The 222,144-nt window shown below is 58.1% G+C and carries 250 protein-coding genes, 4 tRNA genes and 1 riboswitch (2 of these 255 running past the window's edge); of the genes, 122 read left to right on the top strand and 132 right to left on the bottom strand.

What is annotated here, in order from left to right; translation table 11 throughout:
• Positions 1-725, top strand: partial view of a 4-hydroxybenzoate polyprenyltransferase gene (locus WH7805_RS12605; protein ID WP_006043518.1) — the 3' portion only. It extends 172 nt beyond the left edge of the window; 725 of the gene's 897 nt are visible here — the last part of the coding sequence; the start codon falls outside the window, past its left edge; it ends in the stop codon at positions 723-725.
• Positions 725-1,645, top strand: a complete 921-nt coding sequence (locus WH7805_RS12600) for an LD-carboxypeptidase (protein ID WP_006043517.1) — start codon at positions 725-727, stop codon at positions 1,643-1,645. The genes WH7805_RS12605 and WH7805_RS12600 overlap by 1 nt, the downstream gene beginning before the upstream one ends.
• On the opposite strand, the gene ispD is transcribed toward WH7805_RS12600, so the two are convergent.
• Positions 1,636-2,307: a 2-C-methyl-D-erythritol 4-phosphate cytidylyltransferase gene (gene ispD / locus WH7805_RS12595; RefSeq protein ID WP_006043516.1), complete on the bottom strand. Its 672-nt coding sequence runs from the start codon at positions 2,305-2,307 to the stop codon at positions 1,636-1,638. The genes WH7805_RS12600 and ispD overlap by 10 nt on opposite strands.
• A 72-nt stretch (positions 2,308-2,379) precedes the next feature.
• On the opposite strand from ispD, the gene WH7805_RS12590 reads away from it, so the two are divergent.
• The 3 genes from WH7805_RS12590 (at position 2,380) to fabG (ending at position 5,128) form a co-directional block, all read left to right on the top strand.
• Positions 2,380-3,207, top strand: coding sequence for a glycosyltransferase family 9 protein (locus tag WH7805_RS12590; protein WP_006043515.1), 828 nt, complete (start codon positions 2,380-2,382; stop codon positions 3,205-3,207).
• Positions 3,207-4,313 (top strand): TrkA family potassium uptake protein, encoded by a 1,107-nt coding sequence (locus WH7805_RS12585; RefSeq protein ID WP_006043514.1) that lies wholly within the window; start codon positions 3,207-3,209, stop codon positions 4,311-4,313. Before WH7805_RS12590 ends, WH7805_RS12585 begins: the two co-directional genes overlap by 1 nt.
• Positions 4,314-4,375: 62 nt before the next feature.
• Positions 4,376-5,128: a 3-oxoacyl-[acyl-carrier-protein] reductase gene (gene fabG, locus WH7805_RS12580; protein WP_006043513.1), complete on the top strand. Its 753-nt coding sequence runs from the start codon at positions 4,376-4,378 to the stop codon at positions 5,126-5,128.
• A 28-nt stretch (positions 5,129-5,156) separates the two neighbouring features.
• On the opposite strand, the gene WH7805_RS12575 is transcribed toward fabG, so the two are convergent.
• Positions 5,157-5,345: a hypothetical protein gene (locus WH7805_RS12575; RefSeq protein ID WP_006043512.1), complete on the bottom strand. Its 189-nt coding sequence runs from the start codon at positions 5,343-5,345 to the stop codon at positions 5,157-5,159.
• A gap of 129 nt (positions 5,346-5,474) precedes the next feature.
• Here WH7805_RS12575 and groL (WH7805_RS12570) point away from each other — a divergent pair, with 129 nt between their 5' ends.
• Positions 5,475-7,145 carry a chaperonin GroEL gene (groL, locus tag WH7805_RS12570; protein ID WP_006043511.1) on the top strand — a complete coding sequence of 557 codons (1,671 nt, stop codon included), beginning with the start codon at positions 5,475-5,477 and terminating at the stop codon, positions 7,143-7,145.
• Between the two features lie 37 nt (positions 7,146-7,182).
• Here the strand turns inward: groL (WH7805_RS12570) and WH7805_RS12565 are convergent, their stop codons facing one another.
• From WH7805_RS12565 to WH7805_RS12535, 7 genes are read right to left on the bottom strand one after another with little or no spacing between them, the layout of a single operon-like run.
• Complete coding sequence (locus WH7805_RS12565; RefSeq protein ID WP_198005757.1) at positions 7,183-7,335, bottom strand: hypothetical protein; 153 nt, start codon at positions 7,333-7,335, stop codon at positions 7,183-7,185.
• 48 nt (positions 7,336-7,383) lie between these two features.
• Positions 7,384-8,100: an N-acetylmannosamine-6-phosphate 2-epimerase gene (locus tag WH7805_RS12560; RefSeq protein ID WP_006043509.1), complete on the bottom strand. Its 717-nt coding sequence runs from the start codon at positions 8,098-8,100 to the stop codon at positions 7,384-7,386.
• Positions 8,100-8,798: a hypothetical protein gene (locus WH7805_RS15035; RefSeq protein WP_006043508.1), complete on the bottom strand. Its 699-nt coding sequence runs from the start codon at positions 8,796-8,798 to the stop codon at positions 8,100-8,102. Before WH7805_RS15035 ends, WH7805_RS12560 begins: the two co-directional genes overlap by 1 nt.
• Positions 8,799-8,802: 4 nt before the next feature.
• Entirely contained in the window at positions 8,803-9,660 is an 858-nt protein-coding gene (locus WH7805_RS12550) for an ABC transporter permease (RefSeq protein ID WP_006043507.1), read from the bottom strand.
• A 38-nt stretch (positions 9,661-9,698) separates the two neighbouring features.
• Positions 9,699-10,712 carry a daunorubicin resistance protein DrrA family ABC transporter ATP-binding protein gene (locus WH7805_RS12545; protein ID WP_006043506.1) on the bottom strand — a complete coding sequence of 338 codons (1,014 nt, stop codon included), beginning with the start codon at positions 10,710-10,712 and terminating at the stop codon, positions 9,699-9,701.
• A 29-nt stretch (positions 10,713-10,741) separates the two neighbouring features.
• The gene (locus WH7805_RS12540) at positions 10,742-11,743 is read right to left on the bottom strand and encodes a heme o synthase (protein ID WP_006043505.1); all 1,002 of its coding nucleotides are present in this window, start codon (positions 11,741-11,743) and stop codon (positions 10,742-10,744) included.
• Complete coding sequence (locus WH7805_RS12535; RefSeq protein WP_006043504.1) at positions 11,736-12,650, bottom strand: heme A synthase; 915 nt, start codon at positions 12,648-12,650, stop codon at positions 11,736-11,738. The genes WH7805_RS12540 and WH7805_RS12535 overlap by 8 nt, the downstream gene beginning before the upstream one ends.
• Before the next feature lie 240 nt (positions 12,651-12,890).
• Between WH7805_RS12535 and WH7805_RS12530 the strand changes: the two genes are divergently transcribed.
• The 4 genes from WH7805_RS12530 to WH7805_RS12515 all read left to right on the top strand — a co-directional run bounded on the left by WH7805_RS12530 (position 12,891) and on the right by WH7805_RS12515 (position 16,454).
• Positions 12,891-13,715, top strand: a complete 825-nt coding sequence (locus WH7805_RS12530) for a cytochrome c oxidase subunit II (protein WP_006043503.1) — start codon at positions 12,891-12,893, stop codon at positions 13,713-13,715.
• A complete protein-coding gene (ctaD, locus tag WH7805_RS12525; RefSeq protein WP_006043502.1) occupies positions 13,712-15,382 on the top strand; it encodes a cytochrome c oxidase subunit I in 1,671 nt (556 codons plus the stop codon). Before WH7805_RS12530 ends, ctaD begins: the two co-directional genes overlap by 4 nt.
• Positions 15,379-15,981 (top strand): cytochrome c oxidase subunit 3, encoded by a 603-nt coding sequence (locus WH7805_RS12520; RefSeq protein ID WP_006043501.1) that lies wholly within the window; start codon positions 15,379-15,381, stop codon positions 15,979-15,981. Before ctaD ends, WH7805_RS12520 begins: the two co-directional genes overlap by 4 nt.
• 95 nt (positions 15,982-16,076) lie before the next feature.
• Complete coding sequence (locus WH7805_RS12515) at positions 16,077-16,454, top strand: AbrB family transcriptional regulator (protein WP_006043500.1); 378 nt, start codon at positions 16,077-16,079, stop codon at positions 16,452-16,454.
• Between the two features lie 62 nt (positions 16,455-16,516).
• Here WH7805_RS12515 and WH7805_RS12510 read toward each other — a convergent pair whose 3' ends face one another.
• Together WH7805_RS12510 and WH7805_RS12505 are read right to left on the bottom strand one after the other, a co-directional pair.
• Positions 16,517-17,107, bottom strand: a complete 591-nt coding sequence (locus WH7805_RS12510; RefSeq protein WP_038005500.1) for an HdeD family acid-resistance protein — start codon at positions 17,105-17,107, stop codon at positions 16,517-16,519.
• Between the two features lie 73 nt (positions 17,108-17,180).
• Positions 17,181-17,828: a riboflavin synthase gene (locus WH7805_RS12505; RefSeq protein WP_038005496.1), complete on the bottom strand. Its 648-nt coding sequence runs from the start codon at positions 17,826-17,828 to the stop codon at positions 17,181-17,183.
• A gap of 57 nt (positions 17,829-17,885) precedes the next feature.
• Between WH7805_RS12505 and WH7805_RS12500 the strand changes: the two genes are divergently transcribed.
• Positions 17,886-18,476 (top strand): bifunctional nuclease family protein, encoded by a 591-nt coding sequence (locus WH7805_RS12500; RefSeq protein WP_006043497.1) that lies wholly within the window; start codon positions 17,886-17,888, stop codon positions 18,474-18,476.
• A gap of 17 nt (positions 18,477-18,493) precedes the next feature.
• Complete coding sequence (locus WH7805_RS12495; protein ID WP_006043496.1) at positions 18,494-19,630, top strand: aldo/keto reductase; 1,137 nt, start codon at positions 18,494-18,496, stop codon at positions 19,628-19,630.
• Here the strand turns inward: WH7805_RS12495 and WH7805_RS12490 are convergent.
• The 5 genes from WH7805_RS12490 to topA are packed head-to-tail and all read right to left on the bottom strand — an operon-like array spanning position 19,619 to position 25,674.
• Positions 19,619-20,629, bottom strand: coding sequence for a hypothetical protein (locus tag WH7805_RS12490; protein ID WP_006043495.1), 1,011 nt, complete (start codon positions 20,627-20,629; stop codon positions 19,619-19,621). The genes WH7805_RS12495 and WH7805_RS12490 overlap by 12 nt on opposite strands.
• Positions 20,630-20,638: 9 nt before the next feature.
• A complete protein-coding gene (locus WH7805_RS12485) occupies positions 20,639-21,844 on the bottom strand; it encodes a nicotinate-nucleotide--dimethylbenzimidazole phosphoribosyltransferase (protein ID WP_006043494.1) in 1,206 nt (401 codons plus the stop codon).
• Complete coding sequence (locus WH7805_RS12480; RefSeq protein ID WP_006043493.1) at positions 21,816-22,460, bottom strand: DUF2232 domain-containing protein; 645 nt, start codon at positions 22,458-22,460, stop codon at positions 21,816-21,818. The genes WH7805_RS12485 and WH7805_RS12480 overlap by 29 nt, the downstream gene beginning before the upstream one ends.
• Positions 22,460-22,957, bottom strand: a complete 498-nt coding sequence (locus WH7805_RS12475) for a hypothetical protein (protein ID WP_006043492.1) — start codon at positions 22,955-22,957, stop codon at positions 22,460-22,462. Before WH7805_RS12475 ends, WH7805_RS12480 begins: the two co-directional genes overlap by 1 nt.
• The gene (gene topA / locus WH7805_RS12470; protein WP_038005493.1) at positions 22,957-25,674 is read right to left on the bottom strand and encodes a type I DNA topoisomerase; all 2,718 of its coding nucleotides are present in this window, start codon (positions 25,672-25,674) and stop codon (positions 22,957-22,959) included. The genes WH7805_RS12475 and topA overlap by 1 nt, the downstream gene beginning before the upstream one ends.
• A gap of 129 nt (positions 25,675-25,803) precedes the next feature.
• Here topA and WH7805_RS12465 point away from each other — a divergent pair, with 129 nt between their 5' ends.
• Genes WH7805_RS12465 through WH7805_RS12455 form a run of 3 tightly spaced genes read left to right on the top strand, consistent with a single transcriptional unit; the run spans position 25,804 to position 28,876 of the window.
• Complete coding sequence (locus tag WH7805_RS12465) at positions 25,804-27,375, top strand: NAD(P)H-quinone oxidoreductase subunit N (RefSeq protein ID WP_038005491.1); 1,572 nt, start codon at positions 25,804-25,806, stop codon at positions 27,373-27,375.
• A complete protein-coding gene (locus tag WH7805_RS12460; RefSeq protein WP_006043489.1) occupies positions 27,368-28,105 on the top strand; it encodes an ABC transporter ATP-binding protein in 738 nt (245 codons plus the stop codon). Before WH7805_RS12465 ends, WH7805_RS12460 begins: the two co-directional genes overlap by 8 nt.
• Before the next feature lie 30 nt (positions 28,106-28,135).
• Positions 28,136-28,876 carry a response regulator transcription factor gene (locus tag WH7805_RS12455; protein ID WP_006043488.1) on the top strand — a complete coding sequence of 247 codons (741 nt, stop codon included), beginning with the start codon at positions 28,136-28,138 and terminating at the stop codon, positions 28,874-28,876.
• On the opposite strand, the gene WH7805_RS12450 is transcribed toward WH7805_RS12455, so the two are convergent.
• The 5 genes from WH7805_RS12450 to WH7805_RS12430 are packed head-to-tail and all read right to left on the bottom strand — an operon-like array spanning position 28,865 to position 32,963.
• On the bottom strand, positions 28,865-29,833 hold the full coding sequence (locus WH7805_RS12450; protein ID WP_006043487.1) for a M23 family metallopeptidase: 969 nt from the start codon (positions 29,831-29,833) through the stop codon (positions 28,865-28,867). The genes WH7805_RS12455 and WH7805_RS12450 overlap by 12 nt on opposite strands.
• Before the next feature lie 30 nt (positions 29,834-29,863).
• The gene (locus WH7805_RS12445) at positions 29,864-30,652 is read right to left on the bottom strand and encodes a biotin--[acetyl-CoA-carboxylase] ligase (protein ID WP_006043486.1); all 789 of its coding nucleotides are present in this window, start codon (positions 30,650-30,652) and stop codon (positions 29,864-29,866) included.
• On the bottom strand, positions 30,634-31,827 hold the full coding sequence (locus WH7805_RS12440) for an aminotransferase class I/II-fold pyridoxal phosphate-dependent enzyme (protein ID WP_006043485.1): 1,194 nt from the start codon (positions 31,825-31,827) through the stop codon (positions 30,634-30,636). The genes WH7805_RS12445 and WH7805_RS12440 overlap by 19 nt, the downstream gene beginning before the upstream one ends.
• The gene (trxA, locus tag WH7805_RS12435) at positions 31,814-32,140 is read right to left on the bottom strand and encodes a thioredoxin (protein ID WP_006043484.1); all 327 of its coding nucleotides are present in this window, start codon (positions 32,138-32,140) and stop codon (positions 31,814-31,816) included. The genes WH7805_RS12440 and trxA overlap by 14 nt, the downstream gene beginning before the upstream one ends.
• Positions 32,141-32,195: 55 nt before the next feature.
• Complete coding sequence (locus WH7805_RS12430; RefSeq protein WP_006043483.1) at positions 32,196-32,963, bottom strand: PspA/IM30 family protein; 768 nt, start codon at positions 32,961-32,963, stop codon at positions 32,196-32,198.
• 83 nt (positions 32,964-33,046) lie between these two features.
• Between WH7805_RS12430 and WH7805_RS12425 the strand changes: the two genes are divergently transcribed.
• Positions 33,047-33,580, top strand: a complete 534-nt coding sequence (locus tag WH7805_RS12425) for a DUF721 domain-containing protein (protein WP_006043482.1) — start codon at positions 33,047-33,049, stop codon at positions 33,578-33,580.
• Between the two features lie 2 nt (positions 33,581-33,582).
• Here the strand turns inward: WH7805_RS12425 and WH7805_RS12420 are convergent, their stop codons facing one another.
• Genes WH7805_RS12420 through WH7805_RS12410 form a run of 3 tightly spaced genes read right to left on the bottom strand, consistent with a single transcriptional unit; the run spans position 33,583 to position 37,489 of the window.
• Positions 33,583-35,427 (bottom strand): glycosyltransferase family 39 protein, encoded by a 1,845-nt coding sequence (locus WH7805_RS12420; RefSeq protein WP_006043481.1) that lies wholly within the window; start codon positions 35,425-35,427, stop codon positions 33,583-33,585.
• On the bottom strand, positions 35,427-36,530 hold the full coding sequence (locus tag WH7805_RS12415; protein WP_006043480.1) for a glycosyltransferase: 1,104 nt from the start codon (positions 36,528-36,530) through the stop codon (positions 35,427-35,429). The genes WH7805_RS12420 and WH7805_RS12415 overlap by 1 nt, the downstream gene beginning before the upstream one ends.
• A complete protein-coding gene (locus WH7805_RS12410; RefSeq protein ID WP_006043479.1) occupies positions 36,527-37,489 on the bottom strand; it encodes a DMT family transporter in 963 nt (320 codons plus the stop codon). Before WH7805_RS12410 ends, WH7805_RS12415 begins: the two co-directional genes overlap by 4 nt.
• Before the next feature lie 53 nt (positions 37,490-37,542).
• Between WH7805_RS12410 and sppA the strand changes: the two genes are divergently transcribed.
• The 14 genes from sppA to WH7805_RS12345 all read left to right on the top strand — a co-directional run bounded on the left by sppA (position 37,543) and on the right by WH7805_RS12345 (position 49,083).
• Positions 37,543-38,355 (top strand): signal peptide peptidase SppA, encoded by an 813-nt coding sequence (gene sppA, locus WH7805_RS12405; RefSeq protein ID WP_006043478.1) that lies wholly within the window; start codon positions 37,543-37,545, stop codon positions 38,353-38,355.
• Positions 38,352-38,732: a chorismate mutase gene (aroH, locus tag WH7805_RS12400; RefSeq protein WP_006043477.1), complete on the top strand. Its 381-nt coding sequence runs from the start codon at positions 38,352-38,354 to the stop codon at positions 38,730-38,732. Before sppA ends, aroH begins: the two co-directional genes overlap by 4 nt.
• Positions 38,733-38,831: 99 nt before the next feature.
• Positions 38,832-39,422, top strand: a complete 591-nt coding sequence (locus WH7805_RS12395) for a DUF2808 domain-containing protein (RefSeq protein WP_006043476.1) — start codon at positions 38,832-38,834, stop codon at positions 39,420-39,422.
• A 54-nt stretch (positions 39,423-39,476) separates the two neighbouring features.
• Entirely contained in the window at positions 39,477-39,614 is a 138-nt protein-coding gene (rpmH, locus tag WH7805_RS12390; RefSeq protein ID WP_006043475.1) for a 50S ribosomal protein L34, read from the top strand.
• A 24-nt stretch (positions 39,615-39,638) separates the two neighbouring features.
• Complete coding sequence (locus WH7805_RS12385; protein WP_006043474.1) at positions 39,639-40,034, top strand: ribonuclease P protein component; 396 nt, start codon at positions 39,639-39,641, stop codon at positions 40,032-40,034.
• Positions 40,031-40,462, top strand: a complete 432-nt coding sequence (locus WH7805_RS12380) for a PH domain-containing protein (protein WP_006043473.1) — start codon at positions 40,031-40,033, stop codon at positions 40,460-40,462. Before WH7805_RS12385 ends, WH7805_RS12380 begins: the two co-directional genes overlap by 4 nt.
• Before the next feature lie 75 nt (positions 40,463-40,537).
• Complete coding sequence (yidC, locus tag WH7805_RS12375; RefSeq protein WP_006043472.1) at positions 40,538-41,686, top strand: membrane protein insertase YidC; 1,149 nt, start codon at positions 40,538-40,540, stop codon at positions 41,684-41,686.
• Positions 41,683-42,237: a DUF177 domain-containing protein gene (locus WH7805_RS12370; RefSeq protein ID WP_006043471.1), complete on the top strand. Its 555-nt coding sequence runs from the start codon at positions 41,683-41,685 to the stop codon at positions 42,235-42,237. The genes yidC and WH7805_RS12370 overlap by 4 nt, the downstream gene beginning before the upstream one ends.
• Positions 42,230-43,729 (top strand): AAA family ATPase, encoded by a 1,500-nt coding sequence (locus WH7805_RS12365; protein WP_006043470.1) that lies wholly within the window; start codon positions 42,230-42,232, stop codon positions 43,727-43,729. Before WH7805_RS12370 ends, WH7805_RS12365 begins: the two co-directional genes overlap by 8 nt.
• 72 nt (positions 43,730-43,801) lie before the next feature.
• On the top strand, positions 43,802-43,963 hold the full coding sequence (locus tag WH7805_RS14800; protein WP_006043469.1) for a hypothetical protein: 162 nt from the start codon (positions 43,802-43,804) through the stop codon (positions 43,961-43,963).
• Positions 43,964-44,022: 59 nt separating this feature from the next.
• The gene (gene serS / locus WH7805_RS12360; RefSeq protein WP_006043468.1) at positions 44,023-45,300 is read left to right on the top strand and encodes a serine--tRNA ligase; all 1,278 of its coding nucleotides are present in this window, start codon (positions 44,023-44,025) and stop codon (positions 45,298-45,300) included.
• A gap of 19 nt (positions 45,301-45,319) precedes the next feature.
• Positions 45,320-46,405 (top strand): RIP metalloprotease RseP, encoded by a 1,086-nt coding sequence (gene rseP, locus WH7805_RS12355; RefSeq protein ID WP_006043467.1) that lies wholly within the window; start codon positions 45,320-45,322, stop codon positions 46,403-46,405.
• 43 nt (positions 46,406-46,448) lie between these two features.
• A complete protein-coding gene (rpsN, locus tag WH7805_RS12350; RefSeq protein ID WP_006043466.1) occupies positions 46,449-46,751 on the top strand; it encodes a 30S ribosomal protein S14 in 303 nt (100 codons plus the stop codon).
• A 166-nt stretch (positions 46,752-46,917) separates the two neighbouring features.
• On the top strand, positions 46,918-49,083 hold the full coding sequence (locus tag WH7805_RS12345; protein ID WP_006043465.1) for a polyribonucleotide nucleotidyltransferase: 2,166 nt from the start codon (positions 46,918-46,920) through the stop codon (positions 49,081-49,083).
• A 12-nt stretch (positions 49,084-49,095) separates the two neighbouring features.
• On the opposite strand, the gene WH7805_RS12340 is transcribed toward WH7805_RS12345, so the two are convergent.
• Positions 49,096-50,007, bottom strand: coding sequence for a 3'(2'),5'-bisphosphate nucleotidase CysQ (locus WH7805_RS12340; RefSeq protein WP_006043464.1), 912 nt, complete (start codon positions 50,005-50,007; stop codon positions 49,096-49,098).
• Between the two features lie 24 nt (positions 50,008-50,031).
• Here WH7805_RS12340 and rsmI point away from each other — a divergent pair, with 24 nt between their 5' ends.
• Together rsmI and WH7805_RS12330 are read left to right on the top strand one after the other, a co-directional pair.
• Positions 50,032-50,898 (top strand): 16S rRNA (cytidine(1402)-2'-O)-methyltransferase, encoded by an 867-nt coding sequence (rsmI, locus tag WH7805_RS12335; protein ID WP_038005486.1) that lies wholly within the window; start codon positions 50,032-50,034, stop codon positions 50,896-50,898.
• Between the two features lie 25 nt (positions 50,899-50,923).
• Positions 50,924-51,151, top strand: a complete 228-nt coding sequence (locus WH7805_RS12330) for a hypothetical protein (protein WP_006043462.1) — start codon at positions 50,924-50,926, stop codon at positions 51,149-51,151.
• Position 51,152: 1 nt separating this feature from the next.
• Here the strand turns inward: WH7805_RS12330 and WH7805_RS12325 are convergent, their stop codons facing one another.
• Positions 51,153-51,893 carry a helix-turn-helix domain-containing protein gene (locus tag WH7805_RS12325; RefSeq protein WP_006043461.1) on the bottom strand — a complete coding sequence of 247 codons (741 nt, stop codon included), beginning with the start codon at positions 51,891-51,893 and terminating at the stop codon, positions 51,153-51,155.
• A 68-nt stretch (positions 51,894-51,961) separates the two neighbouring features.
• On the opposite strand from WH7805_RS12325, the gene WH7805_RS12320 reads away from it, so the two are divergent.
• The 13 genes from WH7805_RS12320 (at position 51,962) to WH7805_RS12265 (ending at position 61,021) form a co-directional block, all read left to right on the top strand.
• Positions 51,962-52,035, top strand: a tRNA-Arg gene (locus tag WH7805_RS12320).
• A gap of 146 nt (positions 52,036-52,181) precedes the next feature.
• Positions 52,182-53,444 (top strand): hypothetical protein, encoded by a 1,263-nt coding sequence (locus WH7805_RS12315; RefSeq protein WP_006043460.1) that lies wholly within the window; start codon positions 52,182-52,184, stop codon positions 53,442-53,444.
• A 328-nt stretch (positions 53,445-53,772) separates the two neighbouring features.
• Entirely contained in the window at positions 53,773-53,997 is a 225-nt protein-coding gene (locus tag WH7805_RS15030; RefSeq protein WP_232199014.1) for a hypothetical protein, read from the top strand.
• A 211-nt stretch (positions 53,998-54,208) separates the two neighbouring features.
• Positions 54,209-54,376 (top strand): hypothetical protein, encoded by a 168-nt coding sequence (locus WH7805_RS12305; RefSeq protein WP_156783716.1) that lies wholly within the window; start codon positions 54,209-54,211, stop codon positions 54,374-54,376.
• Between the two features lie 12 nt (positions 54,377-54,388).
• Positions 54,389-55,018, top strand: coding sequence for a DUF6011 domain-containing protein (locus tag WH7805_RS12300; RefSeq protein ID WP_006043456.1), 630 nt, complete (start codon positions 54,389-54,391; stop codon positions 55,016-55,018).
• 87 nt (positions 55,019-55,105) lie between these two features.
• Complete coding sequence (locus WH7805_RS12295; protein WP_156783715.1) at positions 55,106-55,336, top strand: hypothetical protein; 231 nt, start codon at positions 55,106-55,108, stop codon at positions 55,334-55,336.
• A 55-nt stretch (positions 55,337-55,391) separates the two neighbouring features.
• Positions 55,392-55,652, top strand: a complete 261-nt coding sequence (locus WH7805_RS12290) for a hypothetical protein (RefSeq protein WP_006043454.1) — start codon at positions 55,392-55,394, stop codon at positions 55,650-55,652.
• A gap of 77 nt (positions 55,653-55,729) precedes the next feature.
• Entirely contained in the window at positions 55,730-56,848 is a 1,119-nt protein-coding gene (locus WH7805_RS12285) for a hypothetical protein (protein ID WP_006043453.1), read from the top strand.
• 240 nt (positions 56,849-57,088) lie between these two features.
• Positions 57,089-57,265 carry a hypothetical protein gene (locus WH7805_RS14590; protein ID WP_156783714.1) on the top strand — a complete coding sequence of 59 codons (177 nt, stop codon included), beginning with the start codon at positions 57,089-57,091 and terminating at the stop codon, positions 57,263-57,265.
• A gap of 82 nt (positions 57,266-57,347) precedes the next feature.
• Positions 57,348-57,578, top strand: a complete 231-nt coding sequence (locus WH7805_RS12280; RefSeq protein ID WP_006043451.1) for a hypothetical protein — start codon at positions 57,348-57,350, stop codon at positions 57,576-57,578.
• A gap of 50 nt (positions 57,579-57,628) precedes the next feature.
• Positions 57,629-57,871 (top strand): hypothetical protein, encoded by a 243-nt coding sequence (locus WH7805_RS12275; RefSeq protein ID WP_198005756.1) that lies wholly within the window; start codon positions 57,629-57,631, stop codon positions 57,869-57,871.
• Entirely contained in the window at positions 57,871-60,435 is a 2,565-nt protein-coding gene (locus WH7805_RS12270; protein ID WP_006043449.1) for an ATPase-like protein, read from the top strand. The genes WH7805_RS12275 and WH7805_RS12270 overlap by 1 nt, the downstream gene beginning before the upstream one ends.
• Before the next feature lie 265 nt (positions 60,436-60,700).
• Positions 60,701-61,021, top strand: a complete 321-nt coding sequence (locus WH7805_RS12265) for a hypothetical protein (RefSeq protein ID WP_006043448.1) — start codon at positions 60,701-60,703, stop codon at positions 61,019-61,021.
• A 104-nt stretch (positions 61,022-61,125) separates the two neighbouring features.
• Here the strand turns inward: WH7805_RS12265 and WH7805_RS12260 are convergent, their stop codons facing one another.
• The 3 genes from WH7805_RS12260 to WH7805_RS13980 all read right to left on the bottom strand — a co-directional run bounded on the left by WH7805_RS12260 (position 61,126) and on the right by WH7805_RS13980 (position 63,769).
• On the bottom strand, positions 61,126-61,338 hold the full coding sequence (locus tag WH7805_RS12260) for a hypothetical protein (RefSeq protein ID WP_006043447.1): 213 nt from the start codon (positions 61,336-61,338) through the stop codon (positions 61,126-61,128).
• On the bottom strand, positions 61,335-61,679 hold the full coding sequence (locus WH7805_RS12255; protein ID WP_232199013.1) for a hypothetical protein: 345 nt from the start codon (positions 61,677-61,679) through the stop codon (positions 61,335-61,337). The genes WH7805_RS12260 and WH7805_RS12255 overlap by 4 nt, the downstream gene beginning before the upstream one ends.
• Positions 61,680-61,933: 254 nt before the next feature.
• Entirely contained in the window at positions 61,934-63,769 is a 1,836-nt protein-coding gene (locus tag WH7805_RS13980; RefSeq protein WP_071933716.1) for a leucine-rich repeat protein, read from the bottom strand.
• A gap of 686 nt (positions 63,770-64,455) precedes the next feature.
• Here WH7805_RS13980 and WH7805_RS12245 point away from each other — a divergent pair.
• Positions 64,456-66,051, top strand: coding sequence for a hypothetical protein (locus WH7805_RS12245; protein ID WP_006043444.1), 1,596 nt, complete (start codon positions 64,456-64,458; stop codon positions 66,049-66,051).
• Positions 66,052-66,281: 230 nt separating this feature from the next.
• Here the strand turns inward: WH7805_RS12245 and WH7805_RS12240 are convergent, their stop codons facing one another.
• The 7 genes from WH7805_RS12240 to WH7805_RS12210 form a co-directional block, all read right to left on the bottom strand.
• Entirely contained in the window at positions 66,282-67,043 is a 762-nt protein-coding gene (locus WH7805_RS12240; protein ID WP_156783713.1) for an HNH endonuclease, read from the bottom strand.
• On the bottom strand, positions 67,044-67,664 hold the full coding sequence (locus WH7805_RS12235) for a GIY-YIG nuclease family protein (protein ID WP_006043442.1): 621 nt from the start codon (positions 67,662-67,664) through the stop codon (positions 67,044-67,046). It abuts the gene before it with no gap.
• A 176-nt stretch (positions 67,665-67,840) separates the two neighbouring features.
• Positions 67,841-67,975 carry a hypothetical protein gene (locus tag WH7805_RS15125; protein ID WP_006043440.1) on the bottom strand — a complete coding sequence of 45 codons (135 nt, stop codon included), beginning with the start codon at positions 67,973-67,975 and terminating at the stop codon, positions 67,841-67,843.
• A 181-nt stretch (positions 67,976-68,156) separates the two neighbouring features.
• The gene (locus tag WH7805_RS12225) at positions 68,157-69,203 is read right to left on the bottom strand and encodes a hypothetical protein (protein ID WP_006043441.1); all 1,047 of its coding nucleotides are present in this window, start codon (positions 69,201-69,203) and stop codon (positions 68,157-68,159) included.
• Positions 69,204-69,433: 230 nt separating this feature from the next.
• Positions 69,434-69,568: a hypothetical protein gene (locus tag WH7805_RS15120; RefSeq protein WP_006043440.1), complete on the bottom strand. Its 135-nt coding sequence runs from the start codon at positions 69,566-69,568 to the stop codon at positions 69,434-69,436.
• Between the two features lie 128 nt (positions 69,569-69,696).
• Positions 69,697-70,704, bottom strand: coding sequence for a hypothetical protein (locus WH7805_RS12215; protein WP_156783712.1), 1,008 nt, complete (start codon positions 70,702-70,704; stop codon positions 69,697-69,699).
• A 203-nt stretch (positions 70,705-70,907) separates the two neighbouring features.
• Positions 70,908-71,729: a hypothetical protein gene (locus tag WH7805_RS12210; protein WP_006043438.1), complete on the bottom strand. Its 822-nt coding sequence runs from the start codon at positions 71,727-71,729 to the stop codon at positions 70,908-70,910.
• A gap of 513 nt (positions 71,730-72,242) precedes the next feature.
• Here WH7805_RS12210 and WH7805_RS12205 point away from each other — a divergent pair.
• Both WH7805_RS12205 and WH7805_RS14575 read left to right on the top strand, forming a co-directional pair.
• Positions 72,243-72,641 (top strand): hypothetical protein, encoded by a 399-nt coding sequence (locus WH7805_RS12205; protein ID WP_156783711.1) that lies wholly within the window; start codon positions 72,243-72,245, stop codon positions 72,639-72,641.
• Positions 72,642-72,976: 335 nt separating this feature from the next.
• Complete coding sequence (locus tag WH7805_RS14575) at positions 72,977-73,267, top strand: hypothetical protein (protein WP_156783710.1); 291 nt, start codon at positions 72,977-72,979, stop codon at positions 73,265-73,267.
• Here the strand turns inward: WH7805_RS14575 and WH7805_RS14570 are convergent.
• The 4 genes from WH7805_RS14570 to WH7805_RS12185 all read right to left on the bottom strand — a co-directional run bounded on the left by WH7805_RS14570 (position 73,233) and on the right by WH7805_RS12185 (position 74,947).
• Positions 73,233-73,478 carry a hypothetical protein gene (locus tag WH7805_RS14570; RefSeq protein ID WP_156783709.1) on the bottom strand — a complete coding sequence of 82 codons (246 nt, stop codon included), beginning with the start codon at positions 73,476-73,478 and terminating at the stop codon, positions 73,233-73,235. The two genes, WH7805_RS14575 and WH7805_RS14570, sit on opposite strands and share 35 nt — an antisense overlap.
• A gap of 61 nt (positions 73,479-73,539) precedes the next feature.
• A complete protein-coding gene (locus tag WH7805_RS12195; protein ID WP_006043435.1) occupies positions 73,540-74,322 on the bottom strand; it encodes a hypothetical protein in 783 nt (260 codons plus the stop codon).
• Positions 74,323-74,449: 127 nt separating this feature from the next.
• Complete coding sequence (locus WH7805_RS12190; RefSeq protein WP_006043434.1) at positions 74,450-74,668, bottom strand: hypothetical protein; 219 nt, start codon at positions 74,666-74,668, stop codon at positions 74,450-74,452.
• Between the two features lie 54 nt (positions 74,669-74,722).
• The gene (locus tag WH7805_RS12185) at positions 74,723-74,947 is read right to left on the bottom strand and encodes a hypothetical protein (RefSeq protein ID WP_156783708.1); all 225 of its coding nucleotides are present in this window, start codon (positions 74,945-74,947) and stop codon (positions 74,723-74,725) included.
• Positions 74,948-75,542: 595 nt separating this feature from the next.
• Between WH7805_RS12185 and WH7805_RS14565 the strand changes: the two genes are divergently transcribed.
• A complete protein-coding gene (locus tag WH7805_RS14565) occupies positions 75,543-76,523 on the top strand; it encodes a hypothetical protein (RefSeq protein ID WP_156783707.1) in 981 nt (326 codons plus the stop codon).
• Between the two features lie 412 nt (positions 76,524-76,935).
• Here WH7805_RS14565 and WH7805_RS12180 read toward each other — a convergent pair whose 3' ends face one another.
• Positions 76,936-79,350: a hypothetical protein gene (locus tag WH7805_RS12180; protein ID WP_156783706.1), complete on the bottom strand. Its 2,415-nt coding sequence runs from the start codon at positions 79,348-79,350 to the stop codon at positions 76,936-76,938.
• 536 nt (positions 79,351-79,886) lie between these two features.
• The gene (locus tag WH7805_RS14560; RefSeq protein WP_006043430.1) at positions 79,887-80,039 is read right to left on the bottom strand and encodes a hypothetical protein; all 153 of its coding nucleotides are present in this window, start codon (positions 80,037-80,039) and stop codon (positions 79,887-79,889) included.
• A gap of 217 nt (positions 80,040-80,256) precedes the next feature.
• Here WH7805_RS14560 and WH7805_RS12165 point away from each other — a divergent pair, with 217 nt between their 5' ends.
• Both WH7805_RS12165 and WH7805_RS12160 read left to right on the top strand, forming a co-directional pair.
• The gene (locus tag WH7805_RS12165; protein ID WP_006043428.1) at positions 80,257-80,505 is read left to right on the top strand and encodes a hypothetical protein; all 249 of its coding nucleotides are present in this window, start codon (positions 80,257-80,259) and stop codon (positions 80,503-80,505) included.
• Between the two features lie 84 nt (positions 80,506-80,589).
• Positions 80,590-80,654 (top strand) — tRNA-Ser (locus WH7805_RS12160).
• A 599-nt stretch (positions 80,655-81,253) separates the two neighbouring features.
• Here WH7805_RS12160 and WH7805_RS14555 read toward each other — a convergent pair.
• Together WH7805_RS14555 and WH7805_RS15025 are read right to left on the bottom strand one after the other, a co-directional pair.
• Positions 81,254-81,742, bottom strand: a complete 489-nt coding sequence (locus tag WH7805_RS14555; protein ID WP_156783705.1) for a DUF6790 family protein — start codon at positions 81,740-81,742, stop codon at positions 81,254-81,256.
• Between the two features lie 221 nt (positions 81,743-81,963).
• Complete coding sequence (locus WH7805_RS15025) at positions 81,964-82,251, bottom strand: hypothetical protein (RefSeq protein WP_232199011.1); 288 nt, start codon at positions 82,249-82,251, stop codon at positions 81,964-81,966.
• 1,519 nt (positions 82,252-83,770) lie between these two features.
• Here WH7805_RS15025 and WH7805_RS12140 point away from each other — a divergent pair.
• Both WH7805_RS12140 and WH7805_RS14795 read left to right on the top strand, forming a co-directional pair.
• The gene (locus WH7805_RS12140) at positions 83,771-83,935 is read left to right on the top strand and encodes a hypothetical protein (RefSeq protein WP_156783703.1); all 165 of its coding nucleotides are present in this window, start codon (positions 83,771-83,773) and stop codon (positions 83,933-83,935) included.
• Positions 83,936-84,117: 182 nt separating this feature from the next.
• Positions 84,118-84,288, top strand: coding sequence for a hypothetical protein (locus WH7805_RS14795; RefSeq protein ID WP_006043424.1), 171 nt, complete (start codon positions 84,118-84,120; stop codon positions 84,286-84,288).
• Positions 84,289-84,524: 236 nt separating this feature from the next.
• Here the strand turns inward: WH7805_RS14795 and WH7805_RS14545 are convergent, their stop codons facing one another.
• The 3 genes from WH7805_RS14545 to WH7805_RS13615 form a co-directional block, all read right to left on the bottom strand.
• Entirely contained in the window at positions 84,525-84,722 is a 198-nt protein-coding gene (locus WH7805_RS14545) for a hypothetical protein (RefSeq protein ID WP_156783702.1), read from the bottom strand.
• 350 nt (positions 84,723-85,072) lie between these two features.
• Entirely contained in the window at positions 85,073-85,267 is a 195-nt protein-coding gene (locus WH7805_RS14540) for a hypothetical protein (RefSeq protein ID WP_198005755.1), read from the bottom strand.
• A 78-nt stretch (positions 85,268-85,345) separates the two neighbouring features.
• A complete protein-coding gene (locus WH7805_RS13615) occupies positions 85,346-87,130 on the bottom strand; it encodes a leucine-rich repeat protein (protein WP_006043421.1) in 1,785 nt (594 codons plus the stop codon).
• Between the two features lie 681 nt (positions 87,131-87,811).
• On the opposite strand from WH7805_RS13615, the gene WH7805_RS13965 reads away from it, so the two are divergent.
• Positions 87,812-88,531: a GAF domain-containing protein gene (locus WH7805_RS13965; RefSeq protein ID WP_071933714.1), complete on the top strand. Its 720-nt coding sequence runs from the start codon at positions 87,812-87,814 to the stop codon at positions 88,529-88,531.
• 536 nt (positions 88,532-89,067) lie between these two features.
• On the opposite strand, the gene WH7805_RS15020 is transcribed toward WH7805_RS13965, so the two are convergent.
• The 6 genes from WH7805_RS15020 to WH7805_RS12085 all read right to left on the bottom strand — a co-directional run bounded on the left by WH7805_RS15020 (position 89,068) and on the right by WH7805_RS12085 (position 92,917).
• On the bottom strand, positions 89,068-89,253 hold the full coding sequence (locus WH7805_RS15020; protein ID WP_006043416.1) for a hypothetical protein: 186 nt from the start codon (positions 89,251-89,253) through the stop codon (positions 89,068-89,070).
• Positions 89,250-89,444 carry a hypothetical protein gene (locus WH7805_RS12110; RefSeq protein WP_156783700.1) on the bottom strand — a complete coding sequence of 65 codons (195 nt, stop codon included), beginning with the start codon at positions 89,442-89,444 and terminating at the stop codon, positions 89,250-89,252. Before WH7805_RS12110 ends, WH7805_RS15020 begins: the two co-directional genes overlap by 4 nt.
• Before the next feature lie 677 nt (positions 89,445-90,121).
• Positions 90,122-90,910: a hypothetical protein gene (locus WH7805_RS13610; protein ID WP_156783698.1), complete on the bottom strand. Its 789-nt coding sequence runs from the start codon at positions 90,908-90,910 to the stop codon at positions 90,122-90,124.
• A 260-nt stretch (positions 90,911-91,170) separates the two neighbouring features.
• A complete protein-coding gene (locus WH7805_RS12095) occupies positions 91,171-91,983 on the bottom strand; it encodes a class I SAM-dependent methyltransferase (protein ID WP_006043412.1) in 813 nt (270 codons plus the stop codon).
• 413 nt (positions 91,984-92,396) lie between these two features.
• A complete protein-coding gene (locus WH7805_RS14535) occupies positions 92,397-92,546 on the bottom strand; it encodes a hypothetical protein (RefSeq protein ID WP_006043411.1) in 150 nt (49 codons plus the stop codon).
• A 191-nt stretch (positions 92,547-92,737) separates the two neighbouring features.
• Positions 92,738-92,917, bottom strand: coding sequence for a hypothetical protein (locus WH7805_RS12085; RefSeq protein WP_006043410.1), 180 nt, complete (start codon positions 92,915-92,917; stop codon positions 92,738-92,740).
• A 136-nt stretch (positions 92,918-93,053) separates the two neighbouring features.
• Here WH7805_RS12085 and WH7805_RS12080 point away from each other — a divergent pair, with 136 nt between their 5' ends.
• The gene (locus WH7805_RS12080) at positions 93,054-93,737 is read left to right on the top strand and encodes a response regulator transcription factor (RefSeq protein ID WP_006043409.1); all 684 of its coding nucleotides are present in this window, start codon (positions 93,054-93,056) and stop codon (positions 93,735-93,737) included.
• 158 nt (positions 93,738-93,895) lie between these two features.
• On the opposite strand, the gene WH7805_RS14530 is transcribed toward WH7805_RS12080, so the two are convergent.
• From WH7805_RS14530 to WH7805_RS14520, 4 genes are all read right to left on the bottom strand, one after another.
• Positions 93,896-94,099 carry a hypothetical protein gene (locus WH7805_RS14530; protein WP_156783697.1) on the bottom strand — a complete coding sequence of 68 codons (204 nt, stop codon included), beginning with the start codon at positions 94,097-94,099 and terminating at the stop codon, positions 93,896-93,898.
• A gap of 107 nt (positions 94,100-94,206) precedes the next feature.
• Positions 94,207-94,353 (bottom strand): hypothetical protein, encoded by a 147-nt coding sequence (locus WH7805_RS14525; protein WP_006043407.1) that lies wholly within the window; start codon positions 94,351-94,353, stop codon positions 94,207-94,209.
• A 141-nt stretch (positions 94,354-94,494) separates the two neighbouring features.
• A complete protein-coding gene (locus tag WH7805_RS12075; protein WP_156783696.1) occupies positions 94,495-94,722 on the bottom strand; it encodes a hypothetical protein in 228 nt (75 codons plus the stop codon).
• A gap of 53 nt (positions 94,723-94,775) precedes the next feature.
• A complete protein-coding gene (locus WH7805_RS14520; protein WP_156783695.1) occupies positions 94,776-94,943 on the bottom strand; it encodes a hypothetical protein in 168 nt (55 codons plus the stop codon).
• 259 nt (positions 94,944-95,202) lie between these two features.
• Between WH7805_RS14520 and WH7805_RS12070 the strand changes: the two genes are divergently transcribed.
• Positions 95,203-95,745 (top strand): VOC family protein, encoded by a 543-nt coding sequence (locus tag WH7805_RS12070; RefSeq protein ID WP_006043403.1) that lies wholly within the window; start codon positions 95,203-95,205, stop codon positions 95,743-95,745.
• 388 nt (positions 95,746-96,133) lie between these two features.
• Here WH7805_RS12070 and WH7805_RS12065 read toward each other — a convergent pair whose 3' ends face one another.
• The gene (locus WH7805_RS12065; RefSeq protein WP_006043401.1) at positions 96,134-96,598 is read right to left on the bottom strand and encodes a hypothetical protein; all 465 of its coding nucleotides are present in this window, start codon (positions 96,596-96,598) and stop codon (positions 96,134-96,136) included.
• Between the two features lie 317 nt (positions 96,599-96,915).
• Between WH7805_RS12065 and WH7805_RS12060 the strand changes: the two genes are divergently transcribed.
• Positions 96,916-98,163, top strand: coding sequence for a hypothetical protein (locus tag WH7805_RS12060; protein ID WP_006043398.1), 1,248 nt, complete (start codon positions 96,916-96,918; stop codon positions 98,161-98,163).
• A 12-nt stretch (positions 98,164-98,175) separates the two neighbouring features.
• On the opposite strand, the gene WH7805_RS12055 is transcribed toward WH7805_RS12060, so the two are convergent.
• The gene (locus tag WH7805_RS12055) at positions 98,176-98,442 is read right to left on the bottom strand and encodes a hypothetical protein (protein WP_006043397.1); all 267 of its coding nucleotides are present in this window, start codon (positions 98,440-98,442) and stop codon (positions 98,176-98,178) included.
• A 52-nt stretch (positions 98,443-98,494) separates the two neighbouring features.
• Entirely contained in the window at positions 98,495-98,749 is a 255-nt protein-coding gene (locus WH7805_RS12050; protein WP_232199009.1) for a hypothetical protein, read from the bottom strand.
• A 73-nt stretch (positions 98,750-98,822) separates the two neighbouring features.
• Between WH7805_RS12050 and WH7805_RS14515 the strand changes: the two genes are divergently transcribed.
• Complete coding sequence (locus tag WH7805_RS14515; RefSeq protein WP_006043395.1) at positions 98,823-98,984, top strand: hypothetical protein; 162 nt, start codon at positions 98,823-98,825, stop codon at positions 98,982-98,984.
• Between the two features lie 214 nt (positions 98,985-99,198).
• Here the strand turns inward: WH7805_RS14515 and gluQRS are convergent, their stop codons facing one another.
• The 3 genes from gluQRS to WH7805_RS12035 all read right to left on the bottom strand — a co-directional run bounded on the left by gluQRS (position 99,199) and on the right by WH7805_RS12035 (position 101,259).
• Positions 99,199-100,095, bottom strand: a complete 897-nt coding sequence (gluQRS, locus tag WH7805_RS12045) for a tRNA glutamyl-Q(34) synthetase GluQRS (protein ID WP_006043394.1) — start codon at positions 100,093-100,095, stop codon at positions 99,199-99,201.
• 54 nt (positions 100,096-100,149) lie between these two features.
• Positions 100,150-100,425, bottom strand: a complete 276-nt coding sequence (locus WH7805_RS12040) for an HU family DNA-binding protein (RefSeq protein ID WP_006043393.1) — start codon at positions 100,423-100,425, stop codon at positions 100,150-100,152.
• Positions 100,426-100,584: 159 nt separating this feature from the next.
• Entirely contained in the window at positions 100,585-101,259 is a 675-nt protein-coding gene (locus tag WH7805_RS12035) for an MBL fold metallo-hydrolase (RefSeq protein ID WP_006043392.1), read from the bottom strand.
• 63 nt (positions 101,260-101,322) lie between these two features.
• Here WH7805_RS12035 and WH7805_RS12030 point away from each other — a divergent pair, with 63 nt between their 5' ends.
• A complete protein-coding gene (locus tag WH7805_RS12030; protein ID WP_038004720.1) occupies positions 101,323-103,401 on the top strand; it encodes a glycogen-debranching protein in 2,079 nt (692 codons plus the stop codon).
• A gap of 60 nt (positions 103,402-103,461) precedes the next feature.
• On the opposite strand, the gene WH7805_RS12025 is transcribed toward WH7805_RS12030, so the two are convergent.
• Positions 103,462-103,532, bottom strand: a tRNA-Gly gene (locus WH7805_RS12025).
• Between the two features lie 94 nt (positions 103,533-103,626).
• Here WH7805_RS12025 and WH7805_RS12020 point away from each other — a divergent pair.
• The 5 genes from WH7805_RS12020 (at position 103,627) to plsY (ending at position 107,851) form a co-directional block, all read left to right on the top strand.
• Positions 103,627-104,985 carry an MFS transporter gene (locus WH7805_RS12020; RefSeq protein WP_050752042.1) on the top strand — a complete coding sequence of 453 codons (1,359 nt, stop codon included), beginning with the start codon at positions 103,627-103,629 and terminating at the stop codon, positions 104,983-104,985.
• Positions 104,982-105,755 (top strand): ABC transporter permease, encoded by a 774-nt coding sequence (locus tag WH7805_RS12015; RefSeq protein ID WP_006043388.1) that lies wholly within the window; start codon positions 104,982-104,984, stop codon positions 105,753-105,755. The genes WH7805_RS12020 and WH7805_RS12015 overlap by 4 nt, the downstream gene beginning before the upstream one ends.
• A gap of 13 nt (positions 105,756-105,768) precedes the next feature.
• Positions 105,769-106,200: a DUF3119 family protein gene (locus WH7805_RS12010; protein ID WP_006043387.1), complete on the top strand. Its 432-nt coding sequence runs from the start codon at positions 105,769-105,771 to the stop codon at positions 106,198-106,200.
• A gap of 101 nt (positions 106,201-106,301) precedes the next feature.
• Complete coding sequence (locus WH7805_RS12005) at positions 106,302-107,240, top strand: DUF3086 domain-containing protein (RefSeq protein ID WP_006043386.1); 939 nt, start codon at positions 106,302-106,304, stop codon at positions 107,238-107,240.
• A complete protein-coding gene (plsY, locus tag WH7805_RS12000) occupies positions 107,240-107,851 on the top strand; it encodes a glycerol-3-phosphate 1-O-acyltransferase PlsY (protein ID WP_006043385.1) in 612 nt (203 codons plus the stop codon). The genes WH7805_RS12005 and plsY overlap by 1 nt, the downstream gene beginning before the upstream one ends.
• 54 nt (positions 107,852-107,905) lie before the next feature.
• On the opposite strand, the gene pyrF is transcribed toward plsY, so the two are convergent.
• Positions 107,906-108,658, bottom strand: coding sequence for an orotidine-5'-phosphate decarboxylase (gene pyrF, locus WH7805_RS11995; RefSeq protein ID WP_369776006.1), 753 nt, complete (start codon positions 108,656-108,658; stop codon positions 107,906-107,908).
• Positions 108,659-108,683: 25 nt separating this feature from the next.
• On the opposite strand from pyrF, the gene WH7805_RS11990 reads away from it, so the two are divergent.
• Positions 108,684-109,121, top strand: coding sequence for a cupin domain-containing protein (locus WH7805_RS11990; protein WP_006043383.1), 438 nt, complete (start codon positions 108,684-108,686; stop codon positions 109,119-109,121).
• 328 nt (positions 109,122-109,449) lie between these two features.
• Here WH7805_RS11990 and tyrS read toward each other — a convergent pair whose 3' ends face one another.
• Both tyrS and WH7805_RS11975 read right to left on the bottom strand, forming a co-directional pair.
• Positions 109,450-110,694, bottom strand: a complete 1,245-nt coding sequence (tyrS, locus tag WH7805_RS11980) for a tyrosine--tRNA ligase (protein WP_038004718.1) — start codon at positions 110,692-110,694, stop codon at positions 109,450-109,452.
• A 41-nt stretch (positions 110,695-110,735) separates the two neighbouring features.
• Entirely contained in the window at positions 110,736-111,062 is a 327-nt protein-coding gene (locus WH7805_RS11975; protein ID WP_006043380.1) for a DUF1825 family protein, read from the bottom strand.
• 68 nt (positions 111,063-111,130) lie between these two features.
• On the opposite strand from WH7805_RS11975, the gene WH7805_RS11970 reads away from it, so the two are divergent.
• The 5 genes from WH7805_RS11970 to WH7805_RS11950 are packed head-to-tail and all read left to right on the top strand — an operon-like array spanning position 111,131 to position 114,895.
• On the top strand, positions 111,131-111,916 hold the full coding sequence (locus WH7805_RS11970) for a response regulator transcription factor (RefSeq protein ID WP_006043379.1): 786 nt from the start codon (positions 111,131-111,133) through the stop codon (positions 111,914-111,916).
• 34 nt (positions 111,917-111,950) lie between these two features.
• Complete coding sequence (locus WH7805_RS11965) at positions 111,951-112,502, top strand: type II secretion system protein GspK (RefSeq protein ID WP_006043378.1); 552 nt, start codon at positions 111,951-111,953, stop codon at positions 112,500-112,502.
• A gap of 4 nt (positions 112,503-112,506) precedes the next feature.
• On the top strand, positions 112,507-113,094 hold the full coding sequence (locus tag WH7805_RS11960; RefSeq protein WP_006043377.1) for a hypothetical protein: 588 nt from the start codon (positions 112,507-112,509) through the stop codon (positions 113,092-113,094).
• 37 nt (positions 113,095-113,131) lie between these two features.
• Positions 113,132-114,622, top strand: a complete 1,491-nt coding sequence (locus WH7805_RS11955; protein WP_006043376.1) for a leucyl aminopeptidase — start codon at positions 113,132-113,134, stop codon at positions 114,620-114,622.
• 24 nt (positions 114,623-114,646) lie between these two features.
• Positions 114,647-114,895, top strand: coding sequence for a hypothetical protein (locus tag WH7805_RS11950; protein ID WP_038004716.1), 249 nt, complete (start codon positions 114,647-114,649; stop codon positions 114,893-114,895).
• Here WH7805_RS11950 and WH7805_RS11945 read toward each other — a convergent pair.
• The 9 genes from WH7805_RS11945 to WH7805_RS11905 form a co-directional block, all read right to left on the bottom strand.
• A complete protein-coding gene (locus WH7805_RS11945; protein WP_006043374.1) occupies positions 114,892-115,074 on the bottom strand; it encodes a hypothetical protein in 183 nt (60 codons plus the stop codon). The genes WH7805_RS11950 and WH7805_RS11945 overlap by 4 nt on opposite strands.
• Positions 115,075-115,230: 156 nt before the next feature.
• Complete coding sequence (msrA, locus tag WH7805_RS11940; RefSeq protein WP_006043373.1) at positions 115,231-115,866, bottom strand: peptide-methionine (S)-S-oxide reductase MsrA; 636 nt, start codon at positions 115,864-115,866, stop codon at positions 115,231-115,233.
• Positions 115,866-117,059 carry a lipid-A-disaccharide synthase gene (lpxB, locus tag WH7805_RS11935; protein ID WP_006043372.1) on the bottom strand — a complete coding sequence of 398 codons (1,194 nt, stop codon included), beginning with the start codon at positions 117,057-117,059 and terminating at the stop codon, positions 115,866-115,868. The genes msrA and lpxB overlap by 1 nt, the downstream gene beginning before the upstream one ends.
• Positions 117,059-117,913, bottom strand: a complete 855-nt coding sequence (gene lpxA, locus WH7805_RS11930) for an acyl-ACP--UDP-N-acetylglucosamine O-acyltransferase (protein WP_006043371.1) — start codon at positions 117,911-117,913, stop codon at positions 117,059-117,061. Before lpxA ends, lpxB begins: the two co-directional genes overlap by 1 nt.
• Positions 117,914-117,915: 2 nt before the next feature.
• Positions 117,916-118,386 (bottom strand): 3-hydroxyacyl-ACP dehydratase FabZ, encoded by a 471-nt coding sequence (fabZ, locus tag WH7805_RS11925; protein WP_006043369.1) that lies wholly within the window; start codon positions 118,384-118,386, stop codon positions 117,916-117,918.
• Between the two features lie 5 nt (positions 118,387-118,391).
• Positions 118,392-119,246, bottom strand: a complete 855-nt coding sequence (gene lpxC, locus WH7805_RS11920) for a UDP-3-O-acyl-N-acetylglucosamine deacetylase (protein WP_006043368.1) — start codon at positions 119,244-119,246, stop codon at positions 118,392-118,394.
• On the bottom strand, positions 119,246-121,543 hold the full coding sequence (locus WH7805_RS11915) for a BamA/TamA family outer membrane protein (protein WP_038004714.1): 2,298 nt from the start codon (positions 121,541-121,543) through the stop codon (positions 119,246-119,248). The genes lpxC and WH7805_RS11915 overlap by 1 nt, the downstream gene beginning before the upstream one ends.
• A gap of 46 nt (positions 121,544-121,589) precedes the next feature.
• Complete coding sequence (purC, locus tag WH7805_RS11910; protein ID WP_006043366.1) at positions 121,590-122,342, bottom strand: phosphoribosylaminoimidazolesuccinocarboxamide synthase; 753 nt, start codon at positions 122,340-122,342, stop codon at positions 121,590-121,592.
• Positions 122,339-123,343: a hypothetical protein gene (locus WH7805_RS11905; protein WP_006043365.1), complete on the bottom strand. Its 1,005-nt coding sequence runs from the start codon at positions 123,341-123,343 to the stop codon at positions 122,339-122,341. The genes purC and WH7805_RS11905 overlap by 4 nt, the downstream gene beginning before the upstream one ends.
• Positions 123,344-123,444: 101 nt before the next feature.
• Between WH7805_RS11905 and purD the strand changes: the two genes are divergently transcribed.
• Positions 123,445-124,761, top strand: coding sequence for a phosphoribosylamine--glycine ligase (gene purD / locus WH7805_RS11900; RefSeq protein WP_006043364.1), 1,317 nt, complete (start codon positions 123,445-123,447; stop codon positions 124,759-124,761).
• A gap of 24 nt (positions 124,762-124,785) precedes the next feature.
• Positions 124,786-126,837 (top strand): HAMP domain-containing sensor histidine kinase, encoded by a 2,052-nt coding sequence (locus WH7805_RS11895; RefSeq protein WP_006043363.1) that lies wholly within the window; start codon positions 124,786-124,788, stop codon positions 126,835-126,837.
• Here the strand turns inward: WH7805_RS11895 and kaiC are convergent, their stop codons facing one another.
• The 3 genes from kaiC to WH7805_RS11880 form a co-directional block, all read right to left on the bottom strand.
• Complete coding sequence (gene kaiC / locus WH7805_RS11890; protein ID WP_006043362.1) at positions 126,838-128,376, bottom strand: circadian clock protein KaiC; 1,539 nt, start codon at positions 128,374-128,376, stop codon at positions 126,838-126,840.
• Between the two features lie 66 nt (positions 128,377-128,442).
• A complete protein-coding gene (gene kaiB, locus WH7805_RS11885) occupies positions 128,443-128,802 on the bottom strand; it encodes a circadian clock protein KaiB (RefSeq protein ID WP_006043361.1) in 360 nt (119 codons plus the stop codon).
• Positions 128,799-129,689: a circadian clock protein KaiA gene (locus WH7805_RS11880; RefSeq protein ID WP_006043360.1), complete on the bottom strand. Its 891-nt coding sequence runs from the start codon at positions 129,687-129,689 to the stop codon at positions 128,799-128,801. Before WH7805_RS11880 ends, kaiB begins: the two co-directional genes overlap by 4 nt.
• Positions 129,690-129,814: 125 nt before the next feature.
• Here WH7805_RS11880 and rplU point away from each other — a divergent pair, with 125 nt between their 5' ends.
• Positions 129,815-130,189, top strand: a complete 375-nt coding sequence (gene rplU / locus WH7805_RS11875; protein WP_006043359.1) for a 50S ribosomal protein L21 — start codon at positions 129,815-129,817, stop codon at positions 130,187-130,189.
• A gap of 43 nt (positions 130,190-130,232) precedes the next feature.
• The gene (gene rpmA / locus WH7805_RS11870) at positions 130,233-130,502 is read left to right on the top strand and encodes a 50S ribosomal protein L27 (RefSeq protein WP_006043358.1); all 270 of its coding nucleotides are present in this window, start codon (positions 130,233-130,235) and stop codon (positions 130,500-130,502) included.
• A 14-nt stretch (positions 130,503-130,516) separates the two neighbouring features.
• Here rpmA and WH7805_RS11865 read toward each other — a convergent pair whose 3' ends face one another.
• On the bottom strand, positions 130,517-130,978 hold the full coding sequence (locus tag WH7805_RS11865) for a DUF2127 domain-containing protein (protein WP_006043357.1): 462 nt from the start codon (positions 130,976-130,978) through the stop codon (positions 130,517-130,519).
• A gap of 8 nt (positions 130,979-130,986) precedes the next feature.
• On the bottom strand, positions 130,987-131,745 hold the full coding sequence (locus tag WH7805_RS11860) for a bifunctional 2-polyprenyl-6-hydroxyphenol methylase/3-demethylubiquinol 3-O-methyltransferase UbiG (protein WP_006043356.1): 759 nt from the start codon (positions 131,743-131,745) through the stop codon (positions 130,987-130,989).
• A 79-nt stretch (positions 131,746-131,824) separates the two neighbouring features.
• Here WH7805_RS11860 and truB point away from each other — a divergent pair, with 79 nt between their 5' ends.
• The 3 genes from truB (at position 131,825) to WH7805_RS11845 (ending at position 133,857) form a co-directional block, all read left to right on the top strand.
• The gene (gene truB / locus WH7805_RS11855; RefSeq protein WP_038005460.1) at positions 131,825-132,727 is read left to right on the top strand and encodes a tRNA pseudouridine(55) synthase TruB; all 903 of its coding nucleotides are present in this window, start codon (positions 131,825-131,827) and stop codon (positions 132,725-132,727) included.
• A 53-nt stretch (positions 132,728-132,780) separates the two neighbouring features.
• Complete coding sequence (locus WH7805_RS11850) at positions 132,781-133,527, top strand: YebC/PmpR family DNA-binding transcriptional regulator (protein WP_006043353.1); 747 nt, start codon at positions 132,781-132,783, stop codon at positions 133,525-133,527.
• Positions 133,528-133,629: 102 nt separating this feature from the next.
• Entirely contained in the window at positions 133,630-133,857 is a 228-nt protein-coding gene (locus WH7805_RS11845) for a hypothetical protein (protein ID WP_006043352.1), read from the top strand.
• A gap of 204 nt (positions 133,858-134,061) precedes the next feature.
• Here WH7805_RS11845 and WH7805_RS11840 read toward each other — a convergent pair whose 3' ends face one another.
• Genes WH7805_RS11840 through WH7805_RS11830 form a run of 3 tightly spaced genes read right to left on the bottom strand, consistent with a single transcriptional unit; the run spans position 134,062 to position 139,966 of the window.
• Complete coding sequence (locus WH7805_RS11840; RefSeq protein WP_006043351.1) at positions 134,062-137,751, bottom strand: hydantoinase B/oxoprolinase family protein; 3,690 nt, start codon at positions 137,749-137,751, stop codon at positions 134,062-134,064.
• Entirely contained in the window at positions 137,748-138,557 is an 810-nt protein-coding gene (locus WH7805_RS11835) for a glucosamine-6-phosphate deaminase (RefSeq protein ID WP_006043350.1), read from the bottom strand. Before WH7805_RS11835 ends, WH7805_RS11840 begins: the two co-directional genes overlap by 4 nt.
• A complete protein-coding gene (locus tag WH7805_RS11830; RefSeq protein WP_006043349.1) occupies positions 138,548-139,966 on the bottom strand; it encodes a SpoIID/LytB domain-containing protein in 1,419 nt (472 codons plus the stop codon). Before WH7805_RS11830 ends, WH7805_RS11835 begins: the two co-directional genes overlap by 10 nt.
• Positions 139,967-140,054: 88 nt before the next feature.
• Between WH7805_RS11830 and rnz the strand changes: the two genes are divergently transcribed.
• Positions 140,055-141,026, top strand: a complete 972-nt coding sequence (rnz, locus tag WH7805_RS11825; protein ID WP_006043348.1) for a ribonuclease Z — start codon at positions 140,055-140,057, stop codon at positions 141,024-141,026.
• Between the two features lie 87 nt (positions 141,027-141,113).
• Positions 141,114-141,626, top strand: coding sequence for a photosystem II cytochrome c-550 (gene psbV / locus WH7805_RS11820; protein ID WP_006043347.1), 513 nt, complete (start codon positions 141,114-141,116; stop codon positions 141,624-141,626).
• A gap of 33 nt (positions 141,627-141,659) precedes the next feature.
• On the opposite strand, the gene WH7805_RS11815 is transcribed toward psbV, so the two are convergent.
• The 4 genes from WH7805_RS11815 to serA form a co-directional block, all read right to left on the bottom strand.
• The gene (locus WH7805_RS11815) at positions 141,660-142,076 is read right to left on the bottom strand and encodes a hypothetical protein (protein WP_038004709.1); all 417 of its coding nucleotides are present in this window, start codon (positions 142,074-142,076) and stop codon (positions 141,660-141,662) included.
• A 102-nt stretch (positions 142,077-142,178) separates the two neighbouring features.
• The gene (locus WH7805_RS11810) at positions 142,179-142,478 is read right to left on the bottom strand and encodes a ferredoxin (RefSeq protein WP_006043345.1); all 300 of its coding nucleotides are present in this window, start codon (positions 142,476-142,478) and stop codon (positions 142,179-142,181) included.
• A 141-nt stretch (positions 142,479-142,619) separates the two neighbouring features.
• A complete protein-coding gene (gene prmA, locus WH7805_RS11805; protein ID WP_006043344.1) occupies positions 142,620-143,513 on the bottom strand; it encodes a 50S ribosomal protein L11 methyltransferase in 894 nt (297 codons plus the stop codon).
• Entirely contained in the window at positions 143,513-145,099 is a 1,587-nt protein-coding gene (serA, locus tag WH7805_RS11800) for a phosphoglycerate dehydrogenase (RefSeq protein WP_006043343.1), read from the bottom strand. Before serA ends, prmA begins: the two co-directional genes overlap by 1 nt.
• 137 nt (positions 145,100-145,236) lie before the next feature.
• On the opposite strand from serA, the gene WH7805_RS11795 reads away from it, so the two are divergent.
• The 6 genes from WH7805_RS11795 to WH7805_RS11770 all read left to right on the top strand — a co-directional run bounded on the left by WH7805_RS11795 (position 145,237) and on the right by WH7805_RS11770 (position 149,348).
• Positions 145,237-145,767, top strand: a complete 531-nt coding sequence (locus WH7805_RS11795; protein WP_006043342.1) for a hypothetical protein — start codon at positions 145,237-145,239, stop codon at positions 145,765-145,767.
• A complete protein-coding gene (locus WH7805_RS11790; RefSeq protein WP_006043341.1) occupies positions 145,764-146,543 on the top strand; it encodes a photosystem II S4 domain protein in 780 nt (259 codons plus the stop codon). The genes WH7805_RS11795 and WH7805_RS11790 overlap by 4 nt, the downstream gene beginning before the upstream one ends.
• Before the next feature lie 74 nt (positions 146,544-146,617).
• Positions 146,618-146,689 (top strand) — tRNA-Val (locus WH7805_RS11785).
• A 28-nt stretch (positions 146,690-146,717) separates the two neighbouring features.
• A complete protein-coding gene (murD, locus tag WH7805_RS11780; RefSeq protein WP_006043340.1) occupies positions 146,718-148,106 on the top strand; it encodes a UDP-N-acetylmuramoyl-L-alanine--D-glutamate ligase in 1,389 nt (462 codons plus the stop codon).
• Between the two features lie 38 nt (positions 148,107-148,144).
• Positions 148,145-148,591: an EVE domain-containing protein gene (locus WH7805_RS11775; protein WP_038005458.1), complete on the top strand. Its 447-nt coding sequence runs from the start codon at positions 148,145-148,147 to the stop codon at positions 148,589-148,591.
• Entirely contained in the window at positions 148,575-149,348 is a 774-nt protein-coding gene (locus tag WH7805_RS11770; protein ID WP_006043338.1) for a hypothetical protein, read from the top strand. The genes WH7805_RS11775 and WH7805_RS11770 overlap by 17 nt, the downstream gene beginning before the upstream one ends.
• On the opposite strand, the gene WH7805_RS11765 is transcribed toward WH7805_RS11770, so the two are convergent.
• From WH7805_RS11765 to WH7805_RS11750, 4 genes are all read right to left on the bottom strand, one after another.
• Entirely contained in the window at positions 149,300-149,581 is a 282-nt protein-coding gene (locus WH7805_RS11765) for a DUF2811 domain-containing protein (protein ID WP_038004706.1), read from the bottom strand. The genes WH7805_RS11770 and WH7805_RS11765 overlap by 49 nt on opposite strands.
• Positions 149,582-149,879: 298 nt before the next feature.
• Positions 149,880-150,269: a DUF1818 family protein gene (locus WH7805_RS11760; RefSeq protein ID WP_006043335.1), complete on the bottom strand. Its 390-nt coding sequence runs from the start codon at positions 150,267-150,269 to the stop codon at positions 149,880-149,882.
• The gene (locus tag WH7805_RS11755) at positions 150,266-150,493 is read right to left on the bottom strand and encodes a DNA-directed RNA polymerase subunit omega (RefSeq protein ID WP_006043334.1); all 228 of its coding nucleotides are present in this window, start codon (positions 150,491-150,493) and stop codon (positions 150,266-150,268) included. Before WH7805_RS11755 ends, WH7805_RS11760 begins: the two co-directional genes overlap by 4 nt.
• 25 nt (positions 150,494-150,518) lie before the next feature.
• Positions 150,519-150,803, bottom strand: coding sequence for a hypothetical protein (locus WH7805_RS11750; protein ID WP_006043333.1), 285 nt, complete (start codon positions 150,801-150,803; stop codon positions 150,519-150,521).
• A 39-nt stretch (positions 150,804-150,842) separates the two neighbouring features.
• Between WH7805_RS11750 and WH7805_RS11745 the strand changes: the two genes are divergently transcribed.
• The 3 genes from WH7805_RS11745 (at position 150,843) to WH7805_RS11735 (ending at position 153,674) form a co-directional block, all read left to right on the top strand.
• Complete coding sequence (locus WH7805_RS11745) at positions 150,843-152,471, top strand: Hsp70 family protein (RefSeq protein WP_006043332.1); 1,629 nt, start codon at positions 150,843-150,845, stop codon at positions 152,469-152,471.
• A 105-nt stretch (positions 152,472-152,576) separates the two neighbouring features.
• Entirely contained in the window at positions 152,577-153,422 is an 846-nt protein-coding gene (locus WH7805_RS11740) for a hypothetical protein (RefSeq protein ID WP_006043331.1), read from the top strand.
• Positions 153,423-153,452: 30 nt separating this feature from the next.
• Positions 153,453-153,674: a ferredoxin-thioredoxin reductase variable chain gene (locus tag WH7805_RS11735; protein ID WP_006043330.1), complete on the top strand. Its 222-nt coding sequence runs from the start codon at positions 153,453-153,455 to the stop codon at positions 153,672-153,674.
• Here the strand turns inward: WH7805_RS11735 and pyrR are convergent.
• The gene (pyrR, locus tag WH7805_RS11730; protein WP_006043329.1) at positions 153,659-154,219 is read right to left on the bottom strand and encodes a bifunctional pyr operon transcriptional regulator/uracil phosphoribosyltransferase PyrR; all 561 of its coding nucleotides are present in this window, start codon (positions 154,217-154,219) and stop codon (positions 153,659-153,661) included. The two genes, WH7805_RS11735 and pyrR, sit on opposite strands and share 16 nt — an antisense overlap.
• A gap of 153 nt (positions 154,220-154,372) precedes the next feature.
• On the opposite strand from pyrR, the gene gpmI reads away from it, so the two are divergent.
• A complete protein-coding gene (gene gpmI / locus WH7805_RS11725; protein WP_006043328.1) occupies positions 154,373-156,004 on the top strand; it encodes a 2,3-bisphosphoglycerate-independent phosphoglycerate mutase in 1,632 nt (543 codons plus the stop codon).
• Positions 156,005-156,028: 24 nt separating this feature from the next.
• Entirely contained in the window at positions 156,029-156,259 is a 231-nt protein-coding gene (secG, locus tag WH7805_RS11720) for a preprotein translocase subunit SecG (RefSeq protein WP_006043327.1), read from the top strand.
• On the opposite strand, the gene WH7805_RS11715 is transcribed toward secG, so the two are convergent.
• The 3 genes from WH7805_RS11715 to groES all read right to left on the bottom strand — a co-directional run bounded on the left by WH7805_RS11715 (position 156,260) and on the right by groES (position 158,703).
• A complete protein-coding gene (locus WH7805_RS11715; protein ID WP_232199007.1) occupies positions 156,260-156,535 on the bottom strand; it encodes a hypothetical protein in 276 nt (91 codons plus the stop codon).
• Positions 156,536-156,668: 133 nt separating this feature from the next.
• A complete protein-coding gene (groL, locus tag WH7805_RS11710) occupies positions 156,669-158,303 on the bottom strand; it encodes a chaperonin GroEL (protein ID WP_006043325.1) in 1,635 nt (544 codons plus the stop codon).
• Between the two features lie 88 nt (positions 158,304-158,391).
• Positions 158,392-158,703: a co-chaperone GroES gene (gene groES / locus WH7805_RS11705; RefSeq protein WP_006043324.1), complete on the bottom strand. Its 312-nt coding sequence runs from the start codon at positions 158,701-158,703 to the stop codon at positions 158,392-158,394.
• Positions 158,704-158,920: 217 nt separating this feature from the next.
• Between groES and atpD the strand changes: the two genes are divergently transcribed.
• On the top strand, positions 158,921-160,384 hold the full coding sequence (gene atpD / locus WH7805_RS11700) for a F0F1 ATP synthase subunit beta (protein ID WP_006043322.1): 1,464 nt from the start codon (positions 158,921-158,923) through the stop codon (positions 160,382-160,384).
• An 82-nt stretch (positions 160,385-160,466) separates the two neighbouring features.
• Positions 160,467-160,880, top strand: coding sequence for an ATP synthase F1 subunit epsilon (gene atpC, locus WH7805_RS11695; RefSeq protein WP_006043321.1), 414 nt, complete (start codon positions 160,467-160,469; stop codon positions 160,878-160,880).
• Between the two features lie 125 nt (positions 160,881-161,005).
• Here the strand turns inward: atpC and WH7805_RS11690 are convergent, their stop codons facing one another.
• Positions 161,006-161,509, bottom strand: a complete 504-nt coding sequence (locus tag WH7805_RS11690) for a 30S ribosomal protein PSRP-3 (protein WP_006043320.1) — start codon at positions 161,507-161,509, stop codon at positions 161,006-161,008.
• Between the two features lie 64 nt (positions 161,510-161,573).
• Here WH7805_RS11690 and WH7805_RS11685 point away from each other — a divergent pair, with 64 nt between their 5' ends.
• Positions 161,574-162,347: a TIGR01548 family HAD-type hydrolase gene (locus tag WH7805_RS11685; protein WP_071933712.1), complete on the top strand. Its 774-nt coding sequence runs from the start codon at positions 161,574-161,576 to the stop codon at positions 162,345-162,347.
• Between the two features lie 15 nt (positions 162,348-162,362).
• Positions 162,363-162,632: a hypothetical protein gene (locus WH7805_RS11680; protein WP_006043318.1), complete on the top strand. Its 270-nt coding sequence runs from the start codon at positions 162,363-162,365 to the stop codon at positions 162,630-162,632.
• A gap of 139 nt (positions 162,633-162,771) precedes the next feature.
• Here WH7805_RS11680 and WH7805_RS11675 read toward each other — a convergent pair whose 3' ends face one another.
• Positions 162,772-164,124 carry an aminopeptidase P N-terminal domain-containing protein gene (locus tag WH7805_RS11675; RefSeq protein WP_255344569.1) on the bottom strand — a complete coding sequence of 451 codons (1,353 nt, stop codon included), beginning with the start codon at positions 164,122-164,124 and terminating at the stop codon, positions 162,772-162,774.
• Between the two features lie 53 nt (positions 164,125-164,177).
• Between WH7805_RS11675 and WH7805_RS11670 the strand changes: the two genes are divergently transcribed.
• From WH7805_RS11670 to ald, 5 genes are read left to right on the top strand one after another with little or no spacing between them, the layout of a single operon-like run.
• Complete coding sequence (locus tag WH7805_RS11670; protein WP_006043316.1) at positions 164,178-165,188, top strand: CNNM domain-containing protein; 1,011 nt, start codon at positions 164,178-164,180, stop codon at positions 165,186-165,188.
• The gene (locus tag WH7805_RS11665; RefSeq protein ID WP_006043315.1) at positions 165,185-166,501 is read left to right on the top strand and encodes a GTP-binding protein; all 1,317 of its coding nucleotides are present in this window, start codon (positions 165,185-165,187) and stop codon (positions 166,499-166,501) included. The genes WH7805_RS11670 and WH7805_RS11665 overlap by 4 nt, the downstream gene beginning before the upstream one ends.
• Positions 166,498-167,079: a nicotinate-nucleotide adenylyltransferase gene (locus WH7805_RS11660; protein WP_006043314.1), complete on the top strand. Its 582-nt coding sequence runs from the start codon at positions 166,498-166,500 to the stop codon at positions 167,077-167,079. The genes WH7805_RS11665 and WH7805_RS11660 overlap by 4 nt, the downstream gene beginning before the upstream one ends.
• Positions 167,080-167,085: 6 nt before the next feature.
• Positions 167,086-168,819, top strand: coding sequence for an NAD+ synthase (locus WH7805_RS11655; RefSeq protein WP_038005454.1), 1,734 nt, complete (start codon positions 167,086-167,088; stop codon positions 168,817-168,819).
• 29 nt (positions 168,820-168,848) lie between these two features.
• A complete protein-coding gene (gene ald, locus WH7805_RS11650; protein ID WP_006043312.1) occupies positions 168,849-169,988 on the top strand; it encodes an alanine dehydrogenase in 1,140 nt (379 codons plus the stop codon).
• A gap of 5 nt (positions 169,989-169,993) precedes the next feature.
• On the opposite strand, the gene WH7805_RS11645 is transcribed toward ald, so the two are convergent.
• From WH7805_RS11645 to WH7805_RS11580, 13 genes are all read right to left on the bottom strand, one after another.
• Positions 169,994-170,428: a YchJ family protein gene (locus tag WH7805_RS11645; protein WP_006043311.1), complete on the bottom strand. Its 435-nt coding sequence runs from the start codon at positions 170,426-170,428 to the stop codon at positions 169,994-169,996.
• 10 nt (positions 170,429-170,438) lie between these two features.
• Positions 170,439-171,497 carry a DUF3326 domain-containing protein gene (locus tag WH7805_RS11640; protein ID WP_006043310.1) on the bottom strand — a complete coding sequence of 353 codons (1,059 nt, stop codon included), beginning with the start codon at positions 171,495-171,497 and terminating at the stop codon, positions 170,439-170,441.
• A gap of 195 nt (positions 171,498-171,692) precedes the next feature.
• Positions 171,693-172,028 (bottom strand): 2Fe-2S iron-sulfur cluster-binding protein, encoded by a 336-nt coding sequence (locus WH7805_RS11630; protein ID WP_006043308.1) that lies wholly within the window; start codon positions 172,026-172,028, stop codon positions 171,693-171,695.
• Positions 172,029-172,061: 33 nt separating this feature from the next.
• Positions 172,062-172,763 (bottom strand): TIGR02466 family protein, encoded by a 702-nt coding sequence (locus tag WH7805_RS11625; protein ID WP_006043307.1) that lies wholly within the window; start codon positions 172,761-172,763, stop codon positions 172,062-172,064.
• Positions 172,764-172,882: 119 nt separating this feature from the next.
• Positions 172,883-173,833 carry a F0F1 ATP synthase subunit gamma gene (locus WH7805_RS11620; RefSeq protein ID WP_006043306.1) on the bottom strand — a complete coding sequence of 317 codons (951 nt, stop codon included), beginning with the start codon at positions 173,831-173,833 and terminating at the stop codon, positions 172,883-172,885.
• An 11-nt stretch (positions 173,834-173,844) separates the two neighbouring features.
• Positions 173,845-175,365, bottom strand: a complete 1,521-nt coding sequence (gene atpA, locus WH7805_RS11615) for a F0F1 ATP synthase subunit alpha (RefSeq protein WP_006043305.1) — start codon at positions 175,363-175,365, stop codon at positions 173,845-173,847.
• Between the two features lie 60 nt (positions 175,366-175,425).
• Entirely contained in the window at positions 175,426-175,974 is a 549-nt protein-coding gene (gene atpH / locus WH7805_RS11610; RefSeq protein WP_006043304.1) for an ATP synthase F1 subunit delta, read from the bottom strand.
• Positions 175,974-176,495, bottom strand: a complete 522-nt coding sequence (locus tag WH7805_RS11605; protein ID WP_038004701.1) for a F0F1 ATP synthase subunit B — start codon at positions 176,493-176,495, stop codon at positions 175,974-175,976. Before WH7805_RS11605 ends, atpH begins: the two co-directional genes overlap by 1 nt.
• Positions 176,496-176,497: 2 nt before the next feature.
• Complete coding sequence (locus WH7805_RS11600; protein WP_006043302.1) at positions 176,498-176,962, bottom strand: F0F1 ATP synthase subunit B'; 465 nt, start codon at positions 176,960-176,962, stop codon at positions 176,498-176,500.
• An 80-nt stretch (positions 176,963-177,042) separates the two neighbouring features.
• Complete coding sequence (gene atpE, locus WH7805_RS11595) at positions 177,043-177,291, bottom strand: ATP synthase F0 subunit C (protein WP_006911576.1); 249 nt, start codon at positions 177,289-177,291, stop codon at positions 177,043-177,045.
• A gap of 154 nt (positions 177,292-177,445) precedes the next feature.
• On the bottom strand, positions 177,446-178,174 hold the full coding sequence (gene atpB, locus WH7805_RS11590) for a F0F1 ATP synthase subunit A (RefSeq protein WP_006043300.1): 729 nt from the start codon (positions 178,172-178,174) through the stop codon (positions 177,446-177,448).
• A 22-nt stretch (positions 178,175-178,196) separates the two neighbouring features.
• Complete coding sequence (locus tag WH7805_RS11585) at positions 178,197-178,532, bottom strand: hypothetical protein (RefSeq protein WP_006043299.1); 336 nt, start codon at positions 178,530-178,532, stop codon at positions 178,197-178,199.
• Positions 178,533-178,618: 86 nt separating this feature from the next.
• Positions 178,619-179,839: a trans-aconitate 2-methyltransferase gene (locus WH7805_RS11580; RefSeq protein ID WP_038005452.1), complete on the bottom strand. Its 1,221-nt coding sequence runs from the start codon at positions 179,837-179,839 to the stop codon at positions 178,619-178,621.
• Positions 179,840-179,999: 160 nt separating this feature from the next.
• Here WH7805_RS11580 and WH7805_RS11575 point away from each other — a divergent pair, with 160 nt between their 5' ends.
• From WH7805_RS11575 to WH7805_RS11540, 7 genes are all read left to right on the top strand, one after another.
• Positions 180,000-182,939 (top strand): phycobilisome rod-core linker polypeptide, encoded by a 2,940-nt coding sequence (locus WH7805_RS11575; protein ID WP_006043297.1) that lies wholly within the window; start codon positions 180,000-180,002, stop codon positions 182,937-182,939.
• Between the two features lie 423 nt (positions 182,940-183,362).
• Positions 183,363-183,848 (top strand): allophycocyanin subunit alpha, encoded by a 486-nt coding sequence (locus WH7805_RS11565; RefSeq protein ID WP_006043295.1) that lies wholly within the window; start codon positions 183,363-183,365, stop codon positions 183,846-183,848.
• Between the two features lie 39 nt (positions 183,849-183,887).
• The gene (gene apcB, locus WH7805_RS11560; RefSeq protein WP_006043294.1) at positions 183,888-184,376 is read left to right on the top strand and encodes an allophycocyanin subunit beta; all 489 of its coding nucleotides are present in this window, start codon (positions 183,888-183,890) and stop codon (positions 184,374-184,376) included.
• A 5-nt stretch (positions 184,377-184,381) separates the two neighbouring features.
• Positions 184,382-184,582 carry a phycobilisome linker polypeptide gene (locus tag WH7805_RS11555; protein ID WP_006043293.1) on the top strand — a complete coding sequence of 67 codons (201 nt, stop codon included), beginning with the start codon at positions 184,382-184,384 and terminating at the stop codon, positions 184,580-184,582.
• 128 nt (positions 184,583-184,710) lie between these two features.
• The gene (locus tag WH7805_RS11550) at positions 184,711-185,946 is read left to right on the top strand and encodes an FtsW/RodA/SpoVE family cell cycle protein (protein ID WP_006043292.1); all 1,236 of its coding nucleotides are present in this window, start codon (positions 184,711-184,713) and stop codon (positions 185,944-185,946) included.
• A gap of 103 nt (positions 185,947-186,049) precedes the next feature.
• Positions 186,050-186,718 (top strand): cytochrome c biogenesis CcdA family protein, encoded by a 669-nt coding sequence (locus tag WH7805_RS11545; RefSeq protein WP_050751995.1) that lies wholly within the window; start codon positions 186,050-186,052, stop codon positions 186,716-186,718.
• Between the two features lie 2 nt (positions 186,719-186,720).
• Positions 186,721-188,013 carry a cytochrome c biogenesis protein ResB gene (locus WH7805_RS11540; protein WP_006043289.1) on the top strand — a complete coding sequence of 431 codons (1,293 nt, stop codon included), beginning with the start codon at positions 186,721-186,723 and terminating at the stop codon, positions 188,011-188,013.
• On the opposite strand, the gene queF is transcribed toward WH7805_RS11540, so the two are convergent.
• Positions 187,985-188,395 carry a preQ(1) synthase gene (queF, locus tag WH7805_RS11535; RefSeq protein ID WP_006043288.1) on the bottom strand — a complete coding sequence of 137 codons (411 nt, stop codon included), beginning with the start codon at positions 188,393-188,395 and terminating at the stop codon, positions 187,985-187,987. The two genes, WH7805_RS11540 and queF, sit on opposite strands and share 29 nt — an antisense overlap.
• Positions 188,396-188,553: 158 nt before the next feature.
• Positions 188,554-188,629: riboswitch (Glutamine riboswitch) on the top strand.
• A 62-nt stretch (positions 188,630-188,691) separates the two neighbouring features.
• On the opposite strand from queF, the gene WH7805_RS11530 reads away from it, so the two are divergent.
• The 3 genes from WH7805_RS11530 to WH7805_RS11520 all read left to right on the top strand — a co-directional run bounded on the left by WH7805_RS11530 (position 188,692) and on the right by WH7805_RS11520 (position 189,570).
• Positions 188,692-188,901, top strand: coding sequence for a DUF4278 domain-containing protein (locus WH7805_RS11530; RefSeq protein ID WP_369776005.1), 210 nt, complete (start codon positions 188,692-188,694; stop codon positions 188,899-188,901).
• 107 nt (positions 188,902-189,008) lie between these two features.
• Positions 189,009-189,191, top strand: coding sequence for a hypothetical protein (locus tag WH7805_RS11525; RefSeq protein ID WP_232199006.1), 183 nt, complete (start codon positions 189,009-189,011; stop codon positions 189,189-189,191).
• Positions 189,192-189,231: 40 nt separating this feature from the next.
• Positions 189,232-189,570 carry a P-II family nitrogen regulator gene (locus WH7805_RS11520; protein ID WP_006043285.1) on the top strand — a complete coding sequence of 113 codons (339 nt, stop codon included), beginning with the start codon at positions 189,232-189,234 and terminating at the stop codon, positions 189,568-189,570.
• Positions 189,571-189,578: 8 nt separating this feature from the next.
• Here the strand turns inward: WH7805_RS11520 and WH7805_RS11515 are convergent, their stop codons facing one another.
• On the bottom strand, positions 189,579-190,451 hold the full coding sequence (locus WH7805_RS11515) for a TlyA family RNA methyltransferase (protein ID WP_006043284.1): 873 nt from the start codon (positions 190,449-190,451) through the stop codon (positions 189,579-189,581).
• Between the two features lie 59 nt (positions 190,452-190,510).
• Between WH7805_RS11515 and WH7805_RS11510 the strand changes: the two genes are divergently transcribed.
• Genes WH7805_RS11510 through fumC form a run of 4 tightly spaced genes read left to right on the top strand, consistent with a single transcriptional unit; the run spans position 190,511 to position 193,580 of the window.
• Complete coding sequence (locus WH7805_RS11510; RefSeq protein ID WP_006043283.1) at positions 190,511-190,729, top strand: hypothetical protein; 219 nt, start codon at positions 190,511-190,513, stop codon at positions 190,727-190,729.
• Positions 190,730-190,779: 50 nt separating this feature from the next.
• Entirely contained in the window at positions 190,780-192,075 is a 1,296-nt protein-coding gene (gene purB / locus WH7805_RS11505; RefSeq protein WP_006043282.1) for an adenylosuccinate lyase, read from the top strand.
• A 15-nt stretch (positions 192,076-192,090) separates the two neighbouring features.
• Positions 192,091-192,192, top strand: a complete 102-nt coding sequence (locus tag WH7805_RS11500) for a hypothetical protein (RefSeq protein ID WP_006043281.1) — start codon at positions 192,091-192,093, stop codon at positions 192,190-192,192.
• On the top strand, positions 192,189-193,580 hold the full coding sequence (gene fumC, locus WH7805_RS11495) for a class II fumarate hydratase (RefSeq protein WP_006043280.1): 1,392 nt from the start codon (positions 192,189-192,191) through the stop codon (positions 193,578-193,580). Before WH7805_RS11500 ends, fumC begins: the two co-directional genes overlap by 4 nt.
• Before the next feature lie 24 nt (positions 193,581-193,604).
• Here the strand turns inward: fumC and WH7805_RS11490 are convergent, their stop codons facing one another.
• Positions 193,605-196,379, bottom strand: coding sequence for an RNA helicase (locus tag WH7805_RS11490; RefSeq protein WP_006043279.1), 2,775 nt, complete (start codon positions 196,377-196,379; stop codon positions 193,605-193,607).
• 9 nt (positions 196,380-196,388) lie between these two features.
• Complete coding sequence (locus WH7805_RS11485) at positions 196,389-197,306, bottom strand: bile acid:sodium symporter family protein (RefSeq protein WP_006043278.1); 918 nt, start codon at positions 197,304-197,306, stop codon at positions 196,389-196,391.
• A gap of 72 nt (positions 197,307-197,378) precedes the next feature.
• Here WH7805_RS11485 and WH7805_RS11480 point away from each other — a divergent pair, with 72 nt between their 5' ends.
• From WH7805_RS11480 to WH7805_RS14790, 5 genes are read left to right on the top strand one after another with little or no spacing between them, the layout of a single operon-like run.
• On the top strand, positions 197,379-198,539 hold the full coding sequence (locus WH7805_RS11480) for an aminotransferase class I/II-fold pyridoxal phosphate-dependent enzyme (RefSeq protein WP_006043277.1): 1,161 nt from the start codon (positions 197,379-197,381) through the stop codon (positions 198,537-198,539).
• Positions 198,536-199,264, top strand: a complete 729-nt coding sequence (locus WH7805_RS11475; protein ID WP_006043276.1) for a hypothetical protein — start codon at positions 198,536-198,538, stop codon at positions 199,262-199,264. The genes WH7805_RS11480 and WH7805_RS11475 overlap by 4 nt, the downstream gene beginning before the upstream one ends.
• Positions 199,261-200,019 carry a methyltransferase domain-containing protein gene (locus WH7805_RS11470; RefSeq protein ID WP_006043275.1) on the top strand — a complete coding sequence of 253 codons (759 nt, stop codon included), beginning with the start codon at positions 199,261-199,263 and terminating at the stop codon, positions 200,017-200,019. Before WH7805_RS11475 ends, WH7805_RS11470 begins: the two co-directional genes overlap by 4 nt.
• Positions 200,016-200,687 carry a dethiobiotin synthase gene (gene bioD / locus WH7805_RS11465; protein WP_006043274.1) on the top strand — a complete coding sequence of 224 codons (672 nt, stop codon included), beginning with the start codon at positions 200,016-200,018 and terminating at the stop codon, positions 200,685-200,687. Before WH7805_RS11470 ends, bioD begins: the two co-directional genes overlap by 4 nt.
• Complete coding sequence (locus tag WH7805_RS14790) at positions 200,684-200,839, top strand: hypothetical protein (RefSeq protein ID WP_006043273.1); 156 nt, start codon at positions 200,684-200,686, stop codon at positions 200,837-200,839. Before bioD ends, WH7805_RS14790 begins: the two co-directional genes overlap by 4 nt.
• Before the next feature lie 16 nt (positions 200,840-200,855).
• Here the strand turns inward: WH7805_RS14790 and WH7805_RS11460 are convergent, their stop codons facing one another.
• A complete protein-coding gene (locus WH7805_RS11460; RefSeq protein WP_232199005.1) occupies positions 200,856-201,173 on the bottom strand; it encodes a hypothetical protein in 318 nt (105 codons plus the stop codon).
• A gap of 28 nt (positions 201,174-201,201) precedes the next feature.
• Between WH7805_RS11460 and bioA the strand changes: the two genes are divergently transcribed.
• Positions 201,202-202,488 (top strand): adenosylmethionine--8-amino-7-oxononanoate transaminase, encoded by a 1,287-nt coding sequence (bioA, locus tag WH7805_RS11455; RefSeq protein ID WP_006043271.1) that lies wholly within the window; start codon positions 201,202-201,204, stop codon positions 202,486-202,488.
• Here bioA and WH7805_RS11450 read toward each other — a convergent pair.
• On the bottom strand, positions 202,472-202,693 hold the full coding sequence (locus WH7805_RS11450; RefSeq protein ID WP_006043270.1) for a DUF3143 domain-containing protein: 222 nt from the start codon (positions 202,691-202,693) through the stop codon (positions 202,472-202,474). The genes bioA and WH7805_RS11450 overlap by 17 nt on opposite strands.
• Complete coding sequence (locus WH7805_RS11445) at positions 202,680-203,210, bottom strand: J domain-containing protein (RefSeq protein ID WP_006043269.1); 531 nt, start codon at positions 203,208-203,210, stop codon at positions 202,680-202,682. The genes WH7805_RS11450 and WH7805_RS11445 overlap by 14 nt, the downstream gene beginning before the upstream one ends.
• A 60-nt stretch (positions 203,211-203,270) precedes the next feature.
• Between WH7805_RS11445 and rsmG the strand changes: the two genes are divergently transcribed.
• The gene (gene rsmG / locus WH7805_RS11440; protein ID WP_006043268.1) at positions 203,271-204,035 is read left to right on the top strand and encodes a 16S rRNA (guanine(527)-N(7))-methyltransferase RsmG; all 765 of its coding nucleotides are present in this window, start codon (positions 203,271-203,273) and stop codon (positions 204,033-204,035) included.
• Here rsmG and WH7805_RS11435 read toward each other — a convergent pair.
• The 12 genes from WH7805_RS11435 to rpoB form a co-directional block, all read right to left on the bottom strand.
• Positions 204,011-205,168 (bottom strand): aldo/keto reductase, encoded by a 1,158-nt coding sequence (locus WH7805_RS11435; protein WP_232199050.1) that lies wholly within the window; start codon positions 205,166-205,168, stop codon positions 204,011-204,013. The genes rsmG and WH7805_RS11435 overlap by 25 nt on opposite strands.
• A 48-nt stretch (positions 205,169-205,216) precedes the next feature.
• Complete coding sequence (locus WH7805_RS11430) at positions 205,217-205,639, bottom strand: ferredoxin (protein ID WP_006043266.1); 423 nt, start codon at positions 205,637-205,639, stop codon at positions 205,217-205,219.
• A complete protein-coding gene (locus tag WH7805_RS11425; RefSeq protein ID WP_006043265.1) occupies positions 205,632-206,024 on the bottom strand; it encodes a DUF1257 domain-containing protein in 393 nt (130 codons plus the stop codon). Before WH7805_RS11425 ends, WH7805_RS11430 begins: the two co-directional genes overlap by 8 nt.
• A complete protein-coding gene (locus WH7805_RS11420) occupies positions 206,024-206,227 on the bottom strand; it encodes a DUF2997 domain-containing protein (RefSeq protein ID WP_006043264.1) in 204 nt (67 codons plus the stop codon). Before WH7805_RS11420 ends, WH7805_RS11425 begins: the two co-directional genes overlap by 1 nt.
• Before the next feature lie 70 nt (positions 206,228-206,297).
• On the bottom strand, positions 206,298-207,107 hold the full coding sequence (locus tag WH7805_RS11415; protein ID WP_006043263.1) for a HEAT repeat domain-containing protein: 810 nt from the start codon (positions 207,105-207,107) through the stop codon (positions 206,298-206,300).
• 15 nt (positions 207,108-207,122) lie between these two features.
• Positions 207,123-207,296, bottom strand: a complete 174-nt coding sequence (locus tag WH7805_RS14510) for a hypothetical protein (protein WP_006043262.1) — start codon at positions 207,294-207,296, stop codon at positions 207,123-207,125.
• 2 nt (positions 207,297-207,298) lie between these two features.
• Positions 207,299-209,062, bottom strand: a complete 1,764-nt coding sequence (locus tag WH7805_RS11410; RefSeq protein WP_006043261.1) for a sodium:solute symporter family protein — start codon at positions 209,060-209,062, stop codon at positions 207,299-207,301.
• A 31-nt stretch (positions 209,063-209,093) separates the two neighbouring features.
• Positions 209,094-210,149: a 23S rRNA (adenine(2503)-C(2))-methyltransferase RlmN gene (gene rlmN, locus WH7805_RS11405; RefSeq protein ID WP_006043260.1), complete on the bottom strand. Its 1,056-nt coding sequence runs from the start codon at positions 210,147-210,149 to the stop codon at positions 209,094-209,096.
• Positions 210,146-210,298, bottom strand: coding sequence for a high light inducible protein (locus tag WH7805_RS11400; RefSeq protein WP_006043259.1), 153 nt, complete (start codon positions 210,296-210,298; stop codon positions 210,146-210,148). Before WH7805_RS11400 ends, rlmN begins: the two co-directional genes overlap by 4 nt.
• A 68-nt stretch (positions 210,299-210,366) precedes the next feature.
• On the bottom strand, positions 210,367-214,470 hold the full coding sequence (locus WH7805_RS11395; RefSeq protein WP_006043258.1) for a DNA-directed RNA polymerase subunit beta': 4,104 nt from the start codon (positions 214,468-214,470) through the stop codon (positions 210,367-210,369).
• Positions 214,471-214,521: 51 nt separating this feature from the next.
• On the bottom strand, positions 214,522-216,426 hold the full coding sequence (locus WH7805_RS11390; protein ID WP_006043257.1) for a DNA-directed RNA polymerase subunit gamma: 1,905 nt from the start codon (positions 216,424-216,426) through the stop codon (positions 214,522-214,524).
• 48 nt (positions 216,427-216,474) lie between these two features.
• Positions 216,475-219,768 carry a DNA-directed RNA polymerase subunit beta gene (rpoB, locus tag WH7805_RS11385; RefSeq protein ID WP_006043256.1) on the bottom strand — a complete coding sequence of 1,098 codons (3,294 nt, stop codon included), beginning with the start codon at positions 219,766-219,768 and terminating at the stop codon, positions 216,475-216,477.
• 45 nt (positions 219,769-219,813) lie between these two features.
• Here rpoB and WH7805_RS14505 point away from each other — a divergent pair, with 45 nt between their 5' ends.
• The gene (locus WH7805_RS14505; RefSeq protein WP_156783692.1) at positions 219,814-219,978 is read left to right on the top strand and encodes a hypothetical protein; all 165 of its coding nucleotides are present in this window, start codon (positions 219,814-219,816) and stop codon (positions 219,976-219,978) included.
• A 62-nt stretch (positions 219,979-220,040) separates the two neighbouring features.
• Here WH7805_RS14505 and WH7805_RS11380 read toward each other — a convergent pair whose 3' ends face one another.
• On the bottom strand, positions 220,041-220,826 hold the full coding sequence (locus tag WH7805_RS11380) for a TatD family hydrolase (protein ID WP_038005448.1): 786 nt from the start codon (positions 220,824-220,826) through the stop codon (positions 220,041-220,043).
• Between the two features lie 59 nt (positions 220,827-220,885).
• Positions 220,886-221,194, bottom strand: a complete 309-nt coding sequence (gene rpsT / locus WH7805_RS11375; protein ID WP_006043254.1) for a 30S ribosomal protein S20 — start codon at positions 221,192-221,194, stop codon at positions 220,886-220,888.
• Between the two features lie 163 nt (positions 221,195-221,357).
• On the opposite strand from rpsT, the gene hisD reads away from it, so the two are divergent.
• A protein-coding gene (hisD, locus tag WH7805_RS11370; RefSeq protein WP_232199049.1) for a histidinol dehydrogenase crosses the window boundary here: on the top strand, positions 221,358-222,144 show its 5' portion. 482 nt of this gene lie beyond the right edge of the window; 787 of the gene's 1,269 nt are visible here — the first part of the coding sequence; its start codon is at positions 221,358-221,360; the stop codon falls past the right edge of the window.

Raw genomic sequence — 222,144 nt, 5'->3', positions numbered from 1 at the left:
CCGTCAGTGCAGCAGGCTGCATTGCCAACGACCTCTGGGACCAAAGAATCGACCGTGAGGTGGCACGCACCAGTCAAAGGCCGTTAGCCCGTGGCGATCTCAACCGTGTGCAGGCCTTCACTCTGCTCACCGTCCTGCTGACGCTGGCGCTGATGGTGGTGATCAGCCTGCCTGGAGATGTGCGACTTCTCTGCCTCCAATTAGCGTTTTTAGCCTTACCTCCGATCCTCCTTTACCCCTCCGCCAAGCGCTGGTTTCCCTTTCCACAGGCCGTGCTTGCTCTGTGCTGGGGTTTCGCTGTCCTGATTCCATGGGCTGCAGCCACTGGGTCCCTGAGTCTCAGCCTGCCGCTGGTTGCCACCTGGGGGGCAACACTCTGCTGGACCTTCAGTTTCGACACCGTGTACGCGATGGCGGACCGCCCTGACGACGCCAAGCTCAAGCTCCACAGCAGCGCCTTGACCCTCGGGGATTCCGCCGTGAAGGTTGTACGCGCTGGGTATGGGCTGACAGCTGCAGGGATCGCTGTTGCAGCCTCTGCGATGCAATCGGGGGTGATCTTCTGGATCTTTTGGAGTGTTGCCTGCATCGGCCTCTGGCGTTCAACCCTCCCCCTGAAGGCGGAAGAACAGCAAGCTGGCTCTGTGTACGCCAAACACTTCGCCAGGCAAGTGCAAATCGGCACTCTGTTGCTCGCCGGGGTCATCCTCAGCCGGTTGGGTTGATGCCACGAATCAAGGCCCCCGTTGTTCAACCGCCGTCACTTAGGCGCGGCGATGCTGTTGCCATCACGGCACCCAGTTCGGCTCTACGCGATGACGACAGCCTGAAACGCGGAATCGCCGTGCTCGAATCCTGGGGACTCAAAGTGCAACCCCATCAGCTTGATGCGCGGCACTGGGGATATCTGTCTGGAACCGACCAGCAACGCAGAGCCGACCTCGATCAGCGACCGACCCCACCCCTGCTGGCTTGCGCCCGCGGTGGTTGGGGAGCAGCACGACTGCTCGAACAATCCTGGTCCTGGAGCGCTGGCTGGCTCCTCGGATTCTCCGACATCACGGCCTTGCTCTGTTCAAGGCTCGCCCAGGGCGTCGGAGGAGGCGTGCACGGTCCTTTGGTGACAACCCTGGCCGATGAACCCGACTGGAGCCAGCAACGCCTCCAGGAACTGCTCTTTGATCGGATGGCACCCGATCTCAACGGGGAGACCTGGGTGGGCGGGAAAGCGCATGGTCCACTGCTCACCGCCAATCTCACCGTGGCATCTCACCTGCTGGGCAGTTCCCATCTGCCCGATATGAGGGGCATGATCCTCGTGATCGAGGACGTCGGTGAAGCGCCTTACCGCCTCGACAGAATGCTGACGCATTGGCGCCTGGCGGGCAGTCTTCAGGGTCTGGCAGGCCTGGGGCTGGGACGGTTCAGCGGCTGCGAGGATCCCAACCTTTCAGCGAGCGCGGAAGAAACGTTCAGCCTGGAGCAAGTCCTGAAGGAACGCACTGTCGATCTGGGCATTCCCGTGATTTCCGGGTTGCCGGTCGGGCATGGCCCAGGAGGCAATGCAGCCCTGCCAGTGGGCGTTCCAGCCTGCCTGGATGCCAACCGGGGAATCCTGAGCCTCGACCTGCCGGATCAGCGCTGAGCCAAGACCGCAGCAGCCACAGTGAGATCGAACGGTGTGGTCACCTTGATGTTTCCTGGCCCTGCGTCGAGTACCCGCACCGCCCAGCCAAGACGCTCAAACAACGAGGCATCGTCGGTGACCACCCAGTTGCGAGCTCTCGCCTGGGCATGACCTTCGCGCAGTTCTGACACTGAGAATCCCTGGGGCGTCTGGGCGGCCCATAGCTCAGAACGATCGGGAGTGTCAGTGATCACGCCCTGGGAGTCAACACGCTTGATGGTGTCACTCACAGGGGTTGCAGCGATGACCGCACCGCCCTGAATGAGCACCTCAGTACAGCGATTGAACACCTGCGGAGCCACAAGGCATCGGGCACCGTCATGAATAAGCACCTGGCGTGCGTCCTGGGGTAGGGCCTGCAAGCCTCGCTCCACCGACTCCTGCCGGGTACTACCTCCTTCAATCCAGGTCACCGGTTGCGGGGCCTGGGCGAACAAGGCAGCCATGGCGGGTTGGTCCACAGGTTGGCCGATCACGCCGATCCAATGGATGGACTCAGCTGCGAAGGCGGCCTCGAGGGTCCAGGCGAGGACCGGGCGACCATTCACAGGAAGCAGAAGTTTGTTGCGATCCGCCCCCATGCGCCGGCCACTGCCCGCTGCAGCAATCAACAGATGCACAAGCGACTCCTGCTGATAGCAGGCTGAAACGGCCTCCATACAATCAGCTAGCACCCTCTGTGCTGCCGCTTCATGCGCGTTCTTGCCATCAGCCCCGGAAGCCTGCAGCAGCAGCTGGAGCGACTTCCTGCCCTCGCAGCCGTCGCCGAACAGCTCGAAGCCCAGATCCAGGTGGCCTGCGAGCCGGCCCATCGAGCGCTGTGGACCTTGCTTCCTGCTGTTGAAAAAGTGATTCCCTTCCCCTTTGCGGGAGATCCCAATCTCGCTGAATGGGCCAATCTTCTTGGGCTTGTGCGCGAACCCGATTTCCAAGCCTGTCTGAATTTTGCGACCGGACGTCAGGTCAACCTGATGCTTTCGATGAGCCATATCCCCGTTCGTGTGGCAACTGAGGGGTTCTCCAGCACCGCCTTGGTGTCCACTGACCAAGGATGGAAACCCCAGAGATTCGCATCGTTTCTCAAACCCCTGGGCCTGTCCCTGAAAGCGGACGATTTTCGCCTCAGCCTGCCGGCCGAAGCCATGGAGGCCGCCCGTCAGCGACAACCACCCGGAGAGGGACCGCTCCTGCTGTTGGCACCGGATGACTCCGCCAATGACTGGCCCGAAGAGCGTTGGCAGTCTTTGCCCGAGAAAATTCGTGAGCGCTTGCCACAGCTGCGCTGCGAGGTTCTCACCCCCCAAGCACCGTTCGCTCAACGTGCGGCAGCTGTGGCCTGCGCCGATGTTGTTCTGAGCAGCTGCGCGATCACCCAACTGCTATCGGCATACTGCGGCGTTGCCCTGGTGGCGATGGGATCCTCGACCGATGCCCTGCCCTCAAGGGACGTCATCCGGGTCCTACCTGGCGATCGACGGGGCCTGAGCACCGAGGAGGTGATGAAAGCCCTCGGTTTCTAATGAACAAACCGCGACGCCAACAAGTCTCGCGCCGATTGAAAACTGGCCAGCGTCGCCGCCAACTACAGCTCCTGGCCCGCCCATGGCTGCTGCCGGTATTGGCGCTCACGGCCGTGATTCTCAGTGGCGCTATCGGTTACCGCATCACCGAAGGCTGGGACTGGGGTGATTGCCTGTGGATGGTACTGATCACCATCAGCACCATCGGCTACGGCGAGGTGGAGCCACTGTCCCAGGCAGGACGTCTGGTCACCGTGCTGATCATCGCCGGCGGACTGTTGGTGGTCCAGCTCACGATCCAACGGGTGCTGGGACTGTCACAATCCGGCTACTTCCGCCAAGTGCGGGATATTCGATTCCGTCGGATGCTGCGGCGCATGCACGACCACGTGATTCTCTGTGGATATGGCCGGATCGGTAAGGAGATCGGTGAGCAGCTGCTGCTTGAGAACGTTCCGGTTCTCGTGGTGGAAATGGATCCAAAACGACAGAGAGCCGCGCAGGAACGAGGACTACAGGTGCTTCAAGCCGATGCAACCCTTGATGAAACGCTCCTGGAGGCAGGGCTTGACCGCTGCCGAAGCCTGGTGACGGCACTACCCAGCAATGCCGCCAATCTTTATGTGATTCTCAGCGCGAGAGGCCTGCGGAACAACTGCCGGCTGATCGCCAGAGCCGACAGTGATGAGGCCGCCTCCAAACTGGAACTCGCCGGAGCCTCCGTGGTGGTGAGTCCCTACGTCGCCGGAGGCCGGGTCATGGCAGCCACGGCCCTGCGGCCCATCGGCGTTGACTTCATGGATCTACTGGCAGGCTCTGACTGCGAAATCGAGGAGTTCCGATTGAGCCAGGATCCTCTCGTGATGAACCAGCTTTGCAATCGGAGCCTCGCGGAACTGGCGCTCGATCGTCGCAGTGGGGCCATGCTGCTTGCCATCCGCGAGAACAGCACACTGATCGCCAATCCCAGCAGCAGCATGACCCTGGCACCGGGACAGATGCTTGTGGTGATGGGCAGCCAAGATCAACTGACTGCGTTCAGGACGATCCTGGGAGACGCCATCGACACCGTGGAAACCATGAGCGGAGTCACTCCTAAGGATTGACCGATCTCTGAATTCAGCGTGGCTGGGGCTGATGCTTACGATCGTTCGGCTGCAGAGATCGGATGAACCCAACCCGGACCCTCGATGGTCAAACCGCCCTTGTGACCGGTGCCAGCCGGGGAATCGGGCGTGCCGTGGCTCTGGCCCTGGCTGAATGCGGCGCGGAAGTGGTGGTGAATTACGCCAGCTCCCCGGATGCGGCCGAAGCCGTGGTGAAGGAGATCGAAAGCATGGGGCAAAAGGGCTATGCCCTTCAGGCCGACGTGGGCGATGAAGACGCCGTGGACGCACTGATCAAAACGGTGCTTGAGCGCAGCGGTCGCATCGATGTACTAGTCAATAACGCGGGCATCACGCGCGATGGGCTGCTGATGCGGATGAAATCCACCGACTGGAACGCGGTGATCAATCTCAATCTCACCGGGGTGTTTCTCTGCACCCGCGCTGTGACCCGGCCGATGCTCAAGCAAAAAAGCGGTCGGATCATCAACATCACCTCAGTCGTTGGACTGATGGGCAATGCAGGGCAGGCTAATTACGCCGCTGCCAAGGCCGGTGTCGTGGGCCTGACCCGCAGTGCTGCGAAGGAAATGGCAAGCCGAGGTATCACGGTGAATGCCGTAGCCCCGGGATTCATCGCCACCGACATGACCAAGGACCTTGACAGCGAGGGCATTCTCACGGCTATCCCGCTTGGGACGTTCGGGACCCCGGAGCAGGTGGCAGGGGCGGTGCGCTTCCTTGCCGCAGATTCGGCCGCGGCTTACATCACCGGGCAGGTTCTTCAGGTGGATGGCGGCATGGTGATGGGTTGAGCTCAATCCCTCGGTTCGATCACAGATTTCAAGGGGTTGTTCCCGGTTCAATGGGCTGCACCAGCTCATCTCTGAGCCTGCGAATTTTCTGCAGCAGCTTGTACCGCCGTCTTCGCTCTGTCGCTGTGAGAAAGATCCGCAGTGGCACGTAGACCAGCGCCATGATCCCGGCCAGACCGGTCATCAGAACGAAGAACAGCGCGCCTGAATCGTTCATGGTTCAACGCTACCGAGCAGTCTTCGTTCTGGTGGGCCTGAGCAGAGAAAGATTCGGCTTTCCCCACTTCAGGAACCGCCCGAGGCGCCCTGCCGCTGTGGGACATTGACCAACGGGTAAGTGTCACTCATGGCCAAACTTCTCAGTTTTTCGGATGAATCTCGCGCCGCACTGGAGCGAGGCATGAATGCTCTCGCCGATGCCGTGCGCGTCACGATCGGCCCCCGTGGACGCAACGTAGTGCTGGAGAAAAGCTTCGGAGCTCCCGATATCGTCAATGACGGCGACACGATCGCCAAGGAAATTGAACTCGAAGACCCTTTTGAAAACATCGGTGCCAAACTGATTCAACAGGTGGCGTCGAAGACGAAGGACAAAGCCGGTGATGGCACGACGACTGCGACCGTTTTGGCGCAGGCCATGGTGGAGGAAGGTCTACGCAACACCGCAGCCGGTGCCAGCCCGATCGAGCTCCGTCGTGGCATGGAGAAAGCTGTCGCTCTGATCGTTGACGGTCTCGCCGAGCGCAGCCAGTCCGTCAGTGGAGATGCCATCCGGCAGGTGGCCACAGTGAGTGCCGGAGGCGATGAAGAAGTTGGCCACATGGTGGCTGAAGCCATGGACAAGGTCACCGTCGATGGGGTGATCACCGTCGAGGAATCAAAGTCGTTGGCCACGGAGCTGGAGGTCACCGAAGGAATGGCCTTCGATCGGGGTTACAGCTCGCCTTATTTCGTCACCGATGGTGATCGTCAGATCTGTGAGTTCGAAAATGCCCTGCTATTGCTGACCGATCGCAAGATCAGTGCCGTGGCTGATCTCGTGCCGATTCTTGAGACGGTTCAAAAAACCGGATCTCCCCTGGTGATCCTGGCCGAGGAAGTCGATGGAGAGGCCTTGGCAACCCTGGTCGTGAACAAAAACCGCGGCGTGCTGCAGGTGGCCGCTGTGCGTGCACCTTCCTTCGGCGAGCGCCGCAAAGCGGCCCTTGCCGACATCGCCATCCTCACCGGTGGAACCGTGATCAGCGAAGACCGAGCCATGACGCTCGACAAGGTGACCCTGGAGGATCTTGGCCGCGTCCGCCGCATCACCATCAGCAAGGAAGAAACCACCATCGTCGCCAGCGAAGACAGCCGTGATGCCGTCGCTGAGCGCGTGGCATCCATCCGCAGGGAATTGGACAACACCGACTCCGAGTACGACCGCGAGAAGCTCAACGAGCGAATCGCCAAACTCGCCGGCGGTGTGGCCGTGATCAAGGTCGGAGCTCCGACGGAAACCGAGCTCAAGAACCGCAAACTGCGGATCGAAGATGCCCTGAATGCCACCAGAGCCGCCGTTGAAGAAGGCATCGTGGCCGGCGGTGGCAGCACATTGATCCAACTAGCCGGATCCTTGAACGGGCTGGCTGAGCAACTGCACGGTGATCAGCGCACCGGGGTCGAGATTGTGCGTCGTGCTCTGAGTGCACCTCTGCGGCAGATCGCGATCAATGCAGGGGCCAATGGCGATGTGGTTGTCGAGCAGGTGCAGCGCACCGGCCAGGGCTTCAATGCACTCTCTGGTGCTTATGAAAACCTCCTGGAAGCTGGCATCCTTGACGCCGCCAAAGTGGTGAGACTGGGCCTGCAGGATGCGGTTTCCATCGCGTCGCTGCTGATTACGACCGAAGTGGTGGTGGCCGATAAGCCCGAACCTCCTGCAGCTCCTGCACCTGCTGGCGACCCCATGGGCGGTATGGGAGGAATGGGCGGAATGGGCGGCATGGGCGGCATGGGCATGCCCGGAATGATGTGATTGCACTCACGCCCGTCTGATGCGCATGATCCGATGATCAGAACGCACGAATCAGGCGGGCGTGAATACGGCACACCGCCAACGCCTCTCGAGGTGGCTTGCTGCAAAGCTGCCCCAACTCCCGGTTGAGAGCTTGAAGCTCTCCCATCGGCAGACTTGCCATCGGCAGCCCGAACACAAATCCAGTCATCAAAACTGGAAGGACAACCAGGCGAGCCACGACCGAGTCTCACAGGACTCAATCAGTTTGCCTGGTGATGTGTCGGTGATAAGACGCCACCTGAAGATCCACACCCGTAATCGCGGTGCCCACAACCACTGCATCAGCCCCCTCGGCGATGGCTTCGCTAGCGGTCTGCGGAGACGCGATACCTCCCTCACAGATCAACATTGTTTCCGCTGAAAGCTGAGCGCGTAACGGCTTCAAAAGATGCAAGCCGGGCGGTCTCGACTCTTTGGTCTGTTCGGTGTAGCCAAACAGGGTGGTGCCAATCCAGTCGCATCCCAAGGCCGCGGCTCTCAAGCCGTTTTCCACGCTGTCGACATCGGCCATCAACGGCGCTCCGAGATCATCCTTGGCCCGTTTCACCAGGCTCTCTAAGTCCTCACCATTGGGCCTAGACCGATCAGTTGCATCGAGCGCCACCACATCAGCACCAGCCCCCCAGACAGCTTTCACTTCGTGCCAGCGCGGCGTGATGTAAACCGAGCTATCTGCCCAAGAACGCTTCCAAAGTCCAATAATCAGAGCGTTCGGACAACGTTCGCGTACTGCACCGATGTGCTCAGGACTCTCCAACCTGACGCCGATGGCACCGTTTCGCAATGAGGCTTCGGCCATGGCGGCGATGACATCGGGATGACGCATCGGTGAGCCCTCAGGCGCCTGAACGGACACGATCAGTCCATGGTTGAGTTGCTGCCGATTGAACCCAGCGCCGCCAGACGAAGTCATCAGGATGCTTTGTGGGATTCAGGGAGGGGGAGCGGCTTGAGCCAGCGGCGCAGTCGGTGAGGGCCAGCGATGGGAACAGGAACAACAGAAGCAGGCACTGAATGCTCCTGCTCCTTCAGCTCTAACGGCTCCTGCTCCTTCAGCTCTAACGGCTCCTGCTCCTTCAGCTCTAACGGCTCCTGCTCCTTCAGCTCTAACGGCTCCTGCTCCTTCAGCTCTAACGGCTCCTGCTCCTTCAGCTCTAACGGCTCCTGCTCCTTCAGCTCTAACGGCTCCTGCTCCTTCAGCTCTAACGGCTCCTGCTCCTTCAGCTCTAACGGCTCCTGCTCCTTCAGCTCTAACGGCTCCTGCTCCTTCAGCTCTAACGGCTCCTGCTCCTTCAGCTCTAACGGCTCCTGCTCCTTCAGCTCTAACGGCTCCTGCTCCTTCAGCTCCGCGCCTGCCTGTCCTAGACCCAGGATGCGGTCCACCTCATCTTGAGACACCTCTATAGGAGGTAGCTCTGGATTGTCCTGAGGGACCTCCGACTGAATCATGGTCTGAGCAGCACCAGGCAAAGAGGCCACTCCGTAACGGTGAACCCATTGAAGTTCCAGACGCTGTAATCGCCGAATATCACCCTCCTGCCGCGATTGCTCGATCTGACGCTGCAAGGAGATCTGGCGAGGGTCCTGATGCTGGTAAGGAGAGAAAGTCACGGGATCAGGCGAGCTTGCGATTGAGCAGGGGGCGAATGAGAAGAAACAGGCCGGCTGTCAGCAGAGAAAGCACAAGCAGACAGGTGGTGCCGGTCACATCCCCGTAGGGAGCTTCCAGAAGAACGGAAGAAAGATCCAACGGACCGGCATAGGCGGCACGAATGGGTTCTATCGCGAAGGTAAGGGGATTCAGCGCTGCTAGCCAGCCCAACCAGGGAGGCATGTAACTAAGGGGAGCCAAGGCGGTACTGGCGAACAAGAGAGGCAAGTTCGCTACGAAGATCACGGCGATCAGCTCGATATGACCGGGAAGCGCGAAGGCGAGCCCCAGGCTCAAGGCGGTCACAGCAAACACCAGCAGCAGAAGCGTGACCATCACGAGAACAAGACCTGCCGCTCCTGGCCAGCCGTATCCGAGAAGTGAGGCCGTGATCATGATTGCCAGACTCTGCACAAGGCTCAAGGTGGTGATGTAGATCACAGAGGCGAGCACAATCGAACTACGACTGCGCAATGGAGCCACAAGCAGGCGATTGAGGAAACCGAATTCCCGATCAAACATCACCGGTAAGCCGGCATTGAGAGCTCCGCTGAACGCTGTGAACACAATCACCCCAGCACCCAGGAACCGCCCGTAACTCACACCGCCGGGCAGAAGGCCTTCCGGAGCTCTGGAAAACAAAGCGCCGAACAGAACCAGCCAGATCAAAGGCTGAAGGATCCCCGCCACCAGGGTGGACGGTCGCCGCTGAAGTTGGACGAACAGCCTGCGGGTGAGAGCGCCTGTCTCCTGGGCAAGCTCAGACATGGCGGAGCGTTGGTACTGCCGTGGGGTGGAGAGATCGAAAGCAGGGTTGGTCATGAATCAGAACAACGAAAAAAAGCAACCGTGTTGAAGCTTCAACGCATCGACTGTCGACGCTCCTGCTTGGGATCACGCTGACCGACCACCGCAAGTTCGGCATCCATCAGGGTGCGGCCCGTCGCCTGCAGGTAGACATCATCCAGGCTTGGTCGACTCTGGGCCAGGGAGAACACGGGAAGATCGCTTTCACCCAGGCGCTGCTTGAGGCGGGGGAGGACATGGTCTCCATCCACAACAAGGTTCAAGGAATGTCCTTGAGCCCTGTTGATCACGATCCTGCGCACGCCTTCAACGGCATCCAGAAGCTCACGGACCTTTTCCGCCTCGGTTTGATTACTGAATTCACGCACACGCAGCGTGACGCGATCGCCTCCAAGGGCACATTTCAGCTCTTCGGGGGACCCCTCAGCAATCACCCGACCAGCGTCGATGATCGCCATGCGTTCGGCCAGGGCCTCAACCTCCTCGAGGTAATGACTGCTGAGCAGGATGGTTGTGCCTTGGTCCCTGAGGTCCTGAAGCACATCCCAGATCACGGCGCGACTCTCGAGATCAAGGCCAACGGTGGGCTCATCAAGCACCAAAAGGCGTGGAGAATGCAATAAACCAGCAGCAAGATCCAACCGGCGCCGCATTCCACCGGAATAGGTTCCGCAGCGCCGGTCAATCCAATCCCCCATCGAAAGACGCTGAATCAGATCATCGATGCGCTGATTCCTGTCCATTCTGGGCAGGTGATAAAGATCGCCCTGCAAAGCCAGAAGTTCACGACCTGTGAGGATTTTGTCGATCGCCACCTCTTGGGCCACGTACCCAAGGATCTGTCGTACTTGACGGGGGTTCTGCAACGCATCGACTCCGGCCACAATCACCCGACCGTGATCGGGTGACAGCAGCGTGGCGAGGATGCGCAATGTCGTGGTTTTACCAGCCCCATTGGGACCGAGAAATCCGTAGAGGCAGCCTTCAGGAACAGCGAGAGTGAGATCCGTCAGAGCCGGAACCATCCCGTAGGACTTCACCAGATGATCCAGCTCAATCAGTGACATCCCGTCCTAGGAAACACGTGGGGCAAAATCTAGGCACTAATGCCGGGGAAGCCGCTCGGGAAGGAGGCAATCCAGCTTCTTAGCTGTAGGTCAAATAATGCAGCACCTGATTGACGGCTGAAGATCAGGAGCAGACAGATCCCGAAGAGATAGAGAATCGACCAGCGGAACAGGCCCTTGGCGCGCTCGGTGCTGTCGGGCTCATCAGCGAGCCGTTCAACCATTTGCAACAGCCTTCCATTGAAAGGAAGCAGAAGCAGGCCGTACAACAAGCCCCCTTCAGGGAGAGCCCAAACTCCCAAAAAGCTGATGATCACCGTTGCCCACCCATAACGACGAATTGCCCGCGCCGTCACAAGCGGCCCTTTCACCACCGGCAACATGGGGATGCCTACGGCGCGGTAGTCATCGCGCAGCAATAAGGCGAGAGCCCAGAAATGGGCAGGAGTCCACACCATCACCAAGGCGAACAACCACCAACCACCGAGGCCGACATGTCCGGTAGCTGCAGCGGCTCCGACCAACGGTGGAATCGCCCCAGCCACCCCTCCGATCACAATGTTTTGAGGTGTCCGAGGCTTGAGGAGAGCCGTGTAGAGCAGCACATAGCTGCATAGCCCCAGTAGCGAAAGTCCCGCAGCAAGGCAGTTCACACCGCTCACCAGCAGGGTTGCAGCGGCTAGTGCGCAGGAGACCGCGCCTGCGAATGCCGCTGAGGGAGACAGGCGACCCGATGGCAGGGCTCGTCCACTGGTGCGCTGCATTCGGCCGTCGAGCTCTTGCTCCCAAAGACAGTTGAGAACACCGGCAGCTGCAGCAGCGAGGGCACCTCCACCCAGGGTGCAGACAAGCCGAGGCGACGACAGCGGCCAACCTTCCGTGAGCGCCATTCCCCCAAGGGTGGTGGCCAGCAGAAGAGGAATCAGGCGTGGCTTGGCCACCTCCAACCAGGGAGGAAGCTTGATACGTTTTCTCGAGGGAACAACCTGCTCCCGAGTGAGCGGGACTGCTGTGGCGGATGAACTAGCCATGACAAGTCTCCAGAATTGATGAGTCGAGAACGACAGGACGGTGTGCCGATGACGCCGGAGGACGACGGCAGGTGAGGGCGGAAAGCACGGCCACCAAAAGACAGGCCACGAGCTGATGTCCCACAGTCAATGCCGGCTGGGCCAAGCCCATGCGCAACGTCGACACCCCGAGAGCGACCTGGGCTGCCACCAGAGAAAGCGCCATGAGCAACAGCGGCCACTGCTGCCGGGCCCAGCCACCGGCGAGCAGGGCCACGACAACAAACAGAGCGACGGTCGTTGCCACAGGAGTTGCAAAGGATCGATGCCAGTGCAGCCATTGGCAGGACTGACCAGCCTCAAGACAGCGCTGCGCTGCCCAGGACGTTGCCATCCGCCCCCCGAGAAGACTCTGAGCGGTGACAGCAAACACGCTCATCCCCCCGAGCCAGGGCCACCAACGCGGGGCAGAAGCAGCTTCGGAGTCGTTCAATAAAACTTGGGTTAGGCCGCTCACAGAGATCACAAGGGTCAACGCGAGTGCCAGATGGGCCGTCACGACGGCCGACGGCAAGAGCTGAAGCACGGTGAGAGCCCCCAGGCCTCCCTGCAGAGCAACCATCAGCACGAGGAGACCGCTGAAGGGAAGAAGCCAGGCCGGCAGATTGCGTCGATGCCACCCAACAACAGCGAGCTGCACAAGCAGAGCGACGCCCACCACAAACGCATCGAGCCGGTGAAACCATTCCAGAAAAACCTGCAGATTCATCTGCCGACCTGGAAGAAACGTCCCGTAGCAGAGAGGCCAGTCAGGACAGGCCAAACCGGCCTCCATCACACGGGTGGCACCACCGATGACGACCAGGGCCACGAGGGCCACCACCAAATGCGCTGCAAGCTGAGCGAGACGGAGTCGGATCGAACCCATGGACGATGCAGTCAACGCCGGCTCCGCGGAAAACCTGGGATATCCAAAACGTAGCGATTTGAATCAGAACGACACGCTCTTTGCAGGAGTACAACATCAAGTCTTCTGATTAATGCGATTTCGCTGACAGGAGAGGGATCAAGCAAGTCAAAACGAAGGAATTTCAGGCGTTTTTAACAATCACCCCGTGGTGAATGGCGCAGAGCTCCATAGTCTGAAGTTGACTGTGTTGAGGTCATAGTGCAGATCCCCTCTGCGATCGTCACTCTGGTACTGGGGATGCTCCTTGTCCTAGGGGGACTATGGATCGGCCAGAACATCAATCTTCTGCCCGTTGACGCCAGTACCAATGCACCCATCTATGACGAGCTATTCCGTGTTCTTTTCAGCATCGGAACAATCCTGTTTCTCGGCATTGTCGGTCTGATCATCTTCAGCCTTGTGCGTTTTCGCCGTCGTCCTGGCCAACTTGGAGATGGCTTGGCCCTCGAAGGGAATCTCCCATTGGAAGTGTTCTGGACTGCCGTTCCAGCAATCGTGGTGCTCTTCGTTGGTCTTTTTAGTTACGACATCTATGAACGAATGGGTGGAATGGCGCCTTTGAGTCATGGTGACCATGGGACATCGATGCAAACCGAACAACGCATCTGGGGAGGCATCGGATCATCAGAAATCTCTACAACGCCTGCTGCATCAGCGTTGCAACCATTGCCAGTTGAAGTCACAGCGATGCAATTTGCATTTCTATTCCATTACCCAGATGGCGACATCATGTCCGGAGAATTGCATGTGCAAGCAGGTCGCCCGGTAACTCTTCGCATGGAAGCAAAAGATGTCATTCATGCGTTCTGGGTACCCGAATTTCGTCTCAAACAGGATGTGATCCCAGGACAACCGACGCTGCTGGATTTCACTCCAACTCGACCGGGGCGCTACCCCATCGTCTGCGCCGAGCTCTGTGGTCCGTACCACGGAGGCATGCGCTCAACCGTTGTGGTCGAAAGCCCTGACGATTTCAACACCTGGCTTCAGGCGAACCGTAAACCCCCAGTGCAAGAGGCATGACACTCACTGTTCCCCAACAATCACCACCGACTCCACAGTCCCTGCAACCAACGGGCTGGTTGCGATACCTGAGCTTCAGTGTTGACCACAAGGTCATCGGACTGCAGTACATGGTCTGCGGATTTGCCTTCTATTTAATCGGTGGAGCTTTGGCAGGTGCGATCCGTACAGAACTGGTCAGCCCCATCTCGGATTTCATGCCCCGGGATGTGTATAACCAAGTGCTCACTTTGCATGGCACGGTGATGATCTTTCTTTGGATCGTGCCGGTGGTGAATGGTGCTTTCGGAAACTATCTGATTCCCTTCTATGTGGGCGCACGTGATATGGCGTTCCCCAGACTCAATGCTGTGGCTTTCTGGCTGATCCCTCCAGCAGGCCTGCTCCTGATCAGCAGTTACTTCATCACAGGGGCGGCTCAGTCCGGGTGGACGGCTTACCCACCACTCAGCCTCACGACACCAGCGAGTGGCCAGATCATCTGGATCCTGAGTGTGTTGTTACTCGGAGGGAGTTCCATTTTTGGAGGCATCAATTTCATTGCCACGATTCTGAAGCTACGCCGGCCAGGATTGAAATTGATGCAATTACCGATGTATTGCTGGGCCATGCTTGGGACCAGCATTTTGGTCGTGCTGTCCACACCTGTGCTGGCTGGAACGTTGATCATGCTCAGTTTCGACATCGTGGCTCACACCGGATTTTTTAATCCAGGATTGGGCGGCAATGTTGTGGTGTATCAACACTTGTTCTGGTTTTATTCCCATCCAGCGGTCTACATCATGGTGCTTCCAGCCTTTGGCCTGGTGAGTGAAATTCTCCCAATCCATTGCCGAAAACCCCTGTTCGGCTACACCACCATGGTGTATTCGATCATGGCAATTGTGGGGTTGGGTTTAGTAGTTTGGGCCCACCACATGTTCACCAGCGGAACACCTCCCTGGATGCGTCTGTTTTTCACGATTGCCACGGCCTTCATCGCCGTTCCCACAGGAATTAAATTCTTCAATTGGCTTGCCACCCTCTGGGGAGGAAAGATCAGCCTCAACAGCGCCGTGCTGTTTTCCTGCGGCTTCATCGTCAATTTCGTCCTCGGCGGCATCACCGGCGTGGCACTGGCCCAAGTGCCTTTCGATGTGCATGTCCATGACACCTACTTTGTTGTTGCTCATTTCCACTACATCGTCTACGGAGGCTCGGTGTTTGTGATTTTCGCGTCGATCTACCACTGGTACCCGAAGGTGACAGGGCGGCTGATGAATGAACATCTCGGGCGGTTTCACTTCCTGATCACATTTGTTGGGTTCAACCTTTGCTTCGCTCCGCAACACTGGCTCGGACTGAACGGCATGCCCCGCCGGGTCGCGGAATACGACCCTCAGTTCCAGCTGATCAACCAATTCAGCAGTGTGGGTGCCTTGTTGATGGCCATCAGCACACTCCCCTTTCTCTGGAACGTGATCGCCAGCGCCAGCCAGGGTGCCATTGCTGGCGACAACCCCTGGAATGCCCTCACACCCGAATGGCTCACCACCTCTCCGCCACCGGTGGAGAACTGGAAAGGAGAGCCGCCGCTGGTCGCCAATCCCTACGCCTACGGCACTCCTGAGGATGAAATCGACCTTCGTTCCGTGAGTGGGAGTGATCTCTGGAGGAATGGACAATGACGTCTTTGACACCACAAGACCAGATCAAAGAACAGATCGAACATCACGAGGAGGAGCATCCCGACCATCGCATGTTCGGACTCGCCACATTCCTAGTGGCCGATGCCATGACGTTCGCCGGCTTCTTCGCCGCATACCTCACGTTCAAGGCCGTCAACCCCCTGATGCCTGGAGCCGTGTATGAACTCGAACTGCCCCTGCCCATCTTGAATACCATCCTGCTCCTCGTGAGCAGTGCCACGTTTCATCGCGCAGGAGTGAATCTTCGCAAAGGTCTCAACGAACGTTGCCGTTACTGGTTACTTGGTACAGCAGGGCTTGCTCTCGCTTTTCTCGTCAGTCAGATGGTGGAGTACTTCACGCTGCCCTTCGGACTTGCTGACAATCTCTACGCCAGCACGTTTTACGCCCTGACTGGATTCCACGGCCTGCATGTGACCCTGGGAGCACTGATGATCCTGATTGTCTGGTGGCAGTGCCGGACTCCTTCAGGGAGAGTGAGCGCCACCAATCACTTTCCCCTGGAAGCCGCTGAGCTCTACTGGCATTTCGTCGATGGCATCTGGGTGGTTCTGTTCGTCATTCTCTATCTCATCTGACGCAGCTTCACCGGTTCAGCTTGCATTGGTTTCTGCCCAATTCCTTGCCCACAGGGCCATCTGAAGTCAGAATTGATATGTCTCTCTTAATTGAGATGTTGGTAGGGGACGAATTGCTCTCTAAGGCCCGCGCTCTTAGCAACCGGCCTGAAGATGAAATTGCTCGGGGATGCGGTTACGTCGGCCCCAGTGGGCGCGTGCTGCGCAAAAGCTTCTATCGCGCTCTGGTTGAAGCCAAGGGTTACAAACTTCCCTCCAGCTCACCCAGCACCGGCGGGACACGTGGCCGGCAAGCTGACTTCCGAACGCGGGTTCATGGCAATGGAAACCTGCTCATTGGGCATGCATACACACGCCGATTAGGACTCACCCCAGGGCAGGAATTCAAAATCGAACTCAACTCCGATTCCGGCACCATCGTTCTGAATCCAATGCACGACTCAGAATGTTCTCTCGACGACATTGAGAGTTGAATCAAACCGACAGATTCAGTGATCTGCCGGTTCCTTGCGATTGAAGGGCGATCGACCTTCGATCAGGTCGCAGCAGGAGGATTTTGATCGTCGTGCATTGAGCTGCTGAACACAATCAGCTCAAGTCCGCTGAAGAGGAAGCTGATTCCCACCAATGTTCCGAGGACCCAGAGCAATCCCCAGAACTTCAAGGTCACGATCAGCATTCCAAGGATGAAAGTGATCACACCATTGGCGATAGCCCAGCCGGCTCCAGAACGGTTGGCATGGGCCAACCCGCTGAAGAAGGCCACGACGCCCTCCACCAAAAAGACGATGCCGATCGCCAGAGCGAAGGCAGCAACCTGCTGAAGAGCATCAGCAGTATCACCAAAGTTGCTGATCATCGAAACGCCGGCCACGAGGAACAGGGTTGACACCACAAGACGCCAGAAACAGATCCAACGGCCCATGCGTCCGGAACGGGCCAGGTTGCTAATCCAACCCACCAAGCCACCGACCAGGAACAGAACGGCGATCACCACGGTGGTCCAAACCGAAGCGATGACAGGAAACACCAGGGCAAGGATGCCGAGAACAATCAGCAGGATTCCTTCGGCAATCGCAAAGGTCTTGAAGGTTCCAAGGGAACCGGAGCGGTCCTCAGAGCTCATGAAAGGTTCATCAGGAACAACTTTCGCAAGGTATTGAGCTCGCACGTTTCTCGCCAGGATTTGTGATCGAATCTCAGCCCCAGCCATGGGCTGAGAGCCAGTCAGCACTGAGCTCCCCAGAGGGCTCTCCTCTATCACCGGCAGCGAGAAGCCGTTCGGTGTAACGCGCCAACAGATCGATCTCAAGATTGACATCGTCTCCAACCTCAAGATCCCTGAGTGCGGTGACCGACCAGGTGTGGGGAATCACAGCAACCCAGAACCGTGTGCCTTGGTCGCTGCTCCCGGCCACGGTGAGGCTGATGCCGTTGACGGCAACGCTGGCCTTATCGCAGATGTAGCGGCCGAAATGGGAATTGTTCCAGCGCAATTCCACCGTCCAGGACTGGGGAAGCGCCTCAATCGAGACCACCTCGCCCGTTCCATCCACGTGACCACTCACGAGATGACCTCCGAGTCGGTCCGAGAGTCGCAGAGCGGGCTCGAGATTGACAGCCCCTCCCCTGGAGGCCTTGCGACCCAGTGAGGTCCTTTGCAAGGTCTCCTCGCTCACATCGGCCAGGAACCCATCACCCACCAGCGATGCCACAGTGAGACACACCCCATCGACGGCAACGCTGTCGCCGAGCTGAAGCGGAGCGAACGGGGCACAGCCCTCGACGAGCAGTCCCCGGCCCCGGCGTTCCACCCGTCCGACCGCTTGCACCAACCCCGTGAACATCGGTTCCATTCAGTGCCCTCATCCCTGGTCATAATCGATGCAGCGGCGGAGCCGTCCGTGGTGGAGATGAGTGTGGCTGGCATCGCCCTCGATGCCAGCAGCAGAAGTCCGATCGTGCTGTTGCGCGACCCGTCCAGGCGCCGACAAGTACCGATCTGGATCGATCAGGCCCAAGCCCACAACATCATGGCGGGGCTGAACGGAACGCCCCAGCCCCGGCCCCTCAGCCATGACCTCATGGCGGCCCTGCTTGAGGCAGGAGGTCTGCAGCTGGAGCGGGTGATCATCCACGCCATTGAAGACAGCACGTTCCGTGCTGTGCTGCGGCTCAGGCACGAGCAGGACGAGGATCAGCCCGCTGCGCGGGAGGCAACCGAGTCGGAATCAGAGGAGGAGTGCCTGGCGGAGATCGATGCCCGCCCGAGCGACGCCATCGCCCTGGCGATCCGCACCGGCAGCAGCATCTGGATGCTGGAGGAGGTGGTCGCTGAGGCCTCAATCGCTGTGGATGCCGAAGCCGACGCAGAGGATCAGGATGAATTCCGCCGGTTTCTGGATCAAGTCAGCCCCGCCGCGCTGGTGCGCCACCTGGAAAGCCGGGACTCGGCGGATCCCAACGATGCAACGAACGATTCACCGAACGTTTGAGCAAGGCACCCGCGCCAATGACAAGGCGGCGCGCCTTCGGCGACGGCCCAGCTGTGAGCCTGTTCACGCTCGGCACCATGCGAGCGCTGCAATCAAAAGACCAGATGCTGTCCGTGCTGCGAAGCGCCCGCGACGCTGGCATCAACCACGTGGAAACAGCACCGGCCTACGGTCCGGCTGAAACCTTTCTGGGACAAGCGCTGAGGCAGCTGGATCAGGAGGGAACTGGTCCTGCGGAAGGCGACTGGGTCATCACCAGCAAACTGTTGCCTGGCCAGACCCTGGACCAAGCCCGTCGCGCTCTTGATGCCAGCCTGGAACGCTTGGATCGCCCCAGGATGGAGAACCTGGCGATCCATGGCATCAACCGGGAGGAGCATCTCCACTGGGCCCTGATCGGTGACGGAGCACAGCTGATCGACTGGGCACTGACCAGCGGCAAGGTCGGACAGGTGGGATTCACCAGTCATGGATCCAATGCACTGATCCAGCAGGCGATCAACAGCGGCCGCTTCCGGTTCTGCGGCCTTCACCTCCACCTCCTGGATCCGCAGCGCATCTCCTTGGCTGAGGACGCTTTGGGCCAGCAGATGGGTGTGCTCGCTATCTCCCCGGCAGACAAGGGCGGTCGACTGCAGGCACCGAGTGATCAACTGGTCAGCGACTGCGCTCCCTTCGCTCCCCTCGCGCTGGCTTACCGCTTTCTGCTGGCCGCAGGGGTGAGCACACTCACGGTGGGAGCGGAGACACCCACCGACTTGAGCCTGGCCGCTGCCCTGGCCAACCAAGACGGCCCCCTGATGGAGCAGGAAACGAAGGTTCTTGCCCGCCTGGAAGCGCTGAGACGCGAACGGGTGGGAGTGGAGTTCTGCGGCCAATGCCGTGCCTGCCTGCCCTGTCCCAGCGAAGTCCCAATTCCCGAGCTGCTGCGATTGCGCAATCTGGCCCTCGGCCACGATCTCAAGGAATTCGCAGAGGAGCGATACAACCTGATTGGACGCGCGGGGCACTGGTGGGAAACAGTGAATGCCGATGCCTGCGCACACTGCGGGGACTGCCTGCCCCGCTGTCCCAATCACTTGCCGATCCCCGATCTGCTGGATGACACTCACCGCAGGCTTGCCGCAGCGCCAAGGCGGCGCCTATGGGGCTGACGATCTCCATCGTTGCTGCAGACGGCGAACCTCGTCTTCAGAAGCTGGATAGAGGGTCCAGCTGCGCATCCAGACCTCCTGGGCGGGAAGCACGAGAGTGCGCAGATCAGTTGGAACTCGACCGCCTGCTTCCAGCAGCTCCTCGCGAGGAAGAGGCGGAATCCAGCCCTGAGCCAGGAGGCGCGCGAGCAATGGAGGTCTCCAGGCCTCGGAAACCCAGGCCTGAGGCAGGGGTTCGGCCGTCCCCGCAGGACGGGCCAGCAGTGTCCAATGCAAAGGAGCTCCACTCTCTGGCAACACGGCGGTCAGCCGAGGGTCCCGCTTCAGAGCCTGCATGCAGCGCTGGAGGGGCAGCACGGCCACCCGAGCGTCGCCCTGCAAGAGCCAATTGAGGCCATAGCGATCATCAAAGCTGATGGCTGCCTGCCTGAGACGGCTGAGCCCATCCGGAGCGTCCATGTGATCCGCCAGGGACATCAGCAGGCGCGGGCTAGCCGGCAGCAGCACCTTGCCCTTGAGGGCAGGATCCAACAAGGTCATCCAGCCCGCATCCGCCGCCGGACGTGCACGGCCCTCCTGGCGAAACAGCAACACATAGGGACTGAAGCCCACGGGGAGAAGTTTGGAACTCCAAGCCGACGGAGCCTCAGTGAGAAAACGCTGGCCGAGCGCTCCAAGCCTGGCTGCCAGCGCAGGAGCGGCCACCGACTGGAGCTGATCTGGGGTCAGAGACGACAACCAGCCATCCGCCAGAGCCAGGAGATCCGTGGGCTTGGTCCAGGGGCTCTGGAACGGCGTCGATCCGCTGAGGGGTTCGAACCGCCAAGGAGCAGGGAGCTGGCGACGCCACAGCGAAGGCAGGATGTCTTCGGGGGCACGGAGCGTTGGCTTAATCACCCCCTGAGCGCACCCCGCCAGGCCTGCCGCCACACCGAGGGCACCGATCTGCAACAGCGTCCTACGACGCAGGAGTGGCATGGAGGAAGTGGCAGCCTTCATGACCCGAACCTACGGGGCGGGCGGACGCAGGCCCGTGGCCTGCAGCAACCGATCCATCGCGTCGTCACATCCCTGCAGCAGGGTGCCATGGTCCACACCACGCAAGGCGGCCAACAGGGCCAGACCACCGGCACCCACGCCTTCCTTCACATGACCTGATTCAAAGTCGCGCAATTGTTGATGGCGACTGTGCAAGAAACGCAACCCCGCTGCATACGCCTCCAACGCAACGCCGAAGTGGTGTTCAAGGCGAAGCAGCAGGGCTTCGAGGGATGAGGGACCGATCGCTGACTCCAGCGATTCGGCCGCCAGCCATGCCGTGGTCCCAAGCATCACCCTGTTGCAGAGACTCTGCTGCTGGCAGGGGGGGAGCGCTGCCAGTGCAAGAGCCAGCACCGCCACCATCTGGCTGCCACCGGCCAAAAGAATCGGCTGATCCGACTCCACCGCCCCCAGCAGGACGCCCATCGTGAGCGCCTGAAACGGATCACCGACCGCCGCCAGCAGCACCTCCGGATCCGTCGTGACGGGCTGGATCGCAGACAGCCCCTCAGCGACAAGCGCTTGCTTGAGCTCCATCGGTGGATGCAGTGCACTACCACTCACGAGTTGGGCCACGGGAAGGCCAAGGCCCGTGAGCACCGCCAACGCCGTCGTGGTCCCTCCGGGCACGCATTCCGCCAGAACCAAAGGCCTGCGCAGGCGGCGGCCCATCCGTTTCCCCCGTCGGATCAGCTGTCCAGCCCGCTCGGGATCCATCGCGGCGCCACCGCTCAGGCAGTGCGCAGGCCCATGGGATGGGGCTTCGAAACGCAGATGGGGAAAAGGAGGCTCGATCGGCAGCCCAAGGGCTGCCACCTGAAGATTGAGTGGGATCGTCTCGGCGACGACCCTGCTGATCAGTGCCGGTGACACGCCTGCAGGGAGAGGGGGCAGCGGCCAGCGGGGAGGCACGCCAGGACCATGAATCAGCAGCTCAGCATCCGCGAGGGCCGTGGTGCGACGGGCTGCTGCCGTGCATCCAGCAGCGGAGATGCCCTGAACCTCGGCAGAGCGCGTGGAAGCGAGCACCAGCAAACAATCCGGGGTGGACAACTCCGGGGATTGCCAGCGGTTGAGCAGGGCTGTCCCTCCGGCTCCCGAAGACGTCCCTGTCAGCCGTCGACAGCCGGACGGGAGATTGAGATCAGAGGGGATCGAGGGCAACCAGACCATTCAGAAGACGCGGAGGCTCAGGAACCGGCGCCTGCAGCCTGGGGAAGATCCAATAGGCCAAGGCATGGAGGGCCAGCACGTAGATCAGCTGCTGAATCACAACCAGGACGAGGGCCATGACCTGCACCAAAAGAAGATCCGGCGCGAGCGGAAGCTGAAGCAGCTCAAGCAAGCGATCGAGCAGTCCGGCACCGGCTCGGGTGATCACCACCCAGAGGTTCTCACCCACCAGCAAGGAGAGGGCCACGACCCTCACCAGAAACCCTGCTGCTCCGATCACCAAGCCGAAGCCCCAACTGATCCACCAGCTCTGCCGATGCTGCCAGCACCAGCCCAGCCAGAGCGACAGCAAGCCGTAGGGGAAGAGCATTAAGGGGCCCCGCACAGGCCCCATCAAGGCCATCAGCAAGAGGATCGACACCGCCAGCCCTTCAAGCCCCGCACGGCTCCCCCGACGCACCGTCAGCAGGGCGAGGGGAAGTGGAAGAGCCAGCCGAAAGAGTGAACCACCCACCGGGAGGTAGTAAAGCGCGAGCCAGATCAGAGCTGCGGCGGCCGCCAGGTACGAGCACTCCATCATGCGCAGAGCCTGTCGATGGCTGAGAGCTGGTGGCATCAGGGCGACGGAGTCGGTTGTTCATCCATCGGCACAGCCGACTGTGCCCTGGAGATTTTCTCAATGGTTTCCACCTCAAAGCCAATTCCGGCCTTGCGCAGAGCGTCGGTGACCCCCTCCGCAGGTGCCGCTGGATCAGCCGACGACAGGCGGATGGTGATGCGATACGGCAGCGTGCGTCTAGTCATGGCGCGAGGGAGATCGGCCTTGGTCTCAACGTCTTCAGGAGTGGATGGCTGAGGGTTGGTCGTGATCTCTCCGGTCTTGGCCTTCACGGCCTCAACCTTCACTGGATCGTTCTTCACTGGACCCTTCTCGACTGGCGCCTCCTCCACTGGCTCCGCTTTGACCTGAACCGACTGCGGTGCGTCCTCTGAAGAGGGCTGAGCCGATGGGCCGTCAAAACTGTCTGAGAGCCGTTGACCCAACGGCGTGCCATCACAGGCCTGCAGGAGCATCAGAGCCAGCAGAACACCGGGAAGCAGCCTCACGGACATCAGGAATCACCAGGCCGGATCACCCGCACCGCACTGGCCCGGAGGCGTCCCGACTTGGTGGTGGCCGGTGGCTTTTTCGCAGCTGGCTTGGCAGCTGGTTTTTTGGCAGCGGGTTTCTTCGCCGCCGGCTTTTTGGTGGCAGCGGATTTGCGGCTGCTGGATTTTTTCGTTGAGGCCTTCGCAGCCAGCAGCTCCAAAGCTTCCTCCAGGGTGATGTCCTCCGCGCCCTTGCCCTCGGGAAGGGATGCATTGACCTTGCCCTGCTTCACATACAGGCCGTAAGGACCGTCGTACACCTGAATGGTCTCCTCGCTGCCATCGGGTTTCCCCAGGTCCTTGAGGGCTGTGCGGCCGCCCCGTCCCCGCTTGGGCATCGCCAGCAGTTCCATGGCGCGGGTCAGCCCTACCGACAGGACATCGTCATCGCCCTTCAGAGAGCGGTAGTCCTTCTCTCCCTTGCCCTTATCCCAAACCACGTAGGGACCGAATCGCCCCAAACCGGCCTGAACCTTGCCGCCATCGGGGTGCTCACCGAGCAAACGCGGCAAACGCAGCAACCCCAGAGCATCATCAAGACTGAGATCCTCAGGTTTGACGCCTTTGGGCAAAGAAGCACGCTTGGGCTTCGGATTCTCATCACTCACCTGCCCTCGCTGCACGTAAGGGCCGTACTGCCCAAACAGCAGATAGACAAGGTCACCGGTTTCGGGATCTTCACCCAGGGCTTCCGGTCCATCAGCCTTCTGCTTCAAGATCAGTTCCGCCTGATCGTGATCAAGATCAGCCGGGGTGATTTCCCTCGGCAGGGTGGCCTTGATCAGTTCCTCCTCGCCATCCTCCCCAACGCGTTTCGACTCCAGGTAGGCACCGAAACGTCCGATCCGCACCACACAAGGCAAGCCTTCGAGATCAATGGTTCGGGAGGCACCGGGATCGATATCGCCTTCGCGTTGATGAACCTGGGATTCAAGCCCTTTGTCGCCTTTGTAAAACCCTTCGAGGTAGGGAAGCCACTGCACGGTCCCATGCGAGATCTCATCGAGTGTGTTCTCCATCCGGGCCGTGAACCCCGGATCCACCAGATCAGGGAAATGCTCCTCGAGGAGCGATGTCACAGCAAATGCTGTGAAGCTGGGGGTGAGGGAGTTGTTCAGAAGCGTGGCGTAACCACGATCCACGATCGTGCCAATGATCGAGGCATAGGTGGACGGACGGCCGATGCCTTCCTTCTCCAGCATCTTCACCAGGGACGCTTCGCTGAACCGCGCCGGTGGCTGGGTCTGGTGTCCGAGCGCTTCAACGTCCTTCAGTGACGGTGCGTCACCAACGCTCAGCGAGGGAAGCAGCACCTCCTGGCCTTCCAGAGCTGCATCCGGATCATCACTACCCTCCACATAGGCACGGAAAAATCCCGGGAAATCGATGCGCTTGCCGCTGGCTCTGAACACGGCATTTACAGCGCTGAGATCCACGGAGAGCATGGTCAAACGGGCCTCAGCCATCTGACTGGCCACGGTGCGCTTCCAGATCAGTTCGTAAAGGGCCAGATCCCTCCCGTCCAGACCAGTGTCTTGGGGAGCCCGGAAACTCTCGCCGGCAGGGCGGATCGCCTCATGGGCTTCCTGGGCGTTGCGGGACTTGGTGCTGAACTGACGCACGGACTTGCTCAGATACTCCTTGCCGTAGCGGGATTCCACACAGCTTCGTGCTGCGCTGATGGCCTGATCCGACAGGTGCACCGAATCCGTTCGCATGTAGGTGATGAAGCCCCGCTCATAAAGCCCCTGAGCGCAACGCATGGTCTCCCGTGCCGACAGCCGCAACTTCCGGTTTGATTCCTGCTGGAGCGTGCTGGTGGTGAAGGGCGGAACGGGACGGCGCACCGTGGGTTTCTCCTCCACGGCCGTGACGCTCCAGTCCGCGGCCTCAACAGCGGCGGAGAGGTTTCGGGCATCCTCCTCGCTGAGGAGACGCACCTTGCTTCCTTCTTTCAGGCCGCCGGTGCTTTCATCGAAATCATTGCCAGTGGCAATGCGTTGCCCCTCAAGATGGGTGAGCTTGGCTTCAAAGCGAGTACCAGCTTTCTCTAACGCGGCCTTGAGGTCCCAGTAGCTCCCGCTTCGGAACGCCCGTCGGGCCCGTTCCCGCTGGACGAGCAGACGCACAGCCACCGATTGAACCCGGCCGGCGGACAACCCCCAGGCCACCTTCTTCCACAACAGCGGGGAGAGGGTGTAGCCCACCAATCGGTCGAGAATTCGGCGGGTCTCCTGCGCATGCACGAGCTCCATATCAAGCTCCCGGGTCTGATCCAGAGCCCGCCCGATCGCCTCCTTCGTGATCTCGTGGAAGACCATCCTCTTCACGGGGACTTTGGGGGCCAGAAGCTGGAGGAGGTGCCAGCTGATGCTTTCTCCTTCGCGATCCTCATCAGTCGCCAGCAGAAGCTGATCAGCACCTTTCAGCGCATCCTTGAGCTCCTTAACAATCTTCTTCTTGTCCTTCGGCACCACGTACAGCGGCTCGAAGTCGGCGTCGGTGTTCACACCGAGATTGGCCCATTTCTGCCCTTTGTGAGCCGCTGGTATCTCGCTGGCATTGTTCGGCAGGTCACGCACATGGCCCATGGACGCCTCAACCCGAAAGGCCTTGGGAAGAAAACCACGGATGGTTCGGGCCTTGGTAGGGCTCTCAACAATGACCAGGGTGTGCGCCACAGGCGGGCAGAAATCTCCGACCCCTTCTTTATCGCACCGCCGCTCCGGCTGCAGCGAATTGCCCTTGCTTCTCAAGCCTGATCAGCATCGCCGCTACAGTCCCCCCTATTGCTCTGCCCTGCGCGCACCATGCCCGAGATGGGTGCTCTGCTTCTGTCCACTACGGCATTGGCAGCTCCTGGGGAGCTGCTCAACCTCTCACTGAATGCCAGTGCTGTCGCACCGGAGGGTGCTGTTCTGCTCGCCATGCTGGCCACCCTTCTGGTGGATCTGGCCGGAGAGAAGACCTCCTCGCGCTGGGTTCCCCCCATTTGCTATGCGGGTTTAGGGACAGCTCTTCTGCTGCTGGCGCTTCAGTGGAATGCCCCCCTTGAATCCTCGTTCCTCGGCGCTTTCCTGCCGGACCACTTAGCGATCGCCTTCAGGGCTGTTGTGGCGCTCTCCACCCTGCTGTCTCTCATGATCAGCTGGCGGTACGCCGAACAGGGAGGAACCCCCGTCGGTGAATACGCAGCCATCCTTCTCGCGGCAACCCTTGGAGGGATGCTCCTCTGCGGAGCGACCGACCTGGTGAGCGTGTTCGTGTCACTGGAAACCCTATCTGTCGCGAGCTATCTCCTTTCCGGCTACATGAAGCGCGATGCGCGCAGTTCCGAGGCCGCTCTGAAATATCTGTTGGTGGGATCGGCTGCGGCCGCCGTCTTTCTGTATGGATCCTCACTGCTTTACGGCCTCAGCGGTTCCACAAGTCTTGAGGCAATCGGAGAGGCTCTCCTCACCAGCCCTACCCCGCTGGCTGCCCTGGCGCTGGTGTTTGTGCTGGCCACGGTGGCGTTCAAGATCGCTGCCGTTCCCTTCCACCAGTGGACACCTGATGTGTATGAAGGCTCGCCAACCCCTGTGGTCGCCTTTCTCTCCGTGGGCTCCAAGGCTGCCGGTTTCGCCCTTGCCCTGAGACTTCTTGTGGGGTGTTTCGGAAGCTTCGACACCCAGTGGAAGTTGCTATTCACCGTGCTGGCCGTGCTGAGCATGACCCTGGGGAATGTGGTCGCGCTGGCCCAAACGTCAATGAAACGGATGCTGGCTTACAGCTCCATCGGTCAAGCCGGATTCGTGATGATCGGCCTGGTGTGCGGAACCGAGGATGGCTTCGCAGCCATGGTTCTCTACACGGCGGCCTATCTGTTCATGAACCTTGGCGCCTTCGCCTGCATCATCCTGTTCTCGATCCGCACAGGAAGCGATCGGATCGCTGATTACGCGGGGCTTTACCAGAAAGATCCACTCATCACGCTTGGGCTCAGTCTCTGCCTGCTTTCCCTCGGGGGAATTCCTCCGATGCTCGGCTTCTTCGGAAAGATCTATCTCTTCTTCGCAGGCTGGGCTGATCACCAGTATCTGCTGGTCGTCGTCGGTCTGATCACGTCGGTCATCTCGATTTATTACTACATCGGTGTGATCAAGATGATGGTGGTGAAAGAGCCTCAGGAAGCCTCTGACGCCGTCAAGGCCTACCCACCCGTGCAGTGGTCCACCCTTGGCCTTCCCCCTTTGCGAGTCGCTCTCTTGGCGTGCGTTGTTGTGACAGCAGTGGGCGGAATTCTCTCCAACCCTCTCTTCCAGTGGGCGAGTGATGCTGTGGCCGGCACGCCCCTGCTGCAACAAGCAATCGCCAGTGTGAACGGAACCCCCCTTGGCTGACACCATCCCGTCCGAACGCCGGCCGGTCGCTGAATTGAAAGCCGTCAGCAAGGTGTACGGCTCAGGCGACACCCAGGTCAGAGCATTGGATGGGCTGGATCTCACAGTGCTTCAGGGTGACTACTTGGCTGTGATGGGTGCCAGCGGATCCGGCAAGAGCACCGCGATGAATATCCTTGGCTGCTTGGATCGCCCCACCAGCGGGTCCTACCGCCTCAACGGCAATGCCGTTGAGCTGCTTGATGATGATGCGCTTGCCGATCTACGCAACCAAGAGCTGGGGTTCGTGTTCCAGCAGTTCCACCTTCTCCCCCATGCCTCGGCCTTGGAGAATGTGATGCTGCCGATGATCTATGCCGGCATTGAGGTGCATGAGCGGAGAGACCGCGCCCGTGCGGCCCTGGAGCGGGTTGGGCTGGGGGATCGACTCGAGAACAGACCGAATCAATTGTCTGGAGGTCAGCAGCAGCGGGTGGCCATCGCACGGGCAATCATCAATCAACCGGCGCTTTTGCTCGCGGATGAGCCGACAGGAGCCCTGGACTCGCGCACGACGGACGACGTCCTCAATCTGTTTGACAGTCTCCATCGTCAGGGGATCACAGTGGTTCTGGTGACCCATGAAGACGACGTGGCCGCCCGCGCAGAGCGCGTGGCTCATTTCCGCGATGGACAGGTGGAACGCTGGGAGATCCCAGCCGAGAATCCGAGCCCTTCAAAACACCTCTGATTAAGGTGTTCGTTAATCAGGAACGTTCTCATGGGAGCCCCTGCAGCTCCATCCATCCGCATCCTTCTGGTGGATGACGAGGCCCGTTTGACGGATCTTCTGAAAATGGAACTGGAAGTGGAAGGGTATGACGTAATCGTGGCCGCTGATGGGGCCTCAGGTCTCTTCCATGCCCGGGAGACGCCTGGCCCTGATTTGATTGTTTTGGATTGGAATCTGCCTGATTTCAGTGGCATTGATATTTGCCAAAGAATTCGTAGCAGTGGTGTCACAACACCAATCCTGATGCTCACCGGGCATGACGACATTTCCGATCGGGTCACCGCCTTGGATGCAGGCGTGGATGACTACTTAATCAAGCCTTTTTCTATTGAAGAACTGATGGCCAGGTTGCGGGCCATGCAACGCCGAGCCATCACGTTCTCGGCGATCAACGGTGACGGACCCCAGCCGGAAACCCTCAAAGTGGGGAATCTCAGCATGAATACAAGCACCAGGGATGTGTCCCGTGGTGATCGATTGATTCAGCTCTCGGTCAAGGAATACGAACTGCTGAATTTCCTGATGCGCGGCCAGGGCAAGGTGCTGACGCGCGCCGACATCATGCGTGGGGTCTGGGGGGAAAACTTCTATGGGGACGACAATCTTCTCGATGTTTATATCCGCTATCTGAGACAGAAGCTGGAGTCCAAAGACCTTCCAACACTGATTCACACTGTGCGAGGGGTGGGATTCATCCTCAGAGAGGAGATCCAAGACTCAGGCTCCTGATGATGAGGAGTCAGGCCGTTCGAGACTGTTCATCAGCTGGCCGACCAGCATGGACACCGCATCGGCACCTGATGCAGTGAGTGGATTGAGATCGAGATCGCCGGGATCGGTAGCGACCCATCCGTCGTCCTCAGGGCGACGGAGCTCAAAGTGAAGATGGGGCCCAGTACTCAGGCCCGTGCTGCCGACACGCCCGATCACCTCGCCCTGTCGCACGGTCTGTCCCGCTTTCACATAAATCTCGGAGAGGTGTCCATAGAGCGTCCGTCTTGGTGGATCTCCATGGTCGAGCTCAACAGCGATGCCATAACCACCGGCGAGGCCACTGCTCAGAACAGTTCCAGACAGGGCTGCTACAACCGGCGTCCCTTCCGGAGCAGCAAAATCCTTGCCTGCATGCATCAGCCACTGACCCACAATTGGATGGATGCGCCAACCGAACCCACTGGTGGTGATGGCTGATCCGATGATTGGGAACAGCAGCTGTCGGTTGCCATTTCCGGGGATCGACGCCGGACGGGGAGAGACCGCGAAAACCGATTCGAGGCGGAATCCTCCCGTTGAGCCGGCAAGAAGAGCTGAAACCGGAACGGAAATGGGCGGGAGCGGACGTCCATCCACACTTCGCCTGGACAGGCCGGTCAGGATTTCATCCCTGCCGTTCAACACCACGCGGGTTTCACGCCGTTGGTTACGACCGCGTAGAGCCACACCGTTGCGACATTCCTGCTGAGACAGAGCACCCGAACGGCAAGCCTGCTCAAACGCAGGGGCTTCAGCCGGGCGGGTGACGTCTCCGGTCTCCAGCTGTTTGCGCTCAGCAGGGGTAATGACCCGGTTCTTCTCAAGGGATTCAAGAGAATGATCAAACGTCCCTGTGCTCTCAAAAGCGCCGTTGGGCGAGGGAGCCAACGGCAGCGTTAGAAGAATCGGTGCAGCAAGCCAGCGAAGTACCAACAGATCGAAGCGATCTCATCGTGCGAGAGGTTAGACACTCCTGTCGTTGCTGTCACCCCACCGGGTCCAGCTGCAGGTCTGGGTGCCCTGACTGAGCAAAAGACGTCCATCAAGACCCAGCCCTCGCACCTGCCAACTGTCCCCACTGCTGGGGTCACGCACGTGATGACTCCAGAGCCGACGTTCCACTTCACGCACCACATAAGCAGGGTCATGAGCAAGATCCGTTGACCGGTCCAGGGCTTGAAGAACGGCGCCTTGCCAGAACCCCAGCCGGCAGCGACTGCGCGGCAGGAGCTGCTTCAACGCGATGGCCCCGGAGGGAACGGCATTGCACACATTGAGCCCAACGCCGACACGGGCTTGTCGGACCTGGCTCCCACGAAACACCAACGTGGGCAGAATTCCCGCCAGTTTCCTGGAGTGCACCAACAGGTCATTCGGCCACTTAATCCGCACCGGCAGAGCCTGGGATTCGAGTTGTTCCGTCAGCGCAAGCGCCACAACCAGACCGAACAACCCCGTGGCACTGATCGGATGGGGCCAGGGCAGGGCCGCACTGAGCCAGACGCCGCCCCGCGGCGCCAACCACACACGTCCGTGCTGGCCATGACTCTGGGTCTGATGGGAGGAGAACACAGCACGCGGTTGATCACCACTCCATGGGTGGCTCTGCAACCAACGCACCAGCTCGGTTTCCGTACTGGTGCAAACCGGCAATTGCCGCAGTCTCCAATGGGTGCCGCCGCAACGACGCAGATCCCTGAGAACACGTGCAGCTCCCCTGGCGACCGGACGCATCAGCTCTGGAGCGCCCACCAGGGTGCGAGACGATCCACAGCAGACTCAAGCTCGATCGAAGGGCGCACCAAGGCCAGTCGCAACCATCCTGCTCCAGCTGTTCCAAAGCCAGAACCGGGAGTGAGCGCCACCCCGCAATGTTCGAGCACTTCGGCGGCCAGCTGTTCATCACTCCAGCCCCTGGAGCGGGCCCAGGACGGCAGAGGCATCCATAGGTACAGGGCCATGGAGGGCTGGGGCACCGACCAGCCGATTCGCTCCAGGGAACGCAGCATGCGATCCCTGCGATCCCGATAAACAGGACGCAGGGATGCAGGCCAGTGAGCGAAGCGATCTAGCGCCAGCACCGCCCCCTGCTGAAGAGCACGGCACTGATTGAAATCCACAACGCCCTTGAGCTGACGGAGAGCACTGATCAGGGGTGCTGCCCCCACGGCGAAGGCCAGACGGAATCCCCCCAGGCACCAGCCCTTGGAGAGGGAGAAGAACTCGATTCCCCGCTCTTTCCATTGGGGACAGCGCAAGAGAGCGGGCGCCTCTCCCTCCAGAGCGAGATCAACGTAAGGGTTGTCATGCGCCAGTACGAGATCATGGCGATGGCAGTGCTCCATTGCTTCATCGAGCCATGCCTGTTCCCCTGTACAGGCGGTTGGGTTGTGGGGGAACCCCAGAACCATCAGGCGCAGTTGCCTCCACTGCTCGGTCGTCAGACTGGAAAAGTCGGGAGCCCATCCCGTTTCGGCGCGAAGCGGCAGCGTGTGGATCGAGGCATCCGCCAGTTCGAGACCGCCGCGATGGGAGGGATAGGAGGGGTCAAGGATCAAGGCGCTCTCACCAGGATCCAAAACGGCCATCGGCAGATGGGCAGTCCCCTCTTGGGAACCCACCAACAGCAGAACTTCGGTTTCAGCATCAACCGCCACACCGAAGCGACGCTCACACCAAGCGGCCGCTGCATGGCGGAACGCTTCGGTTCCGGCATGCAGGCAGTAGGACGAACTGATGGGATCTTGAAGCGCACCAGCCATGGCCGCGATCACCTCCGCAGGTGGGGCTAGATCGGTTGACCCGAGCGAAAGATCAATCAGCGGCTGCTGGGGATGACGACTCCCAAGGCAGTAGTGCGCTTTGCGGCGATCATTCCGGTCGAAAACACCACTGCCCAGCCGGGCCAGGCGTTCAGAGGTGAGCATCCAGGAAAGCCTGCAACTGAGGACGGGCGATGGCCCCCTCGTGACGACCAATTTCCCCACCATCGCGGAAGAGGATCAACGTTGGAATTCCCTGCACCTGGTAGGCATCGCGGGTTGCGGGATTGCCATCCACTTCAAGCTTTCCCACCTGCAGACGCCCTGAATAGGTTTCGGCCGCCCAGTCCATCAGAGGAACCATCAGCCGGCAGGGACCGCACCAGGGTGCCCAGAAATCCACAAGAACTGTTCCGGATGCCTTCAGGACGTCCTGATCAAAACCGGCATCGGTGAAGTCGGAAACAGCAGCTGACACAGCAAGACGACGAAGGAAGTCTGATCCTATGGACGGGAGAGGCTCTAGAGGAGGTTCAGAGCTTGTCGATGGAACGCCGAAGTTCCTCGAGATCCTGATCCACCTCGGCGACTTTCACGGGCTGCACCTTGTCATCGGCCTGCGGAAGGGCCACGGCCTCAGGTCCACCCTGAAGCTGTTGCCGCAGGGAGGCCAGTTCATCATCCACATCGCTTCCACTTTCCAGAGCAGCGAACTGACTTTCAAGGTCGGCTCCGGCCAACTCGGCCGCTGCCTGACTGGAGGCCTCCATGGACTGAACCTTGTCCTCCATCCGCTCAAAAGCGGCCATGGCGGAGTTGGTCCCCATGCCGTTAACAGCGCTCTGCAGCTGCTGCTGTGCCTGGGCCGCCTGAGCTCGGGCCTTCAGCATGTCTTTCTTCGTGCGCGCCTCGGCGATTTTTCCCTCGAGAGCCACAAGGCTCTTCTTGAGGGTCTCCACCTGGGCCTCCTGCGCCTTCACCTGGTTACTGAGGGATGTGGCGGTTTCCTGAAAGGTCTTACGCCGGGTCAGGGCTTCCCTGGCCAGATCCTCCTCGTTCTTCTTCAAAGCCAGTTCGGCACGCTCATACCAAGTGCGTGACTGGGTCTCGGCCTGATCGGCCTGATTGCGCAAACGCTTCTGGCTGGCAATGGCCATGGCGACCGCCTGGCGCAGCTTCACCAGATCAGACTGCATGTCAGCAACCGACTGATCGAGGATCTTGACGGGGTCTTCCATGCTGCTGACTGCAGCGTTGGCGTTCGCGCGAACCAGACGACTCAGCCGATCAAAGAAACCCATGGATCAGGGCAAGCAGCCATCAAAGGCTAGCGAGAGGGGCCACCTGTCCTCCCTATCGTCACGGGATTGATCCCTGATCGAACATGGGAAGGGCTCCGAAATCACAGAGACGTCGCTTCGGCAAGGGTGAACTCTTGATGCCGGCGCCTCCCGAACCGGCACAGTCGATCAGGGGATGCCTGGACCGACTGAACCAGCAATGGCGTCAGGACGGTTCAATGGCAGCCCTGTGGCAGGACTGGCCGAAACTGGCAGGACCGTCCCTGGCTGAACATTGCCGGCCCCTGACCCTCAGACAAGGGGTGCTCAGCGTTGGTGCCAGCCATCCTCAGTGGCGCCAGGCTCTGCTCTACAGCAAGCTTCAACTACTCGCCGCGATCCGTGCCGCCGGTCACCCCGTTCGCGACCTTCGCATCCTTCAGCACCACACGGCCCGACGGTCCGATCCAGGGGACCCTCTCGACGAATGGAACCGCCATCCCAGCCGGACGGATGTGCATGGAATGGCGACCTGCCCGCGCTGCGGATCACCGGCTCCGACGGGAGAAATGGCCTACTGGGGCCACTGCAGCTTCTGCAGAAGTGCTGACTTGGGCTCGGAGGCGGCCAACGGCTGACATCAATAACGCTCTGGCCTCGGATCCCGCCAGGTGAGATCAACACCCTGGGCCTGCAGGGTTGCAGCCCGCTGTTCGAGACGGCTGCGATCCACACGCCATAGGGCATAGATGCCTGTCCGGCCCAGCACATCAGGAGCCAGCCCCTGCCAGTGCTCACGCGCAGCAGTGCGCTCATCGATCACCACAAGCACCGTGTCCGAGCTGCCGGGATCGCTGAGGGGGATGCCTTGAAATCCCTGCCGCTGCTCACGGCTGAGTCGATCCGCCAAATTGACCAGTGCCGACTTCGACTTGCCGTCGTAGAGAACGACCTGGCGTGTGTAGAAGTGCAGTGAGGGTTTGAGAACGCCGATCATCGCGAGGGGTTCCCCGGGTCGCCGCTGGCTCACCACCGTTCCAGCCACCTGCCTGACGGGAAGCTGCCGGACCCGGTCTCCGAGTTCGATCATCGGCAGGAGCGCAACGAGCTGAAATGCCACCAGAGGTCCCTGGACCGCAAGCAGGCGACCATCCAGTGTGCGCACCAAGGTGAGCAGGCCAAGCAAGGCCGCCGCGGTGAAGCAGACAGCAGCCCGAAACACCAAACCACTGGCCAAAAGCTCAGCAGGGAGTGTGGGCATCTCCGGGTCCTGAATCAGGGGAATCCAGAGGGGAGACACCCAGAGACCAGCCGCAAGCACAGCGGTGAGCAGCAAGGTGAAGCTCCACATCCACAGAAGCAGTGGACGTCGCTTGCACGAGGGAGCCTGGGCCGTCAGAGCGATTAACAGGGCAGCGGCTGGGGTGGCCGGCAACCAGTAACTGGGAAGTTTGGTTGCCGCCAGGGTGAACAGAATCAGCAACGAGAACACCCAGCAACCAGCGAAATCGCGAAGGCTCTGCTGGGCTGGGAGCTGCAGACGCGATCCCTTGCCCCGAAACGCGGCCAAGCAGCGTGCAAGACCCAACAGCAGCAGCGGCGTGAACGGCAGAGATGCCACCACAAGCACCGGTCCGAAGAACCACCAGGGCTGGAGGTGATCATTCACCACGCTGGTGAGGCGTTGGAGGTTGTGATATCCAAAGAAGCTGTCCCAAAACGGCTGGCCCTCCACCACCAGCTCGGCCAAATACCAGGGCAAGCTGAGCACAGCAGTGATAAGCAAGCCGCGGATGGGGCGAAGGAGCCGCCACAGACCGAAGAGATCCCTGCGGATCAGGGCATAGAGGCTCAGGGTGATTCCGGTGAGCACAACCGCCACGGGCCCCTTGGTGAGCACCGCAAGGGCCAGCAGTACCCAGGCCAACCACCAGCGCCGCGTGGATCCACTCGCGTAGCAACGCCATTGGCAGAGCAGGCTGAGACTCAGGGTGCCGCTCAGCAGGGCGTCGCTCACTGCGGTGCGGCTCCAGATCAGCACCAGAGGGGAGAGGGCGAAGGCCAGCGCTCCAGCCACCGCCGTCCGTCGAGGGTGGGCATCCCCAGCCAAGGGGTAGCGAAGCAACGTGTCACCGAGCATCAGCATGGAGGCCATCGACGCCAGGGCCGAAGGCAGGCGCGCGGCCCAGGTGCCAAGTGGATCCCATGACGCTGACCCCGGAAGGCTGTAGCTCAGCCCCATCAGCCAATACACCAAAGGCGGCTTGTCGAAGCGAGGCAGACCATTCACCCGGGGCGTCAACCAGTCGCCGGTTTCCGCCATCGCCCTGCCTGATGCAGCGAACAGAGGTGGCGTTTCATCCACCAATCCAGTGCTTCCCAGCTGCCAGGTGAAGATCACCACAGCCAGCACGAAAATGCACCAGAGCCCCCTACGCCGCACCAGCGGCGTGAGCTCAGTCGTGTCAGGTCGATCCCCTGTCATCAGACGATCGTGCCATCCATCCGGGACAACCCCCGGCGGATCCAGGTCTCCACGCGGATGGCCAAACCCTCCTGGCTCGCCCACTGTTCAGCCCATTCGCGGCAAGCCCGTCGATCGATCGCACCAACACGCTGCGTGGCTCGACTCAGGGCGTCGCGGTCATCGGGGGGGACGAGCCAGCCTGTGACTCCGTCTTGAACGATCTCCCCAGGACCTCCGCGGTCGTAAGCCACCACTGGCACGCCACAGGCCAGAGCCTCCACGACCACATTCCCGTAGGCCTCATTCCACTTGGGGGTGTTGAGCAGCGCCCGGCATGCCCCCAGTTCCCTTTGAAGCGCGGCCGTGGGCTTGAACCCGCACCACTCGATCGTGCCATGAGGCACATCCGCCTCCACCCTTTGGGCATAGGCCTGGTCTTCCACCAGGCCCCAGACCCGCAGCGTTTCTCCAAGGGCCGCAGCCGCTGCCGCCGCATCCTCCAGACCCTTTTCCGGAGCGACCCGACCGGCCCATCCCAAGGGACCCGATGTTCCGAGCTGAAGCGCATAGTTCGAGAGATCGAAGCCATTGCCCACCACCTCAGGCGGGGCCATCAGGTCGAAATCCTGGGCCTGACGGCGAGTATGAAAGGCCAGCCGGCTCTGATCCCAACGGGCTACCGCAGCCACAGCGCGATCCATCACCTGCGAGACCGACCCCATGCTCACCAGATGAAACAAGGCCGCGGGGGCATGGGGCGTCAGCCATAGCGGAAGCCAGTCGTAACCGAAATTGATCACGGCATCGGCCTGACAGCCCAGGTCCAGGGCGCGCTCCCAAAGGCGGGGGAGCACCCCGTTATCGGGAATCTGCATCGGGGCCCCACGGTCGGCATGCTGCCAGCTCGGCTGATCCACTCCTTGGCACGGATGGAGCTTCACCGTGTCAGCAATCACCGGCGACCTCGATCCCTCCGGTGCCACGAGAGAGAGCTGGTGGCCGCGGCCCACCAGGCCGCGCATCACCGATCCGAGCGTGAGCTCGACACCCCCTCCCCGACCACTGCCAAGCTGACCAATCGGCGTGCTAACCAGCACCAGATTCAAGGGACGCTCCGTCATGCCTTCATGTCTCCAGGCTGGGAAGAAGCCGTGCGCAGCAATGGATCCCAGAGCTTCTGCCGCTGACTGACCAACAGGACCGACGCCAACACGAGCAAGACGGCGAGCCATTGCAAGCCAGCCAGGCGTTCGCCGAGAAGCACACCCCCTGAAACGAGCGCGAACACAGGGGTGAGAAAACCCAGGGTGGTGAAGCCAGTGAGATCCTCACGATTGGCGAACCAGAAGAACAGGCCATAGGCCAACGCACTGCCAAGAATTGAGGCATAGGCCATCTGCGCCCAGTCCAGGCCAGTCCAGGGCGGGAGAATGGAGGTTGCCGGATCCAGCCCATGCCAGATCAGCAGGGGAATACCCCCAAAGAGCATGTGCCACCCGGTCACCGCCACTGGATCACTGCGCCGGCAGGCAAAGCGACTGATCACCGTTCCAAAGGCCATGGTGAGGGCCGCTAACAACATCCATCCGGTCCCGGACTGCCATCCGGACTCCCATGAAGAGAGATCAGCCTCCAACCACCAGTGGTTCAGCAAGGGGGCGGGAACGCCAAGGCAAACGATTCCTGCCAGACCAAGCGCCAGACCGAGCCAACCGAATGGATTGATCGATTCTTCGAACAGCCATCGCGCCAGAAGCGCAACGATCAACGGCTGGGAATCAATCAACACCGACCCGAGCCCTGCACCGGTTCCTTCGATTCCTTTAGCGAGAAAGATCTGAAACAAGAAGGCGTCCACGAGGGTGAACAACACAAACCAGCCGCGATCGCCGGGGTCGATCCGCAAGGAACGACCGAGCCTTGGAACCGCAACCAGCAGAACAGCGCCAGCAGGAAGAAGCCTGAGACAGGCCACCAGTACTGGCCCGCCGGAATGAACCAAGGGAGCCATCGCAGCCATGGCCGTTCCCCACAAAGCGAAGGGAAGAACCATCAACAGCCCGCGCTGCAGGGAGGACATGAAATCGGGCCGACAGGGTCCTTTTTAAGATCCGGCCAGTTGAACGGAGAGTCATGGTGTGGCCGTGGCGCCGGAAATCCAGACGTCGCATGGCGAGAATCGCCATCGAAGGGGCTATCAGCGGGTCCACCCGCCGGCGAGTTCTCAAGGCGCTTCGCGAAGTGCAGGAGCGTGAATTTCCAGCCTTGCTGCTGCGCATCGACAGCCCTGGAGGCACCGTCGGTGACAGTCAGGAGATTCATGCCGCCTTGCTGAGACTGCGCGAGAAAGGCTGCCGGGTGGTCGCCAGTTTCGGCAACATCTCCGCCTCTGGCGGGGTGTACGTCGGCGTCGCAGCCGAAACGATCGTTGCCAATCCCGGCACCATTACCGGATCGATCGGCGTGATCCTTCGCGGCAACAATCTCTCAGAGCTTCTTGACAAGATTGGGATCCGCTTCGAAACCGTAAAAAGCGGGACCTACAAAGACATCCTCTCCCCGGATCGAGCCCTCAGTCCTGAGGAGCGGCAGCTGCTACAGGATCTGATCGACAGCAGCTACAGCCAATTCGTCGATGCCGTCGCTGAAGGTCGCGGACTCGAGCCCGATGCCGTCCGAGCCTTTGCCGACGGCCGGGTGTTCAGCGGTGCCCAGGCCAAGGACCTTGGCTTGGTGGATGAACTCGGCGATGAAGAACACGCCAGGGTTCTGGCGGCCCGACTGGCGGATCTGGATGAGGAGCGCTGCAGACCCGTGACTCTCGGGAAGCCCCGCAAGAGCCTGCTCCAGGGGCTACCAGGCTCCTCATTGCTCAGCGCGATGCACCAACGGCTCAACACAGAACTGGAACTGAGCGGTCAACTCCTGTGGATGCACCGGCCATGACCCTCCCCCTGCAGCTGCGTGGCCTGCGTGGAGCCACGACCAGCTCTGACAACACCGCAGCCTCCATCAGGGACGCCGTATCGGAACTGGTCGATGCCCTGATGGAGCAGAACCAGCTGCAACCGAATCAACTCGTGTCTGTGACCTTCTCCGTGACGACCGATCTCGATGCCTGTTTTCCTGCTGCAACAGCTCGGCACCGGGAAGGATGGGGAGATGTGGCCTTGCTGGATGTGCAGCAGATGGCTGTTCATGGAGACCTCGCCCGCTGCATCCGGCTGCTGGCCCACGCATGGCTACCCGGAGACAGGCCCGTGCATCACCCCTATCTGCGGGGCGCCTCACGCCTCCGGCCAGATAGATCCGGTCACAGCTGACACCTGATAGGCCGACCCTCGAAGAACCAACAGACCGATAATTCTCAGGACAATTCACATACGTCCAATGGCCACATTGCTTTAAGCATTCCGAGTTTCATGACCCAAAACGCCTTCCGACTCACACGCCGCCGTGCCGGTCTGACCGCTGCACTGGTTGCAGGATCCATCGGCACGGCAGCACTACTGCCTACAACAGCGCCCCAGGCCGTGCGGGCTCAGAACACTCCGGCACTGCTGGAATTCCGTTGGGATGGAGGGAAGGATTACAGGAAGCTTTATTACGTGCAGAGCAGTACGGCACAACGCGAGCGTGCCGAATACTTCTTCATTCTGAGGCCAAAGGACCGCAAAACCGCCATCCTCAAGTTGAGCATTTCGGTTCCGAGCTATTTCAATGCCCGGATCAAGCCCAAGAATCTCTCCCTCTGCAAGATGAAATTGGGGGGTGTTCTCTCCCGCAGCCGTTGCGAGGAGGTGCTGCCGGCCGTTTTCGAAGTCAATGAGAAGCAGACCGCGATCGAAGTGTTTCCTGATACCCCGATCCCCACTGGAGGCACCTACGCGGTGTTGATGAAAATCTTCAATCCCAACTCACAGGGCATGTATCAGTTCAATGCGCTGGCCCAGGCACCTGGCGATGTTCCAGTATCCGGCTACCTCGGAAGCTGGGTGATCGATATTGATTGAGCCTGCCCTGATAAACTCTCCCCTTGAGAAAAAGCCGGACGCCGGAACAGATTCATGACCAAGCGAACCCTCGGTGGTACCAGCCGCAAGCGCAAGCGTGTCTCAGGATTCCGAGTGCGCATGCGTTCGCACACCGGTCGGCGGGTGATTCGCACCCGCCGCAAGCGGGGTCGCAGTCGTCTGTCTGTTTGATCCGGTTCCAGCACATCCCCAGCGATGGTTCTGCCCGCTTCCATGCGTTTACGCGGCCATCGCTGTTTTGATCACTTGCACAGGCGTGGCAAGCGTTTTCACGGCACCTTGATGGTGCTGCGCAAGGCGTCATCCAATCCAAAGCTGCTGCGTCGCGACACAGTTGGAGTTTCTGAATTGGGTCAGCCCAAGAGCTGCCGGATTGCCGTCGTGATCAGTGGCAAGGTTCACAAGCGGGCGGTGGTGCGCAATCGTCTCAGGCGGCTGCTGCATGACCACCTCAGGACTCGCTTCGAGGCACGCCCCGAGCATGGTCAGTGCTGGCTGCTGATCAGTCTTCGACCCGGTGCTGACGCAGGTGAGGCCAACTTGCTGGAAGAATGCGACAGATTGCTTGAACAGGCGGGGCTCCAGCCATGACCAAATCCGTACAGGAAGACACCTTTTACGAAGGAGGTCCCGCCAAGGGAGACCTGATCGTCAACCTTCTGCTTGGCTTCACCCTCATCGGACTTCCTTTCACGATCGGTGCTGTGGTGAGAGCCCTCTGGCTCCGCTTCAACATCACCAGTCGTCGCGTCTCCGTCAGCGGGGGCTGGATGGGACGTGACCGCAGTCAGGTGGTGTATAGCCAGATTCGTGAAGTGCGATGCGTGCCCAGGGGATTCGGAGCCTGGGGAGACATGGTGCTGGTGCTCAACGACGGATCCAGGCTCGAGATGCGGTCGCTGCCCCGATTCCGTGAAGTGGAGACATTCATCCTGGAACGGATCACAGTCCGTCCCGATGCAAGCCAGCCCACAGCTGCAGGTCTCAACGACTCCACCAGCAAGGGGTTCGCTGCCTGAAGCCCGGCAGCACCGCAAAAGCGGCGACGCTGTTGCACACTGGCATCACCTTTCACCACACCGCGGAACGCCATCGTGATCGGGTACATCTCCGACAATCTGCTGCTGCCGATCCTGGATTTCTTCTATGGACTGGTACCGAGTTACGGACTGGCCATCGTGGCGCTGACGGTTGTCATCCGACTGGCTCTGTTCCCGCTCAGTGCAGGATCCATTCGCAGCGCCCGACGGATGCGCATCGCCCAGCCGGTGATGCAAAAACGCCAGGCGGAGATCAAAGCTCGTTTTGCTAGCAACCCACAGAAGCAGCAGGAAGAGTTGGGAAAACTGATGAAGGAATTCGGCAGCCCTTTGGCCGGATGTCTGCCACTGCTTGTGCAGATGCCAATTCTCTTCGCCCTGTTCGCCACGCTGCGGGGTTCACCGTTCGCTGATGTCCCCTACACCATCAACCTCAAAGTGCTGCCTGGCGAGCAGATCGCAGCGGTCGAGCCAAAACCCTTCAACAGCGCCAGTCATTCGATCTTCGTCACCGAAACCGATCACGTCCCGGTGATCGCAAGTCTTCCTGGCGGCACAAAAATCGGAACAGGAGAGAGCGTTCAGATTCAGCTTCAAACCAAGAACGGTGAAGCCTTCAGCAAGGTTCTCAGCGATGTCGAAAACGGCCAATCGTTCCTTCCCAATTGGTCGGTGACCAAAGGGGAGACCATCGTGTCCGTCTCCGACGACGGAACCATCTCGGCCTTGACTCCAGGGGATGCCACGGTTGAAGGCAAAATTCCAGGCCTCGCAGCGCGCAGCGGCTTCCTGTTCATCAAAGCCCTGGGTCAGGTCGGCTTCTACACCGAGGGAGCCATCAACTGGGACATCGCCATCCTCGTGGGAGCCTTCGGCTTGAGCCTGTTTATTTCTCAGCTGCTGTCCGGCATGGGAATGCCAGCCAACCCACAGCAAGCCACAGCCAACAAGATCACGCCCGTGATGATCACAGGCATGTTTCTGTTCTTCCCCTTACCAGCCGGCGTTCTGCTTTATATGGTGATCGCCAATATTTTTCAGGCCCTTCAGACCTTCCTGCTCACCCGAGAGACACTTCCCGACAATCTGCAGGCGATTTTGGATGACCAGATGAAGCAGGCTCAGACCCCGGCCACAGCAACAGCCGGTGGCGGATCCCAAGCCGGCCGCCTGCCGTTCGAACCCAAGGGCGGGAACAAATGATTCCCGGCCTGGAGCCGGTGGCCTTGAAAGAGCTTCTCGCCCTGGGTCAGCCCAGGGAGTGGGATGTCGATGGCATCCACGATGAACTCTCAAGCCTCACTCCAATTCGGGGACGCGTATGCGCAGAACACCGCGGCAACGTTCTTGAGGTGGAGGGGTCTCTCCAAACCATCATCTGTGTGTGCTGTGATCGGTGCCTGGGAAACTTCAACCAGCAACTCACGGTTAACACTCGCGAATTGATCTGGCTTGGCGCTGAGCCATCGGAGGCGACCATCGGAGATGCCGATCACAACTCTGATAGCGCTGAAGGACTGATGGAAAGCCTGGACCCTAGGGGATGTTTCGAACCCGAACGCTGGGTGTTCGAACAACTAAGCCTGCAGATGTCAGTAGTCAATCGCTGTGGCGATCACTGCCCTGGACCACCGGTGCAGCCCAGCGCAGCAGCACCGCCAAGCGCAACGACATCTTTCAAGGATCCTCGCTGGCAGGCTTTGCGGGATCTTCAGGCTTCCATGGAGTCAACCCCGGACCGACAGCATGACTGAATCATGGAGCCGGCAGCTGGATCTCCTGATCCGATCAGGAACGCCACTGATCTGGATCCGAAGCCATGAGGAGGAGAGGGTTGAAGCCCTCCTGACCCAAGCCAGTCAACGCCTGGGCGACCGCTTGCTGGCGCGATGGGATTTCGTGAGTGGTCTCAGTGGTGCCCTGGGGCAGGAACGGTTGGGAGCGCGGCAGCCAATGGCCGTTCTGCAGTGGTTGAAAGAACGTTCAAGCAACGATCCCACCCTGCTCCTGCTCAAGGATGTGCATCGGTTTTGCGATGACCCAGGCATCGCTCGGATGCTGCGCAATCTGGCCGGTGAGTTGAGGTCCACCCCCCACACCCTGATCCTGAGCTGCGGCCAGTGGACGCCCCCTGCCGACCTCGACGAAGCCCTCACGCTTCTGGATCTGCCCCTCCCTCGCGAGGAGGAATTACGGATCCTTCTGAGCAACATCGCCAGAGCCAGTGGATCCGCCCTCGAGGAGGAGGTGCTGGAAGAACTCACCCATGCCTGCTGCGGGCTGAGTGAAGCCAGAGTGAGACATGTGGCCGCAAAGGCCCTGGCGCAGCGCGGCCGCCTCAGCCTCGACGATCTGGCCGATGTGCTCGAAGAGAAACGCCTGTCACTGGCACGCAGCGAAGTGCTGGAGTTCTGTCGCACCGATGCCACCCCCGCGGATATTGGCGGACTGGAGACCCTGAAGCACTGGCTTGATCAGCGCCATCGCGCCTTCAGCGACGAGGCCCGCCGTTTCGGCCTGCCCTTGCCGCGCGGCGTGCTGCTGGTCGGTCCTCAGGGAACCGGGAAATCACTCACCGCCCGAGCCATTGCCCACAGCTGGTCGATGCCTCTGCTGCGATTGGATGTAGGCCGCCTGTTCTCCGGGCTCGTAGGAGCCAGCGAGGCGCGAACGCGCGACATGATCCTGCGCGCTGAGGCCATGGCGCCCTGCGTGCTGTGGATAGACGAAATCGACAAGGGCTTCGGCCAGGTCGGCGGCAGCGATGGCGGAACCAGTCAGAGGGTTCTGGCCACGGTGCTCACCTGGATGGCGGAGAAGCGCTCCGCCGTATTTGTCGTGGCCACGGCCAACGGTGTGGAGCGACTGCCACCCGAACTGCTGCGCAAGGGGCGCTTTGACGAGATCTTTCTTCTGGACTTGCCATCCAGAGACGAGCGCTGCGGCATCCTCACCCTTCATCTCCAACGCAGACGCCCGCAACTCGATCTGCCCCTGTCCACCGTGGTGGACCGAACCGAGAGCTATTCCGGCGCCGAACTGGAGCAGGTGGTGATCGAAGCGATGCACCTCGCCTTCGCTGAACGCCGGGAACTGAATGAAAGCGACCTGATCAAGGCCGCATCCCAGTTGGTCCCTCTGGCGCGCACCGCCCGGGAACAACTGGAAGCCCTGAAGCAATGGGCCAGTGCAGGCCGAGCCAGACCCGCTTCATTGCGGCGCGTAACGAACCCTGACGCCCCGTAACGAATCCACCGCTGTCGCCAGGACGACTCGGAACGACCTCCTTAGGTTGCCAGCACTACAGAAAGTCTGGCCGTGAACCGATCCACTGAACTCACCACCCAGCTTGCAGCCGCCTGTCTTGGCGCTGGAGTGATCACCACCGTTGCTGTGGTTCAAGGCCAGAATCCGATCACAGCCCTGGGCATCACCCTGTTTTCTGGAGTCGCAGCCGTGATGGTCGGCCAGGTTCTCTGAGTCGGCAGAAGCCCTTGGAGGCGGACGCTTAGGCTGCCGGCGCCGCCACTGAAATCCCTGTGCTCGATCAGCGTCTGGTGCGAGAGAACCCTGAGCTGATGGCCAGGGAGCTTGCTCGCCGCGGCTTGACGGTTGATCTAAACAGCCTTCAAGCCCTCGCCCAACAGCAGCGCGACCTCGAGGAGCAACGGAGCGGCCTGCAGGCGGAAGGCAACCGGGTGGGCAAAGAAGTTGGCCTCAAGATCAAGGCAGGGGCTGATCCGAAAGGCGATGAGGTGGCTGAACTCCGTCAGCAGGGCAATGCCATCAAACAGAGAGTGGCCGTTCTGGAAGATGAGGAACGCCAACTGGCCGCCGATCTGAAGAGCCAGCTGCTTACCTTCCCCAATCTCCCCTCACCCGACTGTCCAGACGGCCGGGATGAAAACGACAACATCGAGATCCGCGCCTGGGGTGACCCACGCAGGCAGGAAGGGCTTGAAGAGCATTGGGCGATCGCTGATCGCCTTGGGCTCCTCGACAGTGAGCGCTCGGTGCGCATCGCCCAGAGCCGCTTTGTGACCCTGTTTGGTCAGGGAGCACGCCTCGAGAGGGCCCTGATCAATTTCATGCTGGACCTCCACACCGGCAAGGGCTACCGCGAAGTGCTACCTCCGGTGCTCGTGAACAGCGCCAGTCTCACCGGTTCAGGACAGCTGCCCAAATTCGCCGAGGAAAGCTTCCGTTGCGCAGATGACGATCTCTGGCTCACTCCCACGGCGGAGGTGCCTCTGACCTCACTTCATCGTGATGAGATCATTCCGGCGGATCAACTACCCCTGCGCTACGTGGCCTACAGCCCGTGTTTCCGGCGGGAAGCTGGCAGCTATGGCCGAGATACCCGGGGACTGATTCGACTGCATCAGTTCAACAAGGTTGAGCTCTACTGGTTTGTGCACCCCGACCATGCCCACGAGGCGCATGCGGCCATCACCGCGGATGCCGAAGCGGTTCTGCAAGCGCTTGAGCTGCCTTACCGCGTGCTGGAACTGTGCACTGGAGATCTGGGATTCTCCGCAGCGCGCACCTACGACCTTGAAGTGTGGCTGGCGGGAGCCGGCGCCTACCGAGAGATTTCCAGCTGCAGCGTCTGCGGTGATTTCCAGGCACGACGCTCGTCCATCCGCACCAAGGACGGCAAGGCCACCCGCCTCGTGCACACCCTCAATGGCAGTGGCCTGGCCATCGGCCGCACCATGGCCGCCCTGCTCGAAAACGGTCAACAGGCCGACGGCAGCGTTCTCTTGCCTCAGGCGCTCATTCCCTACTTCGGTTCTGATCGCCTCCAGCCAGAATGATCCAACTGCGTGAATCCTCATGAACGTTCTGGCCTCACTGCTCGCTCTGGGGCTGCTGATCGTGATTCATGAGGCGGGTCATTTTCTGGCGGCCCGTCTGCAAGGCATCCGCGTCAATGGCTTCTCAGTGGGCTTCGGCCCTGCGGTGCTGAAAACCGAGCGCAATGGCATCACCTACGCCCTGCGGCTACTGCCTCTTGGCGGCTTCGTGTCGTTTCCGGACGACGACGACAACGATCAATCCATTCCTTTGGACGATCCGGATTTGCTGCGCAACCGTCCGATCCCCCAGAGAGTTCTGGTGATCAGTGCCGGGGTGCTGGCGAATTTGCTGCTGGCCTGGCTGGTGCTGGTGGGGCATACAGCCGCTACCGGTGTTCCCGGTGATCCAGCCCCTGGCGTGGTGGTGATGACCGTGCAGGACGGAGCTCCAGCCGATCGGGCCGGGCTCAAGCCAGGGGATCGCATTCTCTCCATCGATTCCAAACCACTCGGCAGCGGCGATCCAGCGGTACGGGCCGCAGTCGACCCCATCCGCCGCAGCCCCGGACAAACGCTTGAGCTGGAGGTCCAGCACGCTGAGGCGGTTCGGATGCTCCGCCTCACACCCGATGATCAGAACGGCACCGGTCGGATCGGAGCCCAGCTTCAGGTGGCGATGGTCGGAGCCACCCGCCCTGTGCGTTCTCCCTTGGAGGCGCTCAGCGCGGGCAGCAGCCAGTTTGCGGGTCTGTTCAGCCGGACGGTGGCCGGATACGCCGGTCTCCTCACCGATTTCGGCAGCACGGCCCAACAGGTATCCGGCCCTGTGAAGATTGTGGAGATGGGGGCTCAGCTCTCCAGCCAGGGAGGATCCGGACTGGCTCTATTCCTCGCCCTGATCTCGATCAATCTGGGAGTGCTGAACGCCTTGCCACTTCCCTTGCTCGATGGCGGACAGCTTGTGTTCCTCTTGATTGAAGGTGTGCGCGGACGGCCGCTGCCGGAGCGATTCCAACTGGCTGTGATGCAGTCCAGCCTGCTGCTGGTGCTGGGGCTGAGCGTTCTGCTGATCGTGCGTGACACCAGCCAGCTTTCTGTGGTGCGTCAATTGATGGGCCAGTGAGGCGTTAAAGTCACAGATTGAACTGCTCTTTTCCGACCGCTGCATGGCCAAAAAGTCGATGATCGCTCGCGATGCGAAGCGCAAGAAGATGGTTGAGCGCTTCGCCGCTAAGCGGTCGGCCCTGATGGCCGCCTTCGATGCAGCGAAGGATCCCATGGAGCGCCTGGAAATCCATCGGAAGATCCAGGCCCTGCCACGGAACAGTGCGCCCTCCCGGATGAGGAATCGTTGCTGGGCCACCGGCAAACCCCGTGGTGTGTACCGCGATTTCGGGCTCTGCCGCAACCAGCTTCGTGAGCGCGCCCACAAAGGGGAGCTCCCTGGGGTGGTGAAATCCAGCTGGTGATCTCCCCAGGGGGCAACGCCACACTTCAAGAATCCCGGAGGTGAGAAATCACCTCTTTTTTTTGACTATCAGCAGAAAAGCTAAAAGTGATCGTCCAACCGGATGATTTGACGGCTTGATCCTGCTGAATGTCAGAATCAGTCTTGACAGAAAGACATAAGCACAAGTGCAAGGTCAGACACAGTCAATCTCCTTCGACGGTCGGGAGATTCGACTGACAACGGGGCGGTATGCCCCTCAAGCCGGCGGATCCGTGATGATCGAGTGTGGAGACACCTCGGTGTTGGTCACCGCCACCCGATCTTCAGGACGAGAAGGCATCGACTTCCTTCCCCTGATCTGTGATTACGAGGAAAGGCTGTATGCCGCCGGTCGCATCCCCGGCAGCTTCATGCGCCGTGAAGGTCGGCCACCGGAGCGGGCCACGCTGATCAGCCGACTGATCGATCGGCCGATGCGGCCCCTGTTCCCCAGTTGGTTGCGGGACGATCTGCAGATCGTGGCGACCTGCATGTCCCTCGATGAGCGCGTCCCTGCCGACGTGTTGTCGGTGACAGGAGCATCCATGGCCACCCTGCTGGCCGGAATTCCGTTCTATGGGCCGATGGCCGCCGTGCGCGTTGGCCTGCTGGGCGACGACTTTGTGCTGAATCCGAGTTACCGCGAAATCGAACGGGGGGATCTGGACCTGGTGGTTGCCGGCACGCCAGAGGGCATCGTGATGGTGGAGGCGGGTGCCAATCAGCTCCCTGAGCAGGACGTGATCGAAGCAATCGACTTCGGTTATGAAGCCGTTTGCGAACTGATCAAGGCCCAGGAATCAATCCTCAAAGATGCCGGGATTGAGCAGGTGAAACCCGAAGCACCTGATGCAGACACCACGTTGCCGCTGTACCTCGAAAAAGCTTGCAGCAAGTCCATCGGTGAGGTGCTGGGCCAATTTGCACAGAGCAAAGCCGACCGCGACAGCAAACTGGATGCCATCCGCAGCAACACGGCGGAAGCCATTGAAGGACTGAAGGACACCGACCCCGTTCGCCAGTTGGTCTCATCCAACAGCAAGGCGCTGCCCACCAGCTTCAAGGCTCTCACCAAGAAACTGATGCGCCAACAGATCGTCAAGGACGGCAAGCGCGTGGATGGCCGCACCCTCGACGAAGTGCGCCCAATCAGTGCTGCAGCTGGTGTGCTTCCCAAGCGCGTGCATGGATCCGGCCTCTTCCAGCGCGGCCTGACCCAAGTTCTCTCCACAGCCACCCTGGGCACCCCCAGCGATGCCCAGGAGATGGATGATCTGAACCCCAATACAGAAAAGACCTATCTCCACCACTACAACTTCCCTCCTTACTCCGTCGGTGAGACCAAGCCGATGCGCTCACCAGGACGTCGGGAGATCGGCCATGGAGCGCTGGCTGAGCGGGCCATCATCCCTGTCCTTCCTGCCAAGGACACCTTCCCCTATGTGGTGCGGGTGGTGAGCGAGGTGCTCAGTTCCAACGGCTCCACCTCCATGGGCTCCGTCTGTGGCAGCACCTTGGCCCTCATGGATGCGGGCGTTCCTCTGAAGGCGCCTGTCAGTGGGGCAGCCATGGGCCTGATCAAGGAAGGCGATGAAGTGCGCATCCTCACTGACATTCAAGGCATCGAGGATTTCCTCGGCGATATGGATTTCAAGGTGGCTGGCACCGACAAGGGCATCACGGCTCTGCAGATGGATATGAAGATCACCGGCTTGGCGATGAACACCATTGCCGAAGCCATTAACAAGGCCAGACCCGCACGCCTGCACATCCTCGAAAAAATGATGGAGGCGATTGACACGCCTCGCGACGGACTCTCACCTCATGCTCCAAGGCTGCTGAGCTTCCGGATCGACCCAGAGCTGATCGGCACTGTGATCGGCCCCGGAGGCCGCACCATCAAGGGCATCACCGAGCGCACGAACACCAAGATCGATATCGAAGACAGCGGCATCGTGACCATCGCCTCCCATGACGGAGCTGCCGCTGACGAAGCCCAGAAGATCATCGAAGGACTCACCCGCAAGGTGAATGAGGGAGAAGTGTTCAGCGGAGCGATCACACGGATCATTCCGATCGGCGCCTTTGTGGAAATCCTTCCCGGCAAGGAAGGGATGATTCACATCTCCCAGCTTTCCGAGGCCCGAGTGGAGAAGGTGGAGGATGTGGTGAAAGTGGGCGACGAGGTCACCGTGCGCGTGCGCGAGATCGACAACCGCGGTCGCATCAATCTCACCCTGCGTGGTGTTCCCCAGAATGGAGAGGGCACCGAACCCGCGCCAGTTCCGACGCCAGTGGCACCGCTCTCCTGAGGGAGCTCAGGGTCACAGAGAAAAACCTGGATCAATCTCAGCCATCGCCCGTGCCGCCTGTTCTTCAAGGGTGGTATGGGCTTTTCCATGGCTGGCGATCAGGCAACCGGCCTGACGCACATCACCCGTGTTGTAAGCAAGAGGCTGGCCATCGGCGTGCGTGAAGGCCCCACCGGCAGCTAGCAGCACCGCTTCCGGAGCCGCCATGTCCCAGTCTTTCGGAGCACTCTTTCCAGAGAGAGAGATGTACACATCAGCCTCCCCGCGCAGGATGGTGGCAACTTTGCAGCCCACGCTGCCGACGGCCATGGAGCCTCCGAGGGGCAACGCCGCGATTAAGCGTTCGAGGCGATCATCCCGATGGCTGCGGCTCGCCACCAGCACCAGGTCAGATGTGCGCTCACTGAAGCGCACGGGGCTGCGCTCAGCTGCACGGTTCTCGCACCAGCTGCCCTGGCCTACAACTCCGAACCAGAGCTCGTCGGCCTCCGGCAGCAGCACCACCCCCAACGCGGGGCGCTCCCCCTGCACCAGCGCCAGATGAACGGCGTATTCGCCGGTGCCTTGCAGAAAATCCTTGGTTCCATCAAGGGGATCGAGGATCCAGAGCCACTCGGCGGCCAGGGGCTTGCCCTCGGTCAGCTGTTCCTTCGCGGTCTCCTCGCTGAGCAGAGTCCAGCCGGCATCCGGGAATGCAGCACGTAACCCATCCAGCAGCCATTGATTCACCGCCAGATCAGCTGCAGACACCGGCCCTTCCCCGCCATCGTCCACACTCAACGCCCGAGCAAAGCCATGGGGGGGCTGCTCACCACGGGCATAGGCCCTGAGGATGTCAGCAGCACCCCAGCAGAGCGGACGTAGCGCTTCAAGAAGCTGCTCCTGATTAATACCGGCTGGAAGGCTTGGGACGGTCGGCATCATGGAGAGGGTTGGGTGGGGACCATTGTGAAGCAGCGCGCCGAACCGGACGCCGGAGTGCTCTACGTCGTCGGCACCCCGATCGGAAACCTCGGGGACCTCTCCCCGCGCGCCCGGGCTCTGCTGATCGCGGTGGACACCATCGCCTGTGAAGACACCCGCCACAGCGGCCAGCTGCTCACCAGCCTGGGATCCCAGGCCAGGCGTTGCAGCTTTCATCAGCACAACACCCATACCCGCATCCCCCAGCTCCTGGAGGAACTGGGGGATGGCCGCAGCGTTGCCGTGATCAGCGATGCCGGCCTGCCGGGCATCAGTGACCCAGGGGAAGAGCTGGTGAAGGCGGCTCGACAAGCCGGGCATGCCGTGATCTGCATCCCTGGCCCCTGTGCTGTCACCACCGCCCTGGTGAGCAGTGGCCTCCCCAGCGGTCGCTTCTGCTTCGAGGGGTTCCTTCCCGCCAGGGGCAAGGAGCGCAGCGAGCGCCTTGTAGCCATCGCTGCGGAAGAGCGCACCACGGTGCTGTACGAGGCCCCCCATCGCCTGCTCAAACTGCTGAAGGAGCTTGCTGATCACTGCGGCGGCGACAGGCCGCTGCAGGTGGGACGGGAGCTCACCAAACGGCATGAAGAACAGGTTGGAGCCACGGTGCAAGCGGCCCTAGCTCATTTCGAACGGCACGCCCCCCAAGGAGAGTTCACGTTGGTGCTCGGAGGCGCAAGTGCACCTGAGACGAGAGTGCTCAGCGACGAGCGCTGTTTCGACGAGCTGCGCCGGTTGATTGCCCAAGGCCTCAAGCCCAGCGAGGCGGCCAGGGAGCTAGCGCAAACCAGCGGACGCAGCCGCAGGGATCTTTATGCGCTGCTGCATGAGGCAGAAAACCAGGCAAACTGACGAAGCATTGATGGTTGTCGGCGCCATGCTGATGCGCCTGCGTCTGTTGCTGATCACCATGGGCGGTGGTGTGGCCCTCCTGGTGGTGCTCTGCCTTGGTGCCCAGAATCTCAGCGATCGGTATCGGCTGAATCTCGGCGTTGGAACCAGCGCACCACTCCCTGCGGGTTTCGTGGTGGGAGTCAGCGCTGTGCTGGGGTTGATCGGTGGTGGCAGCCTCACGGCCCTGCTGATGCCGGAATCGCGGCGCTGATTCAGGCGTCGAGGGCGTAAAGCGAACCTTCAACAAGCAGCCGGGTGATGCCGCGGGCCACGAGGTAGCTGGTGGTGATAGCGAAGACCTGGGTATCGGGCACCTTGATCACACGCTGGCTGCGGCCGCATTGGCGTTTCGCCGTGCGCGGGCTTGTGAACAGGCAAAGCGCCTGGTGATCCAGCTCATCAGGACCCGCCACTCCCAACTCAGGAAACTCACTGAGCGGCCGGGGATCCAGCTCAACGGTCTTGTCCACCAGCATGTACACACTGTCTGGGAGCACTCCGGCCTCGAACGGGAGGCAGTGCAACTGCTGGGTATTCACCTGGGGGAGATCGAGCGGAAGTACAGCCACTTCGTGGAACTCCTCACCACCAGCAAACGCCCCCGAAGGCTCCTCCTCAGAGAAATCGTCAGGTTCATCCGCGCCGAAATCATCAGCGTCATCCAGAGCCAGCGCAGACGCACTGTCATCAACGGGCTCATCGGTGGCCTGCGCTGCAACGACATCCGACTCCACCGGCTCGGAGGACACCGGCTCGGGCTTCACCGCTGAACCGCGAGCCCTGGAGGCCTTGAGGTCGCTGTATTCCTCAGCCGAGAGCAGAGAACGCACCGTACGGCTCACCGTATTGGCACTGCAGCCAAAGGCGTCAGCGAGAGCTGCGCTGCTCTCGCCTTGGCGATAGCGGGTCAGAAGCTCCTGCTTCTGACTGTCGGTGAGCCGACCAGGAGCCATTACCTACTCTGCACAGCCCTCAACATTAGGCGGCAGGGTCGGGATCGGCTGTCAGAATGATCCCGCGAGCTCCCTTAGCTCAGCTGGATAGAGCAACTGCCTTCTAAGCAGTCGGTCGATGGTTCGAATCCATCAGGGGGCGTCAGAAAAAACCTAGTGAGCGACAGGGTTCTCGGCTTTGCCGGGAGCCCTTGTTTTTTACCTGCGCAAGCGGACAAGACCCATTTGTCCACTCCTTGTCCACTTTTGGTGGTAACGTGTAGTGGACAAGCAAAGCAGTTACTCCATATGGCTAAGACGCTCACCACCGATTGGTCCCAAACACTGAAAGCGGCCATCAAAGAAAAGGGGGTCCCCCGCGGATGGTCCGTCGTCAAATCCGGCAGCAAGGTCCGCCTTCGTGTTCGCCAAGGTGTTGGCGGCAAGGACAGCTGGACCAAGACGCTGGGGCATCAATGGGAGATCGGTTGCATTGGTCCCGTTTCAACCCTGCTGTCAGACCTGTATCAAGCAGTCGAAAACGGAGCCACCCTTGATGAGGCGTGGGCACAGCTCCACCCCAAGGAAGCCGCGACCGATGAAGCGGGCACCGTTAATCCGATCACCGGCATCAATTGGAGAGCCATCAAGCTGGCCTACTACCGAGACCGCGAGCGCAACGGCACCAAGGTCAGCACTAAGACGATGGAGGGCGACAAGCGGTACTGCGGGCAGGCCATCGAGCTACTGACAGGGAAGGACGCCCCCAGCGGTGCTTACAAGCTGATTGACGCCACCATCGAAGCCGGGGGGTGGACCGACAAGGCCCGTGCTCGTCAGCAGTGCGTTGATGCTGTAGTGCGGATGCTGACCTACGGCGTGGACCACGAAGGGCTGGATCCCGCATGGATGCTCCGCGACTCACTGAAGCTGAAGTTGAAGGGCAGCGGCAAACCCAAGAGCGCAGAGCGCCCGGTCAAGGCCCTGAGCGATGCCGAGGTGGTGGAGCTGCTGGTGTCCGTTGAAAACAGCAAGGGTCCCCTTTGGAAAAACGTCCTGCTGCTGATGGATACCTATGGCCTGCGCCCTATTGAGGTACTGAAGCTTGAAGTCCGCGTCAATCCGGCCACCGGTGCAGAGCAGCTGTTCTGCAACTACCGCAAAGCCTGCGGCGGAAAGACGAAGAAGACCGAAACCGAGCCACGCTTCCTTTTTCCATGCCCTTCCAAGGACGAAGAAGGCAATGACATCTGCGGAGACCTGACAGCAGCATTCAAGGCAGGGCTGATGCCTTTTCCATCAATGAAGCGCGGCGCTGCCGACATCAATCAGTTCCTTGGTCGGAATTCGGTATGGAAGCGACTGGCAGCTAAAGCAGAAGCTGAAGGGAAATGGCTGCGCCCGTACTCCTTCCGGAACAGCTACTCAGTCCGCTGTCACGCTCGCAACGTGCCATCAGCACTGGTCTCCAATGCGATGGGCCACAGCGACCTGACCCATAACGCTTACTACCTGACCAGCAGCGACGAAGCGACGGCAAGAGCATTCGAGGCCATGAACGGGGGGAGCTGAGGCCCCCAGATGGACCTGCGACCCTAGGGAAACAGCAAGATTTGGCAGTTTCGGGGACTAAATAAGGCGAATTTCGTCGAATTACCTGAACTTGTCCGGTTAGCACCTTGTCAGCACCTTGTCGGGGCGGACACCTTGCTTAGTTTGAATCTGTCGAGATTGAACCGTCCTTCAACTCAAATCCTTCGGGACTGGTTGATGTGTGGCTGTGCCGGCGGGTGTCCTCGACTGTGACCAATCTGCTTTGTCGCGTGGTGCTTCCCTGTGGGAAGACATAAGCAGAACCGTCAAACATTCGATGTCCAATTTCACTGCGTCCACTGCGGACGTGCTGAAGCTTCTTGGCCTGAATAATTCCAAGACGTTATTTCGTCGCCGGACAGACTTTCACGAAAACCGCCGCAAGAAGGTCGCACGCTTTCTTGAACCGGGGATTCACTTTCGTCGGAAGTCTCCTGAATCAAAAGCCTTGGTTTGGGATCCGGAGTTGACGTTGCGTGCTTGGGAGCAGGCCCTGTCCATTCGCACTAGTGAGCAATGCGTGCCCCGTTAACGCCAGGGAGTGCGGCGACTGAGATGGCAATGCGCCAGATCATCCGTGAACTCCATGAGCAAGAAACCTGCAAAGGGCGATGGCCCGATGCCAAACAACTGCGCAGTCGAGCAGTTGAAACCTTTTATCGGCAATTCACTTGAAGAAGTCAGTCTCTGAAGCCCTTGAAATCACACGGGCAGCACATCGCGAGGTCGAACATTCAGACCTCATGTATGTGATCCACATCAACAACCTCTGCCAACTGCTGAACGGCGATCGCACCGCCGCAGCACTGATTGTGATTGCCAGTGAAATCGACGCTTTGTTTATGCGCGTCAACACCATCGATGACAGCTTGGCGGCCATCGCTTCGGACGGCATCAACGTTCACTCCTGATCTTCTTGACATATGACTGAAGTCTTTGCCGAGCAGGTTGGGACACAAGTCTCAAACGGCAGAACCTTCGACGTCTTCGCCCCTACCGGTCCGATGCTGGATCACCGGGGGCATTTCAAAGAAGTTCAGCTGCTTGTTGGTTGTGACTTGACCGTCCTTGATCAATGCCTGTGCCGACTGCCGCAGGACAAGAAGCGGATGGGGTTTCGCCTCAACGTGAACCTTGAGCCATGGATGCTGAAGCCCAATGGCAACTGGGCCGAAGCACGCATCAGCCGTAGCAACGGCAAGCGCCTTGGCTGGAAACCATCCGTGTTCTTCGTCGCGCCTGAAGGGATTTGCATTGGGCTGACCGGGATGAGCATCAAGTTCTTCCGGAAAGCAGGATCGGCCGATTGGCCCCGCACGGTGCTTTACGCCGAAGCGATCGCCAGGGCCTGCGTGGGGTTCAACGCTGACCCGTCCGGCATTCGGGAGTTTGCGGTTGATGCCGCAACTCACTGCATGTGCTGCGGGAAAGCGCTGACCGTCGATCAATCCCGTGTTCGTGGTGTCGGGCCTGAATGCCTGTCAATCCTCAACACCTTCCTTGGTGTCGAAGAAACCATTGCCGAAATCGAAGCCGACCCTTTGCCCTTTTGACCTATGCCGAAACCTGAGGTTCCAACCGAACCGATCACTCTGACGCAAAAACCGAATCCCGCCGACGTCAGCCTTATCCAATCAAAAGTGGCAGCACTTGTTGGAGTTAAGGCGAAGGACCTTTCAGGGTTTGACTCTGAAAGCTACGAAAAGTTGGTGGCTGACGAAGACTGGCCCCGCGCATTGGGGTGGCTGACTGATGTCAGCAAGAAAGCGTTGGCTGTCCACAACGCCACCGTCAAGCAGGCCCAGCTGATCAACAGACAGCACTGGTCTCCGTTGCTCAAAGACTCCGACGCGAAGCAGACCGATGGTTGATTCCGTCGAAAGCCTGTAAGTCCCCATTTTTTGTTCACTTCTACTTTCTAGATCCATGAGTGATTCCCCCAAGAAGTACACCGATCGCCAAAAAGTCTGCGGTCTTTGGAAGCGCCAAACCAAGAGCGAGGAACCCAAAACCTATTTGGGTGGCAGCGACAAGGACGGCGCCCTCTATTCCATCTTTCCCAATGGATACAAGGGCGACAGCGACAGCAAGCCGGATTACGTCATGTACGTCGCATGGCCCATCGCCGAAGGGAATGCAGGGGCCACTGAACAAGCCCCAGCTGAAAAGGAAGAATTCGGCTTCTAACTTTGCAGCAAATAGCCCCCGTCAATAGGGGGCTTTCTTTTAGCCGATCCGAAAACAATCCCTAGATCCTGTTTTTCATGACCATCACCGAATTGCCCCGGATGGGCAGCGGCAGGGTCAGTGAAGCCAGAAGACTGCAGTTCCACGCCGATGTGCGTGAAGTGGTCGCATGGATGCGCCAATACGTTGGTCGTCTTGGTTTCGCCCCTGTAGCTCGATCTTGGCTTTACGCCCTTGAGTCCGAAGGCATCATCACCAAAGGCGATTTCACTTGGGCTGGCAAATGGCTGGCCGATCGTCGCAAGGAAGGGTTGATCCCTTTTGAGCTGGTCGGCGCTGATTCCACCCGTGCCTTGTCTGGCCACGATGCTCACGACGAGGAGGAAACCCCACGGGAATACATCAACCGCCAACTGCGAGATTCACTGGATCGCGCCAAGCGTTACTGGCCCAGCAGCTACTGGAAGCATCAGGAGTTCTTCCCGATCATCTGGACCGAAAAGCGCGACTTGATCAAGCTGTTTGAACCGGAGTTGCCCCATGCTGTGCGCCGGTTTGCAAGCAAGGGGCAGGCCGACGTGAACAGCAGGGTGGCGCTTATCGAAGAATGCAAATGGGCAGAGTCTCATCACCTGATTCCGGTGATCCTGTTCTGCGGTGACTTGGATCCAATGGGCGTGAGGATGTCCGACGCCATCTTGGAAAACTTGATGCCACTGGCCAAGGTTCTCGACTGGGAATACGAGCTGAAGGAAATGGCCGATGACGGTCGGATCATCCGCTTCGGGCTCAATGCCGAGTTTGTGGACAACGCCGGTTTGCTGTGGATCGACGGGCTGGAGACCAGCAGCGGTGAAGACCTTTCAGATCCAAAGCACAAGCACCATGACTTCCCCTACGTACAGAGCTACCTGCGTGAGTACGGAGCCCGGAAAGTTGAAGCAAACTCGATCATCGCCAGCCCAACCGCTGCCCGTGCATTGATCCGTGACGAGCTGTGGAGATGGTTATGCCACTTTGGTGATAAACAGTGGCGTGAGGAGAACAGACGGGCCAGCACCGAAGCCGCCGGTCACGTTGATGCGATCACCAGGATGCTGGCGATGTTTGATTCCGTTGGTGCGTTGTACAACCCACGACGATTGGAGCAGGCAGTCAACAACGGTGTTGCTTCATTGCCACCTTCGCCTGAATAAATACAATCCCTAGATACCGTTTTCTAATTGCCCCTGCCCTGGCCCACGCCGGGGCTTTTTTATGCCTTGAGCCAACCGAATCAGGCGATTACAGAATTTCTTAAGGGGGTATCAGGGGGCTATGACGGATGACAGGGGTGGGCAACATTTAAGGCGCAGCAATCGCGGCGGACAGTCCTAGCGATTCTCTTGCAAATGAATCCATAAGCTGATGACGTCCACCCGACAACGACATGAACCATGCCAGCGACTTCTTCTCAAATTGAAGAAAGACAAGCACTTGAATCGCTCTGCGTTCGTATGCCAGCAGGCACCAAAGTTCGCCTTGAAAACTATCGGCGAGCTGAAGGTTTCCGGTCCATGGCTGAAGCAGCACGCGAGCTGATGTCACGCGCAATGACTGAAGTCAGCGCCTAACAAATGCACACAGCGGATTAGCCACAGGCCCTGAGAAAGCTCGGCTTATCCGCTCGCCTTACCCCAACCCTTTTGAGTTCGAGTGGATTACTCCAACATTAACGGGGATCAGTGGCTTGCGGCAAACATTCCGCAACACTCATCTGATGACCCTTTCAAAGTTCGGCAGTGCAATGAACTGATTGACCAAATCATCAGTTTGCTGCAGCAGCGTTACAGCAAAAACCCACCGGTTTGGGTTCATAGAGCAATCGACCAGCTGCTTATGCAAGCCGAGCATTTCTCGGCCCTTGTGGAAGAGGTCAACAGCTGATGGATTACCCCAAAACTCAATGGCAGGCCGCTGAAGCAAGAGCGGAGAGCATGCTGGCACTTGTCGAGTATCAACACTCCGCAGGGTCCTTCTTCACCCCTGAACGATTTTCACTGCTGCAGCTGTTGCAGATTGCTGGCAAGGATTTCCCTGAGCTGAAGAGAGTGCCAGCCAAGGGCTCGCACACAGTTACCGGAACGATCCTTGACTGCGCCTTGGCAGGAGGAGAAAGCGCCAGAAGGTTCTGCATTGATCTGATCGCACGCCTGCTCGTCAACGCGATGGAGGTCTGATGGCGATCATTTCTGATGACCTCGAACACCTCCGCGCAGAAGGTTGGACTGAAGCGAACATCGATTGGGCAGTTGAAGCGGGCGTGCGGTCCGTTGATGCCGCTGAAGCTGAAGACCTCGGTATCGGTTGCCGGTCAAACACCGGAATCATTCACCCGACAGGTCTGTTCTTTCCCTACGGAAGCAGTGACGGCAAGACCTACGGCCAGCTGCGTTGTCACGGGAAAATCAAGCGACCTAATGGCAAAACTGCGCCGAAGTACCTCCCGACTGTTGGCGTCAAACCAATCGTTTGGGTGCCGCCGGAGGAAGAGCCGCAAGCCATCACCGAAGGATGGAAAGACGGTGCTGCGCCATTTCTTCGCCATGGAATCCCCTGCGGTGCGATCGGAGCGCCGTCGTACTTCCGCTGCATGGAAGGCCAGCTGCCGGGGGTCCCTTACATCCTTGACCCCGACACTCCATTTGTCTTGGAGGTATGGCGGATCCTTGTGGCCTGCGGACTGGAGCAAGACCGGAAGATTGGCCATCTCCCATGGATGCCTGACCATCCCAAGGGGGGCCTGACTGAATTCTGTTTCTCCAATAACGCCAGCCAGCAAGACGTCATGAACGTCATCGGCAGCGTTGCCCGCGCCAAGGATTACCTGTTCCGCCTTGCGCAGATTTGGGCTAATGCAACTGATGAGCAATGGCGGGCAGCCAATAAAAATGCCGAAGCCGGTCGAGTGCCTCTGCTGAAGGCAAGGGCAGCAGAGCAACTCGCCAAAACTGCCGCTCGTTGTCTATCCACCGGTGAAGCCGGTGCGCTGTTCAAGGTCATCTACAAGCGGGCAGGGGTCAAAAAAAGTGACCTCGAAAAGATCTTCGCCAGCAAGCAGGCATTAATTGCAAGGGCGGAAAGGGAGTCCGCAAGACGAGAACGCCAAGGCAGCGGTCAGCCCGTTTATTCCGTGGATTCCGCCACCACCTTGGAAGCCTGCGTCATTCACAATCTCAACGCCGTCAATGGCGGGCAGATGGTCGCTCGCAACCTGCAGTTCTGGCGGTGGACAGAAGAACTCCATCATTGGGAACGCCGTTCCGGCCATGACGTCAAGCATTGGCTGTCCAAAGACCTTGAGCGTTATTACGAGCCGCCTCAAAGCGAACGGGACATCCCCCGCTTTCGGTTCAGCACGCTCGACAACGTCAAACGAATCTCTGGTTACCTGCAGATTCGCCTTGATGACCCGCGCCTTGATGGGTCGCCACACCTAATCCCTTTCACGAATGGCGTGCTTGATGTCACCACCGGTGAACTGCTTGACCATGCCCCAGAGCACGGCTGCACCTATTGCATCCAAGGGAATTACTGCGCACCCGGCACCGGCCAGCTCGGTCCCGCCTTCCATCACCTGCTGCAGACCAGCTACGACAAGGCTCATCACCAAATGCTTCGCGCTGGGATGCGGATGATCGTCGATCCGACCATGCCGTCAGGGAAGGCCCTAGTGCTTGAAGGTGCTTCCGGTTCCGGCAAAGGCGCCTTGGTCAATGGCGTGATCCGGAGGCTATTCCCAACCCATGCCATCAGTGCGCTGTCGCGGCTAGATCAACTCGATGGCAAAGAAGCCATCTATCAATCCGTACTCGGGAAACGCCTGATTACCTTCGGTGACTTGATCGGCAAGCAGTCCAAGTACAGCGCCTTCTACGAACTCGTTGACCAGTCCATGATCACGGCACGGCGGCTTTTTGAATCCGAAGAAGTCACCGTGGATTTCGCTGGCCGCTTCGTGCTGGCCATGACCAAGATGCCGATGTTCGTTGATGACGACGGCAACACCGGCTGGATGCGGCGGGCATTCGTAGTCCCCACCATCCCTGGCGAACGGGACCGGTCCTTGTACGACGGCGACCTTGAAGCTGACCTCGCCACTGAAGTTGGCGCCATTGCCTCATGGGCGCTGGCCATGGACCGCAAAGAAGCCATCGACATCCTTCAAGGGCGTTCTGATGACGAAGAAGTCCAACGCGTTCAAGCCAAAGCCGCGGCCTCTACGGACTCTCTCTCTGAATTCATCGACCACTGTCTTGTCCCTACTGACGGGACGGTTGAAGCAGATCAGGTTGACCTCATTGATGCCTACCGCCTGTTCTGTCACGCCACCGGCAAGAAGGCCCTAGCCGATGCGCGGTTCATCGGACAACTTCGCAAGGCTCTGCCGCACCTTCATCAACCACGACGGCAGCTGTCTCGATCAGTGGCGCGTGATCGCGGCGTTGACCCAAACAACCGTTGGCTGACCGCTCGCTTCTTTGGCTTCACAGTCGACGAAACAATTTGGCGCAGAGAAGCAACTGACACTATTCCTCTCGTCATGTTCGATGTGCATGACTTTCGGTCCGGGGTTGATTGGGACAGCACCCTTGCCAAGTGGAAACGGGCTGACCTGCACTTCCAATGGAATAGGGATTCGAAGACCGCTGACACAGGCTTCATCAGCAAAACAGTGTTAGCTCAAATCGAAGGCAGGCTTCTTGAGCTCCGGAAACATCGCCCCAAGCCAACCGATGACTGATAGGACAACCTTGTGCACCAAGCGGGGACAGGGAATCAAGAAAAGACCTTGTCCCAGTAGATACAGCAAGGCTTTTAGAGAATTGGGACAGGGTGGAACATGGTAAATCTTCTTTAGCTTCTATAGGTCATATCTCTCTGTATTCACTACATACACACAGAGAGAGAGATACAGCCCTATAAGGCTGAGCGTGAAATAGGGCGTTTCACCCTGTTCCCCTGTTCCATCCCCTTTGCAAACTTGAAAGACGCAGCAGAATGGAGTCATGGCAGCACGTATTGGCAAAGACGAAAAGCAAAGGCGGGTGAATGAACTCCGCAAGCTGAAACAAAAGGGTGCAACAACTTCAGACTGCTATGTCTTCGCTGCGGAGCATTGGGGTATTGCAAGTCGTACTTGCGACGCCTACCTACACGAACTATCAAGGCAGATCTATGAGGTCTTCAACCGTGAACGCCCTCAATACACCGCCGAGCTTTTGGAAGTCCTACATGCATTGATCAAGAAGGCTCACGACACAAATCAGATGGGTGCTGCTGTCGCGGCAGTAACTCAGGCCATAAAGCTGGCAAAGCTAGACCAATGAGCTTGCAATTTTGACTATTGGGCTGGTGCCATAACGGGAGGCGCCGGATGCCGAATGTGCTGTTTAAGGGGCTGCAAAAGGGCGAGGAAGCGATACGGGGCGCACTAAGCAACGAAAGCAGTGCCCATTGATGCTTCAACCTTTACCCGCTCGATGCAGAAGTCGATGCGACTCCCAGGTTCAGCCGAGAGGTTTTCGTTATCAACAGCCAGAGCGGGGCTGAGGAGGGTGGCGAGCAGTTGGTTCAGGGCTGCCCGGGCAGCGGGTGCTGACACATAGCCATTGAAGTAGATCGTTGACGAGTGTGCAGTGCTCAAGTTTTAGGTCTACCCGGCGGGGGCGGGAGATTCGGCGGCATCAGCGGGGCCTTGGGGGCTGAAGCAGGTGGCTGTGGCTTGGGCTCCGTTTTGGCCGCTGCTTCTACAGCCAGCCGGTGAGCTGCACTTTTGGTCTGCTCATTGGATACCCCGGCCAGAGAAGCACCAAGCAGGCCCAGACCTGCGCCCATCTTTAAAGCCCCGAGGGCACGCAGTTGAAGGGCCGCAAAACTGGTCTCATCTTCCCAGCTATCTGCCCCCTTGCTGCGGGTGCCGATCTCACCGGGGCTACCCCAGATGAGCACTACACCTCCCATTGCCAAAAGAGCGCGGGCGGGCAATCCGAGATTGATCATGCGGGTCGTAAAATAAACATCAGGGAAAGGCTCACCTAGCTATTGCGCTCAGGATGGCAATGAAGCCAAGCATTGAAGCCTTCAGGGTCGTTCGCGCGAAGCGCTAGGAGTAGTTGCAGCAGCGCCAGGGACATCTGTGTGTCCAAGGTCATTGGTCAGGTGCAACTGCTCAAAGCACTCCCCGCTATTGATGGCAACAAACAACCTCGCCATTACTGACGGGTATGCCCAGCGAAAAGTCAGAGAATCAGTGAGTCAACAAACAGCTCAGTCACACCTTTGAGCTTGACTTGGAACTCTGCCCGACGGTCATCATCAACATTGAGTCTGAGTAAACCGTTCTTGAATCGTGCTTGACCAGCTTCCGAAAACTTGGCAGCCCCGATGAACTCAAAGGCTTGATCACCAAAGAGGTTTGGATTGGCATCGATCTGAGAGAGATCAATCAGGTCCTCTCCGACCTGGAAGTCAGTGATCTTGTCACGCGTTTTTCGTGTGACGCCTGAGTCAGTGATGGTCTCGTAGACAAAGCTGTCGCTGCCGCTGCCACCAGTGAGGATGTCCCCACCGACACCACCAATCAGAGTGTCAGCTCCTTCATCACCTTTGATCTTGTCACGACCATCATTCCCTTTGAGAATGTCTGGAGCAAAGAAGCCTCTGAGTTTGTTGTTACCAGCATTACCTTCGATAATGTTGATGAACTCATTGCCATTGCCTCTCAAGGGTTCGACACCTGTCAGGATCAGGTTGTCTTCATTACTCTGTAGTGTGTAGTTGACATCCTTGACAACTGTTGCCGGTGCAAAACTCTCTCTAAATATCTCGACATCTAAATCAAACGCAAAACCAGACAAGCTGGTGTTATCAGGCACAACAACTGTTGTGAAGTTATTATCCTGAAATGCACCACCTTCGATGCGTACAAGACTGTCAGGAAATTCAGCGCTTGTAAGCGAGTTGCCACTGAAAGCACCTCCCTTGATGACTTCAATGCCTTCAGGAATGACTACTCTTGACAGCTGATTATTTTGGAATACTCCAAGATTGATGAAGTTGTTAAATGACAGGGAGCTATCAAGGTTCAGCTCTTGCAATTGATTGTCTGCAAATGCATAGTTGCCTATGTCAATTACATTGCCGGGGATATCTATACTTGTTAGCTGATTGCCTCTAAAAGCATCGCTACCAATTCTTTCGACCGAGTTTCCGATAACAACATTAGTCAACTGGTTGTTCGCAAATGCACCATTCCATATGTCAGTTACGCTATTAGGTATGACAACAGATGACAACTGATTATCGGAAAGTCCACTAACAACGGTAACTGATTCTGGGATTTCAATACTGGTGAGTTGATTGCCATCAAGGCCCCTAACCACAGTCACGGTGTTAGGAATATCAATACTGGAAAGGTTGTTAAACAAAAAACCATCGAGAACCTTCAGCCCTGAACCAATTTCAATGCTGGTCAGTTCATTGTTGCCAAAGGCTTCGCCACCAATAGAAGTAAGACTATCAGGAAGCTTTAGATTACCGCCTAATTGTTGGTTTTCAAAAGCCTTGCTATTGATGGTTGTAATACCAGAGCCTAGATCAAGGCTTTTCAAAGTTCTATTTGATGGGTCCAAATCTAACGCCGCAAAAGCTTTGAAGCCAATTGTTTCTACGCTATCTGGAATCACTAAGGTTTCAATTTTTGTTGCAAGAAAGGCAGAGTTATCAATCAATTTTAGGCCGTTGTTTAGCCTTAGATCAACAATAGGGCTACCAGCAAAGGCGCGAAATCCGATTGTCTCAACGCTGTCGGGAATATCTACGCTTGTCAAGCGTGTAACGCCAAAAGCATCCCTTGATATCTCTTTAAGGCCTTGAGGAAGAGTGACCCGAGTTAGATCAGTAAACTCAAATGCCGCTTCGCCAATTGCCGTTACGCTATCAGGAATTACAACACTATTAATTGGTTGACTGTTAAATGCAAATGGTGCAATCTCTGTGTAGGTATCGGGAATGATTAGGTCTAGGCCTTGCCTGCGGATTAAGCCTTCAGCAATTCCGCGAGTCAAAATAGTCATACTGAATCAGCGCAGTATCATCTGCGGGTAAAGGTTGGCTTCTGGGTAAGGGGCAGCAGTTGTTGGCGCTGCTTTTGTTCCAGTGGTTCTGGTAGAACCGGGATCAGAGCTACTTTCGGCTGACTAGAGGATCTACACATCCCCCAACTGAGGGATAAACCCACCCGTTTGCAGCTATTTGCCTCCCCCAGTTGGGGGAGCAGCAAAAAACCCCGTCATTGCTGACGGGGTGAATGTTTTGTCGGGAGATCGATAGCGACAACCACGCCCCCTGCTTTCCCCTTGCAAGTCATACATGGCTCACAGCTAGAGAAATATGTTCCTTTATAAAGTCAAAACAGTTGTCGTGCAGCGGTCCTGAGCAATGTCAGAAGGAAAATGTATGCTAAAGGGCGAATTAGGGCTCAAGAGTTGTTTAAAAATTCAAAGTGTATCGGTAGGAGCACAGCAATCAGATGTCATTCATAGTTGTTTCATAAGTATTATGCGAGCATGCCTAAAGCGAAAATCCTTGCAAAATTTCTTAATATTGATGACCTCGAATCATCTTTATTCTTGATACACTTTCTAGGCGCCGGATTTGAGTCACTGAAACCTCATATCCCAAGCCTGATTACTTTAATTCTCGCAGTGCGCAACTTCACCTCAGATTCACGGCTTTTAAAATGACAGTGGAAAACTCCCCAATGAACATCGACCTTGATGAAGTATTTGAAACTTTAATCGAATTCAACACAGACATTGCTGGAGACGCTCTAGAGATTATCGGTAATATTACTGCAGAACTTTATGGTCAGCCTGCTGCACCAGGAGAAATTGAACGCCAAGCAGAACGTCTTCTTCTTGAAGCCTTTGTTCCGGGAAGGTCTATCGAAATTGCACCTTTAACCATTATTCAGGAAGGAGAGGATTTTGAATTGAATGGAACACTTATTGCACCTGTTCTTTTTAACCAAGGTGTGATCTTTGATGATAATCGATTTGGGGACAATCTACTTACTGGAGTATTCCTTAATGACGGTTTTATTGATTTTAATAGAGGCGAAGACTTTGTTATCGGAGCTACTGGAGGCATCAGCAATGGTCCCACAGGCGTGATCTCCACCGGCGACCAACTTGATTTAATCAGCGGTGCCGATTCAGGTGTAGAGAATGTAAAAGGTATCTTCAATCCTGGAGGCTTGATTGACTCAGGCAACGGTAATGATCGCATTGTCGGTAATGCTGTAGCCACTTTTGATGTTGAAGGAGTTGAAAATATCTCAGGAGGTCTTATTAAAACAGGAAGAGGTAATGATTTGATTGATGGTCAAGCAGCCGCTCTTAATGAAGCCGCTGGTATCGAGAATGACGATTTCTCAACTATTTCAACAGGCTTGGGAAATGATTTTGTCTTTGGCGTTGCTGATGATTTGACCGGTTTACTCGATGGTGGCAAGATCGCTGGAATCCTTAATAGGGACGGATCTGTCATAAGCACAGGAGGTGGTAACGATGTGATGGAAGGTGTTGCATTTGCCGATAATTCAGAGGAGGCTATTGGAGGTAGAGTTGGTGGTATCGGTAATGCATTCTCAAACATTTCGTTAGGTGCTGGTTCTGATAGGGTTACTGGTGAGGCGTTTTCAGCTGGCGAACAAATAACGTCCGGTATCATCAGCATCGGTAGCGTCGATAATCAGGCTCTTCTTAAGCTTGGAAATGGTGACGACTTTGTCCTTGGCGCAGCTATTTCAAAAGGAGGATCAGTTACAAGTGGAATCGAGCTCGAAAATTCGACAATTCAATCAAAGGGTGGTAACAATCTAATCGAAGGTGAAGCCGTTGGTGGCTTTTTTAATTCAGGTATTCTCCTTGATTCATCCAGCACGATTAAACTTGGAGCGGGTAATGATGTAGTTGCTGGATTTGCTTTTGATGGGATTGAAAGCAATCAGGGAATTACTAACTTTGGAACGATCAAGCTAGGCGGTGGTGATGATATCATCGAATCACTCGATGGTGACTTCGGCGGCGATGGCACTACAAGATTAGGTAGTGGAAATGATTTTATCCTTGGTTTTGGCACAGGCAATTTCAATGGTGGAAGAGGCATAGATATTATTAAATTGACGACAGGGATCTACGAGTTTGAAAACAACATACTTACCCGCGTCGATGGCGTCTCGATGGATCTAAGGAGTGTTGAACGCATTGCCGGCTTGGCTGATGACCAATCGCTTCTTCTTCAAGAAGGTTCTGTCTATATTGTAAATCAGAACGATATGATTGAATTAGCTTGATTCAAATTAGGAATTTTATCTTCCTATCGTTTCTATTTCCAAGCCTGCTTTTGCGGGCTATTTTTTTGGGCTCTCTTGGTTGGTGGATGGTTTACGAGTTACATTGTCTTGTTTTCACCCTCTCCCCAAGCTTTGTAAGCACACAAAAACCCCGCCATTAATGACGGGGTGAATATTTTGTCGGGAGATCGATAGCGACAACCACGCCCCTGCTTTTCCCGTGCAAAGGGTCAATCTTTGAATAATTCAGCACGGTGATAATCTAAATAAGCCTGATGCCGACCATCGAACTTATCCTCGTTAATAGCCATATCAGCACTCAAACCTAAAACATCTGGTGATACCAGCGAGCCTGATATCAGTATTACTCCATTACTCGCAAAGGACACATAGCCCTTATCAAACAACTTGTCCAAATTGGGTGTCAGCAGCAGCCCGTTATAAGGATCAAGTCTTTCATGATTTGAGCTTTTTGCCCATGGTTTGATGTGGGAGCCAATCAAGATGCTTTCAGCGTCAGTGTCCAGGTATCCAGTGACAGCGCACATATTTCCCCAGTAGTCATTGAGCTGACGGCGGAAAATACCCTGCCCAACCCTCGACTCCCGCAAAGCCAGAGAGGACGTAGTTAACACAACTTCCCTGGACTCAGCATCCCCCACGAAAACATAGGCGTGCCTCAAAAACTTTTCGTACCAATCCAGAGCGCTACTAAACATCTTTCTGCCTCTAATGTTGCGAACCACGAATTCATTGGTCCCAGATGCAAGCTCTTTTGCCTCTAGGAAAACCGATAAATCGACGACATCATAAATTGATCCTGCGAGGACGTTCTCCTCGACTGCCCATCTGGAAATAGTAGAAATCGCACCGCAGTAAGACTTGCAGCTCTTTTCAGTAAGACTGCCCTCAGCAAGCATCCACTCATAAAACTGCTGCTTCGTATCCGGGTTTTGTATAAGAGACATTTCAGTTATGGTCTCAGGAACCAATCAATCAGCCTGGCTATAGGCCTCTTCGTAGATATCACCCAGTAAGCGCCCGTTAAAAGACCAGTAAGCAGGTCCGTTGATGGGTCTTCCTGGAATGTTTCGCAGGTCTGCCGTCAATTTTGAAATTGACATCACTTCGCCTTGAAATTCCACCTTGCGCCCATCAGCAACAGTGCAAGTGGTTTGACCATCACCGATGTAGAGCAGTGTGCTGCCAACAGGTATTCCAAGTTCCAGATAGTTAATGGGTGGTCTACGTGACCGCTTCAACTTCTCAGCGCCAGCCTTGGCTTCAACATCAACCTGATTGGCTTCCTCCTGCAATGCAGGCGTCATGTCCTCAAGAGCCATTAGCTCCAGCAGTGCAATCGCCTGCTCTGGCTCAATGTCGAAAAACTCCCGACGTGGGTTGATGCGATACGGGCCGAACGCCTGGTGAAACGCACGCTCAACCTTGCTCTCGTCATCAACCCTGGCGGCATACGCGCACTCAAACGGCAGTGGTACTCCAGTCGAGTACAGCTCGTTGAGACGAGCACCCATGCCACGGGTGGTCTTTCCAATTTTCACGATGCCAGGCATGGCCGGATTCGTGAGGACGTAAACGATGCCTTCAGTCATAAATCAAGGTTGGCAACAGCCCAGGCACGGCCGCCTCCCTCAATCGGGGGATTTATTTGCTCGATTGCAGCCTCTTTTATCACCCAAAAGTTCTAGAGGCTCACCCCCAGGTGCCAACCCACCAGCCTGTCCGCCTCGTCTGTCGTGAGGATTGGGTCCATCCAGTCCACCAGCAGCTAAATAACAGCAGGCGTTCCTAGCCGTTCGATGCCTAGAGACAGCCAAGCCTTGAAGTCATCAGGCTCGTTGGCACGAAGCTCAAGGAGCAGTTCCTGCAGCAGCGCAAGCGTCATCTGAGTGTTGAAGGGCATTAGCCAGCTGCAACTGCTGAAAGCATTCCCCGCTATTGATGGCAACAAAAAACCCTGCCTTGCGACGGGGTGAATGTTTTGTCGGGAGATGGATAGCGACAATCACGCCTTATGCTTTTGGCTCGTTAGCGTTTATCGCTTTCAGCTCATCGCATAAGCATCAGGCTCCCAGGCAATGGGATCAAAACACATTCTGATCAGGGGTAAAGATGGTGTCAATAACTTTGTCGGTGGTGGTGGAGTTGTCGCCCCAGTTGATGCTGGGATCATTGAGGGCTATCTCGAAAACATTCATCTCAATAGAACCCACAAAGTTGACATAGGTGTCATCGCCCCAGTTCGTAGCGGGATCTTTGCGAAGATCGGACTCCATTTTTTCTAGATCGGATGCAGTTAGGACACCGCCACCTTGGTTTTCGTCGTAAGGGTTGGTGATGGGATCTTTGACATCTTGGAGGCCATTAGAGAGCTGATCCTGCAGCTTCCAGGTCATGAAACCGCCTTCGCTGCCGCCGTTGTCATCAGGGCCTGGGCGCCACCATTTTTCTGTTTTACCTAATTTATACGTTGCACAAATTCCTACGATTGCAATGCCACCAATTACACTTGGACTGACCGCTACTAAGCCCACGCCGCAAGCGGTATCCACCCACAATTCGTTATTAGCATCTTCAGGAGTGCTTTGATTGCTCTGTTCAGCATTGTCCGAAGTCTCTCCTCTGGCTAGCCCGTCTTGATAGCCTTCGGTATAAGCATCTACTCCAGAATCATTTTTTCCCTCTTCATATCCGGCTTCATATCCGGCATTAAGGGCAGCCCCCTCTTCCGGCGTAAATGTCATTTCTTGACCAGAACCGGAATCTGAGCCCCCTTTGCCAGCCATACCCTTGGCAAATCCGACAGCGCTGCGAAGACCCTCTTCACCAAATTGTGGTTCTTTGTGCTTACCTGCACCGCCAAGAATTGAATCACTGCTAGACAACTTGTCTCCGAAGGAAGTTTCAAGAATGGAGTGACCGCGAGTCAGTCCTGATTCTTTGAGGATGGAGTGACCGTGATCATCAAAGTTGACTTCAGCTAAGTGCTTTTCAACACTGTGATTGGTGAGGATGTCATGGTTGGTTATCTGATCCGCTAGATGCTCCGCGGAAACTGTGTGTTTGTCAGTGGGAGCTTTTGGGTAGGTGGTGACTTTGGGGAGTGTTGGGCTGTTTTTCTTGAAGGACATTTGTTTGAGTTGGTTCGTGAGTGTCGCCTGGGGTCGCCCCCTCCGATACACACACCATCTCCAGAGTCACTAGTCCCCTCGATAATCTGAGTCAAAGGTGCCTGTGATGTTCATCACAGAGGTTCAAATGCACTGCAATGACTGGGTTAGAGGCTTACCCCCAAGTGCCAACCCACCAGCCTGTCCGCCTCGTCTGTCGTGAGGATTGGGTCCATCCAGTCCACCAGCAGCTAAATAACAGCAGGCGTTCCTAGCCGTTCGATGCCTAGAGACAGCCAAGCCTTGAAGTCATCAGGCTCGTTGGCACGAAGCTCAAGGAGCAGTTCCTGCAGCAGCGCAAGCGTCATCTGAGTGTTGAAGGGCATTAGCCAGCTGCAACTGCTGAAAGCATTCCCCGCCGCCGCTTGATCTGTGCGTACGCAGCACCATTGGTTACTCACCAAAGCGAAGGAGTGCTGCCTTACTCCATCGGGCAGAGCGGCTTCAGAGTCGTCTAAACCCAATCCTCAGAGCGCCAGCATTTATTCCTGACCTCTTGCTCGTCTTCTTGTGCGGTCTCTTCACAGCAGGCTCTGATTTCGTCATCACTAATGTGGCTGTAGTCACTTGCCATCTGATTTTCATGGGGCCGGAGCTGCCACATCTGGTGAGGCACATCGATCTCACTGCGGAAAGCTCCTGGCGGTGAGCCGTGAAAGGTGGTGATGCCGTACTTCAGAAGCAGCTCATCCACCTTCAGCTTCCAGTGCACGTCCTGAAAGATTTGCTCAATGGTCGCGACTGCAGCGTCTTTTGAGATTTTGCGAACCTCGGTGAATCCACTGCATTCCTCGTACTCGCCCCAAAGCTCCTCGATTTCGGGCAAGACCGTTTCGCGCTGCATGTTGCCGACATTGCATCGGGGCGGCTCAGTGCTGTGCAGGCCGTAGGTGGTGTGCTTGAAGAGTTCCTCCACAAGAATCGCCTCGCGCCGTGGCATCACCCATTTCTTCAGGCAGCGGCTGTAGTACTTCTCCTTTCGCTTGAGCACATCCTTCGCAATGCCGACCTTCAACAGCTCGGGATGCTCTTTGACGCTGTAGAGGTAGACCTGCCAATCTGCCTCGCTCTTCGCCGCGAAAGTGAACTTCCAGTTCGCATCTACCTCCACGGCTCCTCTGCTGCGCCTGCTGATTCGCCACTCGTCAGGCGGCAACACGACTAGTTCTGCTTGACGCTCCCAACCCTCTAAGTACTCCTCAGGGGTGAGTTCGTAGAGAGCCTCAGTCGACAGGACATATTCGACGTGTTCCCGATACGCCTTATTCCTGCTGCTCGGGTTTGCCGCATCGCATGTTGTCGTGATGGTGAAGGGAAGGTCATCCCCGTCCATCCGCCGCTCTTCCGCTTTCAACTTCTCGAAGTCGGGAGCGGTCGTGGGGATGCGGACATGCCGCTTGTCGGGCGCTGCTTTTTCAGATGCTGAGTCAGCAAATAAAAGACGAGCAAGAGTACGAAACAAGGCAGCTACACCGATTTCTTTAATCCTCTGCAGGCGCTTGCAATTTCGCATCCCCCAACTGGGTGATTTCTCCACCCGATTTCATCCGTCTGCCTCCCCCAACTAAGGGAGCAATAAAAAATCCCGCCATTGCTGACGGGGATGGTGAATGCTAACTCAGGTCCTACATGGAAGTATCGAAGTCGTGATTCATTGCTCATTCGTTAATCTTTCAGTTCTGGATTGACGCCTAGGAAGCCTTTGCTCTCACACGCCTTCTGTGCAATCACATTCCGAATGTCCTCAAGAGGTCCAATATCAAGCCCCATCGTCCCCTTAGAAGCGAAGACAAGTTGGTCAGGGTTTCCATAGAATTGTCTTGCATATGGATAATTATCATCAATCATCGAATCGGGCATAATATCTACGGCTTGCTTCGTCATGCAGACAGTAGTCAGGTTAGTCAGTGACTTTTTCTCATTGACATCAGTCAAAAGAATCTTGTAGGCAATGGTTGGTGTGTAGTCTTTCCAACCATCATTGCGGCTGCGTGCATCAACAATATCTTTTAGTTCATCTGATTTCATCTTTAGTTTCTCACGATCAGCTCTAAGGCTTTCAACATCACTTTCACATTTAGGCGTCAGATCGTTAACTTTCTGTTGATATTCTATGACGTACCTTTTTGATGTTGAACTTGCATACGAACGTGACGCAAGACGTGTCCAGTCGGATAACTCCTCAGCCGCTGTCTCTAGGTCAACGCATGATTCCACAGAGTTACGATCGAGAGGCTTGGTTGATGACTTCATATCATCAAGGATGTTATCAGCAAGAATTTTAAGACGACCCTTGCTTTCAACTGGATCAATTCGGATTGTTTTCGACTTAACAACAACTCGTTCCCCAACATCATTGGTGATATCAATCGCATTACCAGCCAATGTCTTTTTAACAACTGGCGTGTTGAAAAGTACAGTTGCTGTTCCAATTACAGCTAGAGATAGACTGCCCGCAATGATTATTTGACGTTTAGTGAAATCCATAATTGTTGCGATGTTTTGTTAGGTGCTCCTAAGAGCCAAAGACCGCTCCCACCATTCCAGAACCACCCAACCCTTCACATCCCCCAACTGAGGGATTTTTCGTCGTCTCCCTCAAGTGGGGTGAGGATCAATCGTCCTCATCAACGACCAAAGCAAGTTCCGTTGGAAGCAGGAGTTAGCTCCAGAGCGCCAAACAGCCACGGACTGCTCACGATTTCTGACGCATCTACCGGGCCACGGACCCTGCCTCACTCACAGTCACGGACTGTTCAAACGTGATCCAGACGGCACTACCGCTGGAGATCGTGGTGCGAAGACGACCTACAAAAAACATATCTGGTGTTCACCTAATCGCCAAGGGGTTGACCCCAGTGCTACTTTTCAGAGGTCTAAAGAGACATCCCCGTTGAGGCGGGTCTGCGGACATTCGAACTAACTCGAACCCTTCGTACCGCCTCAAACGCGGATTGATTTCTCATGCTCAAAAAAATGAGGTCCAGCGGTTCTGCTCGCTTGAGCAGCATCATGCTGATCCCTTGCGTTGCTCTGTCAGCAATCACGCTGCACCAGAGCGAGACTCAAGCTCAATCCTTCCTGCAACGCCGCATTCAAGAGCGAATGCAAGAACGACGATTGCAAGAAGAAGCGAAGCTGACTGAAAGTCAAAAGCAGCAGCTCTTCCAAGTGAGGCGCGAATGGTTGCTCAGTAGCCATGACCAGAGGCTTGCTTTGCTCCAGTCAACACAGGCATGCCTAAAGGATGCTCAGACTTTTCAAGACGGTAAGGAGTGCAGGTCAAAGCGACGTCAAGCTGGGCGAAAGCTACTTCAAGAAGGTCGCCAAGTCGTCAATGCCGAGCGTCAGCGTTTAGGTCTTTCGCCTTTGCCTACTGACCTGCCATTTTCATTCTGATGGGAGGCAATCCTCTCTCTGATGGCATTGGTACAGACGAGAGTCAACTGGATTGGACCCCATGGTCCGTCACAGAGGACGTCGCTCTTGACGGGACTTGCTCAAAGCGAAAGCGGGCTTTTTTCAAATCAGCCTTGCCACGTCTTTTGACATTCCTAGAAAGATCCGCTCGTCATGCTCATCCCAAGCCAGCGCCATGGCACATCACCACTGGCGTTTGTACTGCGGATGAAGTCGTTGACCATGTGATGGAGATGAACTGGTCTGGTTGGTGGTTCCGCCATATGTGCAGAGCCGCCGACATCCTCAAGATCCCCTGCCCTGACCAGCGTTTCATGGATGATCAACGTCCTTGGAACAGTTGGGGGGAAGCTATTGACCTCAAGCTGGAGCACCAAAATGCTCGGCCAGATGCGGATGGTGAGGAGCTGATTTCACGTGATTGGGAGTTGCCGCCCTTTTTTCTTGGAAATCGCTTCCCTCGCAAAAAAGAGAATGTCTGCGAATGCAGCGTTCCACTCCCTGCAGAATCAGTGGCGTTGGCACAACTGGCTGAAGAAGCCAGCAAGTGTGATGACACTGAGGAGCTGACTATTCCGCCTGTTTTGTGCGGGAAGTACTTCTGAGCAGCAAGGCTTGCTCCTCCATGTCGCGCTTCTCGATTGCGTTGGCGTAGGTGGAGGTGTGGAGCGCCAGCGAGTGACCTGCTGCTCTTGCAGCTAGTCCATCGCTGAACTTCGGATCAAAGATCGAGCGGATGCACCAGCTATGCCGAACGTTCTTGTTCGAGAGCTTGGTGCTTCCGTTCCATCGCTTCTGGAGCCATTTGTTGAACATGTCGGTTTGGCTCTTGGCAGCGTCGCTGTCGTAGTCCTCGCCAGCAGAGGGTTTTCTAAACTCAGAGAAATATATCGATAGGTGTCAACTGGTCAACGCCTTTGACTAAAACTTCGAATTCAGAAAAAATATCCGCATCAATGTTGAGACTCAAGATATTGTTGGAAAAGCGTGCTTGACCAATGTCACTGAATCGCTCAGAGCCGATGAATTCAAATGATTGATTTCCGGGTGTGAAAGGGTCAGCATCAATAGAGCTGATATCAATGAAGTCAAATTGAATGTCGAAATCTGTGATCACATCACGTGTTTTTTTAGTAGTGCCTGAATCGGTAGTTGAAAAGAATTTAAACTCATCAAACCCTTTTCCACCGGTTAGTTTGTCCTTTCCACCAAGTCCGACAAGGAGGTCATTACCACCTCCGCCTTTGAGTTTATTTTTGAAGTCATTTCCCAGGAGTATGTTGTCAGAAGAATTGCCAATGCCGACAGAGTCAAATGCTATGAAGTCAAACGCAAGACCCTCGACATTTTGGGGAAGTTTATATTTACTTCTACTTGTAACAACCTGATCCAGTCCTTCGTTGGGGAGTTCGACGACGTTATCTCCCTTATCCATGACAAAGTATATATCATTGCCGCGACCCCCGGCCATTCTGTCGTCACCGAAACCTCCATCAATAACGTTGTTGCCGTTGTTGCCGATCAGAATATTGTCGAGATCGTTGCCTTCGAGATTGATGTCATTAGATCCGAATAGTTGTCGATCAAGCTCATCAGGTAGCAGCGATATGAATGGATTATTGAAGTTTGCTTGTTCATTTTCAGGAATTACGTAAGTCACGATTCAGTCAGCTAAGTCGCTGTGAGTGAAGTGGGCGAAGCCACTTTCATGCGGCTCAAGGATTTACACATCCCCCAACTGGGGGATAAATCCGCCCGATTTCAGCCATCTGTCTCCCCCGACTGGGTCAGAGGCTTACCCCCAGGTGCCAACCCACCAGCCTGTCCTGTTCTTCCACCGTCAGGAACGGGTCAAGCCAGTCCAGAAGCAGTTCCTCCACTACTGGCTCCCCTAGGTCTTGTACCCCACCAGACAGCCATCGCTTGAAGAGGTCAGGGTTATTGGCGCGTAGGGCATAGATCAGTTCCCCCATCAGGTACAGGGCAATGCGGGTGTCTTGAGGCATGGGTCAAACGTGACTGCCTTGAGTGTTCCCCGCTGTTCAGCCAACCTCAGGCGCTCAGCTCCGTCCAACTGCCTTGGCTAGGGCTTGCTCCATGCGTACATAAAGGGGCAGAAGCTTCGAGGGCACCTGCTTGAGAAACTCCCTCTCGGCTTTGACGGTTGCTAATGCGTGGATCTGCTGTCCCTTCTGATCTGTGTATGTAAAGACGTCTAGCTCTTCTGGGGAAACCTCAGCTCCAACCTTGTTCCCGTCCCTGAGCAGAAACCGCGCCACGTTCATTTGATGTTGGCTGTTGATTGTCAGATGGTTTTTGCCTGGCTGAGCCGCTGTCTGCATATCGAGATCTGAGCTCCCTAGCCAGCCTCAGGAGCCCAGCCCACTTCTTTTTGCTAGGTCGGTGCCCAGAGCTTGCATCGCTTCTTTAGGTGCTGCCCTTGCTGCAACTACTTCTGCCTGAGGTTGCAGCCCACCATCGTGTGGCAGTGCTGGTGTCTTGAGACATCGGTCCGACGTGACTGCCTTGAGTGTTCCCCGCTCTTGCAAGCAATAAAAAACCCCGCCATTGCTGACGGGGTGAATGTTTTGTCGGGAGATCGATAGCGACACCTACCCCCCCCTGCTTTTCCCGCCGGACTCGTGCCTTGTATGGCTCTCAGCCCCGCTGGACGGCGTCAGGCTTCCCAGGTTATTGGGGGGGGGGGGAGGGAGATAGGGCGTTATCGCGGTTATCAAAACAAACTCTTCAATAGAAAAAATCCCAAAAGTTTTCTGCCACGAGAGGGCGTCCCAGAGACTTGGCGAAGCTGAATCACATTGACATTCCTTACAAAAGCAATCAATTTTCAAAAAGGGCAAGATCATAATTGCCCAAACCTTGACCATGATTTATATACTTTTTATAAATTCAGTTGACACAACAATAGAAGCAATGGCATTTTGTCAACATAAAAATTACAACCAAGCAACCATGAATCAAATCATAGAGAAAACAAAATCAAGCTCCTTAACCAGACTGATCTCAGTTATCGGAATACTAGCCCTAGTAATTTTAGGGACTCGATTAATCTTAGCACCTCTTCAAGAAGTCCCATCAAGCGTAGACACTGGAATATACATGAAACTATCTCAAATATCAGAACACATACATGCTCTAAGTGCATGCATATTTGTGGTTTTGTCCATTGGCGCAATCGCTACAAAGAAGGGAGCAGAAAAACATAGAATTTATGGCAAGCTTGGAGTGCTTCTAGTGTTTTTGGCACTTCTTTCTGCTGCAGTTTTATTGCTCTACCTAGTAATACAAAATCCTTCTGGCGTTTACTCTACCCGAGTCATGATCAATGAAAATAGCGCCTTACTTTTTACAGTACTTGCTTCGGGTTCATATGGAGCATTGACAGGTTACAGATGGGCAGCGTTCCCACAGCCAAAGCTTGACCTTGACCTGGTTTCAGGAGTCTTTGCGATTTTAGGCAGTATTTTTGGTATCGCCTTAATTCCTTTTGCAGTTTTCATAGATCCCATGAATGTACAAGATATTGGTTTTCCATTAACACCATTTGCAGCTGGACTGCTTTTGTCTGGGCAAAGCGCATTGCTCGGATATTTTGGATATGACGACATTCGCGGCTTTTTTGGTAAAAATATTTCCAAGACAGAAAGAGTTGTTAAGCATACCTACAGGATAATGTCAACGGTAGGCGGCACAATTACCGCAGTAGCAATTATTCACCTGGGCCCGGTTATTATTAATTATCCAAGTCTGGTTTGGCTTCTTTACCTTGTTCCACCTTCAGCCATTTTCGCATTGACTATTTACTTGAAAAAAAGTTATTTATCTGCAGCAAACAGTTAGTTGATTTTTCATCACGATCCTGGAAGGTTGGACAGCGCCATGATGATTGCCTCCTTGCTGAGAACCTACCGCCTGAACCGACTGATCAATGACAAGTCAATGGGATAGAAGACCTGCTAAGGATACCAACAGCGGAAGCTGGAGGAGCGTCATCTGATCGATCAGAAGATTCGTCAACGGTTGGCGGAGAACAAGCAGTAGAGGCGCTATCGGTCAGAGCACCGATGGCGTGCTGGATGAGTAGCATTCACCCCGCCGTTGCTGGCGGGGTGAATGTTTTGCCGGGAGATCGATAGCGACACCTACGCCCCCTGCTTTTCCCTTGCGGGTTTTGTATGGCTTTCAGCCCCTCGTTCTAGGCATCAAGCTCCTTACATAATCTGAGAATGAAGGTGTGATTAGCTTCTGATCTTTAGATTGCTACACCTGTTAAGAATCCAGAGTCCGCACCTAACGCAAGATATGAAATGGATTCTGTAGTGTGATAAATCTCTCTATCGCGAGACTGTTCTTCGGCGATCAAGGCTGTAAAGCCATTGGCGTTCACTGATCGGATTCTTGAGTTAGCTGTATCTCTACCATCAAAGGAATCAAGTTTGGTCAGCAAGGTTGGCGTGGAGGAAAAGCTTGTATCAAAGGAGTGCGTCGCAGATTTATGGGTAAACCTGTCAGCTGTTACGCCACCTTCAATGATGGTGTCTCCATCGGTTGCACTACCCTGCTCAATTGCAAGCCAGCCAATTGATTCAGTGACATGACCTCCGCCATTAAGCCTCTCTTCCTCCTGCATCATCACTTGGAATGAATCGCCTGTGATGTTGTCAGTCCGAGTGGTCACCCAATCACTTCCGTAAAAGGTTTGAGTCTGAGACAACACTGCGAGGGAGTCATCAGATCCGAATGCATCGTCGAAAGAGACGGTTTCACGACCTTTAGTGGATAGCTTATTTGTGCTCAAGGAACCCGCTTCTAGCTTGGTCCCATCTGATAGCTCCCAGGTTCCTTCCTCAACAACCATGTAAGAGATCGTTTCATTTGTGTGGTAGCCATCTTTGTAGTTAGGTTCTTGAAGCCTGATTTGGAAGGAGTTAGAATCAATGTTCCGCAGCCTCACAACAGCAGGATCTCCACCCCGACGTGTTGGGTCTGATGCAATGACAACTGGATTCACATAGTTTCCTGAAAGCTGAATTTCTTGCCATTGATGGTTGACTAAAGCCGAGCTATATTCAGCGAATTGATTATCGTCATTGGCTTCAGCATTGGGAGCCTTAATCACATACCTTGCATAACCCAGCTCTTCTCCGTATTCAGGATTCCAGATGTCTGCCGCAACGGTCAGCGTTGAATCCATAAACGAACCATTTGCAACATTTTTCCCAGATTCGTCAATAACTATCTCATCGATTGATGTGTATGGGTTGTCTTGGATTACTTCATCGGTGATTCTTTTTAGCTCACCTGTTTCTAGATTGTAAGCAAGAATTGCGTTTGCTTCATAGCCAGGCAGGAACTCTTTTTCTGGCATTTGAAAACCATCCATATCGCCAGCATGAGCCTGCCAAGCGATTACATTTTTATCGTTAGATGCAAAATCAGCAGTGGCTACAGGCTCCCAGCCAGCCTTCGTACCAGAAGGTAGCAGATATTTATCTGGAACAATAATCGTCGTTTGACCGCTTACAAGATCATGCTCAAAGAATGAGTATGAATCATTATTCCTTCCCCACTTGTCAATGCTGAGCTTCTCTCCGGTTTCAATATCAATTACATCGTCTATAACGTCATGTGCGCTGCCAAATAACTTGTTCCCGACTAGTTGAATTCCAGACATGGGAAGGTCAAGATACCAATCTTCGTACAGGCTGTCATCGTATCCTGGAAAGATGTCTTTGGCGGACAGAACGAATTGCTGTCCACTCTCTAGATTTGCCACTGCGACATTATTGTGAGAGGAATATCGCTCTCCTAGACCAGAGATATCATCGGTAATGAGCCATTTGTCATTAGCAAGAAAAATATCAATGCCACCGTCGTACCCGTATTCTTCAGTTCCTTCGATTGTTGTTAGTTTATTGGTTGCTGTATTGAACGAAAACGCCCTGCCCCAGTCGTCCTGCCAGGCAACGGCATTTCTCGAAACATGCAATCTGTTTTGGTGGTCAAGATTATTATCGAAGATATCTCCAGCGCCTGGAACAGTAAATATATGCTGCTCGCCTGAATCAAGCTCATTAATGACTACTGTATTGTCAGAAATTCCATTTGTTGAAACAATCGTTGCCAAATTATTTCCAGCATACTGGTGTTCTCCGATTTGGTCATACTCGCCATCAGACGTAAAGTCTTTAGGAATGTAAACGGATGAAGCGCCGATATATTTTGATTCGCTCGCGTCATACTTAAGAACTGATTCTCCAATTAAATCTGGATTGGCATCATTGGGTTGACTGATCCATGTATAATATAATTGGGTGAATACATCTTCTCCGTTTGTTACGGGTCTATAGGCGTTTTTCCATGAATGGATTATATCAAAATCGAGATTTTTGAACTCTTCTACCGAGTAACTAAAGTAATCTATGTTTTGAATGCCTTTTGAGAGGTGTCTAGTTTCTCCTGTCTCTACATTAAACGAAAACACTTGTGAATCATTGAATTCGTGTGATGATGAATAACCATATGATGTACCCTCAGCCCAAGTAAGCAATCCTTGATTGAGATCAAAAGATGATACTAGTGCTCCATACTTGCCGATTGCGTTAAATGTGTTCGCGTAAATGTCTTTGCTTGAAGCCGTTTCGATAAAAACTCTTTCTTCAATCATTTGTCTAATGGATTGTGAGGCTCTCGCCCCGTGAACACACCATCGCCGTTCTCGTCGGAAAGCACTTCCCCCATCCGAGCGATTGTTTTGCCCGATTTCAGGGGTCTCTTTCCCCCAGTCGAGCTAGAGGCTCACTTCCAGGCGTCTGCCATCAAGACGTGATAGGAGAGCGGGCGAGGGAACCCGCTTTAGTTCATCTCCCTGAGCGGTTGAGTCAGTGCTCGCGCCAATCGCATCCTCGGCGAAACGAGAACCATTCCCGCTAGTTCTTAATGCTTAAAAGTGCTCTCTGCTACCCGCAGTGGGGTCTTCGCTAGGGCACAGTTGAAATGCGAGAGCGGTTGCTCTCAATGCGTCACGACAGATGGGTGGGCTGAGGGGCTTACCCCTCTTTTTGATTGTGACTTCTAGTGATTGAGATGGACTGGGCTCCATTAGCTGTCTAGAGGCTCACGCCTAGGTGCCAACCCACCAGCCTGTCCGCTTCGTCTGTCGTGAAGATTGGGTCCATCCTGTCCAGCAGGCAGTCAGGTACGTCAGTCAGCGCCGTACATCTCGCCCACTAGCTCCTCCATTACCGCCAGAGCCTCTAGGTCTGCCAACGTCTTCTGCGCCTGAGCCACCATCACTCGTCCGTGCGGAGCGCACTCAGCCACGAGAGCAGCACCCTCAGATGCCTCAACCTTCACGCGCTCTATGCAGGCTTTGATGCGGTCGCTTAAGCGGCGCCGGGAGTTGATGGCAGCAAAGGTGGCCCGTCTTGAGGCGAGTTGTTCTGAGGGTGATCAGCGGAGTTGCCTGACGTTGCAGCAGATGGCTGCACCAAAAGCGTCTCGAGATGCTGGACGGTTTCGGTCAGAACTGCACAGGAAGGCTCAGCAGACTGAATGAACCCGAAAGAGCAGGATGACCTTCACCCGTGAGGTGTCGCTACAGACGTTGGCGGTTCTGGATCAAGCCGAGACGGACATCGATCAGCTGATGGGATCCGGCCAGCCCGAGAAAGTGGCGGCGGCTTTTGGGTTCCTGCTTCGTTTGCTGTCCTGCAGCTCAAAACGCCTTCAGGCGGGCATGGCATTGGATCTGCACGACGGGGCTGACCAACTGCCTCCAAGGCAGCCGGACACGGGACAAGAAAGTGGACAAAACCGCTAAATCCTTGTCCACTTTGACCCTATTTCTGTCCACCCCCAAAATCCCCCAATCGGACAACCCCTTGGTATGACGAGGAAAAGCGCTGCTACAACTGGACAAAAGGCTGCCTTCTAAGCAGTCGGTCGATGGTTCGAATCCATCAGGGGGCGTCAGTTACACAAAAGGATCTCAGGATTTCCAAGGTCCCTTTTTTAATGCGCAAGGGCATCTGCACTCACCTTGCCCTCACCCAGCTTTTCCCGGAGTCGTACTGCATTCGCACTCACCTACCTGGCAGGGAAGGCAAAGCAGCCCTCATGGGTGCTCCGTTTGCGGGGTGCCTGCCCCATGGGTTGGTCCGCTCGAAATATGCGCGGCAAGATTTTCTGCGCGTGACTTCTGGCGCCGGAGGGCCAACGCTTCGACCATGACGCTACCGCTTGCCTGGGCCGCAGACACCGTGTCCGAAGAGGGCAACTGCTGAAAGCATTCCCCGCTCTAAGAGGGCAATTACAAACTCCACCAATGCTCGCGGGGTGAAGCGTGACTCAAGCCATTAATTGTCACATTAGACACTGCATCCCCTGCCAATTTCCGGTGTAGAAATAATCACTACATTCAACCCAACAGTTGCACTGCTGTACAGGGCAAAACACACTCGTTTCTGGTGCCATTGGGACAAGTTGTGGTGCTCCAGGCATTGGGCAGCAGGTTCACGTCAGTCAGGTTCGCATCAGTCAAATATACGCAACTCAAGAATCCATTGGATTCATACAGAGAGAGCCTTGATTCCAAACCAAAACAAGCAAATGGAATACGCTAGGTTTACAAACTTGCTTCCGTATCTGGGATTTGTGGCTTCCTTTAGCTCAAGAAGGTGTAAGACCGCCGCCTGCAACATATAAATGCCGACAAGTAAGATCAATGCTCCGAGGGCTTGTGCATCCCATCCTTGGATCAGTCCAACGATTGCTACCACACCCCACGCGAGATTTGCGAAACCAACTTCAAGCTGAAAGTCGTTTCGGTGTCCATAGACCCAGCCCATGCGCACCGCATCACTTCTGTGAAAGACGGCATGCCGAACAAAGGACAACAGACCTACGCCGCCGACAGCCCACGCTGATATCCATTGAGTAGAAGCGCCAACATCTCCAGAACCAATGGAGTTAAAAGCATTCCAGAATCCAATGCCTCCAACCATCCATGATAGCTGTAATAACACCTTGGAAATTCTTGGGTTGCTCGACAAAGCCATTAGAATTTTGCTTAAACCCTTTCATTGTCACTTATTAAGTTTGAGTTGTCACACTTGCTGATGACGCTGTCCCTTGACCAACAAAAACCCCGCCATTACTGACGGGGTGAATGCTTTTCGGGAGATCGATAGCGACAACCCACGCCCCCTGCTTTCCCCTTTCGGGTCTTGTATTGCTCTCAGCCCCGCTTTCATGGCTTCAGGCTTCCCGACGAAGTTGATCAATAGTTGCGGAAGCGAATAGAGCCATAACCACCATTGGAATTTCTAAAGTTGTAACCACCGCCTCCACGATTGGTAAAAATACTGCTGTTGCCATAGTTGTCACGGACTCGGAATCCATTAGTACGCTGTTGGAATGTATAAGTGCGATTTCCGTAATACTGCGCAGATGCAGGAGTAGTGCTGGCAATAAGTGCAGTACCAGCGATTGCAGCAGCAGCGATTGCGTTGAAGAGTTTCCTTTGAGTTTGGAGTAGTGGAGGTCGTCCCTCCGATGTATTCACCATCGCCGTTCTCACTAAAAAGCACCTCCCCCAACTAAGGAATTTATTTGCCCGATTTCAGCCGTCTGCCTCCCCCAACTGGGTCAGAGGATGACTCCTAGGTGCCAACCCACCAGCCTGTCCGCTTCGTCTGTCGTGAGGATTGGGTCCATCCAGACCACCATCGCTCAATGACAGCAACCTTTCCAAGCCGTTCGATGCCTAGAGATAGCCATGCCTTGAAGACATCAGGGTCATTGCACGCGCTAGGAGCAGTTCCTGCAGCAGCGAAAGGGGCACCTGAGGTCGATGGGCATGGTTCAGATGAAACTCCAGAGAGCATTCCCGCGCTGAAGGAACTTCAGAGTTGTTCCAGTGGACAGGGTCACTGGCTTAAGGAATACCCCTTCCGTGAACATCATGATCAAGCCACCTTCACGTGGCGTTTGTAGCCCTGAAGCCGCAAGCCGTGCTGGGTGCCTTGCGGATGTGGTGCTGGTTGGGGCTTTGCCGCATCTGAGCAAATGCGCATTGGCAGGATGGGCAGGTTTTCCCGTAGCGAAATTGAGAGACAAAAAGTGCTATCTGATACTTCAACTGCTGTTCAACGATGGCCATGGTTAGATCAGTTCACGGACTGATCAAATGGATCTCAAACGCAAGAGCTGCCAAGAATTAAACAATCAACTGGCTGTCTACAGAGAGTCTCACAACACAAACGGAACAGATGCTGTCTTACGTCAGATGGCCCACGAACACTGCCCCATTCAAACGCCCGGCTTATCGCGCTGACCACACTCCTGGGGCTGTCTGAAGGTCTTTCTGGATCAGTGCACTGCTCGACGTCAGCACTCCGTAGCGTGGCTTGGACTGCTGACTGAGTGAAAAAAGGACGTCTTGCGTTCCACCAACAAAAACCCCGCCATTGATGACGGGGTGGTGTCCGTGAGGTTTTGTCGGGAGATCGATAGCGACACCACAACGCCCCCTGCTTTCCCCTTTCGGGTCTTGTATTGCTCTCATCCCCGCTTTCATGGCATCAGGCTTCCCCAAAAAGGTGATCGGTGGAGTTGCTTGGGCCTGCAGCAGATGCTCGCTATGGAGGGAGCTCGAGGTGCTGACCAATTCCGATCAGAGCTGCACCGGCGGGGTTGACGCTCAATTCCCCCATCCGATCCGAGGGGTCTGCCCATCGACGTGAACTAGATACCTGGCGTACCAGGCCGATGAATCGATTCGTTCTGAGGTATTAAGCGTTCAGGTTGTCGTTGCCTCGGATCCTGACCATCCCGCCAGGGAGTGAACAATAGGAAATTTCCTGCTACTAGCCCTGCCGTTACGATCACAGCGGCTAGCTGTTCCAGCTGTTCGACATCCATCTCTGCATTCTCGCGCTCACCTGTGCTGTTCCTTCGGGAGATGTCCCAATAACTTGACCACTGGAGCCCTCGGCAGACTAAGAGGGGGCGTTAGGGGGAGTAGCTGGCCGCATCGCTCCTGCGAGTCCTGATGGGTGGCCCGCAAAACATTCAAGGGAGAAATCATGGACAGGTCTGTTCGGCAACGCCGGGTTATGGATGCAGCAGAAGCCCAGGCCCTGGCCATCGCGGATGCGAACCTGAAGCCGAGCGAAATGCTCGACGCGGGTGCAGCCCTGAGTCGAAAGAGCCGCGCCCTCTCAAGCCGCTCTGTTGCGATAGATCAGTGACGTGGAACGACCTACTGGGTGAAAAGTGATCCGTTACCGACCAAATCCATTCGAACATCTGGAGAAGCCAGGTCGTAGGCGGTGAACTTTCACGTTTCGTGTGTTCGGTCCCTTGGCGGTTTTCACCATCACGGCCAGGTCAGTTGGCTGGCGATAGTTTCTACTCCTTCAATCAGCCTCAAATGTCTACCGAAGTTCGCAACTGGGACATCGTCGCAAAGGCAATGGAAGCAGCTGGTGCCACATCAAGCCAGATGTACGTCCGCGCCAAAGCATTGGCTTCAGGCAAGCTCGATCCAATGCCCACAAGCTTGCCTGAAGCGCCGTACAGCATTTCCGCTGTAGCTGGCTGATTTTGGTATCCAACCCGACTTAATCCGAGTGGAGACCATAGTTGGCCATTGCTGACCAGCAGAAGATCGTGCAGTTCAAACCTGATACTCCAACGGCACACGGGGAATGGGTAATCCTGCGGACATTTCACTGGGGGCCGCCGGATTACCCAATTCCCCCGTCACTCAAAGGGTGGGGAAGGCGCATCCCCCAAACGGCCCAAATTCGTTCTCTTGAAGTCAACCAAAGTGATCACTTAGCGGTATTGATGGCAAGCACCCTGTTCAAATAGCCCTCTTCCAAAAAAAGAACCAGTCAAACAGGCTTTCCGCAGCTTGTCGTTTGCTGCATCAAGCGAGCCACGTTCGTTGGCAATCTGCGGTGTCGGTTCACTCACGGCTAGGGTTCCACCAATGCAACCCGTAATCACCACGATTCCAACGAAGGCAGCCATCAGGGACATCGCTCTCATAGTGCTATTTCATCTGTATTCACCTTCGCTGTTCTCGCCTGAATGCACTTCCCCCAACTGGGGGATTTCTCCACCCGATTTCAGCCAATTGCCCCTTTCCCCATTTAGATGTTGAGATTTCTTGACTACTACCCAGTGAATGAATTGTACAGATGTGGAACCATAGGCCTCTATGGGGGTTTGGGACTTTCTTGAGGACAAGGATCTGAGGAGCTTTAGGGGATCCTGTATCTACATGACCTGTCAACAATTCACCTATGGAGTGAATCAGCACTGCTAAATCATGGTTGTCTGCAATCTGCGCCAGAGACGGCTGCAGCAGGATAAAGATCCTACGAAGCGCTGCAACCAGTGGACTCCGACTTGGCGTCAGGACGTGGGATGAGCTCCATCTCTCCATAGCGCTGAACCAAGGGGCAGAACTCGGCGAATAGGGGCTCATTGATATCGAAAGAGGCAAACTGCTCGGCTTTTGCCAGGCAGCACTCCAGCCCGCAGGATCGACTCATATATTGAGTACAGGTCATGGGCTTACTCCACAACGATTCCATCTTCTGCGCGATTGTTGGTGTGGCGATGAGCGCAGCATGTGATTTTACTAAATATCAGATGAGAAACTCACCTTCCAACTGAAGTTTGCCAGCGCCATTTTTGACAAGAGCCAGTGCGTCTAATTGCTGAACAATGAGAATATCCCGTCCGAGCACAATAAGATCAACATCTGAAGAAATTACCCCTAAGAAGATACGATCCTTTCTATCAGTGAAGTCTTCGATGATGTCGTAACCATCGCCTGTGGTGACTTCAAAGATGTCCCTACCTTCTCCACCCCAAAGTTGATCAATACCTTTATCGCCTTTTAATTTATCTTTTCCATTTCCACCAAATAATTTGTCGTCCCCGCTGCCACCAAACAACTTGTCATTACCTCCCTCTCCAGACAAAACATCACCACCTCCAAGACCAGTTAATTTATCATTACCATCTTCTCCATTAAGAATATTGGCAAACCTATTACCCTTGATTTTGTCATTACCAGCCCCCCCATTTACATTTTCAATAGAAATCAACTGATCAACACCATCACCAGTGACCTGAAGCGCTGCATTGCGGAGGTCAACTCGATTCTTCGCCTCCGTAAATTGAGCAGTATCGTTACCTTCTCCACCATCAATAAAGTCATCTCCGAGCTTCCCGAAAACAAAGTCATTAGCAGCTCCACCAATTAGAGCATTGTCAAAATTATCACCTATCAAGCCATCGCCAAAAATCAATTCTACGCTGGGATCAAATGCATCACCAGCAACCATAGTGACGCTATCGGGGATGACAACTCTGGTTAGCTGATTATTTGCAAATGCTCTAGCACCAATTCGAGTAACGCTATCGGGGATGATAAGGCTAGACAGTTGATTATTTCTAAATGCATCCAAGCCAATAGAAGTGACGCCATTGCCAATGACAGCGCTTGTCAATAGATTGTCTGAAAATGCATTGCCAGCAATGGAAGCAACGCTATCGGGGATGACAACGCTAGTGAGTTGATTATTTCTAAATGCATCGAAGCCAATAGAAGTGACGCCATTGCCAATGACAACGCTTGTCAATAGATTACCTGCAAATGCATTGCCACCAATGGAAGCAACGCTATCGGGGATAACAACGCTAGTGAGTTGATTATTTCTAAATGCATCGAAGCCAATAGAAGTGACGCCATTGCCAATGACAACACTTGTCAATAGATTATCTGCAAATGCATTACCAGCAATGGAAGCAACGCTATCGGGGATAACAACGCTAGTGAGTTGATTATTTCTAAATGCATCGAAGTCAATAGAAGTGACGCCATTGCCAATGACAACGTTAGTCAATAGATTGTCTGAAAATGCATTGCCACCAATGGAAGTAACGCTATCGGGGATGACAACGCTAGTGAGTTGATTATTTCTAAATGCATCGATGCCAATAGAAGTGACGCCATTGCCAATGACAACGTTAGTCAATAGATTGTCTGAAAATGCATTGCCACCAATGGAAGTAACGCTATCGGGGATGACAACGCTAGTGAGTTGATTATTTCTAAATGCATCGATGCCAATAGAAGTGACGCCATTGCCAATGACAACGTTAGTCAATAGATTGTCTGAAAATGCATTGCCACCAATGGAAATAACGCTATCGGGGATGACAACGCTAGTGAGTTGATTGTTTCTAAATGCATCGATGCCAATAGAAGTGACGCCATTGCCAATGACAACGCTTGTCAATAGATCGTCTAAAAACGCACTACTACCAATGGAAGTGACACTATCGGAGATGACAAGACTTTGAGTGCCACTTAGCCAAAAAGCCTGTGAGTCGATAAAAGTAAAGCTGCTTGGACTTAACATATCTAGACTCTTCTCTTCAATCAAATTATAAGCCTCAATATTAGTGACTCTGCCATAAAGAAATCGGTTTGTGTTGAGCAGAGGAAATAAGTCGCGAGACCTGAGATCAATGCGACGCAGTCTGCAAGCGATAAAGTAGCTCCTGATTTCAACCGCCTTACTCCCCTCACTGAGCTAAAGATTTAAAAATTGGCTGCACCCCGCGAGCCTGTCGCTATTAGCTCCTCCCCTGACTCGCTATCCAGGTCTTGAACGCCAAAAGCAAGCCAACTCTTGAAGACATCGGCGTCACCTGCCTTCTACAGGCAGGGAGCCCGAACCGCAACGGGAATCTCCATTGAGAAGGCGTGGCGCAAGCAATCAACAGCGTTGTGAACGTGAGCCCACCGATCGTCTTCTGGGGCGAAGACAACATCCATGTGGTCTGTCACCTCGCAGGCATGAAGCCAGGCGAGCAAGGCAGGGTGCTGAGAAGGTCGGCCATCAGATGCCCTTTACGAGCTTGCTGCGCCGCTCACGCCAATCACTGCCTCCAGCTGGTCATTCACCAACCCCAACTCGTCAAACTTATAAGCTAAGAAATGCACATTGCCTGCTTCAGTGCCAGGCAAGATAACTTTTATGTTATTAGATTGACCATCATTCAATTAGATCTAACATTGAAAAATAGAAGGAATTGCTTTGCCTGCCGCAACGTATCCAGGAAACGAAGCGCAGCGACTAAGCGCTCTCAATGAGTACAAAATTCTTGGTACAAAACCAGAGCAGTCATATGACGACATTACCAAAATTGCATCAAGTGTATGCTCAACCCCAATTGCTCTTCTTAGCTTAGTTGATACTGACAGACAGTGGTTCAAGTCAAAAGTAGGGGTTGACATAGAAGAGACGCCCAGAGATTGGTCTTTTTGCGCCCACGCAATTCATTCATCCGACCCACTCATTGTTCCAGACGCACTGATGGATGATCGTTTCCATGACAATCCACTTGTTTGTGGCGACCCAAAGATAAGGCTTTATGCAGGTTTTCCTCTTGAAAATAGTGAGGCATTGAGAGTGGGCACACTATGCGTCATTGATCGAGTACCCCGCCAATTAACCGATAAAGAATGTGGTGTAATGAAAGCTCTCGCAAGGCAGGTGGTTTCGTTTCTGGAGCTGCGAAAAAAATCGATCAATTTGATTGAATCTTTTTGCGCGCATACTGAAAACAATAGGATGATTTCAACATGCTCTTACTGCAGGAAGGCCAAGGATAAAGACGGAAATTGGATGCATCTTGACAAGTATCTTTCTCAAAGATCAAATTTGAATTTCACGCATGGAATCTGCGATGCATGCATTGAGCAGCATTTCCCTGAGGTTCTGGATGCCTGGCAAGCAGTAGAAGGGCGTAGCTAAAAGCCCCCTACTCTGAGCGCTAATTCAAGCGCTCCAAGTCCAAGGAGGAAAGTGCCTCCCAGCAAGGCAAACTCTTTAGGATTTTTGGCCATTGGAAGAAGGGCAGAGCCCACCAGCAACGCACCAAAGAATCTAAAGGGAATCTGTAGATCCAATATTTAGGAGGGTTACGTTATTGCCATCGTCGCACGACCTTTTTACTCAACTTCATGAAATAGGCTTGATAACCTACCTTCGCCTGCAGTCAGCGCAATATAATTAAATACTACAGATAAATCAAAAGTTTTGCGGGGGGTAGGACCTTTGATCATCTTGCGCAAGAAACGCCTCTGTAGACGCGATGACAGCAGCGACCGCGCTTTCCTCGAGCGATTGGTGGTTAGGGCTTCTTTGTCCACCAATCCAGTGCCTGCTGATCGCGCTCGCTGGGTGGACGCCGGGAAGTAAGCCCCCAGAGTGCTCTGAAAAGCTTCCACAAAGCCCAGGCCCCCAACGCCAGAAGGCCAACGAGCAAAAGAAACCGATGATGTCCAGGATCACGGCACCTCGCGGACAACCGACAGATCAATGATGACGCTGCCATTGCGCCAACTGATCAAGTGGGAGTTCAGAGCCTTATTGGCCCTCTCGTCGACACAGACGGGCAACACGGCCTTGTTGATCTCAATCCACAGAAAATTGTGCAGCTTGTAAATCTGCTCCGCGTGAATCGATGCGGTCAATCACTGAATGGCTTCACTGATTTTTTGGCCTGAGTCCAGGCGCGAACAGCAGCATTCAGATCCCACACCGCCTGTTTGCTGGTGGGTGATTTGCGGAGATAGTGAAGCGTATTGCCGTCTTGGCGTCTTGGACACCAAGCTGCGCCATCACGTTCCTCGTTGAAGCGGTGAAAGGCATTGAAGGTGGTCACATCAAAAGGACTTGGCCAACCTGCCGCTAACACTGTTTGGTGCTCACGTTGCTCTGACACATCACCTTTGAGTCATCAACGTGCTGATCCAACGCCATGCCCGCTTGAAGCCGTTTCGAGCTGCAGAACAGCAACCGAAGCAGGATCCCGAAAGCCGCTGCCACTTTCTCGGGCAAGCCGGAACTCATCAGAAGCAAGAAGTCCGTTTCAGCTTGATCCAGCACCGCCGCCATCTGCTACACCATTGTCTGTGGCATTTTTCACTCAATTCCATGAGTACTCGCAGCAGTTTTGACCGAGATCTATTCCAGAGATTGAAATATCGTGACGCATGCATTGAAAGGGTTCGACAACACCAAATCCAGCTCAGTGACTTTTCCTATGGTGTTGATGCATCTGTTTGCTGTCAGCATGATTGCTCCATGCCTGGTGGTAATTGGTCTCAGTCAAAAAGTCCATCGGTGGCCTCCCAACACTTCTGTATTCAAGCTATGGCAAGACTGATACCTTGCTGCTGCACAAGCAACAAAACCCCGCCATTACTGACGGGGTGAATGTTTATACATTCATTCTTTTCCACAATTTGTTATCAGAGAGCATGCATGCACCCGGATATTTTGCCATCGTTAGCAATTGCATCAGTAGCGACGGATTTTGCTAGGATTCTTTAAAAAGACTCAGATGATTGCGTTCATGTCAGCACTGATCATTAACTGATCTGCGCTGACTCCATCAATCACAGCAACCAGATCACCGTCCTTGTAGATCACAGAGGCTGCATTAAAGTCGTCAATAAGATCAAAGTAAATGGCTTCCGATTGCCAGGGATCAAGTCCTGCCGAAAACATCAAGTGATCGCGGATATCTCCCCAGGCCTCTCGATAGTTTTTGATGATCGGATCAACACCATCTGCCACTCCTTCAACCATTCTCAGAACATCTTCACCTTGCGTGAAGTCTTCGATGAACATTAGGCCGCTCCCTGCTTGGGTGATGAAAGTATCTCTTCCATCGCCACCGGTGACCACGTCAACTCCGACACCGCCTGTGATGATGTCTTCACCGCCACCGGTCCGAATGATGTTATGGCCGCCTCTTGCATTGATTTGATCATCGCCATCTGAGGTGGTGATGATGTTGTCATCATTGGTTCCGAAAATATTGAAGTCGATTCTGTCTGCAGTACTTCCATCTAGATTCTCGAAATTAATCAGCTTCATTTCGTCAACATGTTGATTACCGCGAAACCTCTGGGTTTGATTAAATTCACCTGATTGCATGTCCCAGGAGATGCTTCCATTGATATCTTGCTTTTCATCAATGACGAGGGTATCTTTTTGGTAGGGCTTGTCTTTTTCATTGATTTGACGAAAATAGTCAGCGTCATAGACACCTTTCTCTGCGCCAAATAATTGCTGAAAAAAGCTGACAAATTTTGCTTCGGTCAGCGTGTGTTCGTATGCCATGGTGATGCAGCGTGAGTGGTTTGTGTCGTTGGGATTGCTCCCTTCGATGGACACACCATCTCCGGAATGACTGGTCCACTTGATGACCTGTGTCAAAGCTGCCTGTGATCTTGATCACTTCGAATCAGAAACATTGCAATAACTGGGGTTAGAGGCTTACCCCTAGTGCCAACCGACCAGCCTGTCTCTCATTTTTTCAAGCAGAAGTTGCAACAGACTCTCGGGAATCACAACGGTTTCAATATTACTTTCAAGCTAGTTTAGCTTTTTAACCAAATCGATTTGAAGTCGGCCAACGCTGATGCATTAGCTCTGAAGTAAGTGTATGCCTTTTTGAATTCAGATGCACTGACAAGAGAAAGAAACTCTGATTGGATGCCTGCATCTGGGCGTTTTGGATTTCTAAGCCAATTAGTTCTTAGTTTTGAACAATGCCTTCTTGCGATACCAATTCCGGTATCTGTATCGAAGATAGTCAAGGCAATATCAGGATTAGAGGCTGCATAAGTAATTAGGCTTGCATACGTACATCCACACCATGCGCCAGGCTTAAATATTGGCTCAGCCATTTCAGGGGACGCTGGAGCACAGTCATGACTTAAAAGTATTCCGTCCTGAGCAAGGCAATTGAAACAGAGCTCAAAATCTTTGAGGCTTACATGGTAGTCATGGTATCCATCAATAACTATTAAATCGTAAGCCAAGCCGGATTGTATTTTATTTTGCATTGCAAGCTCAAAGTGTTGACGCCTATTGAAATTGGTTTGGCTGCTGATCTTAGATGCACGCTGCCGCTGATCAAAGTAATATTCTCGATCAACATCTACAGCGTTGCCGAATTCAAGTTGCTCAATCCATCCACCGGTAGAAGGCGTTCGCACAAATAATATTTTTTTAATTGTTTCTGATTTGACTAGTTGATGCGCGAGCGCAGAAATTATTTCTCCATTGTATGACGAGTATCGAAGGAATGCCCCTAGACCAGAGTCTTCAAAGAAAACATCCTTTCCTTCGACAAGATTAACACCCTGGCCTTGGTCTCTTGGAAGGTAAGTGTAATAAATATCCTGCATTTGACACGGCAACTGCTGTTGTTGAATATATACTACGCCTAACGGTAATTCATGAAAAATGAATTTACGTTTTGCAAAGTGATTGATATCGACAATCTACTTCCCAGGGTCTTCCAATCTTCCCCCCTTCAGTCACTGGCTTTTCGATGAAGCCAGCAAGGCCGAGTCCTGGGTAAAATTCGATTAGGCAAGTTTGGTCGTTGAATTGTTTGTTGATTCTTCGTTTAATGCTGGCGACCTTTGAGCACACCATCTCTCGGGCCTTGCCGGTCCGGTTGACGACCTGCGTCAAAGCTGCCAATGATCTTGGTCACTTGGGTGCAGAAACATTGCAAAAACTAGGGTTAGAGGCTCACTCCTAGGTGCGAACCGACCAGCCTGTCTGCTTTGTCAGTCGTGAAGATTGGGTTGATCTAGCCAACCATCAGCTCAATGAAAGCAGGCTCTCCAAGGAGCTCGATTCCTAGAGGCAGCCAAGCCTTGAAGACATCAGGGGCGATGGCACGAAGCGCTAGGAGCATGTCCTGAAGCAGCGCAAGGGGCATCTGCATGTCGAGGGGCATTGGTTTGGGGCAACTGCCAAAAGCATGACCCGCTGCAATAAAAACCCCACCATTGCTTACAGGGCTGAATGTTTTGTCGGGAGATCGATAGCGACAACACAGCACCCCCTGCTTTTCCCTTGCGGGTTTTGTATGGCTCTCAGCCCTCAGGCATCAGGCATCAGGCATCCCGACAGTGGCTTGAAGCTGTTTCAGCGGCAGTAAACAGCATTGCCAATTTGACGGCAGGTGACTCTCGCATCAGCAGCAGGAACGTTCATTGCCACAACTCCCATCACGATTGCCAAAGGACCTACTGCCATTGCGACGAGAGAAGCGGCTTGCTTGATGCCGGTTTTCTTGGTGTTGGCGGTGGTGTTGATGTTGGTCATTTGTTTGAAGTGGGTTGAGGAGGTCGCCCTCCTGGACCTCTTCACCATCGCTGCTTTACCCCTTCTCCCAAATCACCCAAAAGTGGTGTCCTGATGTCATTTCACTGGTCACAATGGGGGAGCCACAAGACCTGGTATGGAGTTTCCGCTTCGCTCTGAACAGATCCGATCGGCCTTGGATCAGGGCAAGTCTCTCCTCGCCGGCAAGACCGCGGTGGCTTGCATGGGCGACCTCCTGACTCTTGCCTCCTTCAGCTTGGTGCCTGTCATCAGTGACTCCTTGATAGGGGCGTACACCACACAGGAAGAGGCAGCGGATGCATGTCGGAAGAGATCCCCTGACCTTCTGTTCGTGACGGAAAACCTAGGGCAGGGCTATGGCCTCAGCCTTGCCAGACACGTCAAGGAGTTCAGCCCAGAAACCAGAACCCTGGTGTTCCTCCATCGGGAAACACAGGCAGTCGTGCGGGAAGCCCTTGATGCATTTGCTGAAGGCGTGATCTTCATCAGCTCCTTGGGGAAAGGGATCGATGGTGACTTCATCCGTTCACTTTCAGCCATTGCTGAAGGCGGAAACTACTATCCACAAGACGTTCAGACTGCTGCGGGCTACGAGCGCATAGAGGTCTTGCCTGAACTGTCTGAGCGAGAGATAGAAGTACTGAAAGTGCTCTCCTGCGGGATGACCAATAAGGAAATTGCTGACACCCTCTTTGTGAGTGCAGAGACAGTGAAAACTCACGTCAGTTCCATCATCGGAAAGATGGGTGTTAAAGACAGAACACAGGCAGTCATTAAAGCCATCAAAGCTGGCATATAAGAAAAGCCCGCCTTTAAGACGGGGAGACAATGTTGTGTCGGGAGATCGATAGCGACAACCACGCCCCCTGCTTTTCCCTTGCGGGTTTTGTATGGCTTTCAGCCTGCCGAGTTCTCCCGCGACAATGGCATCAGGCCTCCTGACAGACTGGCTCTGCATCAGCGGCAGTAGGAAGCAGTCCCGATTGGACGACAGGTGACTCGCGCTTCAGCATCAGGGACATTGATTGCGGCGATTCCGACCCCAACGGCAAGAGGAGCAACAGCCAAAACAACCAAAGAGGCAGCCTGCATCAGGGCAGATGTTGTGACCGCGCTGTTGTTGATGTTGGTCATTAAGTAAAAGTGTGTTGTGGAGGTCATCCCTCCTGGACCTCTTCAGCATCGCCATTTCTGCTGCGGACCAACTCCCCCAACGAAGCCATTGATTTGCCCGATTTCAGCCGTCTGCCTCCCCCATCTGGGGGATCTCAATCATCCTGATCAGCGACCAAGGCAAGGTCAGCAAATGGATAGAGGGACTGAGCTTCTTCCCACGCAGCCTCAACCGTTTCGGCTTCGAGGCTAGTAACGGGATGGATTGCTGCTCCATCCACAATGATCACAGTGAAATTCATCGGTTATTGCCTCGGTAACTTCAACGTGGCAAAACCTGCCGAATCGCGCATCCTCCAACGCTACAAGTCACGTCGCGGCTAATGGCAACACGTGGGTGACGAGGCCTTCGTTGACCGGAACGAGCACCTGGGCTCAAGGATTCAAACGCGAAACACCCGTTTCAAATGGGTAATGGGGTTGGTTTGGTCACCACCACGCACGTACCAACGCTCCGTACTACCGCTTCTGAGCAAGGCTCGGAAGTCTTCAGCCTCGATCAGGATGCCCAAATCCAGCGACAGACCCACAATCTGCTCTGGAGTGTTGGCGAGATAAAAATGACGCTGTAGCTCTGGGTCGTCCTCAACCTGCAAGCAGAGGTGATCCAAGGCATCCAAGAGGGGTTGAGAGGTCTGATCCGTTCCAGCTCCCTAGGCAGGGGTCAACGGTACTCGGGCGACAAAACCTCCAAAGCATGGTCACCAAGATCACAAGCCTCTCTATCAACAGCAGTGACCTTCGCCCGTTCGGCTTCCACAAGGGCAATCACAACAATCAGAGCGTACTGAGTGGTCTCAGGCGTCAGCGCACAGCAACGGATTAAGTGCATGTCAATCGCCGCTTCATGATTTTTACCATTCCAATGCCTGGCGCATTGCGCGACTGGGGAATGGTCACCCCAGACTTAACGACCTTGCATTGGGATGATGCGACTTCTGCCTACAGCGCACCAAGGTCTCACGACTTTTGCTTTCGCTCTGACCACTTGAGTCAGAGGCTCAGGCTCAGATGCGTAAAAGAGATAAGAACAATCGGATTGCCATCATCGCCCAACAAGGTTCAAATGGCAGCAACACGAAGCACAATCCATGCCTTCTTTTCTTGCGTCGGCACAACCTTCACATTTTGGCTTTTACGTACACGACCTCGATCTCATGAAAGAATTTTACGTTGATAAGCTGGGATTTTTCATCACAGATTCCTGGGAGTTCCAAGGATCAAGAATGTTATTTTTAAGCAAAGACCCCCACGAACACCATCAACTTGTCTTGGCAACAGGAAGGAAAAATCATCTACCAACCCAGTTCAATCAAATCTCCTTTGAAGTCTCAAGCCCTCAAGATCTACATGAAAATTTCTCAACAATTCAATCTATCGCCCCTAACGACGACCTCATAGCCATGAACCATGGCGGGAGCTGGTCTGTCTATTTCACTGATCCAGAAAATAATCCGATTGAATTTTTCGCCTACACACAAACCTATGCGCCACCGATTGCAACAGTTCCGATGGACATGAAACAATCCTTCCAACAATTAATGGAAGAAACAGAAGCTCTGATCCGCCAGTTTCCCGAATCGATCCAGTGGAATCAATGGCGAGAGCGCTTTAGAAAAAACATGGCAGGTTAATCCTCTTCTGCGAGTAGGAAGGCGTTCACTTCTATCCATTCAAATGATTCATTCATAATTCCAGATGCTTCGTCGCGCCAATATCCGAGTGCCCCAGAGTCGACTGAATCAACGTGGGATCATGATCGACAAAGCCAGCTCAAATGGCAAAAGCTGGGAGCGCTGAGTTCGAGCATGCAGCAATGGCTGAAGCACCGCCCCACCGTCAAGCGCTGCATACCGAAGGCCATACTCCCTTCAATTGGCCGAGAAGGCATCAACAAGACCAATGCAATCCTAAATCGTCAACCTAGGCAATTAGGTTTCTTCTCACCCACAATTTGAATGGATTGACTGGAAGGATGCAAACAACAGAGACACTCATGACCAATGATTCTGAACTTTGAGATCAGGCCGAGGGTTTTTGCCCTGCACAAGCCAGACATCCCCCGTTAATCCTGTACGGTGCCAAATGATTTCGCAGGCAACGGGTTCCGCGGAAAAACAGCACCTGCCCGAGTTCCCTTGCATGAGCATCCGTTAATGGCAAGCGAAGCCAGCTATCGGGCACCTGACCCTGCAGCTGACGTCGGTTGGACTGCGCCTCTTCGCGGCGGCGCACTTCGTCACGATCATTTTTGATCGTCACGGCCTCGATCTGCAACTCCCTTGAACACTGCAGGCACGCACTCACCACGGGTTTCTTTCGGCTGGTGTTATGGGAGAGCTTGTCTCCTGGAACCTCCCGCTCACGGCCGCAGTCACATCGACACCACCAAAACGCGTTGCCGCTTTTGGTACGCCGCTCGGAAATCCGCACGACCGTGAGCTTGCCGTACACCTCCCCAACACGATTTTTAGGTTTTGATGGCATGGAATCGGTCGTAATTAGATCAAGGCATCAGCACGCGAAGCCACGGAGAGCAATGGTGTTTCAAACACTTGCCCGTTTTGTCCCCACTGGCGCCGAAAATCCGTCAAAAACACTTCCCTCATCGGTGGCACGGCCACAGACCCAACGCCCAGGGCGAAAGCAAAACCATCAGGACATTGCGCTCACGGGAGCTGGTGGCATTTGGATCCTGGGCCATGCGCAAGAAACGAATCCAACCCATGCTGATCGAATCGTCGCCAAGAGTCCAGACGATCAGCATCTGGCTCTGCTAAGTCGGTAACAACGGCAAGACCACAATGGGCATTGATCTGCTGAAACAGACCCCCCAGGGGGACAAACGCAACTCAGAGTTCTTTGAGGAATACCGCCTGAAAATCTATGAACGTCGCCTGAGGCTGGGACTCGATCAGCTGCTCGGCAACATTAGGGCACTGATTGTGCATGTGGAAACGGCGGACGGCTTGCCTTACCTCAGTGAGTTGGCCGTGATGACGCCCTATCGACTGATCGGCAGTTACATCAGCGCCACGCATCGGATCTTTGTTCTCGGCTCCAAGCCAACCTTCCCTCGTCTGATCGTGATGGAGCCATTGGCTGCGTCCTATGAGGACGAGATCAAGCAACTCAACATGATGTATCCGCTGGCACGGCGTAAACCCAATGCCCGTTATGTGGGTGAAGTGTTCCACACCAGCGATCTGCAATGCACCCAGGAGCTGCTGGAAAGCTGCAACATCCGCTTCAACGATCCAGGCGAATGCACCAACAGTTTGTATGCACTGGAGGCATTGCATTTCAGCGTGCCTTCCGATTTCACCCACAATCGTGTCGGCTACAGCCAGAGGCCATTCGAGGATCCTGATGAGTGGGAGCTGGGACAACCCTTTCAACTCACAGGTCCAGAGCAGAAACGTCTCAAAGAGCAGGAGGAACTGGGCGATGCGCTGGGGATCAGTCACCTGATCGAGGGCGTGGATCACATGGCCACCCGCGTGTTGGCAGGAGAGCGTGAAGACGCCATTCTCGAATTCCTGACCCTCTCGAACTACTACTTCTGGGGCGCTTACAACATTGAAGAGATGAACTCCTCAACCAATGTCACCCGGCACCCAGCAGTGAAAGATGACAAGTGCTCACCAGCCAAAGTGTTCACGGCCAACAACACACCATCCTTTGTGAATTCATTCGAAAACCTGCCAATGCCCACCGAAGACTTTGTTCGCAACTTTGGCCGCCGCATGCATCACATTGCCTATGAAGTGACCGATGGTGACCACAACAATGAACAAAAAAATGTCGACTTCGTGGTTGCACAATTACGCACCCACGGTATTTCGTTTCTAGCCAAGGTGATTGGAGAGTGTGGAGATCAGCCGGATCTCAAGCAGATCTTCTCAAAACACTCTGAGTATTCAGTTCTGATCACTGAGTATGTGGAGCGGTGCCATGGTTTTGAAGGATTCTTCACACGCAAAAATGTCGCGAGCCTCACTGAGGCTGCCGGCCGGGATGAGCGCTATCACCATGGACATGTTTTTGACTAATTTCAATCACCATCAGGTCTGATTGCCACCCAACATGTCGTCATAACCCTCGTAGGGATTGTATTCAGCCCAGCCAGGACTGGCTTGATCAAGCAATCCATACTCACCATCAATCATGTTGGCCCTGGTATTTCCGTAGGGCACGGTGTTGCAGGTGATCCCTCCCCCCGCAGCAGGCTGGCAATCGTCGAAGCGAATTTGGGCGTTAGCAGGATTTGCCAACTGGATCAAAACTGCCCAGAGGGCCGTCGTGGAGATGGACCTCACAATCGCCTTCATAACTGTTATCAGCAGGACGCTCAGTCTGCCGGTACTGGCATCGAAATGCCGATCACAGGCCCTGACAGACGCGATCACTGGCCTGCAGGGTCTCTAGGGCCTGTTCGCCTCGCCCCTCAGAGAGCTGCACCATCACCACCTCCGCCTGAAGACCGAGCAACTGGGTCTGACAGGGGTAGCGCTCACTGTTGGCAGCCCGACGCTGCAAGCGCTCGGTGAGATCCAGGGCACGGGCACAACGACTGGCAACCCCTGTTGTGAAGCAGGCGATGAGATCAGGCTTAATGCCATCAAGCGCACTGGCCATGGCAGGGATCATCAGGAGTTGACTCCCAAATGCCAGCCCAATCAAGCCTTTCATCCACCGGTCGGAAGCAGAGATGTTCATTCTCCTGAGAGAATGCCTCAGATTCATCGCTGAACTGATGTACACCGACTGGACTGCTGTCGCCCTGCTGCTCTTCACCAGCGTTCCCCTGCTGGCCGTGGTGGCCACGGCAACCTTCTTTATCTGGCAGCAACGGAAGAAGCAACTGCGTTGATGGCCGATGGCGAGGATGATTCAGGTTGGGACTGAGTCAATGAATTTTCGGTCTCCACAACCCCATGACCAAGGCAAACAAGGCAGGTGCGGAATTGCTGATCATTGACGCGTTGAATTCCGCTTCCTCCGCAATTGGAGCAGATAGCCATAAGCACGAATGAATGTTGAGATCAGTGTGGGGGCAACAGCCCCCGCCGATCCCGAAGCTTTTCTTAAGAACCAGCGACCTGCTGGAGCAGACCCCAAAAAACGCGTGGCCGCATCCGCAGGCTCTCGAGCAGGTCAACCGCTGACACACAAGTTCCTGAGGGGACCAAATCCAGGGATGCGGCCAGATGACCCACCAGCTGTTCCGGTTCCCAGCCAAGGGCTCTCAGGGGAGCTGCACCACTGGCCTGGTCTCGCTTGGACAGTTTCAACCCGCCATCCGTCAGGAGCAGGGGCACATGGTGGTAAGTGGGCGATGGCTGACCCAGCACTGCGGCCACAGCCTGATGCGCCGAACAGGCAGAGACCAGATCGTCTCCGCGCACCACATCCGTAATGCCAAGGGTGAGTTCATCCACCACCGTGGCCAGGTGATAAGCCACAAAACCATCCGCACGGCGCACCACCGGATCACCGCAGGATGACGCGAAGGAGTCAGGCACCATGAGCCTCCAGGATGGAAGGCGTCCACCTTCAATCCCCCAACCGAGCGCGCGCTGACGGCAGGTGCCTGGATAGATATCAATCCCCGCTAATTGCTTGCGGGTGCAGCGGCAGGCATACAACAGACCCTCCCTTCGCATAGCCGACAGAAAGGAGCTGTAAATCCCCAGTCGTTGGCTCTGAAAGATCACATCACCATCCCAGTGGAGGCCAAGCCACCGGAGGTCATCGAGGGCGGAATCCGTCGCTCCTGGGCGGACACGCGGCGGATCAAGGTCATCAATTCTTAGTAACCACTGCCCTCGTTTCAGGCGAACCTGCAACCAGGACAACAGCGCTGTGCGCAGATTTCCAAGATGCAAAGGACCGGAGGGAGTGGGAGCGAAACGCCCGCAAACCCTTTGTTTCCGGAGCCGCTGGCCCTGATTCAACAGGGCCTCAAGGTGATCCGGAGACATCACAACCAGTCAGTAGTCCCGCAGGACCACGTCATGCCATCAGTTAGGACCTGATCAGCCCTGAACGCGGTCTTTGAACATCTTGCCGGCGGTGAAAGCAGGAACTCGCTTCGCGGGAATCTTGATCTTTTCGCCGGTCTTGGGATTCAGGCCCTGACGGGCGGAGCGCTCACGAGGCTCAAAGGAACCGAAACCAAGGATCGACACTTTTTTGCCTTCCACGACGGAGTCGATGATCGTTTCAATCGCTGCATCAACCACCAGGGATACATCGGTTTTGGTGAGCTCTGTCCGGGCAGCAACAAGGTTGACGAGATCGGCTTTGTTCATGAGGGAGGAGGAGAGGAAAGTTGCGGAAGCAATTGGATCGATGATGCGGAGATCGACATCCGCACGGCTTCCCTGAGCGCGCTAATCGTATGGAGGTCCGAGCGGCGCGGCAACCGAAAAACACCGCGCCGCAATGCTTCCCCTGAAAATTCCAACAATTCAGGTTTGAGGTTCTGTACCCGATGCAACGGGAACCCAGCTGCTGAACGGAGCCAGACGCCCCCCGCGCAGGGCCCCGAGCCCAGCCCCAGACGCCAGTGCTGGAGAAGCTTCTGAAGGAAGCCACTCGCGAAGACAGCGCAGGCTGCGCTGCTGCCTGGGCCAATGGAAAGTGCGTCTGTGCTGCAGCGGGGCTAGGCAGTCGACGGCAACAGGCACCAGCAAGCGTCCGCAGAAGAGCACATTCACCGGGGGTGGTGCATACACAACGGCATGGCCCGGAGTCGGCCCCGGAGTCCAGAGCAGGTGCAGCCCCGACGCGGTGGACATGGTGTCTCCGAAGGTTGTGAGGTTCTGTACCCCAGGCAGGAGGTAGGCCTCCTGCTCCTGAACAAGCACCGGCCAACCGAGGCGTTCCTGCAGGCGGCGCAGGCGGCCATGTCCTTCTCGGCTGGTCAGCAGGATGCGGGCTTGACGGCCTTCTGCAAGGTCTTGCAAAGCCGTGAGCGTGGCCTCGGTGAGTGGGGGGCAGTCGATCAGCACTGGCTCAGGAGACACGTCCAGCCACCAGGAGGAGCCACCCAGGCAGTCGCGATTGGGAGGGAACAACCAGAGATCAGGCCGGATGCGCTGCGGTGGGCGACCAGGTTCAAGGGCGGACGTCAACACAGTCACGGTGCTTCCCCGGAGTTACCACTACTTTGAAACCAGTGCGTCCTGCGGCCGGCGGGCGGTTCCGTGAGCGCAATCCTGAGAGGCAGACCTTGGCCACTGGGCAGCACCATCACCCCAAGGGGGGTGAACTTTTCGGTGGCAGCTCCCCAGGCCAACCGAGTGGAGTTGCTGATCTTCAGCAGTGGAGACGCCCCAAGCCCTGATCGGATCATCGATCTAGATGTACACACCCATCGATCGGGCGACTACTGGCATGCGGAGGTAGAAGGCCTGAAGGCCGGCTGCCTTTACGGCTACCGGGTATTCGGACCACTCGCACCGGGAGGTCACGGCTTCCGGCCGGCCAAAGTTCTTCTGGATCCATGCGCCCGGGGGATCGATGGTTGGTCGGTTTACCAGCGAGAGATGGCGACTGGAGCCTCGCCGAACACGGACTGCTGCTTAAAGGGTGTGGTGTGCGAACGCGATGCGTTCGACTTCGATGCCCACCCGAGGCCACGCCACGACTGGCAGCAGACGGTGATCTACGAGATGCACGTGGGTGGCTTCACCCGCCGCAGCGACAGCGGAGTCGCGCCGGAACGACGCGGCACCCTTCTGGGCGTGATCGACAAGATTCCTTATCTCAAGGACCTTGGTGTGACCACGATCGAGTTACTGCCAGTGCAGGCATTCGATCCGGACGATGCTCCTCCTGGACGCGATAACGCTTGGGGTTACAGCCCCCTGAGCTGGTTCACTCCGCATCAGGGCTACATCTGCGGGGGCGACCCTCTTGAGGCCCGCAAGCAGATGCGGGAGCTGGTCGCCGCCTGCCACGACGCCGGCCTCGAGGTTCTACTTGATGTGGTTTACAACCACACCACCGAAGGCAACCGCAATGGCCCCACCCTGAGCTGGCGGGGTTTGGGCGATCAGATCTATTACCACCAAACCAGCAAAGGCGATTATCTCGATGTCAGCGGCTGCGGCAACTCGATCGCGGCCCATCAGCCCCTCACCCGCGCCCTGATTCTGGAGTCGCTCCGTTGCTGGGCTATCGAACTGGGGGTGGATGGCTTCCGTTTCGACTTAGGAATCGAGCTGAGCCGGGGGGAAGGACTCAAACCCCTCGAGCAGCCACCACTGCTGGAAGCGATGGAGGCCGACCCCCTCCTCAGCGATCTGAAGATGGTGAGTGAGCCCTGGGACTGCGGCGGGCTTTACCGGCTCAACGACTTTCCGGCCCAGCGCATCGGCACCTGGAACGGGCGGTTCCGCGACGCCCTGCGCGGCTTCTGGAAAGGAGACGAAGACAGCACCTGGGCCATGGGGCAGCGACTGCGTGGCAGCCCGGACCTTTATGAGGGCAAGCCAGTGAACCTGGGTCGTTCGGTGAATCTGCTGACCGCTCACGACGGGTTCACCCTGATGGATCTGGTGAGCTTCAACGGCAAACACAACCTCGCGAACGGCGAGGACAACCGCGATGGCGAAAACCACAACATCAGTTGGAACCACGGTGTGGAAGGACCGACCACCGACCATGCGGTGACGGCTCTGCGCCGCCGCCAGCAGCGCAACATGCTCAGCACCCTGCTGCTGGCCCGCGGTGTGCCGATGCTCTTGATGGGGGATGAAGTGGGTCGCAGCCAGGGAGGCAACAACAACACCTGGTGTCAGGACACTCCGCTGAGCTGGATGATCTGGTCAGATGATCACTGCGACATGGAGTTGCTCACCTATGTGAAGCGACTGCTCGTCGTACGCCGTCAACTCGCTGATCTGTTCAACCCCCTAGTGGGCCACAGCGAAAAGCCGCAGCGGTTCAGCAGCGACACTGATGGCTACTGGCGTCAGTGGCATGGCGTGGAACTTGGCAAGCCCGACTGGGCCAGCTGGTCGCACTGCCTGGCGCTGAGTGTGCACAAGGGCAACCAGGGAGCGGTGCTTTGGGCAGGGCTCAACGCCTACTTCAAGGCGATGCACTTCGACCTGCCAGAGGCCACCACACCGTGGCATCGCCTGATCGATACGGCACTGCCTCCAGGGCAGGACCTACCGGCCCATCCAGAACCCTGGACACCACCGGGAGTACCGCTGGAGGCCAGGAGCCTTGTGGTGATGGTGGCCGGAGAGTATGCAAACAGCCTCAGGCTCTAATCAAAGGGAAGCAATACCTCTGGTAAACAGCGATGCTGTGAATTCAATGAGGTGTTTCAAAGCGGGCGGCGGGAATCGAACCCGCATCATCAGCTTGGAAGGCTGAGGTTTTACCACTAAACTACGCCCGCATTAATACATCCGAACTGGCCACCCGAAGTGGATGGTGTTCCTGGATGCATGCTCAACCATTATGACGGTCCGCCTGCCCCCTCCCCTGGCTTGATGAACAAGACCACCGTTCCCGGAGGATCCCGACAACGCCTGATGCTCGCCTACGGGATGGGAGATGCGGGCACCGGACTGGCCGCGACTCAGCTCGGCTTCTATCTCTTCCCATTCTTCACCTGCGCGGCAGGGCTGCCTGCGTTCATTGCCGGCTCGCTGCTCACTGTGATCAAGGTGTGGGATGCGATCAACGATCCCTTGATCGGCTGGATGAGCGACCACACCCAAAGCCGCTGGGGACCACGCATCCCCTGGATGCTGGGAGCGGCGTTGCCCCTGGGAATCAGCTTGGCCGCGATGTGGTGGGTTCCGGAGGGGGACTTGACCCAGCGCACGCTCTACTACGTGGTGATGGCGATCCTGCTGATGAGCGCCTACACCAGCGTGAATCTGCCCTATGCGGCCCTCTCCACCGAACTCACCCCCGACACCTCTATCCGCACTCGCCTGAATGCCGCGCGCTTCACGGGGTCGATCCTGGCCGGACTGAGCGGCTTGATTGTGGCCTCGCTGGTGCTGAGCGATGGCGCCGAGGGCTACCTGCGCATGGGCCGGATCACCGGCACCATCGCCGCCGTGGCCACCCTGGCCTGCTGTTGGGGTCTGGCCCCGTTTGCCAAGCGGGCCCAACGACCCAGCAACCAGAGCGAACCACCCCTGGAGCAATTCAAGAGGATCCGTTCCAACCCCCGCTTCTTGATGGTTCTGGGGCTGTATCTGTTGCTTTGGTTTGGCCTGCAGTTGATGCAGGTGGTGGCCTTGATCTGGCTGGTGCAGGTGGTGCACGTGCCCCCGAATCTGTCCACCTGGATCCTGCTGCCGTTTCAGCTAAGCGCCCTGGCGGGCCTACAGATCTGGAGCCTGCTGTCGAACCGCAAAGGCCGTTTGATAGCGCTGCGCTGGGGCGGAAGTCTCTGGATCCTGGCCTGTCTGCTGTCGATGGCGTTCCCACCGCTGCAGCACGGCGGAAGCGGTGCTGAACTGATTCCCCTGATCGGCCTGATCATGCTGGTGGGGCTTGGAGCCTCCACCGCCTACCTGATTCCCTGGTCGCTTCTGCCGGACGCGATCGATGCCGATCCAACCCACCCCGCAGGCCTCTACACCGCCTGGATGGTGTTCGGCCAGAAGCTGATTATCGGCGTGAGCATGAGCGTGTTCGGCGTCTTGCTGTCTCTCACTGGCTACATCTCCAGCGAGGCCTGCAGTGGGGCCATGGATTTCATCGAACAGCCGGCCATGGCATTGCTGGCCATTCGCATGAGCATGGGCCTGATTCCCGCCATCCTTGTGATGTTCGGCCTCTTGGTGATGCGAAGCTGGCCCGACCGCGGCGCTCACCTGCAACGTGCATGACCTTCCCCCCGCTCCGGCTTCGTTTTAAATCCCCCCGCTGGTTGAACAGGCTTGGGAGCAGCCTGATCATCGGCGGGCAGGCAGTGACCGCCACCGTCCGGGGTCGCATTAATACCGTCGACCTTCTGGATCAACTACAGGAGGCAGGACCGGGAAGCTTCCTGATCGTGATCATCACCTCCCTGGCAGCGGGCACGGTGTTCAACATCCAGGTGACCAAGGAGCTGAGCAGCATGGGCGCCAGTGCCACGGTTGGCGGCGTGCTGGCGGTGGGACTGGCACGTGAGATCGCGCCGCTGCTCACCGCCACCCTGCTCACGGGCAAGGTAGCTACGGCCTATGCCGCCCAGCTCGGCACCATGAAGGTGACCGAGCAGATCGATGCGATCACGATGCTGCGCACCGACCCGGTGGAGTATCTGGTGGTACCGCGTTTGATCGCCATGGTGGTCATGGCACCGGTGCAGTGCCTTCTGTTCTTCGGTGTGGCCATCTGGAGCGCCCAGTGGAGCAGCACCGAGCTGTACATGATTCCTCCGCAGGTGTTCTGGTCGTCGGTGCGCAGCTGGCTGATGCCCGATGACATTCCGTTCATGCTGATCAAGGCTCTGGTGTTCGGCCTACAGATCGCCGTCCTCTCCTGCGGCTGGGGCATGACCACAGCGGGCGGCCCGAAGGAGGTGGGCACCAGCACCACCGGAGCCGTGGTGATGATTCTGGTGACTGTGGCTCTGATGGATACCGTGCTCACCCAACTTCTCTTCGGCTGAGGCTCCACATTCCATGAGCGACACTCCCCCAGCGCCAGCGACCACCGGCAAAGATCCGGTGAGCATCTCTCCGAGTCCGCGGCTGCCGCTGCTGATCATCATGCTCAGCGCCACGCTGTTGCCCCTGCCACTTCGCCCGTGGCCCACCCTGGTGGTAGGGCTGTTTGGCCTGTTTTTGCTTGTGCAGACCTACAGCCTGCGCCTGGAGTTCACGGCCGACATGCTGGTGGTGTGGCGGGGACAGAACGAACTGCGTCGCTTTCCCTACACGGAGTGGCAGAGCTGGCGCTTGTTTGCAGCCTGGTTGCCGGGGCTGCTGTACTTCCGCGAAGTGAACAGCATCCACTTTCTACCAATCCTGTTTAACCCAGCGGAACTACGCGAGCAGCTGGTGCAGCGGGTGGGGGCCCTGGAAACACCGAAGCCCCGAGAGACAGCTGATTAAACACGCTCACGTTACGCAAAAGAAACCAAACCAACACGAAGACGTGCCGACCGTGCCAGATAGTCGGCGATCAGCTGGAATAGTGAAAGGACAAGTGCGCCATGCCTGACGACACCGATCTGACGCCACAAGACCCGGCCACCCAGGAGCTAGACCCTCAACCCCAGGGCCACGATCCCCTGATCCAACTGGCCCTCACCGAACTCCAGGAGCGACGCGACGCTCTGCAACAGGAGATCGAGGCCCTAACGCAACGCAAACAGCAGCTGGAAACGGAGATGGCCGCCAGCTTCGCCGGGCAATCCGATGCGATCGCCCGACGCGTGAAGGGCTTCCAGGACTACCTGGGCGGTGCCCTCCAGGGCTTGGCCCAGTCGGTGGAAACACTCGACCTAGTGGTCCAGCCGGTGGTGGTGCAGCCCTCGCCTCTGGACGCGCAGGCCGCAGCCGATGCCGCCGATCAGGGGGCCAACGCAGGCGCAGCACCGGCACTGGCCGACACCTTCCGCCCCGACGAGGAGCTGATCCGCGCCAACCTCAAAGGCTTCCTGGAGCAGCCCGACTTCTACGCCGACCCCTGGAAACTGCGCCGCAGCCTGGACGCAGCTGACACCGCCGTGCTCGAGGACTGGTTCTTCAATCAGGGAGGACGCGGGGCTCAGCCCAGCCGCGGCAGCCGGCCCCGCAACGTGCTGCTGGCGGCCGCGCTGATCGCGGTGATCGGTGAGCTCTACGGCGATCAATTCCAGACCCTGGTGCTGGCAGGCCAACCCGAACGGCTCGGCGACTGGCGACGGGGCCTGCAGGATGCCCTGGGCCTGAGCCGAGAGGATTTCGGACCCAACAGCGGCATCGTGCTCTTTGAACGAGGTGACGCCCTGGTGGAACGGGCCGACCGTCTGGAGGAACGGGGCGAGGTGCCGTTGATCCTGATCGATGCCTCAGAACAGGTGGTGGACATTCCCGTGCTTCAGTTCCCGCTCTGGCTGGCCTTTGCTGCCGGACCAGGCGAAACCGACACCATCGACGACCTGCTGTGATGGGCTTCATCTCTTTGCTGCTGGGCTATCTGCTCGGTTCCATCCCCAGCGGCTTCCTGGCGGGACGCTGGTGCAAGGGCATCGACCTGCGCACGATCGGATCGGGGTCCACCGGCGCCACCAACGTGCTGCGCAATGTGGGCAAGGGTCCGGCCCTCGTTGTTTTTCTAGTGGATGTGGGCAAGGGAGCGGCGGCTGTGCTGCTGGCCCGGGCCCTCAGCGAAGGCCTGGTGGGGATGGAGCTGATGCGCAATTGGCTGGAGGTGCTGGCTGGTCTGGCGGCCCTGGCCGGTCACATCTGGCCGGTGTGGCTGGGCTTCAAGGGCGGCAAGGCAGTGGCCACCGGCTTCGGGATGTTTCTGGGCCTGGCCTGGCCGGTGGGCCTGGCCTGCTTCGGGGTGTTCATGGCCGTGTTTAGCCTGAGCCGGATCGTGTCGCTGGCCAGCGTGATCGCCGCCCTCAGCCTGCCCCTGCTGATGGTGCTCTCCACTGGCAGCCCCCCTTACATCCTGGTGGCGGTGGTGGCGATGGTGCTGGTGCTCTGGCGCCACCGCAGCAACCTGCAGCGCCTGATCGACGGCAGCGAACCAAAGGTGGGACAGAAACCTTGAGCGCCGCTGTTAGGGGGCCTCAGCTGCAGGTTTCGACGTTGGAACAGAACAGAGTCAACCCAAGGCATCGCAGCAGGCCGCAAACGCAGCGCTGGGATCCTCAGCCTTGGTGATCGGCCGACCGATCACCAGCTGACTAGCGCCGGCTGCAATCGCTTTGGCAGGCCCCATCACCCGAGCCTGATCGCCCACCGCTGCCCCTTTGGGGCGAATCCCCGGCGTCACCAACGCAAACGGCTCAGGGTGCTGGGCCCGCAATGCCGCGGCCTCCAAAGGTGAGCACACACAGCCACCGATGCCGGCGGCAGCCGAGAGCTGAGCCAACGCCGGCACCCGTTCGGCGATGCCCTGGGCAATGGCGAGTTCCCGTTGCAGACACTGCTCCTCCCAGCTGGTGAGCACCGTCACCGCTAGCAAAATTGGAGCGTTGAGACCCTCTTGCTGGGCACCCTCTACCGACGCTGCCTGCGCAGCCTTAAGTGCTTCGCTGCCGGCGCAGGCATGCACCGTAATCAGCTCGGCCCCCAGCGCCGCGGCCCGCCGGCAGGCTCCCGCCATCGTTGCCGGAATGTCGTGAAATTTGAGATCCAGAAACACGCGCAGGCCCCGATCGCGCAGCTGGGTCACCACCTCAGGCCCAGCCTGCACGAACAACTCCAGGCCAACCTTCACCCAGCGCAGCCCTTGCACCTGAGCTGCGAACGCCAGGGCCTGAGGTGGGGCCATGCCATCCAGGGCCACGATGATCCGATCGGCAGGGTGAGCAGAACGCAACGGAGCCAAGACAGCTACACGAGCAGCATCCATCCTGAATCCACACCGGCCCCGGGCCATGCTGCCGCGCATCATTCACCCTGAACAGCTGCAGGGTTACCGCTTTAACGATCAGGACCACTGTTTTCTCGCCCTGCTCAGCTCACCCGCCGATGGGGATGACGACCGCGGCTCTGGAGAAGCGGTCAGCCTGTTTCTGGAAATCCATGATCCCTGCGATCGGGTGCCGTTGCACACCCACCATCACTCCGCAGAGTTTTATTTCGTGCTGCGGGGGACGGTGATCTTCCACATCGAGGAACGCTCGATCACGGCGAATACCGGCGACTTCGTGGTGGTTCCTGCCGATGCCATCCACGATTTCGAAAATCCTGGTCCCGACCGCCTCTACCTACTCACTGTGCTCAACCGCGATGAGGGCTTCTCGGAGACCCTGCGCCGGGGCGTTCCCACTGCCCTCGAACCCGAGGATCTTGAGGTGCTGCGCTCGCTCTGAGCCCAAACCGCTCGCTCTGAGCCCAAACGACTCGCCGTCACCGCTTAAGCCCTGTAATCCAGAAGCAATCCGAGAATGGCAGCACTAACCCTGACGACGTTCAGGCTGCAGGTGGCAGCAGCTTGAGGCCAGTCGTTTGCTCGATAAAAGACAGATACTCACGCTGCGCTTCAGACCTTCGCATGAACTCTGGGACAGTGACATCGCCCGTCAACTCCGATTGCCAATACGCCAAAAAATCAACGGCAATCTGCGCATCTGATCTGAACTCAGCGTCAAGCGCTGGCATCCCATCAGCGGATCCCCCCAATGGGGAAAAACGGGTTGATCAGGCGGTCAGCCGCCGGAAGGTTTTCTTGCCCAGCTGCAGCACCTTGCCCTCCAACTCCTCCGCTGAGGCGAACTCCTGGTTGGGATCGCTGATCTTCTCCCCTTCGAGCCGCACCGCACCGCCCTTGATCTGGCGGCGCGCCTCGCTGCTGCTGGCGCAGATACCCACGGCACTGAGCAGATAGAAGGCCTTGGCCGGGAAGTTCACCTGCTCCAAGGAGGCCTCGGGTACCTCTGCCGCCGCATCACCAGCTCCGCCCACCAGGGTGGCGGCATCGCTCTGGGCTTTCTCGGCTGCCGCCAGTCCATGACGGCTGGCGGTCACCGCCAGAGCCATCGCCTTCTGCTTCTCGCGCGGATTCTCCGGCAACACCGCCAGATCCAGATCGGTGAGCAAGGTCACGTAGTCGTTAATCGCCCCATCGCCAACCTTCTCGAGCTTGGAGTACATCGACAGCGGATCTTCCTCCAGACCCACCACGTTGCCGAGGCTCTTGCTCATCTTCTGCACACCATCTAGACCCACCAGAATTGGCAGCAGCAAGCCGAACTGGGTGCCCTTGCCAAAATGGCGCTGCAAATCGCGGCCCATGGCCACGTTGAACTTCTGATCGGTGCCCCCCAGCTCCACATCGGCGTTCACCGCTACCGAGTCGTAACCCTGCAGCAAGGGATAGAGAAACTCATGCAGGGCAATGGGCGTGCCACTGCCGTAGCGCTTGGAGAAGTCGTCCTTCGCCAGCATCTGGCCAACGGTGGCCGTCCCCAGCAGGTTGATCACGGCTGGCAGGTCCATCTCCTCCAGCCATTCGCTGTTGCGGCGCACCTCCAGACGGCCCGGTGTCTCGAAATCCAGCAGGGCCATGTCCTTCGGCTGACCCTGGCCCAGCTGGGCGAGATAGGTGGCGGCATTGGCGTCCACCTGCTCAGCCGTGAGCTGCACCCGGGTGTCGCTTTTGCCGGTGGGATCACCGATCCGTGCCGTGAAATCGCCGATGATCAGAACCGCCGTATGGCCCGCATCCTGGAAGGCCCGCAGCTTGCGGAACAGGATGCTGTGGCCCAGATGGATGCTGCTGCCGGTGGGATCGATGCCCAATTTCACCCGCAGTGGCCTGCCGTCCGTCTCAGCCTTCGCCAGACGCGCCGCCAAAGCCTGATCGGCATCAGCGGGATCGCCCGCTGGGAAGAGATCAGCCATGCCTCTTGACAGCCAAGCCGGCAATGACGGGGTCGGGGCCATGGACAGGCGGGGCGGTTGCGGGCTGAATCGTACGGGTCGCCTCAGCTGGGGGGCAGATCCAGCTGGCTCTTCATTCGCTCCAGCGTGCCGTGCATCTGCTCGAACATCTGTTCCGGAGTGATCCCGAATTGCCCCAGCTGGGTGCGCAGCTGCTCCACTGTGAGCTTGGCCTGGAAGTCTTCCGAAAGCTCAAAGCGTTTCATAAACACCCGGTAGCGCTCCATCAGCTCCTCCATCGTGTCGATGAATTTCTTCTTGCCCTCACGGTCGAACTTGCCGTAATCGGAGCCCAGCTGCATCAGTTGCTGGTAATCGCCGAACAGCCGCTTGGCTTCCTCCTGCACGATTTCGGAGTCGAAGAACGCCATGGCTCCATCCGTTTACTTGAGAAATTCTGAACAATGGCAGCCGTCACTGACAGTGCGGATCCACGCCCATGGATTCGAGCCACCATGAAAACGCCAGCGGCCTTGGTTCCCGACCGTTTCTCCCGATGGATCTCAGCTCCCGGATCCCCTCTCTGCAGCAGCAATCCCGTCAGGGCCACAGCCTGCTGCGGCGCAGCCGCAGCGCCATCGCCACCGCCGACCCTGTGCTGCTCGCCAGCTGGACGATCTGGTTCGAAGGTCAGGGGCCTTTGGTGGCCGCCTGCACCAGCGAAGACGACTGCCTCGGCAACATTCAGAGCCACGCAGCCAGCCTGCTGCTGTGCACTGACCTGCTGGAAAGCGGCAGCGGCATCAGCTTGGTGCGGCGCGCCCTTGCTGTTCAGCCCGAGCTCAAGGCCCTGATCCTGCTGCGCAGGCCAATCGCCCGCACGATCCTGGACGCGATCGAGGCCGGATGCCATGGCATCTGCGCCGTTCAGAGCGCTGGCACTGGAGCGGTGGCCACCGCCCTCACCGCCATCGATAGCGATGGTCAATATCTCGATCCTGTAATCAGCGGTGTGCTCCACCACAGCCGGCTCAGCAGCAGCGGCGGCCAGCAGCTGCCCCTGCAGGACCTAACAATGCGCGAAGAAGACGTGCTGCGCGGGCTATGCCGTGGCATGACCAATCTGGAGATCGCCGAAGACCTGCTGGTGTCCATCGAGACCGTGAAAAGCCACGTGAGCAGCCTGCTGCGCAAGCTGCCTGCCAAGGACCGCACCGCGGCGGTGGTGACCGCCTTCCGTGAGGGACTGGTGCAGGTCCCCGCCAGACCGCCCCGCTGGACCTAGGGTCCAGACCAGGCTGCTTTGGAGACACGCGGCAATGGCCCGCCGGCACTGGCTCGATCCCCTGGCGCGCAAGGTGCTCCAGGCCATCGGCGATCTGCCGCCTGATCCGAAACGTGCGGCGGAAGAACCTCGCTGGTGCATCGATGTGAACCGTGCCGCAGCCGACGACTGGCGCCAACTTCCAGGTTGCAGCGACGCCATGATTGACCTGCTGATGCGTCTACAGCAAGGCGGGGTGCAGTTCAGTCAGCTGGAGGATCTGGCCCGTCTGCTCGAGCTTCCGCCGAAGCTCTGCGACCAGTGGCGGCCCCATCTGGTGTTCCGCTGGCATGGCGACGCACCATTGCTGCCGGATCAGACGACACTGGATCTCAATGCCGAGAGCCCTTCCCTTTTGGCTGCCGGGCTGGGATGGCCGGAGGAGCGACTGCAGCGATTGATCAGCGAGCGACGACGTCAGCCCTTCCAGCACCTGGCAGACCTGCAGGAACGGCTGTGTTTACCGCCCGATGCAGTCGAAGCCTTGATCGGCCGGGTGAGCTTCGGGGCTAGGCCCCGCGGCCCCAGCCTGCCGCCGCGGAGTTGATGCCATGGCTGATGCACACCGCCAGGGCGATCTCTTTGCTCTACCCCCCCCGGCCAGCGAGGCCAGCACCAGCGCAGAGCTGGCGATCACGACGACCCAGATGCGCCGCTGGCAGCAACGGGTGCATGCCTTCCAGGCACCACTGTTTCAGCCAACCCCGCCGGACGCGCTGCAGGTTGGCCTGTTCGAGGCAGAGCAGGATCCGCTCGCGAACTTTGACCCTCTACAACTCAAACCGCTTCCGCTGAGTTTCTGGCGCTGGCCACAAGGGCCGCATCGGGGAGCGGCTCTTTACCTCGTGATGGACCGACCAGTCGACCTCAAGCATCCCCTGCTTCTTTATATCGGGGAAACGATGGCGGCCGATCGCCGCTGGAAGGGAGATCACGACTGCAAGGCTTACCTAGCCGCTTATGAAGAAGCCTGCAGGGCCTGTGGTCTGCACTGCAGCACCAGCATCCGCTTCTGGAGCGATGTACCCAAGGCCACCCGGCCTCGCCGGCAGCTGGAGCAAACACTGATCCAGCGCTGGCACCCACCCTTCAACAAGGAAACACGAGAGCGATGGGCTACCCCTTTCCAGGCGGCCTGAGGGTGGCTTCTAGCATCGGTGCAGGCATCGGCTTCCTATGAAGATCTCCCTCTCTCCGGCCACACCTGAGGCCTGGAGCGGTTCCGTTCTGGCCCTCGGCATCGTTGAGAACGACCCCCAGGGGCTGGTGGCCACGATGGAGCAGCGCTTCAGCCTTCAGCTCGCCGACTGGCTGAAGCAGAAACCTTTCAGCGGCAAGCCCGGCGACTGCGTCAGCTTGCCTTTATTGCGAGGTGACTGCACAACCTTGGTGCTGGTGGGACTGGGGGCCGCCGATGACGTCGATCGTGACGGACTGCGCCTGGCAGCGGCTGCCGCAGCAGGGGCTGCCATCGGTCAGGTCGGAACCCTGGGCCTGCTGCTCCCCTGGAGCAACGAAACTCCGGAAGAGGATGCCGCCGCCGCAGCTGAAGCGGTGCGTTTAGCGCTTTACAGCGACGACCGCTTCCGCAGCAAGCCCGAACCCAGCCCCAGACCCGACCAACTTGAGCTACTGGGACCTCTACCCGGAGGGTTCGCCCACGGACTGGAAGCCGTTCATCCTGTGTGTGCCGGCGTGGAGCTGGCCCGTGAGCTGGTCGCCGCACCTCCCAACAGTGTCACTCCGGAGGAACTGGCACGCACCGCAAGCCACCTGGCCCATGAACATGGCCTTGAGCTCACCATCCTCGAGCGGTCCGATTGCGAAGAACGCGGCATGGGCTCCTTCCTCTCGGTGTGCCAGGGGTCGGATATGGATCCCAAATTCATCCATCTCACCTACCGACCCAACGATGAGGTGAAGAGGCGTTTGGTGCTGGTGGGCAAGGGACTCACCTTCGATTCAGGTGGATACAACCTCAAGGTGGGTGCCGCTCAGATCGACATGATGAAGTACGACATGGGTGGTAGTGCTGCCGTGATCGGCGCGATGCGGGCGATCGCCGAGCTTCGTCCCGCCGGTGTGGAAGTGCACATGCTGGTGGCCTCCTGCGAAAACATGATCAATGGCTCCGCCGTGCACCCCGGCGACATCGTCACCGCCTCCAACGGCACCACGATTGAAATCAACAACACCGATGCCGAGGGGCGGCTGACCCTCGCCGATGCTCTGGTGTATGCCTGCAAGCTCAAGCCTGACGCCATCGTCGACCTCGCAACGCTCACAGGTGCTTGCGTGATTGCCCTCGGGGAGGAGATTGCTGGCCTCTGGACCAGCGACGACACCCTCGCCTCGAATCTGGAGCAGGCCGCCATGGCCTCCGGCGAAGGTCTCTGGCGCATGCCGCTGCACAGTCCCTACCGCAAAGGACTCAAATCACTGCTGGCGGACATGAAAAACACCGGCCCACGGCCGGGCGGTTCGATCACAGCTGCCCTGTTCCTCAAAGAATTTGTGGATGCTGGCATTCCCTGGGCTCACATCGATATCGCCGGCACGGTCTGGAGCGACAAGGGCCGAGGCCTTAACCCATCGGGAGCCACCGGCTACGGGGTTCGCACCCTTGTGAACTGGATCCGCAACCAAGCCGGGACCACTGGCACTTAAGTTCGTGGATAGTCACCACACGCCATGGCCTCCAAACCCTTGCGTTGGTATATCCGAGCCCAGTTAGGGGTATTGCTGCTTCCAGCAGGGCTTTGCCTCTTCGGTGAAGCCATCAGTCGCCGCATTGTTCAGATGCTCGGTCAGGACCGAGGCCCCTGGTTCTGGTATGGAACCCTCAGCCTGATTGCCATCAACACTGGAGTGGGTCTGATGATCGAATCTGGCCTTCTGCGCGGCTATCCCGGCCGGCGCTCCGATCAAGGCTCGCCCTAGGAAGCCAAGGCCGCAGTTTTGACCACTGATAACGGGTGTTCGAGGGCATGAATCTGCCAGCGGGCCCGTTCCGAACAACTGGCCATCACCCGATCGAGATCGTCGGAAGCCTGTTTCGGCGATGGGTAAGGACCAACGTGACGAGTCACAAGACCGTCTTTGATGGTCAGCAGATACATACAGACCTCCTACTCGTTCCGGTGCCATGGTACGCAGATCTATCTAGGCAGAGGAGAGGGTAAAACCCGCACCTTCACTGAGAAGTCAGTGAGTCAGAACGTACCTGCGACTACAGAATTTCCTCAGATTTCACTACGCCAGATCAACGGGCGTTGTCAACGCTTCGCCGGCGTGCTCCATGGACCACCGCTGCGGGCTTTACTGCCCCATACCTCATCGAGCCGGCGGTCACGACCGCAGCTGAACCGGTAGAAGCGGTAGCGGAGCGTGTTGGTTTTGGCGTAGTTCTGGTGGTAGCTCTCAGCGGGCCAGAACGTCTTAAGAGGCTTGATCTCGACTTTGAGCTTCGATTCAGGCACCCCCAGTTCCCTGGCAACCGCAGCCCTGCTAGCCCGAGCACTCTGAGCCTGCGCCTCACTGTTAATAAAAATCACCGGCCGATAGGAATCGCCGCGGTCGCAGAACTGACCACCGCCATCGAAGGGATCCACATTGCGCCAATACGACTGCAACAGGCGGGGATAACTGATCTTGGCAGGATCGAACCGCACCTCCACCACCTCCTGATGACCGGTGGTCTCGCTCGTCACCTGCCGGTACGTGGGCCGGGCCACAGTCCCACCGCTGTAGCCACTCTCCACCGAAAGCACCCCGGGAAGTTTCTCCAGGTCACTCTCTAAGCACCAGAAACAGCCCCCAGCAAGCACGGCATTCTCCACGGCCGCGAACACGGAACCTGGAGCCCCGAGAAGCAGGGCTCCCACCATGAGCAGAGGCAGAACGAGGCGCATCACGAGGCGGTTGGGGTGGGGGGAAGCTGGTCGAGAATGGCGCAGGCGGCGCGATCGGTGACACCGGGTTTGCCAAGCGTTTCTGTGAGCCGTTTGTAGCCACTCAACATGACCTCCCGCGCGGCGGGGTTATCCAGAAGCGGTGCCGCTAACTCCACGAGTTGGTCGGCATCAAAGGCATCCTGCAGGAGCTCCGGCACCAGGCGCTCATCCAGCAGCAGATTCACTGGAGAGATGTGCTTCACCTGAAAGCGCAGCAGATGGCGTGCCACCCAGGCCGTAACCCGGCTCACCCGATACCCCACCACCTGGGGCACTCCATGGAGCGCCAGTTCCACATTCACCGTGCCTGATTTGCCCAGGGCCAGATCCGCCGCCGCGAACAACCACGGCTTCATGGTGTCGGCCTCTGCGGCCGGCACCACGGAGGCCCGCACACCAGCAGCAGACAGGGCCTCCTTGAGGGGCTGTTCAAAGGAGGCCAGTCCGGCAGGAACCATCACATCCAAGGAGGGATCGCGAGCTTGTAGCCGGGCTGCCGCCTGCACCAACACCGGCATCAGGTACTTCAACTCCTGGGGCCTGGATGCTGGAAATAACAAGAGCAGCCGGCCTTCCGGCGGCAGCGACAGCCGCGCGCGGGCGGCGACCCGGTCCGGACGGTTGGCCACACTGTCGAGGAGGGGGTGGCCAACCCACGTCACATCTGCCCCCCGACTGGCATAGAACGAAGCTTCCTCCGGAAAAATGGCCAGAATCCGATCGGTGAACTTCAGCAGCTGGGTGGTACCTCCGTCACCGATGCGCCAGGCCCACTCCTGCGGTGCGATGTAGTAAGTGATCGGAACCGACGGCAACCGCCGCCGCAAACTGTTGCCTAGGCGCACATTCGCCCCCATGTAATCGATCAACACCACCCCATCCGGTGGACGCTGCTGCAGCACTTGATCCACGCGGGCCTGCAGCTTGAGGGTGGGCATCACCAGAGGAAGGGCCTCCCACAGGCCAATCGCCCCCATCGGCGACGTATCCGCCAGCAGTTCCGCTCCAGCCGCCTGCATCCGGCTGCCGCCGAGAGCCAGCACCTCCAGATCCAACCCTCTGAGGGAGGCCTGCCGGTGCAGGGCCTCGATCAACAGACTTCCCTGCAGATCTCCCGACACCTCACCGGTGCTGATCAGCAATCGCACCATCAACGAGAGCCAACTGCCGGCATTGGACCACGACGCCCAGAGGTAATGGACCCTTCAAGGAAGGTGCAGAGGTGATCCGCCAGAGGCAGGAGGGACTGCTCTCGAGCCAGTTTGAGGCCCTCGGCAATCACATGGTCGGAGCGATACAGCAGCGACCAGATCTCCTGCAGTTGCTTGAGGTCCTGGCCATCGTCCTTGCGATCAAGGCCCCGCCGGCGCAATCCCACCCGGTTCAGTCCGCGCACCCGTCCGGGGTGTCCCTCCACAAGGCAGTAAGGGGGGACATCACGATCGACCCGTGTCATGCCACCCACCATTGCCATGCCACCGATCTGCACAAACTGATGAATGCCGAGGCACCCCCCGATCACAGCGTGATCCTCGATCAAGACATGACCTGCCACCTGAATGCTGTTGGACATCACGATGCCGTTGCCCAATTCACAGTTATGGCCGAGATGGCAGTAAGCCATCAATAAGTTGTGGTCACCGATCCGAGTCTGCTCGCCCTCATCAGTAGCCCTATTGATCGTGACGCACTCGCGAATGGTGTTGTGATTGCCGATGACCACCTCTGTGGGCGCGCCCTTGTATTTCAGATCCTGTGGTTCCTGCCCCAAGCAGGCACCCGGATAGATCTTGTTGTGCTCTCCGATGATCAGGCGGCCATCCAGAACGACATTGGGGCCGACCCAAGAGTGAGCACCAATCTGGACATCGGGACCGACGACGGCACCAGGACCGATCACCACACCAGCTGCAAGCTCGGCGCGCGGATCGACAACAGCGAGGGGGTGGACCTGGGCAGGCCGGCTCTCGGCAGTCACAACAGTGGAACGCTGTTCGCTCATCATCGTCAATCCACCAGCGAGAACATCAACTCGCCGGAACAAACCAGCTGACCATCCACGGTGGCTTCCGCCTTCACCTTGCCGAAGCGCTTGCGCTTGAGGCTGAGGAGTTCACAACTGATGCAGAGCTGATCACCGGGGACCACCGGGCGACGGAAACGCACGCCGTCGATGCCGGCAAACACGAACAGTCCCTTGGGGAGATCGGGCATCTGGGTCACGATCAGGCCGCCCACCTGAGCCATCGCCTCCACGATCAGCACGCCAGGCATTAGCGGTCGTGCCGGAAAATGCCCTTGAAACTGGGGCTCATTCAGAGTCACATTTTTGATGGCCACGGCCTTTTCACCTGGAACATGCTCGAGCACCCGATCGACCAGGGCAAAGGGGTAGCGGTGCGGCAACAGACCCATGATCTGCTCCGCATTGAGCACGGGCTGGGACGTCACAACGTCGTTGGCGGAGGAAGAGGTCAAAACAGTCAGGGCTGAACAGGGGAACGATCGGCCAGGGCCGCCGCCAGGTCCGTATGCAGACCATGGGAGCCGCGGTAGACCAGCACCTGTGCACGCGGGAATCCCACGAGCGCCAGGTCACCGATCAGGTCAAGCAGCTTATGGCGCACCGGTTCATCCGGGTAGCGCAGCGGTGGGTTCAGCCAGTGGTCTCCATCACAAACAAGGGCATTATCAAGAGCTCCTCCTTGGATCAGCCCCGCAGCACGCAGCTGCTCCACCTGCTCGCGGAAACCAAACGTGCGGGCTGGGGCAATCTCCTCAACAAATCGCTGCGGTGTGAGGTCAAGCGCGAACTGTTGCCGGCCGATCGCCGGCTGTGGGAAATCAATCACGCCCACAACACTGAACTGCTCAGCCGGCGTTGCAGTGATGACGCTGCTGCCGCGGTGCAGGGCGATTGGTTGCTCAAGGGTGGGGCGGTGGGAACGCTCGCCGGAAACCTCCACCAGATCTGCTTCAGCGATCGCCTCCACCCATCCAATCGCTGATCCATCGAGCAGGGGAATCTCTTCCCCATCAACCTCCAGCAGGGCCTGGGTCAGCCCGCATCCAGCCAGGGCTGCGAGGAGATGTTCCACCGTGGCCAAGCGGCGATCCCCAAGTTCGAGGGTGGTGCAGAGCTGGCTGTCTCGAACCTGGGACGGCTTCAACTGCACGGGCGCGGCATCGTCTGATGACCATCGCACCCAGATGCCGGGATCGGCCGACGGCTTGAGGGTCACCGACACAGGCTTGCCACTGTGCAAACCAATGCCACAACGACGCACAGTTCCAGCAAGGGTCCAAGCGCCGTCGTAATCAACGGGCCAGCAAACCATCAGAACTTCCAGCCCACACCCAAATTGAAGCGAACCTCGCCCGTGAAGTTCTGGCTCGCCAATTCCAGTCGCAACGGACCCACTGGAGTGGTCACGATCACACCCAATCCAGGCGAAACTCCCGATCCTGGCTTATCGAGTAGTTCACCAGGTTTGCCGGGAACATTGGCCTGAGAGCCAAAATCCGTGCCGGCATCAATGAACACTTCTCCCGAGAAAATACTGAAAATCGGGAAGCGATATTCGATGGTGGCCTCACCAAAACTGCGGCCTACTGCCAGGTCACAGTCAAACCAACCACGCACCGAATTAGAACCACCCAAGCAAAACGCTTCGTAAGGAGGCAATTGGCCAACAATCGTGCCAGCTTTCACTTGAAAAGCAATAGCTTGAGGGCAGTTTTCTTTTTCACCGGGTTTTGGGCGGCATCCCTTGAACAACTTCAACCAATTCACAGGAAAGAACTTGGTGTAGGTGGTTCGTACGCGGTTGAAAGTTGGTGAATTCTCTCCCACCGACACATACTGCTCGGTGCCGAAACTGAAGAAGTTGCCCGAAGTTGGGTTGCGCGCGTCGTTCAGCGTGTTGTAGGTGGTAGCGAAGCGCACACTGGCCAGATTGTTTTCATTCGCGCAATTAAAGGCAATGCAGATCACCTCGTTGTTGGGAATCTCACCATTGCGGATGTTTTCGTTGGGAACTCCGTAGGGACGGGTATCGCCATTGAAATTAATCGGGCGCACGTTCTGAACATTCACTCCGACCAGCGCCTGCCAGGGAACCTTTTTGAAGGGATCACCACCATTCAAAGGTCTAGCTAAAACGATGTTGCCACCCACTCTCTGAAGAGCAACGGAATCACCTTCGAACTCAAACCAGCTCTCGTCAGGGAACTGCTTGCTCGCTTGAGCCACATTGTCGAAGCGGCGATCAGCAGGATTGTTGCGGTTCCTGATATCGAAAGCTTTTTTGGAATTGTTGTCCTGGTAGTCAGTCACGGTGACAATGTCACCCTCGTTCTGGCTCTGAAAAACCTGGGGGACTTCTCGGCTCAGAAAGATGGATGTCCGGAATGATGTGCGGTACTTGTCACCTTTGATCCAGGGATCGGTGAAGGTGAAGTTGGCAAGTCCTCCAAACTGGCCATAGGTGAGATTGAGAGCCAGGTTCCAGGCTCGGCCGAACATGTTGCTGTCAGACAGCTGCACCTGACCGAACACACCCTGACTCTGGCTGTAACCCAAACCGCCAGAGAGAGATCCGGTGGATTGTTCCACTATTCCCAGGACGATCGTGATAGTCCCAGGCTCTCCAGCCACAGGCTTGAGGGTCACTTTGATGTCACTAAACAGCGAGGTGCCGTAGAGCCGCTTGATGTCTTCCTCGAGTTTTTTGCGGTTGAAGGGTTCGCCAGGCTCGATGGAAATCTCTCGGGTCACCACCCAGGGTTTGGTCTTGCCCTTCAAAGGCTCGCCTTTGTCGTTCGTGGTTTCACCTTCTTTGGTGAGGAACTGAACATCCACACCGTTCACGGTGCCAATTAACACCTTGAGCTGAACGACACCATCAGGACTCACACGGGTCGGACCGCTCACCCGGGCCAGGGAGTAGCCCTCATCGGCGTACCACTTCTGCAACTCCTTCATTCGCAGCTGCAGCTCGTTGAGGTTGAGCGTGCGGCCATAGTCGGAGCTGAACGTGTCTACGAGCACCTCCGGCTTGATCTTGTTGTCCTCCGGATCGAGTTCAACCCTCGTGAGCACCGGGTTAGGCACCACCTTCACCACCAGTTGAACGCCGAGGGGGCCATTGATGGGCTCGATGCGAACATCCGAAAACCATCCGGTGGCATAAATGGCATCAAGATCGAGCTTGAGCTCCTCACGAGTCACCCTGCTGCCCGGACGCACAGTCATCGCGTCGTAGGCCTCAAGCTCGAGGCGTTCCTGCTCGGGATGATCAGCGATACCTTCGATGATCACCTCAGTGATCAACACCCTTGGTCGAGCCGGTTCCTCAGGAAGGGTTTCTGCGGAGGGTGCTTGATTGGCGGGTGGGGTTTCAGCCGGCGCAACAGGCGCCACCTCGATCTCTTCAGTGGTGGTCTGGTCGACCTCTACCTCACCGGCTGCATCGTCAACCTGAACCTCTTCAGTTTGAGAAGCTTCCACCTGAACCGTCTCAGCCTCCGCTTGGGCTCTGGCCGGCAGGGCGGTCATCAGTGGAAGTGAGAGTGCCATACCCAGAACGCTCCTCCGAACGGACGTCCTGGTTCGGCTGGAGGAGAAGGTCACCATGGGGGAGACGGAAGTCGGCCCGGAGGGCCACAAACGTCTGGAGAACCTACCTGCAGTTCCGGGGTTGTGGGCATGCCCCTTGTACCCGTTTGCAGACCTCCCCGTAGGCCTCGATTACACCGCCAAGATCTTTACGGAATCGGTCCTTGTCGAGAATCCGCTCATTGGCGTCTGCGCAGTTGATATCCCAAAAGCGGCAGGTATCGGGGCTGATCTCATCGGCAACAAGCAACTCACCGGCCTGATTCAGACCCATTTCCAGCTTGAAATCCACCAGCTGCAGCCCCAGATCCTTAAAGAAAGGCAGCAACACAGCGTTGACCCGGCGGATCAGATCCTCCATGCGCTGACGCAATTCGAAACTCACTACTCCAAGCAGAGCAATCCGAGCGTCCGTGAGCAGCGGATCCCCAAAATCATCATCCTTGTAATAGAGATCGAGAAGCGCTGGATCGAGAGCGGTGCCTTGGGAAATTGGGGTTTCACGACAAAGCGAGCCGGCCGCGGTGTTACGCAACACCACCTCGATCGGAATCACGTCCACACGCTGCACGACCATCAAGGTGTCATCTGAAACACCGAGGTAATGGGTGGGGATCTCATGGCGCTCGAGCAACTCGAACAAACAAGCTGATATCAAGCAATTCAAACGGCCCTTGTTCTCCAACTGGGCTTTCTTCTGAGCATTGAAGGCGGTGGCATCGTTCTTGAACTCAACCAAAACCTGCTGGGGATCTTTGCAGGCAAAGATGCGTTTTGCCTTGCCTTCGTAGAGAAGTTCGCCGTGGGTGAGGGTCATGGCTGAGGGGGGTCGGCGGCCGCTTCGACCTCGGAAGGTCTTGATTCTCCCAGTGCAGCGTGCCCTCCAGGGGCGCGGGGAGAGCGCAGCTCCTGGTCAAGCTGCTGGCGCTCCTCAGATCCCAGGTCTGAGGACTCACGATCGAGATCTAGCAGGGTGAAGCGGTCATCCACCCGCGTTGCAAGCCGGCGCAGACGCTCGCGCGGACGATCGCCACTGCCACCATTCTCAAGCTCCAGCGCCAGCTGCAGACGCAGAAGATCCTCAGCGAGATTCCAGGCCTGAGCTGCCGCCGCCTGATCAAGAGCCGCCTCCAGGAGGGGGCCACTGCGCTCAGGTTCCAGCGCTCCCAGCAGCTCGGACGCCAAACCAAGTCGGCGTGCGGCCGCAACCCCCGGAGTGCGAGCCGCAAGCAAGGTGAGTACCGCTTCGGATTCCTGGCCATTTGCGATCTGATGCTCCGCCAGAAGATCCAACGCAGAACGGGTCTGGGGTTGACCCTCATCATCCAGTCCCACAATCAGACGCTCCTCCTCCAAACGGGACCGATCGCCCTCGACAAGTCGCATGAGGGCCAAGACCGCTCGGTCCTGATCAAAGGCCGCGGCAGCCGCCTGCCAAGACAGCAGCAACCACTCCCGGCGCTGCCGGCCCGGCGCCGGTCCGAATCGAGCAAGCACCACAGGAACACTGTCGGGCGCCTTGCACTGCATCAGCGCCTGGGCGTTGGCCATGACCACTTCGAAGGGCTGGGGAGCCGGTGCCACCTCCATCAAACGATTGCGAAGCAACCGCAGACGCTCCTGCAGCCCGAACTGAACGGCATCAGCACACGCCAGCTGCAGCGCAGGGATATCACCCTCCAAAAGCACGGCCTCGAATGCCTCTGGCGCCATCGCTTGCTCAAGCACAGGAGCAGCCTTGTCCTGCAGCGGAGGCTCCTGCACCGCAATCGGGGTTGCCGCCAGCAGAAGCGTCAAAGACAGGGGGAGAAAACCCATGGGCCGGCAGGCACTCAACAAAGATGGATGAATCCCATCACGGTCACGGACGGTGATGGGGCGTTCAAACCTAAGGGTCTTCGACCATCACGCCCGCCTCCATGGCCCATTCCAGCTCCCGTCCTCAGTCCCTGCCCCCCCTGCGCCACCTGCTTGTGGTAGGCGGTGGCGGCCGTGAGCAGGCCCTGGCCTGGGCGCTACGCCGTTGCCCTGGGGTGGAGGACGTCTGGGTCACCCCTGGCAACGGCGGCACCGTGGATCTCAAAGGCTGTCGGGCTCTTGGCATCAGCGAGCTGGATGCCGACGGCTTGATCGCACACTGCCGTAACACCGCCATTGATCTCGTTGTGATCGGCCCGGAAGCACCCCTGGCTGCAGGGGTGGCCGATCGTCTCCGAGAAGCTGGACTGGCGGTGTTCGGACCGGGTGCCGATGGTGCGCAGCTGGAAGCCAGCAAAGCCTGGGCCAAGCAGCTGATGCAGGAAGAAGGGATCCCCACCGCAGGCCACTGGGCTGTGTCGGAGCTATCCGAAGCACTGGCTCTGCTCGATCGCCTGCAGAGGCCTCTGGTGGTGAAAGCTGATGGCCTGGCCGCCGGAAAGGGAGTCACTGTGGCCGAGACCATCGAAGCCACTGCAGCAGCGATCAAGGAGGCCTTCGCGGGCCGGTTCGGCAGCGCGGGCGAACGCCTGGTGCTCGAAGAACGCCTACAAGGGCCTGAGGTTTCGGTGTTCGCTCTTTGCGATGGCGAGCGCATGGTGTTGCTCCCCCCGGCCCAGGATCACAAACGTCTTCTCGAAGGTGATCGGGGTCCCAACACCGGCGGCATGGGCGCCTATGCCCCAGCCCCTCTGCTCGACGCCGCCGGCCTCAAACAAGTGAGCGAGCAGGTGCTGACACCCACCCTGAACGCTCTACGCAGCCGCGGCATTCACTACCGAGGTGTGATCTACGCCGGCCTCATGCTCACCAACGCCGGCCCCCAGGTGATCGAATTCAATTGCCGATTTGGGGATCCGGAGTGCCAGACCCTGATGCCGCTGATGGGGCCAGAACTGGCCCAGGTGCTTCAGGCCTGTGCATTGGGATGCCTTGATCTGGCACCACCGCTCGCCATCAACGAAGCATGCAGTGCCTGCGTGGTGACAGCCGCGGAGGGCTACCCCGAGGCTCCCAGCAAAGGAGATGTGATTCACATCGCAGCGGATGCCGATCCCCAGCGCCAGCTGTTCCACGCCGGGACGCGTCGAGATCAGGACGGTCGCCTCCTCACCAGCGGAGGACGGGTCCTAACCCAGGTGGCACAGGGTGTCAGTTTCGACCAGGCCTTCGCTCGCGCTTACCAAGCCCTCGACACGGTGAACTACAGAGGAATGCAATTCCGCCGGGACATTGGCCACCAGGTGCGCCGGTCTTAGGCTCTGCAAACGCGAGTCGAAGCCATGGCCAGCGAACCAGCGACGGCCACGAACGACGGCCTGGCCTCGTGGGCGGTGATCGAACCCAATCAGGGTGAAGTCCAGGGCTGGAGAGAGCGGATCGGGGCTTGGTGGGCAGAATTCAGCCTTCAAACGAAACTGTTGGCGGTGGCCACCCTGGTGGTGAGCCTGATGATGACGGGCATCACCTTCTTCGCGCTGAATGGCATCCAGCGCGATGCGGCGATGAACGATACCCGCTATGCCAGAGATCTCGGGCTGCTGCTGGCGGGCAATGTGAGCGAGCTGGTCGCCGAGGGTCGCGATCGGGAATTGGCCAATGTGGCCGAAACGTTCTGGCGATCAAGCCGAAGCCTCCGCTACATCTTTTTTGCAGACCCAGAGGGAATCGTCTACCTGGGGATCCCCATCAGCGGAAGCGATAGCGCTTCAGACGGTGATCTCCGACTCAATCGACGACTGGAACTGCCCGCAGAAATGCAGAACCGGCCCAAGAATCCACTGGTGCGGCAGCACATCACTCCCCAGGGTCTGGTCACCGACGTCTTCGTTCCACTGGTGGAGCAAAACCGCTATCTGGGTGTGCTGGCCTTGGGAGTCAATCCCAACGAAACGGCTCTGGCGAGTGCGGCTCTCACCCGGGAAGTGACTGTGGCCGTGTTCATCTCTATCTGGGTGCTGGTGATCCTGGGGGCCGTGTTCAATGCCCTCACGATCACCCGACCGGTGAAGGAGCTGCTTCGAGGCGTCCGGTCGATCGCCGATGGCGACTTCCGCGCTCGGATCGGACACCCCGTCGGCGGTGAGCTGGGAGAACTACTCGAGGGCTTCAACGCCATGGCCTCCCAGCTTCAGGTTTATGACGCGGCGAACATCGAGGAACTGCAGGCCGCGCAGGTGAAACAGGCATCCCTGATCGCCACCATGGCTGACGGCGCTGTTCTCTTGGACGGCGACGGACGCATCGTGCTGGCCAATCCAACGGCTCGGCGTCTGTTCCGTTGGGAAGGACGCAACCTCGAGGGACAGGACTTTCTCAACGAACTCCCCGAGCTCCTCGCCGTGGAGCTGCATGAGCCGATCGAGGCCGTGTCGAGCAACCGCACCGACACCAATGAGCTGCGCAGCAGCATCGGCGATCCACCGCGAACCCTCCGATTCGTTCTGCAAGCCGTGCGAGAACCCAGTGGAGAAACCCTGAAAGGTTTGGCGGTCACGATCCAGGATTTAACCCGCGAAGTGGAGTTAAACGCTGCTCAGAGCCGCTTTATCAGCAATGTGTCCCACGAACTGCGCACGCCCCTCTTCAACATCAAGAGCTACGTGGAAACCCTCCACGACATGGGGGATCAGCTCAGCGATGAAGACCGCCGCGACTTTCTCGGCATTGCCAACTCCGAGACCGATCGGCTGACGCGACTGGTAAATGATGTGCTCGATCTGTCGCGTTTGGAATCCAACCGCAGCGTCACCTTCACGCCGATTGAGCTGCGTCCTGGACTGGAGCAGACCCTGCGCAGTTATCAGCTCAATGCATCAGACAAGCAAGTGGATCTAAGCCTTGAAGCGGATCCGGACCTTCCCGACATTCTCGGCAACTGGGATCTGCTGCTCCAGGTCTTCGACAACCTTGTGGGCAATGCGCTCAAATTCAATCGCAAGGGCGGTCAGCTGTTGATCCGTGCCTACACCTGGCCGGACAGTTGCCAGATGACACCGCCTCAGCAGGAGAACGAGTGGCCAACATGCCCGCTCACGTCACCGCTTCCTCGCATGCGGGTGGAGATCTGCGACACCGGATACGGCATCAGTCCCGAAAATCAACAGCGCATCTTCGAACGTTTCTACCGGGTTGAGAATGCCGTTCATACAGAAGTTGGAACTGGTCTGGGGCTTTCGATCGTGCGCGGCATCCTTGAAAAACATGGAAGCGACGTGCGCATGGCCAGTGAACTCGATGTTGGCACCACCTTCTGGTTCGATCTGCCTCTAGCTCAGGAAGACCCCGAAGAAGTGCAGTGGAAGGCCGAACGGCAGCAGAAGCAGGATCCTTAATCAGGCATCTGGATCCACGCCACGGGCAATGCGTAAAAGCTCGCTGCGCTCATCAGTGGTCACCCGATGGGGAACACCGGAAATGATCCGCTCGAAATTGGAGAAGGAGTCTTTGATCTGAGGACCGTTGCCCGTGATCACGAATTCACGGATTCCTTTGTCATGCCACGATCCACGCATCTTGAACACGTTCAAGGCCCTGGCCATCTCGCCTCGGATTTCCACATATTGCAGCAGCAGAATCGTGTCGGTGATGGTGGAGATATGAGAATCAGTGATTGAGTGACTGCCCATGAATTCCTCCGATGTATTCGTGAAGAACCCTGCAATCTCCTCCTGTTTGGCATAACCAGTTACCCCGATCACAAACTGACGGAACGCGTTGTGGCTGACGCCACGAGCCAGGGCGGAGAGAGAATCGATCGCCATCCGTGATGGCTTGAACTGGCTGATCTCAGTCTTGATGATCTGCAGGTGATCCTCCAAACCGGTCGACTCGGGATAGGCACAGATGATCTTCAGCAGTCCGTCCTGCTCCATCTGCTCGAAGTCGATGCCCCAGCTTGTGGCGTTACGCAACAGCTGAGCGCGTGACTCCTCATAGGCGAACAGGATCGCCCGTTCTTTATTCCGACACGCATCCTCAATGAACTTCGAGACCAGCAGGGTTTTGCCGGTTCCGGTGGCACCAGTGGCAAGGATGATTGAGTCCTTGAAGAAACCACCCCCGCACATTTCATCCAGCCGCGGCACACCGGAACTGACCCGCACATTCGAAGAGCGCTGGGTGAGGCGCATCGCTCCGAGGGGGAAGATGCTGATGCCATGAGCTCCCATGGTGAATGGGAACTCGCCCTTCATGTGCGTTGTTCCCCTGAGCTTGAGGATCTCTACCGTGCGCCGGCGACGCTCGCCCTCAAGCACGTTGCGCAGAATCACCACATTGTCGGAGACGAACTCCTCCACGCCATACCGTGCAATCGGACCGTACTCATCGATCCGTTCCGTGGTCATCACCGTGGTGACGCCGATCTCTTTGAGACGGGCAATCAGACGGAAGATCTCGCGACGCACGACAAACACCGCGTCGTACTGCTGGAAAACCGCTGTGATCGAATCGATCGCCACCCGTTTGGCTTTGTATTTACGAATGGCGTAATTGATGCGTTCGATCAGACCGGAAAGATCGAAGCTTCCAGCCACATCCTGTCCATCGGGATCCGGTGATGCATCGAGGATGAAGAGTTTGTCCTGCTCCACCATCTCCTGCAAATTCCAACCAAAACTGGCGGCGTTACGCAAGATATCGAGGGGCGACTCCTCAAAGGTGACAAAAATGCCTGGCTCGTCAAAGTGAGCAATGCCGTTATGCAGAAAATGCAAAGAGAAAACGGTCTTACCAGTTCCTGACGTACCACTGATCAAGGTGCTGCGACCGATCGGCAGCCCGCCATGGCAGACATCATCAAACCCCTCAATCCCTGTTGGGAGCTTCTGAACCTGCATCTGTGGCGAACCACTGGAGCTGGAGATCTGCATGATGGCGAGCTTATGAGAAAACGCTAAATAGAAAAACGAAGCGGGCGGTCAGGCACACGGTCGGGCTTAAGAATCTGAATCTGTTGTGTCTGCGTCTTCCAACGCATCCATCAACGTCGACGTCAGGCTGTTGTCGGAAAGTTCGTCATAGAGAAGATCCAGACCAATCAGCACCCTCTCCCGGTCGGACAGATCGCCGATGATGCGGCGCACAGGGGGCGGCAGGATTTTGGAGAGGGTCGGGGTTGCCAAAATCTTGTCTTCTTCCGCCAACTGAGGATTCTTCAGCACATCAATCACCTTCAAGGCGTAGACACCCTTGAATTCGGTTTCAAGAATGTTGCGAAGGGTTTTCAGAGCTCGCATCGAGTTAGGCGTATTGCCGGCCACATACAGCTTGAGGATGTAGGTCTTGCGTGGGCTCATGGGGAAACCTGCGAATCCATCAGGGCTTGGCGGTACTCCGCTGATGTCGCCAAAGCAACCTCGGGGGGGATTGAGCGTCGATACATCTCACAGAGATGGGCCATGACGTCGAGCAAAGCGAGTCGATAGTCCTGGAGAAAATCGTTCTTGTGCCCTTCAAGTCTGAGTTGCTTCCAGAACTCGTCAATCAGATTCATGTGGATCTCCACAGTGCGGGTGATGGGAAGGTCGCCAAAGAAGGCCGTATTCACGAAACTCTCCAGAGCCTGGTTGGCAGCGGCGGGGTCCCGGAAGTAACTGATCAAAAGGTCGCGGTAAGTGCGCTGCAGCGACTGCACCAGCTCGCGCTGCTCCTCAGGAGGGAGATTGGCGAGAAAACGGGAGGGGTCCCGCTTGTAAAAAACACCCAGGTAGCCCAGACGCTCCTGAAGACGGCTCGAGAGCTTCCATGCACTGCTCTCTCCGGAGGGCTGTGTGTTCGCATCCGACCCATCCTCAGGTCTTGCTTCCTTCTGTCCCTGACGCAGAAAGCGCGAGATGGCGGCATCCACGTTGTAACCCAGTTGCTCAAGCTGATCCACTGGAAGATGCACCTCCTCCGGGTGGTAATCAACCCGGCCCATGAGTTCCCCAACCACCACAGCCGGGAAGAGCAGCCCTTCACGCCGCAGGCCTTCGCGGGTGCTCTCATCGAGAAGGGATTGTTCGATGACCACAGCATCCACTGCTTCACGCTGGTGCGACAGAACCTCCAGGAGTGCCTGACCCGAAGCGGTCTGCTGCAGATCCACGGGCTTGTATCGATTCACAGGCAGCCACTGCCTGCAGGCATCCACCAGCTCCTGAGTCGTGAGCAGCAAAGCGATCGTGAGTGCCGGACGGGCCATTCACCGCGCGAGGTCATGAGCTGAATCTTGACGAAAGGGGCTGCAAAGTCCGAAGATCTTTGTTTGTCTTTCGATTGCGGTTCAGGCCAAATCGGTTCTCCGAGCCTGACCGCGTCTTTTCGTTCATGGCCGAAACCAGTACCAGTCGATCCGACGCTCCCGACACCGGGGTCTATGCCATTGCCGAGGCCTCGGGCCAGCAATTTTGGCTTCAACCCAATCGTTACTACGACCTTGACCGACTTCAGGCTGAGGTCGATGCCACGATCACACTCGACAACGTGCTTTTAGTGAAGGACGCCAAGGGCACAACTCTTGGCAAGCCCTTTGTGAAAGATGCCAGCGTTGAACTCAAGGTGATGGCCCATCGCCGCGGGCCCAAGGTGATCGTCTACAAAATGCGCCCCAAGAAGAAAACACGTCGTAAGAATGGTCACAGGCAGGAGCTCACCCGGGTGATGGTTCAGTCCATTTCCGTTGGCGGCAAGGCCATCAGCTGATCAGAACCACCCTTCGCCCCACCCCCATTTCCCTTCCCACCCCATGGCACATAAGAAAGGCACAGGCTCAACCCGTAACGGACGCGATTCCAACTCCAAGCGTCTTGGCGTAAAGGCCTACGGCGGAGAAACCGTTACGGCAGGTTCGATTTTGATCCGTCAGCGCGGCACCTCCGTTCTTCCAGGTGTGAATGTCGGCCAAGGCAAGGACGACACCCTCTTTGCGTTGACTGATGGGGTGGTGAAGTTCGAAACCATTCGCCGCGGCCTTCGCAATCGCAAACGGATCAACGTGGCCACCGCAGTCGGTTGAACCGCGCTGTTTCTTTAATGATGTTGAGATGAGTGCAAGCCCTGTTTCAGGGTTATGACCATCCCAAGAACCGTGAGCCCCAGGACGATTGCCGTTCTGGGGCTTGGTTCATGGAGAAGATGAACAACTTCCAGGGGTAGCGCTAGCGCGAAGACCACCACCAAAAGCCACTCCCCCCAATGCCGGCCTGTGCATGTGGCCCATGCAGCCATCAGGATCAGTCCCGAATACACCGCCGAAGCAACCGCCAGCCGTATCAGGCGGGTCGGCCCAAGAAGGCTTCCTTGTTCCGCCATGCCGGAAAGGAGCTCCCGATCCGCCTGTGCCCAGGATTGGGCAAAGTCCGAGAGTTCGGCGTAGTTGTTGATCCCAAACAACGCAGCAAGGCTGATCATCAGAAGCACAAGCGCGAGAACAACTTTCTTCAGAACAATCAGCTTGATGAGCCAACGCCCTTGCCCCCTCGGCTGCGCCACCGGCCTCCTCAGATGTCCAGCGGACGGTAGACCCTCGTTGTAATCAGCAGAGGGTGAAACACCTCCAGGAAATTGGCCTGCAGACAGCGGAAGAAGCTGTCCACCAAGCCTGGATCATCGAAGTGGAAGGGATATTCACCATCGTGCCCCTTAAAGAAATACCAGTTCAAAACAGCGCGGCCTCCGGCCTTAAGCCGGCGATGAAACTCCATCAACTGAGCGGCTGGGTCGGGCAGATGCTCAAGGACATCCAGGCAAACGACCGTGTCGAAAGTCTGGCCTGGAAGGCTGTCGAGGTCGCGATGCACCGACAGCCGATCCGAAAGGCCAAGCGCTGCAGCGCGTTGCGCAACAAACGCCCGGTTTTGGGGGTTGAGGTCCACGAACCACACATGCCGCACGTCACTCAACCCAGCGGCAGCAAGCGCATGGGTGCCGATGCCTCCACCGAAATCCAGCACATCTCCAGTGGCGAACTGCTGCTGCAGCCGCAGGGTGTCGGCGATGTAGTCAGCGCTGCTGAGATGCCAAGCCGCCAGCTCTAACAGGTGACCTGTCCCCACCGTGTCCTCATAGAACATCTCCGCATGCTTGGGATCGAAGGCGCCTGGATGCATGGCAGCCAGATCTTCCTTGCTCTGAGGAAGCCGGAGTTCCACCTCATCGGTTGAAAGCGAAAGGTAGGCAGCAAGGTGGTCCTTCACCGAAAAGCCGCTGGCCAGAAACGCCTGGAGATCGACGGCCTCTGAAGCAATCACTGGCTGCATGACCTGCGTACTGATGTCGGCAAACTTACGTGCAAGCCGGGTGCCACAGTCAGGTGCTTGCACTGTCTCTGCCCGCTTGTTGACTGCGCCCATTGGCTTCGCCGTAATCGACAAGCCGCCTGGCCTCACCTCTCACGCCTGCGTCGCCCGGATCCGGCGCCTGCTCAACATTCGGCGAGTTGGCCATGGCGGCACCTTGGATCCTGCCGTAACCGGGGTGCTGCCGATTGCCGTGGGTCAGGCCACACGATTGCTGCCCTATCTCCCGGGAGAGAAGACCTACCGGGGGGTGATCCAACTGGGCATCACCACCAGCACCGATGACCTTGAAGGAGAGGTGATGAATCGCCAGACCTGTCCGGATCTGAGCATCGACCAGCTGGAGATGGCACTGGCCTTGTTTCGAGGTCCAATCCAACAGCGCCCACCCCAGGTGTCAGCTGTTCACGTTGATGGAGAACGCGCTCATGCCAGAGCACGGCGTGGCGAACACATGGATCTGCCGGAACGTGCCATCACGATTCACAATCTGAACCTCCTCAACTGGGCCCCGGAACAGGCCCAGCTGAGCGTTGAAGTGCACTGTTCAGCAGGGACTTATATCCGTTCACTGGCAAGGGACCTGGGGATGAACCTGGGCTGCGGAGGCTGCCTAGCCAGCCTGCGCCGCACCCAGGCACTGGGTTTTCAAGAGTCCCAGGCGGTTCCCCTACCGGAGCGGCCAGGCCCTGGAGCGGCTCCTGAAGATCCAGAGGCCCTCCCCCTACTTCCCCCGGAGGCCGCCCTTCAGCACCTGCCTCAGCGCCGGCTGTCAGCCGGTGAGCAGGAGGACTGGAGCTGTGGTCGCAGGATCATGCCTGGTGCCGACAGCGAAAGCGATGCGGTCGTGGTGCTCAGCGACGACGGGCGCATGCTCGGCGTGGGGTTACCGGATGAGACCGGTGGGTTGCGACCGAAAGTGGTGTTCGAAGCCAGAGGCTGAGAAGAAGGCGAGTCGGTACGGTGCTGTGCCAGAGATGGACGCCAACGCATCCGATGGCTGGCCACAGCAAATGGTCCCAGATCAAACGCACCAAAGCGGTGGTGGATGCCAAGCGAGGCGCAGTCTTCACTCGGATCGGTCGCGAGATCACCGTTGCGGCCAGACAGGGTGCTGACCCCGATGGCAACTTCCAACTCAGAACAGCCATTGCCAAGGCAAGGGCCGCTGGCGTCCCGGCCGGCAACATCGAACGGGCCATCGCCAAGGGATCCGGGCAAGGCGGAGAGGCCATCAAGTTGGAATCCATCCGCTACGAGGGATATGGCCCCGGCGGTGTTGCCGTGCTGGTGGAAGCCCTCAGCGACAACCGCAATCGCACAGCAGCTGAACTACGCCTCGCCTTCAGCAAACACGGCGGAAATCTCGGCGAAAACGGATGCGTCAGCTATCTGTTTCAGCATCGCAGTGAGGTGAGGATCCAGGCAGATTCTGGAAGCGAGGAAGCTCTTCTGGAAAACCTGTTAAGCCTCGAGGCCGATGGCTACGAGCTCAGCGACGACAACCAGGCCCTGGTTCACGGTCCCTTCGAGGTCCTTGAATCCCTGCAAAGTGGACTCAGACAGCAGGGCTGGCAGGTTCAGGAATGGACCCACGCATGGCATCCCCTCACGCAGGTAAGCCCACAGGATGCAGACACCATCCGGCAATGCCTCAAGCTGCTGGAGGCACTGGAAGAACTGGATGATGTATCCAGTGTCAGCGCCAATCTGGAAATCGACGACTCCATGGAGATCGACTGACACAGCAAACTTCAGAGTGACCTGACCGGCAGCCCGATGAGAGACTGAAATGACTCCAAGGGCCAAAGCGAGTTGAATCCAACAACCATCAGACGATTCATCTTGACTCTGATCACTGGATACCTAGCGATCTACGGAGTCAGACAAATCCCTTACGACTTCCCCAATGAATGGGGAGTCATCATTCCTGTACTCATCGTTGTTTATATCATCACAACATGGATCGATGGATTGATCTTCAAGGATGAGACGCCGGAATCGACTCCAGCCACGGTAAAAAAGAAAAAAAGCAAAAAAGCCCAAAAGAAATCGACTGGATTTGGCGACTAAGCTCAAAACAAGAGCGAAAATCACTCGGAAAACAAACCAAATCACAAAGGCTTAAAAGACCTGGGCAGCGATCTACCTAAAGCGACAGGTGCTCGAGACAATCACCACAGATTCATATGCATTCGACCTCTCACCAGTGAAGTTGCGGGCAGGCTTTTGATCAACACTGTGAACGATTGGATGCTGTTTTTGACAGAGAAACAATCAGTGATGAGCCTGCTCATCAGGCGCTCCCCAACCTCCGCCTCCAGGCGTTTCGATCAGCAAACGATCCTCCGGTCTCACCTCAAGCTGGGCACACCCCTGAAGCTGTTCGCATGAACCATTCGCGCGCGTGAGAACCGCACAACCAGCGGCACCATCTCCTCCACCCTCGAGCCCAAACGGTGCCACCAACCGTGAGCCCGACAACAGCGCCGCTGTCATCGGTTCCAGGAATCTGAATTCCCGCACTAGACCATCACCCCCTGGCCAGCGACCGGCACCGCCACTGCCGGGGCGGAATCCAAACCGTTCCAGCCTCACGGGAAACCGTTGTTCAAGAATTTCAGGATCCGTGAGCCTTGAGTTGGTCATGTGGGTCTGCACTCCACAGGATCCAGGGAAACCCGGGCCCGCACCACCGCCCCCTGCGATCGTTTCGTAGTACTGCCGACGCCCATCACCAAAGGTGAGGTTGTTCATGGTGCCCTGAGCCGCCGCCATGGCACCCACGGAGGCGAATAGGAGGTTGCAGAGCGCCTGGGAGGTTTCCACATTCCCCGCCACCACAGCAGCAGGCGACTGGGGATTGAGCAGACACCCCTCCGGCACCACCAACGTCAGGGGCTGAAAACAACCGGCATTGAGGGGGATCGGCTCCTCCACCAGACAGCGCAGCACATAAAGCACGGCGGCCTTGGTCACCGCCAGCGGAGCATGAAAGTTGTGATCGCCTTGCAGAGAGCTGCCGCTGAAATCCAACACCGCTTGGCATCGGTGCCGTTGCACCCGCAAAGCCAGACGCAACCAGGCCCCGTTATCAAGCTGCACCTCGCAGTTGCGGTCTTGCAAACGATCGATCAAGCGGCGAACGGTACTGGCTGCATGGTCCTGAACATGCTGGAGATAGAGATCCACACGAGCCCTCCCTTCAGCCTGAAGAAGTGTTTCGAGCAGCTGCACTCCGAGGTGGTTCGCCGCCACCTGAGCCTGCAGATCAGCCCAGAGCAGGTCTGGAGCCCTCGGGGGGATGGGCTGATGGCGCAACAGCTCGCCCCAACCTCTTTCATCAGGAACACCCTGCCTCACCAACCACCAATTGCGCACCAGCAGGCCCTCCTCGCTAATCCGCCGGCTGAACGGTGGCATCGAACCTGGGGTTAGACCTCCCACATCAGCGTGATGCCCGCGGCAGGCCACAAAGGCGAACGGCGCGTCCTGCCGATCGGAATACACCGGTGTGATGGCGGTGATATCAGGCAGATGGGTGCCACCGTGGAAGGGGTCATTGCTGATGATCGTGTCGCCCGCGAGCAGAGCAGGGCGTTCGCCTCGGCGCACCTGCAGCAGCAGATCCGCCACCGCATCGCCCATTGAGCCGAGGTGCACAGGAATATGCGGGGCATTGGCCACCAGGGCACCCTCCCCATCGAACAGGGCGCAGGAAAAATCAAGCCGTTCGCGGATGTTCACCGAGCGGCTGGTTTGACGGAGCCGCTCTCCCATCCGTTCCGCGATCTGCATGAAACGGTGATGGAACAGGCTCAGATCCACAGGATCGGGCCCCTGGTCGAAGGAAGGCACGCGACGCGCGCCGACAGGCATCGTCGCAGCCACTGGCACCGCCCCGTTCATCTCCAGCAACAGACTGCCGTTCTGCAATCTTCGAGCTGACCAGCCAGGCTCCAACACGGTTCCAGCCGTGGGATCAAGAATCAATGCCGGACCCTCCAGGCATCGATCCACTGGAAGTTGCAGCCGTTGCACCACCGGAACGGCACACCATCCGCTCTGCGGCCAATGCACTATGGCCGAATCAGGAACGCTGGCGAGATGGCCGGCATGCTCAGAACAAGCTTCACGGCCCTGCGCCGGGAGCTCCGCCGCAGCCAGCACCTCCACTTCGATCCGCTCAACCACCAACCGAGTGTCTGGGGATGGGGCATAGCCGAAGCGCTGCTGATGCGCCTGGGCAAAGGCTGTCAACAGATCCTCCAGGGAGGGCTGTTGCGGAGGAGGCTCATGAGCGATGAGCAGTCCCTGCTCCGCGGCCACATCCCGCAGTTCTAGGTGGATCCGCTGCTCCCCCACCGCCACGGAACAACCGCACACCTGCTCCAGGGCAGCGTGAGCCAAGGCCAGCTGTTCTGCGACAAGCGCTGACAACCGAGTCAAGCAGGAGCCATCGAGGGGCTCGCGAACCGCTGCCTGACGCAGCTGACGCGGACGGGCCTGACCAATCCCATAGGCCGAGAGCACCCCGGCCAGGGGGTGCAGCAACACCTGGCGCAGCCCAAGGGCTGTTGCCACGCGGCAGGCCAACTGGCCGGCCGCACCGCCGTAGGCAACCAGGACGCCCCCGCGGATGTCATGACCGCGGAACAGAGACACCTGACGGATGGCTGCCGCCATGGCCTCAACCGCGAGGTCGAGGGCCCCCTCCGCCAAAACCTCCGGTGTTCGCTGCAGCGATTCAGCCAGAACAGCGAACTTCTTCTGCGCGATCTCCAGGTTCGGATGGGCATCCCGGTTCGGCCCGAACACCGCCGGGAAGGCCTGAGCCTGTAGCCGGCCCAGCAGCAGATGAGCATCGGTGATGGTGAGGGGGCCACCCCTGCCATAACAAGCAGGGCCTGGATCCGCTCCTGCCGAGCGGGGCCCCACCAGCACCCGGTCGCCATCGTCGTGGATGATCGAGCCTCCCCCGGCAGCCACCGTGTGAATCGGCAATCGGGATGCCGTGAGCAGCAAACCGGCGATCTCCGTTTCGGGGCTGCGGTCCCAGTCGCGATCGGCCGCCCCCGCCGGCAGGCAGAACACATCGGTGCTCGTGCCTCCCATATCCACGCCAACCAGGGGGAGATGCCCCACACCGGCCTGTTGGGCCGCGGCCACAGCACCGACCATGCCGCCCGCCGGCCCAGACAGGATGGTGTCTTTGGCCAGCAGAGACGTTGGAGCCTGCAGGCCTCCACTGGAGGTCATCACCCGCAGCCGGGGGTGTCCCTGCAGCGCAGCCTGCACCTGGTTGAGATAGGTCACCAAAACCGGCCGCACAGCAGCTTCCACCAGGGTGGTTTGCCCCCTGGGAACCAGGCGGGGCAGAGGGCTCACCTGGTGGGAACAGATCACCGTCTCAAAGCCAGCGGCGAGCACGGCCTCCGCCAGAGCCTGTTCATGGGCAGGCGTCCGCCAGGCATGCATCAAGGCGATGGCACAACTGCGCAGACCCGCCAGACGATGGGCACGCAACCGGCTGATGAGAGCAGCATCGATCACCAGCGGCTCCAGCTCGGTCCCCGCCGCATCCAAACGTCCAGACACCTCCTCAACCTCCGCGATCAGGGAGGGAGACAGAGGAATCTCCAAAGCGAAGAGATCCCGTCTGTGCTGATCACCGATGCGCAGCAGGTCGGCCAGGCCCTTGTTCGTGAGCAAAAGCACTGGCTCCCCCTTGCCCTCAAGCAGGGCATTGGTGGCCACGGTGGTTCCCAGTCGCAGCTCCTCGATGCCTGATGTGAAATCAAGGCTGTCCATCTCCATGAGCGACTGGATCGCATCCACCGCCGGATCACCCTCCTTACCAGGCTGCACCGAGAGCACCTTGCGGACGATCAGCCCTCCGTCAGGCCGGCGTGCCACCACATCGGTGAAGGTGCCGCCGCGGTCAATCGAGAACTGCCAGCGGGTCAAGGTGCCGAAAGACGGGAATGGGCGGCATCATCCACCCACAGGTGCACCTGTGGGTGCTGCTGAAGCCAGCTGGCGGGAACCTGGCCAGTGCTGGGCTCCAACAGAGCCGTCCGCAGAATTTCCGCCTTGGCGCTGCCCGTCACGATCAGATGAATCACCTTGGCACTGAGAATCTCCTGCAGCCCGAGCGTGATCGCCTGCTTTGGCACGGCCTCGGAATCACCGCCGAAGGCCTCAGCGTTCTGAATCCTGGTCGCTGCCTGCAAGGTCACAACGCGGCACGGGCTGTCGAACCCTGAGGGCGGCTCGTTGAAACCCACATGGCCATTGCTGCCAAGGCCAAGAAGCTGAAGCCCGATCCCGCCGGCCTGGCGCAGCGCCGTGCTGTAGCGACGGGCCTCCGAGCTTGGATCGCAGGCCATACCGTCAGGAATCCTGACCCGATCGGTCGGCAGATCCAGGGGCCCCGCCAGGTGGGTCTGCATGTAAGCCGTGAAACTCCGCGGATCTCCGGCCTGCAGACCGACGTATTCATCGAGATTGAAACTGCACCAATGGTCCCGCAGCCACTGCAGATGCAGCGCGGGCCATGCCCTGAGCCGCTCACAGAGCACCGCATAGAGGGGCTCCATCGTGCGGCCGGTGGCCAGTCCCAGGGGGCAGAACTGTTGCTGCTGAACACACGTTTGCAGGAAAGCGTCCAGAGCATCCACCACAACCGCCATTAGCGCAGCGGGATCCTGGCGGCGCTGAACCGAAATGGATGGGGGAAGCTGCGGCACAGATGGGGCGGGGATCAACCCCACCAGGCTGGCTCCGATCCAGGGCTGAATGCCAGCGATGGATCATCGCCAGGCCGGTAGGGACGAATTTGCACCCCTCGGTAGTAGTGAAGAAGGATCTGGCGGAAATCAGCCCCTTGCTCTGCCAGCCCGTGGGCACCCCACTGGCTCATGCCCACGCCGTGCCCATACCCCTGTCCCCGCGCTTCAAGCACCAGGCGGCCTGAACGAACAAGGCTGCTCGAACGCACAAGGCGGCTCGGTCGGTCGAGGCTGCTGCGAGGCGTCTGCAGAGGTGGCGGTGGCGGTGGCGGTGGCAGTGGCAGTGGCGTCAGCCCCGGATCCGCAGGTTCAATGGAGCCGGTGGCCGAATCGCTCCAGAGGCCGATCAGAGCTGGCGGCTCGCGGGACGGCTCGGAATCCGACGGAATCTCCGGAGAACGCTGCATGTCGGCATCGCGAACCATGTCGAAGCGCACCATCGTGCTTTTGAGGCCGAGCCGCCGACGCAGCTCACGCCCTGACAGCACCAACGACCCACGCGGCCCCTTAATTCGAGCCGAACGCACCCGTCCGGTGGAGCTTGTGCTGAGAACACGTACACCCTCCACTCCACCGGTCTCCTTGAAGAGCCGTTGAAGATCGCTGACGTCGAACCGCTTGTTCCAACGGTGAACAGGACTGTGGTTGTCGTGATCCCGAACGCTCACCAGATAAGGGAGTTGTTGACGCCACACTTCGCCGCTGGGCTCGGTGGCGCCCCCCGAGCTGCTGTGGAACACCGCATTGATCAGACGCCCCCCATGCACAAGAACTAGGGATCGGGTGGTCTTCACGGCTTCCAGGGTGCGTGGCGTCTCCGATTCGATGCCTTTGTACACCTGGCTGGCAACGGTGGCTTTCACATCGAAGTCGCCCTTTTTACCCCGCTGCCGCAGGGCGTAGGTACGTGCGGCAACCGCCTGGGCCTGCAGTGCTGCGAGCGGCCAACCGGTTGGCATCTCGCTGCCCACCACACTGGGCAAATAAGTTTCGATGCCCAGCCGGTTGATGGCCATCACGCGACCGCCCCGGGGCAGAAGCACCACATCACCGCGATAGCGCCGCTTGCCAAGCCAGAACCCCCGCGGATCTTCCGTGGACACGCGGACGGATGGGGCCTGACCCAGGCCATCCAGGACAAGTGAACCTCCACGGAGGCTGACCGACAACCTCTGCAGGGAGCGTTCCCGACCGCCGAGCCCACGCACCAGGAGCGGCACCGCATCGTCGGCCCTGAGATGAAGGGACTGTCCCTCTGCCACAAGAACCCGCATCATCGGCTCCTGAGCGGTCACCGCTGCCCGCGGCTCGCTGACAAGGGCGACCACGGCAAGGGGAGCCAGCCATGCGGCTCTGAGCCCTGGCCGAAGAATGGAGACGAACGTCAGCACTCCAGAAACAGATGGGCGCCCAGTGTGCCCCTCCCGCCGAGGGTGGGCCAGGCCTCCGTGGCAGATTGGCCATTGAGCCCGCTCCGCCGTGCAGGTCACCTTTCTCGGCACCAGTTCCGGAGTTCCGACCCGCGCCCGCAATGTGTCTGCAGTGGCGCTGCGACTGCCCCAACGGTCGGAGCTCTGGTTGTTTGACTGTGGTGAAGGCACCCAGCATCAGTTCCTACGCAGCGACCTACGTCTTTCGCAGCTGCGCAGGGTGTTCATTACCCACATGCACGGCGATCACGTGTTCGGGCTGCCGGGACTGCTGGCCAGCCTGGGGCTAAGCGGCAGCAGCTCAGGGGTTGATCTTTATGGACCGGACCCCCTGGATGCCTACCTGCAGGGCGTGCTGCGAACCAGTTCCACGCGCATCGGCTACCCGCTGGCCGTGCATCCAGTGCGCGGAGCTGCAGAAGCCGGACGGATCGTCTTCGAAGACGACGACCTGCAGGTACGCGCCACACCACTGCATCACCGGGTCCCCGCCTATGCCTACCGGGTGGATCAGAAGCCCCGTGCAGGCCGGTTTGACGTGGCCAGGGCCCGCGATCTGAACATCTCGCCAGGGCCTGTTTATGCCGCTCTGAAGCGCGGCGAAACTGTCACTCTCGACGATGGCCGCAGCATTGACGGTCGCGACCTGTGCGGCCCCCAACGTCGCGGAGCAAGCGTGGTCTATTGCACCGACACCGTGTTCTGCGAAGCCGCCGTGGAGCTGGCACGAGGGGCGGATCTCCTGATTCATGAATCAACGTTTTCCCATGCCGAGGCGGAGATGGCTTTTCAACGCCAGCACTCCACCAGCACCATGGCGGCGCAAACGGCAGCTGAGGCGGGTGTCAGCCAGTTGGTGCTCACCCACCTCAGCCCCCGTTATGCCCCTGGGAATGCTGTCACTGCTAACGATCTTCTTGCCGAAGCCCAGGCGATTTTCCCAGCCACGGTTCTTGCCAAAGACTTCCTGTCGATCGACGTAACCCCGTCAATGGAGCCCTGGAGCTGCAACAGTTCGTGATCGCCTGAGCGGGATTGCCCACGAGAGGATCCCACCCCGTGATACAAGAGCGTTGTGCGCTGTCTTCACCAGTCTCCGGCATTCTTCATGGCCTCTTTTCTCCTCAACTTGCGTCGCTCCCTGAGCCGACTGCTGATCGTGCTGTCGGCCTTCGCCGTCCTGGTGATCGGCACCCCTGCCCAGGCCGCTTCGTGGGACGCAGAGACCTTGACGGTTCCTGCAGACTCCGAGGGCAGCACAGTCACCTTCACTGAGCAACAGGTCAAAGCCGGGCGCAAGGTGTTCAACACCAGCTGCGGAACCTGTCATGCCGGTGGTATCACCAAGACCAACCACAATGTTGGCCTCGACCCCGAGACCCTCGCCTTGGCCACACCAGCCCGGGACAATGTGGCAGCCCTGATTGACTACCTCCAGGATCCGACCTCTTACGACGGTGAATACAGCATTGCCGACCTACACCCCAGCATGCGCAGCCGCGATCTCTATCCCGCTATGCGCGACCTCACGGATGAGGATCTCAGGTTGATGTCGGCCTACATCCTCGTGGCCCCGAAAGTGCTCGGAGCAGAGTGGGGCGGCGGCAAGATTTACTTCTGATCAACACACCAAGCCCGCCAAAGGCGGGCTTTTTTAGTGCCTCGGTTCAGCCGGGTTTGATAACGGGCACTGATTGGAGGAGTCGAAGGAGCGGGGATGGCGGCTGTACCACCATTCCTGCAGGCTCGCCGTGAAACGCATGGAAAAGAGCGTCAGCACGGTGACAGTGGGTCTGGAACCGGGCTGGAGCAGCTCAACCGCGTAGGAGGGACAACGACGGGAGGCAAGGTCGGGAACAAAACGACGGCCCACCCGACGCCAACTCGGCTCCTTGCTGCGCCACACGAGACGACAGCAGGGCCAGGGAAGCTCATTGCGATCGAACAGACGGCAGCAAGGTCCGATCACCCTGAAGCTGTACTGGCCGCCAGGACTGGTGTGCACAGTGCCGTGGGCAAGGAGACCATCAACTTCAGGTCGCAAGGGAGTAGCAGAGGTAGCGGAGGACATCCTTCGATCGGCCAGACACGCACCACCCTGCCAACAAAAAGCCACCCCTGGGGGGTGGCGAATGACTCTCTGGTTAGAGAGAGCTGATGATTGCGGAGAGGCTCAATAGAGCTCTTCTTCTGCGTGGGTCTTGATGGTGCAATCAGAGGTGGGGTAAGCCACGCAGGTCAGAACGAAACCAGCTTCGATCTGGTCGTCGTCCAGGAAGCTCTGATCCGACTGATCAACGGTGCCAGCAGTGATTTTGCCAGCACAGGTGGAGCAGGCGCCGGCGCGGCAGGAGTAGGGCAGGTCGATGCCCTGCTCTTCAGCGGCATCGAGGATGTACTGATCGTCGGGAACCTCGATGGTCTTGTTGAGACCTTCGCTCTCGCTGACCAGAGTGACCTTGTAAGAAGCCATGGATGGATGAAGTGTGCAGAGACCCGAATCAATCGGACTCGCAGGACCGCACCCTTCTACATCGGACAGGCCTCCCCCCACACACTTCAACCGAGCATTGGGAGCAAGGCCAATCAAAGCCGGTGCTTACATAAGCCCTGCTTATGGGGCTTGCCGGCGAATCTCCAGGAGTCCCCAGCGACCCTGGCTGCCCAGGGCCTGCACAGACCAGCCCAGCACCTCGAGCACCTCTGTCAGGCGCGGAGCCTGCTCCACAAGAAGACCACTGAGGAGTCCACGCCCATTTGCGTTGAGGATGGATTGAAAGCCTGGCGCCAAGGCCTCGATCACCGGCGCCAGGATGTTGCAGAGCAGAAGATCAGCAGGCCTGCCATCAAGCAGAGTCTCCAAAGTTTCCAGAGACCCCTGACGGACGCTCAGTGCTTCGGAAGCAAGACCGTTGAGAGCAGCGTTATCGGAGGTGGCGCGTACGGCCAGAGAGTCGGTGTCGACTGCGATCACCTCATGGGCTCCCAGGCCGAGGGCGGCAAGACCGAGCACACCGCTGCCGCAGCCGAGGTCAGCCACCCGCAGCCCCTGTGGAGGAGCGGCTTCAAGAGCTTCCAAGCACAAGCGTGTTGTTGGGTGGCTTCCAGTACCGAAGGCACTCCCTGGATCCATCTTCAACACGAGACGCTGAGCATGCTCCTTGGGAACGCTGAGCCAGGCCGGAAGGATGAGGAGCTCGTTCCCCACAGGATCCGGCTGCCAGTGCTGCTTCCAGCTGCGGCTCCAGTCTTCATCAGCCAGCTCGTCCCATTGCGGAACAGCGAGCTGAAGGCCGAACGTTTCAGCCATCGGAGAGAGACTTCCGATCAGTTGAAGACGCTGATCTTCAGGCCATTCGTGGGCAGGAAGCCAGGCCAGAAGCGTGCGTTGATCAGGAGCCTCAGGGGCATGCTGAACCGCCACCCGGTGCAGTCCCATAGCCGTGAGCTTCCAGAGGAGAGATTCCTCCAGCTCTGGTTGCAGGGGCAGAGACAGGCGCCACCACATCACAGCGTGACGGGGTGAGCTTCCTGGATCCCATTGATGCCGTGGATCGTGGCCAGCAAGGCGGGCGGAATTGGATCGTCGATGCTCAGAACCATCACGGCATCACCGCGCACGATCCGACGCCCCACTTGCATGGACGCAATGTTCACGTTGTGCTCACCCAGCAATGAACCCAGGTGCCCGATGATCCCAGGCATATCTCGGTGGCGGGTAAACAACATGTGACGGCTTGGGGGCACGTTCACAGGGAACTCATCAATGTTGGTCACCCGCAGCTCACCATCCGCGAACACAGCCCCGGTCACGCTGTGCCCTCCCTGACCGCCTCGGGTGGACAGCTGGAGCGAACCACCGGCGAAATCGCGGCTGGCGTCATCCTTGACCTCCAGCACGTGAATGCCGCGCCCTTTGGCCTCCAGAGAGGCATTCACGTAGTTGATGCGATCGCCGAGAGCACTGGTCAGCAGACCCTTCAGCGCTGCCACCACCAGAGGCTGTGAGGGATGGAGCGCAAATTCACCCTGAAGCCTCACCTCAAGCTCTTGAACCTGCCCGCCACTGAGCTGACTCACTAGCAGTCCAAGCGTCTCAGCGAGCTGGAGATGGGGCTTGAGCCGCTCCATGATCTCCGCGCTAAGCCCGGGGATATTCACAGCGCTGCGCGCCGGAAGACCGAGCAGCACATCACGAATCTGCTCTGCCACATCCGTCGCCACATTTTCCTGGGCTTCCTCAGTGGAAGCGCCGAGGTGAGGAGTCAGGACCAATCCGCGTTCCACGGTCCTCAACGGAGAATCCTCTGCCAGCGGCTCTGAGGCATACACATCCAGTCCTGCTCCGGCGATGACTCCGTTCTCGATCGCTTCGGCCAAAGCCGCCTCATCCACAATTCCGCCTCTGGCGCAGTTCACGATGCGGGACGTGGACTTCATCGAGCGGAGCAGCTCGGCATTGACGAGGTTTTCGGTATCCGGCGTGCGGGGGATATGCAGCGTGATGTAGTCGGCCTGACGGAACAGATCCTCGAGCGTGGTGAGTCGCACCTGCATCTGCTGGGCGCGATCGGCAGAAATGAAGGGATCGAAGGCGATCACCTCCATTCCCATCGCCTTGGCGACCCGAGCCACATGGGAGCCAATCTTTCCAAGACCGACAACGCCGAGGACCTTCTTGTAAAGCTCATTTCCCACGTACTTCTTGCGGTCCCAGGCACCAGAGCGCATGGAGCCATGGGCCTGGGGCACATGGCGCGACAGTGACAGAAGCAGCGCGAGGGCATGCTCAGCCGCCGCGATTGTGTTGCCTTCGGGTGAGTTAACAACAAGCACGCCGCGCTGGGTCGCAGCGGGAACATCCACGTTGTCAACACCCACGCCAGCCCGGCCGATAATGCGCAGACGATCAGCAGCAGCGATCACATCCGCAGTCACCTGTGTGCCAGAGCGGATCATCAGGGCGTCGTATTCACCGATCACGGCCTTCAGCTCCTCGGCCGACAGGCCCGTTCGCTGATCCACCTGAGCCACCTGCCCGAGGATGTCGATCCCCGCCTGATCAATGGGGTCTGAAACGAGAACTTTGGTCATCCAGCGGCGTGAAAAAGCCGCTATCCACTCTAGAGATTGATCCGATCGCCCCATGGGGCCTTGCCGATCACCCTGCGTCGCAGACTCCTGATTCGGCCTCGAACCATGGAGAATGAGTCGGCGCACCGAGTCCGTCCATGCCCGTCTGTGTCCTGGTGCTCAATGAACGTGACGCCGCTGAAAGCCTGGTGACGTCATTGCGGGATGCAGGCACCCATCTGCTGCGGGTGGCCCTGGTGGCCCCTGACGCTGAACCCACCTCGTCCGGAGGCCTCACAGCTGAGCGCATGGACGACGTCGACCTTTTGAATCCGAGCCTGGCCAGAAACCGGCGTCAGCGTTCCATGTCGCGCTGGCTGATGCCCTTTGGTTTCCTGGCAGGAGCGACGTTTACCCAGATCACAACGCTGGACACCTTTGCCCGCTTCGGAACGATTGGCGAAGTGGTAATTGGTGGACTGCTTGGTCTTGGATCCGGTCTGATGGGCAGCTATGCCGCTGCGGCAAGCGTTCCATCTGACAATGAGGACGGGGTGCGGATTCTGCGCAACCGTCACAAAGAGAATTCGTGGCTACTCCTGCTCGAGACCAGGCCAGGCGTTGAGCTTCCCTGGACTCTCGTCCAGAAGGTCCGCCCGCAGCAGGTCGTGCGACTCAGCGAGTTATGACGCTTCCAAGAGATGCGCTCCTCGCTGTCTCCGACCATCGACCAGTGATGGCTCGGCTGCTCGATCAGGCTGAAGAGGTGCTGCGCACCTGGCAACCGAGTTGGAGTCCATTTCTCAGTGGCCCTGAACTGGAGGATGCAGGAAAGCTCGAAGCCCTCTCAGAGCTACGGATGGTGCGCGATGGAGGACGGGAAGGTGCCGAGCGCTGCCGACTTCAGCTGAGCCGCCGCGACCAGGAGACGAACTCGGAATCAGCCCCGCTATGTGGTCTCCGCCTGGAAGGCAACTTTCTCTTTGACCGCGCTGAACCCGATGACATGCGCCAAGCGCTGATGCGTCTTGATGTGAGCGCTGATGCCATCGGTGATCTCTGGCTACGGGGTGACCGGGGAGCGCAAGCCATCTGTACACCAGAAGCCGGGGAACATCTCAACGGATTGACCGGACAGGTCCGCGATGTGCCGCTTCTGCTGGAAACGGTTCCTCTCGAAGCCCTGCAGTGGCCAGCCAGACGAACCCCGCGGCTCCTTCGCAGTGTGGAGGCGTCATGCCGTCTAGATGCCATCGCCTCAGCGGGCTTCGGACTCTCCCGTTCCAAAGTGACGCGCGAGATCAAGGAAGGACGTCTCAGGCTGAATTGGGGGGCGATCCGTCAGGCCAGTCGAGACCTCAAGGTGGGCGATCAACTGCAACTTCAAGACAGAGGAAGCGTGGAGGTGCTGAGCCTGACGCTGACTAAGCGAGAGCGATGGAGAGTCGAAATGATGCGCCGATGAGCTGCTAACTTCTTTTTCACCCGGTGGACTTCGATCCAACCGATCACCGCAGATTCTCTGAAGGGTGACAATCCGGGCGATTAGCTCAGAGGTAGAGCACTACCTTGACACGGTAGGAGTCACTGGTTCGATTCCAGTATCGCCCATTTCCCTTGGCGGGAGAGGAGTTTCCTTATGTCACGGTCGGTGGTCGTGGGCCTGGGGCGTTCCGGATCAGGTGCGGCTCGGCTGCTGCAGGCTCAGGGGTACGACGTCGTCGTGCTCGAACGCGGTGATGAACCAGCGTTGCGAGACAAAGCCCATGCCCTGCGCCAACAGAACATCACCATCCAACTGGGATGCCCTCTGGAGCTCGACAGCTTCACCCCCTGGCTCGACAGTGCCGGGGAGGTGGTGATCAGTCCTGGAATTGCCTGGGATCACCACACCCTCCATGCCCTTCGTGCCCATGGCTTCCGGGTCCGAGGTGAGATGTCTGTGGCCTGGGATGCCCTCCGTGGCATCCCCTGGATTGGCATCACCGGAACCAACGGCAAAACCACGGTGACCCATCTTCTCCAGCACGTACTGGCCCATGCCGGACTGGAAGCGCCCATGGCCGGCAACGTGGGGTATTCAGCAGCCGAACTGGCGCTCGAAGTCCTGCAAGGAACCAGGCCCAAGCCCGACTGGGTGGTGATGGAGATGAGCAGCTACCAGATCGAAGCTGCTGCGGAGGTATCTCCGCGCATCGGAATCTGGACAACCCTCACTCCTGATCACCTCGAACGGCACGGAACCATCGAGGCTTACCGAGCCATCAAGCGAGGGCTCCTGGAACGTTCAGAGATCCCCGTCTTGAATGCAGATGACGCTGACATCCGCCAACACTGCGGCCACTGGTCGCGGTCCTGCATTCGCTGGGTGTCCTGCGGAGATCACAGCCCAGAGGGGGGAAACCCCCAGCTCACCGTGAACGCGCAGGGCTGGGTCAGCCGTGGCGAGCAACATCTTTTTCCTGCCGATTCCTTGCCCCTCCCCGGCGAGCACAACCGTCAGAACATGCTGTTGGTGACTGCTGCTGCTCTGGCAGCGGGGGTTTCCGCCTCGACCATCGAGGCGGCACTGCGCTGCTTCACTGGAGTACCGCACAGGCTCGAACCTCTGGGATCCGTTGGCGGCATTCCCGTGTTCAACGACAGCAAGGCCACGAATTACGACGCCGCAGCAGTGGGTTTGCGATCAGTGCAGGCGCCTGTGGTTCTCCTGGCAGGTGGTCAGACGAAGAAGGGCGATGCAGTCCCATGGTTGAAACTCATCCAGTCCCAGGTCGCAGGCGTGGTGCTGTTTGGAGAAGGAGCCGGGGAGCTCGCCGATCTGATCGAGACCTCTGGCTTCGCAGGTCCAATGATTCATTGCGCCGACCTGGACTCTGCGGTGTCGCAGGCTCTGAGCCTTGCCAGGAACTGCCAGGCCAACAGCGTGCTGCTGTCACCGGCTTGTGCGAGTTTCGACCAATACCCGAACTTCGAGGCTAGAGGCGATCATTTCCGGCAGTTAATCAATGCAGTGAAAGATCTCTAGGCTGCTGAAAACTTTCAAAAAACGTGGCCTACTGGTTGATGAAAAGTGAGCCCGATGTGTACGGGATTGACCATCTCCAACAGGAGCACTCCACCCTTTGGGATGGAATTCGCAATTACCAGGCCCGCAATTTCATGCGCACGATGGCTATCGGTGATCAGGCTTTTTTTTATCACTCGAACTGCAAACCCCCTGGAATCATTGGCCTGATGGAGGTCACCGAAACGGGTCTTATTGATCCCACCCAGTTCGATCCTTCCTCCAAATATCACGATCCAGCCTCAACACGGGAAAAGCCCCGCTGGGACTGCGTCCGCCTCGCCTACATAGGCCGTTTTCAACGCCTTTTAAGCCTCGATGAGCTACGCCAGGCTTACCAACCCGAAGAACTTGCCGTGGTGAAGCGTGGCAATCGGCTGTCGATCCTCCCTGTCGACGAGCCCATCGCTCACGATCTGCTGAAGCGACTTGGCCCTCTCCAGTGATCCTCGTCAGGCGTCCAGCTTGGAGCGCTTGCCGCTAACCACCATCATTCCGAGAGCCTGGATCGGGTTCGGGAAAGCCCCTTGGCAATGCGTCGGGCTCACCGCACTCGCCCTGATCGTCCTGACCGGTCTTGGCGTCCTGGCTCAGGATCTTCAGGAGAGCGGGAGCAAAGGTCTCGAAATGACGGGTAATGCTTTGCTACTACTGACCATCCCTGCATCCCTCGGCCCGCTGGTGTCGCTGCTGCGACTGGCCGATCAGCTTCTGCCGACGGGTGCTGGATCCGAAGCGGAGGCGAGTCCCGGCGAGAGGCGATCTCTCCGCTGGCTATTGCGCCAAACCACAGCGCTCGTACTGCTCGAGGGGGTCGTACTCATTGGTGGCTTGAATGTGACCCGCCTCCTCAGCAGACTCATTGCGTCCCACAGCGGAGTTCTATCCACAGCGGTTCTGGTCTTCGGACTCCTAGCGCTGGCGGCCTGGGCCCTCAGCCAGATCCTGGCCCTTCCTTTGCTGGTGCATCACGGGCATCGACCACTAGCGGCGATGGAGCACAGCCGGAAAATTGTTCAAGCCAACCGCATCAAGGTTCTTGCCCTGCTGGGGCTTCTTCTAGGCGTCAACCTGATTGGCCTGATGGGCGCCTGCCTGGGACTTCTGCTGAGCATTCCGCTCTCAGCCCTGCTCCTGATGGCAAGCTGCCGGACTCAGACCCCTTGGGACAGGGATTCACGCCGAAACATGCTTCCCACATAAAGGCGGGTGATCTCGCGGGACTCGACACCGTTCTGAATCAAAAAACCGGCGATTGCAGCCTGGACAAGGCGGTACTGATCCCAGTTGGGACAACGCTCAATAAACCCAACCATGGCCTGCTGCAGCGGTTGGGGCAGCTCCGTCTGAAAACTCACAACACTGGATTCAACTGAAACAGTCGACACAGCAACCGGGCTGTCAACAGTGGTCGCAACGTTGTCGATTACCTGCATCCAATTCCATTCGAATGACACTAGTTCTCCACATGAACGACACCCTGTCAAGGCATCGCGTTTTAACGAATCTCAGCAGCTCTCTTGATGAGACTTGAGCAACAGAGTGCTTTCCCAGCCAGCGATTCCCACGATCGAGACACGGCGAACCAACAACGCTCATCGTCAACCCGAAAGAACAAATTCTCAGGTGTTTTCCACAAGTCAAGACCACAACGCCATTTTCTCGGATCCTCCTGTGGAAAACCCCTGAGAGACGGTGGGAAAGCCTCGGGGAAATCAGTGGAATCCCCATTGATCAGCTCAGCTGATCAATGGGGATGTCCCACAGGGATCTCAGAGTCGCAGCCGCCGCAGCTGCCGCAGGAGCTGGCCAGAAGACCTCCACCCCCCGACTCTCGGAGTTGGCAGAGCTGAGAATCAACCGCAACGACCATGCATGGCAATCCCCCTCAAGACACCCCCACCAGGGATTGCGATCAAGCTCGAGCGTGATCTCCTCCTCCGCCATCAGCTGTCCCTGCAGCGCAGCATGGTTGTCGACAAGGTCTGAAATCAGAGAGGCCAACGCGCCGGCCTCATCTTCAGTGAGCTCTACTGCCCAGGTATCACCACCAATCAAAACGCTGAAGGGACAGCGCTGAGGATCCCTGGCCAGCCTCCAGCCAGAACCCTCCTGTTGAATCATCCCGGAAGGAGATCGGGCTGATCCTGCTCATCACTGAGCTCAACGATGGCCCGCTGTACAGGCTTCACGCTGGATTCTTCGAGCAACCCATCGAAATCGTCAAAACGACGCTGCTTGGCACGAAACGCAATGCGAACCGTGGTCAGGTAGCGGTTGCTGGACTGACGGATCAGGCTTTCTCCTCTCTTGGCGAGATCCTGATGGTCAACACCTGCCGTGAGCATGCCCTTTCCCTGTTAATCGCCAATTCTAAGTGAACATGTCGCTGTGAAATGGAATATGCATCGGGTAGCAGCGCTGAGGTCTGCCCGGCACACGCAGCACGATCTGACGCCCGAGTCCCATGGCCACAAGCGGACGACGCAGATGACTGAGCAATGCACTCACCTCTTCGAGATGACCGGCGTCAACACACTCCACGCGGATGGTGCCCCAGCTACGGGACATACGACAGTCCCGCAGGGGTTCCAGCTCTGCCTCAATCTCTGGATCTTCCCGATAAAAGGAGAACACCAGTCGACGCAACCGATCCATTACTAATCCCCGTAGCCTCGTCGTTCTTCCAACCTGCCCATGGGGATGGCGAAACCCCTCGCTGGCGAACAAAACCTTTATCTTTCCCAACGCGGAACCCTGGCGATCGATCTGGGGAACACCACCACCGTGGTGGCATTTCAAGCCTGCGATAGCCCTCACATCCAACTGCTCGACCTCGCGCCGATCAGCCGCGAATCAGGGGCAGTCCCTTCCATGCTCTGGCTTGAAGATCGCGAATCCACCGGTGCTCTCGTGGGGCGCCAAGTGATTGAAAGTGGTCTCGGCCACCGCGATGCCCCCCAGCTTCACCGGGACTTCAAGCGCTTAATTGGCCAACCGGCTCCGCCAGAATGGCGCCAGCGGCTTAGTCCTGATCAGGCGGGGGCTCGCCTGCTTCAAGAAATTTGCAAGCGTATTCCCCAGGATCTGACCATCGAGCGCCTCGTGCTCACCGCACCGGTCGAGACCGACGCGCCTTACCGGCAGTGGCTGTTGGATGCCTGTGCTCCGCTGCGGATTCCTGAAATCGCACTGGTGGATGAACCGACGGCGGCAGCCCTCGGTGCTGGGTTACCCGCTGGAGCGAAAATGCTCGTTGTTGACCTTGGTGGTGGCACGCTCGATCTGTCGCTGGTGGCTCTGGAAGGAGGCGAAGGTCGCGCCGCCCCCCTGGCGCAGCTTCTGCGATTCCGGAGCCGAAACCTCAGAGAAAGCCGCCAGACCCTCCGCCAGGCACGTGTTCTCGGCAAAGCTGGTATCAATCTGGGAGGGAGAGATCTCGACCGATGGATCCTTGACGCGCTCCAGCCGCAAGGCCTCCCATCCAGTGGGAATGGTTTAACCGCGCTTCTCGATGCGGCAGAACGGCTCAAATGCCGGCTTTCAAGCACCGAGATCAACGACGACGAAGAGCTGACGGAACTAGCCAGCAGTCCAGAGCTGGCGACCCCCACGCCCCTGCGGATGAACCGCAGGCGGTTGAGTGAACTGTTGAAGGAACGCGGACTGTTTGAACTCCTGGAGGATCTTCTTCAACGGACCCTGCGCGCTGCCGAGGTTCACGGCTGTCGCCGCAGCGACCTTCACGCTGTTGTGGTGGTGGGTGGAGGTGCACATCTTCCTCAGCTAAGGACATGGCTCACCGCCGTTATGAGCCCAATCCCACTTCGCACGCCTCCTCCGATGGAAGCTGTTGCCAGCGGAGCCCTAAGCCTCACACCAGGCGTGCAGATCCTCGATCTTCTGCAAAGGGGCATCTCATTGCGCTGCTGGGACCGGCGCAGCAACCGACATCACTGGCATCCGCTCTTTATGGCAGGCCAGCCCTGGCCATCCAGCCAACCCTTTGAGCTGGTGTTGAGTGCCAGTGCTGTCGATCAAACCACCATCGAGTTCGTGCTCGGAGAGCCTCAGCTGGACACGCGCCATGAAGTGAGACTGATCGATGGACTTCCCCAGGTTGTCGAACGCAACCCTGGAGCAGCAGAGGTCAGAGCATGCCCGTCACCTCACTACAAGCTCATGCTCAACCCTCCGGCTCAGCCTGGAGAGGATTGCCTGAAACTGCGCTTTCGCATCGATGAGCATGCCGATCTGATCATGGAGGGTGAAGATTTACGCACTGGCTCCCATCTGAACTCGATCAACCTTGGAACCATTCGGTGATACGAAAAGGGCGAAGATCGAAGCACTGGCTCCCATCTGAACTCGATCAACCTTGGACTTCTGCGCCAATGCGACAAGATGGGTTGACTCAAAAATGATTGTTCCTTGGCGCTCAGACGCCCCCTACCCCGCTTCTGGCTAATCGCCACGCTGGGTTGTGTGGCCATTCTCTGTGGCACTGCGTATTGGTGGGAGCGACAACTTCCGCAACGTCTCAGGGACGCTGCCAAAGCTGGCGACCTGGAAGCTTGCCTGCGCTACGGAGAACAATTGGCTGCGTTGCGCTGGTTAGGAAATGAGGCCCCATTGGAACAGGCTGTCTGCAGACGGCGCCAGGCACAGATCATGTGGAACGCCGGAGACACAAGCAAGGCACTGGAACTTCAAGCGCAACTTGTGAATTCAACAGTCGGCACCAAAGCCCAGCAAGCTGCCGATCGCAAGCAGCTTCAGGATTGGCGCCGTGAGGTGCGTGACAAGGCTTTGTCCCAGTTCCGTGCCGGAGACCTCGACAAGGCATTAGCCACCCTGTCAATTTTGGAGGCCAGGGGGCAACGGACTGGGGCCCAACTCAGCGACAGCTTGAAAGAGACCTGGAATCGCAATCGCATCGATCACGAGCGACTGCAGGAGCGTGTGCGGCGGCGGCAATGGTGGGAAGCCTTGAGTGCGCTGAATCAACTGGACCATCCCTGGTGGCAGCGCCATGCCCTGCCGCTCCGACGTCAGATAGAGACTGCTATCAAAGATCTTCGCGATCAGCAAAGTCATACCAGTCACGGTGATCTGCCAGATCACACCGTGGACACGGAGCGTTTGAACGCTGCCGTTGAACAACGCATTGGCGAGGGCATGGATCCCTGGAGCGCTTTCGTTGCAGGGTGTTCAGATCTAGGCGGTGTCCTCGTGGAGGAAGGGCCTGAAAGCCTCTGCAAAGCGAAGGGGCCGTGAGACAATTCGCCCCATTGGATTCGTGACTTCATGCAGCCTGGTGACAAGGTCGTCGTCGCCTCATCAGTGGTGGTCTACAACCATCCGGAACATCGGGGCACATCCTTCGATCTCCAGGGCAGTGAGGGAGAGGTGGTGACCGTGCTGACGGAATGGAAAGGGCGCCCGATCAGCCCGACCCTTCCTGTGATCGTGGCCTTCGGTCGCTACAAGGCCCATTTCCGCAGTGACGAACTTCAGGTTGCGTCCTGAGATCTGCGCAGGAAAACCCCCTCTTCACCATCCACGTCGAGCAGACGCAGTTCGATCGTTTCACTGCGACGCGTTTGAACCATTCGCCCGCAGAAATCAGGCTGGATGGGCAGTTCTCGATGCCCGCGATCCACCAGCACCAACAGCAGAACTCTGCGGGGCCGTCCCCAGGCCTGAATGGCTTCAAGGGCAGCCCTCACCGTGCGACCGGTAAAAATCACGTCATCAACGAGCACCACCTCACGCCCCTCAACACTCACGGGAAGGTCTGTGCCTGTCATCGGTCGCATAGCGACCCGCTCCAGATCGTCCCTGTGAAAAGTGGGATCCAGGGTTCCCCTTGCCACTGGGCGGCCGACCTGCTCTTCCAGCGAACGCGCTAAGACCGAGGCCAGCTGCACTCCACGGGTGGGGATCCCAAGAAGGACAAGATCATCAAGCCCTCCAACGCTCTCAAGCACTTGAGAGGCGAGGCGCATCAACGTTCTCCTCAGTTCATCGGAAGAGAGAATCTCGATTCGTTCGCCCTGAGTGCCCAACCCCATGGCTTAAGCCCCTCTAAGAGAGTCGATTTTATGCAGTTTTCACAGCGCAGAGTCCGAGAAAGCTGACCTTTCCGCTGGGTACGGTTCACCTCGGGGAGGATCTAGAGGTAGCTTGTGATTCTGGAGATGTTCTTAAGAAGGGAGTATCGCTGAGTGAACGCTGTTGATCGCCTGGCTGGACATCACAAACAGAGGTTGTCTGTTGCCCCTGTGGTCCTGGCGATCCTGGATGGTTGGGGAGATTGTGACGGCAGCGACTTCAACGCCATCCGATCCGCAGAAACTCCTGTGATGGATGCACTGAAGCATGCATACCCGAACACGTTGATCCAGGCCAGCGGCTCCCACGTGGGACTGCCTGACGGGCAAATGGGAAATTCCGAGGTCGGCCACTTGACCATCGGTGCGGGGCGAATCATCCGTCAGGAACTCGTGCGCATCGGAGATACGGTTCGCACCAATCAACTTCCAGCAGTGCCAGCACTCAGATCTCTGGCTGAGCGCTTGCGTGAGTCCGGTCGAACCCTTCACTTGTTCGGGCTCTGTTCCGATGGAGGCGTCCATAGCCACGTTGATCACCTCTGCGGCCTTCTGCGCTGGGCTGCAGCAGAAGGTATTCAGACCGTGGCTATTCATGCAATCACGGATGGACGGGACACTCCTAGACAGAGCGCACCGCGTTATATCCACGCGATTGAAGAAGCCATGCAGGCAAGCGGAATCGGTGAGATTGTCAGTCTTTGTGGTCGTTACTGGGCCATGGACCGCGACCAACGCTGGGAGAGAACCTCACGCGCCCATAGCCTGCTGACCGACCCGGAATTTCCTGTCAGCACGGAATCCCCCACCGCTGTGCTTGAGGCAAGTTACGCCGCTGGAACTACCGATGAGTTCCTCGAGCCGACGCGACTAAGCGCTTGCCATGTCCAGGAGGGGGATTCGCTACTGATGTTCAATTTCCGGCCCGACCGCGCCCGTCAGATCATTCAGAGCCTCACCCTTGAAGACTTTGAGGGCTTTTCTCGTCCACACCATCCAAAGCTAGATGTCGTCACCTTTACCCAGTACGAAAGCGGGCTACCGGTGAAGGTCGCCTTCCCTCCAGAATCCCTCGACGACCTTCTCGGCCAGGTGGTTGCTGCCGACGGGCTCAAGCAGTACCGCACGGCAGAGACCGAGAAATATCCCCATGTGACTTACTTCATGAATGGCGGCATCGAGCAGCCCCTCGAAGGTGAAGACCGCCATCTGGTTCCATCTCCGCGTGTCGCCACCTACGACCAGGCTCCAGCCATGGCAGCGGAAACACTCACAGACAGTTGCATTGCCGCGATCGAAAAGGGTGTCTATTCCCTGGTGGTCATCAACTATGCCAATCCCGACATGGTGGGGCACACAGGAGTCATGGAGGCTGCCACCAAGGCGATCGAGACCGTGGACCACTGCATTGGCCGCCTGCTTGATGCGGTGGGTCGAGCAGGAGGCACGTTAATGATCACCGCCGATCATGGCAATGCTGAATGCATGCGCGGTGATGACGGACAAGCCTGGACAGCACACACCACAAACCCTGTCCCAGTCATTCTCGTTGAAGGTGAGAAGCGCAAGATGGTCGGCATGGGCAATTCCCTGCGTTTACGCAACGAAGGGGGCCTGGCAGACATAGCCCCAACATTGCTTCAGCTGCTAGGCCTCGAAAAACCGGATGCCATGACAGGTCACAGCTTGATCGAAGCCATTGATGCGGCAGCTCCTTCAACGGCAAGATTGCCCCAACCCGTCTGACCCGAGCAGCCATAGGATCAAACCATGATTACAACCGTTCTTTCCTGGATCTGGATCAGCAGTGGGCTGCTGCTCATTCTTTTTGTTCTTCTTCACAGCCCCAAGGGTGATGGCATGGGAGGTCTGGCGGCCAGTGGCAGCTCCACATTCACGAGCTCAAGCAGCGCAGAGGCAACGCTCAACCGCATCACTTGGACCACGCTGGCAGTCTTTCTCACGTTGGCCATCATCCTCAGCGCTGGCTGGTTGAAATGATCAATCCCCGTCGATGACCTGCATCGGGTTCACCGACTCTCTGATCATGTTCACTCCACTCTCAATGGTGCGCTGTGTCGGGTTGTTCACTTTGATGATGATGAACAGTGCCCAACCAACAATCAGGCAGTTGAGCAAGACATCGAGAATGATTCCGATCGCGATGTCTCCCCCGTCATAAAGAATCACTAGGTTGTGCCAGTCCCCTCCCCGCACAAAAGAGTTGAGGGTATTGCCATTTTTCGGAAGAAGAACTCTGTGAATTCGCGCAATCAACGACGGAGGTTCATCACAAGCCAACAACTCTCTGGTATCAAAGCTCGCAGCTACACACAAAAAGACCCCCGCTGAAGCAGGGGTCTTGAGGTTGAACAGAATCGATCGCGCTCGATGAACTGATTCGTGCTGATCAGTAGTCGAAGTCGCCACCACCCATGCCGCCGCCGGCAGGTGCTGCTTCCTTCTTCTCGGGAAGATCCGCCACGATGCATTCGGTAGTGAGCACCATTCCAGCGATTGATGCCGCGTTCTGCAGACCGGAACGTGTCACCTTGGCAGGATCAACGATGCCTGCAGCAAGCATGTCGACATATTCGCCATTGGCAGCGTTGTAGCCCTCGTTGAAGGACTTGGCCTTCACGTTCTCGGCAACGACAGCACCGTTGACACCGGCATTCTCAGCGATGCGCATCAGTGGGGCGGTCAGAGCCGCAGCCACGATGTTGGCACCGATCAGTTCTTCACCGCTGAGCGTGGACGAGGCCCACTGCTCAAGGGCGGGAGCCAGATGAGCCAGGGTGGTACCGCCACCAGGAACGATGCCCTCCTCAACCGCAGCCTTGGTGGCATTGATGGCGTCTTCGAGACGAAGCTTCTTGTCCTTCATCTCAGTTTCGGTGGCTGCACCCACCTTCACCACGGCGACACCGCCAGCCAGCTTGGCCAGACGCTCCTGCAGCTTCTCCTTGTCATAGGTGGACTCGGTTTCGTCCATCTGCTTCTTGATCTGCTCGCAGCGGGCCTTCACGGCCACTTCATTGCCCTCAGCAACGATCGTGGTGGTGTCCTTGTTGATCGTCACGCGGCGGGCAGTGCCCAGCATCTCGATCTTGGCGTTCTCGAGCTTGAGGCCGGCGTCCTCAGTAATCAGCTGACCGTTGGTCAACACAGCCATGTCTTCGAGCATGGCCTTACGGCGGTCACCGAAGCCAGGAGCCTTCACGGCAGCCACGTTCAGCACACCACGAAGACGGTTCACCACCAGGGTGGCCAGAGCTTCCTTCTCGATGTCCTCAGCAATGATCAGCAGAGGCTTGCCAGTGCGGGCAATCTGTTCCAGCACCGGAACAAGATCCTGCACCAGGCCGATCTTCTTATCGGTGAGCAGGATGTAGGGCTCATCCAGCACCGCTTCCATGCGCTCGGTGTCGGTGGCGAAGTAGGGAGAGATATAACCCTTGTCGAAACGCATGCCCTCGGTGACCTCCAGTTCGGTGGTCATCGACTTGCCCTCCTCCAGGGAGATCACGCCTTCCTTACCGACCTTGTCCATGGCGTCGGCGATCATCCGACCCACTTCCTCATCGTTACCAGCGGAGATGGTGCCCACCTGAGCGATGGCGTTGCTGTCGCTGATCGGGTTGGCCTTGTTTTTGATCTCGGCCACGAGGAAATCGGAGGCCTTATCGATGCCTTTCTTCAGCGTGATGGCATTAGCGCCAGCAGCCACATTGCGCAAACCGGCCTTCACCATGGCGTGGGCCAGGACAGTGGCGGTGGTGGTGCCGTCACCGGCAGCGTCGTTCGTTTTGGAGGCGGCCTGACGGATCAGAGCAACACCTGTGTTCTCGATGTGATCCTCGAGCTCGATCTCTTTGGCGATGGTGACACCGTCATTGATGATCTGAGGGGCGCCGAACTTCTTTTCCAACACCACGTTGCGACCTTTAGGGCCGAGGGTGACGGCAACGGATTCAGCCAGGATGTCGATGCCTTTCTCGAGAGCGCGGCGTGCGTTCTCGTTGTAGATGATGCGCTTAGCCATGGGAGGCGATGTTTAAAGAGTTGGAGTGATGATCAGCTTGTCTGGATCGCAGCTTCAAGGGCTGAAGGCGATTCCATTCGGCGCTGTCTCAGTTGACGACAGCCAGGATGTCCTTCTCGGACAGGAGCACATACTCGTCACTGCCGAGTTTGATGTCGGTTCCGGCGTACTTGCTGTAGAGAACTTTGTCGCCGACGCCGACTTCAGGAGCTTGACGGGAGCCGTCATCGTTGGGTTTGCCGGGGCCAACCTGAACCACCTCACCCACTTGGGGCTTTTCCTTGGCGGTGTCAGGGAGAAGGATGCCACCAGCGGTCTTCTCCTCTGATTCGGAGACCTTGACGAACACACGATCGCCGAGAGGCTTGACGGTGGAGACGCTGAGAGAAACAGCTGCCATGGGGGACTTGCGGGAGCAGGGACAGGGCGCCGAAGCGCGAAAGCGACCCGAGCTGGCACTCAAGGTCACCGACTGCCAACCTATGCGCGCTTGTCTCCCTCAGACCACGAATTGAGTGTGCGGGTGACCGAACCCTTCGATCCCGCTCATTGCGGTGGTATCGTTGCGCCGCTCGAGAAGGGTGCGCACGTCGCGTCCCTCACACACCTCCTTTCCTATGGCCGCTGCTGCTCCCGCCTCCGCAGGTACCAATGGCGTTGTTCGCCAAGTCATTGGCCCGGTTCTGGACGTGGAATTTCCTGCCGGCAAGCTGCCCAAGATTCTCAACGCGCTCCGCATTGAAGGAACCAATACAGCAGGTCAACCAGTAGCCCTCACCGCAGAAGTGCAGCAGCTGCTGGGTGATCACCGTGTTCGTGCTGTGGCGATGAGCGGCACCGACGGCCTGGTCCGTGGCATGGAAGCTCTTGATACAGGCGCACCGATCAGCGTTCCAGTGGGTGAAGCCACCCTCGGACGCATCTTCAATGTCTTGGGCGAGCCCGTTGACGAACAGGGCCCTGTGAACGCCTCTGCGACAGCACCGATCCACCGTTCAGCCCCCAAGCTCACCGAGCTGGAAACCAAGCCCAAGGTTTTCGAAACCGGCATCAAGGTGATCGACCTCCTGGCTCCCTATCGCCAGGGTGGAAAAGTTGGCCTCTTCGGTGGTGCCGGCGTGGGTAAGACCGTTCTGATTCAGGAGCTCATCAACAACATCGCCAAAGAGCACGGTGGTGTTTCTGTTTTTGGCGGTGTGGGTGAGCGCACCCGTGAAGGAAACGACCTTTATGAGGAATTCAAGGACTCCGGCGTGATTAATGCCGAAGACCTGTCCAAGTCGAAAGTGGCTCTCTGCTACGGCCAGATGAACGAGCCCCCCGGTGCACGCATGCGCGTGGGTCTCTCTGCTCTGACCATGGCTGAGCATTTCCGCGACGTAAACAAGCAGGACGTGCTGCTGTTCGTGGACAACATCTTCCGCTTTGTCCAGGCCGGCTCTGAAGTGTCCGCGCTGCTGGGCCGCATGCCGTCAGCTGTGGGTTACCAGCCCACCCTTGGCACCGATGTGGGTGAACTTCAGGAGCGCATCACGTCCACCCTCGAAGGCTCCATCACGTCGATTCAAGCGGTTTATGTGCCCGCTGACGACCTGACCGACCCAGCACCTGCCACCACGTTTGCTCACCTCGACGCCACCACGGTGTTGAGTCGCGGTCTGGCCTCCAAGGGCATCTATCCCGCTGTGGATCCTCTCGATTCCACCAGCACCATGCTTCAGCCCGCCGTTGTGGGCGAAGACCACTACAAGACAGCTCGCGCCGTGCAGTCCACCCTGCAGCGTTACAAGGAGCTTCAAGACATCATCGCCATCCTGGGTCTCGATGAGCTCTCAGAAGACGACCGTCGCATTGTGGATCGTGCCCGCAAGATTGAGAAATTCCTTTCACAGCCTTTCTTCGTGGCTGAGATCTTCACCGGCATGCCTGGTGTCTACGTGAAACTGGAAGAAACCATTTCCGGTTTCAACCAGATCCTGGCTGGTGATCTCGACCACCTCCCTGAACAGGCCTTCTACCTCGTCGGCAACATCGACCAGGTCAAAGCAAAGGCCGAGAAGATCGCGGCTGAAGCCAAGTGAGGAATTCGGGGACCAGCACTCGCTAAAGGTCCCCGAACCCTTGATCCAGATCTAACGCCCCGCCCCCAAGTTCTCCTTTTCCATGTCCCTCACCCTCCGCGTGCTGGCACCCGACCAGAGTGTGTTCGACGGTTCAGCTGATGAGGTGATTCTGCCAAGCACCACCGGTCAGCTTGGAATTCTCCCCGGCCACGTGTCCCTGCTTGCAGCGATGGACGTGGGTGTCTTGCGTGTTCGTGCCGAAGGTGGCTGGAAGTCCATCGCCCTCATGGGTGGCTTCGCTGAAGTGGACGCCGATGATGTCACCGTTCTGGTGAATTCCGCTGAGCTCGGCAGTTCCATTGATGCATCCAGTGCAGAATCAGACCTGCAGGCGGCAAGGAACGAAGTTTCCAAAATGGAAGGGCAGCCCGCTTCAGCCGACAAAGTGAAAGCGCAGCAAACCCTCGATCGTGCTCGCGCCCGCGTGCAGGCAGCAAAAAACCAGGATTCATGATCCTCATTCCATAAAATTCTCGACAAGCCGGGGTCCAAAAACCCCGGCTTTTTTATGTTTGAACTACAAATAAAAAAACGACCTGCCGTGGCAGGTCGTTTGAAACACATCATTGGACCGCTGATTCACGCAGTACCGCAGAAGGTGACATCGGGGAACTTGAGCTTGGCATCTTCAAGGCTCTTACCTTTGCCTTCCTCTTGCCAATAATTGATCACTTCAGTGGCTTTGTTGAGCACTTCAACGCGCTCGTTGTCGGTGATCCAGGACTTCGCCTCCAACTCACCCTTCAGCGTCTCCCAGGCATCTTCACGAGGCCAGAAAAAATAAGACGTCAGAGGGCTCGGACCGCCACCCACGATCTGATCGACAGCCAAAGCCACGTTGTCAGGGAGCCAGAGAATCTTCAGAAGGAAGCGTCCTTCATCCGCCTTCGGTGTATAGCCAGAAGGCACACCGTCGGCGTCGATGGTGGCGGAGGCCAGCGCAGCGCTTCCGCCCCGCATCACCGGACGGCCTTCCGTAGCCTCCTGAGCCTGCTCGGCCGCCGCAGTTTCAGGAGCCGATTCGACTGCTGGAGCTGCGGTCGCGACCTCCTGGTCGGCAGCAGCGCCTTCGGAAACCGTCATGGTGTCAGCGCTCAAGGATTAAGGACAAACAACTAACCTAACAGCCGCCTTCATTCCTCCCAACCTGAGCCTCCCCACTGCTCCTCGCCAGCTCCTGCTGTTCGATATTGACGGCGTGATTCGGGATGTCGCCGGAAGCTACCGCCGTGCTCTGCAAGCAACAGTTGAGCACTACAGCGGTTGGCGGCCGCTCCCCGCTGAAATTGACGCTCTCAAGGGAGAGGGACAATGGAACAACGATTGGGATGCCAGCATTGAATTGCTGAAACGGCACGGCTCGCCATTGCCGGAACGCCAGTCCCTGATCGATGTGTTCAGCGGTTTTTATTTCGGCGGCGATCCGGAAGCCTCACCCGAAACCTGGAGCGGGTACATCGGCGATGAGCCTCTTCTTGTGGATGCGTCCTTGTTTCAGAGCATTCACACGCTCGGTTGGTCTTGGGGGTTCGTGAGCGGTGCGGAACCTCCCTCCGCCCGCTTTGTGCTCGAGCAGCGCCTGGGTCTTGAAGCACCTCCTCTGATCGCCATGGGAGATGCCCCCGACAAACCAGATCCCACCGGACTGCTGCAGCTCAGTCACGACCTGCTCACTGGCAGCGGAGCAACAACCGTGGCCTATCTAGGGGACACCGTGGCCGACATTCAAACCGTCATCCGAGCCAAAGCTGAGTGGCCGGGACGAACCTGGATCAGCCTGGCTGTCGCGCCTCCTCACCTGCACCATCAACCTGCTGAGCGCAGTGCCTACGAGCAGAGGTTGAAGGATGCCGGCGCTGACCACATCCTGACCAGCACCATGGCCGTCACTGATTGGCTGCGATCCACGGCACAGCACTGAAGGGATTGCCAACGCGTGGATTGTGAGCCCCTCAAGGCGTCCATGAACAGCCGATCGGCCCTGTCCTCCCCGGTCATGGAGATCAGCAAAGAGCTATCGACCCTCGGCCTTGGTGGCGGTGTTCTTGCCCTGCTCAGTTTCAGCAGAGTTCTGGAGTGGCTGCTGGCCAGCGACCCAGGACTGATCATTACTGGACTACTGATCTTGGGAGCCGTTGTGATTCTTCTCTCCCAGCAAGTGGCCAATCAGACGGAAGTGCTGAAGGAAGCGCTCAAGGAGCTCTAAGTACCCTCTTCGGATCGGTTCTGGCCGCAATCAGCCTCACCGTGTTTCTGCTTCGCCCCCATCCGAAGGGGCTTGGGAGCGAAGGGTTGATGCTTCTTGTGGTGTTCCTGTTCTGACTGATGCTGGATCTGGGTTGAGTTCAGCGCTCCATGGCCTCAACCGACTTGAGGGCTGCAGCACTGAGCACTTCATGGCCTCCGGGCACCTCATCTGAATTCCTCACGGCCACATCGTCCTCGATGCGGATGCCGATGCCCTTCCAACGCTCCTCGATGCTGGGTTGCCCTTCAGGAACAGGTAAACGATCGCTCACATAGAGCCCAGGCTCCACGGTGAGCACCATGCCAGGTTCCAATTCCACGTGATGCTCGCCTAATCGATAGGCACCGACATCGTGGACATCCAGTCCAAGCCAATGGCCAGTGCGGTGCATGTAGAGATGGCGATAGGCGCCCTGTTCGATCAGTCCATCCACATCCCCCTGCAAGAGACCGAGGCCTACCAATCCCTCCACCAGAACTCGCAATGCCGTGTCATGCACACCCTCAGCGGTCTGCCCTGGCCGGACACTCTCAACCGCAGACTGCTGCGCTTCAAGCACAAGGCTGTAGAGCTCACGCTGCTCGCCGCTGAAGCGACCGTTGACCGGGAACGTTCGCGTGATGTCTCCGTTGTAGTAGTCGGGCAGCGAACAACCGGCATCAATGAGCAACAGATCGCCGTCTTGCAGCACGGCATTGTTCTCGACGTAATGGAGCACGCAGGCGTTATCACCACCGGCCACGATCGATCCATAGGCGGCACCACGGGCGCCTTGATTGAGGAAATGCTCCTCGATCAAAGCCTGAACCTGACGTTCCCTCATTCCGGGTCTCACAACAGAGCGAGCCAGTTCATGAGCGGCTGCCGAAATCCGTCCGGCCTCGCGCAGACGCTCCAGCTCTGCCGGCTCCTTGCGGAGACGCATGCGATGCAGCAGTGGACAGGGAGCCACCAGGGCCAGAGCCGCGCTGCCGATCCGCGATGCTCGATCAAGCTGCCCTGCCCAGGCAGCGACCACGAGAGGCTCCACGGAAGGATGGCGGCCAACACGGAAGGCGATTCCCTCAGCGCCTTGCAGATAATCCGGCAGTCGTTGCTCCAGCTCAGAGCGGGGGTGGGCGATATCAGCACCGAAACGCTCAACAGCCCCCTCACACCCCCAGCGACGTCCGGTCCAAACCTCAGCGGCCGGTTCACGGGGGTTCACGAACAGCACAAAACGTTCTCCCTCCGGGCGATGGGGAAGCAACAAGGCGACGGCATCGGGCTCGTCAAACCCGGTGAGATACCAGAAGTCACTGTCCTGACGGAACGGCCATTCCGTATCGGCATGATGCGTGACCAAAGAGGCTGCGGGGATCACCGCAGCAGCACTGCCCAAATCGTGCATGAATCGCTGACGACGATCCGCATGACAAGCGACATCAATGAGGGGGGTGCAATCAGCCACGGAAGAGACATGTCGCCGGGTAACGGTCAGGATGGCAGGCAAAGCGCACCCCCATGACCTCCGACCTGCTGATCCTGCTGATCCTGGTGGTGGTGGTGCTGGCTGGATCAGCCCTCTGCTCGGGCGTGGAAGCAGCGCTGCTCACGGTCAATCCCATCCGCGTCCATGAGCTCGCCGCACGTCCGCGTCCGGTTGCTGGTGCCCGCAGGCTTGCACAGCTGCGACAACGCCTCGGACGCACCCTGTCTGTGCTGGTGATTGCCAACAACGGCTTCAACATCTTTGGCAGCCTGATGCTTGGTGGCTATGCCGCCTGGCTGTTTAAACGCATGGACAGCAGCAGCTTGGCGCTGCCGCTGTTTTCCATCAGCCTCACCGTCCTGGTGATCCTGCTTGGAGAGATCCTTCCCAAAGCGATCGGCAGTCGCCTAGCTCTGCCGGTGGCTCTGGCCAGTGCCCCGGTGCTGCACTGGCTGGGAGTGATGATGCGCCCCCTGGTTCTGCTGCTCGAGCGACTGCTGCCGGCCATCACGGAGGAGAGCGAAATCAGCACCGATGAGGAAGAGATCCGACTTCTCGCCAGACTCGGTTCCCAGAAAGGTCAGATCGAAGCGGATGAGGCCGCCATGATCGCCAAGGTGTTCCAGCTCAACGATCTCACCGCCCGCGATCTGATGATCCCGCGTGTGGCAGCGCCCACCCTTGATGGCGCCACCCGCCTGGATGAACTGCGGGACGCCCTGATCGAGAATGAAGCTCAGTGGTGGGTCGTGCTCGGCGACGCGGTGGACAAGGTGCTGGGGGTGGCCAACCGGGACAGCCTCCTGAGTGCGCTGGTTCAGAACCGCGGTCAGCTCACCCCTTTGGATCTGAGCGAACCCGCCGAATTCGTTCCGGAAATGATCCGCGCTGACCGACTGTTAACCGCGTTTCGACGTGACAATGCCGGCGTGCGCGTCGTCGTGGATGAATTTGGTGGCTTCGTCGGTGTGATCGGCCCCGATGCCGTCCTGGCCGTCCTGGCTGGCTGGTGGCGCAAGGGCGGAGGTGGCGGAACCCCATGACCACCTCCACTGCGATGGCATCCAAGGCGCAGGTGTTGCGGTTGTGGAAAGACCAGCTCAACCTGACCGCCCTTGAGCAGGGTCTGCTGGGCGGTGCCCTCAAAACGCTGGATCACCAACTGCAGCGCCTGGAGGAGAGCCGGATTCGCATCGCCGTGTTCGGCAGAGTCGGCGTCGGCAAGTCGAGCCTGGTGAATGCCCTGGTGGGCCAGTCGCTGATGGCCACTGATGTAGCCCATGGCTGCACAAGACAACAGCAGAGCACTCCCTGGCCGACACCAGTCCCAGGCCTGCAAGCCGTCGACCTGGTTGACACACCGGGGATCGATGAGGTCAACGGCCCAGCGAGGGCTCGTCTAGCAGGCCGCGTGGCCTTGAACGCCGACCTGGTGTTGCTGGTTCTGGATGGGGACATCACCCAGGTTGAGCTTGATGCTCTCACCGTTCTGCAGAACAAGGGGAAACCGGTGATCACCGTTTTGAATCGCAGCGATTGCTGGCCAGAGGAAGAGCTAGCCCCTCTGCTCGCCAGCATCAAACGCCGTCTGCCGAACGGGCTCCCGGGGCCAGTCGTCGCGGCGGCAGCGCCGCGGCAGGCTGTACAGCTCAGCGACGGACGCATCCGAAGCCAGCAGCAACCAGCCGACATAGGGCGCCTTGAGGCTCACCTGACATCGCTGCTGACAGAGCACGGCGAGAGCCTGCTGCTCTTGAACGGCCTGAGGCAGGCAACGCGCATTCAGGAGCAGCTCGAAACCGGACGCCTGCTTCGACGCCGTCGGGAAGCACAGGGCCTGATTGGTCGCTACGCCGCCCTCAAGGCGGCGGCGTTGGCCGCCAACCCTTTACTGCTGCTGGATCTTGCGGGAGGCATGGCCTGTGATGCCGCCTTGGTGAGCCAGCTCTGTTCGCTGTATGACCTGCCCCTAGGAGGCCCAGCAGCCCGCCGACTGCTACGTCAGCTCGGTGGTCAGAATGCTCTGATCGGGGGGACACAGCTGGGGCTGCAGATGAGTCTGGGAGTGATACGCCAACTGCTACTTCTGGCAGCACCCTTCAGCGCCGGACTCACCTTGGCCCCTGCGGCCCCGGTGGCGGTGGCCCAAGCGGCTCTGGCGGTTCACACCACCCGCCGCACCGGCCGACTGACAGCCCGATGGCTGCTGGAGGAACGCGGTCGTGGACGCCGCAATCAGCCGATTCCGATCAGCCTGATGCGCCGTCTGTCCCGCACGGACCGTGGTCTGGTCGGATTGATGCATCGCTGGCCGGATGCCACGAAGCGTCCGGCCCTGAAAACGCTGCTGCCATGAGCAAAGACTCGATTGCACTTCTGGGAACCAGTGCAGATCCACCCACCATTGGACATCAGGCCCTCCTGGAGGGTCTTTTAAGGGAGTTCCCGAGAGTGGTGACTTGGGCCAGTGACAACCCATCCAAACGCCATGGTGCCGAGCTCAAGCAGCGCAGCGACCTGCTGAATCGTGTCGTTCAGACCATCGGCGACCCTCGCCTGGAACTGGGCCAGGATCTCAGCAGCCCCTATGCCATCACCACCCTGGAGCGAGCGCGACAGCGCTGGCCTCAATCCCCTCTCTGTTTTGTTGTGGGAAGCGATCTGGCCACTCAAATCCCTCGCTGGAAACACAGCGAACGGTGGCTCGGTCTCTGCGAACTCGGGATTGTTCCGCGCAAAGGCTGGTCCTTGACGGATGGCGACTTGCAACCGCTCGAACGCCTCGGTGCCCGCCCAAGGATTCTGTCCCTCGACATCCCAGCAACCGCAAGCTCCGCTGTTCGCCAGGCCAAAGGAGATAACCAGATCCCCGACACGCTCTGGCCTTTGCTGCTGGAGCACAATCTTTACGGCTTCCACTCCTCCTCCGCCTGAGTGCTGATGCGTATCGCCCTGGCCCAGATCAATCCAGTGGTGGGAGACCTTCTTGGGAATGCCGATCGCATCCACTCCGCCTTGGACGCCACCAAGGTGGACGGCAAGACCTCGGCAGACCTGCTGGTGACGCCGGAGCTGTCCCTCTGGGGCTACCCACCGCGGGATCTGCTGTTCAGCACCGCTCACCTGGAGCAGCAACAACAAGCCTTAGACCGACTGCAACAGCGGTTGGATGCCGAACAACAAGACGCGGCCCTTCTCGTTGGCATGGCCGAGGTTGCCTCTGACCAGCAACACCCCCGGCTCTACAACGCGATGGCGCTGGTGCAGGCGAGCGGCTGGAACGTGGTCGCCCGCAAGCAGCTCCTGCCCAGCTATGACGTCTTTGACGAAACCCGCTACTTCCGCGCCAGCTGCAGTCCATCCACCATCAGCCTGCGCGTCAACAACCACGACTGGCGCCTGGGCCTCACCATTTGTGAAGACCTCTGGGTGGATCAGGAACTCCAGAAGCGTCGCCTGGTGGGCCCGGATCCCATCGCAGCCCTGATGCACGAACGGATTGATGCACTGATCAACTGCTCGGCATCCCCATTCAGCCGAGGCAAAGCGACCCTACGCCGGAAGCTTGCTTCCCGAGCCGCTGGCCGCCTGCAATGTCCTGTGGTGTACGTGAATCAGGTCGGGGGGAACGACGAACTCATCTTCGATGGCGCCAGCTTCGTGATGGCTCCAGGGGAGAGCACCCCACAGCTGCAGCTGCCCGACTTCTGCGTCAGCACAGCGGTGTGGACTGCGCAATTACCAGCAAGCCCAAGCGAGCAGAACCCCCATCCCCATCAACACGGGCAAGACCAAGACGCTGGCCTGGAAGCGCTGTTCCGAGCACTGGTGACTGGAGTCGGGGACTATGCCACCAAATGCGGATTCAAAAAGGCGCTTCTCGGACTCAGTGGCGGCATTGATTCGGCCTTGGTGGCGGTGATCGCCGCCGCCGCCCTGGGCCCTGAACAGGTTCAGACCCTCCTGATGCCTTCCCCTTGGAGCTCCTCAGGCTCGATCGAGGATGCACTAGCCCTGGCAACACGCCTGGGAATCTCCTCAAGGATCGTGCCGATTCAGACCCTGATGGACGGCTTTGAAGCCACGCTCACACCAGCCCTCGACGCCGAGCCATCAGGGATCACAGCCGAAAATCTGCAATCACGCATCCGCGGAACCCTGCTGATGGCCATGGCCAATCAGCAAGGGCAGCTGCTGCTCTCCACGGGCAACAAATCCGAACTGGCCGTGGGCTACTGCACCCTCTACGGCGACATGAACGGCGGTTTGGCGGTGATCGGTGATCTCTACAAATCAACCGTGTTCGCCCTCTGCCACTGGCTAGATAGCCCAGATGCTGGGGCTTGTCGATCCGAACTTGGGCTGGCCTTCGATGGCCCATTGATCGACCGGGCCATTCTTGAAAAACCGCCGAGCGCCGAGCTGCGGCCAGACCAGAAAGACAGTGACGCACTGCCCGATTACGGAGTGCTGGATCCATTGCTGGTGGATCTGATCGAACACCGTATGAGTGGTGTCCAGCTGATTAACGCTGGGCATGACCCTGATGACGTAACCAGAATTGAACGTTTGTTCCGTCGGGCTGAATTCAAGCGGCGACAGGCGCCTCCGCTGCTGAAAGTGAGCAATCAAGCCTTCGGCAGTGGCTGGCGGCTGCCGATTGCAGCCATCTGAGCCAGATTGAGAGCACAACTGTGCCTTCCATGGCTCATTCCGTTCTGACGGCCCCGATGGCCAGCATCGGGGTGCCTACTGAGATCAAAGCTGATGAACAGAGGGTCGCCCTGACACCGGATGGGGTGCGGGAGTTGGTGACCCAAGGGCTGGAAGTGCGCATCCAGCACGGTGCCGGTGCCGGTGCAGGCATCGGCGATGACGCGTTCGCCTCAGCAGGTGCACGCATGGTCGATAGGGACGACGCCTGGGCCGCTCACCTGGTGGTGAAAGTAAAAGAGCCGCAGCCGGAGGAATTCGGCCTTTTGCGCGACGACATGGTGCTCTTTACCTACCTTCATCTCGCGGCCTATCCCCAGGTGGGCCAGGCACTACTGGAGGCGGGCACTACGGGTGTGGCCTATGAAACGGTGCAACTGGAAAACGGCAGCCTGCCGCTGCTCGCACCGATGAGCGAGATTGCCGGCCGCTTAGCAGCACAGGTGGGCGCACGGTTACTGGAACGTCCAAACGGCGGTCGTGGCGTACTGATCGGTGGCTGTACGGGGGTTCAACCGGCACGGGTGGTGGTGCTCGGCGCCGGCACCGTCGGCTGGAATGCAGCTCGGCTTGCAGCAGCCATGGATGCCGAGGTGATGCTGCTGGATCGCTCACCGGAGCGGTTGCGCAGCCTGGAAGCCGACCGGCGAGGACGATTGATGAGCGTGGTCAGCAGCCGAGGGCTACTGGAGCGACTCGTGCCCACCGCCGACCTACTGATTGGTGCCGTGCTCACACCTGGAGGGCGGGCTCCGACATTGGTGGACGAGGAGATGGTGAAACAGATGAGGCCAGGTTCAGCCATCGTGGATGTGGCGATCGACCAGGGCGGCTGCATCGCCACGAGCCGGGAGACCACCCACACCGATCCCACGGTCTGCATCCATGGGATTCAGCACTACGCCGTGGGCAACATGCCTGGAGCTGTGCCGTTCACCTCCACGGAGGCCCTGGTTAGTGTCACGCTCCCGTACATCCTTGGCATCGCCGGCCGCGGACTGGAGGAAGCCGTCACTGAGCGGCCTGAATTGCTTTCAGGCTTGAACACCGTGAAAGGGGCTGTGTGTCATCCAGGAGTGGCGAAGGCCCTGGGAGTTCCGCCGCGCCACCCCATGGCATGCCTGCGCTGAAGCCATCACAGGGCTCGGATATAAAGCCAATCACCACTGAGCTGCCCATCCCTTCTCTGAAACAAAGAGGTTTCCTGAAGACACCTGCGTTGTCCAGCCGCGATGAAATGCGCCGCAAACTGAACAGTGCCCTGGCAATCCCCGATGCCACCGCACTCCACCGCCAGGATCTCGAGTTCAATCCATCGGATCTGGCGGCTGTTGATCCGTAGCTCACGACGCCTTTTCTGAATCGATATCTCTGGCTCAGGGTGAGAGGCGATCAGATACTCAATCTCACCCAGCGCATAAGCGCTGTACCGCGACCGCATCAGTTGTTCAGCCGTTTGCGCCTTCATCAATCCCTGATGAAAAGGGCCGCAGCATGAACCCAACTTGGCACCTGAACCACAAGGACAAGCGGCGCGATCGGCAGTGGCATCCGCAAACCCTCTGGCCATGCGATCAGTCTCAGACGGTGGTCAAACGATCCAGAGCAGGAAGAGGCCGCTGCAGCGATGGCAATGCCACCCCCTCCCGCATCGCCAGCACCAGCCCGGCGGCTTCGGCGTAGGTCGCAGCCGCAACCACCCCACGCTCAAGCCCCAAGGATTGGGATGACACCTGAAGAACAGAAGGGTTTGTCACGGCGATCACAGGAACGTTCCGCTCCAAACAGGCCAGGACGGCTTCCCCCCCCAAGGCACCCTCCGGCACAACAACGGCCCCGAGGCGGGAGGCCAGCAGATCTCCTGGTTCTGCTGATGCCGGCTGAATCAGATCGGGTGCGCGACTGAGCCCGACGAGAACGCAGGGAAGAAAGGTATGCGCCAGCTCTTCAGCTGCTGCTCGCGGATCCAGCTGAGGATCCAGGGGCAAGGGAGCCAGAGCCGGTGCATGTGCACAGGGGATCTGCAGATGGCGCACGAGCAGATGGCTGATCACCGCCTCCGCACCAGCCAAGACATCCACACCGCTTCCATGGCGATAGGCCTGCAACGCCTCGCTACCGGAATCATCCGGGAATCGAGCCACAACGGCGATCGCCGATGCACCCCCGTCACGGAGCTTCTCCCCAGCGCGAAGCAGAGCATCCGGACGCTCGAGCGAGCCCCAGCTCACCCCACTCTCCCCCTGCCGCAGCGTGACGCCAAGAGCGACATCCGTGGTGATCACAGGCCCGACATCCAATCCGAGCGTGGCACGACAGGCATCGGCAACCTGAAGGTGGCGATCCCTCAGAGACGGTTCGATCGCAGCGTCAAGCAGCAAGCCAACACGCTGCCGCCGTCCTCCACGAAGCGCCAGCTCCCCGGCGGCAAAACGATCAAGCCCCCACCCCTCCACATAAAGAATGCGGTCGTCGCTCCAGTAGAGGGCGGCCCCATTCATCACATTGGGGTGGGTCACCAGGCAGCCGCAGGCAGCCGCAAGTACCCGTGCAGCTGGCAGCGCATCGCCGGCGTACCCTCCGATCTCGCATCCAATCCCCGTGGGGACGATCATGAGCGTGGGGAAGACTTCAGCCATCCGGTCACTCCCTGTGCTGAAGCATCACCGCTTCAATCACCACCTGAGAGCCACCCTCAGGTGAATCAAGCACCGACGTGATCGCCCAGCGCAGCGGCTCGCCATGAACTTGCAAGCGTTCCAAGATCCATCGACGCCAATCACAGGCTGTTTGGTGGGCCGGAAGTGGCAGCTGGAGCTGAAGCGACTCAATCCTCACTTCTGATACTGACCAAACTGCGCTTCGTAGAGGGCATCCTCTTGGCCGGCCATCACTTTGAGATCGGAGCGTGGATAACTCACACACAGCAGTGCAAAACCATCCTTGCGAAGCTCTTCTTTCACGCCCATGGCATCGGGCTGATGCACAGTCCCATCGAGAATCCGAGCGGCACAGGTCGTGCACACACCGGCGCAACAGGAGCTTGGTACTGCAACTCCCGCTGCTTCAGCAGCTGAAAGCACGGTTTGATCAGCGCTGCATTGGAACTGATGGCTCTGCCCATCCAGCTCAACACTGATGGCGAAGGTCGCTGCCGTGGAGTCGCTCATCCGTTCGAGATTGTCCTGGAAGACCGCATCCTCTCAGGACAACGGGCGCTCACAGCGATGCCACTGATGGGGATGGGGCGCCAGGTACTCCGCTGGCGCAGACGAAGCCTGGGCCGTGAGCACGAAGTCGAAACTGAGTGACACCCGTAGCGACTCCTCATCCATGTTCTCGCCAACGCTGTGATCCAACCGAGAAGGAAAAATCACCACAAGACCGGGTTCAGGGTTGAAAGTCCAGAGATGCTGATTGTGAGGGTGATGGTCCCGAATCGGCCCTCCATGCCCCACAGCAAGCCCTGGCACCAACTCATTGAGTTGATGCCTTGCATGAAGACAGAGTGCTCCCTCGCGTCCCTGGCCATCGCCACTTAAGTAAACAACGGCACTCACATGGGCATTGGGATGGTGATGCCGACCCACCACCTGCCCAGCCGCACTGAGCACAGGCCAACACCGTTGGAGATGCAAAGCGATTTGGTCCAGATCAAATCCTGTTTGTTCAAGGTAGATCCAAACCCTTGTAATCACTTCATCCGCCAGGGACCGGAAGTCGTGATGCTCATGAAGCTGCCAGATGCCATTTAAGTCGCCGGTCCAAGCACAACCTTCATCAGGATTGCTGTACGCCTCGCCCCGCAGGCTCAGAAGTGTCTGCAACTGACCCGCCAACATCAAGGGGTCCATCGCCATCCGATCGGTGGCCACCACCGTGGGGAAAAGGGCGTGTAGCTCCACAACGTGAGCGGCAGCAGATCTTCAGCATCGGTCATGCAGGGGAGCCGATGGATGCTTCGAAACCAAAAAAAAGCCGGTCCAAGGACCGGCTTGATCGATTCCGATGAATCAACGCTCTATCAACCGACTGCTGCTGCACCGCCAGCAACCTCCAGGATCTCCTGGGTAATGGCTGCCTGACGGGCTTTGTTGTAGTCGAGGGTCAGAGTTTTAGCTAACGCTTTGGCGTTATCGCTGGCATTGTTCATCGCCGTCATTCGGCTCGCCAACTCAGAAGCGGCTGCCTCCTGCAGTGAACGAAGCACCTGATTCTGCAAATAAAGAGGCAGAAGAGCGTTCAGCAGCTGATCGGGACTCTGCTCAAACACAATCTCGGAGGAAATCTCCGGTTGCGTGTTGGCAGGAGCCGAACCTGTTTCCACCCTGAGATCGCCCTCTTTGGTTGTAAGGCGGAAGATCTCATCATCCGCGTCAGCGATACCCTGAGGATCAAGCGGAAGAAGGGTCTGTACGACAGGCTTGCAGCTCACCAGATTGATGAACTTGGTGAAAATAATTTCAACCCGATCGGTGGTTTCGGAGAGAAACTCCGCGAACACTTCGTTCGCCACAGATCCAGCTTCATCAGCCGTAGGGACCTGCTCAAGTCCTGTAAATGTGGCCTGAATCGGATAACTGCGATTGGTGAAATAACTGATGGCCTTTCGACCGATCAACACAAGATTCACCTTGTAGCCCTTGCCTTGCAGTTCAGCAAAACGTAGCTCGGTGCGCTTGATGATGTTGGCGTTATAGCCACCACACAGACCACGATCACCGGTCACCGCCATGAGGGTGACGGTTTCCAGCTCACGTTCCTCAAGCAGAGGGGCATCGGCATCCTCAAAACGCATGCGCGCCTGAAGATTTTCCAGAAGCCTGGCCAGACGGTCCGCAAAAGGACGGCTGCGCAGAACCTGTTCTTGGGCACGACGCACCTTGGCTGCGGCCACGAGACGCATGGCCTCGGTGATCTTGCGAGTGTTCTTGACTGATTTGATCCGATCGCGGATCTCTTTGAGATTTGCCATGTCTCAGGACCTCAGTTGGCCGTCGCCAGCATGGTGGAGGTGACTTCAGCAACAGCCTCCTTGAGCATGGTCTCCGCCTCAGGGCTGAGTACCTTCTCGGTTTGGATTTTTTCGATGAACTCAGGCTTGTTGCTCTTGAGATATTCACGGAGCTCGCGCGAGAACTGAACAACCTGATCCACGGGAACGTCGTCGATCAAACCCTTCACACCGGCGTAAACGATGGCGACCTGTTCGGCGAGAATCAGCGGACTGAACTGGGACTGCTTGAGCAGTTCACGCAGACGCTTTCCACGACCGAGCTGCTTCTGGGTTGCCGCATCAAGATCGGAAGCAAACTGAGAGAAGGCAGCCAGTTCATCAAACTGAGCCAGTTCCAGTTTCAGCGTGCCAGCGATCTTCTTGATGGCCTTGGTTTGCGCAGCACCGCCAACACGGCTAACGGAAATACCCACGTTGATCGCAGGCCGCAGACCAGAGTTGAACAGATCGGAACTCAAGAACACCTGGCCATCGGTGATTGAAATCACGTTGGTTGGGATGTAGGCCGACACATCACCAGCCTGGGTCTCGATGATGGGCAGTGCTGTCATCGAACCTTTGCCCATGGCATCAGACAGCTTGGCGGCACGCTCAAGCAGACGGCTGTGGCAATAGAACACATCGCCGGGGTAGGCCTCACGACCGGGCGGACGACGGAGCAGAAGTGACATCTGGCGATAAGCCTGCGCCTGCTTGGAGAGGTCGTCGTAGATCACCAATGTGGCTTTGCCCTTGTACATGAAGTACTCGGCAATCGATGCACCGGTGTAAGGAGCCAGGTATTGCAGTGCCGCAGGGTCTGAGGCGTTAGCCGCCACAATCACGGTGTAGTCGAGGGCACCACGCTCACGCAGCACCTCAGTCACCTGAGCAACAGATGCAGCTTTCTGACCGATTGCCACGTAAACGCAGACCACATCTTGATCCTTCTGATTGAGGATCGTGTCGATGGCAATGGCCGTCTTGCCAGTCTGACGGTCTCCAATGATCAGCTCACGCTGACCACGACCGATGGGAATCATCGCGTCAATGGCGGTGATGCCGGTCTGCATCGGTTCATGCACCGACTTCCTCTGAATGATGCCGGGAGCAGGTGATTCGATCAGACGGCTTTCAGAAGCACCCAGATCACCCTTGCCATCGAGGGGAACCCCTAAAGGATTCACCACACGGCCAAGAAGACCATCACCGACAGGCACGGATGCGATTTTGCCTGTGGCACGAACGGTGCTGCCCTCCTGGATCCCCAGGCCCTCACCCATCAGCACAGCGCCGACGTTGTCGTCTTCGAGGTTGAGAGCAATGCCCTCGGTGCCGTCTTCGAACTCGACGAGTTCACCAGCCATCACTTGCTGAAGGCCGTAGACACGGGCAATGCCGTCGCCCACCTGCAGGACGGAACCCACATTGCTGACCGAAACGGACTTGTCGTAGTCCTCGATCTGCTGCTTGAGGATGGCGCTGATCTCGTCGGGACGGATGGAAACCATGGCGGGTAAACCCTGGAAAGGGGCGTGAGAGGAGGAGCGTGGGGGTGAAGAGAGAGGTTCTCAGCTCGCCTTCGCGAGCGAAAGCCCAAGGCGTCGAACCTGACCAGACAGGCTGGCGTCGATGACCTGAGAGCCGATATTGATCACGAAGCCACCGATCAGGCTGGAGTCGATGGTGAGGTCAATCTCAACGGAACCGGTTCCGACCATGGACTGAACCTTTGCCGTGAGGGCCTTGGTCTGCTCGTCAGACAGGGCCTGAGCGCTGCGGACATAAGCCAGGGAGATGTTGCGGGATTCCCGATACAGCTCCAGATAGCGGCGCAGCACGGCATCGAGAGCCGTCAAGCGCTGCCGATCAGCAAGAACCTTGAGAAGGTTCATGAGTGACGGCTTGATCTGCTCTGCCAAAAGTTGTCCTAGGGCCTTTTTCTTGGCAGCAGGCTCAAGCACCGGTGACGTCATGGCTTCGCGCAAGGCGGTGCTGGATTCCCAGACCGAAAGGAGTTCCTTGCACTGACCTGCGACGTCTTCGGATTCGCTGCGAGCGTCAGTGACTTGCAGAAGAGCTTCGGCGTAGGGAGTCGCCAGAGTATTCAGCAGTGGCATTAGGCGTCCTCCAAGTTGCTGATGGAGGCATCGATTAAACGGGACTGACCCGCTGCATCAAGACGTCCAGGAAGTTCTGTCATCGCCTTGTCGATGGCGGCCAGCGCAGCTTCGCGGCGCAGTTGTTCGGTGAGGCGAGCACCTTCTGCATTCAGATCAGCCAGAGCATCCTGCTTGACCGCAGCCATGGCATTGATCGTGCGCAGTTCACCGTCCTTACGGATCGCTTCAGCCCTGGCTTTGCCGTCGGAGCGGATTTTCTCTGCTTTCTGCTGAGCAGCAGCAAGATCCTCTTGGGCGCGAGCCAGATCAGTGGTGGCCTTGCGCAGACGGCCCTCGGAATCCTCAAGGTCCTTCAGAATCGCTTGCCGGCGACGCTCAAGGATGCCCCCTAAGAAGCCCTTCAGGAACCAGTAAAGAACCCCGATCACAATGACGAGGTTGATGAGGTTGGTCTCGAAAAGGTTGAGGTTCAGACCGAACCCACCTTCCGAGGCAAAGAGTGGAAGAGACATGGTCATCATCAGGCGGCCAGAAGTCTGTTGATGATCTGGGCACTGAGCTGATCCACCTGACTCATGAGCTGAGCCTGGGCGGATTCTCGTTGGGTCTCGATCTCACGCCGTGCTTTTTCGCGAGTGCGATTGGCTTCGGTCTCCGCTTCAGCAAGAGCCTCGCGGTAGAGACGATCAACGTCCTGTTCAGCCTCGACAATGGCGGCCTGAGCGGCCTGACGGGCTCCACGCAGTTGATCTTGGAGATCGGCTTCCAGTCGATTGATTTGCTCAAGCTTTTGCTTGGCGTCAGCACGACTGGTCGCGATGTAACCCTCGCGATCTTCCACGACCTTGCCGACCGGCCGGAAGAACAGGGAATTGAGCAGGAAGGTGAGGAGAACCACCTGAACCGCCATCAGCGGAAGGGTGGCATCGAGGTCAAAAAGACCTCCCTCCGGAACACCTGCTTCAGCGAGCAGAAGCCAGGTCATGGAAGGATGCGATTGGGTAAGTCAAATCGAGCGGATCAGTGGAGTGGGGTGACACGAGGTCACCCCGCAACCGAATCTGATCAGCCGGCGAAGGGGTTGGCGAACAGAAGAACCAGTGCCACCACCAGGCCGTAGATGGTCAGAGCTTCCATGAAGGCCAGGGAGAGCAGCAGGGTTCCGCGGATCTTGCCTTCAGCTTCAGGCTGGCGGGCGATGCCTTCCACAGCCTGACCGGCTGCGGTGCCCTGGCCGATACCAGGGCCGATGGCGGCGAGACCCACCGCGAGAGCGGCGGCCAGAACGGAAGCGGCGGAGGTCAGATCACTCATTGGTGGAAAGCGGTTGGAGGTGCGCAGGATGAGCGCGGAAAGGGCAGGACGCGCCCGGGACACCCTCACGATGGAGGGCGGGCCCGGTTCCACCCGGACCTGCGCGCGAAGTGTTTAGCAGATCACTGGGGACCTGCGAAAGGCACAAAGAGACCTAGTGGGCCTCTTCATGCACAGCCTCGCCGATGTAATTCGCGGCGAGAGTGGCAAAAATCAGCGCCTGGATGGCACTGGTGAACAAACCGAGGAACATGGCGGGTAGTGGGACCAGCACAGGCACAAGGAAGGCAAGAACGGCCACTACCAGTTCATCAGCAAGGATGTTGCCGAAAAGACGGAATGAGAGCGAGAGAGGCTTCGTGAAATCCTCGATGATCTTGAACGGGAGCATGATCGGGGTCGGCTCCACGTAGTACTCGAAGTAACGCAGCCCTTTGCGGCTCAGCCCCGCGTAGAAATACGACAATGACACCAGCAGCGCCATGGCCACTGTGGTGTTGATGTCGGCTGTGGGTGCACCGAGCTCTCCGTTAGGAAGCTCGATCAGGCGCCAGGGGATCAAGGCACCACCCCAGTTGCAAACGAAGATGAACAGGAACAGGGTTCCCACGAAAGGAAGCCAATCTCTGTAAGCCTTCTCTCCGATCTGCTCCCGTGCGAGCTCACGAAGATAATCCCAAAGGTATTCCAGGAGGTTCTGAACACCCTTGGGATCGCGTTCCATCTTGCGGGTCCCGCTCACAACGAGCAGAAGCAGCAAGCCGATCACGACCCAAGAGCTGAGGAAAACCTGGCCATGCAGGTTCAGATTGCCGATCTGCCAATAGAGATGCTGACCGACCTCGAGTTCAGCAAAGGGCAGATTGAGGAGCGACGGAACCATGACGGTGATTGAGTGCGCGAATTCAGGCGTCGATGACGATCTGAAGAATCAAAGCGGGCTTGTAGAGAAGAAAACCGATGAAGGCTGGAAGAAGTTCAAGCTGGGGAAGTTTGGCCGCCGCCACGATGAGAAGCATTGGCACCACCAGCTGAAATCGCCCAACCTGACGGGAACCTCCGCCGAGCCTGGCCACGCTGCGGGCGAGTAAGCGCAGGTACAGAAGACCAGCACACGAGCCCACCAGCAGGCTGCGAGCCACCAGAACATCGAATCGAACAAGGGCGACCAGAGCCGCGATCAAGGAAACGGTGAGGGTGGCCAGCATCAGGCGTCGCTGGAGCTTGGCGTACTCACCCATACCCGAATCGGTCGCAACAGATGCCGCACTTGATTCGATCGGAGTGGTAGCCAGCAAACAACGCCTGAGAAAGCGCGCGGAATCTATCACGCGTTTTCCCCGCCCCCCCCTGCTTCGGCGATGGGCAAGAGCAGACGACGTTGGATCAGAGTCCTTGCCACATCAGCGGTCCAAGCGCCTAAAGCGAGCTCACCGAGAGAATGCTCAGGGTGGGCGTCCACGGCTTCAAGCAGCTGTTTTTCCTGCGGAGACAAAGCAATCGGCTCAAGATCAGGACCCAGCAGGCTGGCGGAAGGCCACCCCCACAAACAGGACTGGCGGCGGCTTCGTGTTCCTAACAGCTCCCCGTCGTCGTCCCAGCACCGCTTCTGAATCGGCTTCCGTGCAACAAAAAACTCGAAATGACTGATCTCCGTGTCGAGATCCTCGATCAAAAACCACTGATCCTGAATGGGGAGTGATTGCGCCCGTACGAGGAGATCACCGCTCAGAAGTCGAGCCGGATCCCAGACCGACGGGTTGGAGAAACCAACAAAATGAAGCTCGGAGGCCTCAATCAAGGCAAAAAGCGTTTTGAGGTCGTAACTGGTCTCCTGTGGGTGCAGATACATATCTGCGAAATTGGCATCAGCAGCGGTGTCAATCAACCAGCGCTGTTCATGGTTGCGGCGAAGGCGATTGGATTCAGGCAGCACATCGAACAGCTGTCGGCCAAGGCGCAGGGCCTCACTGTCCTGCCCCACGCCAAGCCTGGTCAGGGCCCTCTGCGTGCGGTGGATCTCCCAACGCCCTGCATTCGCGTACAGGAAGAGATGCATTAAGCCGTCATCGTCCAGCAGCGCAGCAAGCGCTTTGAGTCCAGCGAGAGGGTCACGCAAATGGTGCAGGACACCGACGGAATTGATGTAGTCGAACGGTCCCTCACCGTGCAGATCCAAAAGGCTCCGCTGTTCCTGACGCAGTGATCGAACCTGCTGCGCTCCTCTGGAGAGATGCAACCGTTCTCTGGCCAAGTTCAGGGCACCGGCGCTGATGTCGACGGCCAACACCTCAGCTCCAGGATTGAGGTGGCAGAGATAGTCGGTACTGACGCCTGTGCCACAGCCTGCATCAAGGATCCGGGGCGGTCTCGCTGCGTCCTCTCGGGCAGAACTTTCTCCCCTCACAGCGCCATTGACGCTCTCCAAACACCATCGCCAGTTGTATCCGGGAGGCGGACCGTCCTGGACAGGATCACCCGGATAGGGGAAACGGTCGTAAAAATCACTCACCACTGGAGTGGCGGCGTCGGATGGAGTTGGTTTCATCAGCAGCGGTCTCCAGGGGTCGAGCAACTTGAGATGGAGCATTTCATGCGCCCTCGCAATGCGTCACTGCTGACAGCACCCCCTGCAAACATTTGTTCATGGCACTCCAAGTGCTCTCGGCACGAGCCGTAACCTGGCTGGATCCGGCTTGCTCCCGTTCATGACAGTGACCGCCAGCAGCGGCAGCCCAAGGGTTTCCCCCCAGCTGTACGACACACTGCCGCTCTCCAGCGTTCGCCAAGCGGAGCAGCAGGATCGTTTCCCCGACTTGGGGGAGCTGGACTCGCTCATCACTTTTTTCCGTAGCGGAAACGACAGGCTCGAAGCCTCACGGGTCATCGCTGCGAATGCCGAGTCGATCGTGGCCCGTGCAGCCAACAGAATCTTCGTGGGCGGCACCCCTCTGTCCTTCCTTGAGAGCCCTCTCACAACAGGAGAGGATCGAAAGTCAGGCGATGGAACACCCCTGGCCGCGGATCAAGTCGCCTTTGAGCAATCGGTCCGTACCTTCACCGGAGACAGCGGAACCACCAGGCGCGGCAACTTTCTCTCCAGACTTCTGGAAGGAACAGGCGGTGATGCCGATGTGCGCGTGGTACTCCCCACCGGGTTCAACCCCATCAGCGTGGCCAAATACGGCCCGGCGTTCATGCGCAAATCCGTGCGCGACATGGGCTGGTTTCTCCGATATGTGGGCTATGCCCTTGTTGCAGGAGACCCGAGCATTCTCTCGGTGAACACCCGGGGACTTCGCGACATTCTTCTGAAAAACTGCTCGCTGACGGCGACCAATGTGGCGCTGCAGGAGATGCGTGCCGCGTCTGCCCAGCTGCTTCGAGAGCTTCCGGAAGCTCGCCGTCTCACCATCGACTGCTTCAACGTTCTCTTACAGGAACTGGCCGTCGCCACACCATCAACTCGGCAGAAGCCTGGAAGTGCCGTACGGCAGGGTCTGCAGCTGCCGGCGATCTATGCCCTAGCCGCCGAGTCAGCCCAGCGTTTTGAAATGCGACCCGGTCTATCCGGTGCTGAAAAAGCAGAGGTGGTGAAAGCCGCGTATCGACAAGTTTTTGAACGGGACATCGCCAAGGGCTACTCCCAAACACCCTGTCGCGCTGAGGCAAGCCAGCTCTTGCAGGGCAAGATCTCAATGCGCGAATTCATTCGCGCTCTGGGCCGAAGCAAGGAATATCGAACTCAGTTCTACGGACGTTTTGTCAACAGTCGCGTCGTGGAATTGGCTTACCGCCATTTTCTCGGCCGCGGCATCAGTTCTCTCGAAGAATTCCGCAAAGCCTTTTCCATCGTCAGTTCTCAAGGTCTGAACGGACTCGTTGATGTCCTCGTTAACGGCAGTGAGTACGCCCAGACCTTTGGAGAGGAAACAGTTCCCTATCTGCGCGATCTCGGCGAAGAAGCCCAGGAAAGTGCGGGCTGGGGATCAAACCGTCGCTTGTTCCGGTTCAGCGCACCCTTCGAGGGGGCGCCTCAGTACGTCACCCTCTACGCCTCCTATCGCCAGCCTCTCGGGGATCAGCATGTCTACGGCGGAGGGAATGATCCCGTTGGCAACCAATACGGCGCGATCTTCCCCTCGTCAACGGCTTCGGTCGCAACGCGACCGGCACCCTTTGGTTACGACACCCGCCGACTGCTGGTCAGCAATGGCATGGCCCAGCCGGGTCAGATGGACAGCCCGCAATTCCGGGGAAGCCGCCCTCGCAAGGTCGGCCCAAGGGTCATGCGCCTCCAGCAGATCGCAACGGGTGGCGCCGCCGTTCCTCGCCGAGGGGGCCAGCCCAGCATTCGCAACACCGAATCCTCCACCCAGGCTGTGATCAAAGCGGTTTACGTGCAGGTTCTCGGAACAGCCGGCTACGCAGGAGAGCGACTCAGCTCAGAAGAAGCTCGACTCGAAAACGGAGATATCAGCCTGCGCGACTTCGTGCGATCCGTTGCCCGCTCTAACGCGTTCCGTCGTCGCTACTGGGAAGGTCTCTACATCACTAAAGCCATCGAAGTGATGCATCGCAGACTTCTGGGGCGACCCACCTTTGGTCGGTGGGAAATTGATGCTCTGTTTGATACCGCTGCCCGACAAGGCTTCTACGGTCTCGTTGATGCATTGATCAACGGACAGGATTACAAGGATTGCTTTGGTGAGGACACCGTTCCCTACGAGCGATACATCACGCCAGCTGATCTGAACACGCGCCGGGCGCCCGCCCTGCGACGCCCCATCGATCTCAAAGCTGTTGTCGACTTGGCCATGGGACGTCGTCCAGATTCAATCCGGGACGATCGCCTGCGCACAACGAACGATGTCACCAATAGAAATCTGAAGGGTCAAACGCAAAACATTGCTGGTCAGTGGCGTGCGGACGTGGGTTCCATGCCAGCGTCCCAGTGGACGGCGTTGATGCGTCGCCGCCCACAGCGGGGCACGACGACATCAGGCTCTGCCGAGGAAGGCGCCAATTCCTGGAGTCGCACGCTCGACTCACGACTGACCCGAACCATCCAACAGGACCAGGGCAAGACAGGGCTTCCAGCGGCTTTACAGGTGGGGAACGCACTGGGCTTCCAGCGTCGCTCCGGACTGCCCGTGAAGCTCTCGCTCCCTGTCAATCCAAGCGAATCGGAGCTGAGAGAAGTTGCTGATGCCACGTATCGGCAGCTTCTTAACCGAGTGCCTCTTGAAAGCGAACGGCTCATCACCAGCGAATCCCGACTGAGAGATGGCCAGATCGATCTCGAGGGATTCGTAGCAGCGGTCGCCACGAGTGAAGCGTTCCTGGAGAGACTGTCCAGAATGGCGCCTCTACGCGCTGCCACCGCAGCGACGATGGCGCTGGTTGGCAGGGCATCCACTCCAGCAGAAACGAGTCGTTTCCTGGTCGTGAGAGCCGAATCAGGGCAAAGCGCAGCCGTTCAGGAGTTGCTCGAGCTTCGCTCCAAGCTGGGATTTGAGCCTTCTGAGGTTCCTGACCTCCGGGGTCTGAACTCACAGCCAGGCGTGCCCCAGTCAACACTGACCCGCACAGCCTCCCTCTACAGCGGAAATGCCGGACTCACACCACCGCCCAGACAAAGCTTGTAAGCCCTTCCCAACAGGCTTCTAGCACCTTCAATCAATAATCACGAAGACTTCAAATAACAAAGCCAGCGGTATCTTTACCGCTGGCTTTTTGATGCCTGACAATCAAAAACCGCGGATCTGAAAACGCTTCTCAAAGTGACAACCTTGCTTATCGGTACCAAGGAATGAAGATCTGTTACCAGCACCAAACCTTGTTTGGCAGCTGCCTGAGAATCACATTCGATCGGCTTCACCTTTTCAGGTGATGGCCGACTCCATCCCCGAAGGTCAACAGATACAACATCTGAGGCTTTCAAGCTCAGATCTCCACGATTTGAGCACCTGCGGCCCTTAAGCTGCTCTCCGATCTCAGTCGAGATCACCACCACCACACACCGGATATCGGTCTCCTACGGGCGGCCGCTTGCTTCGAGGTAGAACTGCATGAGCATCGTCTCCAACTCGATCATCAACGCGGACGCCGAAGCCCGCTATCTGAGTCCAGGAGAACTGGACCAGATCAAGGCCTTCGTCGGCGGCGGACAACGACGTTTACGTGTCGCTCAGGTTCTCAGCGAGAGTCGTGAGCGCATCGTGAAAACCGCTGGCGGCCAGCTGTTTCAGAAGCGTCCCGACGTGATCTCCCCCGGAGGCAATGCCTACGGCGAGGAGATGACCGCAACCTGTTTGCGGGACATGGATTACTACTTGCGCCTTGTTACCTACGGGGTTGTCGCAGGTGATGTGACCCCGATCGAAGAAATCGGAGTGATCGGCGCCCGCGAGCTCTACCGCTCCCTGGGTACCCCTCTCGAAGCCATGGCTGAAGCGGTCCGTGAAATGAAGACCGTCGCCATGGGCATCCTCAGTGGTGCCGACGCCGAGGAAGCTGGCTTCTACTTCGACTACGTGGTCGGCGCCCTCGCCTGAATCACTGGACTTCACGCCCCTATCCGTCACTCCTGATCCATGCAAGACGCGATCACCAACGTCATCAACAAGTCCGATGTCCAGGGTCTTTACCTGGACACGACGTCCATGAGCAGCCTTGAGAACTATTTCGCCAGTGGTGAGCTGCGCGTCAAGGCTGCTGCCACCATCAGTGCCAACGCCTCATCGATCATTCGTGATGCGGTCGCCAAGGCGCTTCTGTATTCGGACATCACCCGTCCTGGTGGCAACATGTACACCACCCGTCGCTATGCAGCCTGCATCCGCGATTTGGATTACTACTTGCGCTATTCCACTTACGCCATGCTGGCTGGAGACACCTCCATCCTCGATGAGCGGGTGCTGAACGGTCTCAAAGAGACCTATAACTCTCTGGGAGTACCCATCGGAGCCACCGTCCAGGCCATTCAAGCCATGAAAGAGGTCACCGCCTCGCTCGTAGGCCCTGATGCTGGAAAGGAAATGGGTGTTTATTTCGACTACATCTGTTCCGGTCTCGGCAACTGAGATCGATGCGGTTGTTCAAAGTCACTGCCTGCATTCCAAGCCCTGAGAAGGTTCGGACCCAGCGCGAATTACAGAACACCTTCTTCACCAAGTGGGTTCCCTACGACAGCTGGTTCGCTGAACAACAGCGGATCCAAAAACAAGGTGGACGAATCATCAAGGTTGAGCTCTGCACTGGCTCACGCCAGGTGAACGTAGGGAACTGAAAGGAGCCTCGAACGTGTGCAAGCCCGGCCTTCGGTCGGGTTTTTTTATGACCAATCCCCTTGCAAATCGTGCATAAAGCGCCTCAATACACTTAAACCTCGTTAATCCATTGAGCAGCCCGTCCGTGATGTCAAGGAGGAGTCGATCCTCACGATCGGGCAGCGTTAGGACACGCCAGATCCCCGAACAAGATTCAAGGTCGTTCTGGGAACGCCATCTCCCCCTCGATTGGTCGTCATGGCCCGCTGAAGCACGGCTCCTACTGACTCTGACTGCAATCTGGAGCCTCGCAGGCCTGCTGGTACTTGCCTCGGCCAGCTGGTGGGTTGCAGTGCGTGAGCAGGGTGAAGGTGCCTATTACGTCAAACGCCAACTGGTGTGGATGGCCGCCAGCTGGAGTCTGATGGCGTTCACAGCATCCACCAATCTCAGACGCTGGCTCAAGTTGGCCGGACCTGCCCTCTGGATTGGATGCCTACTGATCGCTGCAACGCTGGTGATGGGAACCACAGTGAATGGCGCAAGTCGTTGGCTCGTGGTTGGCCCCGTCCAGATCCAGCCATCCGAACTCGTCAAGCCTTTTGTGGTGCTGCAAGCCGCCAACCTCTTCGCGCACTGGAAACGCACGGGCCTGGATCAAAAGCTGTTGTGGCTCAGCAGTTTTGCAGTGTTAGTCCTTCTGATCCTCAAACAACCAAACCTGAGCACGGCAGCCCTGAGCGGACTGTTGATCTGGTTAATGGCATTCTCAGCGGGCCTTCCACTGTTTCTACTGTTCGGAACAGCGATCGCAGGAGGCTTTCTAGGGACAGCAAGCATTCTGATCAACGAATATCAACGCCTGAGGGTGGTTTCCTTCTTAAATCCTTGGCAGGACCCCCAGGGTGATGGCTATCAGTTGATCCAGAGCCTCTTAGCGATTGGGTCAGGAGGGTTGTTCGGGCAAGGGTTCGGCCTCTCCACACAAAAAATGCAATATCTGCCGATTCAGAGCACAGATTTCATCTTTGCTGTCTATGCCGAGGAATTCGGGCTCGTCGGCTCGCTGCTTCTTCTGCTCTTTCTGATGCTGATCGGCTACCTGGGCCTTCGCGTGGCAATGCGCTGCCGCAGCAATCAGGCGCGTCTCGTCGCCATTGGCTGTTCCACTCTGCTTGTCGGCCAGTCGATCATGAATGTGGCTGTAGCCTCCGGGGCCATGCCAACAACAGGCCTGCCTCTTCCCCTGATGAGTTACGGGGGGAACTCGCTGCTGTCGAGCTTCGTAATCGTGGGACTACTCATCCGCTGTTCGCTGGAATCCACCGGGCTGATCGGAGGCCGCGGTCAAAGAGCAACGAGCAGGTCTCTTCAGCGGCATTGATGCCCTTATCGATAGTCTTTAACTCTGCAATTTCCGGCCGCCCGGCACGACCATCGCTTTCCTCGAACTAGCTCTTTCCGACCTGGCACGAAATGGTGAGCTGCTGCTGAATCAAGCCCTGCAACAACCGGGCCCCCTGAGCCTCGGCATTGTTCTGATCGGTGGAGCCCTCACCAGCCTCGGCCCCTGCTCCCTCTCCCTTCTTCCGGTCACCCTCGCTTATCTGGCAGGTTTTGAAGGTCGACAAGCCCCATGGCAGCGCAGCCTGGCTTTTTCAGCCGGAATTGTTGTTGCGCTGGTGATGCTCGGAAGCCTCAGCGGTTTGTTGGGTGGAATCTATGGCCAGGTTCCTGGCCTGATCCCAACCTTGGTGGCGGGGCTGGCCATTGTGATGGGCCTCAATCTTCTGGGCATGATTCGAATTCCACTGCCCGCCGGACCTGACCCCATGGCCTGGAGCAAGCGGGTCCCCGCACCTCTGGCTCCCCTGGCAGCTGGTCTGGCCTTTGGCCTGGCGGCCTCGCCCTGCACAACCCCCGTTCTGGCCGTTCTGCTGGGCTGGATCGCGAGCACGGGCAATGTTGTTGTTGGCATTCTGTTCCTAAGCAGCTTCGGGATCGGCCAGGTCCTGCCCTTGCTGCTGGCAGGCAGCGTGGCAGCCTCCTTGCCGAAGTTGATGGCACTTCGGTCCGTGAGCCAATGGATCCCGAGCATCAGCGGAGCCGTGCTGATCACAGTGGGATCGCTCACGCTGCTTTCGCGACTGGTCTGACAATGCGTACTTTGAGTCGCTTACTGGCGATCCTTTCGGATCTACGCCTGGCCATTGTTCTGCTGCTACTCATCGCGGCGGCGAGTGCTGTGGGGACGATCCTTCCTCAACAAGAAGCCCCTGAGCTTTATCTGGAACGGTTCAATTCCGATCCGTGGCTTGGAGTGATCAACGGTGACCAGATGCTGGCCTTTCAGCTGGATCATCTTTACTCAAGCGTGTGGTTTCTGATCTTGCTGGCCTGGCTCGGTGTGGCCCTGATGCTTTGCAGTTGGCGCAGGCAATGGCCGGCTTTACAAGCAGCGATGCGTTGGATCGATTACACCCGCCCGCGTCAGCTCAGCAAACTGGCCCTTGCGGAAACTGTCAGCTGTGAAAGCAGCGATGGAGCACTATCCAGCCTTGCTTCAGAGCTGAAATCACAGGGCTGGGAGGTCAGGCAGCATCAGGATCGCTTAGCAGCGCGCCGCGGCGTCGTGGGACGGGTCGGCCCTCTGCTAGTTCACACGGGCTTGGTGTTGTTGCTGATCGGCGCTGCCTGGGGAGCCCTCGCCGGTCAGCGTCTGGAACGTTTTCTGGCACCAGGACGCTCTCTGGATCTTCTCGATCCTGCAGGAGCCAATCGACTGAGCCTCACTCTCGAGCAATTTTCGATCACGCGTGACCCTGCCGGACGCCCCGAGCAGTTCCAGTCCACGCTGACCCTTTCACCACCGGGAAAGGAGGAAGAGCTCCGAACAATCAGCGTGAACCATCCACTCCGCTATCAGGGAATGACGGTGTACCAAGCCGACTGGTCCTTGGCAGCAATCACGGTGCAGATCGGCAGGAGTCCGATGCTGCAGCTCCCTCTCAGCACATTCCCGGAGCTGGGAGACCAGATTTGGGGACTTGTTCTACCGACGCGTCCGGACGGGAGTGAACCCGTCTTTTTAAGCACCAGCAGTGAGCAGGGTCCGGTGCAGGTCTTCGACGCGAACGGTGCACTTCTCAGCAATTTGAGACCCGGAGGCGAAGGAGCCGACGTGAGGGGTTTGCCCCTAAGGGTGATCGACATTCTTCCCGCAAGTGGTCTTTTGCTCAAACGTGACCCCGGCGTTCCCCTGGTCTATGCCGGCTTTGCCATCACGCTCCTGGGTGGAGCGCTCAGCATGGTTGCGACGCGTCAGATCTGGGTCATCAGCGACAGCACGCATCAGCGCCTGCATATCGGCGGGCTTTGCAATCGAAACCTGCTGGGTTTCGCAGCGGAACTGCCCCAACTGATCAACAGGCTTGACGTGTCCCATGGCTGACACGCACCACGGTATGGACATTGCCTCTTGGATAGAAATCAGCTTCAAGCTGCATCCAAACCGGGTCGCAGGCTGACACCAGATCATCAAGGATCCGGTTGGCCACCTCTTCATGGGAGATGGAGCGATCGCGGTAACCGTTCACATACAGCTTGATCGCCTTCAGCTCAATGACGCGTGGGCCAGGCTGGTAGAGAAGCCTCAAAACAGCGAAATCTGGATACCCCGAAAAAGGACAGAGGCAAGTGAATTCAGGCAATTCAATCGAGACCTCATAGGGCCTACCAGGCCGAGGGTTGTCGAAGCAGATCAACTGGGCCTCGGCAATCGCTCGCTCGCCATAGAGAGGAGTTCGGGTCGTTTCTGCAGGAGATGCGCCCATAGCAGGCATCAGAAGCAACGGTTTGTAAAGAACCTAAATCCCAACGGGAGAGGGGCAAACCCATCAGAGCGAGACAATTACGGAATCTCTTCCATCCAAAAGCCGCAAAGTGTTCACTATGAACATCGGTTTTGAGATAGAACTGCATCGAAGGACAAAACGTTGAGCTCAGGCAACGGTCATGCGTCGCCTTTCCAGCCGGAAGTAGCCACTCGCGCGGCGAAGCAACGCTCCTTCCCACGAAGCGGCCCCGATCAGTGATCGGGACAACCACCATCCCCTTCGAGGCCCATCTCATGACTATGACTACTCTTCAACGCACATACCGCGGCATCGCCTACGACCCAGCCCAGCACGAACAGCTGAGCGATAGCCGGGTGGAGCACACCTACCGCGGAAGCCACTACGAGGCTCCTCTGCACCACCAAGCCGCCGAGAGCGCCACGGTTGAACTGCACTACCGCGGCAGCGTCTACCAGCACAGACAGCACCAGGCCAAATCCTGATTCGGTATCAAAACGAACAACGATTGGACCAAAGACCAGTCGTAATGGGTGTAGACCGAGCCCTATTTATGGATCTCCAATTGCTGGCAGATGGCCTCTCTTTTCGATTGACCCCTGCCAGCATTCACGGAATTCTCTGGCTCCAAACACACTTTGAGTCAAAGCACTGGGAGCTTCTGGCCAACGGACTTGTCACAGTGTCTCGAATGGATGCTGAAGCCCTCTGGCAGGACGCCACCGGAGCAGGATTAAATATCGACCCTCTTCCAGCCCTCTCACCCTCCCGGTGAGTCAGACCTGATTCACAATTGATTGTCCGAAGATCTCGTCATGAAAAAAGTCGAAGCCATTATTCGCCCATTCAAGCTTGAGGATGTGAAGCTCGCTTTGGTCAATGCGGGAATTGTCGGCATGACTGTGAGTGAAGTGCGCGGATTTGGTCGGCAGAAGGGGCAGGTCGAGCGCTATCGGGGTTCCGAGTTCACTGTTGAATTTCTTCAGAAGCTCAAGGTTGAAGTGGTCGTTGACGACGCAAGGGTGGACACGGTCGTGACCGCCATCGCTGAAGCCGCGAAAACTGGCGAGATCGGCGATGGAAAAATCTTCATCTCTTCCGTTGAAACAGTGGTTCGAATCCGGACCGGCGACCGTGACGGGGCTGCACTCTGAGGCAAGCGTTAACGGTTGAGCGTTGCTGTCACCTCTCCCTCGATCACATCACGGGTGACCGAGGGATCACCTGAGCCGCTCAGCCACAACAAATATTCGTGATTACCAGCAGGTCCGGTGATTGGTGATCCCACAAGCCCTCGTGCCCTCCAGTCCAGGGCATTGCCTGCGGCAATCACATGGGTAATGGCATCGCAATGCGCAACTGGGTCGCGAACAACGCCACCTTTCCCCACGCGGTCCCGCCCTACCTCAAACTGCGGCTTCACCAGCAGTACAGCATCACACCCACACCACCGATCACCTTGGTCATCGACCTGCAGCAGGCCGGAAAGAGCCGGAAGCACAAGATGTAGAGAGATGAACGAGACATCGGCCACGGCGAGTGTGGGCCTGGGATCATCCTCAGCGAAGAGCTGTTCCGGAATCAGACGTCGCAAATTGGTGCGTTCCTGCAACACCACACGTTGATCGGTGCGAAGGCTCCAGGCGGTTTGTCCATACCCAACATCGATCCCGTAGACACGGCGAGCTCCATGCTGAAGAAGGCAATCGGTGAAGCCACCGGTCGAAATTCCTCCGTCCACACACACACGTCCCTGCACCTCAAGGGGGAAAGCCAGCAGCGCGGCAAGAAGTTTCTCCCCTCCCCGTGAAACAAATCGAGGCGGCTGTTCCACGCGAACAACCATGTCTTCAGCCACTTCAAAACCGGGTTTTTCCAAGCGCTGACCATGGCGATCGCGCACCTTCCCCGCACGAATCAACTGTTGCGCCTGCTGACGGGATGCCGCCAGGCCCAGCGTCAGCAAATGCAGATCTAGCCGTTGTTTTCGGGGCACAGCTTCATAAAAGCAGAGTTCAAATCCGAACAAAGTCATGGGGTTCAGCGATGAACCGGTTGATGTCCGAGAGGATCGTCGCGAGCCGCCCCACGGACATGTCCGCCAAGCAGCCCCCCCACCGCCGCTGCCACAACAACAGCAACGTTCTGGAGCTCCTACATCCTGGAACCTTCGTCACGATCGACAATCATCCCAATGATCTCCCCCCTTTCCAGGTGATCGAGTGCAGCGGAGGTTTTTGCTTGGTCCGGCAGCAATCTTGGGGCCAGCATGTGCAGTGGGAGGTTGAGCACCGTCGCCTACGTTCGGCTTAAAACTCCGACGTCGCCGTATGGTCATGGATTGACCGTTCGTCTGCGAGCCCTTGATCGAGCGCTACACCCTGCCCGAGATGGGCGCGATCTGGACCGACCGTGCCAAATATCAGAGTTGGCTCGATGTGGAGGTCGCGGCCTGTGAAGCCAACTGCTCACTAGGGCGCGTCCCGGAGCCTGCAATGGAGGAGATCCGCAACAAAGCGGCCTTCGAACCGGAACGGATCCTCGAGATCGAAGCCGAGGTGCGTCACGACGTGATCGCGTTCCTCACCAATGTGAATGAGCATGTCGGGGATGCCGGGCGGTATATCCACGTGGGCATGACCAGCAGTGACGTACTGGATACCGGCTTAGCCCTTCAGCTCAAAGCTTCGGTGGTGCTGTTGAGACAGGAACTGATGGCCCTGGATCAGGCCATCGCCGTGCTGGCGAAAGCCCACAAGAGCACGGTGATGATCGGCCGCTCCCACGCGATTCATGGTGAACCCATCACCTTCGGCTTCAAGCTCGCAGGCTGGTTAGCAGAAACCCGTCGCAATGCTGAGCGACTCGAACGCCTCGAACAGGATGTGGCTGTGGGCCAGGTGAGTGGAGCCATGGGCACCTACGCGAACACCGACCCGGAGGTGGAACGACTCACCTGTGAACGTCTTGGCCTGAACCCCGACACGGCCAGCACGCAGGTGATCTCACGCGATCGTCATGCGGACTACATCCAGACCCTCGCTCTGGTGGGAGCAAGCCTCGACCGGTTTGCGACCGAAATCCGCAATCTCCAGCGCACCGATGTGCTCGAAGTGGAGGAAAGCTTCGCCAAGGGGCAGAAAGGCAGTTCAGCCATGCCTCACAAACGCAATCCGATCCGCAGTGAGCGCATCAGCGGCCTGGCCAGGGTACTGCGCAGTTATGTCGTCGCTGCACTTGAGAATGTTGCTCTTTGGCATGAACGGGACATCAGCCACAGCTCCACCGAACGGATGATGCTTCCGGACTGTTCGGTCACGCTGCATTTCATGCTCAGGGAGATGACGGCTGTGGTGGCCGGTCTTGGCGTTTACCCAGACAACATGCGCCGCAACATGAATGTTTATGGGGGTGTGGTGTTCAGCCAGCGAGTCCTGCTCAGCCTTGTCGATGCCGGAATGAGCCGGGAAGACGCCTACCGAGTGGTGCAGCGGAACGCACACAGCGCCTGGAATACCGAGGGGGGCGATTTCCGCGCCAACCTCGGCGGCGATCCTGAGGTCACCGCAAAACTCAGCCCCCAACAACTGGAGAACTGCTTCAGCACAGAGCTGCATCAAGCCAACCTGGGGGTGATCTGGGACCGGCTGAAGCTCTGATGAGATGACGGCATCATGTTCTGGACCCCTTACGCAGACTGGATCTATGTGGTGGTGAGCGTCAGCGGGATGCTGCTGATCATTGCCCTTGTGCTGAGGCCCGACTCGAACTCATGACCAATCCGACGCGCATCGAACACGACAGCATGGGGACCGTGCATGTTCCTGAGCAGGCGTTATGGGGTGCTCAGACCCAGCGCTCCTTAAAGAATTTCGCCATCGCCGAGGATCGGATCCCCACCCCACTGATTCATGCGCTCGCTCGCATCAAGCAGGCAGCGGCGATCGTGAATGCGCGACATGGTCTGATCAGCAACGACCAATGTGACTTAATTGTTGAAGCCGCGGCCGCAATCGCCGAAGGGCGCCACGACGCTCAATTCCCTCTGAGGGTCTGGCAAACCGGCAGCGGCACGCAGACCAACATGAACCTCAACGAGGTGATCAGCAATCTGGCATCGCTGCGTGCTGGGGAGGCTCTCGGCAGCCATCGGCCCATCCATCCGAATGATCACGTCAACCGTTCCCAGTCCACGAACGATGCCTTTCCGGCCGCCATCCATGTGGCAGCAGCTGAAGGGATCAGCCGCCGCCTTCAACCTGAACTGCAACAGCTGAAAGAGGCCTTTGCCACCAAAGCGAACGACTGGGCATCCATCGTGAAGATCGGCCGCACCCACCTTCAGGATGCAGTGCCGCTCACACTCGGCCAGGAAGCATCCGCCTGGAGAGATCAGATCGGAACCGCAGCGCGACGCATCGACACCAGCCTGGAGGAAATCCTGCCTCTGCCCCTGGGAGGCACAGCGGTGGGAACCGGGCTCAACGCCCCCGAAGGCTTTTCCGTCGAGGCGGCAGCGGAGCTCAAGCGGCTCACAGGCCTCCCCTTCAGCACAGCCCCCAACAAGTTCGCCGTGATGGCCAGCCACGATGGACTCGTCAACACCATGGGACAACTCAGGCTTTTGGCCGTCAGCCTGCTCAAGATTGCCAATGACATCCGCCTGCTGGCCTGCGGTCCAAGAGCCGGGCTCGCCGAACTGCATCTTCCGGAGAACGAGCCTGGGAGTTCGATCATGCCGGGCAAGGTAAATCCCACCCAGTGCGAAGCGATGGCGATGGTCTGCACCCAGGTGATCGGCCTTGACGTGGCGGTAGCGATGGCCGGTGCAGGTGGTCATCTGCAGATGAATGTGTACAAACCGCTGATCGGCTTCAACCTGCTGCAGTCCATCACCCTGCTCACTGATGCCTGTCACTGTTTTCGGGTGGCCATGGTTCAAGGGATTGAACCCAACCGCACCCGCATCCAGAGAGATGTGGAACAGTCTCTAATGCTCGTCACCCCGCTCACCCAGGTGATTGGATACGACAAAGCCAGCGCGATTGCCAAGTACGCGCACGAACAGGGGATAGACCTCAGGAGTGCAGCACTCGACCTGGGTTACGTCAGTGCTGAAGAATTCGATCGCGTCGTCGACCCTGCCTCCATGGCCTCTCCATAGGGCTAAGAGTGTTTCGCGGGGAGATCAGGCAGCCCTCTCGGTAGCTGGATTCAACGACTCCGATTCCGCCGCCGCAGCCTTGAGCAAATCATCCGCTTCCGCCACAGGGAAACGATTGATCGCTTTCAGAGCCTGACGGGCATGGCTGCGCAGCTGCTCGCTGATCGCCTCGCAATAGGGCACCTGCGCCAGCAGATCAATGGTGCGTCGCATGATCCGCACCACATCACCTTCATCCAGCGAGGTATTGGCGATCAGATCATTCCAGGCCACACCGCGGGCCCAGGCCTCCACCAGTCCCATGAGTTCAGGCTCCCACCATGCGGGGACAACAACCTGGTGACGTTCCTGAACCCGCAGCAGTTCCCGGCGGATTCCCGAGAGGTCATGAAGCGCCTCTTCCGCCCGCGGCGGCGGTGGAAAGCCACTCCAGAGGTCAGGGCGGTTGACTTCGGTGCTGATGGCTTCAAACACCGCTGCAAGCTCCGCCGGAGGCAGATCATCAAGATGGCCACTCATCAGCGCGAGACCGAGCCAAAGCTCGTTGTCGCCTCGTAGAGCCGCCACGGTTCTGCCGATTTCGGTGGGCACAAGGTCGTCGAGAGCACCGAAGTGCTGAAGGATCTCCATCAGGGCGAGGAATGTCTCCCAGTGCCGATTGGCACGGTGATGGAGCAGTTGCTGCCGCTCGGTGATCTCCAGTTCCAGCTCTTCCATGCGACGCCGATGCTTCTTGAGCTGCTTGCGATCCCCCCAACGATGGGCTGGATGGGTTTCCAGCTCAGCTTCAAGCTCCTGAACGGATTGCATCTGAGTCAGAACCTCCCCGGCGAGGTCGTACTGGGGCGTGGTCATGTCATGGCGTTGGGCCATGTGCCCCACAGCAAGAGCGAGGCCACCGCTGTGCTGATCTCCATGGCGAAGCTCTCCAGCACGCCCCAGATCAGGGGTCCGCAGCCCCTCCACCTGCAGACAGCTCAGTTCGGCATGCAGGCTGACCACTGCCTGACAGGGGAGCAGAAGCCAGACGTTGTCGTTGGTGAGGCAAAGAAGAAGCGGAAACTGACCGGGGCCCTCGCACTTCTCGACGATCACCGCCGGGGTGACTCCACCGCGCAACTGCGGAGACTTCAGACTGACCAGCGTGCCAACACTGGCAAATTGAAGCGCCAGCGTGAGCTCATGGGCGAGGGTCTCCTCGGCCTGCTGTTGAAGGATGCGCAACAGGCGCCTTTCCTCACGGAGACGGCCGCGCAATTTTTCATAGTCTTCAAAATCTTCCCAGGGCACATCACCGGCCGTTCCCTGCAACTGTCCGAGCTGAAGACGCAGCTGCTGAAGAATCTCCTCCTCCTCAACTAGATCGAGGCTGGCCAGATAGCGGCCGAAACTTCGTTCGACCAGCTCCCGTGCCTTGGCCAGATCGTGGCGCTGCAACAGATTGAGCACCATGCCGTAGCTGGGTGTGAACTGACTGACGAGAGGATCAGCCGGGCTTGTGGCCAGCTGTCCCGCCTCTCGCACCCCTTCAAAACGACTCTGCACCGTCACCACATAGCCCTTGGAATCAAGGCCCCGCCGACCGGCACGACCGGCCATCTGCAGGAATTCGCTGGCCATCAGCGGCCGGTGGCCCCGCTCGGTGCGCTTGGAGAGTGCGGCAATCACGGTGCTGCGCGCAGGCATGTTGATCCCGGCCGCCAGGGTTTCCGTGGCGAACACGACCTTCACCAACCCCTGCTGGAACAATTCTTCAACCAGCTCTTTCCACGCTGGCAAGACCCCAGCATGGTGAGCCGCGATGCCCCGCAGGAGCGCATCAGCATGCAAGCCATCGCGCACGGCTTCGGGATTGGCCGCCGCGTAGGCCTTGAAACGTTCACGGATGCATGCCTGCTCAGACTCGTTGACCAGACATTGCACCCCGAGATCGCGCACGGCCTTGTCACACCCCCGGCGACTGAAAATGAAATAGATCGCCGGCAACATCTCCCGTTCAGCCATCTGAGCCACGACGAAACTGATTGGAGGCGGCTCTGGCTGGGGAGGGCGTTGTGAACGTCCCTTGCGCTTGTTTCCCTTTGGAGCACGCCACACCTTGCAGTTGGGATGCAGGCCGGTGCCTTGGTCATTCAGCAACGGATGCAGTCCCTTGGCACTGCAGAAACTGAACTGGAGGGGAACGGGTCTGAAATCGCTGTGCACCAGGTGCGTGGGTCCATGGACCCGTTCAATCCAGTCGGTGAGCTGACCGGCATTGGCAACGGTGGCGGAAAGCGCCACCAGCTGCACCGGCAGTGGGCAGTGAATGATTGACTCCTCCCAGACCGTGCCGCGCTGGGAATCGTTCATGTAGTGGCATTCGTCGAGCACCACCGCCTCCACATCCGCCAACGGGTCGTCGGACTCATCAGCCTCCGCATAAAGCATGTTGCGGAAGATCTCCGTGGTCATCACCACGATCGAAGCCTCACGGTTCACGCTGAGGTCACCGGTCATCAAACCGACGTTGTCGGCTCCAAACTGCTCACGGAAGTCGCGCAGCTTCTGATTGGAAAGGGCCTTGAGAGGCGTGGTGTAAAAAACCTTCTGGCCATGGGCGATGGCTCGGTAGATGGCGTATTCACCCACGAGGGTCTTGCCGGATCCCGTTGGGGCGCTCACCACAACGGAATGCCCCTGATTGAGGGCATCAATCGCCTCCAGCTGGAAGTCATCCAGCGGGAAGGGGAAGAGTTGCGCCGGATCAGGGGATCCCACACTGGCGGGCTGTGAAGCCTGGGGAGCCTGATCCTTCATGGAGTGATCTTAGGGACGCTTTCGCCACAGGGCCGCCAGGAGACTGCCCAGTAGGGAGTGCATCACGGCTGAGATCGCACCTGGAAGGGCGGTAAGCGGACTCGCGAAGCCACCGGATCGGGCCAGGACAACCGCCAGTCCGGAGTTCTGCATTCCGACTTCAATGCTGATGGTGCGGCGCACTGCCCTGGGTTCACCCAGAAGTGCCGGCAGCAAGAAGCCGAGCAGGAAACCACCACCGTGAAGAAGAGCCGTGGCCAGCACAAGCAGACCTCCCTGACGCAGAAGCACCTCGCGCTGACTGCCCACGATTCCGGCGACAATCAAGGCGATCGCCACAACCGCCAGCGGCGGCATCACAGGCTGCACTCTGGCTGCCAGTCGGGGCAACCCCTGCTTGATCGCCACGCCGACCGTGACCGGAACCAACACCACCTGCAGGACATTCACCAGCAGAGTCCAGCCATCCACTGGGACATAGCGCCCCGCCAGTGCACTGGTCAGCAGGGGCGTCACCACAACGGCAAGAAGGGTGCTCAGGGATGTCATCACCACCGACAGCGCCACATCGGCCCGGGCGATCAAAGCCACCACATTGCTGGCTGTCCCTCCTGGGCAGCACCCCACCAGAATCAACCCAACCGCCAGAGGCGGCTCCAGCTTCAGGGCCCACGCCAGCGATGCAGCAAGAGCAGGCATCACCAGAAACTGAGCTCCCACACCGATCAGGGCAGCCCGCGGCGGAATCATGGCCCGACGGAAATCAGCCGGAGAAAGCCCCAGCCCCATGCCCAGCATGATCAGCGCGAGAGACCAGACGATCACCGGGCCTGCCACCCAGGTGAACAAGTCGGGCTGCAGCAGTGAGAGCAACGCTGCCAGCAGGGTCCATAAAGGGAAGAAAAGAGTGAAGCGCTCCAACCCCATAACCGCTTCCGATGGAAACGGCAGCAAATTCACCCTCACTCTGCAGGGCGACCGGGGCCCAAAGTAGAGACCATGACTGTCCCACCCACCCGCCGTCGACGACTGCGCACCTGGGCGCCATCCCTGGATGGTGAAGGGCTGCACTCCGTCATTGCCACCGAGGCAGATGCCGAGGCAGGCCCAGCCCTGATGGATCTGGCCAGCAATGACTACCTCGGGCTCAGCCACCACCCACAGCTGATCGCCGCGGCCGAGGCCGAATTGCAGCGCAGTGGTGTCGGTGCCGGTGGCTCCAGGCTTGTCACAGGAAGCAGGCCCGTGCATGACCGTTTGGAGACGGCCCTGGCCCGATGGCTGCAACGCGACAGGGTGTTTCTGTTTCCGAGCGGATTTCAAGCGAACCTCGCCGCGGTCCTGGCCCTGGCCAACCGTCACACCACGGTGCTAGCCGATCGCTTGATACACCATTCGCTGCTGGTGGGAGTGCAGGCCAGCGGAGCCCAGCTGAAGCGCTTCGCCCACAACGATCTCCACGCTCTGCACCAGCAACTTCAGGCATGTCGCAGCCAGCGCCAGGACGCACGCCTGGTGGTGATCAGCGAAAGCCTATTCAGCATGGAGGGCACCAGCCCGGACGTACCGGCCCTGGCCGCACTCTGTCGGAACTATGGCGCCAGCCTGCTTCTAGATGAAGCCCATGCTCTCGGGGTCCTTGGATTTGAAGGGCGAGGGCTTGGCCTTGGCCTGGAGGGCATCACCATGATCAGTGGCACCTTTGGCAAAGCCTTTGGAAGTGGTGGGGCCTTTCTCGCCTGCGATCAAGAGCAGGCCGACGCTCTGCTGCAGACCAGCGGAGCATTCAGGTACACCACAGCCCTGGCGCCACCCCTGGCAGCTGCTGCTCTGGCTGCATTGGACCTTCTGAAAGGCCACCCCTGTTGGGGATCGGACCTCGTGAAACAGAGCAATCGTTGGAGAAATCGCCTTGAGGCCCAGGGCTGGTCCCGTCCCGCCGGGATTGGACCGATCCTGCCGCTGCTGGTGGGGGGTGATCAGCCAACGCTGGAGTACCAGCAACGGCTGGAGGCAGCAGGGGTTCTCACCGTTGCCATCCGCCCGCCAACCGTTCCGGAGGGAACGGCCCGTCTGCGACTGGTGCTGCATCACCGCCAGTCTGATGAGGCCCTGGACGCGTTGGTGAACACCCTTGGGCACGGCGACCTCCGGTCATGAAACAGGTCATTGCGATGCATGGATGGAGCTCGGATGGCACCGTCTGGGCACCCTGGCAGCGATCCTTCCAGCGCCATGGATGGCACTGGATCAATGGAGAACGTGGTTATGGCGGCCGTAGCCCTGTCGCTCCCGCCTGGAGTGAATCACCCGATGACGCAACGCCGCAGCGACGGGCGGTCATCGCCCACTCCCTTGGGCCGCATTTACTGGACGCCGCCGTGCTGGCCCAGGCCACAGACGCCGTGCTGCTGGCCAGCTTCGGACGCTTCGTTCCCGAAGGACGGCAGGGACGTGCGTTGAGGGCTGGGCTTGAAGGCATGAGACGCGCGATTGGGAGTCCCGAAGAAGCCGCCATGCTGCAAACGTTTCTGCAGCGCGCTGCCGCGCCCACGGATGTCACCGCTCTGCCACCCAGCCCTGGCATGCAGGGCCTTACAGCTGCAGGACGGGAACGACTGCGAGCCGATCTCGACCATCTGACCACCACCGCAGGGCTCCCACCAGGTCTGCCGAGGACCGCCCGCGTGCTGATCGTGGAAGCAGCATCTGACGCCATCGTGGTTCCGGAAGCGAGCAAGTGCCTGCTCAGCGAACTCAACAATCTTCTTGAGCAGGCACCCGAGCACTGGTGCCTCCCCAACATGGGACATGCACTGCTGATGCCGGACCTGCTCATTCACGTCAGAGAGTGGCTGGATCAGGACATCGGGCCACCCGGATGAAACCGACCGCCTGGCAAGACCGCGTTCTGCGGGGATTCGATCGCGCGGCCGAACGGTATGACCGATCGGCCAGACTGCAACGCTCGGTGGCCTGGCGACTGGCCCAACTCACTCGGCGGGAAGGGATCCCCGAGGGTCTCTGGGTTGATCTAGGGACCGGGACCGGTCATCTTGCAACAGCGCTGGAGCAACTGCATCCAGGCCACAAGGTGCAGCGTCTTGATGGCAGTCAGGCGATGCTGCGCGGTCATCCTGACGAAGCCGAGGTTTTGCACTGGGATCTCACAACGGGGCTGCCGGATTGGAGCGAGGCTCCAACCCTTCTCGCCTCGAGCTTCTGCTTGCATTGGCTTCCTGAACCGCAGCGTTGTCTGCAGCAGTGGATCCGGCGGTTGTCCCCTGATGGGCTCCTGGCGGTTGCCCTTCCGGTGGAGGGATGCTTCCCCCAGTGGCATGAAAGCGCCAGGCGCTGCAGGGTGCGCTGCACTGCTCTGCCCTTCCCTTCCACTGACGCGTTACTGAGAACGATCCCAGCGCAACAGCTCCGCATGACGCACCGGGTGTCCTACACAGTGTCGTCATCGAGCCTGCCATTACTGCTCAAGCCTCTGCGCCGGATTGGGGCTGGCACCAGCCCTCAATCACCCCTTCCACTGCGTGACTGGCGTCGTCTTCAGCACGAGTGGAGCGACCGCCAGAACGACGGCCAGCTAAGACTCACCTGGGTGATCCAATTGCTGCTGATTCGCGGATGAATCCAGGTTCTGATCCTCTCCGACTCGTGGTCTGCGGCACCGACACTGACATCGGGAAGACCGTCGTGAGTGCGTTGCTGGTTCAGGGACTGGAGGCCACGTACTGGAAGCCGGTGCAGAGCGGACTGGAGGGAGGCGGCGATCGCCAGAGAGTGGTTGATCTGCTGGAACTGCCCGAGCACCGCTGGATCCCAGAGGCTTACGCCTTCAAGGCTCCGGTCTCGCCCCATTGGGCGGCGGAGCTTGAGAACACGGTTCTCGAACCGGCAATGCTCCAGTTGCCGCCCAGCGGGTCCAACCCTCTGGTGGTGGAGACGGCCGGAGGTCTGCATGTGCCGCTCACCCGCACCTGGAGTCAGATCGACCAGCTGCAGCACTGGAATCTCCCGGTGGTTCTGGTCTGCCGCAGCGGCCTGGGCACGCTCAATCACACCCTGTTGAGTTTGGAAGCCTTGGCAAGCCGAGGGATTCCCGTGCTCGGACTGATCCTCAACGGTCCCCTGCATGCTGATAATCCTCGAACTCTGGAAGATCTGGGGAAAGTTCCAGTGCTGGCAGAGCTACCTCCCCTCCACCCACTCAGCGCAGAGACACTCAAATCTGCATGGCAGAAGCAGGGACTGGGCCTTAAGTTCAGGGCGACGATGAATCGCCCGGATCGCCGATGACCAGCCGCCAGACCTGGGCCACTGTGGCCGTTGCCCTGCTTTGTGGTGGCATCCTTGTGCTGTTCACGGATGTTGAGGTTCAGCTGGTGCGCTGGTTCAACTGCGGACCAATCGCCACCCAGGGGGAACGGGATAGCGAGGTCTGCCGCTGAACACTCCCTCTGCGGTTCAACCCATGGGCCTGGAGCGAATGGGACAGCTGCCAAGCATGAGGGCAACGTGACGCACGGCCATGGTCAAGGGCCAACCCTGGCGGAGCTGTTCGTGAATCTGTTCCACCTGAGAAGGGGACCATCCACGCATCTCAAGCCGTGCCTTCATCGAGGGCCATCCCCCTTCAAAAAAGATGCTGCGACAGCCCTCGCTGCCTTCCTGGCATCGGGGCTGGGAGTTCGGGGGATCCACAAACCGCCTCGACTTGGGCTGTCCATAACGGCGGCTTCCTTCAGTGAAGGCCATTGATGCACCATCCGGACGCCAACTCATGATGACAACAGGCAGTCGCGCGTGCCCAGTGTCTCGGAACCACCACCCCAACCTCTGGCCACCCTTCACATCCATCACCACCACTCCACCACTCGAGCAGGTGGTGCGAGGAGAAGGGGCCTTGCTGCACCGTGCAGAAGCTGAACCCCTCATCGATGCGATCAGCAGCTGGTGGGTGACCCTGCATGGCCATGCACACCCAGTGGTGGCGGCAGCCATCGCCGAGCAGGCTGCCACGCTCGAGCAAGTGATCTTCGCGGAATTCACCCATCCCCAGGCCGAACGGCTCGCACAGCGACTCGCTCAGCACACCGGCCTCGATCGCGTGTTTTTCTCGGATAACGGATCCACTGCGGTGGAAGTGGCTCTGAAAACGGCAGTGCAGTGGTGGCACAACCGCGGAGAGCCTCGCCAACAGCTCATAGCTTTTGACGGGGCTTATCACGGTGACACCTTCGGCGCGATGGCCGTTGGAGCCCGCAGTCTGTTCAGCGAACCCTTCGATCAACTCCTCTTCCCCGTCGCGCGGGTGCCCTGGCCGCACACGCACTGGGACGACGAGGCGGTGGACCGACGCGAACAGAACGCCTTGACGGCTCTGGAGCAAGCGCTGACCACACCCACAGCCGCCGTGATCCTTGAACCGCTGGTCCAGGGAGCCGGAGGAATGCGCATGGTCCGTCCTGGCTTTCTTCAAGCCGTAGAACAACTGGTTCGCGAGGCAGGGAGTTTGTTGATCGCCGATGAGGTGCTGGCGGGCTTTGGACGATGCGGCACCCTGCTTGCATCCCAGCGGGCAGGCATCCACCCCGATCTGGTCGCGCTCTCCAAGGGACTGACCGCCGGATTCCTACCCATGGGGATCACAATGGCCACAGAGGCGATCTTTGAGGAATTCCTGGGGAGCGATCCCACCCGAACGCTTTGGCATGGGCACAGCTTTACAGCCAATCCTTTGGGCTGTGCAGCCGCCAATGCCAGTCTGGACCTGCTTGAAGCCGAGCCAGAGAAATATCAGCAGTTTCAGGACAGGCACCAGCCCCGTCTGGAACACCTAGCCCGCCACCCGAAGGTTCAAAGACCAAGGCTGTGCGGAACGATTGCAGCCTTCGACCTTGTGACCGATGGCAGCCAGGGGTACCTCAATCCCGCTGGAAAAATCTTGCGCGGCCTGGTGCGGGAGCACGGGGTGCTGATCCGTCCTCTTGGGGATGTGGTGTATCTACTGCCCCCGCTGTGCATCAGCGATGCTCAGCTGGATCAGTGCTACGAGGGCATCGAGAGCGGACTTGACGTCCTCAGGGCCCAAGCCTGAGGGCTGCTTCCACATCCGCCCGTGACAGTCCGTAAGGAAACGAGCAGGACCTCGCTGGCTGGGAAGACGTCCAGGTCACACCCAGATCCTCCTGAGCAAGCCTTAAGCGGGCGCTCCATCCAGGCTGCTCCCAGATCCAGTCACAGGGATCGTCCTCACTGCGTCCAGCCCCCAAAACCCGCAGCCATTCTTCAAGAGCCCGCAACGAATGCTGGTTCAGCGGAGTCTCTGACGGAGGGAGTGGTGCCATCAAAACCACCAGGATCGACATCGGTGATCCGAGTCTGCTCTGCCACCAACCAACTCGGCTGGACCTGGAGCGCAAGCCCTCGATTCCAGGCCACACCAACACCCAGCAGAAGACAAATCAACATCGCTCCCGTGAGCAGGAGCAGTGACGTCCATTCCCCTCCGGACAGTGGACGGCGCTGACCAATTGCGTGGGGCACCGGCAAAGGTGGCTCTATGGCCGCAACAGGGCTGGCATTCCGCTCCTCCAGTGCCGCGTCATAAAGACGTCGCAAACGTGGATCGGCCAATTGCTCATACGCTTCCCGGAGCAGACGGAATTGCCTGGCAGCATCTTGTGCCGGCAAACGGGTTGTGTCGGGATGCACGGCTTTGCTGCGCCGGCGGAAGGCCTGGCGCAGCATTTCGGAATCTGCGCCTTTGGGTACACCAAGGCGCTCGTAATGGCTGAGGTCCTGAACCGAGGATGGCATGCGTTGAGCTGAGTCCCCAGTCATGAAGACACTCTAGAAAGGAGAGAGGGGGAGGCCGCTATGCCTGAGTCAACGCCGTTCGCTGCCCAGGGGCCGGAGCTCTGGTCCAGGCTGGACTGGACGCCTGACTCGGTGCAACGCGAGCAACTCATCACTCTCCAGCAGTTACTGCGTGACTGGAACAGTCGGGTGAACCTCACCAGGCTCATCGAGGGGGAAGACTTCTGGATCGCCCAGGTGCTGGACAGTCTTTGGCCTCTGAAAGCCGAACTGGACACCGCTAACAAGCCTCGTCGTTGCATCGACGTCGGCACTGGCGGCGGATTCCCTGGCCTTGCGGTCGCCATTGCTCTACCAGGAGCGGAAGTGACCTTGGTGGATTCTGTTGGCCGCAAAACTGCAGCGGTGGCGGCCATGGCCCGTTCACTCGGAATGGCAGAACGGGTCAGCGTCCGCACGGAACGGGTGGAACGGACAGGGCAGGACCCCACCTGCAGAGGCCGATTTGATCTGGCGATGGCCCGGGCAGTGGCCTCGGCTCCTGTGGTGGCCGAATACCTGGTTCCACTCCTGCATGCCGACGGGCAGGCCTTGCTTTATCGAGGGCGTTGGCAGGCGGAGGACCAGAGGGATTTGGATCCTGCTCTCGCCATGTTGAAAGCAAAAACAGTGGCGATAGAACGGTGTGAGCTGCCGTCGGCACGCGGCGCCCGCACCGTGATCCGACTGATGCCTGAGAAGCCCACTCCGAACCAGTATCCGCGTGCCGTTGGCATTCCCGGCAAGCAGCCTCTCGGCACTCAGGCTGACGACAACCGCTCTTGACGTTCGCCACCCACCCGTTCACGCAGATTGCGCAGACGCCCTGGGATGGAGGACCTCCAAGGACTATCCAGCAAGGCAGCATCAAGCTCCTCCGCACTCACATCACGATCAAGCGCGTCAGCATTGGCGCCAGGAAACCAATGTCCCGCCCTGCCCAAAAGGCCATAACGAGCTCGGGCGTAACTCTCCAGGCCCCAGGATTCAACAAGATTATGGAGCCAGAGGAGAACGGGCAAGTTGATCTCCCCGGGCGTGTCTTGCCAACCAGGAAGACCCTGCCGCCAACTGCTCAACCAGTCGGGTCCAAGGGCCTCCTTCTCGGCTTGATGAAGGCGGGCCTCAATGGGGCTCACCAGAGCCAGGGCGTCCTCCAGGCAACTGACAGCCTCTAGATGGAGGTCCAGATCCTGAGGGCATGCCGCACCCACACTGAGAGTGTGAACACGCTGATCTCGCAGACAGAACAAATCATTGAAAACGATGGGGTGGAGAGGGGCGGTCAGTTCGACCAACCTTTGCGCAGGCGTGTGCAGGTGCCCACCCTTGTCTGTGGGACTGATGATGAACACGCCCATGTCGTGTCGATGCGCAGCGGCAATTGCCGGCTCGTTGTCCTGCCGGATGAAATACCAGTGCAGGTTCACGTAATCGAAGGCGTCTGTCTCAATCGCTTCAACAATCACATCGGTGTCCCCATGGGTGGAAAAGCCGACATGACCGATGCGCCCTGATTGCTGCCAACGCCGCGCCACCTCTAAGCAGCCTCCTGGCCTGATCGTCTGGGCGAGGTGGTCCCGTCGGTTGATGCCATGGATGGCGAGCAGGTCCACGCGCTGCACACCCAACCGCTGCATGCTGAGCTCCAACTCAGCTTCAAACAGGGCAGGGTCCTGTTGGGGAGGAACTTTGGTTTGCAGAATGCGGCTTGGATCAGGACAATCAGGCATGGCCCAGCCCAGCTGCCGCTCTGAGCTTCCGTAATGCCGTGCCGTTTCGATGTGATGAAAGCCAAGGTCGACAGCACGTTCGAGGGTGCCCTGCAGCAACTGCTGAGACCGCACCGTGATCGCCTGGGCCTCTAGGTCGCTCCAGCTCTGCTGAAAGCGCATTCCTCCTAGGGAAAGAACCGGCATCGAGAGCTCGGTGCGTCCAAAACGTCGGGTCGGAAGACCAGTCAAGCGTCAGTCCGTTTGAGTGCCGCGGGGAATCTGGCGCCGCGGCCTTGCCGGTGAAGGTAATCCGAGGGGGAGCAGCTCCTGAGCCTCAAGCTGAAGTCTCAGGGCAGGTAATTCCTCGAACTGGACCCAGTGGATACAGTCCACAGGACAGGTTTCGATCGCTTCCTGAATCCGCTCACTGCTGTCACCATCCTGGCGAATCGCCCGTGAACGTCCGAGGTTGGGTTCGATCGCGAAAGTATTGGTGGCGACGTGGGCGCAGTAACGACAGCCGATACACACCGCTTCATCTACCCAAACAGCTCGTTCACGCAGATCCCCGCCAAGAACGGGTTCGAATCCCGAAACATCGGGACCTTCCAGAGAGGACGCGGAATAAGCCGCTGCAGCCGGATTGTTCACTCCGAGAAAACCTTCATCAGGCATCCCAACGGGTCACCACCAATTCAATCGAGCCGTCCTGAACAGTGGTCTGTTGAGCCAGATCAAAGCCCTCCTGGCGACTGGCTTCGAGAACGGCGCGCAGTGCGTAGCGTTGGGTGAGCTGTGACAAAAAACGCTCCACAGGGACCGGTTGGCGCCAGAGATCGAGATCGGTCACAAATTCGTAGGCACAGCTTGTTGAATTCCAGCGGAACCCGAAATCAGCACCACCCTCGATGGCAACTGACAACTCCGCGTCCACGGTCTGGCCGCGGTAACCACGCACGGTTTGCTTCCCTGCATCAGGGGCATAACCAAGGTCTTCGAGTGCGCCACGGAGAGGCTCGAGCTGGCGGAGTTCAGTCTTGACGGTGCTGAAGTGAGACATCAGGAGGGCTCGACGAACTGGGTCTGGTGGAGGTCTTGGGCGGTGGTAAAGGCCTCGGATGTGGACTGGCGCCGTTCAACGGTTCCAAGGGCCGCTTCGAGGCGATCCGTGAGCTGCAGACAGCCGTCACCGGCGATTCCTTCAACCGTTTCCTCGACGCGACCGTCGGGACGGATCTTGAATCGCACTGTGCGCTGAGGCATGCACCACCACAAAGTTGGACAGATGCTAGAGGCGAGAGACCTCAGCTGGAGAGCCCTGTAACCGATCCGTTCAGAGCAGCAGTCCCTCATCAAGAAGGGTCTTCAACCGGTCCACAAGCTCAGGATCATCAAGCTGCTCAAGAGCAGTGCGGGCTTCATCGCGCACGGTCGCCTCACGATCCTTGAGCAGTGCACTGACAAACGCCTCAACCACCTGATCCTGGCGAGATTTCACCAGATGTTCATGCAAGCGGGCCAGGGCCCAGATGCAGTTGCTGCGCACAACGGGCTCACTGTCGATCTGGAGGCTGACAAGCAACTGCCCCGCCGCCAAATCGGCCTTCGCTTCAGAGGTAGCGCCAGCCTCGGCAAGGGATACAGAGGCCCAAAGACGAACCGATGCCACATCGGTTTGCAGAGCGCGAATCAAGGGATTGAGGACAGGAGCATCCGAGTAGTTACCGAGACTCCAAGCTGTGGCCTTTCGGACGTACGCATTGCTGTCCAGTTGAAGAAGCCCAAGCAGGGGCTGAACAGCCTGGGTTGAGGGATTGCGCCCAAGGGCATACACCGCACTCATCCGCACCACGGGGCAGGAATTTTCAAGAAGCGGCAGCAGCAGGGGAACAGCACGGGGATCCCGGTGCTCACAGAACACACGCAAACCCTGCAGGGACTGGTCATGCCCCTGATTCAGCCATGCCAGTCCCTCATCACAGGCTCTGGCCGCCTGAAGCGCATCATGCTCCGGGTCATCCGGAGCGATCTCATCGAGGGGATCCCCCTGAAGCTCAGCGGCCAGCTCACTGGCCAGCACATCAGGATCAATGGCCAGATCAGCCATCGCATCATTCCTCTTGGAGTTGAATGCGTCACCCATGTGCTGATCGTAATCTCAGCTGATCGGTGCGGGAGCCAGCATGTCCCCGGGAAGCCAGATGCGTGCACTGACGGCCACCAGGGCCAGAGCGAAGAGCGCCACGATCAGGATGGGCAGCAAGGTGGAACGGAAGAACGCCACGACATCGAAGAATTCGACCCATTGTGACTGCCAGAGCGACTGAACCACGCTCAGACCAAGGTGGCGACACGCCCCAACCTGCGCAGCATGACCAGACTGACTGCGGCGACGACCAGTCCCGTCCAACCCCACACCTGCTGGTGCAGCAGAAACGCTCCAGAGCCCAGGAGAGCTCCGAAGAGAATGCCGGAACTGAACAGAAAACGGGCCATCAGCGTCGATAGCGATTCGACTGCTTGAACATCCAAACGACGACGCCACCGATTCCAGCCGGGTCCAGGCGGGCGAACCGTTTGCACGAAGCGTTCAAGCACTTCAGGGGATTCCGGTGGTGTCAGCAGCATCACCGTCAGCCAGACCAAAGCCGTCAGCCCGGTCGTGACCATCAAGCGCTGGCCGTAATCAGCAATCTGTAGAAGAGGAACGACGGAAGTCACCAAACCCACCACGAAGCCGCAGAGCATGGCGGCAAGTTCAGCGGCGGCATTGATCCGCCACCAGAACCAACGCAGCACCAAAACCACACCAGGCCCCGTGCCGATGGCGATCACCAACCGAAAAACAGTGCCGATGCTGTCGCTGATCAAAGCCGTGATCACGCCCAACACGAGCAAGATCACGCTCATCAGCTGACCCACCAGCAAGAGCTCCCGCTGGGAGGCATCCGGGCGTAGAAAACGTTGATACAGATCATGCGTCAGGTAACTGGCACCCCAGTTCACCGAAGTGCTCACCGTGCTCATGAAAGCTGCCACCAAGGACACCACAACGAGGCCGAGCACCACAGGCGGCAGAAATTGAACAGCCAGAGCCGGGTAGCTGAGCTCCCAATCCGCCTGATCGGGGAGGAGCACAACCGCCGCCAAGGCAACGAGCACCCAGAGCCAGCTACGCACGAGGTAGTTCACCACCAGAAACACCCAGCCGGCGAGGCGTGCTTCCTGCTCATTTCGGGTGGCCAGCATGCGTTGGATGAACTCACCACCGCCGTCACTCCTGCGGAAACTCCACCACTGCACGGTCAGATAGGCCAGGAAGGTGGACACGCTGATTCCTGCACCGCCGATCCAGTTGAACCCGCTGTCGTCCCAGCGCCAGGGAACGATGGAAAGTAATTCAGGCCGGCCTAAAGCATCCAGTTGCTCCAGGAGAGGCCCCATCCCACCTGCTGCGTGCACTGCAGCCCAGGCGACAGCCGCGGCACCGAGCAAAGCAAGGATCAACTGAATGAAATCCGTAATCACCACAGCCCAGAGTCCCCCGGCCACGGTGTAGGCCAGCACCAGCGCCGCCACGATGATCAACAGAAGGAGCGTGTCGGAGAGACCACCGACAGCGGGAATGGGCTGGTCGGAAACGATGCCCAGAGCACCGACCACCTTGCGCATGGCAAGGAATGCGTAGCCGATGCCGATGCAGTTCACAGGAAGTGCCAGCAAAAAGGCCTTGATTCCCCGCAACCAAGCGGCCGCAGCACCTCCATAACGAAGTTCGGTGAAGGCTGCATCGGTGAGTACACCGCTGCGGCGCCAAAGGGGAGCAAACACCACCGCCATGGCCACATGCGCGAGTCCGAATCCCCACCACTCCCAGTTGGCCGCCAGTCCCCTCGTCCCGACGATGCCTGCCACATAGAGGGGGGTATCTATGGAAAAGGTGGTCGCGGCCATGGAAGCGCCGGCAAGCCAACCACTGAGCCGGCGACCGGCCACGAAATAATCATCTTCGCCGCGGTTCCTCCGTGCCAACCAGAGACCCAGAACCAGCGTGCTGGCCAGATAGGCGATCAGAATCCACCAATCGATGCGTGCCATGGGGACAGACGGGTGATCCGCTGAGTCTCCCTTACTGCTGGCGTGAACGTCTCAGCTGTCCGCAGGCGGCATCCTGATCAAGCCCGCGACTGGCACGCAAACTCACGGCCACCCCACGGCCTTCCAGCACGCGCCGGAATCCTTCGATGCGATCCCGCGTAGGACGCTGAAATTCCTCTTCTTCGATCGGGTTGTAGGCGATCAGATTCACGTGACTCTGAAAGCCACCGACCCGATCAGCAAGTTCCTCAGCATGAGCTGCGTGGTCATTAAGACCGCCCAACAAGATGTATTCAAAGCTCACCCGTCTGCCGGTGATGGCCAGGTAGTGCCGGCAATCATCCAGAAGCGCGTCGTAGGGGTAGGCATGCGCCGTGGGAATCAGCTCTTCCCTGAGTGTCTGATTGGGAGCATGCAGGCTCACGGCCAAGGTGAACTGAGCGCGACCGAGTCGCTCCATGGCCAGTTCCGCCAGCTTTGGAAGCGTGCGAGGCACCCCCACCGTGCTCACCGTGATCCGGCGCTGACCGATTCCGAGATCATCGTTGAGACAGCGAATCGAATCCAGAACCGCCTCGATGTTCAACAGCGGTTCCCCCATGCCCATGAACACCACATGAGATGGTCTGCGCTGCATCACTTCACGCACACTCAGCACCTGTGCAACGATCTCGTGCGTGTAAAGCGAGCGTTGCAGTCCCCCTTTCCCGGTGGCGCAGAAGCGGCAGGCCATCGGGCATCCCACCTGGCTTGACACACAGACGGTGAGGCGCTGATCAGTGGGAATCCCAACCGTCTCCAGCGTTTCACCGTCGTCAGTTGCCAAAAGGAGTTTGGTGGTGGCATCGGCGGCCACCTTGCGGTCCTGCTCCTTCAAGCGTCCGATGCTCACCCCACTGTCCTGAAGGGACGCCCTCCAAGATTTCGGAAGCACCGTGATCTCCTGAAGATCTCTGGCTCCCTTGGCATAGAGCCAGTCGTGCAGCTGTCGGCCCCGGAAGGCGGATTGTCCCTGAGTGACAGCCCAGCGTTCAAGCTCGGAAGACCCGAGCCCGAGCAGCGTTTTGGACTGGGCAGTGCTGATCACCAGACCAACAGTCCATGGCCAATCTTGATCTCCACAGCCAAAAGTGCAATGAACCCGAGCATGGCCATGCGGCCATTCAGCCGTTCGGTATGGGTATGGAACCCATACCGGGGAAGGCGGCGTACGGGAATCGTGGTGGGTTCAATCATGAGCAGGGCTGACCTGGAGGGACAGTTTGGGGAAATTGGACTGACGATCGCGGTGAAAGGCGCAATCTTCATTCATCGCTGAGCAGCCCCTCTTCCTGCAGACCCTCCACCGCCTCAGCATCCACCACCTGCTCTTCCTTCAACTCGTTGTCGGCATCAGGCCGGGCGAAAGCAGCGAAGTTGCTGCCAGCTTCGATGCCGTGGCGGCTACGGGTGGCCTCCAGGTCAGCATCACTGGGATCGTCAAGAACGGCCGTGGCATCGGCGGCTGGCGCCGCTGGCATGTCCACGGTGTAGTCAGGACGCAGATTCTGCATGCGGCGGTAGCCAGCAGGATCCTCCGCCAGGATGTCCGGGTGCGGGCCGGCCTCGGCCTTCAGTTCTTCTTCAAAACCGCTGAACCCGATGCCGGCAGGAATCAGGCGACCGATGATCACGTTCTCCTTCAGTCCACGCAGCCAATCGCTCTTGCCTTCAATGGCCGCTTCGGTCAGCACACGGGTGGTTTCCTGGAAGGATGCCGCGGAGATGAAGCTGTCGGTGTTCAGGGACGCCTTGGTGATCCCCAGCAGAACAGGAGTGAACTCGGCAGGAGCCCCGCCAGTGATTGACATCGCCTGATTGGTGTCCTCCACCTGACGGAGCTCGATCAGCTCACCGGGCAGCAGGGTCGTATCCCCTGCGTCCTCAACGCGAACCTTGCTGGTCATCTGACGAACGATCACTTCGATGTGTTTGTCGTCAATGGAGACGCCCTGGGACTTGTAGACGTTCTGAACTTCGGTCACCAGACGGTGCTGGAGCTTGGCGATGGCCTCCTGCGCCGCATCCATCAAGGGCTTGCGGCTGCGCAAATCCTCAAAGAAGCACTCCAGAAGCTCATGCGGGTTGATGGGTCCGTCAGTGAGCAGTTCTCCAGCAGTCACCTGCTGACTGTCACTCACCATCACGTTGCGCCCAAGAAGGATCGGGTACTCGGAGATGGCGTCGTCCGCCTCGATCACCGTCACCGTGGTGTTCTCATCATCTTCACCCTGCTTGATCTCAACGGTGCCTGGCTTCTTGCAGAGAATCGCTGATTCACGCGGACGGCGAGCTTCCAGCAGTTCCTCAATTCTCGGCAGGCCCTGAACGATGTCACCCGTCTTCTGGCGTTCGAACACCAGCAGAGCAAGTCCATCCCCGCGCTGCACCAGATCACCGTCGCGAACGTGCAACAAGGAATCCGGCGAGACCATGTAAGGCCGGCCCAGGCGCAGGGTGACGCTCTGGCTCTCGACTTTCTCAATTTCACCGCAGCAGTCGGAGGGCTGACCTGCAGCGAGTTCTTCACCATCCACGATCCGCTGACCGACAGTCACAACAGGCTGAGAGTTGGTGCTGATGGTGAGCGTGTCCTCCGGACGCTCCACAATCAATCGACGCACAGGCTCATCGGCCGTGGCCTCAGGCATCTGAGCAACACCCTCTTGCTTGCAGAGAATCTGCGTGGTGGCAATCACCTCACCGGCCTTGATCGACTGGCCATCTTCCACCTGCAACTCGGTGTGAGTGGATCCGTGGCTGGAGTCGGAAATGGTGTCACGTCGAACAAGAATGCTCTCCAGAATGACGAGTTGAAGACGTTCGATCGTCTTGGCGCGCTTGTCGGGGACCGCTTCCACATCCACGGTCATCTGAGGCGTGGTGTCGAATGTTTCCAGCATCAACTGCGTACGCAGCAGCTCAACACCCTCCACAGACTTAACCAGTTCGTTGTCCTTAAAGGCAAGACGCTGGCTGGCCTTCAGGCCGAGATGAGGTCCATTGGGTTGTTTGACGTGGCCCAGATCAGGCAGCTGAGCTTCGTTGGGAATCGTGTACTCCTCAACGGGTCGAAGCAGCAGACCGCTGCCTTCAGGTGTTTCCACCGTCTGCACATAAACCATCGTCTCGGTGCTGATCCCCTTGGCGATTGGCTCACCGGGGTTGACCATCACGCCATCACCTTGGAAACGCTCAAGCGCTTTCTTCTCGGTGCAGAGATGGAAACTGCCTCCGCGAACGATGATCTCGCGCAGGATGTCGTTCTTCTGGGTGACAGTGACAATGCCAGCCGTCTGACTGAAAATGTCCTTAACCACTTCAGTGCCGGCCTCGATCCACTGGCCGTCAGTGATCATCAGCAAGGAGATGTCCTTGTTGATCTCATGGGTTTCCTGAGGAATCCACAGCAGTGTTCCTCCCTTGTTCACCTCGTAGCCATTCTTGGCAGAGCGGGCTTTCTTGATGGCGAGTCCAGGAGCAAAACGCACCAGACCACCGGTCTGGGTACGGAACCGATCATCATTGAGTTCCGCAACCACCTCGCCGCTGCCGATCTTGCTCCCCGGGATGGTGTTGAGGCGATAACGGGTGCCGTCCTTGGCCTCCAGATGCCAGATCTCTCCAGCATGGGTGGACTCACCCTGAAGTTTGAAATCCTTGAGGGTCATGGCCGTTGTGACGATCTGCACCTCACGGGAATCGCCTAGGGCTTCACGCAGGCGAATGGCGCCGCCGTACTCGCTGGCCTGACTCGCCTCAGCAAGCACCTGACCCTCCGTCACTGTCGCCCCGGCGGTCACCACCGGATGGGCATTCGGAGGCAGGTTGTACACATCACCGGCCAGCACCCACATTCGGCCGAGTCTCTGGGCCTTGTGGGTGATGTTCCCCTGACGGTCGGTGACCTCACGGGGCTGAATGGAGGGGTCGTAGCTGACTTGACCAGCCAGGTCGCAGATCACGTCCTTGGTGGCCTTCTCCACACTTTTCTTCACCGCGCCAGCAGCGATCTGGGCAACGGTGACATCGGCGTCGATGCTTTGGCCGTTGTCGACGAAAAGCAGCGAACCGTTGGTGATCTCAATCTTCTGGGGCTTGCCCTTACCGGATGGCTGGATCGTGAGGTTGAAATCAACCTCTGCCTGTTGAGCATTAACGCCATGGGGGGTGCGGTAAGGACGCACGCGCGCCTTGGCGCCGAATTCCACCGTCCCCTCAAGCTTTGAGCGAACCACACCGGTCTCGGCGGTGGACACACCACCGGTGTGGAACGTCCGCATGGTGAGCTGGGTTCCGGGTTCACCAATCGACTGAGCAGCAATGATCCCAACCGCCTCACCGAGGTCCACCAGCTCGTTATGAGCCAGGGCCCATCCGTAGCACTTGCGGCAAACGGAACGGTTGGCCTCACAAGTGAGCGGTGAACGCACGCTCACTGCCTGAACGCCAGCTTTCTCAAAACGTTTGGAGAGAGGAGGATCGATTTCGGTGTTGCGCTCAGCCAGCACTTCCCCTTCAGAACCCACTACCTGATCGGCCGTGAGACGCCCCACCAGTCGATTGCCGTATTTGCCGTCTTCCGCCTTCACCAAGATGCAGCGGCTGGTCCCGCAATCGTCCTCACGGACGATCACATCCTGCGCCACATCCACAAGACGACGGGTGAGGTAACCGGAGTCAGCGGTGCGCAGAGCCGTATCCACCAGACCCTTGCGGGCGCCGTAGGAGGAAATGACGTATTCCGTGACGGTGAGTCCTTCCCGGAAATTGGTACGGATCGGCAGGTCGATGATCTCCCCTTGGGGATTGGCCATCAGGCCACGCATGCCCACCAATTGGCGCACCTGGGACATGTTTCCCCTGGCGCCAGAGTTCGCCATCATCCACACCGAGTTGAGCGGATCGTTCTGGTTGAAGTTCTTCTTGACCGCATCCACAAGGCGTTCATTGGTCTCCGTCCAGGTATCGATCACCTTGGTGTGGCGCTCCACCTCTGTAATCACACCAAGGCGATAGGACTCCTCCGTGGCGGTGATCAGCTCCTCGGCCTGACCAAGCAAGTTTTGCTTTGCTTCAGGCACCTTGAGGTCGTTCACCGAAATGGAAACGGCAGCCTGAGTGGCGTAGCGGAACCCAAGGTCCTTGAGCTGGTCGGCCATAGCAGACGTGGCCGCAGTGCCATGGTGCTTGTAAGCCCAAGCCACCAGTTGCTTGAGGCCTTTCTTATCAACAACACGGTTGCGGAAGGGGGGTGGAGTCTTCGCCAGAGGGCGAGTCTTGGGAGCGGCGGCGGCGGCGGCGGCAGCCTTGGCAGCCTTTGAGCCCTTGGAGGATGACTTACGGGACTTAGAAGGAGTGGAGGTCATGACAGCGCTGAGAAAGGAGGAATGAAAAGACGAGCGGATCGAACGTGAGCGTCAGGTGGCTGCCACCGCGTCGATGATCGTGTGATTCATCACGACGCGGCCCACAGTCGTGAGGATGTAACGACTGATTAGGGCTCCATCGTCATCAAAACGGTCCCTTCGGTAAGTCCACTGCTCCAATCGAGTGCCGTCTGAGAGCGTTTCAGTGCTTACGGGTTCCTCGCGCTCATCGTCATCTTCAACTTCACCGTTGAAGCGCACCCAGACCCAGTCATGCAGGCCAAGACGCTTGTCTTCAAAGGCGTGGATCACATCCTCAAGATCTGAGTAGGTGCGTGACCGATCGCCAAATTCAACCGGTTGGATGTCGGGCTGAAGGGCTGTGAGGTAATAGGCGCCAAGAACCATGTCCTGGGATGGCGTAATGATCGGCTCACCAGTCGCTGGAGACAAGATGTTGTTGCTGGCCAGCATCAACATGCGTGCCTCGGTCTGGGCTTCGATGGCCAGGGGCACGTGCACGGCCATCTGATCTCCATCGAAATCAGCGTTAAAGGCCGGACAAACCAGAGGATGCAACTGGATCGCACGACCGTCCACAAGCTTGGGCTCGAAAGCCTGAATGCCCAAGCGGTGAAGCGTGGGCGCACGGTTGAGCATGATCGGGTGCCCGTCGATCACTTCCTGCAGCACCTGCATCACCTCATCATCGGCGCGCTGAATCAGCTTCTTGGCGGCTTTGATGTTGTTGACGATGTTCTGGCGAATCAAGCGATGGATCACGAACGGCTGGAAGAGCTCGATCGCCATCTCCTTGGGAAGACCGCACTGGTGCATCTTCAGCTTTGGACCGACCACAATCACGGAACGACCGGAGTAGTCGACTCGCTTGCCGAGGAGGTTCTGACGGAATCGTCCCTGCTTGCCCTCGATGATGTCGCTGAGTGACTTAAGGGGGCGATTGTTGGCACCAACCACAGTGCGGCCACGCCGGCCGTTGTCGATCAGTGCATCAACAGCCTCCTGCAACATCCGTTTCTCATTACGGACGATGATTTCAGGGGCCAGGATCTCCTGCAGACGGGCTAATCGGTTGTTGCGGTTGATGACCCTGCGGTAGAGATCATTCAGATCAGACGTTGCGAAACGACCACCATCGAGCTGCACCATGGGACGCAGATCGGGAGGAATCACCGGAATCACATCCAGCACCATCCATTCCGGACGGGCATTGGTCGCGATGAAGTTGTCAATCACGCGCAGGCGCTTGATCAACTTCGCCCGCTTCTGCCCCTTACTGCCGGCGATCTCCTCGCGCAGCTGCTCGGCTACCTCATCAAGGGTGAGATCTTCGAGAAGCTGCTTGAGAGCCTCGGCGCCGATACCCACAACAGGCTCATTTTCAATCTCTGAGTCTTCTGCGTAGATCTCATCCTCAATTTCCAGCCACTCATCTTCAGTGAGGAGCTGCTTGTACTTCAGATCCTTGTGATCGCCGGGATCCAGCACCACATAGCAGTTGAAATAAACAATCTGCTCAACGTCCCGCAGGGGCATGTCCAGAAGGATGGCCACGTAGCTGGGTATGCCTTTCAGGTACCAAACGTGGGACACGGGAGCAGCGAGCTTGATGAAGCCCATGCGGTGGCGACGCACCCTGCTCTCTGTGACTTCCACACCACAACGCTCACAAACGATGCCGCGGTGGCGGACACGCTTGTATTTGCCGCAGTGACACTCCCAATCTTTAGAGGGCCCGAAGATTTTTTCGCAGAACAAGCCGTCCATCTCCGGCTTGAGCGTGCGGTAGTTGATGGTTTCGGGCTTGGTGACCTCACCCACCACCTGCCCGTTGGGCAAGGTGCGTTGCCCCCACTCCATGACCCGGTCAGGAGAGGCCAAAGTGATCTTGACGTAGTCGAAGTGGTTTTCGGTTCGGAGATTGCTGTTGGTCATTGACGATTAAGGGAGAAGGAGCGTTGTGTCAGATCGTTCGTCAATCCGTCAGTCTTCGTCGTAATCCGCGACGCCGAGGGATTCATACGTAGGACGGCTGGGTGTGCTGCGACGGGGATTCACGTCCTGCATGAGATCCACCTCCTTTCCTTCATCAGTGAACACGGCGATATCCAGACCCAGAGACTGGAGTTCGCGCATCAACACCTTGAAGGATTCCGGTGTACCGGGCCTGGGGATCGGCTTGCCCTTGACGATGGCGTTCAGGGCCTCGTTTCGTCCCTGCATATCGTCGGACTTGACCGTGAGCAGTTCTTGCAAGGTGTAAGCGGCGCCATAGGCCTCTAGAGCCCAGACTTCCATCTCACCCAAACGCTGGCCGCCTTGCTGGGCCTTACCACCCAGGGGTTGCTGGGTCACCAGGGAGTATGGACCGGTGGAACGGGCATGGATCTTGTCATCCACCAGGTGGACAAGCTTGAGGAAGTGGGAGTACCCCACAGCCACAGGTTGATCGAACGGCTCGCCGCTGCGGCCATCGATCAATTGAAGCTTGCCGGGATCATCCGGGTTGTAAATCCATTCTTTGCCCGGCTGCTTGGCGGCCTCCTTCAGGAATGTTTCCACCGTTTGTTGAGACTTTTCAGCCCCGTACATTTCATCGAATGGAACAACTTTGACGCGGCAGTCCAGATTCGCTGCAGCCCAGCCCATCAGCAGCTCGAACACCTGACCGACATTCATACGGCTTGGCACACCGAGAGGGTTCAGAACGATGTCGACCGGGGTCCCGTCCGGGAGATAAGGCATGTCCTCCCGAGGAAGAATCCGGCTGATGATTCCCTTGTTGCCATGGCGACCGGCCATCTTGTCGCCCACCTGGATCTTGCGACGCTGCGCCACATACACCCTCACCACCATGTTGGCGCCGGGGGGCAGCTCATCACCCTGCTCTCGGGTGTAGATGCGAACGTCCACGACCCGTCCACGCTCAGTGCTGGGAACACGCAGGGAGTTGTCGCGAACGTCTCGGGCTTTCTCACCAAAGATGGCTCTGAGAAGCTTCTCTTCAGGAGGCTGGTCGGACTCACCTTTGGGAGTGACTTTGCCGACCAAAATGTCGCCGCTCTCTACGAAGGCTCCGATGCGGATGATTCCCATCTCATCAAGGTTGCCAAGGCTTTCTTCAGCAACATTGGGAAGTTCCCTGGTGATCTCTTCGGGACCAAGCTTGGTCTGACGGGCTTCAATCTCGTACTTCTCGATATGCACTGAGGTGTACAGGTCGTCATTGACCAGACGCTCGCTGACAAGGATCGCGTCCTCGTAGTTGTACCCCTCCCATGGCATGTAGGCGATCAGAACATTCTGACCAAGTGCGATTTCGCCGCCTTCGCAAGCCGAGCCATCCGCGAGTACTTGCCCCACGATCACCGGGTCACCCTGGTGAACGATTGGACGCTGGTTGAGACAAGTGTCCTGGTTGGAGCGCTGGTACTTCTGGAGATAATGGGAGTGATCAACACCGTCTTCGTCTCGGACGACGATCGCGGTAGCATCCACAAAGGTCACAGTGCCATTGACCCGGGAGATCGGAACCATGCCGGAGTCCCGAGCTACCTGAGTTTCCAGACCCGTACCCACTAAGGGGCGTTCGGGGCGCAGGAGAGGAACCGCCTGACGCTGCATGTTGGATCCCATCAAGGCACGGTTGGCGTCGTCGTGCTCCAGGAAGGGAATCAGCGAAGTCGCGACAGAGATCACCTGAACAGGTGAAAGCTGCACGTAATCCACCTGCTCAGGGGGAACTTTCTCGAAATCCTGGCGATAACGCACGGGGATGAGATCGGCAAGGATCGCGCCTTCACTGTCAGTTGCGACATCGCCTGGGGCCACACGACACTCATCTTCGAGGTCGGCAGACAGATAAATAGGATTCCCCTGCTTCAGAACATGTCCGTTCTCCACTTTCCAGAATGGGGTCTCAATGAAGCCGTATTCATTCACCCGGGCATGGGTCGCCAAGGAATTAATCAGGCCGGCATTGGGGCCTTCAGGAGTTTCGATCGGGCAGAGGCGGCCGTAGTGGGAAGGATGGATATCACGCACTGCAAAACCGGCTCTTTCCCTTGTGAGGCCTCCTGGACCGAGGGCGGAGATGCGGCGTTTGTGCGTGAGCTCGGCCAATGGATTTGTCTGATCCATGAACTGGCTCAGCTGGCTTGAGCCGAAGAATTCCTTGATGGCCGCAACAAGTGGCTTGGGATTCACCAGCTGTGCTGGTGTGAGTGAGTCGGTTTCACCAACGGTCATCCGTTCCTTGATGATCCGCTCGAGCCGATTCAAACCAACACGCACCTGATTCTGCAGAAGCTCACCGACAGAACGCACGCGACGATTGCCGAGATGATCAATGTCATCAAGGCTGGCGCCACCCACATCGAGCTCAAGGTTGATCAGATAGTCGAGCGTGGACAGCACGTCCTCATGGGTGAGGGTGCGAACCGAGTCCGGAATCGTGAGGCGAAGCTTCTTGTTGATTTTGTAGCGACCGACCCGGCCGAGGTCGTAGCGCTTGGGATCGAAGAAACGGGTCTGAAGCAGTTGCTGGCCACCACTCACTGAAGGGGGTTCGCCCGGACGCAGCTTCTTGTAAAGCTCCAACAGAGCTTGATCTTCAGAACTGATGCCTTCGTCGTTGGCCGCTTCAATCGACTTTTTGTAGTACTCCGGATGACGGAGCTTATCGATCACATCGTTGTCGGACAAACCCATGGCACGCATGAGCACATGGGCATTGATCTTCCGAGTCTTATCAACACGAACGTGCAGCAGATCGTTCTTGTCCGTTTCAAATTTCAGCCAGGCGCCACGGTTCGGAATCACGCTCGCGTTGTAGGTGCGGCGTCCGTTTTTATCCTGCTCATCTTTGAAATAGACACCGGGGCTGCGCACGATCTGATTCACGATCACGCGCTCTGCGCCATTGATGATGAACGTGCCGCGCTCGGTCATCAGCGGGAGCTCGCCGATGAAGACCTCCTGCTCCTTGATCTCACCGGTCTCCTTGTTAACCAGCCGGCAAGTTACATACATCTGCGAGGCGAAAGTGGCATCGCGTCGCTTGGCCTCCTCAACGTCGTGACGAGGACGCTTCAGCCGGTATTCACTACCTACAAAATGAAGCTCTAGCTTTCCCGTGTAATCGGTGATCGGAGAAAAACTCTCCAGCTCTTCGATCAGGCCCTTCTCCAGGAACCACTTGAAACTGGCCCGCTGTACCTCCACCAGATCGGGGAGATAGGTGGCGGTCTTGGCGACCTGAATCGCTCTGCTGCTCATGCGGAGACCTGCAGTATCAGAAGGTGGACGTAAGGGCCTGGAAGGATGAGCTGTACGGACCGCACTGTTGCTTTCAACCAAAACAGCGGCAGTGGCACCCTGACGGGGAACAACGACCGCGACACTGGCTTCAGAACACTCGGGTCAGAACAGCTGACGTCGTCAATGCACCGATCGGTAATGGACGCTTCGGGAGCCAGAGAACAGTGAACTGCATCTGACCAGGCCAATAAAACATCTTACACTTTGGCGCGAATAGAGTGTCTTGATGGTCAGGGCAGCTTGAACAGGGCTCGTGCGTTGGCTGTGCTGTCCATGGCGACTTGTTCGACCGATTGCTCCCTCAGCTCAGCGACACGAGTCGCTACCGCCGCAACAAAAGCTGGCTCGTTGCGCTTACCCCGACGAGGGACCGGGGCCAGGAAAGGACAGTCCGTTTCAACGAGGAAGCGGTCCCGGGGCACTTGCCTGGCGCAATCGTGGGTGGGGACAGCCTTCGGGAAGGTAACCGTGCCGCTGAAGCTGATGAAGAAGCCGAGCTCCAGGAACTGATGCATTTCCTCTGGAGTTCCACCCCAGCAGTGCATCACCCCAGCGGGGCAACATCCCTGGGCCCGACGGGCGCGCAGTTCTTCAAGCATGGGCTCAGCTGCATCGCGGCAATGCACGATCACAGGCAGGTTGAGCTCTACCGCCAAATCCAGCTGAGGTCGGAGAATGGCGAGTTGTTCAGACAGATTCTTGTCTCGAAACAGATCGAGACCTAGTTCACCGATGGCCACCACCCGATCATCAGCGCAGGCGGCTTCGCGCAGCACAGCCTGGGTGTCATCAGCCCAATGCTCAGTATCAAGCGGATGAACTCCCACGGAGTAACGCAACTCAGGGAACCGGTCCGCCAATGCACGGATTGCCGGAATCTCAGCGGGCTCAACGCATGCATGCAACAGTGACGCAACGCCTGCGTTACGCCATCGTTCCGCAACTGCGTCGAGATCCTCATCGAAATTCCTGAAGACAATGTGACAGTGACTGTCGATCAGGGTGGGTGTGGGCATCGGGTCCTGAAACGCGCCTTCAGAACCCATTCTGCCGAAAGTCTGAATCTTTCTGGAAGTCAACCAGCGCTTGCTGGAGCCGGGTCAATCGCCTTCTTCACCGCCATGCTTAAACGGGCTTTCTGATGGGCCCCTGCATTGCGATGGAGAACACCGCGCTTCACGGCCTTGTCAATCTTGCTGAACGCTGCACTCATACTGGATTGAACCGTGGACTTCGCCTCATCCCCGGGAGTGGCGCTGTAGGTCTCACAAGCGCTGAAGCAGCGCTTCATCAGCGTGCGCATCGACGACTTGTAGGCCTTGTTCTGAAGGCGGCTGCGCTCAGCGATCTCGACGCGCTTCTTTGAGGACTTGTTATTGGCCACAGAGCCTTTGATCTGATCGACAATCCATAACCATAACGCAGCGCATCCTTTCTCATCCGTCGTTCCGCTTTGGAACTAACGTGGCCCAATGAATGACCAGCCGGTGGCCGCCACAGCGCCCCCTCCTCAAAGCATTGATGCCTCTGTGATCAATCGCATTGACATGACGGGCGATGTGGAGCTGCAACTCGATCGCATCGCGACCCGTACAGCCGGCCAATCCCAGCGAGAAGCTGCAAAAAGCGTCGAATCCATCCTTGACCAGGTGCGCATGGATGGCGATCAGGCCCTAATGGCGCTTACACAGCAGTTCGATGGATTTGCCCCTGATCCACTCCAAGTCCCTGGCTCAGAGCTGCAGAGCGCCTGGGACGAAACGCCTGCCAATCTCAGGGACGCTCTGGAACTCGCCCATCGACGGATCCAGGATTTCCACCAGCGGCAGAAACCTCTGGACCTCGATGTCAAAGGAGTGCATGGTGAGCGTCTTGGGAGACGCTGGCGTCCTGTTCAAGCCGCGGGCCTTTATGTCCCAGGAGGGCGTGCCTCATACCCAAGCACAGTGCTCATGAACGCTGTACCGGCACGCGCGGCAGGGGTGGAGAGGCTTGTGATGGTCACCCCCGGTGGCACCGACGGAACGGTGAACCGCACCGTTCTGGCAGCCGCCCACCTAGCGGGTATCCGCGAGGTGTATCGAATCGGAGGGGCTCAGGCGATAGCGGCCCTGGCGTTCGGCACCGAAACCATCCCGAAGGTCGACGTGATCAGCGGGCCTGGCAATCTTTACGTGACTCTGGCGAAGAAGTTCGTCTACGGGCAGGTGGGAATTGACTCACTCGCTGGCCCCAGCGAAGTGCTGGTGATTGCCGATGCGTCGGCAGACGTGAAACAGGTTGCAGCTGATCTCTTGGCCCAGGCAGAACATGATCCGTTGGCGGCTGCGATCC

It is taken from the genome of Synechococcus sp. WH 7805, from assembly GCF_000153285.1.
In the GTDB taxonomy this organism is placed as follows: Bacteria; Cyanobacteriota; Cyanobacteriia; order PCC-6307; family Cyanobiaceae; genus Synechococcus_C.
This window is presented reverse-complemented; position numbering and strand designations above follow the sequence as displayed.

Bases quoted from the DNA above. Each gene is read 5' to 3' on its own strand.
- WH7805_RS12600 (WP_006043517.1), top strand. From the start codon at position 725: ATGCCACGAATCAAGGCCCCCGTTGTTCAACCGCCGTCACTTAGGCGC.
- WH7805_RS12590 (WP_006043515.1), top strand. From the start codon at position 2,380: ATGCGCGTTCTTGCCATCAGCCCCGGAAGCCTGCAGCAGCAGCTGGAG.
- WH7805_RS12585 (WP_006043514.1), top strand. From the start codon at position 3,207: ATGAACAAACCGCGACGCCAACAAGTCTCGCGCCGATTGAAAACTGGC.
- fabG (WP_006043513.1), top strand. From the start codon at position 4,376: ATGAACCCAACCCGGACCCTCGATGGTCAAACCGCCCTTGTGACCGGT.
- WH7805_RS12575 (WP_006043512.1), bottom strand. From the start codon at position 5,345: ATGAACGATTCAGGCGCGCTGTTCTTCGTTCTGATGACCGGTCTGGCC.
- groL (WP_006043511.1), top strand. From the start codon at position 5,475: ATGGCCAAACTTCTCAGTTTTTCGGATGAATCTCGCGCCGCACTGGAG.
- WH7805_RS12565 (WP_198005757.1), bottom strand. From the start codon at position 7,335: ATGACTGGATTTGTGTTCGGGCTGCCGATGGCAAGTCTGCCGATGGGA.
- WH7805_RS12560 (WP_006043509.1), bottom strand. From the start codon at position 8,100: ATGACTTCGTCTGGCGGCGCTGGGTTCAATCGGCAGCAACTCAACCAT.
- WH7805_RS12550 (WP_006043507.1), bottom strand. From the start codon at position 9,660: ATGACCAACCCTGCTTTCGATCTCTCCACCCCACGGCAGTACCAACGC.
- WH7805_RS12545 (WP_006043506.1), bottom strand. From the start codon at position 10,712: ATGTCACTGATTGAGCTGGATCATCTGGTGAAGTCCTACGGGATGGTT.
- WH7805_RS12540 (WP_006043505.1), bottom strand. From the start codon at position 11,743: ATGGCTAGTTCATCCGCCACAGCAGTCCCGCTCACTCGGGAGCAGGTT.
- WH7805_RS12535 (WP_006043504.1), bottom strand. From the start codon at position 12,650: ATGGGTTCGATCCGACTCCGTCTCGCTCAGCTTGCAGCGCATTTGGTG.
- ctaD (WP_006043502.1), top strand. From the start codon at position 13,712: ATGACACTCACTGTTCCCCAACAATCACCACCGACTCCACAGTCCCTG.
- WH7805_RS12520 (WP_006043501.1), top strand. From the start codon at position 15,379: ATGACGTCTTTGACACCACAAGACCAGATCAAAGAACAGATCGAACAT.
- WH7805_RS12515 (WP_006043500.1), top strand. From the start codon at position 16,077: ATGTTGGTAGGGGACGAATTGCTCTCTAAGGCCCGCGCTCTTAGCAAC.
- WH7805_RS12510 (WP_038005500.1), bottom strand. From the start codon at position 17,107: ATGAGCTCTGAGGACCGCTCCGGTTCCCTTGGAACCTTCAAGACCTTT.
- WH7805_RS12505 (WP_038005496.1), bottom strand. From the start codon at position 17,828: ATGTTCACGGGGTTGGTGCAAGCGGTCGGACGGGTGGAACGCCGGGGC.
- WH7805_RS12495 (WP_006043496.1), top strand. From the start codon at position 18,494: ATGACAAGGCGGCGCGCCTTCGGCGACGGCCCAGCTGTGAGCCTGTTC.
- WH7805_RS12490 (WP_006043495.1), bottom strand. From the start codon at position 20,629: ATGAAGGCTGCCACTTCCTCCATGCCACTCCTGCGTCGTAGGACGCTG.
- WH7805_RS12485 (WP_006043494.1), bottom strand. From the start codon at position 21,844: ATGGTCTGGTTGCCCTCGATCCCCTCTGATCTCAATCTCCCGTCCGGC.
- WH7805_RS12480 (WP_006043493.1), bottom strand. From the start codon at position 22,460: ATGCCACCAGCTCTCAGCCATCGACAGGCTCTGCGCATGATGGAGTGC.
- WH7805_RS12475 (WP_006043492.1), bottom strand. From the start codon at position 22,957: ATGTCCGTGAGGCTGCTTCCCGGTGTTCTGCTGGCTCTGATGCTCCTG.
- WH7805_RS12465 (WP_038005491.1), top strand. From the start codon at position 25,804: ATGCCCGAGATGGGTGCTCTGCTTCTGTCCACTACGGCATTGGCAGCT.
- WH7805_RS12455 (WP_006043488.1), top strand. From the start codon at position 28,136: ATGGGAGCCCCTGCAGCTCCATCCATCCGCATCCTTCTGGTGGATGAC.
- WH7805_RS12440 (WP_006043485.1), bottom strand. From the start codon at position 31,827: ATGCTCACCTCTGAACGCCTGGCCCGGCTGGGCAGTGGTGTTTTCGAC.
- WH7805_RS12430 (WP_006043483.1), bottom strand. From the start codon at position 32,963: ATGGGTTTCTTTGATCGGCTGAGTCGTCTGGTTCGCGCGAACGCCAAC.
- WH7805_RS12425 (WP_006043482.1), top strand. From the start codon at position 33,047: ATGGGAAGGGCTCCGAAATCACAGAGACGTCGCTTCGGCAAGGGTGAA.
- WH7805_RS12420 (WP_006043481.1), bottom strand. From the start codon at position 35,427: ATGACAGGGGATCGACCTGACACGACTGAGCTCACGCCGCTGGTGCGG.
- WH7805_RS12415 (WP_006043480.1), bottom strand. From the start codon at position 36,530: ATGACGGAGCGTCCCTTGAATCTGGTGCTGGTTAGCACGCCGATTGGT.
- WH7805_RS12410 (WP_006043479.1), bottom strand. From the start codon at position 37,489: ATGTCCTCCCTGCAGCGCGGGCTGTTGATGGTTCTTCCCTTCGCTTTG.
- sppA (WP_006043478.1), top strand. From the start codon at position 37,543: ATGGTGTGGCCGTGGCGCCGGAAATCCAGACGTCGCATGGCGAGAATC.
- aroH (WP_006043477.1), top strand. From the start codon at position 38,352: ATGACCCTCCCCCTGCAGCTGCGTGGCCTGCGTGGAGCCACGACCAGC.
- WH7805_RS12395 (WP_006043476.1), top strand. From the start codon at position 38,832: ATGACCCAAAACGCCTTCCGACTCACACGCCGCCGTGCCGGTCTGACC.
- rpmH (WP_006043475.1), top strand. From the start codon at position 39,477: ATGACCAAGCGAACCCTCGGTGGTACCAGCCGCAAGCGCAAGCGTGTC.
- WH7805_RS12385 (WP_006043474.1), top strand. From the start codon at position 39,639: ATGGTTCTGCCCGCTTCCATGCGTTTACGCGGCCATCGCTGTTTTGAT.
- WH7805_RS12380 (WP_006043473.1), top strand. From the start codon at position 40,031: ATGACCAAATCCGTACAGGAAGACACCTTTTACGAAGGAGGTCCCGCC.
- WH7805_RS12370 (WP_006043471.1), top strand. From the start codon at position 41,683: ATGATTCCCGGCCTGGAGCCGGTGGCCTTGAAAGAGCTTCTCGCCCTG.
- WH7805_RS12365 (WP_006043470.1), top strand. From the start codon at position 42,230: ATGACTGAATCATGGAGCCGGCAGCTGGATCTCCTGATCCGATCAGGA.
- rseP (WP_006043467.1), top strand. From the start codon at position 45,320: ATGAACGTTCTGGCCTCACTGCTCGCTCTGGGGCTGCTGATCGTGATT.
- rpsN (WP_006043466.1), top strand. From the start codon at position 46,449: ATGGCCAAAAAGTCGATGATCGCTCGCGATGCGAAGCGCAAGAAGATG.
- WH7805_RS12340 (WP_006043464.1), bottom strand. From the start codon at position 50,007: ATGATGCCGACCGTCCCAAGCCTTCCAGCCGGTATTAATCAGGAGCAG.
- WH7805_RS12330 (WP_006043462.1), top strand. From the start codon at position 50,924: ATGCTGATGCGCCTGCGTCTGTTGCTGATCACCATGGGCGGTGGTGTG.
- WH7805_RS12325 (WP_006043461.1), bottom strand. From the start codon at position 51,893: ATGGCTCCTGGTCGGCTCACCGACAGTCAGAAGCAGGAGCTTCTGACC.
- WH7805_RS12315 (WP_006043460.1), top strand. From the start codon at position 52,182: ATGGCTAAGACGCTCACCACCGATTGGTCCCAAACACTGAAAGCGGCC.
- WH7805_RS12305 (WP_156783716.1), top strand. From the start codon at position 54,209: ATGTATGTGATCCACATCAACAACCTCTGCCAACTGCTGAACGGCGAT.
- WH7805_RS12300 (WP_006043456.1), top strand. From the start codon at position 54,389: ATGACTGAAGTCTTTGCCGAGCAGGTTGGGACACAAGTCTCAAACGGC.
- WH7805_RS12290 (WP_006043454.1), top strand. From the start codon at position 55,392: ATGAGTGATTCCCCCAAGAAGTACACCGATCGCCAAAAAGTCTGCGGT.
- WH7805_RS12285 (WP_006043453.1), top strand. From the start codon at position 55,730: ATGACCATCACCGAATTGCCCCGGATGGGCAGCGGCAGGGTCAGTGAA.
- WH7805_RS14590 (WP_156783714.1), top strand. From the start codon at position 57,089: ATGCCAGCGACTTCTTCTCAAATTGAAGAAAGACAAGCACTTGAATCG.
- WH7805_RS12275 (WP_198005756.1), top strand. From the start codon at position 57,629: ATGCTGGCACTTGTCGAGTATCAACACTCCGCAGGGTCCTTCTTCACC.
- WH7805_RS12270 (WP_006043449.1), top strand. From the start codon at position 57,871: ATGGCGATCATTTCTGATGACCTCGAACACCTCCGCGCAGAAGGTTGG.
- WH7805_RS12265 (WP_006043448.1), top strand. From the start codon at position 60,701: ATGGCAGCACGTATTGGCAAAGACGAAAAGCAAAGGCGGGTGAATGAA.
- WH7805_RS13980 (WP_071933716.1), bottom strand. From the start codon at position 63,769: ATGACTATTTTGACTCGCGGAATTGCTGAAGGCTTAATCCGCAGGCAA.
- WH7805_RS12245 (WP_006043444.1), top strand. From the start codon at position 64,456: ATGAACATCGACCTTGATGAAGTATTTGAAACTTTAATCGAATTCAAC.
- WH7805_RS12235 (WP_006043442.1), bottom strand. From the start codon at position 67,664: ATGACTGAAGGCATCGTTTACGTCCTCACGAATCCGGCCATGCCTGGC.
- WH7805_RS15125 (WP_006043440.1), bottom strand. From the start codon at position 67,975: ATGCCCTTCAACACTCAGATGACGCTTGCGCTGCTGCAGGAACTGCTC.
- WH7805_RS12225 (WP_006043441.1), bottom strand. From the start codon at position 69,203: ATGTCCTTCAAGAAAAACAGCCCAACACTCCCCAAAGTCACCACCTAC.
- WH7805_RS15120 (WP_006043440.1), bottom strand. From the start codon at position 69,568: ATGCCCTTCAACACTCAGATGACGCTTGCGCTGCTGCAGGAACTGCTC.
- WH7805_RS12210 (WP_006043438.1), bottom strand. From the start codon at position 71,729: ATGGATTTCACTAAACGTCAAATAATCATTGCGGGCAGTCTATCTCTA.
- WH7805_RS14575 (WP_156783710.1), top strand. From the start codon at position 72,977: ATGGATGATCAACGTCCTTGGAACAGTTGGGGGGAAGCTATTGACCTC.
- WH7805_RS14570 (WP_156783709.1), bottom strand. From the start codon at position 73,478: ATGTTCAACAAATGGCTCCAGAAGCGATGGAACGGAAGCACCAAGCTC.
- WH7805_RS12190 (WP_006043434.1), bottom strand. From the start codon at position 74,668: ATGCCTCAAGACACCCGCATTGCCCTGTACCTGATGGGGGAACTGATC.
- WH7805_RS12185 (WP_156783708.1), bottom strand. From the start codon at position 74,947: ATGAACGTGGCGCGGTTTCTGCTCAGGGACGGGAACAAGGTTGGAGCT.
- WH7805_RS12180 (WP_156783706.1), bottom strand. From the start codon at position 79,350: ATGATTGAAGAAAGAGTTTTTATCGAAACGGCTTCAAGCAAAGACATT.
- WH7805_RS12165 (WP_006043428.1), top strand. From the start codon at position 80,257: ATGACCTTCACCCGTGAGGTGTCGCTACAGACGTTGGCGGTTCTGGAT.
- WH7805_RS14555 (WP_156783705.1), bottom strand. From the start codon at position 81,742: ATGGCTTTGTCGAGCAACCCAAGAATTTCCAAGGTGTTATTACAGCTA.
- WH7805_RS15025 (WP_232199011.1), bottom strand. From the start codon at position 82,251: ATGGTGAATACATCGGAGGGACGACCTCCACTACTCCAAACTCAAAGG.
- WH7805_RS12140 (WP_156783703.1), top strand. From the start codon at position 83,771: ATGGACAGGTCTGTTCGGCAACGCCGGGTTATGGATGCAGCAGAAGCC.
- WH7805_RS14795 (WP_006043424.1), top strand. From the start codon at position 84,118: ATGTCTACCGAAGTTCGCAACTGGGACATCGTCGCAAAGGCAATGGAA.
- WH7805_RS14545 (WP_156783702.1), bottom strand. From the start codon at position 84,722: ATGGCTGCCTTCGTTGGAATCGTGGTGATTACGGGTTGCATTGGTGGA.
- WH7805_RS14540 (WP_198005755.1), bottom strand. From the start codon at position 85,267: ATGACCTGTACTCAATATATGAGTCGATCCTGCGGGCTGGAGTGCTGC.
- WH7805_RS13615 (WP_006043421.1), bottom strand. From the start codon at position 87,130: ATGTTAAGTCCAAGCAGCTTTACTTTTATCGACTCACAGGCTTTTTGG.
- WH7805_RS13610 (WP_156783698.1), bottom strand. From the start codon at position 90,910: ATGGCATACGAACACACGCTGACCGAAGCAAAATTTGTCAGCTTTTTT.
- WH7805_RS12095 (WP_006043412.1), bottom strand. From the start codon at position 91,983: ATGCAGGATATTTATTACACTTACCTTCCAAGAGACCAAGGCCAGGGT.
- WH7805_RS14535 (WP_006043411.1), bottom strand. From the start codon at position 92,546: ATGCCCCTCGACATGCAGATGCCCCTTGCGCTGCTTCAGGACATGCTC.
- WH7805_RS12085 (WP_006043410.1), bottom strand. From the start codon at position 92,917: ATGACCAACATCAACACCACCGCCAACACCAAGAAAACCGGCATCAAG.
- WH7805_RS12080 (WP_006043409.1), top strand. From the start codon at position 93,054: ATGGAGTTTCCGCTTCGCTCTGAACAGATCCGATCGGCCTTGGATCAG.
- WH7805_RS14530 (WP_156783697.1), bottom strand. From the start codon at position 94,099: ATGACCTCCACAACACACTTTTACTTAATGACCAACATCAACAACAGC.
- WH7805_RS14525 (WP_006043407.1), bottom strand. From the start codon at position 94,353: ATGAATTTCACTGTGATCATTGTGGATGGAGCAGCAATCCATCCCGTT.
- WH7805_RS14520 (WP_156783695.1), bottom strand. From the start codon at position 94,943: ATGCACTTAATCCGTTGCTGTGCGCTGACGCCTGAGACCACTCAGTAC.
- WH7805_RS12070 (WP_006043403.1), top strand. From the start codon at position 95,203: ATGCCTTCTTTTCTTGCGTCGGCACAACCTTCACATTTTGGCTTTTAC.
- WH7805_RS12065 (WP_006043401.1), bottom strand. From the start codon at position 96,598: ATGCCATCAAAACCTAAAAATCGTGTTGGGGAGGTGTACGGCAAGCTC.
- WH7805_RS12060 (WP_006043398.1), top strand. From the start codon at position 96,916: ATGGGCATTGATCTGCTGAAACAGACCCCCCAGGGGGACAAACGCAAC.
- WH7805_RS12055 (WP_006043397.1), bottom strand. From the start codon at position 98,442: ATGAAGGCGATTGTGAGGTCCATCTCCACGACGGCCCTCTGGGCAGTT.
- WH7805_RS12050 (WP_232199009.1), bottom strand. From the start codon at position 98,749: ATGGCCAGTGCGCTTGATGGCATTAAGCCTGATCTCATCGCCTGCTTC.
- WH7805_RS14515 (WP_006043395.1), top strand. From the start codon at position 98,823: ATGTTCATTCTCCTGAGAGAATGCCTCAGATTCATCGCTGAACTGATG.
- gluQRS (WP_006043394.1), bottom strand. From the start codon at position 100,095: ATGTCTCCGGATCACCTTGAGGCCCTGTTGAATCAGGGCCAGCGGCTC.
- WH7805_RS12040 (WP_006043393.1), bottom strand. From the start codon at position 100,425: ATGAACAAAGCCGATCTCGTCAACCTTGTTGCTGCCCGGACAGAGCTC.
- WH7805_RS12020 (WP_050752042.1), top strand. From the start codon at position 103,627: ATGAACAAGACCACCGTTCCCGGAGGATCCCGACAACGCCTGATGCTC.
- WH7805_RS12015 (WP_006043388.1), top strand. From the start codon at position 104,982: ATGACCTTCCCCCCGCTCCGGCTTCGTTTTAAATCCCCCCGCTGGTTG.
- WH7805_RS12010 (WP_006043387.1), top strand. From the start codon at position 105,769: ATGAGCGACACTCCCCCAGCGCCAGCGACCACCGGCAAAGATCCGGTG.
- WH7805_RS12005 (WP_006043386.1), top strand. From the start codon at position 106,302: ATGCCTGACGACACCGATCTGACGCCACAAGACCCGGCCACCCAGGAG.
- plsY (WP_006043385.1), top strand. From the start codon at position 107,240: ATGGGCTTCATCTCTTTGCTGCTGGGCTATCTGCTCGGTTCCATCCCC.
- pyrF (WP_369776006.1), bottom strand. From the start codon at position 108,658: ATGGATGCTGCTCGTGTAGCTGTCTTGGCTCCGTTGCGTTCTGCTCAC.
- WH7805_RS11990 (WP_006043383.1), top strand. From the start codon at position 108,684: ATGCTGCCGCGCATCATTCACCCTGAACAGCTGCAGGGTTACCGCTTT.
- tyrS (WP_038004718.1), bottom strand. From the start codon at position 110,694: ATGGCCCCGACCCCGTCATTGCCGGCTTGGCTGTCAAGAGGCATGGCT.
- WH7805_RS11975 (WP_006043380.1), bottom strand. From the start codon at position 111,062: ATGGCGTTCTTCGACTCCGAAATCGTGCAGGAGGAAGCCAAGCGGCTG.
- WH7805_RS11970 (WP_006043379.1), top strand. From the start codon at position 111,131: ATGGATTCGAGCCACCATGAAAACGCCAGCGGCCTTGGTTCCCGACCG.
- WH7805_RS11965 (WP_006043378.1), top strand. From the start codon at position 111,951: ATGGCCCGCCGGCACTGGCTCGATCCCCTGGCGCGCAAGGTGCTCCAG.
- WH7805_RS11960 (WP_006043377.1), top strand. From the start codon at position 112,507: ATGGCTGATGCACACCGCCAGGGCGATCTCTTTGCTCTACCCCCCCCG.
- WH7805_RS11955 (WP_006043376.1), top strand. From the start codon at position 113,132: ATGAAGATCTCCCTCTCTCCGGCCACACCTGAGGCCTGGAGCGGTTCC.
- WH7805_RS11950 (WP_038004716.1), top strand. From the start codon at position 114,647: ATGGCCTCCAAACCCTTGCGTTGGTATATCCGAGCCCAGTTAGGGGTA.
- WH7805_RS11945 (WP_006043374.1), bottom strand. From the start codon at position 115,074: ATGTATCTGCTGACCATCAAAGACGGTCTTGTGACTCGTCACGTTGGT.
- msrA (WP_006043373.1), bottom strand. From the start codon at position 115,866: ATGCGCCTCGTTCTGCCTCTGCTCATGGTGGGAGCCCTGCTTCTCGGG.
- lpxB (WP_006043372.1), bottom strand. From the start codon at position 117,059: ATGGTGCGATTGCTGATCAGCACCGGTGAGGTGTCGGGAGATCTGCAG.
- lpxA (WP_006043371.1), bottom strand. From the start codon at position 117,913: ATGATGAGCGAACAGCGTTCCACTGTTGTGACTGCCGAGAGCCGGCCT.
- lpxC (WP_006043368.1), bottom strand. From the start codon at position 119,246: ATGGTTTGCTGGCCCGTTGATTACGACGGCGCTTGGACCCTTGCTGGA.
- WH7805_RS11915 (WP_038004714.1), bottom strand. From the start codon at position 121,543: ATGGTGACCTTCTCCTCCAGCCGAACCAGGACGTCCGTTCGGAGGAGC.
- purC (WP_006043366.1), bottom strand. From the start codon at position 122,342: ATGACCCTCACCCACGGCGAACTTCTCTACGAAGGCAAGGCAAAACGC.
- WH7805_RS11905 (WP_006043365.1), bottom strand. From the start codon at position 123,343: ATGGGTTTTCTCCCCCTGTCTTTGACGCTTCTGCTGGCGGCAACCCCG.
- purD (WP_006043364.1), top strand. From the start codon at position 123,445: ATGGCCCATTCCAGCTCCCGTCCTCAGTCCCTGCCCCCCCTGCGCCAC.
- WH7805_RS11895 (WP_006043363.1), top strand. From the start codon at position 124,786: ATGGCCAGCGAACCAGCGACGGCCACGAACGACGGCCTGGCCTCGTGG.
- kaiC (WP_006043362.1), bottom strand. From the start codon at position 128,376: ATGCAGATCTCCAGCTCCAGTGGTTCGCCACAGATGCAGGTTCAGAAG.
- kaiB (WP_006043361.1), bottom strand. From the start codon at position 128,802: ATGAGCCCACGCAAGACCTACATCCTCAAGCTGTATGTGGCCGGCAAT.
- WH7805_RS11880 (WP_006043360.1), bottom strand. From the start codon at position 129,689: ATGGCCCGTCCGGCACTCACGATCGCTTTGCTGCTCACGACTCAGGAG.
- rplU (WP_006043359.1), top strand. From the start codon at position 129,815: ATGGCCGAAACCAGTACCAGTCGATCCGACGCTCCCGACACCGGGGTC.
- rpmA (WP_006043358.1), top strand. From the start codon at position 130,233: ATGGCACATAAGAAAGGCACAGGCTCAACCCGTAACGGACGCGATTCC.
- WH7805_RS11860 (WP_006043356.1), bottom strand. From the start codon at position 131,745: ATGCAGCCAGTGATTGCTTCAGAGGCCGTCGATCTCCAGGCGTTTCTG.
- WH7805_RS11850 (WP_006043353.1), top strand. From the start codon at position 132,781: ATGGCTGGCCACAGCAAATGGTCCCAGATCAAACGCACCAAAGCGGTG.
- psbV (WP_006043347.1), top strand. From the start codon at position 141,114: ATGGCCTCTTTTCTCCTCAACTTGCGTCGCTCCCTGAGCCGACTGCTG.
- WH7805_RS11815 (WP_038004709.1), bottom strand. From the start codon at position 142,076: ATGTCCTCCGCTACCTCTGCTACTCCCTTGCGACCTGAAGTTGATGGT.
- WH7805_RS11810 (WP_006043345.1), bottom strand. From the start codon at position 142,478: ATGGCTTCTTACAAGGTCACTCTGGTCAGCGAGAGCGAAGGTCTCAAC.
- prmA (WP_006043344.1), bottom strand. From the start codon at position 143,513: ATGTGGTGGCGCCTGTCTCTGCCCCTGCAACCAGAGCTGGAGGAATCT.
- serA (WP_006043343.1), bottom strand. From the start codon at position 145,099: ATGACCAAAGTTCTCGTTTCAGACCCCATTGATCAGGCGGGGATCGAC.
- WH7805_RS11795 (WP_006043342.1), top strand. From the start codon at position 145,237: ATGCCCGTCTGTGTCCTGGTGCTCAATGAACGTGACGCCGCTGAAAGC.
- WH7805_RS11790 (WP_006043341.1), top strand. From the start codon at position 145,764: ATGACGCTTCCAAGAGATGCGCTCCTCGCTGTCTCCGACCATCGACCA.
- murD (WP_006043340.1), top strand. From the start codon at position 146,718: ATGTCACGGTCGGTGGTCGTGGGCCTGGGGCGTTCCGGATCAGGTGCG.
- WH7805_RS11775 (WP_038005458.1), top strand. From the start codon at position 148,145: ATGAAAAGTGAGCCCGATGTGTACGGGATTGACCATCTCCAACAGGAG.
- WH7805_RS11765 (WP_038004706.1), bottom strand. From the start codon at position 149,581: ATGCAGGTAATCGACAACGTTGCGACCACTGTTGACAGCCCGGTTGCT.
- WH7805_RS11760 (WP_006043335.1), bottom strand. From the start codon at position 150,269: ATGATTCAACAGGAGGGTTCTGGCTGGAGGCTGGCCAGGGATCCTCAG.
- WH7805_RS11755 (WP_006043334.1), bottom strand. From the start codon at position 150,493: ATGCTCACGGCAGGTGTTGACCATCAGGATCTCGCCAAGAGAGGAGAA.
- WH7805_RS11750 (WP_006043333.1), bottom strand. From the start codon at position 150,803: ATGGATCGGTTGCGTCGACTGGTGTTCTCCTTTTATCGGGAAGATCCA.
- WH7805_RS11745 (WP_006043332.1), top strand. From the start codon at position 150,843: ATGGGGATGGCGAAACCCCTCGCTGGCGAACAAAACCTTTATCTTTCC.
- WH7805_RS11735 (WP_006043330.1), top strand. From the start codon at position 153,453: ATGCAGCCTGGTGACAAGGTCGTCGTCGCCTCATCAGTGGTGGTCTAC.
- pyrR (WP_006043329.1), bottom strand. From the start codon at position 154,219: ATGGGGTTGGGCACTCAGGGCGAACGAATCGAGATTCTCTCTTCCGAT.
- secG (WP_006043327.1), top strand. From the start codon at position 156,029: ATGATTACAACCGTTCTTTCCTGGATCTGGATCAGCAGTGGGCTGCTG.
- groL (WP_006043325.1), bottom strand. From the start codon at position 158,303: ATGGCTAAGCGCATCATCTACAACGAGAACGCACGCCGCGCTCTCGAG.
- groES (WP_006043324.1), bottom strand. From the start codon at position 158,703: ATGGCAGCTGTTTCTCTCAGCGTCTCCACCGTCAAGCCTCTCGGCGAT.
- atpD (WP_006043322.1), top strand. From the start codon at position 158,921: ATGGCCGCTGCTGCTCCCGCCTCCGCAGGTACCAATGGCGTTGTTCGC.
- atpC (WP_006043321.1), top strand. From the start codon at position 160,467: ATGTCCCTCACCCTCCGCGTGCTGGCACCCGACCAGAGTGTGTTCGAC.
- WH7805_RS11690 (WP_006043320.1), bottom strand. From the start codon at position 161,509: ATGACGGTTTCCGAAGGCGCTGCTGCCGACCAGGAGGTCGCGACCGCA.
- WH7805_RS11670 (WP_006043316.1), top strand. From the start codon at position 164,178: ATGACCTCCGACCTGCTGATCCTGCTGATCCTGGTGGTGGTGGTGCTG.
- WH7805_RS11665 (WP_006043315.1), top strand. From the start codon at position 165,185: ATGACCACCTCCACTGCGATGGCATCCAAGGCGCAGGTGTTGCGGTTG.
- WH7805_RS11660 (WP_006043314.1), top strand. From the start codon at position 166,498: ATGAGCAAAGACTCGATTGCACTTCTGGGAACCAGTGCAGATCCACCC.
- WH7805_RS11655 (WP_038005454.1), top strand. From the start codon at position 167,086: ATGCGTATCGCCCTGGCCCAGATCAATCCAGTGGTGGGAGACCTTCTT.
- ald (WP_006043312.1), top strand. From the start codon at position 168,849: ATGGCTCATTCCGTTCTGACGGCCCCGATGGCCAGCATCGGGGTGCCT.
- WH7805_RS11645 (WP_006043311.1), bottom strand. From the start codon at position 170,428: ATGGCCAGAGGGTTTGCGGATGCCACTGCCGATCGCGCCGCTTGTCCT.
- WH7805_RS11640 (WP_006043310.1), bottom strand. From the start codon at position 171,497: ATGGCTGAAGTCTTCCCCACGCTCATGATCGTCCCCACGGGGATTGGA.
- WH7805_RS11630 (WP_006043308.1), bottom strand. From the start codon at position 172,028: ATGAGCGACTCCACGGCAGCGACCTTCGCCATCAGTGTTGAGCTGGAT.
- WH7805_RS11620 (WP_006043306.1), bottom strand. From the start codon at position 173,833: ATGGCAAATCTCAAAGAGATCCGCGATCGGATCAAATCAGTCAAGAAC.
- atpA (WP_006043305.1), bottom strand. From the start codon at position 175,365: ATGGTTTCCATCCGTCCCGACGAGATCAGCGCCATCCTCAAGCAGCAG.
- atpH (WP_006043304.1), bottom strand. From the start codon at position 175,974: ATGCCACTGCTGAATACTCTGGCGACTCCCTACGCCGAAGCTCTTCTG.
- WH7805_RS11605 (WP_038004701.1), bottom strand. From the start codon at position 176,495: ATGACCATGTCTCTTCCACTCTTTGCCTCGGAAGGTGGGTTCGGTCTG.
- WH7805_RS11600 (WP_006043302.1), bottom strand. From the start codon at position 176,962: ATGACCTGGCTTCTGCTCGCTGAAGCAGGTGTTCCGGAGGGAGGTCTT.
- atpE (WP_006911576.1), bottom strand. From the start codon at position 177,291: ATGAGTGATCTGACCTCCGCCGCTTCCGTTCTGGCCGCCGCTCTCGCG.
- atpB (WP_006043300.1), bottom strand. From the start codon at position 178,174: ATGGTTCCGTCGCTCCTCAATCTGCCCTTTGCTGAACTCGAGGTCGGT.
- WH7805_RS11585 (WP_006043299.1), bottom strand. From the start codon at position 178,532: ATGGGTGAGTACGCCAAGCTCCAGCGACGCCTGATGCTGGCCACCCTC.
- WH7805_RS11580 (WP_038005452.1), bottom strand. From the start codon at position 179,839: ATGAAACCAACTCCATCCGACGCCGCCACTCCAGTGGTGAGTGATTTT.
- WH7805_RS11575 (WP_006043297.1), top strand. From the start codon at position 180,000: ATGACAGTGACCGCCAGCAGCGGCAGCCCAAGGGTTTCCCCCCAGCTG.
- WH7805_RS11565 (WP_006043295.1), top strand. From the start codon at position 183,363: ATGAGCATCGTCTCCAACTCGATCATCAACGCGGACGCCGAAGCCCGC.
- apcB (WP_006043294.1), top strand. From the start codon at position 183,888: ATGCAAGACGCGATCACCAACGTCATCAACAAGTCCGATGTCCAGGGT.
- WH7805_RS11555 (WP_006043293.1), top strand. From the start codon at position 184,382: ATGCGGTTGTTCAAAGTCACTGCCTGCATTCCAAGCCCTGAGAAGGTT.
- WH7805_RS11550 (WP_006043292.1), top strand. From the start codon at position 184,711: ATGTCAAGGAGGAGTCGATCCTCACGATCGGGCAGCGTTAGGACACGC.
- WH7805_RS11540 (WP_006043289.1), top strand. From the start codon at position 186,721: ATGCGTACTTTGAGTCGCTTACTGGCGATCCTTTCGGATCTACGCCTG.
- queF (WP_006043288.1), bottom strand. From the start codon at position 188,395: ATGGGCGCATCTCCTGCAGAAACGACCCGAACTCCTCTCTATGGCGAG.
- WH7805_RS11530 (WP_369776005.1), top strand. From the start codon at position 188,692: ATGACTATGACTACTCTTCAACGCACATACCGCGGCATCGCCTACGAC.
- WH7805_RS11520 (WP_006043285.1), top strand. From the start codon at position 189,232: ATGAAAAAAGTCGAAGCCATTATTCGCCCATTCAAGCTTGAGGATGTG.
- WH7805_RS11515 (WP_006043284.1), bottom strand. From the start codon at position 190,451: ATGACTTTGTTCGGATTTGAACTCTGCTTTTATGAAGCTGTGCCCCGA.
- WH7805_RS11510 (WP_006043283.1), top strand. From the start codon at position 190,511: ATGTCCGCCAAGCAGCCCCCCCACCGCCGCTGCCACAACAACAGCAAC.
- WH7805_RS11500 (WP_006043281.1), top strand. From the start codon at position 192,091: ATGTTCTGGACCCCTTACGCAGACTGGATCTATGTGGTGGTGAGCGTC.
- fumC (WP_006043280.1), top strand. From the start codon at position 192,189: ATGACCAATCCGACGCGCATCGAACACGACAGCATGGGGACCGTGCAT.
- WH7805_RS11490 (WP_006043279.1), bottom strand. From the start codon at position 196,379: ATGAAGGATCAGGCTCCCCAGGCTTCACAGCCCGCCAGTGTGGGATCC.
- WH7805_RS11485 (WP_006043278.1), bottom strand. From the start codon at position 197,306: ATGGGGTTGGAGCGCTTCACTCTTTTCTTCCCTTTATGGACCCTGCTG.
- WH7805_RS11480 (WP_006043277.1), top strand. From the start codon at position 197,379: ATGACTGTCCCACCCACCCGCCGTCGACGACTGCGCACCTGGGCGCCA.
- WH7805_RS11475 (WP_006043276.1), top strand. From the start codon at position 198,536: ATGAAACAGGTCATTGCGATGCATGGATGGAGCTCGGATGGCACCGTC.
- WH7805_RS11470 (WP_006043275.1), top strand. From the start codon at position 199,261: ATGAAACCGACCGCCTGGCAAGACCGCGTTCTGCGGGGATTCGATCGC.
- bioD (WP_006043274.1), top strand. From the start codon at position 200,016: ATGAATCCAGGTTCTGATCCTCTCCGACTCGTGGTCTGCGGCACCGAC.
- WH7805_RS14790 (WP_006043273.1), top strand. From the start codon at position 200,684: ATGACCAGCCGCCAGACCTGGGCCACTGTGGCCGTTGCCCTGCTTTGT.
- WH7805_RS11460 (WP_232199005.1), bottom strand. From the start codon at position 201,173: ATGAGTTGGCGTCCGGATGGTGCATCAATGGCCTTCACTGAAGGAAGC.
- WH7805_RS11445 (WP_006043269.1), bottom strand. From the start codon at position 203,210: ATGCCATCCTCGGTTCAGGACCTCAGCCATTACGAGCGCCTTGGTGTA.
- rsmG (WP_006043268.1), top strand. From the start codon at position 203,271: ATGCCTGAGTCAACGCCGTTCGCTGCCCAGGGGCCGGAGCTCTGGTCC.
- WH7805_RS11435 (WP_232199050.1), bottom strand. From the start codon at position 205,168: ATGCCGGTTCTTTCCCTAGGAGGAATGCGCTTTCAGCAGAGCTGGAGC.
- WH7805_RS11430 (WP_006043266.1), bottom strand. From the start codon at position 205,639: ATGCCTGATGAAGGTTTTCTCGGAGTGAACAATCCGGCTGCAGCGGCT.
- WH7805_RS11425 (WP_006043265.1), bottom strand. From the start codon at position 206,024: ATGTCTCACTTCAGCACCGTCAAGACTGAACTCCGCCAGCTCGAGCCT.
- WH7805_RS11420 (WP_006043264.1), bottom strand. From the start codon at position 206,227: ATGCCTCAGCGCACAGTGCGATTCAAGATCCGTCCCGACGGTCGCGTC.
- WH7805_RS11415 (WP_006043263.1), bottom strand. From the start codon at position 207,107: ATGGGTGACGCATTCAACTCCAAGAGGAATGATGCGATGGCTGATCTG.
- WH7805_RS11410 (WP_006043261.1), bottom strand. From the start codon at position 209,062: ATGGCACGCATCGATTGGTGGATTCTGATCGCCTATCTGGCCAGCACG.
- WH7805_RS11400 (WP_006043259.1), bottom strand. From the start codon at position 210,298: ATGATTGAACCCACCACGATTCCCGTACGCCGCCTTCCCCGGTATGGG.
- WH7805_RS11395 (WP_006043258.1), bottom strand. From the start codon at position 214,470: ATGACCTCCACTCCTTCTAAGTCCCGTAAGTCATCCTCCAAGGGCTCA.
- WH7805_RS11390 (WP_006043257.1), bottom strand. From the start codon at position 216,426: ATGACCAACAGCAATCTCCGAACCGAAAACCACTTCGACTACGTCAAG.
- rpoB (WP_006043256.1), bottom strand. From the start codon at position 219,768: ATGAGCAGCAGAGCGATTCAGGTCGCCAAGACCGCCACCTATCTCCCC.
- WH7805_RS14505 (WP_156783692.1), top strand. From the start codon at position 219,814: ATGAGCTGTACGGACCGCACTGTTGCTTTCAACCAAAACAGCGGCAGT.
- WH7805_RS11380 (WP_038005448.1), bottom strand. From the start codon at position 220,826: ATGCCCACACCCACCCTGATCGACAGTCACTGTCACATTGTCTTCAGG.